Source organism: Glutamicibacter sp. 2E12 (assembly GCF_050030965.1).
GTDB lineage: Bacteria > Actinomycetota > Actinomycetes > Actinomycetales > Micrococcaceae > Glutamicibacter.
In genome coordinates this window covers 341981-569166 of record NZ_CP188297.1, presented here as the reverse complement: position 1 = coordinate 569166, position 227186 = coordinate 341981, and the positions used below count along the sequence as shown (strand labels likewise).

The 227186-nt window shown below is 60.9% G+C and carries 216 protein-coding genes and 2 tRNA genes (2 of these 218 running past the window's edge); 143 read left to right on the top strand and 75 right to left on the bottom strand.

Annotation, left to right across the window (positions count from 1 at the left end; all coding sequences use genetic code 11):
- The 5 genes from ACP3TE_RS02630 to ACP3TE_RS02610 form a co-directional block, all read left to right on the top strand.
- Window position 1 carries a 1-nt sliver of a DUF4352 domain-containing protein gene (locus tag ACP3TE_RS02630; RefSeq protein ID WP_426735150.1) on the top strand. Its footprint begins 809 nt before the window's first position, so just 1 of its 810 coding nucleotides falls inside the window; the start codon falls outside the window, past its left edge; only part of the stop codon is in view: it crosses the left edge, with 1 base visible at window position 1.
- Between the two features lie 284 nt (window positions 2–285).
- Complete coding sequence (locus ACP3TE_RS02625; protein ID WP_133833006.1) at window positions 286–477, top strand: hypothetical protein; 192 nt, start codon at window positions 286–288, stop codon at window positions 475–477.
- Window positions 470–1990: an ATP-binding protein gene (locus ACP3TE_RS02620; RefSeq protein ID WP_105661786.1), complete on the top strand. Its 1521-nt coding sequence runs from the start codon at window positions 470–472 to the stop codon at window positions 1988–1990. The genes ACP3TE_RS02625 and ACP3TE_RS02620 overlap by 8 nt, the downstream gene beginning before the upstream one ends.
- Entirely contained in the window at window positions 1987–3546 is a 1560-nt protein-coding gene (locus ACP3TE_RS02615; RefSeq protein ID WP_388023999.1) for an SLC13 family permease, read from the top strand. The genes ACP3TE_RS02620 and ACP3TE_RS02615 overlap by 4 nt, the downstream gene beginning before the upstream one ends.
- A gap of 58 nt (window positions 3547–3604) precedes the next feature.
- Complete coding sequence (locus ACP3TE_RS02610) at window positions 3605–4831, top strand: glycerate kinase (RefSeq protein WP_426735148.1); 1227 nt, start codon at window positions 3605–3607, stop codon at window positions 4829–4831.
- A gap of 44 nt (window positions 4832–4875) precedes the next feature.
- Here the strand turns inward: ACP3TE_RS02610 and ACP3TE_RS02605 are convergent, their stop codons facing one another.
- Window positions 4876–5250, bottom strand: coding sequence for a PH domain-containing protein (locus ACP3TE_RS02605; protein ID WP_013348303.1), 375 nt, complete (start codon window positions 5248–5250; stop codon window positions 4876–4878).
- Between the two features lie 136 nt (window positions 5251–5386).
- Between ACP3TE_RS02605 and ACP3TE_RS02600 the strand changes: the two genes are divergently transcribed.
- On the top strand, window positions 5387–6043 hold the full coding sequence (locus ACP3TE_RS02600; protein ID WP_426735146.1) for a DUF6308 family protein: 657 nt from the start codon (window positions 5387–5389) through the stop codon (window positions 6041–6043).
- A 96-nt stretch (window positions 6044–6139) separates the two neighbouring features.
- On the opposite strand, the gene ACP3TE_RS02595 is transcribed toward ACP3TE_RS02600, so the two are convergent.
- From ACP3TE_RS02595 to ACP3TE_RS02575, 5 genes are all read right to left on the bottom strand, one after another.
- The gene (locus ACP3TE_RS02595; RefSeq protein WP_426735144.1) at window positions 6140–6577 is read right to left on the bottom strand and encodes a 6,7-dimethyl-8-ribityllumazine synthase; all 438 of its coding nucleotides are present in this window, start codon (window positions 6575–6577) and stop codon (window positions 6140–6142) included.
- A 110-nt stretch (window positions 6578–6687) separates the two neighbouring features.
- On the bottom strand, window positions 6688–7710 hold the full coding sequence (locus ACP3TE_RS02590) for an LLM class flavin-dependent oxidoreductase (RefSeq protein ID WP_105657221.1): 1023 nt from the start codon (window positions 7708–7710) through the stop codon (window positions 6688–6690).
- A 55-nt stretch (window positions 7711–7765) separates the two neighbouring features.
- A complete protein-coding gene (locus ACP3TE_RS02585) occupies window positions 7766–8518 on the bottom strand; it encodes an NADPH-dependent F420 reductase (RefSeq protein WP_426736182.1) in 753 nt (250 codons plus the stop codon).
- Between the two features lie 16 nt (window positions 8519–8534).
- Window positions 8535–8861, bottom strand: a complete 327-nt coding sequence (locus tag ACP3TE_RS02580; RefSeq protein WP_426735143.1) for an ArsR/SmtB family transcription factor — start codon at window positions 8859–8861, stop codon at window positions 8535–8537.
- Between the two features lie 104 nt (window positions 8862–8965).
- Window positions 8966–9259: a helix-turn-helix domain-containing protein gene (locus ACP3TE_RS02575; RefSeq protein ID WP_332486659.1), complete on the bottom strand. Its 294-nt coding sequence runs from the start codon at window positions 9257–9259 to the stop codon at window positions 8966–8968.
- Between the two features lie 46 nt (window positions 9260–9305).
- Between ACP3TE_RS02575 and map the strand changes: the two genes are divergently transcribed.
- Window positions 9306–10088: a type I methionyl aminopeptidase gene (gene map, locus ACP3TE_RS02570; RefSeq protein ID WP_426735141.1), complete on the top strand. Its 783-nt coding sequence runs from the start codon at window positions 9306–9308 to the stop codon at window positions 10086–10088.
- Between the two features lie 22 nt (window positions 10089–10110).
- On the opposite strand, the gene bioB is transcribed toward map, so the two are convergent.
- From bioB to ACP3TE_RS02545, 5 genes are all read right to left on the bottom strand, one after another.
- On the bottom strand, window positions 10111–11343 hold the full coding sequence (gene bioB / locus ACP3TE_RS02565; RefSeq protein ID WP_426735139.1) for a biotin synthase BioB: 1233 nt from the start codon (window positions 11341–11343) through the stop codon (window positions 10111–10113).
- Window positions 11344–11523: 180 nt separating this feature from the next.
- Window positions 11524–12300, bottom strand: a complete 777-nt coding sequence (locus tag ACP3TE_RS02560; protein ID WP_426735137.1) for an ABC transporter permease — start codon at window positions 12298–12300, stop codon at window positions 11524–11526.
- Complete coding sequence (locus ACP3TE_RS02555) at window positions 12297–13088, bottom strand: ABC transporter ATP-binding protein (protein ID WP_426735135.1); 792 nt, start codon at window positions 13086–13088, stop codon at window positions 12297–12299. The genes ACP3TE_RS02560 and ACP3TE_RS02555 overlap by 4 nt, the downstream gene beginning before the upstream one ends.
- Window position 13089: 1 nt before the next feature.
- Window positions 13090–13461: a DUF1048 domain-containing protein gene (locus ACP3TE_RS02550; RefSeq protein ID WP_105657228.1), complete on the bottom strand. Its 372-nt coding sequence runs from the start codon at window positions 13459–13461 to the stop codon at window positions 13090–13092.
- A gap of 2 nt (window positions 13462–13463) precedes the next feature.
- Window positions 13464–13808 (bottom strand): PadR family transcriptional regulator, encoded by a 345-nt coding sequence (locus ACP3TE_RS02545; RefSeq protein ID WP_105661795.1) that lies wholly within the window; start codon window positions 13806–13808, stop codon window positions 13464–13466.
- A gap of 208 nt (window positions 13809–14016) precedes the next feature.
- Here ACP3TE_RS02545 and ACP3TE_RS02540 point away from each other — a divergent pair, with 208 nt between their 5' ends.
- Window positions 14017–14664 carry a maleylpyruvate isomerase family mycothiol-dependent enzyme gene (locus ACP3TE_RS02540; protein WP_426735133.1) on the top strand — a complete coding sequence of 216 codons (648 nt, stop codon included), beginning with the start codon at window positions 14017–14019 and terminating at the stop codon, window positions 14662–14664.
- 54 nt (window positions 14665–14718) lie between these two features.
- On the opposite strand, the gene ACP3TE_RS02535 is transcribed toward ACP3TE_RS02540, so the two are convergent.
- Genes ACP3TE_RS02535 through ACP3TE_RS02525 form a run of 3 tightly spaced genes read right to left on the bottom strand, consistent with a single transcriptional unit; the run spans window position 14719 to window position 19914 of the window.
- Window positions 14719–17067, bottom strand: a complete 2349-nt coding sequence (locus ACP3TE_RS02535; protein WP_426735131.1) for a GNAT family N-acetyltransferase — start codon at window positions 17065–17067, stop codon at window positions 14719–14721.
- Window positions 17068–17077: 10 nt separating this feature from the next.
- Complete coding sequence (locus ACP3TE_RS02530) at window positions 17078–18424, bottom strand: lysine N(6)-hydroxylase/L-ornithine N(5)-oxygenase family protein (RefSeq protein ID WP_426735130.1); 1347 nt, start codon at window positions 18422–18424, stop codon at window positions 17078–17080.
- On the bottom strand, window positions 18421–19914 hold the full coding sequence (locus tag ACP3TE_RS02525; protein ID WP_426735128.1) for a pyridoxal phosphate-dependent decarboxylase family protein: 1494 nt from the start codon (window positions 19912–19914) through the stop codon (window positions 18421–18423). Before ACP3TE_RS02525 ends, ACP3TE_RS02530 begins: the two co-directional genes overlap by 4 nt.
- A 353-nt stretch (window positions 19915–20267) precedes the next feature.
- Between ACP3TE_RS02525 and ACP3TE_RS02520 the strand changes: the two genes are divergently transcribed.
- The 7 genes from ACP3TE_RS02520 (at window position 20268) to ACP3TE_RS02490 (ending at window position 26384) form a co-directional block, all read left to right on the top strand.
- Window positions 20268–21521, top strand: coding sequence for an MFS transporter (locus tag ACP3TE_RS02520; RefSeq protein ID WP_426735126.1), 1254 nt, complete (start codon window positions 20268–20270; stop codon window positions 21519–21521).
- Window positions 21522–21563: 42 nt separating this feature from the next.
- Window positions 21564–22637 (top strand): glycosyltransferase family 4 protein, encoded by a 1074-nt coding sequence (locus ACP3TE_RS02515; protein WP_388023974.1) that lies wholly within the window; start codon window positions 21564–21566, stop codon window positions 22635–22637.
- A gap of 139 nt (window positions 22638–22776) precedes the next feature.
- A tRNA-Asn gene (locus tag ACP3TE_RS02510) sits at window positions 22777–22852 on the top strand.
- A 273-nt stretch (window positions 22853–23125) separates the two neighbouring features.
- Window positions 23126–23971 (top strand): phage holin family protein, encoded by an 846-nt coding sequence (locus ACP3TE_RS02505; protein ID WP_181149034.1) that lies wholly within the window; start codon window positions 23126–23128, stop codon window positions 23969–23971.
- Between the two features lie 86 nt (window positions 23972–24057).
- Window positions 24058–24969 carry a DMT family transporter gene (locus tag ACP3TE_RS02500; protein ID WP_388023973.1) on the top strand — a complete coding sequence of 304 codons (912 nt, stop codon included), beginning with the start codon at window positions 24058–24060 and terminating at the stop codon, window positions 24967–24969.
- A 51-nt stretch (window positions 24970–25020) separates the two neighbouring features.
- The gene (locus ACP3TE_RS02495; protein WP_105657237.1) at window positions 25021–26208 is read left to right on the top strand and encodes a glycosyltransferase; all 1188 of its coding nucleotides are present in this window, start codon (window positions 25021–25023) and stop codon (window positions 26206–26208) included.
- 99 nt (window positions 26209–26307) lie between these two features.
- Window positions 26308–26384 (top strand) — tRNA-Ile (locus tag ACP3TE_RS02490).
- 256 nt (window positions 26385–26640) lie between these two features.
- Here the strand turns inward: ACP3TE_RS02490 and ACP3TE_RS02485 are convergent.
- Complete coding sequence (locus ACP3TE_RS02485) at window positions 26641–27174, bottom strand: M23 family metallopeptidase (RefSeq protein WP_105661809.1); 534 nt, start codon at window positions 27172–27174, stop codon at window positions 26641–26643.
- 396 nt (window positions 27175–27570) lie between these two features.
- Here ACP3TE_RS02485 and rpsB point away from each other — a divergent pair, with 396 nt between their 5' ends.
- The 6 genes from rpsB to ACP3TE_RS02455 all read left to right on the top strand — a co-directional run bounded on the left by rpsB (window position 27571) and on the right by ACP3TE_RS02455 (window position 33245).
- The gene (gene rpsB, locus ACP3TE_RS02480) at window positions 27571–28422 is read left to right on the top strand and encodes a 30S ribosomal protein S2 (RefSeq protein WP_105661810.1); all 852 of its coding nucleotides are present in this window, start codon (window positions 27571–27573) and stop codon (window positions 28420–28422) included.
- Between the two features lie 145 nt (window positions 28423–28567).
- Complete coding sequence (gene tsf, locus ACP3TE_RS02475) at window positions 28568–29404, top strand: translation elongation factor Ts (RefSeq protein WP_105657303.1); 837 nt, start codon at window positions 28568–28570, stop codon at window positions 29402–29404.
- Between the two features lie 204 nt (window positions 29405–29608).
- Window positions 29609–30331 (top strand): UMP kinase, encoded by a 723-nt coding sequence (gene pyrH, locus ACP3TE_RS02470; protein WP_105657240.1) that lies wholly within the window; start codon window positions 29609–29611, stop codon window positions 30329–30331.
- A gap of 78 nt (window positions 30332–30409) precedes the next feature.
- Window positions 30410–30967 carry a ribosome recycling factor gene (gene frr, locus ACP3TE_RS02465; protein ID WP_426735122.1) on the top strand — a complete coding sequence of 186 codons (558 nt, stop codon included), beginning with the start codon at window positions 30410–30412 and terminating at the stop codon, window positions 30965–30967.
- Entirely contained in the window at window positions 30967–32523 is a 1557-nt protein-coding gene (locus tag ACP3TE_RS02460; RefSeq protein WP_426735120.1) for a phosphatidate cytidylyltransferase, read from the top strand. The genes frr and ACP3TE_RS02460 overlap by 1 nt, the downstream gene beginning before the upstream one ends.
- Before the next feature lie 149 nt (window positions 32524–32672).
- On the top strand, window positions 32673–33245 hold the full coding sequence (locus ACP3TE_RS02455; protein WP_105657242.1) for a DivIVA domain-containing protein: 573 nt from the start codon (window positions 32673–32675) through the stop codon (window positions 33243–33245).
- Between the two features lie 104 nt (window positions 33246–33349).
- On the opposite strand, the gene ACP3TE_RS02450 is transcribed toward ACP3TE_RS02455, so the two are convergent.
- Entirely contained in the window at window positions 33350–33853 is a 504-nt protein-coding gene (locus ACP3TE_RS02450; RefSeq protein ID WP_105661811.1) for a MarR family winged helix-turn-helix transcriptional regulator, read from the bottom strand.
- A gap of 39 nt (window positions 33854–33892) precedes the next feature.
- Here ACP3TE_RS02450 and ACP3TE_RS02445 point away from each other — a divergent pair, with 39 nt between their 5' ends.
- Window positions 33893–34843 carry a DMT family transporter gene (locus tag ACP3TE_RS02445; RefSeq protein ID WP_402735548.1) on the top strand — a complete coding sequence of 317 codons (951 nt, stop codon included), beginning with the start codon at window positions 33893–33895 and terminating at the stop codon, window positions 34841–34843.
- Here the strand turns inward: ACP3TE_RS02445 and ACP3TE_RS02440 are convergent.
- The 4 genes from ACP3TE_RS02440 to ACP3TE_RS02425 all read right to left on the bottom strand — a co-directional run bounded on the left by ACP3TE_RS02440 (window position 34840) and on the right by ACP3TE_RS02425 (window position 38660).
- Window positions 34840–36315: a cation acetate symporter gene (locus ACP3TE_RS02440; protein ID WP_426735117.1), complete on the bottom strand. Its 1476-nt coding sequence runs from the start codon at window positions 36313–36315 to the stop codon at window positions 34840–34842. The genes ACP3TE_RS02445 and ACP3TE_RS02440 overlap by 4 nt on opposite strands.
- On the bottom strand, window positions 36308–36607 hold the full coding sequence (locus tag ACP3TE_RS02435) for a hypothetical protein (protein WP_286172046.1): 300 nt from the start codon (window positions 36605–36607) through the stop codon (window positions 36308–36310). Before ACP3TE_RS02435 ends, ACP3TE_RS02440 begins: the two co-directional genes overlap by 8 nt.
- 125 nt (window positions 36608–36732) lie before the next feature.
- Entirely contained in the window at window positions 36733–37449 is a 717-nt protein-coding gene (locus ACP3TE_RS02430; protein ID WP_105657247.1) for a LytR/AlgR family response regulator transcription factor, read from the bottom strand.
- 29 nt (window positions 37450–37478) lie between these two features.
- Window positions 37479–38660: a sensor histidine kinase gene (locus ACP3TE_RS02425; protein WP_105657305.1), complete on the bottom strand. Its 1182-nt coding sequence runs from the start codon at window positions 38658–38660 to the stop codon at window positions 37479–37481.
- 197 nt (window positions 38661–38857) lie between these two features.
- Between ACP3TE_RS02425 and ACP3TE_RS02420 the strand changes: the two genes are divergently transcribed.
- Together ACP3TE_RS02420 and ACP3TE_RS02415 are read left to right on the top strand one after the other, a co-directional pair.
- On the top strand, window positions 38858–39202 hold the full coding sequence (locus ACP3TE_RS02420; protein WP_105657248.1) for a DUF485 domain-containing protein: 345 nt from the start codon (window positions 38858–38860) through the stop codon (window positions 39200–39202).
- Window positions 39203–40828: a solute symporter family protein gene (locus tag ACP3TE_RS02415; RefSeq protein ID WP_105657249.1), complete on the top strand. Its 1626-nt coding sequence runs from the start codon at window positions 39203–39205 to the stop codon at window positions 40826–40828. It abuts the gene before it with no gap.
- Between the two features lie 84 nt (window positions 40829–40912).
- On the opposite strand, the gene ACP3TE_RS02410 is transcribed toward ACP3TE_RS02415, so the two are convergent.
- Window positions 40913–41386, bottom strand: coding sequence for an Lrp/AsnC family transcriptional regulator (locus ACP3TE_RS02410; RefSeq protein WP_105661916.1), 474 nt, complete (start codon window positions 41384–41386; stop codon window positions 40913–40915).
- Window positions 41387–41536: 150 nt separating this feature from the next.
- Here ACP3TE_RS02410 and pdhA point away from each other — a divergent pair, with 150 nt between their 5' ends.
- The 11 genes from pdhA to ACP3TE_RS02355 all read left to right on the top strand — a co-directional run bounded on the left by pdhA (window position 41537) and on the right by ACP3TE_RS02355 (window position 57333).
- Complete coding sequence (pdhA, locus tag ACP3TE_RS02405; protein WP_105661813.1) at window positions 41537–42652, top strand: pyruvate dehydrogenase (acetyl-transferring) E1 component subunit alpha; 1116 nt, start codon at window positions 41537–41539, stop codon at window positions 42650–42652.
- A gap of 14 nt (window positions 42653–42666) precedes the next feature.
- Window positions 42667–43656: an alpha-ketoacid dehydrogenase subunit beta gene (locus tag ACP3TE_RS02400; RefSeq protein ID WP_105657306.1), complete on the top strand. Its 990-nt coding sequence runs from the start codon at window positions 42667–42669 to the stop codon at window positions 43654–43656.
- Window positions 43656–45005, top strand: coding sequence for a dihydrolipoamide acetyltransferase family protein (locus ACP3TE_RS02395; RefSeq protein ID WP_426735114.1), 1350 nt, complete (start codon window positions 43656–43658; stop codon window positions 45003–45005). The genes ACP3TE_RS02400 and ACP3TE_RS02395 overlap by 1 nt, the downstream gene beginning before the upstream one ends.
- Window positions 45006–45201: 196 nt before the next feature.
- The gene (locus ACP3TE_RS02390) at window positions 45202–46833 is read left to right on the top strand and encodes a peptide ABC transporter substrate-binding protein (RefSeq protein WP_105661815.1); all 1632 of its coding nucleotides are present in this window, start codon (window positions 45202–45204) and stop codon (window positions 46831–46833) included.
- Between the two features lie 190 nt (window positions 46834–47023).
- Complete coding sequence (locus ACP3TE_RS02385; RefSeq protein ID WP_105661816.1) at window positions 47024–47950, top strand: ABC transporter permease; 927 nt, start codon at window positions 47024–47026, stop codon at window positions 47948–47950.
- The gene (locus ACP3TE_RS02380) at window positions 47943–48965 is read left to right on the top strand and encodes an ABC transporter permease (RefSeq protein ID WP_286134595.1); all 1023 of its coding nucleotides are present in this window, start codon (window positions 47943–47945) and stop codon (window positions 48963–48965) included. The genes ACP3TE_RS02385 and ACP3TE_RS02380 overlap by 8 nt, the downstream gene beginning before the upstream one ends.
- Window positions 48966–48968: 3 nt before the next feature.
- The gene (locus ACP3TE_RS02375) at window positions 48969–50612 is read left to right on the top strand and encodes an ABC transporter ATP-binding protein (protein ID WP_105657255.1); all 1644 of its coding nucleotides are present in this window, start codon (window positions 48969–48971) and stop codon (window positions 50610–50612) included.
- Window positions 50613–51049: 437 nt separating this feature from the next.
- Window positions 51050–52858 (top strand): ABC transporter family substrate-binding protein, encoded by a 1809-nt coding sequence (locus ACP3TE_RS02370; RefSeq protein WP_105661817.1) that lies wholly within the window; start codon window positions 51050–51052, stop codon window positions 52856–52858.
- A 141-nt stretch (window positions 52859–52999) separates the two neighbouring features.
- Window positions 53000–54517 carry an ABC transporter permease gene (locus ACP3TE_RS02365; protein ID WP_105661818.1) on the top strand — a complete coding sequence of 506 codons (1518 nt, stop codon included), beginning with the start codon at window positions 53000–53002 and terminating at the stop codon, window positions 54515–54517.
- A 51-nt stretch (window positions 54518–54568) separates the two neighbouring features.
- Entirely contained in the window at window positions 54569–55639 is a 1071-nt protein-coding gene (locus tag ACP3TE_RS02360) for an ABC transporter permease (protein WP_105657258.1), read from the top strand.
- Entirely contained in the window at window positions 55636–57333 is a 1698-nt protein-coding gene (locus tag ACP3TE_RS02355; RefSeq protein WP_332486603.1) for an ABC transporter ATP-binding protein, read from the top strand. Before ACP3TE_RS02360 ends, ACP3TE_RS02355 begins: the two co-directional genes overlap by 4 nt.
- Before the next feature lie 445 nt (window positions 57334–57778).
- On the opposite strand, the gene ACP3TE_RS02350 is transcribed toward ACP3TE_RS02355, so the two are convergent.
- Entirely contained in the window at window positions 57779–58240 is a 462-nt protein-coding gene (locus ACP3TE_RS02350) for a GNAT family N-acetyltransferase (RefSeq protein WP_105657260.1), read from the bottom strand.
- A gap of 68 nt (window positions 58241–58308) precedes the next feature.
- Window positions 58309–58929, bottom strand: coding sequence for a TetR/AcrR family transcriptional regulator (locus ACP3TE_RS02345; protein WP_105657261.1), 621 nt, complete (start codon window positions 58927–58929; stop codon window positions 58309–58311).
- A gap of 237 nt (window positions 58930–59166) precedes the next feature.
- On the opposite strand from ACP3TE_RS02345, the gene ACP3TE_RS02340 reads away from it, so the two are divergent.
- The 15 genes from ACP3TE_RS02340 (at window position 59167) to ACP3TE_RS02270 (ending at window position 76311) form a co-directional block, all read left to right on the top strand.
- The gene (locus ACP3TE_RS02340) at window positions 59167–60321 is read left to right on the top strand and encodes an acyl-CoA dehydrogenase family protein (protein WP_105657262.1); all 1155 of its coding nucleotides are present in this window, start codon (window positions 59167–59169) and stop codon (window positions 60319–60321) included.
- A 76-nt stretch (window positions 60322–60397) separates the two neighbouring features.
- Window positions 60398–61621 carry a 1-deoxy-D-xylulose-5-phosphate reductoisomerase gene (gene dxr / locus ACP3TE_RS02335; RefSeq protein WP_105661821.1) on the top strand — a complete coding sequence of 408 codons (1224 nt, stop codon included), beginning with the start codon at window positions 60398–60400 and terminating at the stop codon, window positions 61619–61621.
- Window positions 61618–62967: a M50 family metallopeptidase gene (locus ACP3TE_RS02330; protein WP_105661822.1), complete on the top strand. Its 1350-nt coding sequence runs from the start codon at window positions 61618–61620 to the stop codon at window positions 62965–62967. The genes dxr and ACP3TE_RS02330 overlap by 4 nt, the downstream gene beginning before the upstream one ends.
- Window positions 62968–62990: 23 nt before the next feature.
- A complete protein-coding gene (locus tag ACP3TE_RS02325) occupies window positions 62991–63290 on the top strand; it encodes a YciI family protein (RefSeq protein ID WP_105657265.1) in 300 nt (99 codons plus the stop codon).
- Between the two features lie 114 nt (window positions 63291–63404).
- Window positions 63405–63827: an alternative ribosome rescue aminoacyl-tRNA hydrolase ArfB gene (gene arfB, locus ACP3TE_RS02320; RefSeq protein ID WP_426736180.1), complete on the top strand. Its 423-nt coding sequence runs from the start codon at window positions 63405–63407 to the stop codon at window positions 63825–63827.
- Window positions 63828–63948: 121 nt separating this feature from the next.
- Window positions 63949–64503: an NAD(P)H-dependent oxidoreductase gene (locus ACP3TE_RS02315; RefSeq protein ID WP_105657266.1), complete on the top strand. Its 555-nt coding sequence runs from the start codon at window positions 63949–63951 to the stop codon at window positions 64501–64503.
- A gap of 139 nt (window positions 64504–64642) precedes the next feature.
- A complete protein-coding gene (gene ispG, locus ACP3TE_RS02310) occupies window positions 64643–65809 on the top strand; it encodes a flavodoxin-dependent (E)-4-hydroxy-3-methylbut-2-enyl-diphosphate synthase (RefSeq protein WP_105657267.1) in 1167 nt (388 codons plus the stop codon).
- Entirely contained in the window at window positions 65763–66659 is an 897-nt protein-coding gene (locus ACP3TE_RS02305; RefSeq protein ID WP_426735108.1) for a GNAT family N-acetyltransferase, read from the top strand. The genes ispG and ACP3TE_RS02305 overlap by 47 nt, the downstream gene beginning before the upstream one ends.
- Window positions 66660–67174: 515 nt before the next feature.
- A complete protein-coding gene (locus ACP3TE_RS02300; protein WP_332594835.1) occupies window positions 67175–67969 on the top strand; it encodes a hypothetical protein in 795 nt (264 codons plus the stop codon).
- 51 nt (window positions 67970–68020) lie between these two features.
- The gene (locus tag ACP3TE_RS02295) at window positions 68021–68761 is read left to right on the top strand and encodes a hypothetical protein (RefSeq protein WP_332486588.1); all 741 of its coding nucleotides are present in this window, start codon (window positions 68021–68023) and stop codon (window positions 68759–68761) included.
- 369 nt (window positions 68762–69130) lie between these two features.
- Entirely contained in the window at window positions 69131–69871 is a 741-nt protein-coding gene (locus ACP3TE_RS02290; RefSeq protein WP_426735105.1) for a hypothetical protein, read from the top strand.
- A gap of 112 nt (window positions 69872–69983) precedes the next feature.
- Window positions 69984–71153, top strand: coding sequence for a helix-turn-helix domain-containing protein (locus ACP3TE_RS02285; RefSeq protein WP_332727080.1), 1170 nt, complete (start codon window positions 69984–69986; stop codon window positions 71151–71153).
- Window positions 71154–71277: 124 nt separating this feature from the next.
- Window positions 71278–73068 (top strand): NAD(P)/FAD-dependent oxidoreductase, encoded by a 1791-nt coding sequence (locus tag ACP3TE_RS02280; RefSeq protein ID WP_105657274.1) that lies wholly within the window; start codon window positions 71278–71280, stop codon window positions 73066–73068.
- Between the two features lie 605 nt (window positions 73069–73673).
- A complete protein-coding gene (locus ACP3TE_RS02275) occupies window positions 73674–75461 on the top strand; it encodes a proline--tRNA ligase (protein ID WP_426735103.1) in 1788 nt (595 codons plus the stop codon).
- Between the two features lie 37 nt (window positions 75462–75498).
- A complete protein-coding gene (locus ACP3TE_RS02270; RefSeq protein WP_426735101.1) occupies window positions 75499–76311 on the top strand; it encodes a TSUP family transporter in 813 nt (270 codons plus the stop codon).
- 5 nt (window positions 76312–76316) lie between these two features.
- Here ACP3TE_RS02270 and ACP3TE_RS02265 read toward each other — a convergent pair whose 3' ends face one another.
- Together ACP3TE_RS02265 and ACP3TE_RS02260 are read right to left on the bottom strand one after the other, a co-directional pair.
- Complete coding sequence (locus ACP3TE_RS02265; RefSeq protein ID WP_400290375.1) at window positions 76317–76658, bottom strand: hypothetical protein; 342 nt, start codon at window positions 76656–76658, stop codon at window positions 76317–76319.
- A 554-nt stretch (window positions 76659–77212) separates the two neighbouring features.
- On the bottom strand, window positions 77213–78286 hold the full coding sequence (locus ACP3TE_RS02260; protein WP_426735099.1) for a hypothetical protein: 1074 nt from the start codon (window positions 78284–78286) through the stop codon (window positions 77213–77215).
- Between the two features lie 175 nt (window positions 78287–78461).
- Here ACP3TE_RS02260 and rimP point away from each other — a divergent pair, with 175 nt between their 5' ends.
- The 6 genes from rimP to ACP3TE_RS02230 all read left to right on the top strand — a co-directional run bounded on the left by rimP (window position 78462) and on the right by ACP3TE_RS02230 (window position 84790).
- Window positions 78462–79028 carry a ribosome maturation factor RimP gene (rimP, locus tag ACP3TE_RS02255; RefSeq protein WP_105657278.1) on the top strand — a complete coding sequence of 189 codons (567 nt, stop codon included), beginning with the start codon at window positions 78462–78464 and terminating at the stop codon, window positions 79026–79028.
- Window positions 79029–79030: 2 nt separating this feature from the next.
- Window positions 79031–80014: a transcription termination factor NusA gene (gene nusA, locus ACP3TE_RS02250; protein ID WP_105661830.1), complete on the top strand. Its 984-nt coding sequence runs from the start codon at window positions 79031–79033 to the stop codon at window positions 80012–80014.
- A 141-nt stretch (window positions 80015–80155) separates the two neighbouring features.
- Entirely contained in the window at window positions 80156–80476 is a 321-nt protein-coding gene (locus ACP3TE_RS02245) for a YlxR family protein (RefSeq protein WP_105657280.1), read from the top strand.
- A 176-nt stretch (window positions 80477–80652) separates the two neighbouring features.
- Window positions 80653–83619, top strand: coding sequence for a translation initiation factor IF-2 (gene infB, locus ACP3TE_RS02240; RefSeq protein ID WP_332594938.1), 2967 nt, complete (start codon window positions 80653–80655; stop codon window positions 83617–83619).
- 101 nt (window positions 83620–83720) lie between these two features.
- Window positions 83721–84155: a 30S ribosome-binding factor RbfA gene (gene rbfA, locus ACP3TE_RS02235; RefSeq protein ID WP_105657282.1), complete on the top strand. Its 435-nt coding sequence runs from the start codon at window positions 83721–83723 to the stop codon at window positions 84153–84155.
- A 188-nt stretch (window positions 84156–84343) separates the two neighbouring features.
- Entirely contained in the window at window positions 84344–84790 is a 447-nt protein-coding gene (locus ACP3TE_RS02230; protein ID WP_426735096.1) for a YdeI/OmpD-associated family protein, read from the top strand.
- Window positions 84791–84879: 89 nt separating this feature from the next.
- On the opposite strand, the gene ACP3TE_RS02225 is transcribed toward ACP3TE_RS02230, so the two are convergent.
- The 4 genes from ACP3TE_RS02225 to ACP3TE_RS02210 form a co-directional block, all read right to left on the bottom strand.
- Window positions 84880–86364, bottom strand: a complete 1485-nt coding sequence (locus ACP3TE_RS02225; protein ID WP_426736178.1) for a molybdopterin-dependent oxidoreductase — start codon at window positions 86362–86364, stop codon at window positions 84880–84882.
- A 198-nt stretch (window positions 86365–86562) separates the two neighbouring features.
- Window positions 86563–87405, bottom strand: coding sequence for an anti-sigma factor domain-containing protein (locus ACP3TE_RS02220; RefSeq protein WP_105657284.1), 843 nt, complete (start codon window positions 87403–87405; stop codon window positions 86563–86565).
- Window positions 87405–87986: an ECF RNA polymerase sigma factor SigK gene (gene sigK, locus ACP3TE_RS02215; protein ID WP_426735094.1), complete on the bottom strand. Its 582-nt coding sequence runs from the start codon at window positions 87984–87986 to the stop codon at window positions 87405–87407. Before sigK ends, ACP3TE_RS02220 begins: the two co-directional genes overlap by 1 nt.
- Window positions 87987–88157: 171 nt before the next feature.
- On the bottom strand, window positions 88158–88820 hold the full coding sequence (locus ACP3TE_RS02210) for a fasciclin domain-containing protein (protein ID WP_105657286.1): 663 nt from the start codon (window positions 88818–88820) through the stop codon (window positions 88158–88160).
- Between the two features lie 280 nt (window positions 88821–89100).
- Between ACP3TE_RS02210 and truB the strand changes: the two genes are divergently transcribed.
- The 11 genes from truB (at window position 89101) to ACP3TE_RS02155 (ending at window position 98757) form a co-directional block, all read left to right on the top strand.
- Entirely contained in the window at window positions 89101–90024 is a 924-nt protein-coding gene (truB, locus tag ACP3TE_RS02205; protein ID WP_105661834.1) for a tRNA pseudouridine(55) synthase TruB, read from the top strand.
- Between the two features lie 17 nt (window positions 90025–90041).
- A complete protein-coding gene (locus tag ACP3TE_RS02200) occupies window positions 90042–90404 on the top strand; it encodes a hypothetical protein (protein ID WP_105657288.1) in 363 nt (120 codons plus the stop codon).
- Between the two features lie 10 nt (window positions 90405–90414).
- Window positions 90415–90882 carry a hypothetical protein gene (locus ACP3TE_RS02195; RefSeq protein ID WP_181148828.1) on the top strand — a complete coding sequence of 156 codons (468 nt, stop codon included), beginning with the start codon at window positions 90415–90417 and terminating at the stop codon, window positions 90880–90882.
- Between the two features lie 64 nt (window positions 90883–90946).
- The gene (locus ACP3TE_RS02190) at window positions 90947–91900 is read left to right on the top strand and encodes a bifunctional riboflavin kinase/FAD synthetase (RefSeq protein WP_105657289.1); all 954 of its coding nucleotides are present in this window, start codon (window positions 90947–90949) and stop codon (window positions 91898–91900) included.
- A 5-nt stretch (window positions 91901–91905) separates the two neighbouring features.
- Entirely contained in the window at window positions 91906–92691 is a 786-nt protein-coding gene (locus tag ACP3TE_RS02185; RefSeq protein WP_105661835.1) for a class I SAM-dependent methyltransferase, read from the top strand.
- A gap of 107 nt (window positions 92692–92798) precedes the next feature.
- Window positions 92799–93068, top strand: coding sequence for a 30S ribosomal protein S15 (gene rpsO, locus ACP3TE_RS02180; RefSeq protein ID WP_013348393.1), 270 nt, complete (start codon window positions 92799–92801; stop codon window positions 93066–93068).
- Window positions 93069–93694: 626 nt separating this feature from the next.
- Window positions 93695–94570, top strand: coding sequence for an ABC transporter substrate-binding protein (locus ACP3TE_RS02175; protein ID WP_426735091.1), 876 nt, complete (start codon window positions 93695–93697; stop codon window positions 94568–94570).
- A 6-nt stretch (window positions 94571–94576) separates the two neighbouring features.
- Window positions 94577–95425 (top strand): ABC transporter ATP-binding protein, encoded by an 849-nt coding sequence (locus tag ACP3TE_RS02170; protein WP_105658237.1) that lies wholly within the window; start codon window positions 94577–94579, stop codon window positions 95423–95425.
- On the top strand, window positions 95422–96264 hold the full coding sequence (locus ACP3TE_RS02165) for an ABC transporter permease (protein WP_426735089.1): 843 nt from the start codon (window positions 95422–95424) through the stop codon (window positions 96262–96264). The genes ACP3TE_RS02170 and ACP3TE_RS02165 overlap by 4 nt, the downstream gene beginning before the upstream one ends.
- Window positions 96265–96293: 29 nt before the next feature.
- On the top strand, window positions 96294–97622 hold the full coding sequence (locus tag ACP3TE_RS02160; protein ID WP_426735088.1) for an LLM class flavin-dependent oxidoreductase: 1329 nt from the start codon (window positions 96294–96296) through the stop codon (window positions 97620–97622).
- 577 nt (window positions 97623–98199) lie between these two features.
- Window positions 98200–98757, top strand: a complete 558-nt coding sequence (locus tag ACP3TE_RS02155; RefSeq protein ID WP_105658233.1) for a hypothetical protein — start codon at window positions 98200–98202, stop codon at window positions 98755–98757.
- 199 nt (window positions 98758–98956) lie between these two features.
- Here ACP3TE_RS02155 and ACP3TE_RS02150 read toward each other — a convergent pair whose 3' ends face one another.
- Window positions 98957–99688, bottom strand: a complete 732-nt coding sequence (locus tag ACP3TE_RS02150) for a type 1 glutamine amidotransferase domain-containing protein (RefSeq protein ID WP_133832988.1) — start codon at window positions 99686–99688, stop codon at window positions 98957–98959.
- Window positions 99689–99992: 304 nt separating this feature from the next.
- Here ACP3TE_RS02150 and ACP3TE_RS02145 point away from each other — a divergent pair, with 304 nt between their 5' ends.
- Both ACP3TE_RS02145 and ACP3TE_RS02140 read left to right on the top strand, forming a co-directional pair.
- Entirely contained in the window at window positions 99993–101663 is a 1671-nt protein-coding gene (locus ACP3TE_RS02145; protein ID WP_426735085.1) for an amidohydrolase, read from the top strand.
- Between the two features lie 96 nt (window positions 101664–101759).
- Window positions 101760–102980, top strand: a complete 1221-nt coding sequence (locus tag ACP3TE_RS02140; protein WP_426735084.1) for an MFS transporter — start codon at window positions 101760–101762, stop codon at window positions 102978–102980.
- Between the two features lie 206 nt (window positions 102981–103186).
- On the opposite strand, the gene phnE is transcribed toward ACP3TE_RS02140, so the two are convergent.
- From phnE to ACP3TE_RS02120, 4 genes are read right to left on the bottom strand one after another with little or no spacing between them, the layout of a single operon-like run.
- Complete coding sequence (phnE, locus tag ACP3TE_RS02135) at window positions 103187–104062, bottom strand: phosphonate ABC transporter, permease protein PhnE (RefSeq protein ID WP_286134288.1); 876 nt, start codon at window positions 104060–104062, stop codon at window positions 103187–103189.
- Window positions 104059–104835: a phosphonate ABC transporter ATP-binding protein gene (locus ACP3TE_RS02130; RefSeq protein WP_426735081.1), complete on the bottom strand. Its 777-nt coding sequence runs from the start codon at window positions 104833–104835 to the stop codon at window positions 104059–104061. The genes phnE and ACP3TE_RS02130 overlap by 4 nt, the downstream gene beginning before the upstream one ends.
- Before the next feature lie 2 nt (window positions 104836–104837).
- Complete coding sequence (locus tag ACP3TE_RS02125; RefSeq protein ID WP_105658230.1) at window positions 104838–105758, bottom strand: phosphate/phosphite/phosphonate ABC transporter substrate-binding protein; 921 nt, start codon at window positions 105756–105758, stop codon at window positions 104838–104840.
- A gap of 29 nt (window positions 105759–105787) precedes the next feature.
- On the bottom strand, window positions 105788–106987 hold the full coding sequence (locus ACP3TE_RS02120) for a TIGR03364 family FAD-dependent oxidoreductase (RefSeq protein WP_426735079.1): 1200 nt from the start codon (window positions 106985–106987) through the stop codon (window positions 105788–105790).
- Window positions 106988–107155: 168 nt separating this feature from the next.
- Between ACP3TE_RS02120 and ACP3TE_RS02115 the strand changes: the two genes are divergently transcribed.
- From ACP3TE_RS02115 to ACP3TE_RS02105, 3 genes are all read left to right on the top strand, one after another.
- Complete coding sequence (locus ACP3TE_RS02115; protein ID WP_105661922.1) at window positions 107156–107914, top strand: GntR family transcriptional regulator; 759 nt, start codon at window positions 107156–107158, stop codon at window positions 107912–107914.
- 13 nt (window positions 107915–107927) lie between these two features.
- On the top strand, window positions 107928–108635 hold the full coding sequence (locus tag ACP3TE_RS02110) for a phosphonatase-like hydrolase (protein ID WP_426735077.1): 708 nt from the start codon (window positions 107928–107930) through the stop codon (window positions 108633–108635).
- A 109-nt stretch (window positions 108636–108744) separates the two neighbouring features.
- Window positions 108745–109842, top strand: coding sequence for a pyridoxal-phosphate-dependent aminotransferase family protein (locus tag ACP3TE_RS02105; protein ID WP_332730822.1), 1098 nt, complete (start codon window positions 108745–108747; stop codon window positions 109840–109842).
- 89 nt (window positions 109843–109931) lie between these two features.
- On the opposite strand, the gene ACP3TE_RS02100 is transcribed toward ACP3TE_RS02105, so the two are convergent.
- Window positions 109932–110948 carry a S66 family peptidase gene (locus tag ACP3TE_RS02100; RefSeq protein ID WP_402741688.1) on the bottom strand — a complete coding sequence of 339 codons (1017 nt, stop codon included), beginning with the start codon at window positions 110946–110948 and terminating at the stop codon, window positions 109932–109934.
- Window positions 110949–111127: 179 nt separating this feature from the next.
- On the opposite strand from ACP3TE_RS02100, the gene ACP3TE_RS02095 reads away from it, so the two are divergent.
- Window positions 111128–111526: a DUF4282 domain-containing protein gene (locus ACP3TE_RS02095; RefSeq protein WP_105661845.1), complete on the top strand. Its 399-nt coding sequence runs from the start codon at window positions 111128–111130 to the stop codon at window positions 111524–111526.
- 69 nt (window positions 111527–111595) lie between these two features.
- Here the strand turns inward: ACP3TE_RS02095 and ACP3TE_RS02090 are convergent, their stop codons facing one another.
- The 4 genes from ACP3TE_RS02090 to ACP3TE_RS02075 are packed head-to-tail and all read right to left on the bottom strand — an operon-like array spanning window position 111596 to window position 115115.
- Complete coding sequence (locus tag ACP3TE_RS02090) at window positions 111596–111997, bottom strand: universal stress protein (RefSeq protein ID WP_105658224.1); 402 nt, start codon at window positions 111995–111997, stop codon at window positions 111596–111598.
- Window positions 111994–113580 (bottom strand): tripartite tricarboxylate transporter permease, encoded by a 1587-nt coding sequence (locus ACP3TE_RS02085; protein WP_426736175.1) that lies wholly within the window; start codon window positions 113578–113580, stop codon window positions 111994–111996. Before ACP3TE_RS02085 ends, ACP3TE_RS02090 begins: the two co-directional genes overlap by 4 nt.
- Window positions 113581–113601: 21 nt before the next feature.
- Window positions 113602–114105 (bottom strand): tripartite tricarboxylate transporter TctB family protein, encoded by a 504-nt coding sequence (locus ACP3TE_RS02080; protein WP_426735074.1) that lies wholly within the window; start codon window positions 114103–114105, stop codon window positions 113602–113604.
- Window positions 114102–115115 (bottom strand): Bug family tripartite tricarboxylate transporter substrate binding protein, encoded by a 1014-nt coding sequence (locus tag ACP3TE_RS02075; protein ID WP_105661846.1) that lies wholly within the window; start codon window positions 115113–115115, stop codon window positions 114102–114104. The genes ACP3TE_RS02080 and ACP3TE_RS02075 overlap by 4 nt, the downstream gene beginning before the upstream one ends.
- 229 nt (window positions 115116–115344) lie before the next feature.
- Between ACP3TE_RS02075 and ACP3TE_RS02070 the strand changes: the two genes are divergently transcribed.
- Both ACP3TE_RS02070 and ACP3TE_RS02065 read left to right on the top strand, forming a co-directional pair.
- Window positions 115345–116955, top strand: a complete 1611-nt coding sequence (locus ACP3TE_RS02070) for a sensor histidine kinase (RefSeq protein WP_426736173.1) — start codon at window positions 115345–115347, stop codon at window positions 116953–116955.
- A 10-nt stretch (window positions 116956–116965) separates the two neighbouring features.
- Window positions 116966–117640, top strand: a complete 675-nt coding sequence (locus ACP3TE_RS02065; protein WP_102598037.1) for a response regulator — start codon at window positions 116966–116968, stop codon at window positions 117638–117640.
- An 84-nt stretch (window positions 117641–117724) separates the two neighbouring features.
- Here ACP3TE_RS02065 and ACP3TE_RS02060 read toward each other — a convergent pair whose 3' ends face one another.
- Together ACP3TE_RS02060 and ACP3TE_RS02055 are read right to left on the bottom strand one after the other, a co-directional pair.
- Entirely contained in the window at window positions 117725–119119 is a 1395-nt protein-coding gene (locus ACP3TE_RS02060; protein WP_426735071.1) for an NAD(P)-binding domain-containing protein, read from the bottom strand.
- Window positions 119120–119635: 516 nt separating this feature from the next.
- Window positions 119636–120496 carry a prephenate dehydratase gene (locus tag ACP3TE_RS02055; protein ID WP_400342814.1) on the bottom strand — a complete coding sequence of 287 codons (861 nt, stop codon included), beginning with the start codon at window positions 120494–120496 and terminating at the stop codon, window positions 119636–119638.
- A 256-nt stretch (window positions 120497–120752) separates the two neighbouring features.
- On the opposite strand from ACP3TE_RS02055, the gene ACP3TE_RS02050 reads away from it, so the two are divergent.
- Entirely contained in the window at window positions 120753–121847 is a 1095-nt protein-coding gene (locus tag ACP3TE_RS02050; RefSeq protein ID WP_400342815.1) for a hypothetical protein, read from the top strand.
- A 32-nt stretch (window positions 121848–121879) separates the two neighbouring features.
- Here the strand turns inward: ACP3TE_RS02050 and ACP3TE_RS02045 are convergent, their stop codons facing one another.
- The 3 genes from ACP3TE_RS02045 to ACP3TE_RS02035 are packed head-to-tail and all read right to left on the bottom strand — an operon-like array spanning window position 121880 to window position 126494.
- Window positions 121880–122887 carry an NAD-dependent epimerase/dehydratase family protein gene (locus ACP3TE_RS02045; protein WP_332731275.1) on the bottom strand — a complete coding sequence of 336 codons (1008 nt, stop codon included), beginning with the start codon at window positions 122885–122887 and terminating at the stop codon, window positions 121880–121882.
- Window positions 122884–125475 carry an alpha/beta fold hydrolase gene (locus tag ACP3TE_RS02040; RefSeq protein WP_426736171.1) on the bottom strand — a complete coding sequence of 864 codons (2592 nt, stop codon included), beginning with the start codon at window positions 125473–125475 and terminating at the stop codon, window positions 122884–122886. The genes ACP3TE_RS02045 and ACP3TE_RS02040 overlap by 4 nt, the downstream gene beginning before the upstream one ends.
- A complete protein-coding gene (locus ACP3TE_RS02035; RefSeq protein ID WP_013348415.1) occupies window positions 125469–126494 on the bottom strand; it encodes a 3-oxoacyl-ACP synthase III in 1026 nt (341 codons plus the stop codon). Before ACP3TE_RS02035 ends, ACP3TE_RS02040 begins: the two co-directional genes overlap by 7 nt.
- A gap of 417 nt (window positions 126495–126911) precedes the next feature.
- Between ACP3TE_RS02035 and ACP3TE_RS02030 the strand changes: the two genes are divergently transcribed.
- Both ACP3TE_RS02030 and ACP3TE_RS02025 read left to right on the top strand, forming a co-directional pair.
- A complete protein-coding gene (locus ACP3TE_RS02030; protein ID WP_105658216.1) occupies window positions 126912–128231 on the top strand; it encodes a YjiH family protein in 1320 nt (439 codons plus the stop codon).
- 815 nt (window positions 128232–129046) lie between these two features.
- Window positions 129047–130021 carry an ADP-ribosylglycohydrolase family protein gene (locus tag ACP3TE_RS02025; protein WP_426735068.1) on the top strand — a complete coding sequence of 325 codons (975 nt, stop codon included), beginning with the start codon at window positions 129047–129049 and terminating at the stop codon, window positions 130019–130021.
- 22 nt (window positions 130022–130043) lie between these two features.
- Here the strand turns inward: ACP3TE_RS02025 and ACP3TE_RS02020 are convergent, their stop codons facing one another.
- Window positions 130044–130355, bottom strand: coding sequence for a DUF1883 domain-containing protein (locus tag ACP3TE_RS02020; protein ID WP_166650648.1), 312 nt, complete (start codon window positions 130353–130355; stop codon window positions 130044–130046).
- A gap of 473 nt (window positions 130356–130828) precedes the next feature.
- Between ACP3TE_RS02020 and ACP3TE_RS02015 the strand changes: the two genes are divergently transcribed.
- On the top strand, window positions 130829–131431 hold the full coding sequence (locus ACP3TE_RS02015; RefSeq protein ID WP_426735066.1) for a hypothetical protein: 603 nt from the start codon (window positions 130829–130831) through the stop codon (window positions 131429–131431).
- A gap of 95 nt (window positions 131432–131526) precedes the next feature.
- Here ACP3TE_RS02015 and ACP3TE_RS02010 read toward each other — a convergent pair whose 3' ends face one another.
- Window positions 131527–132570 carry an NAD(P)-dependent alcohol dehydrogenase gene (locus tag ACP3TE_RS02010; protein ID WP_426735064.1) on the bottom strand — a complete coding sequence of 348 codons (1044 nt, stop codon included), beginning with the start codon at window positions 132568–132570 and terminating at the stop codon, window positions 131527–131529.
- A 558-nt stretch (window positions 132571–133128) separates the two neighbouring features.
- On the opposite strand from ACP3TE_RS02010, the gene ACP3TE_RS02005 reads away from it, so the two are divergent.
- On the top strand, window positions 133129–135360 hold the full coding sequence (locus ACP3TE_RS02005; protein WP_105658211.1) for a polyribonucleotide nucleotidyltransferase: 2232 nt from the start codon (window positions 133129–133131) through the stop codon (window positions 135358–135360).
- Between the two features lie 620 nt (window positions 135361–135980).
- Window positions 135981–136862 (top strand): PaaX family transcriptional regulator, encoded by an 882-nt coding sequence (locus ACP3TE_RS02000; RefSeq protein ID WP_426735062.1) that lies wholly within the window; start codon window positions 135981–135983, stop codon window positions 136860–136862.
- Here ACP3TE_RS02000 and ACP3TE_RS01995 read toward each other — a convergent pair.
- Together ACP3TE_RS01995 and ACP3TE_RS01990 are read right to left on the bottom strand one after the other, a co-directional pair.
- Window positions 136839–137582: an alpha/beta hydrolase gene (locus tag ACP3TE_RS01995; protein ID WP_181148899.1), complete on the bottom strand. Its 744-nt coding sequence runs from the start codon at window positions 137580–137582 to the stop codon at window positions 136839–136841. The two genes, ACP3TE_RS02000 and ACP3TE_RS01995, sit on opposite strands and share 24 nt — an antisense overlap.
- Before the next feature lie 73 nt (window positions 137583–137655).
- Window positions 137656–138144, bottom strand: coding sequence for a cupin domain-containing protein (locus ACP3TE_RS01990; RefSeq protein WP_105658208.1), 489 nt, complete (start codon window positions 138142–138144; stop codon window positions 137656–137658).
- 227 nt (window positions 138145–138371) lie between these two features.
- On the opposite strand from ACP3TE_RS01990, the gene ACP3TE_RS01985 reads away from it, so the two are divergent.
- A complete protein-coding gene (locus ACP3TE_RS01985; RefSeq protein WP_105658207.1) occupies window positions 138372–139406 on the top strand; it encodes an MBL fold metallo-hydrolase in 1035 nt (344 codons plus the stop codon).
- Window positions 139403–140878 carry an MFS transporter gene (locus ACP3TE_RS01980; RefSeq protein ID WP_105658206.1) on the top strand — a complete coding sequence of 492 codons (1476 nt, stop codon included), beginning with the start codon at window positions 139403–139405 and terminating at the stop codon, window positions 140876–140878. The genes ACP3TE_RS01985 and ACP3TE_RS01980 overlap by 4 nt, the downstream gene beginning before the upstream one ends.
- 391 nt (window positions 140879–141269) lie before the next feature.
- Here ACP3TE_RS01980 and ACP3TE_RS01975 read toward each other — a convergent pair whose 3' ends face one another.
- Window positions 141270–142613 carry an MFS transporter gene (locus ACP3TE_RS01975; RefSeq protein ID WP_426735058.1) on the bottom strand — a complete coding sequence of 448 codons (1344 nt, stop codon included), beginning with the start codon at window positions 142611–142613 and terminating at the stop codon, window positions 141270–141272.
- A gap of 113 nt (window positions 142614–142726) precedes the next feature.
- Between ACP3TE_RS01975 and ACP3TE_RS01970 the strand changes: the two genes are divergently transcribed.
- The 3 genes from ACP3TE_RS01970 to ACP3TE_RS01960 all read left to right on the top strand — a co-directional run bounded on the left by ACP3TE_RS01970 (window position 142727) and on the right by ACP3TE_RS01960 (window position 145880).
- Window positions 142727–143206 (top strand): acyl-CoA thioesterase, encoded by a 480-nt coding sequence (locus tag ACP3TE_RS01970; RefSeq protein WP_426735056.1) that lies wholly within the window; start codon window positions 142727–142729, stop codon window positions 143204–143206.
- A 209-nt stretch (window positions 143207–143415) separates the two neighbouring features.
- Window positions 143416–144231 (top strand): cyclase family protein, encoded by an 816-nt coding sequence (locus tag ACP3TE_RS01965; protein ID WP_426735054.1) that lies wholly within the window; start codon window positions 143416–143418, stop codon window positions 144229–144231.
- Window positions 144228–145880 (top strand): thiamine pyrophosphate-binding protein, encoded by a 1653-nt coding sequence (locus tag ACP3TE_RS01960; protein ID WP_332595227.1) that lies wholly within the window; start codon window positions 144228–144230, stop codon window positions 145878–145880. The genes ACP3TE_RS01965 and ACP3TE_RS01960 overlap by 4 nt, the downstream gene beginning before the upstream one ends.
- On the opposite strand, the gene ACP3TE_RS01955 is transcribed toward ACP3TE_RS01960, so the two are convergent.
- From ACP3TE_RS01955 to ACP3TE_RS01930, 6 genes are all read right to left on the bottom strand, one after another.
- A complete protein-coding gene (locus ACP3TE_RS01955; RefSeq protein ID WP_426736169.1) occupies window positions 145854–147215 on the bottom strand; it encodes an amino acid permease in 1362 nt (453 codons plus the stop codon). The genes ACP3TE_RS01960 and ACP3TE_RS01955 overlap by 27 nt on opposite strands.
- A 256-nt stretch (window positions 147216–147471) precedes the next feature.
- Window positions 147472–149868, bottom strand: a complete 2397-nt coding sequence (locus ACP3TE_RS01950; protein ID WP_388023925.1) for a bifunctional salicylyl-CoA 5-hydroxylase/oxidoreductase — start codon at window positions 149866–149868, stop codon at window positions 147472–147474.
- A gap of 63 nt (window positions 149869–149931) precedes the next feature.
- Window positions 149932–151563 carry an AMP-binding protein gene (locus ACP3TE_RS01945; protein ID WP_426735052.1) on the bottom strand — a complete coding sequence of 544 codons (1632 nt, stop codon included), beginning with the start codon at window positions 151561–151563 and terminating at the stop codon, window positions 149932–149934.
- Window positions 151564–151597: 34 nt separating this feature from the next.
- Window positions 151598–152488 (bottom strand): acyl-CoA thioesterase, encoded by an 891-nt coding sequence (locus ACP3TE_RS01940; RefSeq protein ID WP_426735050.1) that lies wholly within the window; start codon window positions 152486–152488, stop codon window positions 151598–151600.
- On the bottom strand, window positions 152485–152967 hold the full coding sequence (locus tag ACP3TE_RS01935; protein ID WP_332499025.1) for a cupin domain-containing protein: 483 nt from the start codon (window positions 152965–152967) through the stop codon (window positions 152485–152487). Before ACP3TE_RS01935 ends, ACP3TE_RS01940 begins: the two co-directional genes overlap by 4 nt.
- A 41-nt stretch (window positions 152968–153008) precedes the next feature.
- Window positions 153009–153869: a fumarylacetoacetate hydrolase family protein gene (locus tag ACP3TE_RS01930; RefSeq protein ID WP_426735047.1), complete on the bottom strand. Its 861-nt coding sequence runs from the start codon at window positions 153867–153869 to the stop codon at window positions 153009–153011.
- Window positions 153870–154014: 145 nt separating this feature from the next.
- Between ACP3TE_RS01930 and ACP3TE_RS01925 the strand changes: the two genes are divergently transcribed.
- Window positions 154015–154434, top strand: a complete 420-nt coding sequence (locus ACP3TE_RS01925) for a RidA family protein (protein WP_426735045.1) — start codon at window positions 154015–154017, stop codon at window positions 154432–154434.
- Between the two features lie 73 nt (window positions 154435–154507).
- On the opposite strand, the gene ACP3TE_RS01920 is transcribed toward ACP3TE_RS01925, so the two are convergent.
- Window positions 154508–155380 carry a PaaX family transcriptional regulator gene (locus ACP3TE_RS01920; RefSeq protein WP_426735043.1) on the bottom strand — a complete coding sequence of 291 codons (873 nt, stop codon included), beginning with the start codon at window positions 155378–155380 and terminating at the stop codon, window positions 154508–154510.
- A gap of 74 nt (window positions 155381–155454) precedes the next feature.
- Entirely contained in the window at window positions 155455–156015 is a 561-nt protein-coding gene (locus ACP3TE_RS01915) for a purine-nucleoside phosphorylase (protein ID WP_426735041.1), read from the bottom strand.
- Between the two features lie 122 nt (window positions 156016–156137).
- Here ACP3TE_RS01915 and ACP3TE_RS01910 point away from each other — a divergent pair, with 122 nt between their 5' ends.
- From ACP3TE_RS01910 to ACP3TE_RS01900, 3 genes are all read left to right on the top strand, one after another.
- Window positions 156138–156629: an S-ribosylhomocysteine lyase gene (locus tag ACP3TE_RS01910; protein WP_105661860.1), complete on the top strand. Its 492-nt coding sequence runs from the start codon at window positions 156138–156140 to the stop codon at window positions 156627–156629.
- A gap of 139 nt (window positions 156630–156768) precedes the next feature.
- Complete coding sequence (locus tag ACP3TE_RS01905) at window positions 156769–156945, top strand: hypothetical protein (protein ID WP_426735039.1); 177 nt, start codon at window positions 156769–156771, stop codon at window positions 156943–156945.
- A gap of 177 nt (window positions 156946–157122) precedes the next feature.
- Window positions 157123–158493, top strand: a complete 1371-nt coding sequence (locus ACP3TE_RS01900) for a M16 family metallopeptidase (RefSeq protein WP_332487865.1) — start codon at window positions 157123–157125, stop codon at window positions 158491–158493.
- A gap of 70 nt (window positions 158494–158563) precedes the next feature.
- On the opposite strand, the gene ACP3TE_RS01895 is transcribed toward ACP3TE_RS01900, so the two are convergent.
- Together ACP3TE_RS01895 and ACP3TE_RS01890 are read right to left on the bottom strand one after the other, a co-directional pair.
- On the bottom strand, window positions 158564–159298 hold the full coding sequence (locus ACP3TE_RS01895) for an alpha/beta fold hydrolase (protein WP_426735038.1): 735 nt from the start codon (window positions 159296–159298) through the stop codon (window positions 158564–158566).
- Window positions 159299–159389: 91 nt separating this feature from the next.
- Window positions 159390–159800 carry a hypothetical protein gene (locus tag ACP3TE_RS01890; RefSeq protein WP_105658192.1) on the bottom strand — a complete coding sequence of 137 codons (411 nt, stop codon included), beginning with the start codon at window positions 159798–159800 and terminating at the stop codon, window positions 159390–159392.
- Window positions 159801–159995: 195 nt separating this feature from the next.
- Between ACP3TE_RS01890 and dapB the strand changes: the two genes are divergently transcribed.
- Together dapB and ACP3TE_RS01880 are read left to right on the top strand one after the other, a co-directional pair.
- On the top strand, window positions 159996–160754 hold the full coding sequence (dapB, locus tag ACP3TE_RS01885; protein WP_426735036.1) for a 4-hydroxy-tetrahydrodipicolinate reductase: 759 nt from the start codon (window positions 159996–159998) through the stop codon (window positions 160752–160754).
- Entirely contained in the window at window positions 160751–161203 is a 453-nt protein-coding gene (locus ACP3TE_RS01880) for a tetratricopeptide repeat protein (RefSeq protein ID WP_133832973.1), read from the top strand. The genes dapB and ACP3TE_RS01880 overlap by 4 nt, the downstream gene beginning before the upstream one ends.
- A gap of 57 nt (window positions 161204–161260) precedes the next feature.
- Here ACP3TE_RS01880 and ACP3TE_RS01875 read toward each other — a convergent pair whose 3' ends face one another.
- A complete protein-coding gene (locus tag ACP3TE_RS01875; protein WP_426735033.1) occupies window positions 161261–162433 on the bottom strand; it encodes a heparan-alpha-glucosaminide N-acetyltransferase domain-containing protein in 1173 nt (390 codons plus the stop codon).
- 67 nt (window positions 162434–162500) lie between these two features.
- Here ACP3TE_RS01875 and dapA point away from each other — a divergent pair, with 67 nt between their 5' ends.
- Both dapA and ACP3TE_RS01865 read left to right on the top strand, forming a co-directional pair.
- Window positions 162501–163412, top strand: a complete 912-nt coding sequence (dapA, locus tag ACP3TE_RS01870) for a 4-hydroxy-tetrahydrodipicolinate synthase (RefSeq protein WP_400342829.1) — start codon at window positions 162501–162503, stop codon at window positions 163410–163412.
- 19 nt (window positions 163413–163431) lie between these two features.
- On the top strand, window positions 163432–165138 hold the full coding sequence (locus tag ACP3TE_RS01865; RefSeq protein ID WP_105658187.1) for a ribonuclease J: 1707 nt from the start codon (window positions 163432–163434) through the stop codon (window positions 165136–165138).
- 90 nt (window positions 165139–165228) lie between these two features.
- Here ACP3TE_RS01865 and ACP3TE_RS01860 read toward each other — a convergent pair whose 3' ends face one another.
- Window positions 165229–165519 carry a hypothetical protein gene (locus ACP3TE_RS01860; protein WP_426735031.1) on the bottom strand — a complete coding sequence of 97 codons (291 nt, stop codon included), beginning with the start codon at window positions 165517–165519 and terminating at the stop codon, window positions 165229–165231.
- Between the two features lie 221 nt (window positions 165520–165740).
- Here ACP3TE_RS01860 and ACP3TE_RS01855 point away from each other — a divergent pair, with 221 nt between their 5' ends.
- The 21 genes from ACP3TE_RS01855 (at window position 165741) to ACP3TE_RS01755 (ending at window position 186099) form a co-directional block, all read left to right on the top strand.
- Complete coding sequence (locus ACP3TE_RS01855; RefSeq protein WP_332504421.1) at window positions 165741–166568, top strand: ABC transporter ATP-binding protein; 828 nt, start codon at window positions 165741–165743, stop codon at window positions 166566–166568.
- Window positions 166565–167251 carry an ABC transporter permease gene (locus ACP3TE_RS01850; protein WP_426735029.1) on the top strand — a complete coding sequence of 229 codons (687 nt, stop codon included), beginning with the start codon at window positions 166565–166567 and terminating at the stop codon, window positions 167249–167251. Before ACP3TE_RS01855 ends, ACP3TE_RS01850 begins: the two co-directional genes overlap by 4 nt.
- Window positions 167248–167982 (top strand): ABC transporter permease, encoded by a 735-nt coding sequence (locus ACP3TE_RS01845; protein WP_426735027.1) that lies wholly within the window; start codon window positions 167248–167250, stop codon window positions 167980–167982. The genes ACP3TE_RS01850 and ACP3TE_RS01845 overlap by 4 nt, the downstream gene beginning before the upstream one ends.
- Entirely contained in the window at window positions 167979–168881 is a 903-nt protein-coding gene (locus tag ACP3TE_RS01840; RefSeq protein ID WP_400290449.1) for an ABC transporter substrate-binding protein, read from the top strand. The genes ACP3TE_RS01845 and ACP3TE_RS01840 overlap by 4 nt, the downstream gene beginning before the upstream one ends.
- Before the next feature lie 236 nt (window positions 168882–169117).
- On the top strand, window positions 169118–170137 hold the full coding sequence (locus tag ACP3TE_RS01835) for an ABC transporter substrate-binding protein (RefSeq protein ID WP_332487883.1): 1020 nt from the start codon (window positions 169118–169120) through the stop codon (window positions 170135–170137).
- A complete protein-coding gene (locus ACP3TE_RS01830) occupies window positions 170137–171051 on the top strand; it encodes a diaminopimelate epimerase (protein WP_105661867.1) in 915 nt (304 codons plus the stop codon). The genes ACP3TE_RS01835 and ACP3TE_RS01830 overlap by 1 nt, the downstream gene beginning before the upstream one ends.
- A complete protein-coding gene (locus tag ACP3TE_RS01825; RefSeq protein WP_105658179.1) occupies window positions 171044–171877 on the top strand; it encodes a class I SAM-dependent methyltransferase in 834 nt (277 codons plus the stop codon). Before ACP3TE_RS01830 ends, ACP3TE_RS01825 begins: the two co-directional genes overlap by 8 nt.
- A 3-nt stretch (window positions 171878–171880) precedes the next feature.
- Window positions 171881–173176 (top strand): opine metallophore biosynthesis dehydrogenase, encoded by a 1296-nt coding sequence (locus ACP3TE_RS01820; RefSeq protein WP_426735024.1) that lies wholly within the window; start codon window positions 171881–171883, stop codon window positions 173174–173176.
- Entirely contained in the window at window positions 173173–174426 is a 1254-nt protein-coding gene (locus tag ACP3TE_RS01815; RefSeq protein ID WP_332731601.1) for an MFS transporter, read from the top strand. Before ACP3TE_RS01820 ends, ACP3TE_RS01815 begins: the two co-directional genes overlap by 4 nt.
- Window positions 174427–174443: 17 nt before the next feature.
- Entirely contained in the window at window positions 174444–175529 is a 1086-nt protein-coding gene (locus tag ACP3TE_RS01810) for a FecCD family ABC transporter permease (RefSeq protein WP_426735022.1), read from the top strand.
- Window positions 175530–175559: 30 nt separating this feature from the next.
- Window positions 175560–176357 carry an ABC transporter ATP-binding protein gene (locus tag ACP3TE_RS01805; RefSeq protein WP_133832962.1) on the top strand — a complete coding sequence of 266 codons (798 nt, stop codon included), beginning with the start codon at window positions 175560–175562 and terminating at the stop codon, window positions 176355–176357.
- Between the two features lie 78 nt (window positions 176358–176435).
- Entirely contained in the window at window positions 176436–177839 is a 1404-nt protein-coding gene (gene mtr / locus ACP3TE_RS01800; protein ID WP_426735020.1) for a mycothione reductase, read from the top strand.
- A gap of 95 nt (window positions 177840–177934) precedes the next feature.
- Window positions 177935–178396, top strand: coding sequence for a hypothetical protein (locus tag ACP3TE_RS01795; protein ID WP_133832960.1), 462 nt, complete (start codon window positions 177935–177937; stop codon window positions 178394–178396).
- Window positions 178397–178531: 135 nt separating this feature from the next.
- Entirely contained in the window at window positions 178532–178783 is a 252-nt protein-coding gene (locus tag ACP3TE_RS01790) for a hypothetical protein (RefSeq protein WP_105658172.1), read from the top strand.
- Between the two features lie 97 nt (window positions 178784–178880).
- Window positions 178881–181871 (top strand): DNA translocase FtsK 4TM domain-containing protein, encoded by a 2991-nt coding sequence (locus tag ACP3TE_RS01785; RefSeq protein ID WP_426735018.1) that lies wholly within the window; start codon window positions 178881–178883, stop codon window positions 181869–181871.
- A gap of 5 nt (window positions 181872–181876) precedes the next feature.
- Window positions 181877–182479, top strand: coding sequence for a CDP-diacylglycerol--glycerol-3-phosphate 3-phosphatidyltransferase (gene pgsA, locus ACP3TE_RS01780; RefSeq protein ID WP_332487900.1), 603 nt, complete (start codon window positions 181877–181879; stop codon window positions 182477–182479).
- A 10-nt stretch (window positions 182480–182489) separates the two neighbouring features.
- Window positions 182490–182972 (top strand): CinA family protein, encoded by a 483-nt coding sequence (locus tag ACP3TE_RS01775; protein ID WP_105661877.1) that lies wholly within the window; start codon window positions 182490–182492, stop codon window positions 182970–182972.
- 196 nt (window positions 182973–183168) lie between these two features.
- Complete coding sequence (locus ACP3TE_RS01770; RefSeq protein ID WP_105658240.1) at window positions 183169–183582, top strand: helix-turn-helix domain-containing protein; 414 nt, start codon at window positions 183169–183171, stop codon at window positions 183580–183582.
- A gap of 111 nt (window positions 183583–183693) precedes the next feature.
- Window positions 183694–183918, top strand: a complete 225-nt coding sequence (locus ACP3TE_RS01765) for a DUF3046 domain-containing protein (RefSeq protein ID WP_105658168.1) — start codon at window positions 183694–183696, stop codon at window positions 183916–183918.
- Window positions 183919–184159: 241 nt separating this feature from the next.
- On the top strand, window positions 184160–185212 hold the full coding sequence (recA, locus tag ACP3TE_RS01760; protein WP_105658167.1) for a recombinase RecA: 1053 nt from the start codon (window positions 184160–184162) through the stop codon (window positions 185210–185212).
- 98 nt (window positions 185213–185310) lie between these two features.
- Complete coding sequence (locus ACP3TE_RS01755; RefSeq protein ID WP_105658166.1) at window positions 185311–186099, top strand: regulatory protein RecX; 789 nt, start codon at window positions 185311–185313, stop codon at window positions 186097–186099.
- Here ACP3TE_RS01755 and ACP3TE_RS01750 read toward each other — a convergent pair.
- Window positions 186093–186416: a hypothetical protein gene (locus tag ACP3TE_RS01750; protein WP_146112308.1), complete on the bottom strand. Its 324-nt coding sequence runs from the start codon at window positions 186414–186416 to the stop codon at window positions 186093–186095. The two genes, ACP3TE_RS01755 and ACP3TE_RS01750, sit on opposite strands and share 7 nt — an antisense overlap.
- 159 nt (window positions 186417–186575) lie before the next feature.
- On the opposite strand from ACP3TE_RS01750, the gene miaB reads away from it, so the two are divergent.
- The 3 genes from miaB to dapF are packed head-to-tail and all read left to right on the top strand — an operon-like array spanning window position 186576 to window position 189980.
- Window positions 186576–188105: a tRNA (N6-isopentenyl adenosine(37)-C2)-methylthiotransferase MiaB gene (gene miaB / locus ACP3TE_RS01745; protein WP_426735014.1), complete on the top strand. Its 1530-nt coding sequence runs from the start codon at window positions 186576–186578 to the stop codon at window positions 188103–188105.
- 4 nt (window positions 188106–188109) lie between these two features.
- Entirely contained in the window at window positions 188110–189012 is a 903-nt protein-coding gene (miaA, locus tag ACP3TE_RS01740) for a tRNA (adenosine(37)-N6)-dimethylallyltransferase MiaA (RefSeq protein ID WP_105658163.1), read from the top strand.
- 32 nt (window positions 189013–189044) lie between these two features.
- Window positions 189045–189980: a diaminopimelate epimerase gene (gene dapF / locus ACP3TE_RS01735; protein WP_426735013.1), complete on the top strand. Its 936-nt coding sequence runs from the start codon at window positions 189045–189047 to the stop codon at window positions 189978–189980.
- A 69-nt stretch (window positions 189981–190049) separates the two neighbouring features.
- On the opposite strand, the gene ACP3TE_RS01730 is transcribed toward dapF, so the two are convergent.
- Entirely contained in the window at window positions 190050–190655 is a 606-nt protein-coding gene (locus ACP3TE_RS01730; protein ID WP_426735011.1) for a class I SAM-dependent methyltransferase, read from the bottom strand.
- 326 nt (window positions 190656–190981) lie between these two features.
- Here ACP3TE_RS01730 and hflX point away from each other — a divergent pair, with 326 nt between their 5' ends.
- The 3 genes from hflX to ACP3TE_RS01715 all read left to right on the top strand — a co-directional run bounded on the left by hflX (window position 190982) and on the right by ACP3TE_RS01715 (window position 195821).
- Window positions 190982–192643 (top strand): GTPase HflX, encoded by a 1662-nt coding sequence (gene hflX / locus ACP3TE_RS01725; RefSeq protein WP_402696344.1) that lies wholly within the window; start codon window positions 190982–190984, stop codon window positions 192641–192643.
- Window positions 192636–194636 carry an ATP-dependent DNA helicase gene (locus ACP3TE_RS01720; RefSeq protein WP_426735009.1) on the top strand — a complete coding sequence of 667 codons (2001 nt, stop codon included), beginning with the start codon at window positions 192636–192638 and terminating at the stop codon, window positions 194634–194636. Before hflX ends, ACP3TE_RS01720 begins: the two co-directional genes overlap by 8 nt.
- A gap of 105 nt (window positions 194637–194741) precedes the next feature.
- On the top strand, window positions 194742–195821 hold the full coding sequence (locus ACP3TE_RS01715; RefSeq protein WP_426735007.1) for a glycoside hydrolase family 76 protein: 1080 nt from the start codon (window positions 194742–194744) through the stop codon (window positions 195819–195821).
- 56 nt (window positions 195822–195877) lie between these two features.
- Here ACP3TE_RS01715 and lexA read toward each other — a convergent pair whose 3' ends face one another.
- Window positions 195878–196597: a transcriptional repressor LexA gene (gene lexA, locus ACP3TE_RS01710; RefSeq protein WP_105658157.1), complete on the bottom strand. Its 720-nt coding sequence runs from the start codon at window positions 196595–196597 to the stop codon at window positions 195878–195880.
- Window positions 196598–196855: 258 nt separating this feature from the next.
- Here lexA and ACP3TE_RS01705 point away from each other — a divergent pair, with 258 nt between their 5' ends.
- The 8 genes from ACP3TE_RS01705 (at window position 196856) to ACP3TE_RS01670 (ending at window position 203075) form a co-directional block, all read left to right on the top strand.
- A complete protein-coding gene (locus ACP3TE_RS01705) occupies window positions 196856–197209 on the top strand; it encodes a LysM peptidoglycan-binding domain-containing protein (protein ID WP_105658156.1) in 354 nt (117 codons plus the stop codon).
- 81 nt (window positions 197210–197290) lie between these two features.
- Window positions 197291–198397, top strand: coding sequence for a histidinol-phosphate transaminase (locus tag ACP3TE_RS01700; RefSeq protein WP_426735005.1), 1107 nt, complete (start codon window positions 197291–197293; stop codon window positions 198395–198397).
- A 22-nt stretch (window positions 198398–198419) separates the two neighbouring features.
- Window positions 198420–199040, top strand: a complete 621-nt coding sequence (gene hisB / locus ACP3TE_RS01695; RefSeq protein ID WP_013348471.1) for an imidazoleglycerol-phosphate dehydratase HisB — start codon at window positions 198420–198422, stop codon at window positions 199038–199040.
- The gene (gene hisH, locus ACP3TE_RS01690) at window positions 199041–199676 is read left to right on the top strand and encodes an imidazole glycerol phosphate synthase subunit HisH (protein ID WP_105658154.1); all 636 of its coding nucleotides are present in this window, start codon (window positions 199041–199043) and stop codon (window positions 199674–199676) included. It begins immediately after the preceding gene.
- A 2-nt stretch (window positions 199677–199678) separates the two neighbouring features.
- A complete protein-coding gene (locus ACP3TE_RS01685) occupies window positions 199679–199828 on the top strand; it encodes a hypothetical protein (RefSeq protein ID WP_166650645.1) in 150 nt (49 codons plus the stop codon).
- Between the two features lie 27 nt (window positions 199829–199855).
- Window positions 199856–200593 (top strand): bifunctional 1-(5-phosphoribosyl)-5-((5-phosphoribosylamino)methylideneamino)imidazole-4-carboxamide isomerase/phosphoribosylanthranilate isomerase PriA, encoded by a 738-nt coding sequence (priA, locus tag ACP3TE_RS01680; RefSeq protein WP_105658153.1) that lies wholly within the window; start codon window positions 199856–199858, stop codon window positions 200591–200593.
- Window positions 200594–200814: 221 nt separating this feature from the next.
- Entirely contained in the window at window positions 200815–201696 is an 882-nt protein-coding gene (locus ACP3TE_RS01675) for an SseB family protein (RefSeq protein ID WP_105658152.1), read from the top strand.
- 41 nt (window positions 201697–201737) lie between these two features.
- Window positions 201738–203075 (top strand): MFS transporter, encoded by a 1338-nt coding sequence (locus tag ACP3TE_RS01670; RefSeq protein WP_105658151.1) that lies wholly within the window; start codon window positions 201738–201740, stop codon window positions 203073–203075.
- Here the strand turns inward: ACP3TE_RS01670 and ACP3TE_RS01665 are convergent.
- Window positions 203072–203617, bottom strand: a complete 546-nt coding sequence (locus tag ACP3TE_RS01665; RefSeq protein WP_400342864.1) for a GNAT family N-acetyltransferase — start codon at window positions 203615–203617, stop codon at window positions 203072–203074. The genes ACP3TE_RS01670 and ACP3TE_RS01665 overlap by 4 nt on opposite strands.
- Window positions 203618–203720: 103 nt before the next feature.
- Window positions 203721–204086: a DUF1844 domain-containing protein gene (locus ACP3TE_RS01660; protein WP_426735002.1), complete on the bottom strand. Its 366-nt coding sequence runs from the start codon at window positions 204084–204086 to the stop codon at window positions 203721–203723.
- Between the two features lie 330 nt (window positions 204087–204416).
- On the opposite strand from ACP3TE_RS01660, the gene infC reads away from it, so the two are divergent.
- The 9 genes from infC to ACP3TE_RS01615 all read left to right on the top strand — a co-directional run bounded on the left by infC (window position 204417) and on the right by ACP3TE_RS01615 (window position 212484).
- On the top strand, window positions 204417–205067 hold the full coding sequence (infC, locus tag ACP3TE_RS01655) for a translation initiation factor IF-3 (RefSeq protein WP_388023856.1): 651 nt from the start codon (window positions 204417–204419) through the stop codon (window positions 205065–205067).
- 165 nt (window positions 205068–205232) lie between these two features.
- Window positions 205233–205427, top strand: a complete 195-nt coding sequence (gene rpmI, locus ACP3TE_RS01650) for a 50S ribosomal protein L35 (protein WP_013348480.1) — start codon at window positions 205233–205235, stop codon at window positions 205425–205427.
- Between the two features lie 104 nt (window positions 205428–205531).
- Window positions 205532–206182, top strand: a complete 651-nt coding sequence (gene rplT / locus ACP3TE_RS01645) for a 50S ribosomal protein L20 (protein WP_105658148.1) — start codon at window positions 205532–205534, stop codon at window positions 206180–206182.
- A 111-nt stretch (window positions 206183–206293) separates the two neighbouring features.
- On the top strand, window positions 206294–207208 hold the full coding sequence (locus ACP3TE_RS01640; RefSeq protein WP_426734999.1) for a TrmH family RNA methyltransferase: 915 nt from the start codon (window positions 206294–206296) through the stop codon (window positions 207206–207208).
- A complete protein-coding gene (locus tag ACP3TE_RS01635) occupies window positions 207198–207638 on the top strand; it encodes a (deoxy)nucleoside triphosphate pyrophosphohydrolase (protein WP_426734997.1) in 441 nt (146 codons plus the stop codon). The genes ACP3TE_RS01640 and ACP3TE_RS01635 overlap by 11 nt, the downstream gene beginning before the upstream one ends.
- A gap of 72 nt (window positions 207639–207710) precedes the next feature.
- Window positions 207711–208352, top strand: a complete 642-nt coding sequence (locus ACP3TE_RS01630; RefSeq protein WP_426734995.1) for an LppM family (lipo)protein — start codon at window positions 207711–207713, stop codon at window positions 208350–208352.
- 142 nt (window positions 208353–208494) lie between these two features.
- The gene (pheS, locus tag ACP3TE_RS01625; RefSeq protein WP_105661889.1) at window positions 208495–209574 is read left to right on the top strand and encodes a phenylalanine--tRNA ligase subunit alpha; all 1080 of its coding nucleotides are present in this window, start codon (window positions 208495–208497) and stop codon (window positions 209572–209574) included.
- Between the two features lie 3 nt (window positions 209575–209577).
- Complete coding sequence (gene pheT / locus ACP3TE_RS01620; RefSeq protein ID WP_133832946.1) at window positions 209578–212121, top strand: phenylalanine--tRNA ligase subunit beta; 2544 nt, start codon at window positions 209578–209580, stop codon at window positions 212119–212121.
- A gap of 153 nt (window positions 212122–212274) precedes the next feature.
- Window positions 212275–212484 (top strand): hypothetical protein, encoded by a 210-nt coding sequence (locus ACP3TE_RS01615; protein WP_105658142.1) that lies wholly within the window; start codon window positions 212275–212277, stop codon window positions 212482–212484.
- Here ACP3TE_RS01615 and ACP3TE_RS01610 read toward each other — a convergent pair.
- From ACP3TE_RS01610 to ACP3TE_RS01600, 3 genes are all read right to left on the bottom strand, one after another.
- On the bottom strand, window positions 212481–212963 hold the full coding sequence (locus ACP3TE_RS01610; protein WP_426734992.1) for a GNAT family N-acetyltransferase: 483 nt from the start codon (window positions 212961–212963) through the stop codon (window positions 212481–212483). The genes ACP3TE_RS01615 and ACP3TE_RS01610 overlap by 4 nt on opposite strands.
- 81 nt (window positions 212964–213044) lie before the next feature.
- On the bottom strand, window positions 213045–213632 hold the full coding sequence (locus tag ACP3TE_RS01605; RefSeq protein WP_426734990.1) for a hypothetical protein: 588 nt from the start codon (window positions 213630–213632) through the stop codon (window positions 213045–213047).
- Between the two features lie 44 nt (window positions 213633–213676).
- Entirely contained in the window at window positions 213677–213949 is a 273-nt protein-coding gene (locus ACP3TE_RS01600) for a hypothetical protein (RefSeq protein ID WP_133832943.1), read from the bottom strand.
- A gap of 127 nt (window positions 213950–214076) precedes the next feature.
- Between ACP3TE_RS01600 and ACP3TE_RS01595 the strand changes: the two genes are divergently transcribed.
- A complete protein-coding gene (locus tag ACP3TE_RS01595) occupies window positions 214077–214784 on the top strand; it encodes a hypothetical protein (protein ID WP_426734988.1) in 708 nt (235 codons plus the stop codon).
- On the opposite strand, the gene ACP3TE_RS01590 is transcribed toward ACP3TE_RS01595, so the two are convergent.
- Window positions 214773–215756 (bottom strand): GNAT family N-acetyltransferase, encoded by a 984-nt coding sequence (locus tag ACP3TE_RS01590; RefSeq protein ID WP_133832941.1) that lies wholly within the window; start codon window positions 215754–215756, stop codon window positions 214773–214775. The two genes, ACP3TE_RS01595 and ACP3TE_RS01590, sit on opposite strands and share 12 nt — an antisense overlap.
- Before the next feature lie 119 nt (window positions 215757–215875).
- Between ACP3TE_RS01590 and ACP3TE_RS01585 the strand changes: the two genes are divergently transcribed.
- Complete coding sequence (locus ACP3TE_RS01585; protein ID WP_133832940.1) at window positions 215876–216349, top strand: GNAT family N-acetyltransferase; 474 nt, start codon at window positions 215876–215878, stop codon at window positions 216347–216349.
- 60 nt (window positions 216350–216409) lie between these two features.
- Here ACP3TE_RS01585 and ACP3TE_RS01580 read toward each other — a convergent pair whose 3' ends face one another.
- A complete protein-coding gene (locus ACP3TE_RS01580; RefSeq protein ID WP_105658140.1) occupies window positions 216410–216931 on the bottom strand; it encodes a phosphoribosyltransferase in 522 nt (173 codons plus the stop codon).
- 294 nt (window positions 216932–217225) lie between these two features.
- Between ACP3TE_RS01580 and ACP3TE_RS01575 the strand changes: the two genes are divergently transcribed.
- Both ACP3TE_RS01575 and ACP3TE_RS01570 read left to right on the top strand, forming a co-directional pair.
- A complete protein-coding gene (locus ACP3TE_RS01575; protein WP_166650644.1) occupies window positions 217226–218740 on the top strand; it encodes a DUF5129 domain-containing protein in 1515 nt (504 codons plus the stop codon).
- Window positions 218740–219420, top strand: coding sequence for a 4'-phosphopantetheinyl transferase family protein (locus ACP3TE_RS01570; protein WP_105658138.1), 681 nt, complete (start codon window positions 218740–218742; stop codon window positions 219418–219420). The genes ACP3TE_RS01575 and ACP3TE_RS01570 overlap by 1 nt, the downstream gene beginning before the upstream one ends.
- Window positions 219421–219442: 22 nt before the next feature.
- On the opposite strand, the gene ppk2 is transcribed toward ACP3TE_RS01570, so the two are convergent.
- The 4 genes from ppk2 to ACP3TE_RS01550 all read right to left on the bottom strand — a co-directional run bounded on the left by ppk2 (window position 219443) and on the right by ACP3TE_RS01550 (window position 226967).
- Complete coding sequence (ppk2, locus tag ACP3TE_RS01565; protein ID WP_105658137.1) at window positions 219443–220339, bottom strand: polyphosphate kinase 2; 897 nt, start codon at window positions 220337–220339, stop codon at window positions 219443–219445.
- A 131-nt stretch (window positions 220340–220470) separates the two neighbouring features.
- Complete coding sequence (locus ACP3TE_RS01560; RefSeq protein ID WP_426734985.1) at window positions 220471–221772, bottom strand: M1 family metallopeptidase; 1302 nt, start codon at window positions 221770–221772, stop codon at window positions 220471–220473.
- 13 nt (window positions 221773–221785) lie between these two features.
- Entirely contained in the window at window positions 221786–225721 is a 3936-nt protein-coding gene (locus ACP3TE_RS01555) for a Pls/PosA family non-ribosomal peptide synthetase (RefSeq protein WP_426734983.1), read from the bottom strand.
- Between the two features lie 277 nt (window positions 225722–225998).
- A complete protein-coding gene (locus ACP3TE_RS01550) occupies window positions 225999–226967 on the bottom strand; it encodes a quinone oxidoreductase family protein (protein ID WP_426734981.1) in 969 nt (322 codons plus the stop codon).
- A gap of 180 nt (window positions 226968–227147) precedes the next feature.
- On the opposite strand from ACP3TE_RS01550, the gene argC reads away from it, so the two are divergent.
- Window positions 227148–227186 carry the beginning of an N-acetyl-gamma-glutamyl-phosphate reductase gene (argC, locus tag ACP3TE_RS01545; protein ID WP_426734979.1) on the top strand. It continues 993 nt past the right edge of the window, so only the first 39 of its 1032 coding nucleotides appear in the window; the start codon lies at window positions 227148–227150; the stop codon falls past the right edge of the window.

Below are 227186 nucleotides of genomic sequence, written 5' to 3'. Positions count from 1 at the left end.
GCTCGAATTCGCAGAGGTTCCACTATCCCATCAGGGGTGGCGGAACCTCTTTTCTTTTGCCCTGGCGGCGAGGAAGCCCGCAGCTCGCGGATTGCGACCACAACATGAACACCGAAAATAGGAAGATCGGGAAAATTTTCAAGGAATTCCCCGCGCTGCCGGACCTCGGAAATACGCGAGAACCCGGGGCGATTCGCTCGCTCTCATTTGCTTCTCATGGACGCGCCATAATCCTCTCACCACCGCCTAATGCGCTCCTCACAAGGGTCTTTTAATGTTCAAAGCATGAATCGCCGCATACTTCTCATCCTCATGGTGTTGGCCGTGCCAGCGGGACTGGCCGGCGCCAGCCAGGCACTTGCCGACAAGGCCAATCCGCCCATCCCGCATCAGCAGCCAATCATTGTCCAGCTCTCACCGGCTCCCGAGCCCGCTGCTGCACAAGCGCAAGCTGAGGAGCTGATCGCCAATGGCTGATATCCATGAGCACCAGGGATCAACGGTGTCGGCACGGTTGCGCATTGTCGGGTGGATCGTGCTCACTACTGCACTGGCCCTGCTGGCCGTAACGGTTTCGATGCGTTCGATCATGTCCGGCCAAGTAGCCGAAGCTGCCAACGTGGGCATCGCGCAGGAAATCGAGGAGTTCCGGACCTTCGCCGCCGAGGGACTGGACCCGAAGACAGCTCGCCCGTTTTCCTCGATCGGTGAATTGATGGAACGCTATCTGGCCCGCCAGCAGCCGATGGCCGGCGAAGCGATTCTCGCGCAGGCCAATGGACGGGTGCTCACCGCAGGCACCGCAGCCAACCAGGCCGGGACCTGGCTGGCTGATGACCCCGTGCTCCTGGGCCGTATTCTCGATGACGCGAAGACCTCCGGAATCCTGGAGAGCAACCACGGGACGGTTCGCTGGGCGAAGGCCGAGGCCAAGGATGCCTCCGGAGCCAGCGGGGCGGGGCACCAAGCCCATTTGGTCGTCGCGCACTTCATTGGCGGGGCCCAGGAAGAAGCCAACCGGCAGGCAACCATGCTCTTCGGCGTGGCCGCCGGGGGACTGGCCTTGACCGCGGGGATCGCCTGGTTGGCAGCTGGGCAGATCATGCGTCCCATCCGCACCATGAGCGAAACCGCCGCCTCGATTAGCGCCAATGACCTCTCGGCCCGCGTTCCGGTCGAAGGACGCGACGACTTGGCGCAGCTGGCCAGGACACTGAATGCGATGCTTGACCGGGTTGAAGCTTCGCATCTGGCCCAACGCCACTTCATCGCCGAAGCACGAGAGCACCTGGGAAGCCCGCAACGCAAGATGGCAGCTGCCTTGCAGAAGCTCAACGAGGAAGAGGTGCCCCGGAAGCAACGCGGCAGGATCATCAGCACCGCGCAGGCGCACATTTCACTGATGGGGCAGACGCTTGCCGACCTGGAATTGCTGGCGCAAAGCTCGGACCCGGACTTCATCCAGCGCCGAATGGTGCCCGTCGGCGAAGTCACGGCGGACGTTGCCGCGGCAGCCGCCCGCCCGGGCGCCTACCCGGACCGCCGATTCCGCATAGCCGAGTCTGCCAAGGCCCAGGCGTGGCTGGATCCGCTGCGCGTTGCCCAGGCCATGCACCAACTGATCCAAAATGCTGTCGCGCATACCGAGGATGGAGAAAGCATCCGGATCGGTTCTGCCGCAGCAAAGGGCATGGCCAGCTTCTGGGTTGCCAACGATGGACCGGTGTTGGATCCGGACCAGGCCCGTGCCCTGCTGGAAAACTATCGCAGTGCCCCGGAAGCCGGCCAGCAAGGAACCGGCATGGGCTTGGGCCTGGCCGTGGTGAAAGCGGTCGCGCAAGCCCACGGCGGCACGGCCTGGGTGGAATCCGGAAACGGCAACGGGACCAGTTTCGGATTTTCCCTCCCGCAAGCTGATGCCGGACAAGGCATCCGCTGCGAAGAAGAATTCGCCCAATCCATGGCCAGCAGCCTGGGCGGTGAGTCATGAGCATCAAGCCAACCGCGCCACGCTCGGGATTCCGCTACACCGCCCAGCGGTCCACGGACCAGGCCGCGGAACAGGGCAACGCCGGTGCTGCACGAAACCGGTGGAGCAAGCAGAACGCAGCGCGAATCATCGCCGCACTGGTCTTGCTGGCCTTTCTCGGCTGGTGCGCCTACGGAGCCTTCGGCCCAGATGCGGGGACAGCGCAGGCATTGCCAGCCCAAGGGGCCCTGACCCTGGCGGTCTTCGCCTTGGCCATCTGGCTCTGGGTCTTCTCGCCAGTAGGCGATACCTTTATCGCCTTGGGCGCAGCAGTGGTGCTGGTGCTCATGGGCGTGCTGCCCGAAGCCGACCTGTTCTCCTCGCTGGGAGAAGACACCATTTGGCTCTTGCTGGCCGCCTTCGTGATCGCGGCGGGGATCACCGCCACGGGACTGGCTACCCGCGCCGCAGCATGGATAGCCGCAGGGGCGAACACCCCGCGGCAGCTGATCCACCTGACTACCGGCGTGCTGGTCGCTACCGCATTCGCGGTGCCGTCCACTTCCGGGCGCGCGGCCCTGGCCATTCCGGTCTTCATTGCCCTGGCCAAGGCGCTGGCGGATCGCCGCCGTATCGTCCTGGCCCTGTCCCTGGTTTTCCCCTCGGTTATCCTGCTTTCGGCCGTGGCATCCTATCTGGGAGCCGGAGCGCACCTGATCACCAGCCAGATCCTCGCCACCGCGGGCCATGAAGGATTCTCCTTCGCCGGCTGGCTGGTCTACGGATTGCCGCTGGCTTTCGTTTCCTCCCATCTGTGCGCCGAACTGGTGCTGTGGATGTTCACCCGCAAGGAGGACCGCGCAGAACCGCTGGCGGTGGGCATCGAGCGGCTGCAGCAGTATTCGCCGGTGCCGCTCTCGGGCCCGCTCACGGTGGGGCAATCCAGGGCAGCGCTGCTGGTCTCGGCTGTGGTGGTGCTCTGGTGCACCGAGCCCCTGCACCAGCTCCATCCCGCCATCGTGGCCCTGCTTGGTTCATTGCTAGTAGCCAGCCCGGGATACGGCTCTGTAGGCCTGGCCAAGGCATTGAAGGCGGTGCCGTGGTCGATGCTCATCTTCATGGCCGCGACCCTCACCCTGGGCACGGCGCTCGCCGGAAGCGGAGCCGCCGAATGGCTGGCCCGCAAGGTGCTTGGCCCCGTCGAGCAGCTCGGCGCTGCCGCACCCTGGGTCTTCACCGTCCTCGTGGTGGTGGTCTCTGCCGCGGCGCATCTGGTCATCCAGTCCCGTTCGGCCCGCTCAGCGGTGCTGATTCCGCTGGTGGTCTCACTGGCCCCGGGCGTCGGGGTCAACGCGGTAGCCATTGCCCTGGCTTCCACCGCCGCCGCCGGTTTCTGCCACACCCTGACCAGCAGCGCGAAGCCGGTGAACCTGTTCTCCGAGATCGAGGGCATCGAAACCTATAAGCCGGCAGACCTGCTGCGCCTGAGCGCGGTGCTCGGACCGCTCATGGTCCTGCTGGTCCTGGTCTTCGCCTTCTGGATCTGGCCGGCCATGGGACTGCCGCTGTTCCTCTGAACCACCTTGTAGCTTCACATCTCATCGCATTCATCCTCACTGAAAAGGACAACGAATCATGGCACACGCACTTCCACAACTCATCCTGGTAGCCCCTTCCGGATTCAAGGAATCCCTCGACGCGGCGGCAGTCGCGGCGGCCATCGGCGCCGGGGTTCGCCGGGCCTTGCCCGGAGCCACGGTCAAGGCAGTGCCCATCGCCGATGGCGGCGAAGGCACCGCAGAAACCCTGGCGTGCGCTACCGGCGGCCACCTGGTGCCAATGGCAGTCACCGGTCCGGTCGGCCAGCAAGTCGAGTCCCACTACGCCATGCTCGGTGGCGAAGCGGCCGGAACGGCAGTCGTCGAAATGGCCGCCGCTGCGGGCCTGCGGCTGGTTCCCCGCGACCAGCGGGATCCGGGAACCACCACCAGCTACGGTGTGGGCGAGCTGATCGCGGCCGCCATTGATGCCGGGGCCTCCAAGATCCTCGTGGGCTGCGGCGACTCGGGTACCTCGGATGGCGGCATGGGGGCATTGCAGGCGCTGGGTGCACGAATCCTTGATGCCAACGGCCATGAGGTCAAGGCCGGCGGCAACTACCTCGGATCGGTGGACCGGTTGGATCTGTCCGGCCTGCACCCGGCCCTGGCTGCCGGGAATGTCCGGATCACCATGGCGCTGAACCCGCACAATGTGCTGACCGGCCCGCGCGGAGTGGCCCGCGTTTTCGGTCCGCAGAAGGGGGCAACTCCGGAACAGGTCGAAATCATGTCAGCAGGTTTCGAACGCTGGGCCTCGATCCTGCGCCGCGATGCGTTGGAGTCCTCGCGCTCCACGGATTTCGCTTTGGCCCCGGGGACGGGTGCTTCGGGCGGGCTGGGCGCTGGCTTGGCGGCGGTGGGGGCGGTGCTCTTGCCTCGCTTCGAGGCGATCCTGGACTCGGGCTTGGCCGGCATTGATCTGGACTCGATGCTGCGCGGAGCGGATCTGGTCATCACCGCAGAAGGCGCCATCGACTTCCAGACGCCCAAGGGCAAGGTGCCTGCGGAGGTAGCGCGGCGCGCGGCGCTGCATGGGGTGCCGGTAGTGGCTTTGGCAGGAACTCTGGGCCGCGGCTGCCGAGACGTGCACGATATCGGAATTGACGCCATTGCCTCGATCATGCCGATCCCGATGACGCTGCAAGAAGCAGTGGATGACGGGGAGCGGCTGCTGATCGAAGCGGCCGAACGCTTCATGCGCACCATCATCCTGGGTGCATCAATGGCAGCAGCCCGGCTCAGCCCGCGCGAGGCCTGGTAGCAGCCAGCGGTCTCGCCCTGAATAGGAACAGGCGTGCTGTCTTGCTAGAGCACGTAGGAGGCGATGAGCTGAGAGAGGGCCCGGACATCAACTTTGCCCTTGAACTCCAGACGAACTTTGCCCAACCCGCTGAACCACAGGTCCAGCTCCGCATCCAGATCGAAGGTTCCAGCTGTTTCAACGGAGAACGACTGGACTTTCGAATACGGTAACGAGGTGTAATCCCGCTTTTTGCCGGTCATGCCTTGCACATTGACGGCGATGAGTCGCTTGTTGCTGAAGACCACGTAGTCGCGTGCACCCTTGAAAGCGCTTAGTAGCTCTTCGCCAGTGACCATCATGGGTACGATCTCCGGTGCGACTTGTGAAAGGTCCCATGGGCCCAATTTGAAGACAGAGGAATTATTGAAATCAATCATGTAAAGAGCGTACGAAGGATGAGGGACAAATAGGCGACGACTAATTTCCCGAATCGTGGCTGAGAGCCCAACTTGTCGGTACCCTCAGGTACGGTGAAATAATCAAATCTTCAACCAATAATGGGGGTCAGCGTAAATGCAACTTCGATCAAAAGTAGACTTCAGCACTGCGGTAGAAGATGTAAGGGACTATTTCGGGACCATGGGAAACGGTCGGCCCAAGTTTTCTGGATCGCGCTTTGAAACTCTGGGTGAAGGTGTCGATACTGATCCACATCGAATCACTGCGACCGACTTGGTGGCGGTATCGATGCTCTCCGTTGACGTGCCAGCGCAGGCTTCCTTGGGAATCCTCGAAACGCTAGCCGAGCAAATCAGCGAATTGCTGTCCCAGATTCCGCAGGACTTGAAGTTTGAGAATTTGACACCAGAATCATTCGAGAAATATCTCGCTGAGGGATCGCCTGCGGATGAATTGTGGTCGCTTCTACGGCAACATGAAGACCCTTGGAAGGTTGGCCAAACCACGGCAAGCAAGATCATGGCTCGCAAGCGGCCGGACTTGATTCCGGTTTACGATTCGGTTGTCGAAGCAGTTGCCGGGATCAAAGGCAGTGGAGAACAGTGGATCGTTTGGTACTCCGCCTTCCACGACGGTTCTTCCGAGGCCGCGGAATTTGTAGACAAGCTCGGAGCGATCAGGGCTGAGGCTGGCCAACCTCACTTGTCGTTATTACGAGTTTTGGATATTGCATTATGGAAGCAAGGAAAGCGCGAAATAAGGCATTCGTAGATCGCGCCTAGGGCTTGGCCCAGAATCGGCTCAGGCGTGCTGCCTTGACCGTTGACAACGGCGTTCAAGGCAGCACGCCTGTTTTTCGCGTATTCCCTAGAGCTCGATAGCCGCCACGGCCTGAACCGCGCGTGCCGCCTCGGCGCCCTTCTTCAGGAAATGCTCGAAGTAGAAGCCATGGTGCTCATCATTCGAGTGGAAGTGGTGCGGGGTCAGGCTGACCGAGAAAGTAGGTACATCGGTATCCAGCTGGACCCGCATCAAGCCGTCCACTACCGCCTGGGCAACGAAGTCGTGGCGGTAGATGCCGCCGTCAACCACGAGGGCTGCGGCTACCACTGCATCGTACTTGCCGGTCTTCGCCAGGCGCTGGGCCTGCAATGGCATTTCGTAGGCGCCGGGTACGCTGACGACATTGATGGTGTATTCCTGCCCGGAAGAATCCATCTCGGCCTTGAAGCCGGCCAGGGCCTGGTCGACGATATCCGCATGCCAGCTGGCCTTGATGAAGGCGACGTTCAATGGCTTGCTCATGAGTTGCTCCCTGATTCTGCGTGCAAATGTCTAAGTCTTTTGATCTACCCTAGTGGCGTGGGTCTCAATGGAATAAATGGGGAAGGGGTTTGCGTAACGAATGAGCCGGTTCAGCGCCAGCCCATCAGCGGGGCCACGTGCTTGAGCACTGATTCGATGACGTGGGCGTTGTAGTCCACGCCCAACTGGTTTGGAACGGTGAGAAGGAGCGTATCCGCCGCGGCGATGGCTTCGTCTTCGGCCAGCTTCTTGGCCAGTTCATCTGGTTCCCCGGCATAGGACTTGCCGAAGACCGCACGGGTCTTCTCATCGATGTTGCCGATCTGGTCCGAGCTGTAGCGGTCGCGGCCGAAGTACTGCCAGTCGCGCTCATCGGTCAGTGCGAAGATGCTGCGGCTCACCGAGACGCGCGGTTCGCGTGAGTGGCCGGCTTCCTTCCAGGCGTCGCGGTAGAGCTGGATCTGCTCGGCCTGCTGGACGTGGAAGGGCTTGCCCGATTCATCGTCCTTGAGCGTGGAGCTCTGCAGGTTCATGCCCAGCTTCGCGGCCCACACTGCAGTGGCATTGGATCCGGAACCCCACCAGATGCGTTCGCGCAAGGTGTCCGAATGCGGCTCGATGCGCAGCAGGCCCGGGGGATTGGGGAACATCGGGTTCGGGCTAGGCTCGGCGAAGCCTTCCCCGGAAAGCACCTCGAGCAGGCGCTCGGTATGCCGGCGGCCCATATCGGCATCCGATTCGCCCTCGCGCGGCTCGAAGCCGAAGTGGCGCCAGCCGTCAATGACCTGCTCGGGCGAACCACGGCTGATGCCCAGCTGCAGGCGGCGATTGGAAATCAGGTCGGCGGAGCCTGCATCCTCAGCCATGTACAGCGGGTTCTCGTAGCGCATGTCGATGACGCCGGTACCGATCTCGATGCGGCTGGTTCGCGCGCCGATGGCAGCCAGCAGCGGGAACGGGGAGGCGTATTGCTGGGCGAAGTGGTGCACGCGGAAATAGGCGCCGTCCGCGCCGAGCTCCTCGGCGGCGACCGCCAGATCGATGGCCTGCAGCAGGGCATCGGAGGCGGTGCGGGTGCCTGATTGCGGGTGGTCGGTCCAGTGGCCGAAGGACAAGAATCCGATGTTCTTCATACTTGAGGCAACAAGTAGTCTCGAATGGTTATTCCAGTCCTAGCCTCGTGGTCTGCTAGAACTGGCGGGCGGCGACGTCGGCTCGATGCGCAGTGGCGAGCGCCTCTTCGAGCTGCGCGATAGTCACTGGCTGACCGCGATCGGCAAGGTGCGCGGAGTAGAAATTAGCGGGATCTTGGGCGTAGACGTGAGTGTAGCCACCGGATTCGGGCTCGGCGCGCCACGAATCAGCCAAGGTTCCGGCATTAACCGTGTCGAAGCCCAACGCTTGGACAAGTTCCAGCACTTCGGTCTTGGCAGCAAGGTCATCGCCATATATTGGCAACGCGGTCCTCGGAGCTGAATTGACCAGAAGCGGGATGTGATGCGCCACGATGTTGTTGAAGGCTTTGGTGATGCGGGCGCCGGGAAGGAGCGATGCTTCCAACTGCGCAGTAGTGGACTTCAAGGAATCGAGAACTTCTATGCGCCCGTCGCGGGATGGGTAGTAGTTGCCGGTGGATAGGACCGTCTTGTTGGCAAGCACCTGGGTTGGAAGGTCCGAATAAGCCGACAGCGGGATGGCCAACACGACGATATCGCCATATTCAGCGGCTTCAGCAACGGTTGCCGCGTGCGCGTTGTCGCCGAGTTCTTCCTCCACGTCGGCGAGCGAGGCGGTGCCGCGTGAGTTCGCGATGGCCACGGTGGCGCCAGCGGCCACTGCTAGGCGAGCAATGGCCTGGCCGATATTTCCGCTACCGATAATCCCGATCTTGGTTGTGCTCATGGGTTGCTCCGAATTCTTATCTTGTGGTCGATGAGGTATCTAAGGGTGAAGAATTTTATGTGGTGCGGGCAAGTTCCTGGCGAACCGTATCCATGAGTCCAGGGAATCGATGATCCAGTTCTTCGGTGCGCAACCAGTTGCGGTGCCGGGTGCCATCAACCTCTTGCCTGATCAAGCCGGATTCCCTGAGGATGCGCCAGTGCCGGGTGAGTGCCGACTTTGAGACACCAAAGTCCGAGCTGCTGCACGCGCCACCGGGGGTTGCGCCAATGTGTCCGATGATGGCGCGCCTGACCGGATCGGCCAGAGCGGCCATGATTTCGAATAGGTCCATGTCCTCTTCGGAGGGAATGGTTAGAGGTCGAGTGAGGCGGCTTGCCACGTTCATTTCCTTAACTCCGAAAGGCGTGCATGTACGCAAAAAAGTGTACATACTAGTTATGTACGCGTCAACATGTACATGCAGAAGGGATCAGGCCCTGCGAATTAGCGGTGCGATAGCTGTGAGGGGTGAAGTGCTGGAGAGCCGCAGGTTTTCTGCGAGTTGATGGTTGACCAGATCTCATCGAGCGATAGGCTCAGCGCGGCCGCGACGGCGGCGATGGTGGAAAAAGCGGGAGTGGCGACGCGGCCGGTTTCGATTTTCCGCAGGGTTTCGGGGGAGAGGCCGGCTTGGATCGCGACGTCGAGGATTGTTCGTTCGCCGCGTGCCTGCCGAAGCAGCGCGCCGAGGTTCTTGCCCTGTTCGATTTCCCGGGCGGTAAGCGGCAGTCTGACCATAATGAGACCATTATACCGGTATTAAAATACCGGTATAGTAATTGGAATGATCGAGATTCTCACAGCCAGCGAAGTAGAGCGCGCCCGCGAGACCGGACGCCTTGTCGGAAACATCCTCAATACGCTCAAGCACCGCGTGCAGGTCGGCACCAATCTCTTGGAAATCGATGCCTGGACCAAGGAAATGATCGAGGAGGCCGGCGCGGTCTCCTGCTACGTCGACTACGCCCCGTCCTTCGGCAGCGGCCCCTTCGGCCATTACATCTGCACGGGAGTCAACGATGCGGTGCTCCATGGACTGCCTCGCGACTACCAGCTGGCCGATGGCGACTTGCTCACCCTGGATCTGGCCATCACCTTGAAAGGCATCGCCTCCGACGCGGCGATCAGCTTCATTGTCGGCACGGCTGCGCGTGCAGAAGACCTGAAGATGATCGAGACCACGCAGCGCGCCCTGGCTGCCGCCATCGCCGAGGCGCGTCCCGGAGCCAAGATCGGCGACCTGTCCTTCGCCATCGGATCGGTGCTGACCGCCGAAGGGTACAAGGTCAACATGGAATTCGGCGGCCACGGCATCGGCAGCACCATGCATCAGGATCCTCACGTTTCCAACGATGGCCGCCGCGGACGCGGGTACACGCTGCGTCCCGGTCTTCTGCTGGCCATCGAACCGTGGGTCATGGCCGATACCAGCAAGCTGGTGACGGACCGCGATGGCTGGACCCTGCGCAGCGCCACCGGCTGCCGCACGGCGCACACCGAGCACACCATTGCCATCACGGAAACTGGCGCGGAGATTCTCACCCTGCCCACCGACCTCTCGGCATAGGCAGAGGCCGGCATGGCGGCGATCAGGCGTTCGGGCTTTCCCCGGTGCCGGCGCCGCGGCGGCGGAGCACCGGTTCGGCCGTGCCGGTGCCGCAGCCCGAGGAGGCGCTGCCGCAGGCCGGGGAAGCAACGGAGGTGCAGCACGATCCGCTGCACCCGTTGGCCCCGGCGTTGCCCGCATCCTCCGGCTGGCGCGAAGCGTGGCCGGCGGCTTCGCGCAGCGTCCTGGCCGGCTGCGCCGGGTCCTGGCCTTCTTGGCCCAGCACCACGAAACCCGCGTCGGCAATCATCGCCAGGTCGGCTTTCGCGTCCTGCCCTTCGCTGGTCAGGTAGTCGCCGAGGAACAGCGAATTGGCCACTTCCAGGGCGTTGGCCTGCAAGGAACGCAGGTGCATTTCGCGTCCGCCGGCCATCCGGATTTCCTTGTCCGGGCAGGCTAGCCGCACTACGGCCAGGATCCGCAGGCACGCGCGCGGGGTCAGGTTCCAGGTGCCTTCCAGCGGGGTGCCGTCGAAAGGCATCAGGAAGTTCACCGGAATGGAATCGGCTTCCAGTGCGCGCAAGGCGAAGATCGCCTCGACCAGCTGCTCGGGAGTTTCGCCCAGTCCAACGATGAGCCCGGAGCAGGGGGAGAGGCCGGCGGACCTGGACTGCTGGACGGTGGAGACGCGCTCGGCGAAGCTGTGGGTGCTGCAGATTTCCGGGTAGAGGGACTCGGCCGTATTCAGGTTGTGGTTGTAGGCGTCGGCGCCGGCCTCCTTGAGCCGCTGGGCCTGCCCCTGCTTCAGGATGCCGATGCAGGCGCAGACCTCGACCTGCGGATGCGCTTCCTTCAATGCGCCGATCATGTCCGCGACGCGTTGCACATCGCGGTCCGTGGGTCCCTTGCCGGAGGCGACCATGCAGACCCGCGAGGCGCCGCCGGCGATGCCCAAACCTGCCTGGCGCACCGCTTCGCCGGGCTTGAGCCAGGTGTATTTCAGGATTTCGGCCTTGGAGCCCAGACGCTGGGAACAGTAGGTGCAGTCCTCGGGGCACAAGCCGGACTTCAGGTTGACCAGGTAGTTGACCTTCACGGTGTTGCCGAAATGCTTGCGCCGCAGCACCCCGGCCGCACTGACCAGTGCCGACGTCTGCGCGTCGCTGGTGGCCAGCAGCCCGAGGGCCTCTGCTGCGGTGAGCTGGTGGCCAGCGGAGATGCGTGCGGCCAGCTCGGTGAAATCTGCGGTGTCGGTGCGCTGCGCGGGGATGCTCATGGGTTCCTTCGCCTGGTTGGATGGCTGCCTGCCAAGGTGCAGCCATTCTTGAACGGTGTTCAATTGCTGGCACCAATGTACACGAAAAGTCCCCGACTTGAACAATGTTCAAGTCGGGGGCTTGCGCTGCTTTCCACAGCAGTTGCAGACGGCGCGCGTCCCGTGCGGAGCGCCCGCCGCTCAGCTGGAGGTCTTGCTCCGGTAGATCCGCGTGGCCAGCGCCCAAGCCAGGATCAAGATGCCTGCCAGCCAGACCAGGGCGATCCAGAGCTCGGAACCCACGGGTCCTTGCGACAGCAGGGCGCGCAGCGAATCGACGATGGCAGTGATCGGCTGGTGCTCGGCGAACCAGGCCACCGGCCCGGGCATTGACTCGGTGGGAACGAACGCCGAGGAGATGAAGGGCAGGAAGATCAGCGGGTAGCTGAAGGCGCTGGCGCCATCCACCGATTTCGCGCTCAAGCCGGCAAGCACCGCTACCCAGGTCAGACTCAGGGTCACCAGGCACAGCAGCGCGAGCACGGCGATCCACGCTGCCATGGAGGCGGAGGAGCGGAAGCCCATGGCCAGGGCGACCCCCAGTACCAGCACCAGGGAGAGGAGGTTCGCCGCCAACGAGGTCGCCACATGGCTCCAGAGCACGCTGGAGCGGGAGATCGGCATGGAGCGCAGGCGCTGCACCAGCCCATCGCGCAGGTCCAGGAACAGCCGGTAGGAGGTGTAGGCGACCCCGGAGGCGATGGTGATGACCAGGATCCCGGGCAGCAGGTAGTTGATATACGGCCCGGTGGCGCTGGTGGCGCTGGTGCCGATAGCCCCGCCGAAAACGTAGGTGAACAGCAGCATCATGGCCACCGGGGTGATGGCCGTGGTGATGATGGTGTCGGGGCTGCGGACAACGTGGCGCATCGAGCGCCCGGTGAGGATTCTGGTTTCCCGCAGTGCCGCGATGCTCATGGCTTGCTCCCTTCGGTTCGCTGGTGGTGGCCGATCAGTTCCAGGAAGATCTCCTCCAGGCTCGGCCGCTTGGCCACCAGCTCGGTGGTGGCCGGCGGCAGCAGGGCCTGGAGTTCGGCCAGCGTGCCCTGGTGGATGATGGTGCCCTCGTGGAGGATGGCGATTTGATCGGCCAGGTGCTCTGCTTCATCCAGGTACTGGGTGGTGAGCAGGATCGTGGTGCCGGACTCGGCCAAGTCGCGGATCACCTGCCAGGTCTCGCGGCGCGATTGGGGATCCAGTCCCGTGGTCGGCTCATCGAGCAAGAGCACCGGCGGGTTGCCGGCCAGTCCCATGGCGATATCAAGGCGCCTGCGCATCCCGCCGGAGTAGGTTCCTGCGGGCCGGTCCGCTGCGTCGCAGAGGTTGAAGCGCTCCAGCAAGCCGTTGGCGATGGACCGCGGATTCTCCAAGCGGAGCAGCCGCGCGATCAGCAGCAAGTTTTCGCGCCCGGTCAGGACCTCGTCCACTGCGGCGAATTGCCCGGTCAGGCCCAGCGACCGGCGGACCTGGACCGGGTTCTCGCGCACTGCAGCTCCGCAGACCCGGGCGGTTCCCGCATCGGCGGGAAGGAGGGTGGCCAGGATCCGCACCAGCGTCGTCTTGCCGGCGCCATTGGAACCGAGCAAGGCGAAGATGCTGCCAGGCTGCACGGTGAAGTCCAGTCCGCGCAGCACGGGCAGCTTCTTGAATGACTTGACCAGTCCGGTGACCTCGATGGCCGGTTCCGGGGCCAATGCGGTATTCATGTCATTGCTCCTTCGATTCGTTCTCTGCTTCGGAAATGGTGTCGGCCAGGCGGGTGCGTTCCTTGTCGGTCCAGCGCTTGCCCCCGTAGGCCTGGGCGAAGTCATCGGCGAATTCCGCCGGGTCCTGGCCAAGCAGTTCGCGCAGCGCGGTGCCGTTGGCGGCTGCTCCTTCGAAGAGGTCGGCCAGGTCCGAATACATGGAGATCATCGTTTCGGCGTCGGTGACCCCGCTCTGGTTCAGCAGGTAGCGCTGCACTCCTGCAGCGGCCTTGGCATAGGGCTGGGGCAGGGCCTTGAGGCGTGCCATGCTCTGCTTGTACTGCTTCTTCTGCTCCAGTGAGCCGGTGAAAGCTTCAATCCATTTGGCGACCATGATCAGTGCCCTTTCTGCGGGGTGCTCGGGTGGGGGAGGTTGTTGATGCGGGAGACGAGCAGGTTCCAGGTGGTCCAGAAGTCGTCGAGCTGCTGCTTGCCGCTGGGGTTGAGGGTGAAGACCTTGCGGGGAGGCCCTTTTTCGGACGGGACTTTCTCCACCGAGACGAGGCCTTTCTGCTCGATGCGCACCAGCAGCGCGTAGATGGTTCCCTCGGCCAGATCGGTGAAGCCGCGTTCGCGCAGTTCCGTGGTGATCTCGTATCCGTAGGCCGGGCGTTCGGCCAGGATCGCCAGGACGATCCCTTCCAAGGTGCCTTTGAGCATCTCGGTCATCTGTGTGGCCATGGTGCACCCCTCTCTACTTAGTGTCATTGAGTACAAGTAGATAGTAGAACTAAGTAGCGGTATTTAGCAATACTTAGTACCAAGATTTTCCAGATATTTTTCGGAGCTTTGGAGAACCACCATTTGACCAGTGGCAAGATGGCGCAACCGGAAATCCGGTATGCTCCTGGAAGCTGAGCCGGTACTGGATCTATGGAGATGAGGCGCCATGAAGGATGCGAGATGGCATTGGGAGCTGGTCCATGCCGAGCGTGCGCGGTTGACAGGATTGCTGGGCAGCTTGGCTCCGGAGCAGTGGAACGCCCCATCGCTCTGCGCGAACTGGCAGATCCGCGATGTGGCGGCGCATCTGGCGGCCGCCGGATCCACCTCGACCGCCCGCTGGCTGGTGAATATGGCTCGTTCCGGATTCAATGCCGACCGGCACAACGAGCGGCTGCTGCGCCTGCAGCTCGGGGACGGCGCCCGGCAAACGCTGGATAATTTCAATCGTTCTGCCAGCAAATCCATTGCCCCGCTGAACTCGGTGACCGGTTTGCTGGGCGAAGTGGTAGTGCACGGGCAGGACATCGCCCAGGCACTCGATCTGATCCTGCGGCCTGAACCCACGGCACTGCGAGCGGTGGCAGGATTCTTCGCCTCCAAGGACTTCGCAGTCAATAGCAGCACCCTGGTCAAGGGCTTGCGGATGTCGGCGGCGGACGACGCTTTCAGTTGCGGGAACGGTCCCGAGGTGCGTGGCGAACTGCTGGATCTGGTCCTGGCGATGGCCGGAAGGGAACAGGTCCTCCCGCGGCTTCAGGGCGCAGGGGTCGGCGAGCTGGCACGCAGGATCACGGCACAGCCGCGGAAATAGCAAGCATCGCGCCGCACGATGACTGTACGGCGCGATGCTGGGGAAGCCGGCAAATCAGCCAGCGGGAATGAGGGCGGTGGCCAGCGGGTTCTCCAGATCGCCTGCGTAGAGCAGGCCTCCGGACTGGTCGGCGAGATCCAGCATCTGCTGGTTGTTGCGCAACTGCAGGCGGTTCAAGCACGACAGCGGGAAGCTCTGCGCGAAAAGTCCCAGCTGATCAAAGTGTTCAGCGAACTGCGGATGCTGCCCGCGATAATCCAGCAGCCGTTGAACTACGGTCTTCCAGAAATCTGCTTCGGAAAGCAGTTCTTCGGCATCCAGCAGCGGCGCGAGGAAGCGGAAGAACGAATCAAAGACATCCGTGAAGACCGACAATACCGGATCTCCACCGGTGCGTACCCGGCGAATCTCCTCCGGGAGTTCCACCCGGTCCGAGAGCACGGCAATCTCTTCGCCCAGATCCTTGAGCAGGACCTTCTTCACAGCACCGTTCTCAAGCACCATGATCACGTTTTCGCCATGCGGCATGAACACCAAATCATAGGCAGCCAGGCAATGCACCAGCGGAATGAGGTAGGCATCGAGGTAACGGCTTAGCCAGTCGGCCGGTGCTAGCCCGCTGCGGCGAATGAGGGCGCCGGCAAAGGACCTGCCGGACGCATCGACATGCAATAGGCTGGCCATCGTAGCCAACTTTTCTTCCGGGCCCAGCAGGCTGATCGGGGACTCCCGCCACAGCGCAGCCAGCATCTTCCGCTGCGGATCGCTCTTGCCGGTGGCTGCTTCGAACTGCGGGTTGCGGTAGCCTACGGCCGCAATTTCACGCAGCAGGGCGACCGGCTGGGTCGAGAGCACCGGGTCCTTTGCGAACAACTCGCCCAACCACTGGTTGATCGCGGGAGTCACCTTCATGTACTCGGCACTGAGCCCGCGCATGAAGCCCATATTCAAGATCGACATTGCCGTCTTGACGTAGTGGCGTTCCGGGTTGGACCGGTTGAAGAAGGTGCGGATCGACTGCTGCGCCTGGTACTCGTCAACGCTGGTGCCCAGCCAGATCAATTGCTTGCGGGCAATATCATTGGCGAACGTGATCGACAGGCGGTTCTCCCATTGCCAAGGGTGCACCGGAATGAAGATGTAGTCCCCGGCTGCATAGCCGGTGCCGAACAAGGAGGCCTCCAGGGCCGCATCCAAGCGCTGGCGCTCGGCTGGATCCAGCTCGGCGGCCAGCAGCCCTTCGTAATCCAGCGAATCCACGGCGTCGAATTGTGCTCGGGACTTGTGGGCGGCAGCCCAGCCAAGGTGCAGGGCGGAACCGGTTTCGGGGGCGTACCTCAGGTAGTCGGTGCGCCCGATGCCCATTCTTCCGTTGTTGGCTATGAAGCACGGGTGGCCCTCGGTCATGGAAGATTCGATGAGCTGGAAGGACTGTGCGGCTGTGCCGTCGAACCGGGCCAGCTGTGCTGAATTATGGGTTGCATGAACCTGCTTGTAGCAGTGGCTGGCCAGCGTGGATGAGAGCTCTTCAAGGTAGGTGGGCAGCTGCACCGGGGAAAGCGTGAGTTCCTGGCAGAAGTGGGTGATGAACTCAATGGCGTCCACCTCTGCCTGCTGCCAGCTGCCGTCAACGAAGTGGTGGTGTTCCACGGACTGCGGTGAAACCAACCAGTGGTTCAGCTGGTACCGCTGGGCGCTGAAGCTGTAGCGGTGGGCATCCTTCTGGACTGAGTAGCGGTTTTCTCCATGGCCGGCAGGCTCCAGGAGGCGCTCATGCGAAAATTCGCCCAGGGCTTTGGCCAAGACATGGCGGTTGGCGATGTCCCAACGTGCAGGGGAGAGGAATGAGGATTCCAAGCCGCGGCCGGTAGCGGTTTCGAAATCCTGGCGAGTGCAGATGGACAGAAGTGCCTGCTTGATTGAGCCGTCTGCTTCGGAGAGCTCCACTGGACGTACCGGGCGGAAGCCAACTCGGGCATTCAGGGCATGGATGGCTTTGTTGCGCAGGTCAGGTTCCACGATGATTCGTTCGGTTCCGGGCAGGGCGAAAGCCTGGACCATGGCCGAGGAGAGAGCTTCGAGGGTGAACCCAGGCTGCGGCTCGGTGGCTGCCGGAGCCAGGAAGTGCAGTCCACGGTCGCCGCGGACGCAGTTGTATGCATCGGCCAGGGGCGATGCTGCGGGGTCGTAGAGCTCGACAAGGAATTTCTCGTCCCCTGATGCGTCGATGCCGAAGAGGACTTCGTAGCCTGGGGTGCCAAGCAATGTGCGGTATTCTGCTTCGATTTCCTTTTCGGTTGCGTTGGCCATGCCCCAGAAGGAGGCATGCGCGGTGGCAATCCACGAATGCAGCAGCGCAGTATCCCCGGGCAACGTCACGGAACGGAAAGTGTAGTTGGTCATCGGAAGTTCCTTAGGCTCGTGCGCTGGCAGTGGCGGAAGTGGGCAAGCCGCTGAGTTCGGCGGCGCCGAATCGCTGGAAAGCGATCCGTCGCTCGATCGGGTAGACCTCGCGTCCAGCCAAGCGGTTGATAATTACTGAATTGCGGTAGGCGCCCATGCCCAGATCCGGAGCGGTGAAGCCGTGGGTGTGCAGTTCAGCGTTCTGCACGAAGATGTCCTGGTCCAACCCGATGGAATATTCGCGATCTACATTGAAGCGGCCATCGGGAAGGTAATCGATGCGTTGGCTGATGCCTTGCAAGAAGTCCGGAGTGCCTGCGCGGTAGCCGGTTGCCATGACAAGGTGGTCGGCGAGGAATTCCAGGTCTTCACCGGTGCGTTCATGGCGCAAGCTGATGGCCAGGTGATCCGTGTCAGCGCCGATGCTCGTGGCCGCGCAGCCGGTACGCAGGTGCACATTCGCTGCGCCATTGACGCTTCGCTGGTAGAGCTCTTCGTGGATTTCGTTGATCAAGTCCGCGTTGATCCCCTTGTAGAGCCCCTTTTGCTCTGCTGACAGGACATCCCGCTGATCCATGGGCAGGGCATGGAAGTGGTCGATGTATTCCGGAGATGTCATCTCCAAAGTGAGCTTGGTGTATTCCAGCGGGAAGTAGCGTTCTGAACGCGTTGCCCACACCAGATGATCCTCTTCTGGCAAGCTGCGCAGAAGATCCAAGAAGATTTCTGCGGCGCTCTGGCCGCTGCCGAGCACAGCAGTTACTTTCGGGCCGGAACCTGCGGTCCGGGAGGATAGGAGTTTCTCGCGGTGGAAGGCGTAGTCGCTTGAGTGCACCACGTTGCCGGTGGCTTGTGCTTCCGTGGTGAGAACCGGCGGCAGATAAGGCTGGGATCCGGTGCCCAGCACCAACTTGTCTGCGGTGAATCGGGTCAGTCCTGCGGCAGTGAGCACCGACAACAGGTAGACCCCGTCGTGGTATTCGGCTTCGAGCACCCGGTGCCCGAATCGTACGCTTTGAATATTTTCTGCGGCCCACGCCAGGTAGTTGGAATACTCCTCGCGCAGCGCGTAGAAGTCTTCGCGGATATAGAACGGGTAAAGCCGCTGTTTTTCCTTGAGATAGTTCAAGAACGAATGCTTGCTGGTCGGGTTCGCCATGGTCACCAGATCTGCCATGAAGGGAACCTGGAGATGGGTTCCGGGAAGCATCATGCCAGGGTGCCAGACGAACTTCTCTCCGGCTTCCAGAACTGCAACGTGCAGATCATCCAATCCATCGGCCAAGGCGGCAAAACCCAGATTGAAAGGGCCAGCGCCAATAGCGATGACGTCAAAGTGCTCGGTAGGTTCAATCATTTCTTCTCTCCAAGGGTGCGTTCGGCCAGCAGTCCGGAACCAATCCGGCAGATAGCGTCGAGGATCTCGCTGATATCGGCCAGGGTCGTATTCGGATTGAGCAGCGTCAGTTTCAGCAGGCGTTTGCCTTTGACTGTGGTGGCGGCGATCATCGCTTCGCCGCTGGCATAGAGGCGTTGGCGGATCTGGTTGGCCAGGGCATTGTGCTCGTCCAGTTCCAATGGGTGCTGTGGATCTTCAAAGGAGAAGACCAGCGTGCTCAGCTGCACGTCGGCTGCCATCCGTAGCTGGGCGCGCATGGCAACTTCCTGTTGAGCGTCCTCTGCCAAGGCGATGACCTGGTCGAACATGGCACCCAAACGGCTGGCACCCAAAGAGCGCAACGTGACCCACAGCTTCAGCGCATCGAAGCGCCGTGTGGTCTGCAGGGACTTCGAGACCTGGTTGGGGGTGGACTCGGCCTCCGCACGCGGGTTCAGGTACTCGGCATAGTGGGCGATGGATTCCATGGAGGCCGCCGAGCGGACCACCAGGGCGCTGGAGCCGATGGGCTGGAAGAAGGACTTGTGGTAATCCACGGTGACCGAGTCGGCCAATTCAATGCCGTCCAGCCGGTGGCGGTGGGAGTTGGAGACGAGCAGGCCGCAACCGTATGCGGCATCCACATGGAACCACGCGCCTACTTCTGTGGCGATAGCACGCAGCTGGGGCAACGGATCGATGGCCCCGAAGTCGGTATTCCCGCTGGTGGCGGAGATGGCCATGGGCACCAATCCGGCGGCGAGGTCTGCGTCCAGGCGCACGCGCAATGCATGCGCATCCATGCGGTGCTGGGCGTCTGTAGGGATCGCCACGGCCGCGTCGTAGCCCAGACCAAGGAGCATCGCGGCGTTGCGAATCGAGAAGTGCGCATCTTCCGAGCAATAGATCCGCAGATTAGCCAGCCGTTCAGGCAAGGTGCCCCGCAGCTTTGCGGTAGCGGTGTTTCGTGCGATCAGCATGGCCTGAAGGTTGGATTGAGTTCCGCCAGAGGTAAAGATTCCGTCGGCCTGCCCGGTCCCGAAGCCGATCAGATTGGCGGTGAAATCGATGAGCTTGCGCTCGATCAGTGTTGCTCCAGCGCTCTGGTCAAAAGTGTCCATCGAGGTGTTGATGCTCGTGACGAAGTTCTCGGCGACCACCGCAGGGATCACGACGGGGCAGTTCAAGTGCGCCGCGTACTTCGGATCGTGGAAGTAGACCGCGTCGTTGAAATACAACTCATTCAGCTCGGTGAACGAGTCCTGGGTTGAACCCAATGGACTATGCAGGTCGACCAGGTCGATGCGTTCCTGCAACTGCTGCGGAGTCGGTCCGGTCGTCGGCGCGTTCACCGATGCCAATCGGTGGGCCACGCGTGAAATGGCTTCACGCGACTCGTTTTCGTAGACACGGGCGGTGTTTGCGCAGAGCAACGAATCATCGTAGATCGGCAGTGGTAGATCAGGCATTTGCAGGGTAGGCAGTGAGGCACCCAAAAGCATGCTCCTCAGATAGAGACAATCAATAGTTGGTCAGGCTCACCTAACAAGAATCTATTAACATCACACTTCAATTAGTTAATGCAAGCCGAGTAATTCACTCTCTCCGCCAGGAGAAAAGTTTCTACATTTTCCTGCGGGTGGCGCCCGGCTGTGATAAGTTACCCGCTGACCTGCATCTGAGCGGGGCTGAAGTTGGACCCCTGCGAGGTTGAAGTGGAGAGAACTTCTCGACTTCCAATGTCCCGGAATTATCACTAATCGTTTGATTGCACTTTCAAGCTAGAGCTGTATGATCAAACAGTTAGAGCAAGGGAGGGCAAGTGGCCACGGTAAGCCCAGGAAAAGTCCAGCGATCCCAGCGTCTGCTCCTCGGGTCGAACGCAACGGACGCGGCAGGACGCTCACTTTCTGATATCACGATTGATCTGCTGTTCGTGGGTACCCTTGGCGCAACTGCCATGCAGATGGGAGTGCTCAATGCGCTTGGTTCCCTTTCCTTTGTGCTCGCCAGCATCCCCGCGGGCCATTTGGTCGACAAGTATTCCGCGTTGCGGGTCCTGCGCATCGGTCTCGGGTCCAAGCTTTTCCTGCTGGGGTGCCTAGCGGCGCTGTCCTTCGCCGAGGAGCTAACGATCCCGCTGGGGATGCTGTTGTGCGCATTGCTCGGCTTCTGCAATGTTTTTTCCGAAACGTCCCAAACCACTGCCGTTCCGCAGCTCATCGGAGATGAGCCTGAAGTCCGAGCGGCGAGCATCAGCAAGCTGATCGCCTCGCTGGGAGCTGCGGACCAGTCAATGACCGTGATTGTCCCGGCCTTGGCGGGAACCGGCTTCGCGCTGTGGGGAGCGCCAGCGCTGCTGAGCATCTCGGCGGCTCTGGGCCTGCTGGCAATGCTGATGGCGCTGCAGGTGCGTTCCTATCGCCTGTCGCAAGGCCCTGGCCGCCGCCCCGGGCCGTCGACCGAAAAGGGCGGCATCCTGGCTGGCCTCAGGTATCTGGCCCGGCACCGCCTGCTCTTGGCAATTACCGTTGCAGTGATGTTCTCCAACTTGGGGCTGGCCATCGGGTCATCGGTAGAAGCGATCTTCATTATCAACGAGCTCGGCTTTGGCGAATTCGGGTACGGCCTTTTCGCCTCGGTGAGTGGCGTTGGCGGGCTAATTGGAGCTGCTATCGCAGGAACGCTGGCTGGAAAATTCGCTCCGGCAACCTTGCTGATCTACACCGGTTCGATGCAGGCAGTTTTGGCGGGCTGCGTATTGGGCGCGGCTTATGCAACCGAAATGTGGTCCATGGTGCTGCTGGGAATTTTCGCGCTGGGATGGGGAATCGTCGTGCTGCTCTTCAATATTGCTGCCTCGTCCTGGATTGTGCAGATCGTTCCGGAGCAGTTGCTGGGCCGGGTCCTAAGCGCACGCCGGTTATTCACCTTTGGAGTCGTACCCGTTGGCGGATTGGCGGGCGGCGCATTGGCCAGCGCGTGGGGGATTACCGCTGGACTGCTTGCCTGGGTCGTTGCCGCAACCCTCTCAGTTATTAGCTACCTAGTGATGCGCGGCCCCGCAAGCCGTTAGGCTGGAAAGCATACGCACCACGAAGTAAAGGCAACCGCGCACGTGAAACTCGTTATCGACGCTCGATACACCCGCATCACCCACCATGATGGCATTAGCCGGTATACCGCCGGGTTGATCGAGGCCGCCAGCAAGCTTGCCGAGGTCACGATGCTGGTCAACGACACCAGGCAGCTGGCAATGCTCCCCGATGTTCCGTATCTGAAGATTTCCGGCCCCACGAGCGTGCTCGAGCCATTCGTCGCCCTGCAGATCAACAAGCTCAAGCCGGATGTCGTGTTCTCGCCCATGCAGACCATCGGATCGTTGGGGCGGAAATATCCCTTGGTCTTGACCCTGCATGATTTGATCTACTACTCGCATCCGCATGCACCGAAGTTCCTGCCTGCTCCGATTCGCGCTGGATGGTACTTGTTCCATCAGGTCTACTGGCCGCAGCGGATGCTCCTGAATCGTGCCGACGCGGTGGCTACCGTTTCCAACACCACAGCCGAACTCATGCGCAGGCATCGACTGACCAAGAAGCATATTGGACTGGTGTTCAACGCCCCCACCGGAAATTTTGCTCGTCGAGACCAAGCGAAGCGCCCAAAGAAGACCTTGGTCTATATGGGTTCCTTCATGGAATACAAGAACGTCGAGACACTCATCCGCGGCATGGCGCACCTGCCGGACTATGAGCTGCACCTGCTAAGCGGGATCAACGAGCAACGTCATGCTGAATTATCCAAGCTCATCCCCTCGCAATCCACAGTGGTATTCCACCGCGGTGTCAGCGATGAGGAATACGAACAGCTGCTCAGCGAATGCACTGCCTTGGTAACCCTTTCGCGAGAAGAAGGCTACGGGCTTCCCCTGGTCGAAGCGATGAGCATGGGAACTCCGGTGATTGCCACCGATATGCCGATTTTCAGGGAAGTCGCGGATGACGCCGCGCTGTATGCTTCGGCAGATGATGCACAAGGCTTCGCGGACCAAGTACGCACTTTGGATGAGCAGGCTACCTGGAGACAGTATTCGCAACGCGCCGTGGAACGAGCCGGGCACTACTCATGGGAACAATCAGCCCAGCAGCTGCTGGATTTGGCCAGATATGCGGCAGATCACAGAAAATAGTTTGCTGCTGCCTGGTGGATAAGCATCCGGTCTCGCCCGGAAAATGGCGGAAATTCGGGGCAGGGAACGCATGCTCCGCAACGGGAACTTCCGATTTGAAAACCGCACTTGGCCAGTGCTAAAGTATTACTCGTTGCATTCCTCCATAGCTCAATTGGCAGAGCATTCGACTGTTAATCGAAGGGTTACTGGTTCAAGTCCAGTTGGAGGAGCCAAAGAAACCTCCCAGCTCCGCAAGTAGCTGGGAGGTTTTGTTTTACCCAAAAGCGGTCGTTGCCATGCGCAAATTCGAAGTGAAAACCCAGCAACACCCGAACCTCCTATAACCACAGGTGATTAGACGATAGACTTTCGAATCGTTAACAGTTACACCCACAGCATGAGATAAAGGCAGTGGGTTTTACGCCTGAAGACTGAGTCGTATGCGGCAACCGGGGTGTTAGCGTTTGATGTACCGGTTGCTGAGCGATCGAGAATATGGAGAAACCATGTCTGAAGCTGAATCGACGCAAGCTGACGAAAGCCTTAAGTCGAGTGTCAAGAGTGCTAAGACGCAGGTTGATGGTCTCAAGGAGCTTGTTCCACAACAGCTCTCGGACGAGATCAAACTCGCGACTACGGTACTCAAAGGCAAGGGAATCAGCATTGGCATGGCGGCGGCGCTCGCCGGAGCTGCACTGCTCGTAGTGTTGCTCTTCGTCATTGCTGTTGTCGTTACCCTGGTCAATGTATTGGCTCTCTGGTTGCCCGGTTGGGCAGCCGCATTGATCGTTGCAGGATTCTTCTTGCTGGTTGCTGCCATCTTGGGATTGGTTGGATATGCCAAGGTCAAGAAGGCACTGCCGCTGAAACCGGAAGCAGCTATTCGCGGACTCCGCCACGACTTGGGCGTGCTCAAGGACGGCAGCGCCTTCGATGTCAGCACTCTTGATGAGCCGCTGAAGAAGAAGTCGGCTGAGGATGACGAGAAGGCTGAAAAGAAGAAGGAACCGAAGCCTCCGGCACCAAGTGCCGATGAGCTGATCCTTCGCACCAAGCGTCGCCGCCGCCAGATCCAGGCTCTGCGTGACAACCTGGGCGAGAGCGTGCAAGCGCCACTGGCCAAGATCGACAAGATTCGTTCCTTCACCCAGGGAGCTGGGGAAAAGTTCTCCGGAGCAGCCGCCAAGGCGAAGGGATTCGTTCGCCCTTCCTCGTCTTCGTCTTCCGAAGACCAATCGGAGGCTGACAGAGCCGGCTCAAACCGCTTAGAGCAGGCACGACCGTATATCGTGATGGCAGGTTCCGGGCTGGCGCTGATGGCTGTAGTCCGCGCATTGTTCAAGCGCTCCTAGGTCTTTCGCCGACGGGGCCAGGCATTAGCCGTACCAAGCGTGCGCGTGCCCCGTCGTATGAAAACTTAGGCTAGAAAGGCACTGACATGGTTTGGATCGCTATTGCAGCGGCACTATGCAGTGCCTTTTGTCTTGCCTTTGGAGCGCACTTCCAATCGCAGGCAGTCCGCAGTGCTGTTGGCGGTCTGGACCTGACAATTAAGAATGTCGGGAAGCTGGCCCGCAACAAACGCTGGATGAGCGGACTGGGGCTGATGGCTCTTGGCATGGCCTTGAATGTTTTCGCGCTAGCCAGCGCGCCCTTGACGGTGGTGCAGCCAATTGGTGCCATTGCATTGGTGATCACTGCGATGGTCAATGCCAAGGAAACCGACCTGACGATGAATCGTCCCACCGTATTGGCGATCATCAGCTGCATGGTGGGTTCGGTTGGCTTCGTGCTTCTGGCCGTCACTGCCACTAGCAGCAACCAGGAGGTAAACGACTACGAAGCGCACTTGATTGAAATGATCTTGGCGGTAGTCGTTGCCATCGTGGGATTGGCCACCATCTTCTTCCACAAGAAGCTCGGTGCGTTCTTCTTCATCCTCGGTGCTGGCGTCCTATTCGGATTCGTCGCCGTACTGGTTCGAACCATTGCAATCGCCGTGATGAATATCGGCGACGGCAGCTTTATCCAGCTGCCTTGGCTGGCTGGCCTAGCGGTAGTTGTAGCTGGCCTTCTCGGCTCATATTTTGTGCAAAAGGCCTACTCAAAGGGACCTCCTGACCTTGTCATCGCAGGGTTGACGGTGATTGACCCGATAATTGGCATTGCCATTGGAATCGGCATCCTCGGGGAGCTGCGTCCTGATGTTCCGGTACTGGTCACCGTACTGATGCTGGTGGCTGCTGGTTTGGCTATCGTCGGTGTGACCGCACTATCCAGGCATCACCCGGACGTAATTGAACGCCGGAACCAGACTGAAGCAGAAAAATCCATGCCTGATTCCAAATAGACTGAAGCTGCAGATTTTAATAGAAACTACAACGCGTGTGAACGCCGAAGGATGCTCGTGGCCAAGGAAAAACCGCTGACCATCGTCATTGCTGCTGACACTTATCCGCCAGACGTCAACGGTGCAGCGATGTTTTGCTACCGGTTGGCTACTGCGATGCATGCACGCGGCCACCGGGTGCATGTGCTGGCGGCCCGTGGAGATAAGGGCAAGACCTACACCGAGATCCGTGATGAAGCAATTGTGCATCGTCTGGAATCGCATTCGGTACCTACCCACGAGTACTTCCGTATCGTGTTCCCGTGGGAAGTCAATCGGCAGATCAGCAAGCTGCTCTCGGATATCAAGCCCGATGTAGTCCACGCCCAGAGCCACTATATGATTGGCCAGCGCACGATCGGATGGGCTCGCAAGAACAAGGTTCGTTCCATCGCCACGAACCACTTCATGCCGGAAAACCTTGACCCCTTCCTGCCTTTCCCGCAGTGGTTCAAGCGAATTGTCGCGCAGAATTCGTGGAGAGACATGGGGAAGATCTTTGGGCGGGCAGACGCCGTCACGACCCCGACTCCACTGGCGGCCAAGGCAATGCGTGAGCGTGCCAAACTGAACCGGGTGCTTCCGCTGTCTAACGGGATCGAGATCGGCAACTACGAGCTGGCGGCAGGGGAAGAAATCATTAAAAACGAGTTCCCCACGATCTTGTTCGCAGGCCGTCTTGCCGTTGAGAAGAACATCAATGAACTCATCGAGGCATTGCCTTTAATGAGCCAGGTGCCGGATGCCATCATTGAAATTGTTGGCGGGGGAGAGCAACGCGCTCACTTGGAGAAGATCGCCGACGAATTGCAGCTGCGAGACCGTGTCCGTTTCCTTGGGCATGTAAGTGATGAACAACTGCGCCAGGCCTACCTGCGTTGCGATGTGTTCTGCCAACCAGGCACGGCCGAACTGCAGTCATTGGTAACCCTGGAAGCACTCTCGGCTTCCAAACCCGTCGTTCTGGCCAACGCGATGGCCCTGCCGCACCTGGTAGACGAAGGCATCAATGGTTACATGTTCACGCCGGGAGACCGGCAGGATCTGGCCAACAAGCTAGACCAGGTTCTTGCCTTGGATGGGCAGCGCCGTGCCAAGATGGGTGAAGCCGGGCACGAAAAGGTGAAGAACCACGCGCAGGAAAAGACAATGAACTCCTTCGAAGCCCTTTACCGCGGCCACGAAGTTTCCACCCATTAATAGGTTCATCGTCATCGGGTGCGTCAAGTCGGTGTTTCGGCTAGTGATGCCCTAGAATATTTCGAGTGTGGTTACGCCGCTTCGGCGATGGGCCCATGTGGGGAGTTAGCTCAGTTGGTTAGAGCAGGGGACTCATAATCCCTTGGTCATGGGTTCAAGTCCCATACTCCCTACCAAACAAGATCGTCCAGCAGCTTATGCAAAAAAGCTGCTGGACGATTTTTCGTTCCGGGGTCTGGAAACTGGAAGAAGCCAGTTCCCAGCCCATTGCGCGGTGCCAACTTGCAACTCTCATGGCAGTCCAAGGAACAGGCCACGCGGCTGCGCGGCATGGAGCTCTCGCCAGGGGCAAGAACACGCAGAGGATCCGGTCTGCAAGACCCGCGACAGTAACCGTGGCTCTTCATGGTGCACCCCTGGGAGCCTTCACGGTCATTCGTGCAGCGGCAAGAGAATTGATGGACGCATGTCGCGGATCAGCAACACCGGGTCAATGTATTCTCCTTCGAGCCGCACGCCCCAGTGAATGCATCGGCCCGAGCAGTGCGCCCCGGTTGCTACCTGTCCCACCTTCGCGCCAGCCTCGACCCAATCGCCCACCGAGACTCCGGCGGCTACCGGTTCGATGCTGGTCTTGAATCCGGAACCGTGGTCGATGACCAGCACGGGTCGATCCACGATCACTGAAGCGAAGGCGACTTGGCCGCGCTGGGGCGCGAAGACCGAGTCTCCGGAGCTGGCAGCCAAATCCACGCCGCGATGACCGGGAAGCCAATTCTCCTCCGGCTTATCGAAGGGCTCCAGAATTTCCGGTTCGCCAGCTAGTGGCCAACGCCAGCCGTTGCCGGCGGCGAGTGCAGCTTGTGCTTGGACTGGTTGTGGCGCCGCAGTCAGGGGCGAGGCCGGAGGACCACTGAAGGCCAGCAGCAAAACCTGCAGCCCGGCGACTAGATACTTGGATTTCATCCTCTCAGGCTGGACCCAATAGCCGGATCTTGAGCAGTTGGAAGAGCGAATTGTGGGCAAGCGAATGGGCTGCAGATCACCGATATCGCCGTGTAAAGCGTTGAGTTCTCTGTAGTACACTTGAAACAGCAGTGTCCTGTCACAGGTGTGTCCAAAACTGGGTGCGTCGGGCAGGGGATTGACTTCGCGTATGAGTATCCACAGCTTCATGAGCTGTGGCCTGAGGTTCCAGTGGTCCGAGAGAATCGGTGGACCGAAGGCGAGATGCCAAGCATCTATCGGTATTCATGCTAGGGCGGATATCCACAATGGCTATCTGCATCAACCCGAACAAACAAGAGCAGTTACCGCGGGCGCATGCGCGCCCGGTCCGCCACTGCTGAAAGGAGTTGCGACATGCCAGTCGTAACCATGCGAGAGCTGCTTGACAGCGGCGTCCACTTCGGCCACCAGACCCGTCGCTGGAACCCAAAGATGAAGCGCTTCATTTTCACCGAGCGCAACGGCATCTACATCATCGACCTGCAGCAGTCGCTGTCGTTCATCGACCGCGCTTACGAGTTCGTCAAGCAGACCGTTGCCCACGGCGGCACCGTACTGTTCGTCGGTACCAAGAAGCAGGCTCAGGAATCGATCGCCGAGCAGGCTAACCGCGTTGGCCAGCCATACGTGAACCAGCGTTGGCTCGGCGGTATGCTGACCAACTTCCAGACCGTCTCCAAGCGCGTTCAGCGCATGAAGGAACTGGAAGAGATCAACTTCGAGGACGTTGCTGGCTCCGGTCACACCAAGAAGGAACTGCTGCTGCTGAAGCGCGAGCTGACCAAGCTGCAGAACAACCTCGGTGGTATCCGTAACCTGACCCGCACCCCTTCCGCTATCTGGATCGTTGACACCAAGAAGGAACACTTGGCTATCGACGAAGCACAGAAGCTGGGCATCCCAGTTGTGGCCATCCTGGACACCAACTGCGATCCGGACGAAGTTACCTACCCAATTCCAGGCAACGACGACGCAATCCGCTCCGTCAACCTGCTGACCCGCGTTGTTGCTGACGCTGTGGCCGAAGGCCTCATCGCCAAGAACAACAAGGCTGCCGGCAAGACCGAGGGTGCTGCTGAGCCAATGGCTGAGTGGGAGCGCGAGCTGCTTGAGGGCGAGAAGGCCAAGGCCGAAGCTCCAGCTGCAGAAGCTGCAACTGAAGCACCAGCTGCAGACGATGCAACTGAGGCACCAGAAGCCAAGTAGTCACCTCGGTGACTCCAGAAGTTTGCCTGGGCGCACTAGCGTGTAGCTCGGGGTGAACTTCACCAAGTCTTGTGGGACGGGCCGGAAATCCGACCCGTCCCATAAGCAAAATAAACTTGAAACTCCTAGCTGAATGGGATTGCACGTGGCAAACTACACCGCTGCTGATATCAAGGCACTGCGCGAGCGCACTGGCGCCGGCATGATGGACGTTAAGAAGGCACTGGACGAGGCTAACGGCGACGCCGAGAAGGCCATCGAGATCATCCGCGTCAAGGGCCTGAAGGGCGCTACCAAGCGCGAAGGCCGTTCGACCGCTGAAGGCCTGGTTGCTGCCAAGGTTGAAGGCAACGTCGGCGTCATGATCGAGATCAACTGCGAGACCGACTTCGTTGCCAAGAACGAGAAGTTCATCGCACTGGCCAACAAGGTCCTGGATGCCGCTGTGGCTTCCGGTGCTGCAGATGCAGAAGCACTGCTGGCTTACGAGCTGGACGGCAAGACCGTTGGCGACATCGTTATCGAAGAGGGCGCAATCCTCGGCGAGAAGGTTGTTGTACGCCGTGTTGCACGCATCGAGGGTGCCAAGGTTGCTTCGTACCTGCACAAGACCAGCAAGGACCTGCCAGCTCAGGTTGGCGTTCTGATGGCTGTTGACGCTGACAGCGAAGCTGCCGCAACCGTCGCACACGACGTTGCTGTCCACACCGCTGCAATGGCTCCTACCTTCCTGTCCCGCGAGGAGGTTCCAGCTGACAAGGTTGCCGACGAGCGCCGCATCGCAGACGAAACCGCTCGCGCGGAGGGCAAGCCAGAAGCTGCACTCACCAAGATCGTTGAAGGCCGCCTGACCGGTTTCTTCAAGGAAATCGTCTTGGTTGACCAGGCTTTCGCCAAGGACGCAAAGAAGTCCGTAGGCAAGGTCTTCGAAGAAGCTGGCACCAAGCCAGTTGCCTTCGCACGCTTCCGCGTTGGTGCCTAAGCTTTTACAGCTCTAAGCATTAGCCGTACGCATTAAGCGAACCGCGTTCAGGGCAACCTGAGTGCACAAGATCAAAGGGAGGTGAGCACCGAGAGAAAACTCGGTGACTCGCCTCCCTTTTCTTGAGCCCGGATCTCACGATAGCTTGGGATCTGGGAAGTAGTACCCCCAGCTTGATTCCGACCTCCAGGAGTAAGACACCTCATGCCAAGCACCCCAGAAACCAAACGACGCCGCGTACTGCTCAAGCTCTCCGGTGAAGTATTCGGCGGCGGCAAGATCGGCGTTGACCCGGATACCGTTCGCGGCATCGCCAAGCAGATCGCTGAAACCGTAGGCGAAGTAGAGGTCGCAATCGTGGTTGGCGGCGGCAATTTCTTCCGCGGCGCAGAACTCTCGGCCTCCGGCATGGACCGCTCGCGCGCAGACTACATGGGCATGCTTGGCACCGTCATGAACTGCCTGGCACTGCAGGACTTCCTGGAACAATGCGGCGTCGAAACCCGCGTCCAGTCGGCCATCGCCATGGCCCAGGTCGCAGAAAACTACATCCCACGCCGTGCCATCCGCCACATGGAAAAGGACCGCGTTGTCATCTTCGGCGCTGGCGCAGGCCTGCCGTACTTCTCCACCGACACCGTGGCCGCGCAGCGTGCCCTGGAAGTCGATGCTGACGAAGTTCTGATGGCCAAGTCGGGCGTCGATGGCGTGTACACCGCGGATCCGAAGAAGGATCCGACCGCCAAGAAGCTGGAGACCTTGACCTACAGCGACGCGCTGGTCAACGACATCCGCGTGATGGACCAGACCGCCATGACCATGTGCCAGGACAACAAGCTCAATATGCTGGTCTTCGGCATGGAAGGCGAAGGAAACGTGGCCGCGGCAATTCGCGGCGAGCGGATTGGCACCACTGTCACCGTCTAATCGGTGATCGTGGCTTAGGATTGAAGTAGATTTAATTTCCCGTAGCGGAAACACAGATGAAGTACTTGAGGAGTACCGGTGATTGACGAAACGCTGGCGGAAACCGCCGAAAAGATGGAACGCACCATTGAGGCCGCCAAGGAGGACTTCGCGACGATCCGTACCGGTCGCGCCCACCCAGGCATGTACTCGAAGGTCATGGTGGACTACTACGGTTCCCCGACCCCACTGCAGCAGTTGGCTTCCTTCGCAGTGCCAGAAGCACGCACCATCACCATCACCCCATTCGATGTGACCGCTATGCGCGCAATCGAAAAGGCTCTGGGCGATCCAGAAGTTGGGGCAAACCCATCTTCGGACGGAAAGATGATCCGCGTTGTCCTTCCAGTGCTGACCGAAGAACGCCGCAAGGAATACGTCAAGCTGGCCAAGGCCAAGGGTGAGGACGCCCGCGTTGCGCTGCGTAACCACCGCCGCAAGGCCAAGGACTCCATCGACAAGTTGGTCAAGGAAGGCGAAATTGGCGAGGACGAGGGCACCCGTGCAGAAAAGGACCTCGACGCGCTGACCAAGAAGCACGTTGACGCAGTTGACGAGATCTTGAAGAAAAAAGAAGCAGAGCTGCTGGAAGTCTAATGCCAGGCTCGACAGACAACACTGAGGGCAACGCTTCGGCGGTGCCCTCAGTGGCATCCGGAGAATCCCAGCCCCTGACCCGACGTGAAGCTCGTGCCCAGCGCGAGGCTGCCGCCAAGGGGAAAAAACGCGGTTTCATGAAGAACCGCGCGGCTAGGGAAACTCCAGAACCTGCCACTGGAATCCAAGAACCGGTCACGACTGAACCGGCCAATCCGGTAGCTGCTCCAATGGCCACGCCAGCACCGGCACCAGCCGTGGAGCAAGTTGCCGGCACCGATGGCGTTTTGCCGACCCCTCAGCCAGGGGCTGGCGCGAACCCGGCAGCTGAGGTTTCCCCAGGCAAGGATGCAGCCGCTACGGCTGATACCGGGCAAGCGAAAGAGCGTGCCAAGGCAGCCTTCAAGGCTGATACGTCCAAGTCGGTGGCGGCTCCGGGGCCGGTAGCTGCCCAGCAGGCCGGACCAGCCGAGGAACCGGCTGAGCCCGTAGAATCGGCGGAACCCGGCAAAGCCAAGATCTTAGCGGCCCCAGCTGCCCAGGGTGGTATGCCAGCGAAGGGCGAAGCGACCAAACAGGACGCCGAATCAGCGGCGCAGAATCCAGCGTCTGCCGAGGGCAAGGTGCCTGCTCCACCGGTTTCCGACTCCACGGACCTGGCCGAGACCGGCCAGCCCGACGCGGCAGAAGCAGACATCCCTGCCGAGCTGTTGATAGGAACCCCGGAGCCGAAGAAATCGCGCGCCGGACGCAACCTGCCCGCGGCAATCGGCGTAGGCTTGCTGATGCTCGGCGTCGTCCTCGTTGGCCTGATGTGGTCGCAGCCATTGTTGGTCATCGCGCTGATTGCCCTCAGCGGCATTGGCTGCTGGGAAGTTGCGAGAGCTACTACTCACGCCAAGACCGCGGTGCCTCAATTGCCGTTGTACCTGTCCTCGGTCTTGCTGCCGGTCAGTGCCATTTGGGGCGGGGTGGAAGCCCTTGGCTTCAGCTACATTGCCTGTATCCTCATCGCTCTGCTCTTCCGGCTCATGGAAGGACTCAAGGGTGCTGTGGCCTCGGTGATGAGCAGCGTGTTCATCATCAGCTGGGTGCCGCTGCTGCTTTCCTTCGCCCTGCTGATTCTTGATTCCGAGAATGGCCAATGGCTCATTGCCACGCTTTTGCTGCTCGCGGTCGCCAACGACACCTTCGGCTACATCGTGGGTGTGCTAATAGGCAAGCATCCGATGGCGCCAAAGATTTCTCCGAAAAAGTCCTGGGAGGGCTTCGCCGGATCAATGATTGGTTCGATGGCTATTGGTGCTTGCGCAATGCACTTCTGGCTGGAAATGCCATGGTGGACGGGCGTCATCTTGGCGTTCTTCACCACCATTGCCGCGACCACTGGCGACTTCGCGGAATCCATGGTCAAACGTGAACTGGGCATCAAGGACATGAGCAACTTGCTGCCGGGCCATGGCGGAATCATGGATCGCTTGGACTCGATATTGTTTGTCATTCCTCTGGGCTATGTGATTTCGCATGTGTTGGCCTGGAGCGTCGAAGTCTTCTGACCGGTCCCGCCAGCGGGTGTGATCCTCTACTGGAATGCACTGGCTGGTGTGGCCATTAAGCCAACTATTGGCCCAAGCCAATAGAATATGAGGGGTATCGCCTTACCGGGGTACCCAACTGATATCTCTCTAGAGAAAAAGGAACTGTCGTGTCGCAGCAGCAAGATGCTCCGTTTTCCCGCGTACCGGACTCGGAATTCGGCTACAACGCAAAGCAAGTTGATGCATTCCTGAGCCGTGCCCGCGCCACCTTCAACGGTGGAGGAAACGACGACAGTGTGGTCACCAGCCACCTGATCCGCCGCACCACTTTTGCGCCGCAGAAGGGCGGGTACCAGGCCCGCGAAGTCGATGGTGCGCTGGACCGCTTGGAAGATGTCTTTGCCAAGCGCGAGCGCGACGACTTGATTGCCCATCAGGGCGAGGAGGTCTGGCTGCAGCAGGTAGGCCGCCTGGCCGCGATCCTGCGTGGCCGCCTGCACCGTGCCAAGGGTGAGCGTTTCCGTCGCCCGTCGCGTTCCAACGCGTCGAGCTACAACATCGAAGATGTCGATCGCCTATGCGATCAGCTCATCGACTATTTCGAGAACGACGTGCCCATGGCCGTTGACACCGTACGCCGCGTGGAATTCCGCTCTTCGCAGGGAACCGATGGCTACGAGGAATCGCAGGTCGATGCATTCCTTGACCGCGTGGTTGAGCTGATGGCTTCGATCGACTAGCAGCTGTCTCCAGCGCAAACGCATTGCCGCGCAGGGCAGTGGGAAATTCTTCCCGCTGCCCTGCGCGGCTTTTTGCATTCTTGGCGACGCGCTGGCCGATAAGGCTAGGGCCGGGTCTGTTCATAGTGGGCCAACCAGTTTCGCAGCATTTCTTCGAGCACAGGACGATCAGCGGGGGCCAGCTGGTCCACGAGGCGCTTTTCGTTGCGCATGTGGGCGGTAAACGCTTCATCGATTTTCTTCTTGCCGCTAGCCGTCAAGGAGATGCGGCGCCCACGCCGGTCATCACCGGATAGCGCACGGGTGACCCAGCCGTTGCTGACCAGCTTGTCGAGCCGCTTGGTCATGGCTCCGGTAGTCACCATCGTCTGCTGTGCCAGCTCGCCGGGGGCCAGGGAATGGGGTTCTCCTGCCCGCCGCAAGGCCGCGAGCACATCGAATTCAGCTTCGGTCAGCCCATGCTCTGCATAAACCGTGCAGAGCTCCTCGGTCAGGTAATTAGCCAAGCGATGCAGCCGGCCGATGATTCCCTGGGGCGCTGGGTCGAGATCCGGCCGTTGTTCTGCCCACTGCTGTTGAATGCGCGATACGTGGTCGTTTTGCTCCATGCCTTTATTATATCTTCCAAGGAAGCTAAAGTATCTTCCATGGAAGATACTTTGAATTCGGCGGGGCACCGGCTTCGAACGCTGGGCTGGGTAGCACTGACCGCGATAGCCCCGATCGCGTGGGGCTCCAATTACTATGTCACCAAGGAATTTCTTCCCGACGGCTCAGCGCTCTGGGGTGCGGCGATCCGCGCATTGCCGGCGGGCTTGGTGTTGCTGGGGCTAGCCAGGAAACTCCCGCAGGGCAGCTGGTGGTGGAAATCCGCGGTTCTGGGCGTGCTGAATATCGGTGCCTTCTTTGCCCTGATCTACGTGGTGGCGCAACTTTTGCCATCGGGTGTCGCTGCTACGACCATGGCGATTTCTGCCGGTGTGCTCATGCTGTTCGCATGGCTATTGCTCGGCGAACGTCCTGCACGTTGGCCTTTGGTTGGGGCCCTCTTGGGCTTCGTCGGCGTGGGCATCATGGTATTCGATGCACAGGCCGGCATCGATATCCTGGGGATCGTCTTGTCGCTGGTAGCAATGGTCCTATCCAGTGCCGGGTTCATCTTGACCAAACGATGGTCTGAAGGGATGCCGATTATCCGTGTCACCGCGTGGCAGCTGGTGGCCGGAGGGGCAGTACTGGTCCCCTGCGCGCTGTTCGTGCATGGAGCACCCCCTGCGCTTGACCTGCAGGCGATGGCGGGCTTCGGCTATGTCAGCCTCATTGCCACCGCGGCTGCCTATCTTGCCTGGTTCACCGGGCTGCGCCATCTCCCTGCATCGTCAGTTGGCCTCATTGGCCTGCTCAATCCAGTGACAGGGGTCCTGCTGGGAACATTGCTGGCAGCGGAAAGCCTCGGCCTCCAAAGCCTGATCGGGATGGGCTTGGTTCTCGGCGGAGTCCTTCTGGGGCTGGCCAAGGGATCCCGGCGCAGATCAGCTTCGGCACGCGAAGCATCTGGCCGCGACGCGCCTGCCGGAGAATCCGTGGAGACTGGCTAGAACGTCGCCCGCCAGTCCGGGACATGGAGCAACGCCATGACGCGTTCAACGTTGGCGGGCACGCTCCGCTTGGTGCTGCGCGATACGAAGATCATCACCATGAAGGCCAAGGGAACGCTCCACGCCGCAGGCTGGCGCAAGAGGTGGATCCAGATCTCATCTTCCTGGGGCAGGAAGGCGCCGGTCATCAAGGCCAGCCCGCAGGAGATGCCGCCAGCCAGCAGTCCGGCAACAGCACCTCGAGCGGTCAGTGAACGCCACCAAATGCCCAAGAGCAGCAGCGGGCAGATGGTGGATGCAGTGAAGGCGAAGACGTTTCCAATGGCGCCCGCCAAGGCCAATGAATTGGTCACCACCGCGACCAGGACGGGCAGGGCGGTGGCCAGCACGGTAGAGATCCTGAAGCCCCGCACGGTACCCGAGAAGAATTCCTGGGACAGCGCACCAGCCAGGGATACCACCAAACCGGAGGTGGTGGAGAGGAAAGCTGCGAATGCGCCACCGACGACAATTGCGGTCAAGGCGTCGCCCAGGAATCCGTCGAAGAGGCGCCCGGGCAAGAGCAGGATGGTGGCATCGGTTTCATTGGTGGCACCGAGCTCCGGGGTGTAGAGCAAGCCCAGCACGCCCAAAGTCGTCGGCAAGAGGTAGAACGCGGAGAGCAGGCACAGCACAATCACCGTGGTGGTACGCGCAGCCTGGCCTGTGGGGTTCGTGTAGAAGCGCACCAGCACATGCGGCAGCCCCAGGGTGCCGAAGAGCAATGCCAAGATGATGGATACCGTCTCGTAGAGGTTCATCGCGTTCACGGACTCCAGCTGCGCATACAGGGCCTGGGCATGCCCGGATGCCGAATGCTCGGGGATGGCCCGCCCCAGCAGGAAAATCGTGGGAATAACCAAGGCCGCCAGCTTGAACCAGTACTGGAAGGCCTGGACGAAGGTCACCGAGCGCATCCCGCCGGACAGCACCGTCACGCAGACAACCGCGGCAACAATGACCGGACCGGCCCAACTCGGGAATCCGGTAGCGATGGATAGGGTCAGGGCTGCTCCGTGCATTTGCGGAACGATATAGAGCCAGCAGATCACCACCACCAGATAGGTGGTGATTTTCCGCAGCATCGGCGAGCCTTCGAAACGGATCTGCGCGAAATCGGGAATTGTGTATGCCCGGGAACGTCGCAGGGGAGCGGCAACAAACAGGAGCAGCATCAAGTAGCCTGCGGTGTAGCCGATGGGGAACCACAAACCTGATTGCCCAGAGAGCACAATCAGTCCGGCAACGCCCAGGAACGAAGCCGCCGACAGGTATTCGCCGCCAATAGCAGAGGCATTCCACCACGGGCGTACGGTGCGTGAAGCTACGTAGAAGTCGGAAGTTGTACGGGACAGGCGCAGGCCGTGGAAGGCGATCAGCATGGTCGTGAGGCAAACGATCACCAGGGAGGAAACGGACAGCAGGCTAGCCACGGCTGATGCTCCGATACCGTTCTTCATTGCGTCCCGCGGCCCTGTTGTAGAGCATTCCGGCCACGATGATCAGTGGATACATGCCGATGCCCAAAACCCACCATGGCAGGGGCAGGCCCAGCAGGTGGATGTCCTCGAAGACCGGCCAAAAGACGAGCAATGCACTGATGCCTACCAGCATCGCCAGCAGGCCCGCCGCCACGGCACAGGCCAGCCGCAGCTGGGAGCGGATCAGCTGGCGAACATAGAATTCTTCTGCTGTGTGCTCGGGACGGTCGGGGGAGACAGTCAAGGATGCATCCTGCGGAGCCTGGACACGCACGCGTTTTGGACGCTGCTCAGCGAAACGTCCGGGCATGAGGGGCTCTCGCCGGCTGTTGTCTTGGGGAAGGTGCTCCACGGAAGGCCAGCAGCTTCCTACAGCGGGCGGACGCGGTTGGCAGCCAAGCGTTCCCGCAGGTATGGCAACGCGCGACGAGAAATCGGAAGTTCGGTGCTGTTGACCAGCACAGCGGCCTTGCCGGTCTGCAAGCGAACGGTTTCGATCTTATCCATGCACACTAGGTAGGAACGGTGGATCCGAACGAAACCGGACTCGCCCCACTGCTGTTCCAAATCGTTGAGCGGAACCCGGATGAGATAGCTCGAATCCTTGGTGTGCAGCCGGGCGTAGTCTCCCTGGGCTTGAACGTAGGCGATATCCGCCCGAGGGATCAGCTTGGTGATGCCTCCCTGGTCCACCGTGATCATTTCCGGCTTGGCAGGGGTCTCCTCGACCAGCTCGCAGATGCGGCGAACGGATTCGGCCAGGCGCTGCGGGCGAATGGGCTTGAGCACGTAGTCGATGGCGGCCAACTCGAATGCTTGCAGCGCTTGATCTTCATCGGCGGTGACAAAAACAATCAGTGGGGGATTGGTGAACCGGGAGATGACGCGGGCAATGTCCAGGCCTGACAAAGCCGGCATGTGGATGTCGAGGAAAAGTGCGTCGACAGTATTTTCCTCCAGCGCCTTCAGCGCCGCGGCACCAGAGGTGGCGCGGTGAATTTTCCCGATGCGGGAATCCTGGCTGAGCAGAAAAGCGATTTCTTCTACCGCTGGAAGTTCATCATCGGCGACCACCACGTTAATCATGCGAAAATTCTACCGTTTATTGGATTTTTCTATGCATCGGAAGTGATCGTGTTGGGCGGACGGAACTTCGGGACACGCAAAGTGATCAGCGTTCCGGCCCCCGGCGCGGTCTCCACCACCAGTCCATTGGAATTGCCGTAGAGCTGGCGCATGCGCAGGTCGACGTTGCGCAGGCCTACGTGCATATTCGGGGTATCGCCAGCTAGCACACTGGACAGCTGCTCGGGATCCATGCCCATGCCGTCATCTTCCACGCTGATGACTGCGTGCATTCCGTCTTCGGTGGCCGTGATGGAGATGACTCCGCCATCTGGCCGGGCTTCGAGTCCATGGCGTACCGCGTTTTCAACCAGTGGCTGCAAGGCCAGGAAGGGAATTTGCGTGGGCAGCACCTCGGGAGCGATCTGCAAGGAGACCTTGATGCGCTCACCGAAACGGGCCTTTTCCAGCAACAGGTAGCGGTCAATGGCTTCCAGTTCTTCGGCCAGGGTGGTGAATTCACCGCGGCGGCGGAAAGAGTACCGGGTGAAGTCGGCGAATTCTATGACCAGCTCACGGGCTCGCGCGGGATCAGTATTGATGAACGAGGCGATCGCATTCAGCGAGTTGTAGATGAAGTGCGGGGAGATCTGAGCGCGCAAGGCACGCATCTGCGCTTCGAGCAGCATGGCCTTGGATTCATCGAGCTGGGCGGTGGAAACTTGCGCGGATACAAAGACCGCTACCTCGGAAACTGCCCGAACGAAGCTGGCGCCGGCCCTGCGTGATAGCGCGGTCACCGTTCCCACGCTTTGATCTCCTACGGTGATCGGCGCGGACACGAAGTCCATGCCGGAGGAACGTTCTACCTGGGTTTTGCCGGTTGCCAGCGCGCTTTTGGAAACCTTGGAGGCTGCTTCTTCGAGTTCCGCGGTGAAATCGGCCCCTGCATCGGTGGCCAGCACATGGGTGGTGTCGCTGATCAGCAATACCTGGCAGTTCAAGAGCCTGCGCAGCGCCTTGGCGCTTTTGGCCGCCCCGTCCTCAGTCAGGCCGCGCTCCAAATGGGGAACCGCAACGGACATGTGGTGCAACGTCTTGTAGGTGGCTTCCTCGACGTCGGTACCCATTTCCTTGGTGGAGCGGGAAATCCTGAAACCGATGTAGCCGACAAGAGCGATTCCGACCATCGCAATGGCGACGATCAGGGTGACTTGCAGCGCTGGAGACATGTATCCCATCTTAGGGCCCTGCCTGATCTGCCGACCGTTCAGCGCGCCATGCTGCGCCGTTGGGCGCAGAAAGCAGTCCGTTGAGCCACGAGCTGTGCAAGCCCCCTAGTCGCCAACGGGTTTATCGCCAATAGTGAACTTAGTCACAAAACCGATGTGCGCCCAGTCACATCATCAACTCGCTCAAGGAGGGCATCATGAGTGCCAACCCGGAACACGGCGTCGCTGCTGACGTTGATTTCGTCAAGGAGAGCCAATCCGAGGAATTCCAGGAACTGCGAAAGACCCACCGCAGTTTTGTTTTCCCGATGGCAGTCTTCTTCCTCGTCTGGTATTTCGCCTATGTGCTGCTAGCCGACTACTTCCACGACTTCATGTCCATCAAGGTTCTCGGCAATATCAACATGGGTATTGTTCTCGGGTTGCTGCAGTTCGTGTCGACCTTCGCGATCACCGCGGCCTACGTCAGTTTTTCGAATAAGAAGCTCGACCCCAAGGCAACCAAGATCCGTGAACGCCTAGAGAGCGAGGGAGTGAACTAAATGAACCAGCTCAGCATCCTGGCCCAGGCCGCGGGAGAGTCGACCCAGGTCGGCAACCCCTTGGTCAATATCGCCATCTTCCTGGCCTTCGTGGGCGTCACCATGGTGATCGTGCTCCGCGCCTCCAAGAACAACAAGACCGCTGCGGATTACTATGCAGGCGGCCGTTCCTTCACGGGAACGCAGAACGGCACCGCAATTGCCGGTGACTACCTCTCGGCAGCCTCCTTCCTGGGCATCGTTGGCGCTATCGCCATCCAGGGCTACGACGGCTTCCTCTACTCGATCGGCTTCCTGGTTGCTTGGCTGGTTGCCTTGCTGCTGGTTGCGGAGCTGCTGCGCAACACCGGCAAATTCACCATGGCCGATGTGCTGTCCTTCCGGCTCAAGCAGCGTCCGGTGCGCATCGCCGCGGCCATCTCCACGCTGGCAGTGTGCGTCTTCTACCTGCTGGCGCAGATGGCTGGCGCCGGCGCGCTGGTTTCCCTGTTGCTGGGTATTGACGAGAAGCTGGGACAGTCGCTGGTGATCGTTATCGTTGGCGCATTGATGATCCTCTATGTGCTGGTTGGCGGCATGAAGGGCACCACCTGGGTGCAGATCATCAAGGCCTGCCTGCTGATCGCCGGCGCGCTGATCATGACCGTGTGGACGCTGGCCATGTTCGGCTTCAACTTCTCCGACCTGCTGGGCAAGGCAGCTGAAGTAGCCGGCAACCCCGAGATCCTGAATCCGGGCATGAAGTACGGTGTTTCTGAAACTGCCAAGCTGGACTTCATCTCGCTGGCCCTGGCCTTGGTGCTTGGCACCGCCGGCCTGCCGCACGTGCTGATGCGCTTCTACACCGTTCCTACCGCGAAGGAAGCCCGCAAGTCCGTCGTCTGGGCTATCTGGCTGATCGGCGCCTTCTACCTGTTCACCCTGGTGCTGGGCTTCGGCGCCGGTGCACTGATTGGCCCGGATCGAATCCAGGCGGCTCCAGGCGGCGTGAACTCTGCGGCACCGCTGCTGGCCTACGAATTGGGCGGCACAGTGCTGCTGGGCCTGATCTCTGCAGTGGCCTTCGCAACCATCCTTGCTGTAGTGGCGGGCTTGACCATCACCGCGGCGGCATCCTTCGCCCATGACGTGTACGCGTCGGTGATTGCCAAGGGCAAGTCGACTCCAGAGAAGGAAATGAAGATTGCCCGCCGCACGGTCTTGGTTATCGGAGTCTTCGCTATCGCTGGCGGCATCGGTGCCCAGGGGCAGAACGTGGCCTTCCTGGTGGCATTGGCCTTCGCGGTGGCCGCTTCGGCTAACCTGCCAACCATCTTGTACTCGCTGTTCTGGAAGGGCTTCAAGACCCGCGGCGCAGTGTGGTCCATGTACGGCGGCCTGGGTTCGGCTTTGCTGCTGATCATCTTCTCGCCAGTGTTCTCGGGCTCGGAGACCGCAATGATCCCAAGCATCGATATGGTGATCTTCCCGCTGGCTAACCCGGGTATCGTCTCCATTCCGCTGGCCTTCTTCCTAGGCTGGCTGGGCTCGGTTACCGACAAGCGTGTCGAGGACATTACCAAGCAGGCGGAAATGGAAGTTCGTTCGCTGACCGGTGTCGGTGCCGAGAAGGCAGTCGACCACTAAGGCGAAGAATTCATAAAACTCAATAGCGAAGTTCCGGGAACCAGCCAGCAGGCTGGTTCCCGGAACTTTTTGCTGCCCTGTGCGCTACGCGTTATTGGCTAGCGAGTGCTGAAGCAAAGCGGTGGTGCGGTAGGGGACGAGCTCGGCCATGGATAGTGCCGAGTCCGCACGATTCACTCCGTCTATATGCAGCAGCTGTCCATGGACCCGAAACAGCTCCTCGGCGTCTTTGGCCGCTACCCGCACCAAGATGTCGGCAGAGCCGGTGAGCCCGTGTGCTTCAAGCACCTCGGGGATGGCTTCGAGCTTGGCGGCGATGTCCCCGAGATGGCGTTGCTCAACATGCAGCTCGACAAAGGAAAGCAGCCCGTAGCCCAGCACTTCGGGCGGGATGCGGCGGTCAATGGAATCAAGAACTTCATTCTCCAGGCGGGTCATCCGCGTCTGCACGGTATTTCGCCCGAGGTTCAAAGCCGTGGCGATAGCCGAGCCGGTGCGCTTGGCTGCGGTCGAGAGGGCCAGCAGGATGCGCCGGTCGGTAGTGTCCAGAAGTTGCATAATGTGCACGTTAGCACTGACCGGTTCTCATAAACAGTGCGTTTTGCTCTAATTCCAAAAACACCATTGTGCATCCTGCCTTGCGTGAGTAGCATCACATTAAGCGGTGTTTGTGAATGAAAACCCGCAACCGACTACGTGAGAGTAAGGATGCCGATCGTGTCCACACAGCACATTGACGTAGCCGCCGGATGCCTACCCACGCATCAGCTGCTGAACGTCGACGGGAAACGAATCCCGGACGAAGAACTTGACCATTATCTGAAGGACCTCAAAGAAGCGGACCTTGCAGATTTCCTTCGCGACATGGTGGTCCTGCGCCGCATGGACAATGAAGCCACCGCATTGCAGCGCCAGGGCCAGCTAGGACTCTGGGCCCCGTTGCTCGGCCAGGAAGCCGCACAAATCGGCTCGGTCCGCGCCACCGAAGCGGATGACTTCATTTTCCCTTCCTACCGCGAGCATGGCGTCGCATGGGCCAGGGGAGTGAAAGCAGAAGATCTGCTCAGCGTGTGGCGCGGGGCCCAGGCCAGCGGCTGGGATCCGAATGAAGTCAATATTGCTTGCCAGCAGATTGTCATTGGCTCCCAGGCTTTGCACGCAGCCGGATACGGAATGGGAATCAAATTCGACGGGGGCAAGCAAGTTTCTGTGGCCTACTTTGGCGATGGCGCCACCAGCCAGGGCGACGTGAGCGAAGCCATGGTCTTCGCCGCCAGCTACCAGGCGCCAGTGCTGTTCTTCTGCCAGAACAACCAGTGGGCCATTTCCGAACCAGTCCACCTGCAAAGCCGCACCCAGATTGCCGACCGTGCCCACGGCTTCGGGCTGAAGACCTGGCGGGTGGATGGCAATGACATCCTTGCAGTCTACGCAGCCACCAAGGCCGCCCTGAATCACGCGCGCAACGGCCTGGGCCCAACCTTCATTGAAGCGGTCACCTATCGCATGGGGTCGCACACCACCGCCGATGATCCAACCCGCTACCGCAAGAGCGAGCAGCTCGAAGAGTGGAAAGCCAAGGACCCTATCGACCGCCTGGTGAAGTACCTGCATGAGATGGGTGCCGATGTGCAGTCCTACGAGCAGCGTGCCCAGAACGCAGCCGATGATCTGGCCGCGAAGCTTCGCGCCGCGATCACCACCATGGAGGACCCCAAGGTGGAAGAGCTGTTCACCAATGTATATGCCGAGAAGCACGAACCAACCGAACGCGCAGCCAAGAACTATCTGGACTACTTGGCAGATTTTGAAGGTGGAGAGTAACTGTGGCAACCACCATGCTCAAGGCGCTGAACAAGTCGCTGCACGATGCCCTAGACGAGGACGAGAAAGTCATCCTGCTTGGTGAAGACATCGGAACCCTCGGCGGCGTCTTCCGGGTCACCGATGGCCTGAAATCCAAATTCGGCGAGCACCGCGTCGTCGATACCCCGCTGGCAGAATCCGGCATTGTCGGCAGCGCCATCGGCCTGGCCTACCGAGGCTATCGCCCAGTAGTGGAGATCCAGTTTGACGGCTTCACCTACCCGGCCTTTGACCAGCTAGTATCCCAGCTGGCTAAATTGCATTACCGTTCCCGGGGCCGTGTGAAGATGCCGGTGACAGTTCGAATTCCCTACGGCGGAGGAATCGGTTCACCGGAGCACCACTCCGAATCGCCGGAAGCATATTTCGCCCACACCGCCGGTCTGCGCGTCTTCGCGCCTTCAAGTGTCGAAGATGCCTATAGCATGTTGCGCCAGGCCATCGATTGCGATGATCCGGTCATCTTCTTCGAGCCGAAGCGCCGCTACCACGAGAAGAGCACAGCTGAACTTCTGGCTCCAACGCCAGACGGATCGCCAAAGGCCAAGATCATCCGACCCGGTGAAGATGTCACCGTGGTCGGCTATGGCCCGACCACTTACACCTTGGTGGATGCGGCCAAGGCCGCAGAAGATGAAGGTACCAGTCTGGAGGTCATCGACCTGCGCACCTTGGATCCGTTGGATATCGACACCGTGGCCGAATCCGTCAAGCGCACCGGCAAGCTGGTTGTAGTCCATGAAGCCAGCCGCACCAGCGGTATCGGTGCAGAAATCTGTGCCGAAATCACCGAGCGCTGCTTCGACTATCTGGAGCACGCCCCATTGCGCGTCACCGGATTCGATATTCCGTATCCGCCATCGCGGCTCGAAAGCCACCACCTGCCCGATTTGGATCGAGTGATGCACGCGGTCGATACCGTGATGCGCCACAACGAGGCAACCGAAGGAGCTGCCAAGTGATGACCGCCCACACATTCAAACTCCCGGACCTCGGCGAAGGGCTCACCGAGTCCGAGGTGCTGAATTGGAAAATCAAGGTTGGCGAGCATGTTGCGCTCAACCAGATCATTGCCGAAGTTGAAACCGCCAAGGCAGTGGTTGAACTGCCCTCGCCGTATGCCGGCTTCGTTCAGGCTCTGCATGCCACCGAAGGTGAAACAGTGCAGGTTGGCGGTCCGCTGGTCACTTTTGATCAGGAGCCAGGCGCTTCCGGCGGGCAGCCGCCAGTAGCAGGTCCCGGAAATCATGGGGAAAGTGCGGCCGTCGAGCGCACCCCAACCCTCGTTGGCTACGGTGCCCCGGCAGACACCGGCAACCGTCCAACGCGAAAAGCTCGTGGCTCCCGCAACGGGGGAGCGACGCAATTGGCGGAACCAGTTGCATCCGCACCGGATGCCGCGCCGGCCAGTCCTGAGCGCGAACAACATGAGACGACTCGATGCACACCGCCCGTACGCAAGCTGGCACGCGATCATGGAGTCGATATTTCGGCGCTCGCCGGCAGCGGCGAGGGTGGGCTGGTGCTGCGTAGGGATGTTCAGCAGGCCATCGATTCCGTAGGTACCAGCACCTCATCGGCAAGGGGAAATGAGCCAGCGTCCTCGCCGGATGTGGACCGCCATGTGAAGATCACCGCCGTCCGCAGAGCCACAGCCAAAGCGATGGTGCAGTCGGCGTTTACTGCACCGCATGCCACCGAGTTCCTCACTATTGACGTCACCGAATCCATGGCGTTGGTGGAAAGAATGCGTTCGCATCGCTTGCTGAAGGACCGGAAACTCAACATCACAACGTTGGCGGCGCTCGTGGTGACGAGATTGCTGAAGACTTATCCTGCGCTGAACTCGACGTGGGATGAAAAGGCTGACGAAATCATTGAGTTCGGGTCAGTGAATCTGGGCATGGCTGTGGCAAGTGACCGCGGCTTGCTGGTTCCGGTGCTGAAAAATGCCCAAGCCAAGACGTTGCCCGTATTGGCAACTGAACTCAGCGAGATTATTCTCCAGGGCCGCGAAGGAACGTTGTCACCAGCCCAATTGACCGGTGGCACATTCTCCATTACCAATGTGGGGGTTTTCGGCGTGGATGCCGGGACCCCGATTCTACCTCCGGGGCAGGCTGGAATCCTGGCATTAGGCCAAGTGAAACGAAGGCCTTGGGAATACCAAGACCAAGTTGCCCTTCGCCATACCATGACTTTGGCTTTGTCCTTCGATCACAGAGTGGTTGACGGCAAGGAAGCAAGCGAGTTCCTCGCAGGTGTCGGCTCGGTATTGGAAGACCCCGGAATGATGAATATTTTTATTTGAGCTTAAATAAAAACTGACCCGGCTGAAGTTATTTCAGTCGGGTGAGTAACCCGATTTCAAGCATTGCTTTCATGACTATTCATTGGTTGTTTCGCAATGTTTGATGTAATCTCATTCACTACGTGCTATAGCTCACGCTTGCCTGCACGGCTCTGCGAAATGCAGAAGCAGCAACGATCTGTTGAGGAGAAATAGGATGCGATACTCGCACGCATCTAAGGCTGTCGTTTTATCTGCAGCCTTGGCGCTGACCCTGTCCGCTTGTGGCGGCGGTTCAAATGAAACCGCCGGTGGCGAAGGTGACGGCTCGTACGTCGTCACCGCAAACACCACCGAACCGCAGAATGGCCTTCTGCCGGCTAACACCAACGAAGTTGGCGGCGGCCGCGTAATGGACCTGATCTTCACCGGTTTGGTCAGCTATGACGCAAAGGGCGCTCCGGTCAATGAACTCGCTGAGTCCATCGAAACCGAAGACTCCCAGAACTACACCATCAAGCTGAAGGCCGGACATACCTTCTCGGATGGTTCCCCAGTAACTGCTGCTTCGTTCGTGGATGCCTGGAACTTCGGCGCCGCGGCAAAGAACGCACAGCTGAACTCGTACTTCTTCGAATCCATCAAGGGCTTCGATGAGGTCAACAAGGAAGGCTCCAAGAAGGAAGAGATGGAAGGCCTGAAGGTAGTGGATGACACCACCTTCACCGTCGAGCTGTCCCAGCCTGAGTCCGACTTCCCGCTGCGCTTGGGCTACACGGCGTTCATGCCGTTGCCTGAAGCGGCCTTCGAAGATCCAAAGGCCTTTGGCGAAAAGCCAATCGGCAACGGCCCATACACGTTGACCGAGTGGAACCACGATGTGAACCTGAAGCTGGACGTCAACGAGAGCTACGACGGTCCACGCAAGGCGGCTAACGCCGGCATCGACTTCAAGGTCTACCAGTCCACCGACTCGGCGTACAGCGATCTGCAGTCCAACAACTTGGACGTCCTCGACCAGATCCCGCCAAGCCAGCTGGCTTCCTACGAGTCTGACCTGGGCGATCGTTCAGTCAACTCGCCATATGCCGGCAACGCAACCATCACCATCCCGGGCTACCTGGACCACTTCAAGCAGGACGAAGAGGGCAACCTGCGCCGTGCCGCGATCTCCCGTGCCATTGACCGCCAGCTGATCATCGACAAGGTGTACCAGGGTGGCAAGGTCAAGGCCGATGACTTCACCGCACCAGTGCTCGAAGGCTACAGCGCCGACGTTCCAGGCAGCGAAGTCCTCGACTTCGACGGGGCTGAAGCCAAGAAGCTGTGGGAACAGGCTGATGAAATCAGTAAGTGGGAGTCCGGCGATGAATTCTCTGTCGGCTACAACGTTGATGGCGCGGGCAACAAGGAATACGTCGAAGCTGTCGTCAACCAGCTGAAGAGCAACCTGGGCATCAACGCAGTGGCTCAGCCATTCTCTTCATTCAAGGAATTGCGCGAGAAGGTCACCAGCTACAAGATGACCGGTGCATTCCGTACCGGTTGGCAGGCCGACTACCCGTCGCTGTACAACTTCCTTGGTCCACTATTTGGCACCGGGGCCGGTTCGAATGACGGCAAGTACTCCAGCAAGGAATTCGATGACAAGCTGGCCGAAGGCCTGTCTGCCACGGATCCGGCCGAGGGTGCAAAGATCTTCAACGAAGCACAGGAGATCCTGTTCAAGGATTTGCCGGCCATCCCTCTGTGGTACCAAGCAGTCCAGGGTGGTTGGAGCGAAAACGTTGATAACGTCGAGTTCGGGTGGAACGGTGTTCCTATGTACCAGCAAATCACTGGCAAATAAGTTTCCTTCAGCATTCGGCCTAATCAGAGCGAATAGAAGCTGAAAACTCGTCAAGGGAGATCCGAGCAGCTCAGGGTCTCCCTTTGGCGTGTCCGTCCTGCCTCGCAAAAATAAACGTCGAGATATTTATCGACGGAAAGAGGATGAAAATGGCCCTGTGCCCTCATGTGTCTCGAGGTGAGATGCAAGCATGTTAAGTTTTACCCTGAAGCGAATCGTGCAGCTGATTCCGGTGTTCATCGGAGCTACGCTGCTGGTGTACTTCCTGGTTTTCGCAACACCGGGTAACCCCATCGCCGCACTTTCCGGTGGCAAGCCAATGAGCCCCGCTACCGAAGCGGCCCTGACCGCACAATACAACTTGGATAAGCCTTTCTGGGTCCAATATGGCCTGTACCTGAAGAATCTGGTGACCTTGGATCTGGGAACCTCGTTCTCCGGCCAGGAAGTTCGAGACTTGCTGGCTCGGGCCTTCCCGGTCACCGCACGCCTGGCGATCCTCGCGTTGTTGATCGAATCTGTCTTCGGCATCATCTTCGGCGTCATCGCCGGCATGCGCAAGGGCAAATTGTTCGACTCGACCGTCCTGATCGCATCGCTGCTGGTCATCGCAGTTCCAACCTTCGTACTGGGCTTCCTGCTCCAGTACGTGGTCGGAGTCAAGCTCGAATGGGCAAAGCCAACCGTTTCCGGTTCGGCAACCTGGGGCGAACTGATCCTGCCGGCCTTGGTCCTGGGACTCGTTTCTCTGGCTTACGTTTTGCGACTGACGCGTACCTCCATCATTGAGAACAAAACCGCTGACTATGTGCGCACCGCAACTGCCAAGGGCCTGAGCCGCAACCGCGTTGTCACCGTGCACATCTTGCGCAACTCGCTGATTCCAGTCGTGACCTACCTTGGCGCCGACTTGGGCGCACTCATGGGCGGCGCCATTGTTACCGAGGGTATCTTCAATGTCCCCGGTGTCGGCCACTTGCTCTACCAGGCAATCCAGAAGGGCGAAACCCCGACGGTGGTTGCCGTTGTAGGCGTCTTGGTGATCGTCTTCGTGATCGCCAACCTGATCGTGGATATGCTGTACGCACTGCTTGACCCAAGGATCCGTTATGCCTGAGAACCAGAACTTTAATCCCGAAGACGGCCTTCCCATCCGAAACACCCGTGCCGGCAAAGTTTCCAAGTACAAAATTGAGCACTACGTGGCCCCATTGGAGGAGACTCCGCTGCAGGCGGTGGATTCTGTCAAGGAAACCGGCAAGCCATTGTCCATGTGGGCTGAAGCATGGCGTTCACTGCGCAAGCAGCCGCTGTTCATCATCTCCACGCTTCTGATCATCGCCGTCATGGTTGTAGCTGCGTTCCCGCAGCTGTTCACGTCCATTGATCCGACTGGCAACCAGGCATGCTTACTGGAAAATTCCAATGAGCCAGCACGCCAGGGACATATCATGGGCTTCAACCTGCAGGGTTGCGACATCTACGCCCGTACGATCTACGGCACGCGTGCTTCGCTGCTCGTAGGCGTATTCACTACCCTCATCGTGGTGCTGCTCGGCGGTGCCATTGGCGCGCTGGCAGGCTACTACGGCGGCTGGATCGACACCATCCTGGCTCGTCTGGGCGATATCTTCTTCGCGCTGCCGCTGATCCTCGGAGCCATCATCGTGATGCAGCTTCCTGCCTTCCGTGAAAACCGAAGCGTTTGGACGGTTATCATCACCCTTGCGATCTTCGGCTGGCCGCAGCTGGCACGCATTACCCGCGGCGCAGTGATCGAGGCCCGCAACGCGGACTTCGTGAAGGCCTCGCGCGCGTTGGGCCTGTCCAAGTTCAGCGCTTTGGTCAAGCACGTCATCCCGAACTCGTTGGCACCGATCATTGTTGTTGCCACGGTGAACCTCGGCGTATACATCGTTGCCGAGGCCACGCTGTCCTTCCTGGGCGTCGGGCTTCCGCCAGACGTCATGAGCTGGGGCAACGATATTTCCTCCGCACGTACCCAGCTGCGCAATAACCCGACCATGCTGATGTGGCCAGCACTGTTCCTTTCGGTAACGGTATTGAGCTTCATCATGCTCGGCGATGCAGTGCGCGACGCACTGGATCCGAAGGCCCGGAAGGGAGCCTAAGCAATGACTCAGAGTGCAACTCCCAAGCCTCTGCTGGAAGTCAAGGACCTGGCGATCACTTTCTCCACTCCTGACGGTCCAGTGCATGCAGTGCGCGACGCCAACTTCACCGTGATGCCCGGGGAAACCGTGGCCATCGTGGGCGAGTCCGGTTCCGGCAAGTCAACTTCGGCACTGGCTGCTATCGGCCTGTTGGCCGGCAACGGCAAGGTCTCATCCGGCCAGATTCTTTTTGACGGCGAGGACATCGCCCAAGCGAGCGAAAAGCGATTCGTAGAGCTGCGCGGCAACCATATTGGCATGGTTCCGCAGGATCCGATGTCCAACTTGAACCCGGTCTGGAAGATCGGGTTCCAGGTCAAGGAAACCCTGAAAGCCAACGGCTTGGCGGGGGATAACCCGAACAAGCGTGTAGCCCAGGTCTTGGCCGATGCAGGTTTGCCCGATCCGGAGACGCGTGCGAGGCAGTACCCGCACGAATTCTCCGGTGGCATGCGTCAGCGTGCGCTGATCGCCATTGGCCTGGCCTGCCGCCCGCGCCTGCTGATTGCCGATGAGCCAACCAGCGCACTGGACGTCACCGTGCAGCAGCAGATCCTGGACCATCTGGACACCATGACCAGTGAACTGGGCACCGCCGTGCTGCTGATTACCCACGACCTGGGCTTGGCAGCAGAGCGTGCCGAGAAGGTCGTCGTGATGTACAAGGGGCGTGTCGTCGAATATGGCCCAGCGCTGGAGATTCTGCGCAACCCCAAGCACCCGTACACCCAGCGCCTGATCAACTCGGCTCCATCGTTGTCAGCACAGCGTGGAGACAAGCACGAGGCGATTGTTGATGAGGTAATTCCGGGCAAGGCCGAGCCGCTGCTGAAGGTCAGCAACCTGACGAAGGTCTTCGATATCCGCAAGGGGTTCGGCAAGAAGGAGAAGTTTACCGCGGTGGACAACGTGTCCTTCGAGATCCCCAAGGGCACCACCACCGCCGTGGTAGGCGAGTCCGGTTCCGGCAAGTCCACCATCGCCCAGATGGTGCTCAACCTGTTGGACAAGACCGAGGGCGAGATCATCTTTGATGGCGAACAGATTGGCAACCTGAGCGAGAAGCACTTGTTCAAGTACCGCCGACGTGTCCAGCCGATTTTCCAGGATCCGTACGGATCCTTGGATCCGATGTACTCGATATTCCGAACCATCGAAGAACCACTGCGCATTCACGGTATTGGTAACGCGGCATCACGGGAGAAGAAGGTCAAGGAACTGCTGGATCAGGTTTCCATGCCGGCATCCACCATGCACCGCTTCCCGAACGAGCTGTCCGGCGGACAGCGCCAGCGCATCGCGATCGCGCGTGCTCTGGCCTTGCAGCCGGAAATGATCGTTTGCGATGAGGCTGTTTCGGCGTTGGACGTGCTGGTGCAGGCCCAGGTGCTTGAGCTGCTTGATGAGCTGCAACGCGAAATGGGCCTTACCTACCTGTTCATTACCCACGACCTGGCTGTAGTCCGCCAGATCGCGGACAACGTATGCGTGATGGAACACGGAAAGATCGTCGAACAGGGAACGACGGACGAGATTTTCGATGCGCCAAAGAGTGCATATACCCGCAACCTGCTGGCTGCGATCCCTGGAGCTTCGCTGATCTAGCAGCTCGGAAATCCGCTGAATGGGCCGGTGAAACCGTAAGGTTTCACCGTCCCATTTTGCGCTTAACCTGAGCTCAAGCAACGTCATATTCAACGAATATTTCAGATTTAATCAATCTGAAACAAACGTTGCAAAAATGTTATAAATCACTCCGCGAGTCAACATGCATGAAACAGTTGCCCGATTGATTTTTCCCAATCTGAAAGAAATCCTTGAAATCTCGGGGGTGTGAGCTGGATCTCGTAAACCCGCGGGTAACAAGCGCGTTGCGAATGACTCTCAGGGGGAGGATTGCAGCAATATCTGAAGCGCTTCTTTCTATATCCAAGCCAGAAAATTCGGGTTAGTCTATTGCTCAATGGATTGATCATGTGATCTGGTCCACATTGGATCCCCCGATCCAGCACTCGTATCGTTCAAGAACTCAAGGAGGCGAAATGCGGTTTCAGCGCGTTTCGAAAGCAGTAGCTGTAGGCGCAGCACTGGCCCTGGCCCTTTCGGCTTGTGCACCAGGCGGCGGAGACACAGGCGCCGATGCATCAAAGGATGCTGGCGCAGGTGGCGGCAACGGTTCGGCAGAAGCAGCAAACAGCGGCAAAGCCGATCTGGGTGATATCAAGACTGCCGAAGACAATATCAACGTCACCGTAGGTGCCCCGGAATTCCTGAGCTACAACGGCTTTACTCCGAACACCTATTCCACCTACAACTCGGCCATCGTGGACCGGATGTTCGCTGGGTTCAGCTACTTCGGTACTGACGGCACGCTGTACCCCAACGAGGCCTTGGGCAGCTATGAGAAGGTGAGCGACGATCCGCTCACCATCAAGTACACCATCAATGAAGAAGCCAAATGGTCCGATGGCACGCCGATCACCGTAGCCGACTCCGTGCTGGCATGGGCAGTGCAGAACCTGAACCTCAACGAAGGTTCCAAGGACAAGCCGCTGTTCAACTCGGTCTCAGTTGATCTCGGCGACACTGTTCCAGCTGGTCCGCAGGGCGACTGGGATGGCAAGGAATTCACTGTTGAATTCGCCGAGCCTGATCCGGACTGGGCCCTCCAGTCCTGGATGCTCCACCCAGCACATGTGGTGGCCGAAGAGTCGGGCATGAGCACCGAAGAGCTCGTCAAAGCCATTCTCGCTGGGGAATCCGACAAGCTGAAGAAGGCTGCCGATTTCTGGAACGAAGGCTGGATGACTGACCCGGGCAAGCTGCCCGATGAGAAGATCTCGCCTGTATCCGGCCCCTACAAGCTGGGCAGCTGGAAAGCTGGAGAGTCCGTAACCCTGGTTGCCAACGAGAACTACTATGGCCCCGCGCCTGCAACCAAGGAACTGACCTTCCGCTTCCTTGAAGACGCAAGCATGGTCCAGGCATTGCAGAATAAAGACGTTGACGTCATTAACCCGCAGCCCACCGTTGATACGCTCGCGCAGCTGGAGAATCTTGGCGACGCTGTAGCAATCCAGAAGGGCGACACCCTGACCTGGGAGCACCTTGACTTCAACTTCGCCAAGGGCAACGAAATGACCAATCTGGAACTGCGCAAGGCCTTTGCCATGTGTGTTCCACGTCAGCAGATTGTTGACAACCTGATCAAGCCGCTGAACCCCGACGCCATCGTGATGAACTCCCGCGAAGTCTTCCCGTTCCAGGATAACTACCAGGAAGTAGTGGACGCATCCTACGACGGCCGCTATGACCAGGTGGATATCGAAGGCGCCAAGAAGATCCTTGAAGAGCAGGACGCTGTGGGTACCGAAGTACGCATCGGCTACTCGGCACCTAACGAACGCCGCGCCAACCAGGTCTCGGCCATCAAGTCCTCCTGCGATGAAGCGGGCTTCAAGATCGAGGACACCGGTTCGGCTGACTTCTTCTCGCCAAACGGTGCGCAAGACCGTGGCGACTACGAAGTAGCACTGTTCGCTTGGGCAGGTTCCGGCCAGATCAGTTCCGGCCAGAACATCTACGCCACCGGCAAGCCGCAGAACTTCGGCCAGTACTCGAACGCTGAAGTCGATGCAGCATGGGCGACCCTGGCAAGCTCGCTGGACCCGGCTGTCCATGCCGAGCAGACCAAGAAGATCGAGAAGCTGTTGTGGGATGATCTGTTCGGCATCCCGGTATTCGCCCACCCAGGCTTGAGCGCCTCGGGTTCGGATATCCAAAATGTCCGTCACACCGCAACGCAGGACCAGATCGTCTGGAACGCCGAGCAGTGGGTACGTGCTGAGTAATTGCCCCTAGGCAGCGTACTTGCACAATGTGAGTGAGCACATGTGGGGCCCGATCAAAAATCGGGCCCCGCAGTGTGTTCAAAGGTCCCCAACCTCAAGGGCCGGCTCACTTCCGTGAGATGAAAGTAGGACATTAGAACCGTGTGGAAATTTATCGCCAAGAGACTAGGCTCAGCACTTGCCGTGCTGTTCGCCGCATCGCTCTTGCTCTACGTACTGGTAATCAATTCAGGTGACCCGCTCAAGGACCTCCGCGAAAGCAACGCGGATAACCGCGAGTACTTGATGGCCCAGCGTGTGGAATACATGAACCTGGATGCACCCTGGTACGGACGCTACTGGGACTGGCTGACCGGCGCCAGCAAATGCCTGATTGGCCAATGCGACCTGGGACAGAATATCAACGGCGTAGAGGTCTCCGGCTTGCTGGCCAACGCCGCATCGTCCACCTTGCGGCTGGTAGTGCTCGCTACGGTGATCGCCGCGGTTCTGGGTATCGCCATTGGCGTTTTGACTGCAATCCGCCAGTACTCCGGCCTGGATTACATCGTTACCTTCATGACCTTCCTCTTCTTCTCGCTTCCCGTCTTCTGGGCAGCTGTGCTGCTCAAGGAGTACCTGGCAATCAGCTACAACGACTGGCTGGCGGATCCGCAGATATCCCTGGGGTCATCCATAGCCATAGGCATCGTCGTCGGACTCGTCCTGCAGATGTTCCTCGGGGGCTCCTTGAAGCGCCGTGGCATCACCTTCATAGCTGCCGCTGTTTTTGTCCCGCTGGTGCTGCAGTACAGCATTTGGCTGAATTTCTACCGCTACCCGCAAATGGGCCCCGCAATCATCATCGTGCTGACGGCACTCGTGGCCTTGAGCGCCACTGCCATGAGCGTTGGCCTGAAGGAAAAGCGCGTGCTGTACCCGGCGCTGATTACCGTCGTACTGGTCTTGGCCATGTACTACGCGACCTTCTACATGCTGCTGGAACCAAACGCATGGATCCTCTTGTTCGGACTGGTCCTCGCGGTAGCGATTCCGGCAGTAGTCGGGCGCTTCATGGGCGGCCGCTTGCGCAAAGCAGCGATGTCCGTCTCCGTAGCCACCGGTGTTGTCGGTGCAGGATTGACCGTTGTCGATCACATGTTCCGCGCTTGGCCTGGTTTCCTGGACGTCAAGGGACGCCCCATCGCGACCATCGGGTCGTCCACTGCTAACCTCGAAGGCGGTTTCTGGGATCACTTCCTGGATAACGGCACCCAGTTGCTGATGCCGACCATCCTGCTTGCAGTGATTTCTTTGGCTAGCTATTCGCGCTACACGCGTTCTTCCATGCTCGAAGTGCAGCGCCAGGACTACATTCGCACCGCCCGTTCCAAGGGATTGAGCGAACGCACCGTGATTTTCCGGCACGCGTTCCGCAACGCGATGATCCCCATCGCCACCATTGCAGCCTTCGACTTCGCCGGCCTGATCGGCGGTGCCGTGATCACCGAGCGCGTCTTCGGCTGGAAGGGCATGGGCGAAATGTTCGCAACCGGCCTGGATCATGTCGACCCGGCACCTGTGATGGCGTTCTTCCTGGTTACCGGTACCGCCGCAATCATTTTCAACTTGCTGGCGGATATCGTTTACGCCCTGCTTGACCCACGAATCCGAGTCTAGGAGGCATGGACCAATGAACATCCTTCATGCCTGCAACCCTAAGGACCAGCGATGAGCACCCCGAACAAGAACTTGAACGAGAACGAGCCGCAGAACCTGAATTCCGTGGCCGAGGTGGAAGACGCCAAGCTGGCCCAAATCCACGAAAAGCCGAAGAGCCAGGGACGCATTGTTCTCGAGCGCTTCGTCAGCCACAAGCCGGCGATGATTTCCGCGGTGATCCTGGTCGTCATCACCGTTTTCGCTTTCAGCTCCATTGGCTGGGGACCGATCCCCGGCTGGTGGGGACAGAACTTCTACCACGCTGGTGCCGTTGTGGATGGCGGCAAACCGACCTTGAGCCTGGTCCCCGCCTGGCTCGGCGGCGAAGGCATCCGCATCGGAGAGCACCCCTTCGGGCAGGACTCGGTCGGCAAGGACTACTTCGCCCTGGTCATGAACGGCACGCAGAAGTCCATCATTATCGGCGTTGTGGTTGGCTTGGTCGCCACTGTCCTGGGAACCGTCATCGGTGCTGTTGCCGGCTACTTCCGCGGATGGGTCGACGAAATCCTGATGCGCATCACTGACCTGTTCATCGTGATCCCATTGCTGGTCCTGGCCGCTGTTCTGGGCAAGATGGCTGGTGCATCCACCGGTTCCATCATCATCCTGGCCCTCGTGCTCGGCCTGGTGACCTGGACCGGCTTGGCCCGACTGGTGCGCGGTGAAATCCTTTCGCTGCGCGAACGCGAATACGTTGCTGCCGCCCAGGCCATGGGTTCGAAGACCAGCCGCGTGATCTTCAAGCACCTGATCCCCAACACCATGGGTGTGATCATCGTGAACGCAACCTTCGCGATCGCTGGCGCGATCCTGCTGGAGTCCTCGCTGTCCTACCTGGGCTTCGGCGTGAAGGCTCCAGAATCCTCGCTGGGCCTGCTGATCAGCCAGTACCAGAACGCCTTCACCACCCGCCCGTATTTGTTCTGGTGGCCAGGCATGATCATCGTTACCATCGCCCTGTCGGTGAACTTCTTGGGTGACGGCTTGCGCGATGCGTTCGACCCGCGCCAAATCGGAAAGAAGCGCCGCCGCCGCGCCGGCCTGTTCGCCCTTCCAACCCGCAAGGAGAAGCCATGAGCCACGCAGCACCAATGAACGAACAAGGCTCAGACGGCTACGCGCTGAGCTTCACCGACCTCAACGTCGTCTTTGCCACCGGTGGTGCAGACGTCCACGCAGTCAAGGGCTTGTCCTTGACCGTCCGCCCCGGGCAGGTCGTGGCGCTGGTTGGCGAGTCCGGTTCCGGCAAGTCCGTCACCTCAACTGCGGCGATGGGCCTGCTGCCGGAAAACGCCAATGTCTCAGGTGCCGCCAAGGTCGGCAACGTCAACGTGGTTGGCCTGGACGAAGGCAAGCTGCGCAAGATGCGTGCCACCGACATCGCGATGGTCTTCCAGGAGCCCATGACTGCGCTGAACCCGGTGCTGACCATTGAGCGGCAGTTGACTGAAGCGCTGGAACTGCACGACATCGCCTATGGCAAGGAAGCAACCGACCGGGCCATCGAGCTGCTGGACATGGTGGGCATCCCGGATCCCGCCAAGCGCGTCAAGCAGTACCCGCACCAGTTTTCCGGCGGCCAGCGCCAGCGTATCGTCATTGCCATGGCGATATCCTGCGATCCCAAGGTGATCATCGCCGATGAGCCAACCACCGCACTGGATGTAACGGTGCAGGCAGAAATTCTCGATCTGCTGCGCGAGCTCAAGGATCGACTGAATACCGGCATCTTGCTGATCACCCACAACATGGGTGTTGTCGCGGATATGGCCGATGAAGTGGCCGTGATGTTCCAGGGCAACCTCGTCGAGACCGGCACCGTGGAGCAAGTTCTGCTGCGCCCGGAACATCCATACACCCAGCGCCTGCTGGCCGCGGTACCGCGCTTGTCTGCTCCGGCTGTTACTACTGCGACGCCCCCGCACAGCTCCGAAACTGCGCCTCCAGGACGCGAGCTGGTGCTGGAAGCCAAGGACCTCGTGCTGGAATACGACATGCGGGGAAAGATCTTCCGCGCCGTGGAAGAGGTGAGCTTCGATATTGCCAAGGGCGAAGTCCTAGGCATTGTGGGCGAGTCCGGCTCTGGCAAATCCACCATCGCCAAGGCGGTGCTCGGCTTGTTGCCTGTGGCTAGCGGCAGCTTGTCGGTCCAGGGCCATGATCTGCCGAAACTTTCCCCGAAGGAAGCCCGTGCGGTTCGCAAGAAAATCGGCGTCATCTTCCAGGACCCGGCAGCATCCTTGAACCCGCGTTTCCCTATTGGCGATTGCATCACCGAACCAATGGTGGTTCACAAGGTTGGCAGCAAAGCAGGGCGCATCAAGCGTGCTGAAGAACTGCTCGATGCGGTGAAGCTGCCGCGCAACGTGATCAACCGATACCCCCACGAGCTCTCAGGCGGCCAGCGTCAACGTGTTTGCATTGCTCGCGCGTTGACCTTGAACCCCGAGCTGCTGATTGCCGATGAGCCAACTAGTGCTTTGGATGTTTCGGTTCAGGCAGTCGTATTGGAAATGCTGCAGGACCTGCAACGGGACTTCAACTTCGCGTGCCTCTTTGTCAGCCATGATCTGGCTGTCGTTGACATGCTGGCTGATGCGGTCGTAGTGATGCAGTCAGGCAGGGCGGTTGAGCAGGGCATGGTGGATACCGTGCTGCATGCCCCAACGCACGACTACACCAAACGCCTGTTGGCCGCGGCTCCGGTGCCGGATCCGCATGAGCAGGCAGTACGCCGTGAGGCTTGGCGCTTGCTGAACAGCACGAAGTAGATGCTGAGCTGAACGACGAATAAGGGGGCTCGTTTCCGGATCTTTCACTGGAAGCGGGCCCCTTCCGTCTGCCCGGGAGAGCTGGACATGGCGAAAGCCGATTCCCCGGATCCGGCCTCGGTCCGGGAAAGCGATACAAGTACTTGCGGGCCTACGAGCAGGTGCTGGGCGGCGGAACTTGGACCAGCTGAACGAGAGGGAATGCCTCGGGCTCAACACTTATCGCTGCAGGAATCACAGGATGACCCGCACTGGCGTTCTTGCACGGATCGTGCAGCAGAAAACCAGCTCGGGCGGAACCCGCAGACGCCTGCCTGGGGCTTTGCGCCGGGCGCGGGACGATGCTGATCCAGGAAAGGACCAAGGGAACCTCGGCGGTAGAGGCCCGTTAATAGGCAAAAGCTGGCTCTCTGCCGAGAGCCAGCTTTTGCCTATCTTTTGGAATCTAGTCCAGCTGCATGACGTTTTCGGTAACGACCTCTGCGCGGGCGTTGGAGAAGATCTGCTCGGTGCCAACGGTCTTGAACCCTCGGCGTTCCAGGACCTTGATGGAACCTAGATTGTCCTGGACCACGTGCGCGGTCAATGGGCGCTTGGTGTATTCGGCGAGGAAGGTGTCTACCGCGCTGGTGGTCAGTCCCTTGCCCCAGTACTTGGTCGAAGTCCAGAAATTGATCTCTGGTACTTCGCCGTCGAAGACCAGAATGGATCCAACGACTTCGCCCTCATGCTCGATGGTGCGAACCAGAACATTCGGATCGTTCAGAATCGAGTTCCAGTGGTGGTCGAATACCGCGCGGTCGGCTGGGTTACGCGCTTGATAAGCGGCCATGAGGTTCGCCTCGGGTTCTTGCTGATGAGCGAAGAATGCGTCCAAGTCGGAAGGGCGGACTTCTCGTAGCTGCACGATAAAGGCCTTTCAATCGTGTGGGTCAGCGTGCCGTATTGGCACACCAGTGAACAATGGCTTGAAACCTACACTACCGGGGAAGTGAGTGCGGCGAGTGCCATGTTGGACAATAACGGCTTCAGGCCGGACTTTTTAGTCCTCGGCGAGTGGGCGGAATGAGCAGTCGAGTTCAGCAAGCCGAAGACGGCGTGCGCGCGGAATCTGTGCGACTGCTTGCTTCCCGTGGGATGCAATTTGGCCAGTTCCGTAGTCCAAAGCCCGATATAGGAGTTCTGGAGTTTGCGGACTAATGCCAGTTCGGCCTTCGGGAGCGATTTCAAATCACGGTCCTGGACCTGCAAAATGTCCGGGCGGGACAACGAGAAGTCAGTGTGGAAATCAACCAGACGCGAAAGCACCTCCAGGGGAGTGCCGCCGGCTTCCGTGGCCGTGCAGCCCCCGGCATAGATATCTTTGGACATATCTACTAGCAGAGCGATAAGCACTGCCTGCTTGCCGGCGAAATGCCGGTACACGGCCGGACCGGATATGCCGCAGGCAGCGCCCAGATCCTCCAGCGAAACACCCGCGTAGCCATTCAAGGCGAACAGTCGAGTGGCTTCGCGCAAGAGTGCTTCTCGTCGTTCAGCTTTGGCGCGCTCACGCTCTGTTGGTTCATTGAGCGACTGGTATTTGCTCGCCAACACAATCAACTCCTTACGTTTGCCAAGCCTCGGTCTGGACAAGTGTGACCGCTGCCACTAATGTCAAAAATGTAGCTGTTTACCCACCCGTAGGCAGCAACCAGTTAATAAATATTAACCATACGCGTCGCGGCGTGTGCTTCCAAGAAACTCACGCACCTGGCGCAGAACATGACCGCCACCGGATTATGCACATCCCGCAGCCGATGCCGGTTCGTCCCTCAACGAAGAGAGAGCCTGATGATTGATCTCGAACTCGACGACCAGTATCAAGACCTGGTCGACATGGTCCGCGAATTCGCCCAGGAAGTCGTAGCCCCGCAGAGCGCGCAGAACGATGCCAACCATGCGTTCCCCTATGACATCGTCAAGCAAATGGGGCAGATGGGTCTCTTCGGGCTGCCAGTCTCCGAAGAATACGGCGGTTCCGGCGGCGACTACTTCCACCTCGCGCTGGCGCTCGAAGAACTGGGCAAGGTAGACCAGTCGGTAGCCATCACTCTCGAAGCCGGCGTCTCCCTGGGCGCGATGCCGATCTACCGCTTTGGCAGCGAGGGCCAGAAGCAGAAGTGGCTGCCAGCCCTGGCCGCCGGCGAACGCTTGGCCGGTTTTGGCCTGACCGAACCCGGTGCAGGCTCCGACGCCTCAGCTTCCTTGACCAAAGCGAAACTGGAAAATGGCGAATGGGTTATCGATGGCGCCAAAGAATTCATAACCAACTCCGGTACCGACATCACTTCCCTCGTCACGGCCACCGCTGTCACCGGTGTCGACGAAGCAACCGGCAAGAAGGAAATCTCGGCAATCATCGTGCCGACGGGAACCGAAGGATTCACCGCGGAGAAGGCCTACGACAAGGTGGGTTGGCGTGCCAGTGACACCCATCCGCTGAGCTTCAGCAGCGTGCGAGTTCCGGAGGAGAACCTGCTTGGCGAGCGCGGACGCGGATACGCCTACTTCTTGGAAATTCTCGATGAGGGACGTATCGCCATCGCGGCGTTGGCCACCGGAGCCGCCCAGGGTTGCCTCGACGAGGCGGTGAAGTATGCCAAGACCCGGACTTCCTTCGGCCAGGCCATCGGCCAGTACCAAGGCATCTCCTTCATGATCGCTCGCATGGCTTCGCGCGCCCACACGGCCCGTCTGGCCTACTACGCGGCGGCGGCGAAGATGCTCGCCGGCAAGGACTTCAAGATCGAAGCCGCGCATGCCAAGCTGATTGCCAGCGAAGCGGCGATGGATAACGCCCGTGATGCTACCCAGATCTTTGGCGGCTACGGATTCATGAATGAATCATTGGTTGCACGGCACTACCGCGATTCGAAGATCCTGGAAATCGGCGAAGGAACCACGCAGGTCCAGCAGATGCTCATTGCCCGCAGCTTAGGTCTCTGATTCTTGCCAGAGGGGGCGCTGCATCCTGATTTTGGGGTGTGGCGCTCTTTGGGCGCTCACAGTAAAACGAACCATAATGGGTAGGGTGAGCTCCCAGAAAACTTTCATTCCAGCCGGACATCCCCGTCGCGTCAGCCTGATCGGTTCCACCGGTTCCATCGGCACGCAGGGACTGGACGTCATCGAAAACGCATCCGGACAATTCTCCGTGGCAGCGCTGTCCGGTGGGTACAACCTTGAATTACTGGCTCGCCAGGCAATTAAGCACCGCCCTGCGCTCGTTGGCAGCGCGGTGGAATCCAAGGAGGAGCTTGCCGCGGCCATTAAGCGAGCCGCAGAAGATGCATCGGTAACCGGATACACTCCCGAGCTGGTGGCCGGCGCGCATGCGGCAACCGAGGTTGCCGCTTTCGCCGAGGCCGACGTGGTGCTCAATGGCATCACCGGTGCCATTGGCCTAGCCCCGACCATTGCTGCCTTGGAAGCCGGCCACCTACTGGCACTGGCCAATAAGGAATCCCTGATCATCGGAGGCCAGGTAGTCAAGCGGATCGCGGCACCAGGCCAGATCTCGCCCGTTGATTCCGAGCACTCCGCCCTCGCCCAGGCCCTGCGCTCTGGCGCGCCCGAGGAAGTGGCCAAGCTGCTGGTGACTGCCTCTGGCGGTCCCTTCTTCGGCTACAGCCATGAGCAGCTGCGTGATGTCACCCCCGCCCAGGCGCTGGCTCATCCAACCTGGGACATGGGGCGCATGGTCACCACCAACTCGGCCACCATGGTCAACAAGGCTTTGGAAGTCATCGAAGCCCACCTGCTGTTCGACGTGCCACTGGAAAAGATCGAGCCTGTGGTGCATCGCCAGTCAATCATTCACTCGATGGTGGAGTTCATCGACGGTTCGGTGATCGCCCAGGCATCGCCGCCGGATATGCGCCTGCCGATCGCTTTGGGCATTAATTGGCCGCATCGGGTTGCCGGTGCCGCGAAGGCTTGCGATTTCTCCACCGCAGCAAGCTGGACCTTCGAACCACTGGATGAGGAGGTCTTCAGCGCTGTAAAGCTTGCCAAGCAGGCCGCAGCGTCGTCGGGAACGCATATGGCTGTCTATAACGCCGCCAACGAAATTGCAGTGGATGCCTTCCATGATGGAAAGATCCGCTTCACCGACATCGTTGAGACCGTGGAACGGGCCTTGGACGAGTACACCCCGATGAGCGCAGCGCTATCGGTCGAAACAGTGCTGGAAACAGACCGCTGGGCCCGCGCCCATGCAACGAAGATCATCGAGGCCAAAGCATGAGTGCATTGCTGTTCATCGGCGGCGTCCTATTCATGGTGGTAGCCGTCGGGCTGTCCATTGCGCTGCATGAAATCGGGCACCTGGTACCCGCGAAACTGTTCAAGCTGCGCGTTCCGCAGTACATGATCGGTTTCGGCAAAACGCTGGTTTCCTTCAAGCGTGGCGAAACGCAATACGGCATCAAGGCCCTGCCCCTGGGCGGCTACATCTCGATGGTGGGCATGTACCCGCCACGCGACCAGGTCGTCTCGGATGCTTCCGGGAAGAAGCCGAATCTCTTCCAGAAGGTCTTCGGACAGATGGTGGATGACGCACGCTCGCAGGCCAACGAGAACGTGCTGCCCAGCGATGAAGGCCGGCTGTTCTACCAGCTGCCGATCTACAAGCGCGTCATCATCATGCTCGGTGGCCCAATCATGAACCTGGTCATCGGGTTCGTGGTGATCGGCATCGTGCTGACCAGCTTCGGCCAGGCTACGCCAACCACCACAGTCTCCGAGGTGTACCAGTGCATTGCCAGCGCACAGAACGCAGAGCAGGCCGAATGCACCGACAAGGATGTCCCAGCGCCGGCTTACGAGGCAGGCCTCCTGCCAGGGGACACGATCACCGCCGTAAACGGCACCGCTGTTGCGGAAGCTGAATGGAATAAGCTCACCGATGTCATCCGCGATCATCCAGGAGAACCCATCACCCTGGACTATGCCCGCGACGGGCAGATTCGCACCACCGAGCTGACTCCGTACCTGACCGAACGCCCGGCGACCGACGAAAATGGCTACGTGCTGCTCGATGAGCAGGGCGAATACATCATGACCAAGGTCGGTTTCGTCGGGATGGGCTCCTTGCAGCGGGACCTGACCCAGCCGCTGAGCGCGGTTCCCGGCGTGATCGGGGATCAGTTGCTGAGAATTGGCGATGTCATCCTGCACCTGCCCCAGCGCATGGTGGATGTCGCCCAAGCTGCTTTTGGCAGCGAGGAACGCGACCCGAATGGGCCGGTGTCCATCGTGGGCGTTGGGCGCATTGCCGGAGAGATCAGCGCGGAGGATTCCATCTCGGTAGCTGACAAATTCGCAACCTTGCTGTCATTGGTGGGCGGTTTGAACTTGGCCCTGTTCGCCTTCAACCTGATCCCGCTGCTGCCGCTGGATGGCGGCCACGTGGTGGGCGCGCTGTATGAGGGGCTGAAGCGCACAGTTGCCAGGATCTTCAGGATCAAGAAGGTACGGCCTGTGGACACGGTCAAGCTTTTGCCGCTGACTTATGTCGTGGTGGTAGCGATGCTGGTCATGGGCGGGCTCTTAATATATGCGGATATCTTCAAGCCGATACAGCTGTTCTAAGCAGGGAGAAATATGCTGTAGGCATGACTGTTTTTGCTGTTGAATACGCGTACGCCGAGAACTCCACCGAGCTGCGCAATGAACACCGTCCAGCACACCGCCAGTACCTTTGCGGCTTCCTCGGCGAAGGTGCGGTACGCCTTCTTGCTTCGGGGCCGACCCCGGTCAACGACGGCGCGCTGTTGATCTTCGCGGCAGAATCGCAAGCTGCGCTGGACGAAGTGCTTTCCAATGATCCTTTCCAGAAGGTTGGCGGAATCGGCGCGGCCACCGTCACCGAATGGAACCCGGTAATTGGCCTGCTGGAGGATTTCGCGTCCTAGGCGATAGGTACCTTGCACCAGCCTCCGCTGTTCTTTTCCGAGAACAGCGGAGGCTGCCTGCATTAAACAGCTCGGATGGCGCAGACTGGTAGGGGAGAGGAAGTGGAAAACATCATGTATGTGCAGATCACGTCAACGCTGGCGATCCCTGCAGCCGAGCTGAACTGGCATTTCTCCCGTTCCTCGGGCCCCGGCGGGCAGCATGTGAATACCTCGGACTCACGGGTGGAACTCACCTGGGTAATTGGCGCTTCGCGGGCCTTGTCCGACTGGCAGCGTCAGCGCTTGCTGGCGAAGCTCGGACCTCGCTTGGTGGCCGGGGCCATCGTCGTGACTGCTTCCGAAGAGCGATCGCAATGGCGCAACCGCCAGCTCGCCCAAGAGAAGTTGCGGCGCATCGTGGAAAAAGCGCTGGCGCCGGATGCACCGGCACGCAAGGCAACGAAACCTACCCGCGGTTCTCACCGGCGCAGGCTGAGTGCCAAAGCTACTCGCTCAGCCACCAAGCAACTTCGCCGCAAACCAGGGATGGACTGATCCCAGCGATCAGCTACTGTGCTTCATGTCACTTTGCTGCACGGAATGGTTGGGGTGGGGAAACGGTTGAAAGTAGGTGAAGCGTCAGCTTTCTATTATTTTGCCTTTAGGAGAACACCCTATGACCACCAAGGTCCTCACCCTCGTCGGTTCCCTGCGCAACGGTTCGACCAACCAGCAGCTGGCCGAAGCCACTTCGCACAACGCACCTGAAGGCATGGAAGTTTCCGTGTTCAGCGGCTTGGAGAACATTCCTTTCTACAACGAGGACCACGACGTGGAAGGTGGCGTTCCTGCCGCCGCCCAGGCCCTGCGCGACGCAGCCGGTGACGCCGATGCGCTGATGCTGGTCACTCCTGAGTACAACGGCACCATGCCAGCTGTCCTGAAGAACGCCATTGACTGGCTGTCCCGCCCCTTCGGTGCCGGTGCGCTCAAGGACATGCCAACCGTGGTCGTTGGCACCGCTTTCGGACAGTACGGTGGCGTCTGGGCGCAGGACGAAGCGCGCAAGGCACTGAACATCGCCGGCGCCAACGTGCTGGAAAACGTCAAGCTGGCTATCCCTAACTCGGTAGTACGCTTCGCTGAACTGCACCCGAAGGATGACGCTGAAGTTGTCGAGCAGGTCTCTGGCGTGCTGAGCAGCATCAAGGAAATCGCCGAAGCCAACTAGGTTTTCACGATCCCCGGAAGCTCAATAGTGCAAGAAAGGCCACGGTAACCGTGGCCTTTCTCGCATGAGTACCCGCTCACCGCGATACGGTGACATACTTGGACTAGAGAAATACCCACAATCTATTCGGAGGCGTCCATTGACTTCGGTCAGCCTAGGCATGCCGGCAGGCCCACCGCCGGTACTCGCACCACGTCGCAAGACTCGCCAGTTCCAGGTTGGATCCGTAGGTGTCGGCTCCGACTCGCCGATTTCGGTTCAGTCGATGACTACCACCAAGACCCACGACATCAACGCCACCTTGCAGCAGATTGCCGAGCTGACCGCTGCCGGCTGCGACATCGTGCGTGTGGCCTGCCCCACGGATAAGGATGCGGAAGCGCTGAAGATCATTGCGATGAAGTCGCAGATCCCGGTGATCGCCGATATCCACTTCCAGCCAAAGTACGTCTACGCTGCCATCGAAGCAGGCTGTGGCGCGGTGCGCGTGAACCCCGGCAATATCCGCCAGTTCGATGACCAGGTCAAGGAAATCGCGCAGGCCGCCAAGGACCACGGCACCTCCATTCGCATCGGCGTCAATGCTGGCTCGCTGGATCGCCGCTTGCTGCAGAAGTACGGCAAGGCCACCCCTGAAGCGCTGGTTGAATCAGCTGTTTGGGAAGCTTCCCTGTTTGAAGAGCATGGATTCCATGACTTCAAGATCTCGGTAAAGCACAACGACCCTGTGATCATGGTCCGTGCCTACGAGATGCTGGCCGAACGCGGGGACTGGCCACTGCACCTGGGCGTGACCGAAGCCGGTCCAGCATTCCAGGGCACCATCAAGTCCGCCACCGCTTTCGGTGCACTGCTCTCCAAGGGCATTGGCGACACCATTCGCGTATCGCTGTCCGCTCCACCGGTAGAAGAGGTGAAGGTCGGCAACCAGATTCTGGAATCGCTGAACCTGCGCCCCCGCAAGCTGGACATCGTTTCTTGCCCGTCCTGCGGTCGTGCCCAGGTGGATGTTTACACCTTGGCCGAGCAGGTTACCGCTGGGCTCGAAGGCATGAAGGCTCCATTGCGCGTGGCAGTAATGGGCTGCGTTGTCAACGGACCGGGCGAAGCCCGCGACGCTGACCTCGGCGTTGCCTCCGGCAATGGCAAGGGGCAGATCTTCGTTAAGGGCGAAGTCATCAAGACCGTCCCGGAAGATCAAATTGTTGAGACTTTGATTGAAGAAGCCAACCGTTTGGCAGCAGAAATGGGACTGGACAATGACGAGAATCCTTCCTCGGGTTCTCCCATGGTCTCCGTCAGCTAGAACTAGCCGCCGGAGCGTCGAGGGAGAGCCGCGCATCTTGGGCCGTCGTGATACGACAGCCCTCATTGAGCTGCTCGATCGCGACCCCGTCGCAAATATATTCACCCGTTCGCAGGTGAGCATCCACCGGTCAGCAGTCCCAGACGGGTTTGCCCACATCGTTGGCTTGGACGGCAGCGAAGGTCTTGAATCGGCATGCTGGGTGGGCGCCAACATGGCGCCCACCGCCATGCCGGAGTCCGATGCCCAGAAGTACGCCATGCATGCCATCGATTCCCGACAGCGATTCGCCTCGGTATTCGGACCGGCAGAAACAGTTCTGGCCATGCATGACGTCTTGCGGGATGGTCCGCAAGAAATTTTTGATGTCCGGGAAAATCAGCCACTAATGGCCATCACCCAAATCCCGGAGGGAATTCGCCGCAACCGGATTCGGCCGGCTCAGGTTCAGGAATTCGACCTAGTCCTGCCTGCCAGCGCTGCCATGTTCGAAGAAGAGCTTGGATATTCGCCGTTGGAAAACGGTGGAAGCTTCTACCGCAACCGTGTACGCCAGTTAATTCGTGAGGGGCACACGCTCAAGGACTGCGACCAGCGCGGCAACGTGATTTTCAAGGCTGATTTAGGCACCGTCACCGACGAAGTAGTGCAAATCCAAGGTGTTTGGGTGAACCCGATGTATCGCGGCCAAGGCTTGGCTGCCGGCTACATGGCCTCCACGGTGGACTACGCGATGCAGTTCGCTCCTGTAGTGAGCCTGTACGTCAACGACTACAACACCGCTGCAATCAAGACTTATCAGCGCATCGGCTTTGAACAGGTCGGCACCTTCGCAACGATCCTGTTCTGAACAGCAGTGGCACGGGCAACGTGGAAATCAACCGGTTCTGCTCTTGAGCCACCTGCAGCTACTTCGCCAGAAACAATTCCGCCTTACCGCGGATCTGGCTGGCTGCAAAGAATCCCGCAGGTGAAGGCGAAAACGAAGTTGATTGCGGATCCCGGTTCATCGTCAGTTGTGCAACGTTCTCATGACTAATACGGCGCTATAACGGGCCATTCGGTATTCGCGGCAGTCAGTGCTCCAGCTGCGCGGCCAATGAAGCCCGAGCATCGACAAATAAAGTCGCATGAACGACTGTTGCCGGAAGTTGAGCTTATCGCCGCGACCACTTAGCCGCTATGAGTCCCCATTACCTGCTTTTCCTTTGTATCGCTGGCGAAGCTCGAGTGGCGGGAAACCTGTTTAGCATCCTTTGAGGACTTTCGCTTAGCTGCGGCAAACATCCATTTCTCCGGCTAATGGAGAGCAATCCATTCGCTTAATGACCCGGCAAGGGAAACGGGACCCAGGTGCTATGCAACTTGGGCTATTTCTTCTTCCGCTCAACGCGGGAGCAACAATGCCCATCGAATGATCATCAGTCTTCTAGACTCGAAAGTGTAAAAGTGATGGTGATGGGAAAATTTGTGGTTCAAGCCATTGGTACTAAAGCGTATTTGGGTGCTGCTATGTGCGCAGCAGTACTCCTCATTGGTGGGTGCAGTTCGCCAGAAGTCGAAACCGGTGCCTCGACGGTCGCCCCAGTCCAGCTCGACGACGGACAGCTGGAAAATCTGCTTGAGGATTTCGCCAAAGACGAAGAAAACTCCCAAGTCATCAACGACAAACAGCTACGCAAGAGCATTCCGCAAGCACAGGAGTGGATAGAGAACGTCCAAGTGAATCCCAGTAAATGCGGAGTTACCTTTGCTGAGCCGGTCGCAGATCAATTGCAGAGCGCCACGATGGGCGCCATCGAATTCGAGGACAGCTACCTAACTGTTGCAATCTACAAAGACCCTGAAGTTTTGCAAGCGCAATGGGTTGCCAAAACTGAGGCCAATGCTGATTGCTCGCGTTACACAGTCAAATTAGGCAATGAGACTCGCGCTTACCACATTGCAAAGCAGCCTATTGATTCTGCTGCAGGATTGGCCGACGGGTATGTAATTACCAGCAGTGATGGGTCGTCCACCAAACAGCAGCTCATCATTCGCTCCGCTAATTCGAACGTCCTGCTCGGCATTCAGCGTTCCACTTCTGCCGCGAACACCGCGAACGAAGTTGAAGAAGCATCCGGGATCCTTCAAGAACTCATGAACCGACTTACCCAGTAGTTCATTTCAAGACGCCATCGGTCTTCCGGTGGCAATTACGGAAAGCAATAGATGACTAAGCGTTTAGCCCTCTGGGCATTGCCATTGGCCACGACCATGATGCTGGCTGGATGTTCTTCGAATTCCGCGACAGAACCAGCGGAAACGGCTGTTTCGACGGCCCCGGCGGAAAGCAAGAAGACTTCTGCCTCGGGTGATGTGCTCAGTGCGGAGCAGGTAGAGTCCATTGCTTCCAAGCTTTTGGAAGGCGACAACGCAGTCCAGATAGTTGGCAATGAGCAGATGCAGAAGCAACTGGAAGTTGCCAAGAACGCTGAAACTCCCAGCGGAATCAAGCCGGAAAAGTGTGCCGAGATGAATGCCAAGTATTCAGTTACCGACTTGACGGCATCGGTATCCGCAACGGCGACCAGTTCCTCCGAATCCGTCGGCAAAGTCGTGCAGGTCTTCTCGTTGACCGACGAGGCCACCCGCAAGAACGTATCGGAGGCATTGACGCTGGATGATCTGGAGGGATGTGAAAAGGCCACTGTTGAGCTGGGCGGCGAGGAAATCGAAACTCAACGCCAGATCCTGCCGCTGGACGTCGAAGCGGATCAATCGTTGACCATGTCCACCCAGATGGATGCGGGTGGCGGACAGCTACTGACCTCGGTCGTTGTGCAGGCTCTGCAAGATGGCAATTTCGTGCTGGTTACCCTGCAGACCGGTTCGCAGCAACCAGCTGAACTGGCCGCACAGGCAGTGGAGCTGGCAGATCGGGCGTTCGCCGAAATCGAGGCGGCTCAGTAGCCGAACGGGCGGGGTATCCGTTTTATGGACTCTCCAACATCAGTTGGCCTTGCACTGAGGAGTGCAGAGCTCGTGGTTTAACAGCCAACATGCCTTTTCCTCGAAGCAGCGTACCCCCGAGTCATATTGGCCCCCTTGGCAGATGAACGATAAACCAACTGCTGGGACCTTGTTCCTGTGCGGTGCCTGCCGATTTCTCTTTGACTGGTGCTTTTCCTGGCAACGGGTGGCAAGCGACCAACCCTTGACCATTCAAGTGAAATTTGGTCTCTATTCCATTCGCTGCAACACTCTCTCATAGTCCTTTTATTTCCAACACATTGTGAAATACTGTGGATGGCTTATCATCACCAACGTGAGGAAATCACCATGAAGAAGCGTTCACTCTGGGTGCTGCCTGTAGCAGTTGCCCTTGCCTTGACCGGTTGCAGCTCGAATTCAGGGACCGAGGGCGCTGCTGGCTCTTCGGAGGCCCCTCAGGAGCAGGAAAGCGCGGGGGTGCCAGCGCTGACTGCTGAGCAAGCCGCTGCAGTTGCCAAAACCCTGGGTGGAGACGGACCGAATGTGCAGGTTCTGGATAGCGATGCGCTCAGCGGCTCATTGGAAAGCGCCAAGGGCCTGATCGATCAGATGGAGATCGAACCTGCGAAGTGCGCCGAGTTCGTCTCGCAGCAGGGGACCCAGGACCTGGACGGCGTCAACATGGCCGCAGCGATCGTCGTTGGCGAAACAGGCGAGAGCAACAGCTACTCCGTCGCTGGCTACGAGGATACTGCCAAGCTGGATGCAATCAAGGGCATGGTAGATGCCAAGGACCTGCAGGGCTGCGAGGACTTCTCGATGAGTGTTGCGGGCCAGAAAGTTTCTGCCTCGGCCAAGATCCTGGATGCTGAATCCGATGCGGACAAGACCATCGCAACCCACACTGCCATGACCATGAATGGCGAAGAGGTCCCAGGCGGTTCTTACCAGATTCAGGGCGTCGTCGGTGAAAATGTTGTGGCCGTTTCCCGCACCCAAACTGGCGAACAAGCTGATGGCGAGGCTGTGAAAGCACTCGTTGAGGAACTGAACAAGGCAGTTGAAGAGGTTAAGGCCACGGCCAAGTAGGCCTCCTTCAGCCGTTGACGGCTCTTCTGGTTCCAAGGGAATCAGAAGAGCCTTCACTTCTTTGCGCGGCAAGTGCTTCCCAATGATGCGCGAGTCATGGCATTCTCAATGGATGACCCTGGAACACGGTGCGCCACGCAAATCCATCGAGGCTGCCTTGACTGCGGGCGAGGATCCGACGCGCAAAGCCCGAAGCTTGAAGTCCCTGCATCAGCTCTGGGCCGAAGGCGCGTGCATCCCTGAAGTGGTGCGGCCAGTGGTGGCTCGTTCATGGTCCAGGGCCGGCAAGCTTGGAACAGATATCGTTCCCTTGGATACTTCTGAAATACGCGAGCGCAGGCAGGCCAACGAAGAACTCAACGGACTGGTCGAGCTCTTCAAGGAGCGTTTGCTCTCCTTGGCCACCCAGGCGGGAAACCAGCTGGTCATCTCCGACGAGCAAGGATTCGTGCTCTGGGTGCTCGGGCCCTCTGCAGTACGCCGCCGAAGTGACGGCATCGGATTTGTCGCCGGTGCACGCTGGCGCGAAAGCGACGTGGGCACTAATGGGATCGGCGCGGCAATGGCCGAGCGTGCCCCGGTGCAGATTTTCGGCCCGGAGCATGCCCGGGAAGAACAGCACAACTGGGTCTGCACATCGGCGCCGGTCATGAATCCTGCCGCCTCGGCGCTGATTGGCACGATCACGCTGGCAGGCTCGTTCCGTACGGCGCATCCGCACTCCTTGGCTCTGGTCTCATCCGTGGCCCGAGAAGCAGAATTATTCCTGCAAACCGAGCATGCCTTGAAAATGCAGACGCTCCAGCTTTCCACCCAACTGCCCGAAGGCGAGTACGTCCTAGTTGACGTGCAAGGCTCCATAGCCGCCGCCCAAGGCTACAGTGTTGGATCCAAGCTCAATTTGCCGATGTCCATGGAAGAAGGGCGGAACTGGATTTCCGGGCTGGGATCAATTGATGCGCGGCGGACACCGGGAGGCTGGCTGCTGCAAAGGGCAGAAGGCCAGGTGAGCCTCCAGCTGTACGCAGGAGCTTCACTGCAGGCTATTGTCCATTCGCCCGGTGGGGCGACGCGCATCAACTTGAGCGCGAAGCATTGGCAGATCCTTGAGCTGCTGGCTGCGAACCCTCACGGAGTGAGCTCAGGGCAGTTGGCGAGCCTGTGGCCTGCGGATACGCCGAACGTCACCATCCGCGCCGAAATATCCCGCTTGCGTTCCAAGCTGCGTGGCCTGATCGCCTCACGTCCCTACCGGATCGTGGTCCCGGTGAGCAGCCACTAGCAATCCCGGAGCAGCTGCAACCTATTGCAACGCTTTTCTTTTGTGACGCAGATCATATTCTTTCATTAGTCGCGGAGGGCCCGAATGGCCATCCATTGAATCCCGATGAAGAGATGAGACGCAAATGACTGACAATGATTGCTTGTTGCAAGCCCGGAGCTGGTTCCATTCCTTGCAGATAGCGTTGGAAGCGGGTGACGCGCCAGCAGCTGTGCAGCTATTTTCGGAGGAGTGCTACTGGCGGGATCTGGCCTCGATGACATGGAACCTTCACACCAGCGAGGGCCGTGACGGGATCGAGAAGATGCTGCTTGGCGTTGAACGAGGCGCGTGGCCGCGGAACATCGAAGTCACCAGCGCACAAGAGGCTGACGGCGTCATTGAAGCCTGGTACACGTTCGAGAACGACGCATTCAACGGGCTTGGATTACTCCGCTTGCGCGATGGGAAGGCCTGGACCCTGCTGAGCACCGCGCAGGGCCTGCGCAAATTCCCCGAACCTGCTGGTCCGCGCCGCGAACTGGGCGCCGAGCACGGCGTAGCGATGAGCAAGGAAAACTGGCTTGATCGACGCACCGCGCAGCAGCAGTCCCTGGGGATCACCGACCAGCCCTACACGCTGATTGTCGGCGGCGGCCAAGGCGGCATAGGCTTGGCCGCTCGGCTCAAGCGCATGGGTGTTCCTGCCCTGGTCATCGATAGGCATCCGCGTCCCGGTGACCAATGGCGTTCGCGCTACCATTCCTTGGCGCTGCACGATCCGGTCTGGTATGACCATATGCCCTACATTGATTTCCCCGACCACTGGCCGGTGTTCACGCCCAAGGACAAGATGGGGGATTGGCTGGAAAGCTACACCAAGCTCATGGAGCTGGACTATTGGTCACTGACTGAAGCGACCAGCGCCCGGCAGGATCCGGAAGGAGAGGGGTGGATCGTCGAGGTAGAACGCGACGGAGTACCGTTGACCCTGCGTCCCACCCAGCTGGTGCTGGCCACCGGCATGTCCGGTATTCCGAACATTCCCCAGTACCCGGGAGCCGAGATCTTCAAGGGCGAGCAGAACCATTCCTCCAAGCATCCAGGCGGCGAACGGTACGCGGGCAAGAACGTCGTGGTCATCGGCGCCAACAACTCCGCACACGATATCTGCGCGGATCTGGTGCAAAACGGGGCCAAGCCGACTATGGTCCAACGTTCCAGCACGCATATCGTGCGCTCCGAATCGCTGATGAAGCATGTGCTGGGCGGACTGTACTCGGAAGAAGCCCTCGCTGCCGGCATAGACCACAACAAGGCAGACCTGATCTTCGCCTCCATCCCGTACAAAGTCCTCCCGGAATTCCATAAGCCGGTCTTCGAGAAAATCCAGCAGGAAGATGCGCACTTCTACAAGTCGCTGGCGGATGCGGGATTCGAGCTGGACTTCGGCGACGACGGTTCAGGGCTGTTCCTCAAGTACCTGCGCCGTGGCTCGGGGTACTACATCAACATCGGTGCCAGCGAGCTGGTGGCCGACGGATCGATTGCTTTGGCCCATGGCGAGGTATCGCACTTGACCGAAGAATCGGTGGTGCTGGCCGATGGCACTCGGCTGCCGGCGGATGCGGTGGTCTACGCCACCGGTTACGGCTCGATGAACGGATGGGCGGCGAAGCTCATCTCCCAGGAAGTCGCGGATGAAGTCGGAAAATGCTGGGGCCTGGGGTCGGGGACCGCCAAGGATCCGGGTCCATGGCAGGGGGAACTGCGCAATATGTGGAAGCCCACCAAGGTCAAGAACCTCTGGTTCCACGGAGGCAACCTGCACCAGTCCAGGCATTATTCGAAGTATCTGGGCTTGCAGCTCAAGGCACGGTACGAGGGCATCGGAACTCCGGTGTATGCGCTCGCCGAAACCTATCATCAATCCTGATATAACCGTTTCCCTGCCCGTGAATCGGTTTCCCGGACCCGGAGCAAGCGCTGTATGGCGCTTCCTCCGGGTCACCCGCGCGTCTGCCACGTGGCGGTTTTCGGGCCTTATCCGGACGTTTCGTTGAACTGCAACGGCCTGGAAATCGCACAACGAATTGAACGGAAAGCCGGATGAACCATGATTCCCACGCTCCTGGCACCTGCGCAGTTTATGAATCGGCGCAGACCGCGGATGCCGCAACAACGCCGGTGCACCGGCCTGCGCGCCGCAGCCGACCCAGCAGCACCATGCTTCCGCGTAAGCCCCGCCATGGGTGCTGGCAAGTACAAATCGGCGGGGAACTGGCACCCGACTGGGATGTCCTTTGCTGGCAGCGACTCAACGAAACAGAACCCTGCAGCGCCCACCATCTATCCAGAGGCCCGCATCCGGACCCGGGCACGCAACACGATTCCGCGCAAGCCCTTGAATTTATTGGGAAGTGGCCGAAAGCTGTAGCATTGATTAAGGCCAATTTTGCGGCCAAAACCCATTTGATTTTGCATAGCTAGTCGGCATCCGAAAATATTTCTGAAGTCGACGGACGGAAAAGGACACCCCGAGTGGTTTTGAAGCTTTCCACTACCTTCTTGCGCACCTTGCGTGAAGATCCGGTTGACGCCGAAGTCGCCAGCCACAAGTTGTTGGTACGCGCCGGTTACATCCGTCGTGCGGCCCCGGGCATCTACACCTGGTTGCCGTTGGGTTTGAAGGTCCTTGCGCGCGTTGAAGCTATTGTTCGCGAGGAAATGAACGCTATCGGCGGCCAGGAAGTCCACTTCCCAGCGCTGCTGCCACGTGAACCTTACGAACAGACCGGCCGTTGGACCGAATACGGCGAAGGCCTGTTCCGTCTCAAGGACCGCAAAGATGCAGACTACCTCTTGGCGCCGACCCATGAGGAAATGTTCACGCTGCTGGTGAAGGATCTGTACAACTCGTACAAGGATCTTCCGGTCTACCTGTACCAGATCCAGAACAAGTACCGCGACGAAGCACGTCCACGCGCGGGCCTGCTGCGTGGCCGCGAATTCATCATGAAGGATTCGTACTCCTTCAACATCGATGATGAGGGCCTGGACGAAGCCTACATGGCTCACCGCGGCGCCTACCTGAAGATCTTCGAGCGCCTGGGACTGGAAGTTATTCCGGTCTTCGCGCAGGCTGGTGCCATGGGCGGCTCCAAGTCCGAGGAATTCCTGCATCCAACAGCTATTGGCGAGGATACCTTCGTCCGTTCGGCCGGCGGTTACGCAGCCAACGTGGAAGCTGTCACCACAGTAGTGCCAGCGTCCATCGATTACGCCAACGCAACTGCGTTCGAAGTTGTCGATACCCCGGATACCCCGACCATCGAGACGCTGGTTGCCGCGGCCAACGAGCTGCGCCCACGCGAGTCCGGTGCTTGGGAAGCCAAGGACACCCTGAAAAACGTTGTCCTGGCGGTGACCGATCCAGAAGGCAACCGCCAGTTGGTAGTCATCGGTGTTCCAGGCGACCGCCAGGTGGACCTGAAGCGTGTCGAAGCTACCGTGGGTGCCCCGCTGGGCATCATCGGCGAGGTCCAGGTTGAAGCCGCTAGCGGTGAAGACTTGGCCAAGCACCCGGAATTGATTGCCGGCTACATCGGCCCAGGCAACGGCCTGGATCAGGCTGTTCTGGGTACCGAAGGCACCAGCGGCATCACCTACCTGGTTGATCCTCGCGTAGTATCCGGTACCTCGTGGATCACCGGCGCCAACGAAAAGGGCAAGCACGTTTTCGGCTTGGTGGCCGAGCGCGACTTCGGCTTTGACGGCACTATCGAGTCGGTCAACGTGCTAGAGGGCGACCCGGCACCGGACGGCTCGGGCCCATTGCGCACCGAACGCGGTATCGAAATGGGTCATATCTTCCAGCTTGGCCGCAAGTACGCTGAGGCTCTGGATCTGCGGGTCCTGGACCAGAACGGCAAGCTGAAGGTTGTCACCATGGGCTCCTACGGCATTGGCGTCACCCGTGCGGTAGCAGCACTGGCCGAGGCTTACCATGACGAAAACGGTCTGGCATGGCCAAAGCAGGTTGCTCCAGCCGACGTCCACATGGTCGTTACCGGCAAGGGCCCAGAGCTGCTTGAGGCTGCTGAGAAGTTGGCCTCAGAACTAGAATCGGCCGGTTTGGAAGTTATCTTGGATGACCGTCCAAAGGTGTCCGCGGGCGTGAAGTTCTCGGATGCAGAACTGATCGGCATTCCAACCATCGTTGTTGTGGGCCGTGGACTTGCTGAGGGCGTAGTTGAGGTCAAGGATCGTGCCACCGGCGAACGCCGCGATGTCAAGGTCGAGGACGTTGTCGCTGAGCTGAGCGCCTAAAAGGCTGTAGCCAATAACTGAATAGGGGAGTAGCGCGGTGCAAGAGTTCTTGGAATTGCTGTCCGTCAACGGTGAACCCGTCTCCTGCTGGCCCCTGGTGTTGCTGCTTCTTGCAGCTTTGGGCGCTGGATGGATTGACGCGGTAGTTGGCGGTGGCGGCCTGATTCAATTGCCCGCGCTGCTTCTTTTCCCCGGCATCACGCCGGTGCAGGCGCTGGCCACGAATAAGCTGGGCTCAATCTTCGGAACGGCTACCAGCGCGGTGACGTACTACCGGCGCACCAGCCCGGATTTGAAGACCGCTATTCCGATGGCATTGACTGCCATGCTCGGTGCCTTCGGCGGAGCTGCGCTGGCCACAATTCTTCCCTCTGGAGCCATTCAGCCCATCATTATCGCAGCGCTCATTGCGGTGCTGCTGTTCACGATCCTGAAGCCCAAAGCCGGGGAGCTGTCGCGCCTGCGCTACGCCGGGCATGGGCATTATCTTCGAGCCATCCTGATTGGGCTGCTGATTGGCGGCTACGACGGGATGATCGGTCCCGGGACTGGATCGTTCTTGATCATCGCCATGGTGACAGTGCTGGGCTACAACTTCTTGCAGTCCTCCGCCAAGGCGAAGATCGTTAACCTTTGCACCAACGCAGGTGCTCTGCTGCTCTTCATCCCCACGGGGCACGTTCTAGTCGCATTAGGCCTGGCCATGGGCGTGATGAATATGCTTGGCGGTTATCTCGGGGCGCGCATGGCGATCTCAAAGGGCAGCGCCTTTATTCGCATTGTTTTCGTGATCGTCGTTTCGGCACTGATTATCAAGCTCGGCTCGGACCTGATCCTCGCCGGCAAGTGATAGCTTTAGCGGCCGCTAGCCGCTGATGTGTCGATTGGCGGGTATCCGGCGTAGTGCTGGACATGCTGGGGTTCAATGGCATGGACCATGGAACTGGTCGCCATTTGCGCGATCCTGAAAGTCAAGAAGCTGGAACCCATTGCAGTTTTGTAGAGTTGGGAAACCGTAGTGTGGCTTGCCAGCGGATCTACAACCTTCAACGCTGTGCAACCGATGGATACATACAGGAACCACAAATCGTTGTTCTCCGGATCGAGAGTAGCGATCAGAGCTGGCGGCTGGTGCGCGGCCACGAGCGACATGACGTCGTTGACTGTTTCCTCAGGTTGCGCAATGACAATAGGCATGCCTTGGACCCAACCATGTGAACTGAGTTGCGCCCGACCTTGCCTTGAACCTATCACTTCGCTGACCAGTTCTGCTGTCTTCGAACGCATGAATCGACCTGACATTACCCAACCTCCAATTGACGACCTAGCCACAAGTTGTTAGTTCCCCAATAAGTGGAAGAAAGCGGAGAATCCCGCTCCGTGTTATGGGAGCCAAATTCCGTATCTCAAGCACTTGATATTCACGATAGCCCCTTTCGGCGCGAATATCGAGAGCCAGTGAATAGGAACGAGATTCATATATCTTTGAAATCACTCCATGGCGGAGGAAATGGTGGTCGTTGATAAATTGGTTTCGGGTAATACCGCGTAAAACCCGCATGCCATATGCGGGTTATATCTTATAGTGCGGATGGAAATTACGGATCATCCGTGAATTTTAGTGCGCCTCGCGCTGTTTTGGCTCTACCCGAACCGTGCTCTATTTCGACTCAGGGCAATTAGCAGTCGTGATTATTTCGTGATAATTCAACGAAACGTGAAATACGGCTAAATTCTAGCTGAATCCAAAACTATTTCCCGACTTCGCCAGTCTCAAGGATGCGGTATTCCTCATTCGATCCCTGCTGGCCATTGAGAGTCTGGAAAGCAACGGCGGAAATTTTTGCGCCGGCTGCACCATCGCTAACGCCCGCTGCTACGACCAATGCATCAGCAAAATCCCCTTCGGCTTCCGCGGATAGGGCAGCCAGGTCTTCGAGGCCGCCTTCGGGTAGCGCATAGGCGGGTTCACGCAGGTCTGTGCACTGTTCGTCAACGGTCGCACGCAGGCCGCGAAGCTGGCGTCCCAGCTCGCTGCGTCGAGCTTCGACGGCTTCCTTGGCGCTGTCGGCACCACGTGCAGCCGTGAGCTGCAGAACGAAATCTAGTGCATAGCCGCGGTCCAGGGCCCGGGCGACGGCCGTTGGTTCGATGTTCTGCGCTTCGGTGATTTCCTTCGCGGGGTCCAGCAGCTCCTCCTTAGGCAGGCAGGCTACTGGCTGGTCTTTCTGCTCTTCTTCACCCGAGACTGCACTCAGTGGCAAGGCCAAGTCCAAATCACGCTCTTCTCCCAAAGATGCAACAGCGCTGCGGGCGTCCAGATTGATCTGGAAAGCAATCTGGGCCAGCTTCGAATCCCTGGACAGCGACGGTTCTGCGAAGGCAGGCATCGCTGACGATGCGTCGGCGACATTCGTGGCAAGCGCAACCAGCGCGTCGGGGGAGAAGCTTTGCGGCAATGCCGCAGGCTCTTGGTCGTCGAAGCGCAATTCACCGAGCACCGCTGACCCCTGCGACAAGGAAGTCGCCAATGCGGATAGCCTCGAAGCGTTATCCTCGGGTGCCAGCTGGGCCAAGGCTTGGGCCTGAGATGCCAGGTCTGCCAGCTTTGCTCCGTATTCCCACGTCATGCGGGCATCGGCGCTGGCCTCATTGACCTGTTCGGGCAGGCCCCGCTCCACCAGGGCGCCTCGGAAGATGGTGCTGCCAATGCCCCACGTCACGGCAACGGCAACTGCACCAGCCAGTACCGGAGCAATCCAGCCTGGAGCGCGGCGTACTTGCCTGTCGGTGCGACGGGCGGAATGGGGCGATTTTTCAGTCATAGCGTTTCGATCATGCCATGATCAATGCAGGTAAAGAGGGCAATAGCGGTGTCGAGCGCCACGATGGATAGAAAATGGGCGTGAGTTCCTTCACCTGTGCCCGTTTAGATGTTCTCAATGAGCGGAACGCAATATAGGCTTAACGGACAACATCGAATAGCGTGGGAGGATATCCATGACCGGAATGCCGGCCGATACCGAACAGGAAGCGCAGCGTCTGACTGCATTGCTCTCCAAGGAAGTAGAATCCCACGGGCTTCTCCTGGAGGAAGTCGCCTTGCGTCCCTCCGGCAAGCAGATGATCGTGCAGATCATCGTCGACAAGGCCGACGGTCACGAAACGCTGACTCTCGATGAACTTGGTGAAGTTACCACCACCATCTCCAACGCTCTGGACAAGGACGCCGTCTACGCATCGTCGGCTCCTTACGAACTCGAAGTCAGTTCCCCAGGACTCTCCCGCCCATTGACTGCCCAGCGCCACTGGATCCGCGCCCTCAACCGCATGGTCAAGATTTCGCTGGCCGACGGCACGAAGCTTCGCGGGCGCCTGCTTGAGGTCAACGACGGCGACGTGTTGATTGCTGAGCACCGCGAGCCGGCCAAGAAGGGCATGAAGGTCAAGGTGCTCGATCCTGCGGCCTATGCCTTTGAAAATATCCGTAAAGCTGTTGTCGATCCAGAGCTGAACTTCGATGACGCACTATTTGACACTGCCGATACTGAAGATTTGGAGGGCTAAGCGTGGATATCGATCTGAATGCGCTGCGCATCCTGGAAAAAGACCGCGACATCCCAATGGATGTTTTGATTCCGACCATCGAGTCGGCACTGCTGCTGGCTTACAACAAGACCGAAGGCGCCATGCCTGGCGCCCGCGCGCACATTGAGCGCAGCAACGGCCATGTGGCGATCCTGGTAGAGGACCGCGACAACGCCGGCGTGCTGCTGGGCGAATTCGACGACACCCCGCACGGTTTCGGCCGCATCGCCGCCTCCACCGCCCGCCAGGTAATCATGCAGCGCCTGCGTGAAGCTGAAGATGCGCAGGTTGTCGGCGAGTTCGCAGCCCGCGTTGGCACCCTGATCTCCGGCGTCATCCAGCAGGGCTACTCCTCGCATATGGTGCAGGTCAAGATCGGTGATCTGGAAGCGCTGCTGCCACCAGTTGAGCAGTCCCCAGGCGAGAAGTACCAGCACGGAAACCGCCTGCGCGCCTACGTTGTTTCCGCTGAGCGCGGCAACAAGGGCCCAGCCGTTACCCTGTCCCGTTCCCACCCGAACCTGGTTCGCCTGCTGTTCGAAATGGAAGTTCCAGAAATCGCTGACGGCACCGTCACGGTCGAGGCACTGGCTCGTGAAGCTGGCCACCGTACCAAGATTGCTGTGCGCGCAACCAAGGCCGGTGTCAACGCCAAGGGCGCTTGCATCGGTGAAATGGGAACCCGCGTGCGCGCCGTGATGAACGAACTGAACGACGAGAAGATCGACATCGTTGACTACAACGAGGATCCAGCGAAGTTCATCGCCGCGGCCCTGTCTCCATCGAAGGTCGTCTCGGTAGAGATCCTGGACGAAGCCGAACGCCGTGCTCGCGTGGTTGTTCCCGACTCCCAGCTCTCGCTGGCAATCGGCAAGGAAGGCCAGAACGCTCGCCTTGCTGCCAAGTTGACCGGCTGGCGCATTGACATCCTGGCTGCCTCGGGCGGCAAGGAACCGCAGCTCTAAGCAGCTGCGGGAAATAATTCCAGTTCAGCGTGTTGGAAGCCTAGCTGCGTGTGAGCCACAACTCATGCGTGCTATGGCGTCCAAACGCGCTAGACTAGTAGATGGCTCGTAATAACTAGGGAAGGTGGCGACGGCGCTCGCATGAAGCTGCATCAGCAACGCACGTGCATTGGCTGTCGAACCGTAACCAGTAAAAATGAGCTGCTCCGTTGGGTCCTGAAAGACGGTACACCGCTGCATGCGGTGAGTTTGGATCAACAGGGTTCCGCTTCCGGGCGGGGCACTTGGACCCACGGGACCGAAAAGTGTGTGCAGCAAGCGGTGCAGCGCCGGGCGTTCGCGCGGGCCTTCAGGTCTGCGGTAGACGATTCGCAGGTGCTGCAGGAATTCACTGCATACGAAGATCAGCTGGCAAGCAACCAGCTATCTGGCAAACATGATGAAAGCGGGTCAGAAATCTGATGGCAACCCGATGAGTCGGCAATGCTGAGCGCACAACGATGAACAATCAGTTCTGCGTGATCCACCGTGCGACGGAAGAATTTCACGAATTACACAGCTGATCTGCCAGACCGCTGATCTAAAGATTTATCTTTTGATACCGGGGTTTGAGCAGATCACATCGACACAGGAGAGATGTGGCTAAACCCCGCGTTCACGAGCTCGCTAAAGAGCTCGGAATCACTTCAAAAGAAGCACTAACCAAGTTGCAGGACATGGGCGAATTCGTTCGCTCGGCATCCTCGACCGTTGAACCGCCAGTAGCGCGCAAGCTGCGCGACGCATTCCCAGGTTCCAACGGTGCCGCTAAGCCAGCAGCTGCTGCCAAGCCAGCCGCCGCCAAGCCAGCGACCCCTGGAGCACCGAAGTCGGCTTCCAAGCCGGCTGCTACCCCAGGTGCCTCGGCCCCGAAGCCAGGCGTTAAGCCAGCTGCGGCAGCTCCGGCTCCTGCAGCCCCAGCCGCACCTGCGGCGCCTGCAGCTCCGGTCGCGAAGGCAACCCCTGGCGCTCCATTGCCAGGTGCAGCCCCGGCACCGAAGCCAGGTGCCAAGCCAGCTCCGAAGCCAGGCGCTCCACGCCCAGGCAACAGCCCGTTCTCTTCCCAGCAGGGTATGCGCGGCGCTGAGTCCGGCGAACGCCGTGGTGGCGGCAACCGCGAAGGCGGTCGTGCCCCACGTCCAGGCGCACCTCGTCCGGGCGGTCCACGCCCAGGCAACAACCCGTTCTCCTCGCAGCAGGGTATGCGCGGCGAAGGCGGCCAGGGCGGTCCTCGCCCACCACGCGACGGCCAGCGCGGTCCACGCCCAGCAGGTGCCGGCGGTCCACGTCCGGCTCGTGACGGCCAGGGCGGTCCACGTCCGGCGCGTGACGGCCAGCGCGGTCCACGTCCAGCAGGTGCCGGCGGTCCACGCCCAGCAGGCCAGGGCGCTCCACGCCCAGCCGGCGCAGGTGGCCCACGCCCAGCAGGTGCCGGCGGTCCACGCCCAGGTGCTGGCGCAGGTACCACGGCAACCCCGCGCATGATGCCTAACCGCACCGATCGTCCAGCGCCAGCTGGCGGCGGACGTCCAGGTGCAGGTGCCGGCGGCCGCGGTCGCCCAGGTGGCGGCAGCGGTGGCGGCAGCGGTACCGGTGGCGGCTTCCGCCCAGGTGCACCACGCGGTCGCGGTGGCGTTGGCGGTGCTTTCGGCAAGGGAGGCGCCGGTCGCGGCAAGCAGCGCAAGTCCAAGCGCGCAAAGCGCCAGGAATTGGAGCAGATGAGTGCTCCGTCATTGGGCGGCGTGAATGTTCCACGCGGCAACGGCGACACCGAGATCCGTCTGCGCCGCGGCGCGTCGATCACCGACTTCGCCGACAAGATTGGCGCGAACCCAGCAGCACTGGTGACCGTACTGTTCCACCTCGGTGAAATGGCTACCGCCACCCAGTCGCTGGATGAGGCAACCTTCGAGGTACTCGGCGAAGAGCTGGGCTACAAGGTGCTTGTCGTCTCCCCTGAGGACGAAGACAAGGAACTGCTCGAAGGCTTCGGCCTGGACCTGGACGCCGAACTTGAGGCTGAAGGCGAAGACGTGCTTGAAGAGCGCGCCCCAGTCATCACCATCATGGGCCACGTCGACCACGGTAAGACCCGACTGCTGGATGCTATCCGCAAGTCGAACGTTATCGAGGGCGAGCATGGCGGCATCACCCAGCACATCGGTGCGTACCAGATCAACCACATCCATGAGGGCCGCGATCGCGCAATGACCTTCATCGATACCCCGGGCCACGAGGCGTTCACCGCCATGCGTGCCCGTGGTGCCGAGGTCACTGACGTGGCCGTGCTGGTTGTCGCCGCGGATGACGGCGTCATGCCGCAGACCGTGGAAGCACTGAACCACGCACAGGCTGCCGGCGTGCCGATCATCGTCGCTGTGAACAAGATCGATAAGGAAGGCGCCAACCCTGACAAGGTCATGGGCCAGCTGACCGAATACGGTTTGGTTCCAGAAGAATACGGTGGCGACACCATGTTCGTGAAGGTTTCGGCACTGCAGAAGCAGGGCATCGACGAGCTGCTGGACGCTGTCCTGCTGACCTCGGACGTGCTTGAGCTCAAGGCCAACCCGGACAAGTCCGCTCGTGGCGTGGCCATTGAAGCGAACCTGGATAAGGGCCGTGGTTCGGTTGTTACCGTCCTGGTCCAGTCCGGTACCCTCTGCGTTGGCGACACCATGGTGGTGGGCACCGCCCACGGCCGCGTGCGTGCAATGTTCAACGAGAACGGCGAAAACCTCGACGTGGCACTGCCATCGCGTCCGGTACAGGTCCTGGGCATGTCCTCGGTCCCGCGTGCTGGCGACGGCTTCCTGATCACCGAAGACGAGCGCACCGCCCGCCAGATCGCTGACAAGCGCGAAACCGCAGAGCGCAACGCAATGCTGGCCAAGCGCCGCAAGCGCATCACCTTGGAAGACTTCGACAAGGCTGTTGCCGATGGCAAGATCGATACCCTGAACCTGATCCTCAAGGGTGACGCTTCCGGTGCTGTTGAAGCACTGGAAGACTCGCTGATGAAGATCGAGGTCGGCGACGATGTGCAGCTGCGCGTGATCCACCGCGGTGTCGGTGCGATCACCCAGAACGACGTCAACTTGGCAACCGTGGACAACGCCATCATCATTGGCTTCAACGTCCGCCCAGCCGAGCGCGTGGCAGAACTGGCCGACAAGGAGGGCGTCGACATGCGCTTCTACTCGGTCATCTACTCCGCTATCGACGACATCGAGAATGCGCTCAAGGGCATGCTCAAGCCGGAGTTCGAAGAAGTGGCCCTCGGCACCGCCGAGATCCGCATGGTCTTCCGCTCCTCGAAGTTCGGCAACATTGCCGGTTCGATCATCCGCTCGGGCACCATCAAGCGCAACACCAAGGCTCGCCTGGTACGCGACGGCAACGTCGTGGGCGACAACCTGAACATCGATTCGCTGCGCCGCGAAAAGGACGATGTCACCGAGGTCCGCGAGGGCTTCGAATGCGGTATCGGCCTGGGGTCGTTCAACGACATCAAGGAAGGCGACATCATCGAGACCTTCGAGATGCGCGAAAAGCCACGCGACTAATTGCCGACAAGCAATTAGCAGTGTGACTCACTGATTCGTGGGCGTTTGACCGATAAGCTTTGGTCAAGCGCCCACGAGTTTTGAACCATTAGGAGAAAACCATGGCTGATTCAGCCCGCGCCGCACGCCTGGCTAAGCGCGTACAGGTCCTCATGGCCCAGTCGCTGCGCAACGTCATCAAGGACGAGCGCATTGACAACGTCACCGTGACCGACGCTCGCGTCACCAACGACCTGCAGCACGCTACGGTGTACTACACCGTCTTTGGCGATGACGAGATGAAGAAGGACATCGCTACCATGCTGGAAAAGCGTGGCGGTGCCCTGCGCAAGGAATTGGGCCGCAATCTGACCATCCGCCTGACCCCGACGCTGGCATTCGTCGCCGACGAAATCCCCGAGGGTGCCTCGCACCTGGAGGAACTGCTGGCCAAGGCCCGCGAGAAGGACGCCGAGGTTGCAGCTCTGCGCGAAGGCAAGGACTTCGCCGGAGACCAGGACCCGTACAAGAAGGACGAGGACGCCGAAGAAGCCTAAGGGTTTCTGGGCTTCATCCTGACTGGAGTAACGCCCCGGCCAGCACGCATTGCGTGCTGGCCGGGGCGTTGTGCGTTGGCCTCGATTACCCTCACAGCGAAGCGCGAATCCCTGCCGAAGCCTGGTCGCCGGGAAGATGGTGGGATAGCGTGATCAGAAACCGCCGGATCCGACCAAAGGTGCAGCACATGCCAGAATTCACCACAACATTGAGCGCAACCGGCGGGAACAACGTGGGCATCGTGGTTCCCGATGGCATCGTGCTCGGATTCGGCCGCGGCAAGCGCGTGCCGGTCATCGTGTGCATTGACGGGGACTACACGTACCGGAACAGCATTTCTTCCATGCACGGGCAGTTCCTCATTTCCTTCAGCTCCGAGACCCGTGCTGCCACGGGCAAGGGTGCGGCCGATGAAATCAGTGTGAAACTCGAACTGGACGAGGAACCGCGCACCGTCGAAATCCCCGAACCGCTGGCCGTGCTGCTCTCCGCCGAGCCCGAGCTGCTGGACGCCTGGAACAAGCTGTCCTACAGCAAGCAGCGCGGCCACGTGGACCCCATCGTGGCTGCCCGCGGCGAGGACACCAGGACGCGCCGGGTCGAGAAGGTCATCAAGACGCTGCGCAGCCACTAGCCTGCCGGGGCCATGCCCGCTGAGCCAGCAGGCCAGCCAGCCCCGGTCGCAGTCGGCAGCAGTGTGAACAACCCACCGGTGCCCCGGAGCTACTGCACGGTGAATTGCAGGCGCTGCCAGCCGCTGGCGCCATTGGGCACCGGGTTGGCTTTCTCGCTGGTCTGCAGCTTGCCCTGTGCATCATAGGCGCGGACGGTTGCCGAGTGCGTTCCGGGTGCTGCGTCCTTCCACACGAAGCGCCACTGCCGCCAGGTATCCAACGAGGCTTCGGTCGCCAGATGGGCATCTGCCCACGGTCCGTCATCGATCTGCACCTGCACACGCGAAATGCCCCGGGTCTGCGCCCATGCAGTTCCGCCCAAGACGACTTCTCCGGCAGGCACCTGGGCGAACGGGCGAGGGGTATCGATGCGGGAAGACATCTTGATTGGACCGCGTTCGGACCAGCCGCGAGTAGTCCAGTAGGCCGCCTTGTCCTGGAACCGCGTCACTTCCAAATCGACCACCCATTTGGTGGCCGACACGTAGCCGTAGAGACCTGGAACCACCATGCGCACCGGGAAACCATGCTCGAAAGGCAGCGGCTCGCCGTTCATGCCGATGGCCAGCAAAGCCATCCGGTCGTCGGTGAGTGCTTGGAGCGGGGTGGAGGCGCTGAAACCGTCATGCGAAGTCGAAAGCACCATATCCGCGCCGGCCTGCGGAACCGCGCGCTCCAGCAGCTTACGCAGCGGGTAGCCCAGCCATTTCGCGTTGCCTACCAGATCGCCGCCGACGGGATTCGACACGCAAGTGAGCGTCAGATAGGTTTCCACGAGTTCTTCGCCCAGCAGTTCGTCGAAATTCACGGTGAATTCCTTCTCCACCATGCCGTGCACGCGCAGCGACCACTGGTTCGGGTCGATCTGCGGCACCGAAAGCGCGGTATCGATGCGGTAGAAATCCTGGTTGGGCGTCACGAAGCGGGGCATGTCCGCTACTTCTACCTGCACACCTTCGGGCAGGGGTTCCGCCTTGGTCCGGGCCGCAGGCAGGCGCAAGGCCTTGCGGGCGGCGGCGGCCATATTCCGCGATGCCGACAGCGAGGTGGAAACACCGGTGGCGACGGCCGCGGTGGCCAGGGACAGGGCTGCGCCGATTAAGAACTTCCTGCGGCTTGGACCCGTCGCGTTGGCACCTTCGTCCTGCCTTGGGGCCGCGTCCGCAGCCAGCCGGGTCAGCCACTGCAGAAGCCCGATACCGGCGATCGCGCCCAGTACCGTCGGGATGATATCCAGCAGGCTGGTGGAAGCACGAGCGGCCACGGCACTGGAGAGCAGTACGGCCAAGCCGATGATGGCCGTGCAGGCCAGCGCAAAACTGCGCTTGGCGATCAGGCCGATCATCGCCGCCAGGACTGCGGCGGCTGCACCGATGGAAATGAATAACGCCAACTTGTCATTGGTCCCGAAGGTCGCGATGGCGAAGTCCTTGAGCCATGGGGGAGTCAGGTCGATGATGGCTGAACCCAGCGCGAAAAACGGCGAGGATGCATTGTTGAAAAATGCCGAGGCGAATTGGGCCACGGCAAACATGATTGCGGCCGAGCAAATTCCAGCCACCGCGTGGAATACGAGTTTACTGCTGCTGCGCTTCTGCCAAATGCCCACTGCCACTCACCTCATGCGTTGCGGTCCATGTTCCCCTGCAGAATGCAGGGGAACAACTTCTCACAGTGTTTTCGGAACGGGCAGCATTGCGGATTGGAAAAGGCTACAAGAACTTCCGCATGCTCACAGCGATTGGACCATGATGGGGTCTGTTGTCGGGGCAGGGGAGCCGGTGGCCGGCTCGACCGTGATCCCGAAGTGCGTGATGCCCTTCATTGGATCCGAAACCATGATCATGCCGTTGGCATCACCGCCGGTGAGCATTCCCGCAGGAACCGCCCCTTCTGCCGAGATCAGCCACAGCTCGTAGCCTTTGTCGCTGGACAAGGCTGGCATGCCCGAGGTGGACACCGCCATCAGGCCTTCGTCGGCAGAATAGGACAGCGTGATTCGCGCGCCGTCGTCCAGTGTCTGCGTTTTCGACTTGGCATCTGGGGCAGCCAGGATGCGGCTGAGCTCTTCTTGATGCGAGGCCATGGCGGCCATCTGGCTTTCCAGCTCGCGCTGCTGGGAATTCTGGTTGATGGCCAAGCCGCCCAGAGCCACCGCTGCGAGCAGCAGGACGCCGGCGGCCAAGGCGAAGAAGCGCTGCGGGCCGCGTTCTGCGCCAGCTTGCGGGGCCTGGTGCGTTGCAGCGGTTTCGGTTTCCCGTTCAGCAGGAGCAGCTGGTTCAGCAGGAGCTATTGGGTCCTGTGCCTGGGCGCCGTCGTGATCGAGGGCCGTCTCCTGCACAGGTGCCAATTGCTCGGTAGTGCGGATAGCGGCCATGATGTTGTTCTTCAGCCGGGCCGGAGGATTGACCGGTTGCGCTGACAAGCCGAGCAGTCCAGCAGTTTCCTGCAGGGCATCCAGTTCCCGGCGTGCCTGGGCAGAGTCGGGACCCCCATGCTGGAGGGCTTCGCGTTCCTTGTCTTCCAGAGCATCCAGGGCGAAGCTGTCGGTCAGCTCGTTCTCGTGCTTGTCCATTACGCCGCTCCCATCAGTTCTCGAAGTTTGCCCATTCCATCGCGTATTCGCGTTTTCGCGGTTCCCACCGGTATTTTCAGCAGCTCTGCGACTTCCGTGTGGGTGTATCCGCCGAAGTAGGCCAGGTGTATCGCCTCGCGTTGCGGGGCGGTGAGCCGCTGCAGGGCTTGGGCTACGCGCATGGTCTCGTCGTGCAAGATGGCATTCTCTTCCACGTCGTCGTAGCTGTCCTGGAATTCCTTGATTCCAACGCGCAAATCCCGGTCCTGGCTCGCTTGGCTTGCTCGCACCCGGTCGACGGCCCGGCGGTGGGCAATAGTCAGCAGCCATGATGCTGCCGTGCCACGCGTCGGATCAAAGCGCCTTGCCTGTTGCCACGCTTCGACAAACACTTCCTGGGTGACTTCTTCGCTCTGTGCATTATCGCGAAGCACCCGCAGCACGAGTCCGAAGACCCGTGAAGCCATGGCACCATAGAGCGATTCGAAGGCAGATTCATCTCCCAGCGCGACCTGTTGCAGCAGGACGTCTGGCGTTTTCACGGAATCGTCTTCCATGGCATCGAGTCTATTGGAACTCATGAATCCTAGGGTCTCATGCATCTGTGGCTAAGCGGCTATCTGCTGTGGCGTGGCGTTTTGCGAAAAGATCCGTCCAAGGGAACCAGGTTCCCGTTGCACCGGCGAAGGTGATGCCTGGAAGGTATTCCATGCACCACCTTCATGCCAGCGGCCTTGATGATTCTTGCTGTACTACTTCTTTGCCGGTGGCATCAGGACGGTGTCCACCAGGTACACGGTTGCGTTGGCGGTCTGCACGCCGCCGCAGATAACCGAAGCCCCGTTGACTTCCAGATCGTCGCCGCTGCCGGTGACTTCCACTTCTTCGCCCTGGACCGTTGCGTGGGTTCCGGGAAGATCATCTGGTGCAATCTGGCCGGAAACGACGTGGTAGGTCAGGATGCTGGTCAGGGTGTCGGCGTCCTTGGCAACTGCGGACAGGTCATCCTTCGGGATTGCCGCGAAGGCGTCGTCAACCGGTGCGAAGACGGTGAATTCGCCGCCATTGAGGGTATCGACGAGATCGACATCAGGATTCAGCTCACCGGAGACTGCAGAAGTCAGGGTGGTCAGCAGCGGGTTGTTCGAGGCAGCGACGGCCACTGGATCCTGGGCCATTCCGGCTACCGAGCCATCACCGGTCGGGACTGCTTCGGCGTAGGCCGCGCAACCCTTGCCCACAAGATTGCTTGCTGGATCCATTGCCGATTCGCTGGCCATGGGCGAGCTGCTTTCCGAGGCGGACGCCGTGGGCGATTCCATGGTTTCCGAACCGGTCGAGCAGGCGCTCAGTCCCATGGCGGCGACTGCGATGAGCCCGAATGCTCCAGCGACTTTGCTGTATGTGCGCTTCATGATTTTCTCCTTGCTTCGCCGCGACTGATGTCGTCGGTCCTTTTCCTGTCCGTGCGGATCAGGTTGTCAATGAGCATTCGGGGCAGGTTGCCCGACGGATTGGATTCTCTTGGAAATTTTTTTTGCGTCTTGCTGGCAGGCCGTGAAGCTGCCGGATCCACGGGCTGGCGGGCCCGGTCCCGGAGCATTGCCGGCTCATGGAAATAGGCTGCAAGTGGGATCTGCCACGCTTGGAACCAGCGACAGCCTTATTCTCTGCACAAGCCATATACTGGAAGGCGTGAGTAAAGCCGGGCAGAACACGCAAGAGCAGGCCTCAGGCCTCGTATTAGTCGACAAAGAGCAGGGAATGACCTCCCACGATGTGGTCGGTCGCATCCGCAGACTTGCAGGGACTCGAAAAGTCGGCCACGCCGGCACCCTGGACCCCATGGCCACCGGCGTGCTGGTTATCGGCGTGAACAAGGCAACCCGGCTGCTGACCTACATCGTCGGCCACGACAAGACCTACACCGCCACCATCCGGCTGGGGCAGAACACCGTCACGGACGATGCCGAAGGCGAAATCATTTCCGAGCGCATCGCCGCAGCGGTCAGCGACGAAGACATCGAGCGCGAGATCGCCCAGCTGCGCGGAGACATCGAGCAGATTCCGAGCTCGGTCTCGGCCATCAAGGTCGATGGCAAGCGTTCCTACGCTCGCGTGCGCGCTGGCGAACAGGTAGAACTCAAGGCCCGCCCGGTCACCATTTCGCGGTTCGAGATCCATGAGGTGCGCCGCGAAAACGGCGGCAAGATCCTCGACGTCGACGTCACGGTATCGTGCTCTTCTGGAACCTACATCCGGGCGTTGGCCCGCGACCTGGGCGAAGCATTGAACGTTGGCGGGCACCTGACGGCGCTGCGCCGTACCGAGGTGGGCCCATACAAGATCGAACTCACCCGCACCCTGGAGCAGCTGGCCGGGGAATTCGAGATTCTCCCAATCGAAAAGGCTGCTGCCGCGCTGTTCCCGAACCGCACGGTCAGCGTCGACGAAGCCGTGGAATTGTCTTTCGGCCGCACCATCCCCGCCTCGCATCTGGGCATGGACATTGCCGAAGGCCAGACCGTTGCGGCTTTCGCTCCCAATGGCGTGCTGGTCGCACTGCTGGAAGACAAGGGCGACAAGGCGCGTACGGCCTTGGTCTTCACCGCTAAGTAATCCCGAAAGGAACTGGCTTGATTGCCGTCAATGGATTCTTCATCGCCGGAGCGGTGGTCTGCGCACTGGCATTGCTGGTGGCAGTTATCGCAACCGCTATCCGCAAGCACCCGGATGACTGGGCGCTGATCGGTGCGGTGGCCACCGAGCTTTTCCTGATTGCCTACGGCATCGCGGCCGCGATCCGCCAGGTCGGGGGAAATGCGGTGCAAGGCGACCCGGTGGAATTCTGGGGCTACTTCATCACAGCGCTGATCATGCCGCCGGTGGCCTTCTTCTGGGCGATCAGCGAGAAGAGCCGTTGGTCCAACGCCGTGCTGGCCGCGTCGGCCGCCGTCACCTTCGTAATGGTGTTCCGCATGGAACAGATCTGGCAGTAGGAGTACTCACATGGGTGAAAAGCCGCGAAATTCGCGAATCATGCAGGCCGCTCAGGCGCGCAGCACCAATAAGGCCCCCAAGCCAAGCCGGTCCACCGGACTGGGCCGGGTGATCATTGCCGTGTACGGCATCCTCGCCCTGGCGGCGAGCGTGCGCGCGGTGTACCAGATCATGAGCAAATTCGACGAAGCGCCGATCGCCTACAGCCTGTCGCTGTTTTCTGGCCTGGTCTATATCCTTGCCACATTCTCGCTGTCTTCAGCCAAGCGTGGTGCCTGGCTGGTTTCGCTCTGGGCGGTAGCCGTTGAATTGGCAGGCGTGATCGTGGTCGGCATCTTGTCGCTGACCCACCCCGAAGACTTCGCCCATCCGTCGGTGTGGAGCGGTTTCGGCGAAGGATACGGCTACGTTCCACTGGTGCTGCCGATTGTCGGCTTGTGGTGGCTGTACCGTAACCGTAATGAGCGTCACGCCTAAAGACGTGCAAGAATTACCACGGTGGGTTTTCCATCCACCGCAGCAGAATTTCTGAAGGAGCAAAGTGCACTATTGGAAGGGCTTGGATGCCGTCCCCGCGGATATGGCTCCCACTGTCGTGACCATTGGCAACTTTGATGGTGTCCACCTGGGCCATTGCGAGGTGCTGGATGCAGCTGTCGCGCAGGCCAAAGCACGCTCGGCTCAATCGGTAGCGATCACTTTCGACCCGCACCCGGCGCTGGTGCACCGTCCCGATGATGCTCCTGAATTGATCATGGGTCTGGCTGACCGCGTGGACACCTTGGCCAGCGTTGGCCTGGATGCCACGCTGATGATCCACTACACCCTGGAATTCGCGGACCAGAGCGCTGAAGAGTTCGTTCGCTCCATCATCGTAGAGAAGCTGAATGCCGTGGCCGTTGTGGTCGGGCATGATGTGCGTTTTGGCCGCGGCAATTCCGGGGACTTCAGCTACATGCAGGAACTGGGCACCAAATACGGTTTTGAAGTCATAGGTGTCGAAGACGTAGGGGACAAGCGCCGCTTGTCCTCGACCTGGGTCCGTGAAGAACTAGCCGCCGGCAATGTCGAAGCTGCCGCCGCGATCCTCGGCCGGCCGCATCGCATGCGCGGAGAAGTAGTCCATGGCCATGCCCGTGGACGCGAGCTGGGATTTCCCACCGCGAATCTGGACACCGAAGCCACCGGCATCATCCCCGCCGATGGGGTCTATGCCGGCTGGGTGATCGACGAGGCCGAGGTGCGTTGGCCAGCAGCAATTTCCGTCGGGTCGAACCCCACCTTCGATGGCGTCTCCCGAGTGGTTGAAGCCCACGTGATTGACCGGCCCGAAGAAGGCGTGGAAGATTTCGATCTGTACGGACAGCAGATTGTCGTTGAGTTCATTTCCCACCTGCGTCCGATGGTTGCCTACCGCGGCATCGAAGCCCTCATTGAGCAGATGACCGAGGACGTTGACCAGGCCCGTGCGGTGCTGGCTATAGAACGCCACTAGGAATCATGGCTGAGATACCATCATTGCCGCAGCGGGCCTTCGTCGTGGGCGCCCAGCGCCGCGATGAATTAGCTTCCGCTTTCCAAGCCGATGCCGAAAGCTACGACAAGATCCGTCCTTCCTATCCGCAGGAAGCCTTGGAATTCACGCTGCAGCACCGACCGGTGAGTGCCATTGACATCGGCTGCGGTTCGGGGATCTTCACCGAACAGCTCATCCGTGCAGGCCTGGAAGTCAGGGCCGTAGACCCATCGGCAGAAATGCTCTCGGTCCTGTCCAAGCGGCTGCCGGCGATCGAGGTAACCTGCGCCGCAGGTGAAGCGACCGGCTTGGAGGCCGATAGCGCTGGCCTGGTGACCTATGCCCAGGCATGGCACTGGGTGGACCACCCTCAAGCCAGTGCCGAAGCGGCCCGATTGCTCCATGATGGCGGTTGGCTCACCCTGCTGTGGAATCAGCTGGATGTCGCCATTCCCTGGGTTCACCGCTTGGCACGCATCATGCATGCCGGCGATGTGCACCGGCCGGAGCTGGAGCCGCCGTTGGGACCCCAGTTCCAGAAGCCGGAGCATGGCATCTGGCATTGGTCCATGGAACTGGATTTCCACGAGATCGTCGAGCTGACCAAATCCCGCAGCTACTACCGCAAGTCTTCAGAAACTACCCGCGCCAAGGTGGAAGCGAACTTGGCCTGGTATTGGCAGGAGCATCTGGGGCACGAGCAGGACGCAAAGGTGCAGGTGCCCTATCTCACCCATGCCTGGAGGTCCCGCCGGCGCACCCGTCGGTGATATGATTGGCGATGGTTCTCGCTGCAGTCCGCGGTTGCGAGTTTCCGCCGTGAGCGTCTCGACGTTCGCACCGACTTATGAACGCGGTCCAACTCTAGGAGTTTGTTATGGCATTGGATGCCACTATCAAGAACGAAATCATCAAGGCTTACGCTACCCACGAGGGTGACACCGGTTCGCCTGAGGTTCAGATTGCCGTCATGTCCCGCCGTATTTCGGACCTGACCGAGCACCTGAAGATGCACAAGCATGATCACCACACCCGCCGTGGCCTGATGGCTCTGGTTGGTCGTCGTCGTCGTATGCTCGGCTACCTGAAGAACACCGACATCGAGCGTTACCGTTCGCTGATCGAGCGTCTGGGCCTGCGCAAGTAGTCCTCTGCTTCAGAGCAAGAAATTCCCCGTCTCCGCTTCAGGAGTCGGGGATTTTTCTTTGCCTCCGGACCTTGGCAACGCCGCTCATGTGTTCGCTATTTGCCGGCACGAATCAAGATCAGTAATCGACAGAGGCAAGAATCGGATGAATTCCTGCTCTCCCAGGCTCATCCCGCAGGCAAGCACATGACGGAACAGGCGTCGGAGAGGCCTTGGACGCTCCCGCTAACGTTTCCCCGGATTAAATTCCGCCCCGAATATCTCGGTATCTGACCTTCCTGTGGAGCCACATACCGTTGGGCTAAGGCTAATGAGCCATCCGCGACATCTTCCGAAACCTGAAGGTCACTTTGACCTCAGGTTTCTTCTCGTTTCTCCAGTTTTCCATGCCCTTTCCGAGGCGCCGCCCAAGTGGTTGCATGGCTACCAAGCACGGAAAAAGCGCGAAATAGAGGGGAACAGGGATGAATAATTTCAAACGGTTGAACTTTCGAAGCATGGGCACGGCGGCGGGGCTGACGGCAGCAGCGTTCTTTTTAGCCTCATGCACTGCGTCAGCTCACGGCACGGATCTTGAGAACCCTGACGGCACAATAACCGTCCGCTACGAAGGAAGCGCCAATACCGTGACCCTTCCGGAGCTGGCTGAAGACCTGGGCTACCTTGACGGTGTGTCCTTGGAATGGGTTGGCAACAACTCCAGCGGGCCCTCGGCGATCCAGAACACAGCCACCGGCGCCACCGAGATCGGCAGCGCGTTCTCCGGAGCAGTGGTGAAGCTGCAGGAAGCTGGATCGCCTGTCACCGCGGTGGTCTCATCCTATGGTTCCAATGCAGACTACTTTGTCGGGTTCTACACGAGCGAAGACAGCGGCATCAAAGAACCGAGGGACCTCATTGGCAAGACAATTGCAGTCAATACTTTGGGCGCTCATTCCGAAGCGGTCGTTAGCAGCTATCTGAAATCCGAAGGCCTGACGCCGCAAGAGATCGAGCAGGTGCAGCTGGTCGTATTGCCACCTACCGACACCGCACAAGCCGTTCGCACCCATCAGGTCGACGTTGGCGCTCTTTCCGGGGCTTCCCAAGTGCATGCGGTGAAGCTAGGCGGCTTGCGAGAAGTTTTCAGGGACACGCAAGTCTTCAGCAACTTTGATGCCGGAGAGTACGTCCTTCGGGATGATTTCATCGCTCAATACCCTGAAGCAGCGCATTCCCTGGCCACTGGCATTGCCAAAGCAGCGGACTGGGCTTCGACGCATCCGCGCGAAGAGGTCATCAAGAGATTCACCGCAATCGTTGAATCCAGGGATCGCGGAGACGACGTTGAAGCCCTGCAGTACTTCAACGGCTATGGCTTGGGCGAACACGCAGCCATCGAAGATGAGGACTTCAGCAGATGGGCGCAATGGCTCAACGACGCGGGGATTCTCGAAGGAGAAATCACCCCCAGCGAGTACTACACCAACGAATTCAACGACCTCGCAAACGAAGGGCAGTAATCGCGCATGTCTACCATTGAGATCAAGAACTTGGGCAAGAAATTCCTCCGCTCCGGATCAAGTGAAGATACTGCCGTCACGGCCATTGAATCACTGGATCTCCGGATCCAGGACGGAGAATTCTTCACCCTTGTCGGCCCCAGCGGATGCGGCAAATCCACTCTTCTGGATATCTTGGCCGGGTTGGCCGCGCCAACTTCGGGCGAAGTTCTCGTTGATGGCGAGCCGGTCTCCGGTCCCAGCCTGGAACGTTCAGTAGTCTTCCAGCAATACGCGCTCTTCCCATGGCTCACGGCAGTGGCCAATGTCGAGGTGGGGCTGGAGAGCCAGGCCCGTCGCGGTCGGGGACTGGACAAATCGGGAAGGCGGATCCGCGCTAACGAATATCTGCGACTCGTTGGCCTGCAGGGTGTGGAAGACAAGTACCCCCACGAACTATCCGGCGGCATGCGTCAACGCGTGGCCATAGCCCGTGCCTTGGCCCATGAACCCAAGGTGCTGCTGATGGATGAGCCGTTCGCCGCCCTGGATGCCCAAACACGCGAACAACTCCAGGACTTGCTGCTAGATATCTGGAGTCGCACCCGAACCACGATTGTCTTCATTACGCACGGCATAGAAGAAGCCGTGTACCTGGGGCAGCGGGTAGCGGTGATGTCCTCCAAACCCGGACGAATCAAGGAGATCATCAACATTGAACTCGACGGGCGCCACAGTGTTGATGACATCCGCTCGGCTCCCCAATTCAGCGATTACCGCCATCGCATCTGGACGCTGCTTCACGAGTCCGCTCCCAGTGCCGGCAAATCGCCGGTGAGCCACAAGTCGCTCGTTTCTCCAGGAGTACCAGCATGAGCACCTTAGCCGTACCGGACCAGCGCCTGCAGGGCTCCACCGGGGAGTCAAACCGGCCTTCTCCTTTCCTGCGTTTGGCCGGAAGACTGCGGTCAACGCTGTACCGTTCGGGTGCGATCATCGGTTTTCTCCTGGTGTGGGAGCTTGTCCCGCAATTCGTCCTGGAACCATCATCCCGGGTCTTTCTTCCTCCCTTGCATGAAGTCCTGCAGGCACTGGGGAAGATGATTGCCTCAGGGGATCTGGGCACGCACATCCTGGCAAGCCTAGGCCGGGCGGCCGTAGGATTCACGCTCGCTGTCCTCATCGGCGTGCCAGTCGGATTGGTCGTCGCGTGGTTCTCGAAAGTCGGCGATTTCCTCAACCCGTTGCTGGAGGTATTCCGAAATACCGCGGCCTTGGCGTTGCTTCCGGTCTTCACGCTCCTTCTCGGTATTGGCGAAGTATCCAAGGTATCGATTGTCGTCTACGCGGCGTTCTTCCCGGTGCTTCTCAACACCATCCTTGGAGCACGCAGCGTAGATCCCTTGCTGATCAGGGCGGCAAAAACCTTGGGGCTCACCAGCTACGAGATCTTCGCGAAAGTTGTCTTGCCCGCCTCCGTACCCATCATCTTCACCGGCGTCCGGATGGCAGGAACGTCATCCGTGCTGGTGCTCATCGCCGCCGAAATGATCGGCGCCAAGGCTGGACTGGGCCTCCTGATCACCAATTCGCAAGCCAGTTTCCTGATCCCGAAAATGTACGCAGCCATACTCACTGTCGCCATCCTAGGCTTCACGGTCAACGCAGCACTTGTAGCGCTGGGGCGCCACTTCTCGCGCTGGGCTCGCGCCTAGACAATCTTCCTACCGAAGGGACTACAACCATGACACGAACTTTGACTCTCAACGCGTTCTTGATGACTACCGGGCATCATGAATCCTCATGGCGCCTGCCGCTCAGCGACCCCCTCGCCGGAACGGACATCGGCCACTACATCCGTTTGGCGCAGCTGGCCGAGAAAGCGAAGCTCGACGCGATCTTCTTCGCAGACGGCCCAGTGCTTCAAGGGCCGGTCGCCCAACGACCTGCAGGAATCCTCGACCCTGTGACAGTGCTTTCTGCCATCGCCCCGTTGACCCGGCACATTGGGCTGATAGCGACCGCATCAACCAGCTACAACGACCCCTATAATCTTGCCCGCCGCTTTGCAAGCCTGGATGTGATCAGCAATGGGCGTGCGGGCTGGAACGTCGTCACCACAGCAGGCGATGCAGCGGCGAGGAATTTCTCCCAATCCGCCCAATTGGACAGCTCGCAACGATACCGTCGCGCCGAGGAATTCCTGGAGGTGGTCAAGAAGCTCTGGGACTCCTGGGAGCCGGATGCAGTCGTCGCTGACAAGGGAAGCGGGATCTGGGCGGATCCGGGCAAGATACACTCCGCGGCACACATCGGGGAGCACTTCCAGGTTGCTGGAGCGCTCAATGTCCCGCGGTCGCCCCAGGGGCATCCGGTGATCGTCCAGGCGGGAGCTTCGGCCGCCGGCAAGGAATTCGCCGGGCGATGGGCTGAAGCCATTTTCACCGCTCACCAATCATTTGAGTCTGCCAGGGACTTCTACCAGGAAATCAAAGACAAGGCAGCAGGCAACGGCCGAGCAGCGCATTCGGTCAAAGTCCTTCCAGGAATTGTTCCCATCCTTGGTTCCACGGAAGCCGAAGCCAATGAATTGGCGGATTCCCTGGATGAGCTCATTCTGCCGGAATACGCCAGGAATACGTTGGCCCAGCAGTTGCATGTGGAGCCGGCAATCCTTGAACTGGACCGAGAACTTCCCGCCGAGCTGGAGAATACCGTGGCCAAGGAGAAATCCACCTCCCGAAGGGATCTCATCTTGGATCTGGGTTACCGAAGGAAGCTCACGGTTCGCCAGATCATCCGGGAGCTAGGTCCTGGCCGGGGACACCAGACGTTCTCGGGTACGCCGGAGCAGCTGGCGGACCGGATCGAGTACTGGTTCAAAGCCGGAGCGGCCGATGGATTTAATATCATGGCTCCGGTCTTGCCGGCAGGTCTCGAAGTATTCACGGAGCAGGTAGTCCCGATTTTGCAGCAGCGCAAGCTTTTCCGTACTGAATACGAGCAGAGTACGCTTCGCGGAAACTACGGGTTGCCAGTACCGGCAAATAATCGCCTGGGCTTGGCATTCTAGAGCCTGATAGTCGTGTACCGAAGGGCGAGAGCCATTGCTCTCGTCCTTCGGTTGCCGGTGGGATCAGGCCCCGGCGGATACCGGTTGCTGGTTCAGCTGCGTCCTCCAGGAATGCCCTGGGTGATCAGCATGGAGAAACCGCAAGGAAAGTACTGGCGAGGGGAGCCGCACGAAGTTGATTCGACAAGGCTCCCACCACGGGCAGCAGCTGGTGAAGTGCAAATCGAAGTAGCGCGATTACTACCCGGCAACGCGCAAGAGCAATAAGAGCTTCATCAGCGCCAAGGGCCTGGCCAAAACCAAGGCTGTCACCCGTGGCAAGAAGGGCAACGGCGTTTGGGCGCTTTCCAGGAACAAAGCAAAATCCCTAGCTGCAGCTACTAAGGACGGCAAGGCGCCAGTTGGACCCGAAATCAGTGGAGGAGGCAAGAAGGGTACATGTGGCACTTCCACCCCAACAAGCGGACCCCTGACATTCATCTCTTCTACGGAAGCTCGACCTGGGAAAGAACTTGCACGAAGCATTGGTGCCGCCAGCTACTGTTGGCGGCACCAATAGTGCTTGAATTGGGGAACTATGACTGACTACCAAGAACTCTTGCAGGCTGCTCGTGCACACTACGGGGTTGGCGCTGCTCCACGCGTGTCGGAAGCTGCAGCACTTCTCACCTCGTTGGGTGGCAAGACCTTCGACTACTCCAGGTTCGCCGGCAACCTCATCGATGAATATGTAGACTCGGCACGTGTAGTTGCAGCCTACGATATTTCCGACCCAGAGCTCCTTGCTTCCCGGTCTTTGCCGGTTGAACGCGAAATGATGGAATGGCCTCCCGAAGAAGATGAAGACAGCTACGACGTTGTGTTCACTAAGGATGAAGAGCTGTGGAACGTCATTCAGAACGAGCTCGGTGGGATGAGGCGAGCAATTGTCTTGCTTGAGCATGCTGAAGGGGATGCAGGCGCTGTAGGCAACTTCCGTGTAGCTGGATTCGCACAGTGGCTAAGGGAGACGCTCTGGGCTGCTACCGGTGTCGTTCCGCGAGATCCAGGCTGGCCGGATGAGAGTGCCACTCTGTATGAGAAGGCTTTTGCGATGCAGGGACGGCCAGGTTGCGAACCAGACCCAATCGATTGACGAGTATTGTCGGGTCAATCCGAGACGCTTTCCAAGCTGCTTGCATCACCAGCCACGCTTTCGGCAAGGGGTGCATGGCGTTGTATGGAGTACGGAATGCGTTATATAAAGTCCAGTAGAAGTCGAAAACGCTTGGATCCGCGAAGCTACACGGATCCAAGCGTTTTTCATGAGATTTCGGGCTGGGTTACGGCTTAGCTCATTGTGCCTCGGCCTCGGACTCGGCGGCTGCGGCTTCAGCGGCCTTCTCCTGGTGGATCACTTCGGCCAAGAGCTTTTCCATTTCCTTGGCGACACCTGCGGCGGAAGCTGGGTTCTGTCCGGTGACCAGGCGTTCGGAGACTTGTACATTCTCTTCGAAGTTATCGGCGGCGATATGCGTGGCGCCTTGCTCGGTGAGCTTGTCGGCCAGGAAGAACGGAATGATCTTGTCCTTGCCTACGGCCACTTCTTCATCGTTGGTGAATGCTGCAACGGTTTTGCCACTTAAGAGTTTCAAACCATGATGCAGCTCGACATCGAGCAGACCGGCCGGGCCGTGGCAGACTGCACCGACAACGCCGCCCTTGTTGTAGATAGCGCCGACCAGCTTTTGCAGGCCCTCATTATTGGGGAAGTCCCACATGGTGCCGTGGCCTCCCACGAGGTACACGGCGTCGTACTGTTCGGGGTCGACGACTTCAACCCTGGCGGTGTTGTACAAGCCGGCACGGGTCGTTTCGTCCTGGGTGAACTGGACCTGGACCGGGTCGTCCTGGTCCACTGTGTCGCGCGGGGGTTGTCCGCCTTTAATGGAAGCGAAGTCGACGAAGTGCCCGGAATCCCGGAACACCTTCCATGGATGTGCGGCCTCGGCGACGTTGTATCCGGTAGGTTCCTTGTCATTACCGATTTCGGAAACGCTGGTCAGGACCATGAGGATTTTCTTCAAGGTGTGCTCCTTTCGCATTCGTCCTTCCACCCTTGTACAACAGGAAGGCTGTCGCAAGGGCGATGCGCAAGTTGCCAGTTTGCTTTCCGGAATCGTGCTCCGGAGGGAGAACAAATGGGACGTGGTTCCTGTTTCTAGCCCCGGAGCGAGTTTGGCGTGCGTTGCCAACTAAGCATGCGCTTAAAGCCAACGTCCTTGGGGCGGACTTTGCGAGAATGAATGCACCGGCCGGGATATGCCGTGCATCACTTCTTGAACCTTGGAGAGCCATCCCGGATTGGTATCTTTCGAAAGGATTGCACTCGTGAACACCGCCCCTAGCCTTCTCTTGGTCAACGGCACCATCCATACGCTGGATCCGCATGAACGCATAGTCAATGCGATGGCCGTCCGCGCAGGAAAGATTGTCGCGCTCGGAGAGGATGCGCTGGCGCTGCGTGGGCCGGAAATGGAAATTATCGATCTGGACGGGGCCACGATCATGCCCGGGCTGATGGACGTGCACAATCATCACATGCTTGCCGGGCAGATGGACCTGTTCGAGCTCAACGTTCCGCCAACTCTCAACCTGGACGAGTTCCTGGAGGCAGTCGCGGTCTGGTCGGATAAGCTGGCTGCGGACCAGTGGGTCATCGGTGGCAGCTGGGGTTCGGGCCTGTTGAGTGAGATCAATACGTCCCAGGCACTGGCGCGGCTGGATCAGGCCACCGGCGGCCGGCCGGCCTTGCTCAAGGATGATGCTAAGCACAACCGATGGGTGAACAGCCGTGCCTTGGAGCTTGCGGGCATCACCGGCGCGACCCCTCACCCCGAAGGCGGGGAAATCATGCGGGATGCCGAAGGCCGAGCCACCGGCGTGCTGCTGGAAGCCGGCGGGGTCATTGTCGAACAGGTCCGCGAATCAATGAGCCCCACGCCGACTTGGCAGTTGGCCGAAGCGGCATCGCGGGGCATGGAAATACTGCATTCTTACGGCATCACCGGTTTCCAGGATGCTGCCGCCTCCTTGCAACTCATGCAGGCCCTGAAAGAACTCGATGAATCCGGGAATCTGCACGCCTGGGTGGTTTCCAGCATGCAGGCCAATGACTTCATTTTCGGGACCCATCCGCTGGGCGAGGGGATCATTGCCGAGCGCGAGCAAACCAGGTCAACTCATCACCGCCCGGATTTCATCAAGATCTTCCTTGATGGCGTTCCGCCGGCAGGGACCGGAGCCTTCATCGAACCGTATCTGGAGGGTGCGGGATTCCCTGAATGCCATTGCGGCAACACCACAATGCCTCCAGAAGAACTCGCGGACTGGCTGATGAGCACGGCGCGGCGGGGCATTTCCGCGAAGATCCACTGCACCGGCGATGCTTCGGTGCGCCTGGTCCTGGACACAGTCCAGAAGGTGCGCGAGGCAGGTCTGGGCGAGCCGAAATACCATATCGCCCACGGCCAGTTCATTCACCCGGATGACCTGCCGCGCTTTGCAGAACTGGGAGTCACCGCCGATATCTCGCCGTCATTGTGGTTCCCCGGGGTGATTACCGAAGCCATGAAACTCGTCCTTCCCGCCGACCGGGCATCCAAGATGCACCCGAACAAGACCTTGCTGGCCACCGGGGCGCTAGTTGCCGGCGGCTCGGACTGGCCGGTGAGCGTTTCCCCGAACGCCTGGGAGGGAATCTACGGTCTGGTCACCCGCAAGGATCCTACCGGAGCTTTCCCCGGAACGCTCTGGGAGGAAGAAGCCGTGACCTTGGCGGATGCCTTGCGCATCTACACGATCAATTGCGCCAAAGCGATGGGACTGGATGACCTGACCGGGTCGCTGGAAATCGGTAAGTCCGCTGACTTCATCATGCTCTCGGCAGACCCGTTTGAGGTGCAACTCGAAGAGCTGCCGCAGATCACTGCACAGCAGACCTGGTTCAACGGGCAAAAGGTCTACGACCGACTCGGATCCTCGAGCGTGCCGGTGCGCTAATCGCCTGCCCAGCACGTTGTTCTCAGCCGGCCAGGGTATCGGCCGGAGCATCCATTATTTACCCGCGGCAACTCGCCGCTGTCTCGAAGGAAAGCCATGGACTCGATACTGGCTGGCGCGCGCACAAAAACAGGCGGCGACCGCGGAACCTACATCTACATCGGTGCCTACAGCGCGGTGCTGTACATGGTGCTGCTGACCGCACCGGTGATCGCCTCCAAGCTGGTGGCGCAATTCGGCCTGACGGCCACCCAAGTAGGCGGGCTGCTGTCCATGGAGCTCGGGGCCTTCAGCTTGGCGACTATCCCCGCCTATCTGTGGCTCAAGCGCGTCAACCTCGTGACGGCAACTCGTGTCTTCACGCTGGTTGCCGTGGCCGGAAATGTGGTTTCGGGCTTTGCGGACAACTACGCGCTCTTGGCGGTGTGCCGCATTGTGACGTCCCTGGCTGCTGGCTCGATCACCGTGGTGATCCTGAGCTTGAGCGGCAGGAGCGCGAACCCAGGACGGGCCTATGGGTTATTCGTTGCGGCCCAGCTGGTCATGGGCGCCGTGATTCTGGCGCTCTTCCCGGTGCTCTTCGCGGATTCCGCGGTGTCTGCGATCTACTGGACCATGGCTGGGCTAGCCCTGTGCTGCATGGCGGTTGCGCACCGCATCGATGGCAACGTGCTGTTGGGAAGCGCCGCTGACCCGGCTGCCGATAGTGCCAACTACGGGCACCGGCCGGCCCCGAGATCCAAGGCGTTTCTGGCCCTGGCGGCGGTAATGCTTTTCTACGTAGCGTTGAGCGGGGTGTGGTCGTTCATGGGGCAATTCGCGGCGGCCGCGCAGATCAATTTGGGTACGACGAGCCTGATTCTCGCTGTTGCGACAGTCCCGGGAATTGCTTCCTCCTTGCTGGCCACATTCCTGGGCGACCATCCGCGCCGCCCGCTGTTCCTCATTCTCGGTTATCTGGCGATGCTGCTGTCCATCGGCTTGCTGTTCGGGTTGAGCGGAGCCGTGCAGTTCGCGGCCGCGGCGATCATCTTCAAATTCTCCTGGACCTTCATCCTGCCCTACTTGCTGTCCACGGTCTCCGACCTGGACTCCAGCGGCCACCTGATGAATTCCACGAACTTGATGATCGGCACCGGGTTCGCGCTTGGACCAGTTCTGGGCGGCATGCTCATCGAGGCTGCCAGCGGCTTTGGGGTGCGTCTCGTCGCCTGCAGTGTCGGAGTGCTGCTGTCCATGACCTGCGTGGTTCTCGTCCAGGGCCGCAATCAGCACGGCCTGCCCCAGCGCGTCGCTCCAATGGGAATTCCTGAATAGCAGTGCACGGTCCACCACCGGCACATGCCAACCAGTGGAAAACAACGACTTTCCAGGACCTGCGCCGCTGGTAAAGGTGCCGAGGCATCTTCAGGGACCACAACGATTCGCCCAGAGCGCCATGAAGCCCCAGCCGGTGTCCTCGATCCTGTAAGGTTCACGGACACCCGCTGGGGCCCAGGCGCGCTTTTCCGACTGGCGAGGCGCTAGACTGCCAGCTTGCGGCGGATGAATCCGGACGCTTGGTCAACGACGATGATCAGAATCAGCACGATGATGATGTGCGTAAGCATCGTATCGAACTGGAACGACTTGATCGCCTGGTTGATGAGCAAGCCGATGCCGCCAGCACCGACCAGGCCCAGGACCAGTGACGAACGGACGTTGACGTCGAAGCGGTACAAGAGCAAGCCAACGAACTGCGGGATCACCAGCGGCAGTGCGCCATGGGTAAGCTGCTGAACCCGTGATGCGCCGGTGGTGGACAGCGCTTCCTGCGGGCCCTGATCGGTTTCTTCCAGGGACTCGGCCCAGAGCTTTCCCATCACTCCCGTGTTGTGGCAGATCAGCGCCAGCACACCTGCGAAGGGACCCAAGCCCACGGCGGTGACGAAGATGAGCGCAAAGACGATATCCGGTACCGCGCGGAAGAAGGACAAGATGCTGCGTGCTGCTTGGTAGGCCAGCGGATGCGGCGTCGTGGTGCGGCATGCGAGCACAGCGAGCACCAAGGCCGTAGGAATGGAGAAGGTCGTGCCCAGCAAGCCGATCCACAAGGTGACCAGCGTTGCCTCCAAGCCAGGAAGTATGACTTTGTCCCAGCTCAGATCCGGCGGAAATGCGTCGCTGATGAATCGTGCCATCCCGCGCCAGCCATCCACGAGCAACGCCGGATCAAAATCAGTTCCCGCGATGGCCAGAAGGTGAAGGACGGCAATCACTGCAACTGCGGTAATCCAAAGGGTACGCCGGGCGGCCTTGTGCGGGTCCCTGGGCAGTGCTGGGGCGGATTTTCCAGCGATCATTTGCGAAGTGCTTTCCACTGCCTGCTCCTTGATGCGAGTCCGGGTATGGAGGCTCATGCTGCAATCCTCTCGGGAGAGTAGAGAACGTCCAAGAAGTCGTCGCCGAGATTCTGGACCGGACCGTTGAAGGCGATACGTCCATGCAGCAACCCGATCGCCCGGTCTGCGTAGCGTTGTGCAAGCTCTGGCTGGTGCAGAACCGCGGCGACTGCAAGGTTTTCGTCGTGCGCCAAGGTAGCGAGCAATTCCATGATGTTCTCGGCGGCATGCGGGTCCAGAGCAGAAACCGGCTCATCGGCAAGCAGCACCGACGCGCGCTGGCACAGGGCCCTGGCGACGGCTACGCGCTGCTGCTGTCCGCCAGAAAGGCGCCCGACCTTGTCCAGGGCGCGGTCGGCCATGCCAACCCGGTCCAGGCAGGCCATTGCTTCTTCCCGCAGTTCGCGGGAGAAGAAAGCGGGGGAGAATGAGGCCAAGCCGGTGACACGGGCCAGGGCGCCTGCGCAGACATTGTCCAGTGCTGTGCGGCGGGGCACCAGATGGATCTTCTGGAACACCATGGCTGCCCGGGATCGCGCACGGGCTAGATCGCGGCCATGGAGATCGGCCAGGTGGATGCCATCCAATTCGATGCTTCCCGAATCCGGCGTGGCCAATCCCGCGACGCACTTGAGGGTGGTGGATTTTCCGGAGCCGTTGGCACCCAGAAAGGCCACGAGCTCGCCGCGGTTGACGGTGAAATCGACATCATCAAGCACGCGGCGCTGGTTGAAGGACTTGGCCAGGGACTTCACCGAGAGGGCCGGACGGGCCAATTGCGTGGTGTCCATGGTTAGATATCGTCCTCGGTGAGGCCCATTTCGGAAGCCAGGTCGAACAGCGGGCCGTAGGTTTCCTTGGTGACTTCCAGCAATGGGCCCGGAGGGGTCACATCCAGGAAAGCTCCTACCTGGGCGATATCTTCCTCCGGCAGGTTCAGCAGCGCGTGCTTAACGGCTTTCTTCAATTCCGGGTCGGCATCGGCGCTGATGGTGATCGGGTCATTCGGGATGGGTTCCGAGGTCCAGATCTGGCGGTAGTCTTCCGGGTTGAAGGTACCTTCTTCTTCGGCAACCGCCTGGGTCTGCGAGTTGAGCTGGGCGGCGTCGACAGTTCCGTTGGCCAAGGCCAGCAGTGATTCAGGATGCCCTCCTGCGTAGTTCAAGTTGACTTCGGACTCGGCAATGCCGGCAGTCTTCAGCGCGTAGCGCGGCAGGACATCTCCGGAGGTTGAGCCCACGCCGCCAAGTGCGAAGTCCTTTCCGCGCAGGTCTTCGAGGGTCTTGATTTCTGAATCCTTCGCAACCCAGATGCCACCGGTGTAGGTGCTGAGCTCGCCTTGGGCGGTCCCGAAGGACACGAGCGGTTCAGCGCCGGCCTGCTGGCTGGCGAACACGTATCCCACGGGACCGAACTGGCCAAGATCCAGTTTTCCATTGCGCATTGCCAGTACCTCTGCGGCGTAGTCCTCGACAACTTGGACCTCGACTTCGCATCCGAGCTCGCGCTCCAATGCGTCGGCGAGCACGCCGTACGCCGGTTCGAGCTTGGCTGGTGCTTCGTAGGGCTCGATGCCGAAATTGATGGGCCCATCGGCGCAGAACGCGGGGGCAGCGGAGTCGGCCTGCTCATCCGCCTGGGCGGACCCGCAAGCGGTGAGGGCCAGCAGGCCCAGCGAGACGGCAGAGAATTTAAATGCCTGAGAGATCTTCATGGTTTGCTCCAATGCGTGGTGTAGCTAAGCTAGGCGGTGATCGACGAAGCCATGGCCGGCTTGGCGAGGTTTTTGATGTTCTTGTCGGCCAGGCCGAAGGACAGGGTCATTCCGACTCCGGCGGTCACGGAGACGATGGTAATGGCGTCGGCGGCATTGCGGATGAGCAAGGGGCCGATAGCGCTGGAGGCATAGATTCCTTGCCAGCGTTCAATGACTTTCAGCTCGGTGCCACTCATGTAGCCCCCGATGGCCGAGAGCAATGTTTGCGAGGTCGCTTCCTTGAGGAAGGGAGCTTGGGTTGCGGCGTAGCTGTGCGAATCTCCCATGAGCAGGGTGCCGTCGGGCCTTTGGGTGAACATGACATTCGCCTGGATATCCAGCAGCTCCGGGTGCTCGGCGAGAACTTCAGCCTGCAGGGCCTTGGCTGCTGGCACTTCGGTGAAGGCCTCGTAGCGCAGCATGGAGGTGGCGGTGAGGACGGCCGGCTTCAATTCCAGGTCTTCGGAAGCTTCTGCGCGGAGCATCTGCAGCGCGCACCGGGTGATCTGGTGCTCCTGCGCGATCTGCGGGAAGAGGTAGTCCACGTCGTGGCCGACGCAAACGAAAACCTGGTCGGCTTCGAAGGCGCCGCGATTAGTTTGCACGCTGGCCCGGCGATGCCGGCCGGCACCGAATCCCAAGGCGCTGGTGCTGAACTGGACGCTGCCAGCAACATGGGCGTTGACCCACTGGGCCAGCTTGGCCACCGTGGTGCGCGGGTCGACGCGCAGGTCATCACGCAGGAACGCGCCGCCGAGGAATCCTTCGGTGCTTTCGCGTCCGAGCTGTTCTGCGATGTCCTGCGCGTTGAGCATCTCGACCTGCCCGGTTTCGCGGCGTGCGGACAGTTCGCGCAGGACCTGCAATTCCGTTTCTGTCGAGGCCACCACGACAGCTCCCGATTCAACGGCCCAGAAGCCAGCGCGTTCAGCGTAGTCAAGCCACAAGGGACGTCCTGACTGCGCCAGGTCGTAGAGTTCGCCGGACTGCGCGGTGATGCAGCAGTGGCCGAAGTTGCGGACCGATGCGCCGATGGCCTCATGGTCACGTTCAATGACGATTACCGAGAGGCCGGCGTCCAGGGCTCGAGCGGCATGGGCCAGGCCGACAATGCCGGCGCCGATCACCAGCACATCTGCGTGGTTGGCGACTGGCCGGGTCTGTGGGAAATTTTTTTCGTTGCTCACGACAGTGATCATCCATGCCCGGGATGAGCGGATTCAACCCGAAATGGCACTTGTTTGAACAAGTTTGCCTAGAGTTCAGAATGGGGTCCGTCTATTCACTTTCAGTTCACTGGAATGTCTTGTGATTCGCTGATTTCACAATAAAACCACTTGTATGATCAAGAGGTGATGGAGAACAAGAAGCAACCCAAGTACCAAGCCCTCACCACCTGGTTGCGGCAGGAAATAGCGGCTGGCACATGGCACGAAGGAGATGTCCTGCCCAGCGAGGCAGAACTCTGTGCCCGCGCCAATGCCTCGCGTGGCACGGTCCGGCATGCGCTCGCCCAGTTGCGTTCGGAGGGCCTCATTGCGGGGGGACAAGGCAAGCCGCCAATCGTGGCGCAACAGGTGCAATCCCAATCGTTTACCACCTTCATGTCCTTTACTGATTGGGCGCGCTCCATCGGATTGGAGGCTGGACAGGAAACGCGGGAATTGGCGCAGCGCCCGGCCGATGCCCTCGTGGCCGAGCAGCTCGAACTCGAAGAAGGTGCCAAGGTGGTGCAGATCCTGCGCCTGCGCTTGCTCGATGGGAGCCCGGCGATGCTGGAGCGGACTAGCTTTACCCAAGAAGTCGGTCGGCTGCTCTTCGAATTCGATGCGGATGACGGTTCGATTTTCGAGTACCTGCGGGAGCAAGGCGTAGACCTCTACCGAGGCAAGCACACCATCGACGCGGTGGCGGCCGATGAACTGGACGCGCAGCTGCTGGGTGTCCGGCTCGGCGCCCCGCTCCTGCGCGAACGGCGCGTGACTTCCGCCAAATCGGGGCAGAAACTTGAGTACTCCGATGATCGGTATTTGCCGGATCTGGCCAACTTCACCATTGAAAACACCAGCGAGCATCGCGCCTCATTGAGCCGTGTGCGAAGCATTGCTGTCTGAACAGGAAAACACGATGAAACGAGAAGACATGTTTGAACTCATTGCCTGCGATATGGCTGGAACGACCATTGACGAACATGCCGATGTGTACCGGGCTCTGGAGAATGCGGTGTGCGAATTCGGTGTTGAGGTCAAGGAGGAGGATCTGCAGCATTGGATGGGCGCCGAGAAGAAGGAAGCGATCAAAGCGCTGATTGAACTTGGCGGCGGTACTGCCAGCGATGAACAGGTGCAGGTGCAGTTTGACCGTTTCCGCCATTTGCTGCTGGGGTATTACCAGGAGAATCCGCCCGTCGCATTGCCAGGTGTCGTGCAAGCGCTGGAACGCTTGTCTGCCAGCGGCAAGAAGATCGCATTGACAACGGGGTTCTCGCGCGATGTTGCCGATATCATCCTCGATGGCTTGGAGTGGAAGGTCGGTCCTGGCGAACTTCTCGACGCAGTGGTTGCCGGCGATGAAGCAGCAGCGGGACGCCCTGCGCCGTACATGATTCATCGAGCGATGGAGCTGACGGGAATTCGCGATGTAGCCAAGGTTGTTGCCGCAGGCGACACCGCCAACGACCTGCTGGCCGCGCATCACGCGGGAGTGCATGGGATCGGTGTGCTGACCGGGAAGCTGGGCCGCGAAGAGCTGGACCGGTTCCCGCATGCCGCCATCCTCGAATCCGTGGCGGAGCTGCCGGATTATCTCGAGGCGATCGAGCCCGCGGCCGTGTAGTTCGACCCGAGTAATTTTGCAATGCGGAAGATATGTTTCGTTTCGGATTGGGATGCGGGATATGCTGAGCTCTAGTTGGAACATCCCATTGAGATGAAAGAGAGTCGTCATGAGCAAGACTGTTCTTCAGCGCCACCTGTTCGGACCGGGTCCATGCAACCCGTATCCCGAGGCAACGGCAGCGCTCGGCCTTCCGCTGCTGGGCCATCTGGATCCGGAGTTCATTGCACGCATGGATCGCGTTGCTGATGGTTTGCGTACTCTCTGGGGAACCGGAAACTCCCGTACCTTGCCTTTGAGCGCCACGGGCTCAGCTGGCATGGAAGCCGCGTTCGTCAACACCATCAACCCAGGCGACGTAGCGGTCATCGCGATCAACGGCTTATTCGGCGAGCGCATGTGCGAAGTTGCTGCGCGCGCTGGCGCTGAAGTAGTCCGCGTCGAGCATGAATACGGCACGCCGATCGATGCCGAACGCGTTGCCGCGGCGCACCCGAACCCAACCGTCATTGCCGGCGTGCATGCTGAAACCAGTACCGGAGTTGTTTCCGATATAGCCGCGCTGGGCGCAATCAAGGGCGATGCACTGCTGATCACCGATGCAGTGACCTCCATTGGCGGCATGCCGGTGCTGGCTGATGAATGGGGGATTGACGTTGGCTATGCCGGCACGCAGAAATGCCTCGGCGTGGCTCCGGGATTGGCACCATTTACCATTTCAGACCGTGCTTTCGAGCGCCGCGTCCAGAAGCCCCAATCCTGGTATCTGGATCTAGGCTTGCTCGGCGGCTACGCCACAGGTTCCACCGGGGGCCAACGCACCTACCACCACACCGCACCGGTCTCGATGGTCGCATCGCTGGAAGCCGGCATCGACCGCATCCTGGCTGAGGGCCTGGACGCGGTCACCGCCCGCCATCAGGAAGCGGGAGGCTTGCTGCAAGATGGCTTGCAGGAAATGGGCCTGGAGCTATTCGCCCAGGAGGGGTACCGCCTGCCGCAGCTGACGACGGTCTACGTTCCTGAAGGCGTTGATTCGGCGAAGGTCCGTGGATACCTGCTCGACCGCTTCAATATTGAAATCGGCGGCGGTGTCGGCAAGTACGCGAGCACCGTATGGCGCGTCGGCATGATGGGCCCCAACGCTAATCCGGGTTCGGTGGCGCTGCTGCTGGCTGCGCTGAAGGAAGCGATCGACAAGGCCTAAGCCCGTGAGGGCCGTGGCCTACTGAGCGCAAAGCATGGCGGGGCCAACCAGGAGATGGAATGGTCCCGCTTTTTGCCGTGGCCCTTGGGCTAGCCCAGCTGGTCTTGTGAATGCGCAAAGTGCAGCTGCACCGAATCGTCACCGGTCGAAAGCCTGGCGTAGCCGCCAATCGGCAAGGTGAACATCGGGGAAGTGTGGCCGAAATCGAGGTTGGCCACAACCGGGATGCGCTGCAGGATCGGGTGCTTTGCGATGACTTGCTCCAGCAGGCTACGGGTGATGCCGGATTGCCGCTGGAAACGCCCAATGGCCAGCCCGGTCAGGCCAGCGGCGCTAGGGGACTGCAGGAAAGAGGCGAGCTTCCGGGCGATTTCGTGGATGTCTTCGGAGGAGTCTTCCTCGATGAAGAGCATCGCCCCGTGCAAGGATGGCATGAATTCGCCGCCCTGCAACAAATGTAGCGTGCCCAGATTCCCTCCAATCACCGTGCCCGTGGCCGCTCCTTGATTCAGGATCCACGGTCCGCCGGATGCCTGGACGGACCTGTTGTCTTGATCCATGAACCACAAATCGTCGGTGAATTCGCTGGCGTGCTCGATGGTCCACGCGTGCTCGTGGGTTGCGGTCCGGAACCACTGTCCGGTTGGTTCAAAATGATCACGCATGCCGAAGCTGGACCAATGCGCGCCGACATAGGTAACGAGGCCGGTCTTGGCATGCACGGCGTTTGCCAGCGCGGTGAAATCCGAATAGCCGCAGAAGACCTTGGGATTGGCGGCAATAAGATCCCAATCGAGGTAGGGGAGCAGCTCGTTTGAATTGAAGCCGCCAATGACCGAGATGATTCCGGCGACAGAAGGATCGGCAAATGCGGCGTGCAGATCGGCCACGCGCGACGGGATCGGCGAGCTGTCGAAGTCATCGTTCTCGTCTACGTGATCTCCGAATTCCTGCTTGAGCCCCATGGCCTCGAAGCGTTCAGTGATCCACTTCGTATTGTCGAATTCCATCACGAAGGCGCGGGAGCACGATGGCGCAATGGCCCTGATGGTGTCTCCGGATTGCAATCGGGCTGGGACGATGGTCGGCTTCTCATGGCTTGTCATGCAATCAGTCTAGGGTCTGGCTTGGCAGGGGATAATAACCCGCACGCAGTCGCAGGCGACTAGTTGGCGAAATTTTCGCAACAAATGAAGATATTCCGCTCCAGCTACTGGGAGAATACTGCGAAATTCGATAACGTGGGCGGGACAGCGCAATTTCTCTAAAGAAAGAAGCAAATAAGGTGAAGTCCCTCTTCGACTTGGAATTCAAACAATTCATCACGCCATCGATCATCAAGATCGTTTACATCCTGATCATGGTCCTGTTGGCGATCGGCTACCTCGGAATCGTGATTTCCGGGTTCATGGCTGATGCAATGCTCGGCTTCCTCATGCTCCTGATCGTGGGTCCTTTGGTGTCCCTAGTCTATTTGGTACTGGTCCGTGCAGGACTCGAATCCTTGCTGGCACAGATCCGCACTGCGGAGAACACCACTGAACTCGTTCGTCTGGCCGGTGGCATCCCGCCGGCAGAAGGCGGCTACCGCCCGCACCCGGGTAATCCTCCTGCTCCCCAGCAGCCGCAGGATCCAACCGCCAATGGCGGCGGCACTCCGCCAGCCAACCCTTACCAGAAGTAAGTCCAACGGCCGATGGCCCGCACCAGTGGTGCGGGCCATCGGCCGTTGTTGTGCGAACAGCGTGCGGGACTACCAGTCGCTGGACGCTTTGAGCGACAGCACCGGGCAGGAGGCCTGGAGCAGAATCCTTTGCGCGTTGCTCCCCATGAGGAACTTGCCCATTGCCGTCCGCTTGCGCAGGCCGATCACGATCAGCTCGGCTCGTTGGGCCTGGGCTATATGCAGGATCTGGTCTGCCGCATCGGCACCCTGGGTGTGGCGCTCAATCCAGAAATCGATGCCGGCATCAGAAAGGCGGGCTTCCAGCTCGTGGTACTGCTTCGCGTCAATGAGCCTGTCGTCAACGAGCTGATCGCCCTTCGAAGAGTTCACTACGATCAATCGCACCTCGCTGCGCCTGGCTTCGAGAATGGCTCGTTCCAAGGCGGCTTCGCCTTCTGGCGAGGGAATATAGCCCACTACGATCGTCATGATTCATTCCTTTCAGCAGCCTTGCTGTTCTCATTTCCGTGGCCAGGCTTCGCCTGTTCCGGCTCGGGGCCGCCAGCTGCATCGTCGCCCAGCAGGGCCTCGGCGGCGGCAGACGCTGTCCCGCGTTTGCGCCGAATAACGGAGATCAGCACTGGCAGCAGGAGCAGGACGGCGATGAGCACGTAGATGCCCACGGCCAGCGGCTCGCTCCAGAGACCTGAGACTTCACCAGCAGAAAGCTGGAAGGTCTTGCGCAGCTGTTCTTCGGCCATGGGGCCGATGATGACACCAAGGATCAGCGGAAGCACTGGCAGGCCGAAGCGGCGCAAGGCAAAGCCCAGCAAACCGATCAGCAGCAGCAGCCAGAGATCAGCTACCTGCATGTTCACGGAGAAGGCGCCCAGCGTTGCGAAGAACAAGATCCCTGCGTACAGGTAGGGGCGCGGGATCTTCAGCAGCTTCGCCCACAGCGGCGCTAACGGCAGGTTGATCAGCAGCAGCAACGTGTTGCCAATGAACAAGCTGGCAATCAGGGCCCACACCAGGTCTGGTTCATTCTCGAAGAGCAGCGGACCGGGCTGGATGCCCTTCATGGTCAAGAACGCCAGCATCACCGCAGCGGTGGCATTGGTGGGCAAGCCCAAGGCGAGCATTGGAGTCAGGGTGCCAGCGGCAGAGGCATTGTTCGCGGCCTCCGGGCCGGCAACGCCCTCAATGGCGCCGTGGCCGAACTCCTCAGGATGCTTGGACAGCTTCTTTTCCGTGACGTAGGACAGGAAGGTCGGAACTTCGGCACCGCCGGCAGGCAGCGCGCCGAAGGGGAACCCAAAGGCGGTACCGCGAAGCCAGGGCTTCCACGAACGCTTCCAATCTTCCTTGCCCATCCACGGGGCACCCACCGGAATGGTGCGGGCCGGGCTGGTGCGCAAGTGCGCGGCAATCCACAGCGCCTCGCCAATGGCGAAGATCGCCACGGCGACCACCACGATGTCCATGCCGTCCACCAGGGGCGCGAAGCCGAAAGTCAGTCGCTGCTGCCCGGAGACCGGGTCCATGCCGACCAAGCCAATGGCCAAGCCCAAGCCCAGGGAAGCGAACCCGCGGATCTTGGAAGAGCCCAAGACTGCGGTGACAGTTACCAAAGCGAGGACCATGATGGCGAAGTAGCTCGGTGCGCCAAGGCTCACCGCGAACTTCACGACGATCGGGGCGACGGTCACCAGCAGCGCGGTACCGATGGTTCCTGCAACGAAGGATCCAATGGCCGCGGTGGCCAAGGCCTGTGCCGCACGGCCGGCCTTGGCCATCTTGTGGCCTTCGATGGCCGTGATGACTGTTGCCGATTCACCCGGGGTATTGAGCAGGATCGAGGTGGTTGACCCGCCATACATCCCGCCGTAGTAGATGCCGGCGAACATGATCAGTGCGCTGGAAGTTTCCATGCCGAAGGTCAATGGCAGCAGCAGTGCCACAGCCATGGCCGGGCCGATGCCCGGGAGCACTCCTACAGCGGTTCCCAGGATGACACCGGCGAAAGCGAAGAGCAGGTTAATCGGGGTCAGCGCCGAGGCGAAGCCGCCCATCAATAAATCCAGAGTTTCCAATTAGAGCACCCCCGAGAGGATTCCGGCCGGAAGCTTGATGCCCAGACCCAGATAGAAGCCGTAGAACGAACCAAGCGCCAAGGCAAGCGAAATAACCAAGGTCAATACCCAGCGCCGCGCACCCAGGCAGGTGGCCGCGCCGAAGAACATGATGGTTCCCGAGATGACCCAGCCAGCCCAATTCACGATCAGCAGGTTCAGCACGAAGATGCCGATCAGCGGGAGCAGGACCTTCCAATCCGAAGGTTGGCTCAGGTCCACGTCTTCGCCTTCTTCGCCCGCTGCAAGGTTGCCACGCATGACGGTGATGGCCAAGGCAATGGACGAAAGAACGAGAATGCCCGAGACGACGTAAGGCAGGGCCTTGGGACCTACAACGTCTGCCTGGGAGTACGTCACATGAAGCTGCGACGCGTCAACAAACACGATGATTCCGACGATAAGAAGAAACGCGGCGAACAGGAGTTCGACGCGTTTCTTCTTTGCGGTGCCTACTTCGCTCACGCCAGGCCCAGGGTCTTCAGGACGCTGGCAACGCGCTCGTCCTGGTCGGTGAGGAAGGCGGAGAATTCGTCACCGGTCATGAAGGCGTCGCTCCAGCCGTTGGTCGCCAGGGCTTCCTTCCACTCGGCCGAATCATGCATTTCGGTGACCAAATTGACCCACTTGGCCTTGTCCTCTTCGGAAATCTCAGGTGGAGCCACCAGGCCGCGCCAGTTGGAGAACACCAGATCGATATCCGATTCCTTCAGGGTCGGGGCATCTACGCCTTCCAGGCGCTCTTCGCCGCTGGTGGCCAGTACGCGAACAGAGCCCTCTTCGATCTGCTGCATGTACTCGCCGGCACCGGAGGCAGCGAAGGCCAGCTTGTTGCCCAGGATGGCCGGCAGCAAGTCGCCGCCGCCATCGTACGATACGAAGTTCACGTCCTTGGGATCAATGCCCACGGCTTCGGCTAGCTGCATTGGCAGCAGATGGTCCGGGCCGCCAGGGGAGGAGCCGCCGCCGACCGAGAGCTTGCTTGGGTCGTCCTTCCAGGCCTTGACCAAGTCGTCAATGCTCTTGTACGGAGAATCCTTGGAAACCATGATCGCTCCGGGCTCTTCGATGAGCTTGGCAATCGGGGTGGTATCGGTCAGCTTGGAGTCCGTTTCGTTGGTGTAGCTTGCACCCACCACGCCCAGGCCCATGAGCATGGCCAGATCGCCATTGCCCTTCTCATTGACAATGCGGGCCAAGCCGACGGTGCCGCCGGCACCGGCAAGGTTGAAGACTTCCGGGTTGCTGGCCAGCGATGCGTCATCCATGACCTTGGCGGCAACACGGGCAGTGGTGTCGTAGCCGCCGCCTGGGGTGTTTGGCACCATGATGCGGAGGTTCGCGATGGGGCCCTTGGACTCTGCGGCGTCAGTGCTGGAAGACTCTGATGTCACGCCGCAGCCAGTGGCGGTCAGGGCCAGTGCAGCGGCAGCTGCCAGCGCGCTCAGCGCACGGAACGACTTGAAGGGTTTCATGGGGATTCAGCCTCTTTGCTTTCATCGGGGTTGCGAGTGATACCAACTTACGTGCCATCGTGAGCCGGGTCACTCTTGCGTACTCAAAGAAAATACTGTTCATTGTGTAACCGGAAATTGTGATCTGAACCATTCGAATCTTCGGTAAGGTAGCACAGTGCCCGGATGCAGGTGCCAGCAAGGACCTGCCGGGTGCAACGTGGATTTCTGGAATATTGGGGGCGAGGCAATGGGTGCCGTGCGTTTCTGGCTCGCTAATCTGTACACGCGCCGCAAGCTGACCCTTGCAGGGCAGTACCTGATACTGCAATTGCTCATTATCGCGGTGGTGCTGGCCGGGGTCATCACGGTATCGCTGACCCAGGCCACCAATAACTTCGAAAAAATCGAGGGGCGCCGCAGCCTCTCGGCCGCCGAATCGCTGGCTGCGAACCCCCTGCTGCGCGTGCTCCTGCCCGAGGCGGAGCCGGAAATGGGTTCGGCGTTGCCTGCCATGGGCGAATCGGTGCGCAGCACCTCGGGTCTCCAATTCGTGACCATTGCCGATCCCCGGGGAACGGTCGTCACCTCCAGCTACCCGGATGAAGTCGGAACCTCGATACTGCACCCTGAATCCGCCGTCACCGAAGGCCGCGGATGGACCGGGGAAATCTGGCGCAATGGCAACCACGTCTTGATTGCGCAGGTTCCGGTGCTGGACGACGAAGGGAAGATGGTCGGCATCGTCAGCGCCGGCCAAAGCTATCCCAGCACCGGCGAGATGATCCAGGAGATCGCTCCCAACGCCTTGTTCACCCTGGTCATTTCCCTGCTGCTGGGCACCGCCGGCTCAGTCTTGCTGGCCCGCCGGGTCAAGCACCAGACCCGTGGGCTTGAACCGCGGGAAATTGCAGAGCTTTTCGAGCATCGCGAAGCCCTGCTGCACGGAGTCAAAGAGGGAATCATCTCGGTGTCGCCGGATAGCCGGGTGATGCTGGCCAATGATGTCGCCATCGAGCTGCTCCAGCTGCCCAGCCACTGCGTGGGCAAGACCCTGGACGAATTGGATGTTGTTCCGCAGGTGCGCCATGCACTGACCACCAGCCAAGAGCTGCCCGACCGGCAATTCCTTGTCGGCGAGCGGGTATTGGTCTTCAACCGGATGCCGGTCAAGACCGCCAGGCGGGATTTGGGATCGGTCACCACCTTCCGCGACAAGACCGAACTGACCCTGCTGGAACAAGAACTTGGGGACAGCAAGGCCACCGCCGACATGCTCAGGGCGCAGACCCACGAATTCGCCAACCAGCTGCACGCAATTTCCGGGTTGATCCAGCTCGGGGAATACGACGAGGTCGTGGGCTTCATCGATGGCGTGAGCTTCAGCCGGAGCAAGATCTTCGAGGACGTCTCCGCGTGCATCGCCGAACCCACGATTGCCGCGTTGCTGATTGCCAAGTCCAGCGTGGCCGCCGAGCGAGGGGTGCACCTGAAGATGGCGCCTAGCTCAACCTTGGGCAGGTGCGAGGACCAGCTGGCGCGGGATCTGACCACCGTGATCGGCAATCTCGTCGATAACGCGATGGATGCGGCCGCTGCGGCTGCCAATCCGGAAATCCAGGTCGGGATCGAGGAAACCAGCGAGCTGGTGCGAATCACCGTGAGGGACAATGGAGAAGGCATCGCGGAAGATGCCATGGACGAGATCTTCACCCAAGGTTTCTCCACCAAGGACAGCGCGGTTTCCGGCGGCAGGGGCTTCGGCCTTGCCATCAGCCGCCTGGTTTGCCGCCGCCGCGGTGGAGAGCTGGCCGCGGCCAATGCACAAGGTGCCCGGTTTACCGCCACGCTCAGGAAGTAGGAAGCAAGAAGTGATCAAAGTACTGGTGATCGACGATGACTTCATGGTCGCCAAGGTGCACGCTGGATTCGTCAACAGCGAACCGGGGTTCACCGTGGTCGGCGTTGCGCACTCCGCCGGTGACGCGATCAAGGCCGCCGGCGCGCTCTCGCCGGATCTCATCTTGCTCGATATCCATTTGCCGGACATGAACGGCCTGGACCTCTTGCAGCGCCTGCGCGAAGTCCAGCCGGAGCTCGATGTCCTGGTGATCAGCGCGGCGCGGGAAATGGATACCGTGCGCCGCGCGCTTCGTGGCGGCATCGTCCACTATCTGATGAAGCCCTTCTCGCGGGATGACCTGCGCGAACGGCTGGAGCACTACGCGAAGGCCTACCAGCCGCTGGGCGAAGCAGCGGACCAGGAATTGCAGCAGGCCGATGTGAACATGCTCTTCGGGCTCGGCGGACAAAAGCGCCGGCCTCTTCCCAAAGGCTGCAGCGCCGAAACCATGGAACTGGTTGAGAGCATCGTCAAGGAAGCCGCCGAACCCATCTCGGCCACCGAAACCGCGCAGAAGCTGGGCACGTCCCGGGTGAGCGCTCGCCGGTATCTGGAATACCTGGCAGAGGAAAACCTGGCTCAGGTGAACCTGCGCTACGGGGGAGTCGGCAGGCCCGAGCGCCGCTACTCATGGAGGGGCTAGCCCCGGAACTTGGGTTTTGCAGATCAGGAAGCACTGTGGCTGCGTCCAAAAGCACGCAGCCACAGTGCGCGGTTCTGCTCAGCGCTACTTTGACGTGGCCTTTTCAGTGGCGGCCAAGTCTTCCACGCTTTCGGACGGAACGGGAGCCATGTAGCGTTCCAGGCTATCGTCCAATTCGCTGAGCCACGGCGTATGGTGCGTGGCTGCCATGGTACCGGTCATGACCGAAGGATAAACCTTGTCCCGGTAGGTCATGATGTTTTTCTTCTTGTCGTTCTTCCACGCCATGAAGGTACGGGTGACCTCATCCAGATCGAACATGGGGTAATCGGTCTGCTCGATGAGATCGCGAATGTAGTCGGCCTGGAACTTCACTTCGTCTTCAGCGGTTTCAATGGCATTAAAACGCTTCAACCACGCATCGATGCTGGTCCGCTGGTCGCCCGCTGCGGGGATCGAAGCCTTCCCGGTAATCAGATCACGGACGTACCATGCTTGGGCATCGAACATGTTGAAGGTGAACCACTGGTCCTGGGCGCCCAGGTAATACAGCTTGTTGTTGTTCTCGGATGCGACACCGCGGTACAAGGTATCCGGATAGACGTTGTTCGGCGAGTCCAGAGCCAACCCGGAGGGCAAGAACGGGTAATGGTGGAGGTAGCCGGTGCACAGGATTACCGCATCGAACTTGCGTGACACGCCATTGCTGAAATGGGCCGTGGACCCTTCGAAGCGATCGATGAGCGGAAGCTCCTCAATGCCCTGGGGCCAGTCGAAGCCCATCGGTGCGGTGCGGTAGCTGTAGGTGACCGAGCGCGCACCCATCTTGAAGGACTGGACGCCGATGTCCTCGGCAGAGTAGCTGGCGCCGATGAGCAGGATGTCCTTGCCGGCGAAGCGCTCGGCTCCACGGAAATCGTGGGCATGCATGAGCTCGCCGGGGAAAGTGCCTATTCCTGCGAATTCAGGAACGTTAGGGAAACTGAAGTGGCCGGTTCCGACCACGACATGGGTGAAGTCGCTGGACGCAGTCTTGCCGGTTTTCAGATCTTCGGTGGTGACGGTGAAGAGCTCGGTGCTTTCGTTGTAATCTACCCAGCGGACCACGGTGGCAAAGCGCACGTACTTCTTTATATCGGATTTCTCTGCGCGGCCATTGATGTAATCCCAGAGCACGGCTCGTGGCGGATAAGACGAAATCGGCCCGCCGAAATGCTCATCGAAGGTGTACTCGGCGAATTCCAGGGCTTCCTTCGGGCCATTGGACCAGAGATTGCGGTACATGCTCGAGTGCACTGGTTCGCCGTATTTGTCGATCCCGGAGCGCCAGTTGTAGTTCCACTGGCCTCCCCAATCATCCTGCTTTTCGAAGCAGACGATTTCTGGGATATCTTGCCCTGTTTTCTTGGCAGAATTGAAAGCCCGCAGCTGGGCGATGCCGCTGGGTCCTGCTCCAATGATTGCGACGCGTTGAGTCAAGCGTTCCTCTCCGGCCTGTAAGCCTTGAAAATCTCGCGCAGGCCGCAGTACCGGAATCCGGGATATTTGGCCGCGCGTTACAACAAATGTGCTCTAAACCAGTTCTCTAGCCGTGCGGACGGGAGGTGCAGATTTCTATATGCAAACCTTCCATAGGCACAGGCTATAAATCCCCATTCTACCAGCCGTCAATTATATGGATCTTGAATGCAGAGGTCAGTGGGTATTTTCGGAATGAGTCAGCCGGAAGAATAGCGTGCAATCGAATGCCAAAGAGGGTGGTCAGGAGTTGGTACAGAGCAGAAGGGAACGCTGTGGTGCAGCCCCGATGGAACCCGGATCAGCTGCACAGCGGAATGCGGGTGCTGGAACTTTTGCGAGAGTCTGAAAATACAGGGGCGCAACGTTGAAAACCGCGCGTAATCATGTCGTTGAAAGGGGAGCTGTGGCAGGGCTGAAGGGTCCAGTAGCTTCGTCGCGGTGCCGGGACCTGTCCGGAGGAATTAGCTCCAGGGATCAAACGAAGGACGCTACAGTATTCTGTCGGTGCTCGCTGGCCGGATAGGAGCCGAGGATCTTGATTTCCCAGGTGAAGAAGTCCAGCTCCTCCAGGGCTCGGCGTACCGGAAGATCGTCGGGGTGTCCTTCGATATCAACCATGAAAGTTGTGGCCGCGAAGCCGGAACCCACCATGTAGCTTTCCAAGCGGGTGAGGTTCACGCCGTTGGTAGCGAAACCGCCCAGGGCCTTGTACAGCGCACTAGGAACGTTGCGAGCCTGGAAGACCAATGTGGTGATCACGGATTCTGGCATGGTGGAGCGACTCGGGAGATCCTGCCGGCGTGCAAGTACAACGAAACGAGTTGTATTGGTCTGGTCATCCTCCACCCCTGTAGCCAGCGCTTCCAAGCCATAGAGTTCTGCTGCCAGAGGTGGCGCCAAGGACAGCTTGGTGGGATCATTCCAATCGCGCACCTCGCGCGCGGAACCTGCGGTATCCCCAGCAATGATCGGAGTGAGCTGATGCTCGCGAATGATCTTGCGGCACTGGCCCAGCGCATGGATGTGGCTGTGCACTTCAGTAGCGCCCGAAATGGTGCTGCCTGGCAGCCCCAGCAGATCGAATCGGATTCGCAGGTAGTGCTCGGCCACGATCTGCAGCTGCGATTCGGGCAGCAGGACGTGGATATCGGCAACGCGTCCGGCCAGCGAATTCTCGATGGGGATCATGGCCAACTCAGCTTCGCCGTTTTCAACCAGGGCGAAAGCATCCTCGAAGCTGGCGCAGGGCACGGCTTCCATATCGGGAAAAAGTTCTGTGCAAGCCATATTGGAATTGGAACCGGCTTCGCCCTGATAGGAAATCTTGTTGCGCATTGAATCAACATAACCCAGTGCCCCTTTCCTGATGAAGAACTTGTGTCAAGGTTGCGGGGACGGGGCTTCTGGACGTCGAGGGCGCGACACCTGACGATGCTTGCGCCCCTTGCCGAACGGAGCTTGGAGTGCTGATGAATTACGGCAAGGTATGCGGATCGGCGACGAATTTTCACGCGAACATAGTTCCGTTCCTCTGCTCCTGGGCCAATTGCGGTCGTTATGCTGTAGACCACAGTGCAAAGGAGCATCAACCATGGCGAGCATATTGGTCCGGCAAGATGACGGGGCATGGTTTGAACCCCAAAAAATTGGGTATGCCTTGGAATCAGAATTACAGGAGATCCTTGCGAACCACCCGGAACTGATTCCAGGCGTGAGTTCCGAAGCGAAAGCCTGTCGCGAATTCCAGTCCGAGGTCGGCCCCGCAGATATTGTCGTGGTGGATGCCGGAGGGGAAGTCACCCTCGTCGAATGCAAGTTGGCGTCTAATCCGCAGATCAGGCGTGAAATCGTTGGCCAGATGTTCGACTATGCCTCGCGTCTATGGAAGATGGACGTCGACGAATTTGCGCAGCGCTGGAGAGACCGTTCTTCCACGCCGCTTTGGGATGAAAATACTGAGACGGCGACGACACTGAAAGAGTCCCTTGCGCTGAACCTGACGCAGGGAAATTTTCGAATCGTGCTAGCGGTCGATGCAATCAATGCCCAGTTGAGACTCATGGTTGAATACTTGAATATGATGGCCGGCCCAGGGACATCGATCGTTGCAGTCGAATATGCCCGGAGGCGGCATGGGGAGCTTGAACTCCTGTTGCCTCACGTATTCGGCGAAGAATTGGCCAATGCGAAATCAACACCGGAGAATCGCCAGACCACCCGGTGGGAAGCAAGCAGCATCCGCTCCTGGCTTCTTGAGAGTGACAGGCAAAGCCTGGAAGCGTTCGACGAACTGATTAATTCTGCGCTCAAGTCGGAATTGCCATTCCTAGGGTCGAGGTCAAAATACCCCGCGGGCACGATTCCCATTTTCGATTCAATGGGAACTCGGCTTGGCACCGTATCGATATTCTATTTCAGTGTGCAAGGGCTGTCCCTGGAATTCAATTTCAAGCCTGTTTCCCAGTTGCCACTCGAAGAAGCGCCTGAATCTGAGGCCAGAGAATTCTTCTTGAATGAGCTGATTGGAATCCCAGGACTGGAAGAGGTCGGAAGGAGCCTGCGGCGCAGCAGCTTTGCCAGTCGAAAGCCTAACGTTCCGCTCTCGCAGATTCCCCCGGATTCGGTGCAACGCGTCGTCAATGCGCTAAGGATTTTTACAAGCTTTGGATCGCAGCAATCCTATTGAGCTGGAGCTTTTCCTCCGGAGGAAAAGCTTGCTCACCGCCGGTAGTGCTCCGCCAGCTTCTCCAGACCCTCGTCAATGCCTACCGCAGGTTTCCAGTCCAGGACTTCATGGGTTTCGCGCTGGTCGAACCAATGCGCGGTAGACAGCTGCTCGGCCAGGAAACGGGTCATCGGCGGCTCATCATGAACCAAGTTGCGCGAACCGGCTGCCAACCACAACTTCTCGATCACCGAACCGGCCGCACGGGCCAGCCAGCCCGGAACGTTGAGCTTCGGAGCCGGGGCGCCGCCAGCCTTGCAAATGCCGGCGATCAGCTCGCCCACCGGCCGAGGTTCGCCATTGGTGACCACCAGGGCTCGCCCGTGGGCGTGGTCCATGCGTTCCAGGCCGCGGACAATCGCCGCAGCGGCATTGTCGATATAGGTGGTGTCGATCAGTGCTGCGCCCTGGTCCAGCAGGGGCAGCCGTCCGGCCTTGGCCCGCTGGATGACGCGTTCCACCAGCTGGGTATCGCCGGGCCCCCACACAACGTGCGGGCGGATGGCGGTGACGCGAAGTGCTGGCGAATCGGCGCCCAGGGCATTGAGCTCGGCCGCTGCCTTGGAGCGTGCATAGAATCCATGCGCCTTGGCCGGATCGGCCTCACCCGCACCGGCGCCCGCCAGCGAATCGCCGAAGTGCGCCACGGAAGGGGAAGAGACGAACACGAAATCCCTGATTCCTGCGCGCTTGGACGCTTCGAGCAGATTGCTGGTTCCCGCGATATTGGTGGCGGCGAAGTCTTCCCATGCACCGGTGAAGGAGACCTTGGCTGCCAGGTGGATGACCGCGTCCATGGACTCCACGGCCGCGGCGACAGCCTGCGGATCCGTGAGCGAGCCGCGGACTTCATCGATGGCTGATGCCGAGCTGCCGCGCTGGAAGGTGCGCACATGGTGGCCCTTGTCTCGCAATAGCTGGGCTACAGCGCCACCCAGCATGCCACTGGCTCCGGTGACCAGAACGCGACGGGCAGCGTCTTCATTTTTCGATGGGCTCACGGATTGCGGATCCTTCCACCTGCGAGGGCCGCGGCAGCCCAGTGGGCGAGCGCGGCCCGGTCAATCTTGGAGTTGTGCCGGATATCGGTGGGCAGGCTTGGGACTACCAGGACCGCTGCCACCTCGGTGCCAGTGGCCGCGACCGCGGCGCGAACCTGGCGGGCCAGATCGCTGGCGGCCGGACCGGATTTGCGGGCCGCGGGCACCGTTTCCATGACGACCACCGCGGCCTGGGTTCCGTCAGGTCCCACGCCGACCAGCGCGGCACGGCCAGCGCCAGCAACCGACTCGACAGCGTGCTCGGCGGCTACCGGGGTAATAGCGCCCTTGGCGGTGCGCAGCACGTGGCCAAGGCGTCCTTCGACCCACAGGCGTCCGGCCTCATCCAGATGCCCGACATCGCCGGTGCGATGCCAGCCGGGGATGGAGACGCTGAGCTGTTCGGTGATCCACAGCCGGTCGTAGCGGTCCTTGACGTGCGGGGCGCGGACCAGGATTTCGCCGGTGGCATTCGGGGTGTATTCCGGCTTGTCTCCGGCCACGCCCAGGGCGTCAATCGGCGCGATGGCAACGGTGGCTCCGGCGACTGCGGTGCCCACGCACACGCCATTGCCCGCTCCGGCAGCGCGGATGCCGGCCAAGTCGATATCGGTGACTGGCAAGGCCTCGGTCATGCCGTACGGGGTGTGGACCCGGGCATTGGGAACCAGATCCTGCACCTTGGCCAGCAGATGCTCGGGAATCGGGGCGCCGGCGGACAGCATCAGCGAGACGCCTTCCAAGGTTTCCCGCTGAGCCTGGTTCAGCGCATCCTGGGTTTCCAGGACATTAGCCAGCGCGGCGGGGGAGGCGAAGACGGTGGTTGCATCCACCGCGAGGGCGGCGTCTGCCAACGCAGCGGCAGTCAAGGTCCGCGGTGCGGTGACGTCCATGTCCGGGGTGACCGAGGTGGCACCCAAAGCAGGGCCCAGCAGCGCGAACGGCGCGAAGCCTGCCACCAGCGCAGAGCCGGCCTTGAGGTTGTAGGTTTCACGCAGGGTATCGCGCATGGCGGCCAGTTCGCGATGCGTGTACACCACTCCCTTGGCCGGACCGGTGGAGCCGGAGGTGAACAGGAGCGCCGCATCGGCATCCGGATCGGATGGCTCGAAAACCCGGGACCCGGAAGCGGCCTGGCTGCCGGCTTCATAGAGCTCGGGCAGGGTATGGGCTACCCCCAGCAGCTTGCGCTTCGCAGCAGGCAGGTCTCCAGCGGCAATCCTGGTTCCCGGCCAGCCGAACAGCCGCGCACCGGTGAGCGCACGGTCGATGCCAATCAGGTAGCTCGGGCCAGCACCCTTGATGGCTCGTCCCATGCCCTTGGTGCCAAGGCCGGCATCGGCCACCACAATGACCGCACCCAGGCGCAGGCAGGCGTAGATCAGGGTGGTCAGTTCAATTCCCGGTGGAACCAGCAGGTTCACCCGGTCGCCGGCCTCCACTCCGATCTGCCGCAATCCTGCGGCCAGGGCATTCACGCGCTGCCCCAGTTCGGCCCAGGACAGCGATCGCGCAGGATTGATGTCCACCACCGCGGCCGATTGGTCCTCGGTGCGCGAATCGAGTTCGGCAAGCATCGGACGGTATTCGCCCAGGGATTGGGCACGCGAGGTGTTCTTGGAACTCTTCTCGCCGGCAAGCCACTGGAAGATCGGGGTGGCAATATCGTTGTCTTCGCCCACCAAATGGCTGGAGCCTTCAAAGCGGTGTACCTGGGCGTGGGGCAGGCGCGACATCAAATCGCGCAGGTAGCGGTCGGAGAAGACCGGGTCCTTGGGTCCCCAGAGCATCAGGGCCGGGACCTTCAAGGAGCGCACTGCTTCCGAGATCTCGTCCAAGGCCGGACGGCTTGGGTGATCCTGGGAGAACGGGATATCGGCGACAAAGTTGGCTACGCCCTCGCGCTTTTCAGCGTTGGTGTACGGGGCCATGAAGGCCTTGCGGATATCCGGGGCCAAGGCCGGCTGCGCCAACGAGTGGGTTACCTGCAAGAAGGCAGGGGAAGTCTTGGTGCCCCAACCGTGCACCGCGGGATGGGACGCGAGTTTCAGCGCGGCGGGAAGCTCGAAGCCTGCAGTGTGGATTGCGGTGTTGGTCAACACCACGTTCTCCAGCTGGTCCGGGTGGGAAACGGCCCAGCCCAGGGAGATGATGCCGCCCCAGTCATGGCCCACGGTGGTAATTTTGCCGGTCAGCCCCAGTGCGCCAGTCAGATCGCCGAGATCGTTGACGCGGTCGGCCAGGCGGCGGAACTTGCCGCTGCGCTCGGAGAAGCCCATGTCCAGCTGGTCCACTGCCACCACTCGCCACGGCAGCCCGTGCTCGGACACATGGTTCAGCAGGCTGCGCCAGAGGTAGGACCAGGTGGGGTTGCCGTGCACGCAGAGCAAGGTGCCGGCCGGCTCAATTCCGCGTTGCTTCAGTTCTTCGTTGTTATCCAGGACGTGCCACCGGTGCCTAGTGCCCGGGGAGTCCACCTGCGACGTGGACGGTACTTCCAGATACTTCGAATAAATGGCATCTACACCGGGGAAAAGCTCGGTCACCAGGCAATCTCCATCATCGCGGTGTTCAGGCCGGAACCGACGCCCATGCACAGCACCCGGTCGCCCTTCTTCAGCGAGTCGGCTTCTTGGGACAGGGTCATGGGCAGGGAAGCCGGTCCGACATTGCCCCACTTGGAGAAAGTGATTGGCACGCGGTCCTTGACCAGGCCGACGGCCTTGATAATGGCATTGGTGTAGGACTTGGAAACCTGATGGGTCACGTAGCGGTCCATGGACTTCCAATTCCAACCGGATTGATGGGCTTCATCCCAGGCATCCACGACCAGTTCGAGGCCGTTATCCAGCAAGCCCTTCGTGTCCGTGTACATGCCCGAGGGTCCGCCGACACACAGCTCGTGGTGCTCGGTGCCGGCACGCGATACGCCGCCGACGATGCGGTGCGCTTCCGGGTGCGCATCCGCTGGGCCAATGACCGCAGCGGCGGCGCCGGAACCCAAGGTCAGCGTGGCGAATTCACGCATGTAGTCATCGCGCGTGGAAGTTTCAGCGTTCAGCCGCTGGAAAGTGGTTTCCTGGGTTGGCTTGGCATCTTCGCCGGCAACAATCAGGGCGTACTTGATCTGGCCGGAGTCGATCATGTTCGCTGCCAGGCTCATGCCGTTGACGAAGCCGAGGCAGGCGTTGGCCACGTCGAAATTCATGGCGGAGGATGGCAAGCCCAAGCCGTTGTGCACCTTGGAAGCCACCGACGGCTCCAAGTTGCGGCGGGTGACCGAAGTGTTGATCAGCAGGCCGATTTCGCTGGCATCGACACCGGCCTGGGCCAGCGCCTTCTTGCCGGCAAGAATTGCAGCGTCGTCGAATTCAACGCCATCGGACCACCAGCGGCGTTCCTTGACCCCGGAAACTCGTTCCAGAAGCTTCTTGGACAGGCGAAGGCGTTTCAGGCTAGGAGCAAGTCGCTCGTCGAATTCTGCAGAGCTCACCACCTCGGGTGCGAGGACGCTGTTCACTGATAAAAGCGCAACGTTGTGGTGCTTAAAGGTGGCATTGCCGTTCAAAATGGTGCCTTCGTTTCTGCTGGACTATCTATGTGCTGCGTGCTGCATTGAAACGTCGTGGCCGATGGGTGTGCGCCATCGGTTGCGTATGTGTTCTCCCTAGGTTATTCCCTGCATGACGCCAAGACCTATTTGAGCGCATTTTTTCAGCCGAAAGCTGGAATCAGTGCCTATGCAGACTATATCGATCCTACAGACTAGTCCTATGAGAATCATGGCAAGTGGGGGCGATCGTTCTGTGGGCCTGCTTCCATCTGCGCAGCCACAGGAAGCGCGCAGAAGCGCTCATCTGCGCGAAGTCTGAAACTCCGGACAATAAAAGCGATCCCCGTCACATTGCTGGGCCAGAGTCGCGTTGTATGGATAGCGCATCAAATCACGCTGATGCCCTCGCCCTCATCGACAAGGCGGTATCCAATGACAACTTCAAGCGTTGAAGCACAAAGCACTCTTCCGGTCGTTCTGCGATTCGTGATCTATAGCCTTATCGGTATTTTGTTCTTCTTCCTCCCCATCACCATCAACGGCAAGAGCACCATCCCGTTGGATCACTTGGTGACGTGGATTCAAACTGCCGCGGCACCGGTCGTTCCGTACATGATCTTGCTGATGCTCGTCTGCGGGACAGTTATTCCCTTCGTCACCGGAGGATGGAAGGCATCCAAGGTACGTGGCATATTCGCATTCCTGAACATCTTCGGGCTGGCTGTCGGCTGTTCGCTGCTCTTCAACTTTGCCCCGGCGTGGCTCAGCGATCCGGACATGGGTCCTTTTCTGCTGGACAAATTGGTCATTCCCGTTGGCTTGATCGTTCCAGTAGGTGCCATCTTCTTGGCCTTGCTAGTTGGCTACGGGCTGATGGAGTTCCTTGGTGTCTTCTGCCAACCGGTCATGCGTCCAATTTGGCGCACCCCGGGACGTTCGGCCGTGGATGCCGTGGCTTCCTTCGTGGGAAGCTACTCGCTGGGTCTGCTGATCACCGACCGCATGTACCGTGGCGGCCGCTACACGGGTCGCGAAGCTGCCATCATCGCTACCGGTTTTTCCACGGTGTCAGCCAGCTTCATGGTTATTGTTGCCAAGGCGCTGGACCTGATGGACCACTGGAGCCTGTACTTCTGGCTGTCGCTGGTAGTCACCTTTGCGGTGACCGCCATTTCGGTGCGCATTCCGCCTTTGAGCCGGATTCCAGACACGACGTACCTGGGCATGGAACATGACAAGGAAAAACTGGTCACGGGCAATCGTGCACGCGTTGCCTGGAGCGAAGCCATGGGAGCCTCGCGGCGAGCGCCATCGCTGCTCAAGAATGTCGGCGCCAACGTATGGGATGGGCTGAAAATGGCCATGGCAATTTTGCCGTCCATTCTCTCTGTCGGATTGCTCGGACTGGTGGTTGCCCGCTTCACTCCAGTTTTCGACTGGCTAGGATACCTGTTTGTCCCATTTGCCTGGATCGTCGGGCTGGATGACCCGTTGCTGGCTGGCAAGGCTTCGGCTACCGGCATTGCTGAAATGTTCCTTCCAGCAACCCTCATTGCGGGACACGAATCCATCGAGCTGCGCATGGTGATCGCCATCGTTTGCGTCTCTGCAATCATCTTCTTTTCAGCATTGGTGCCATGCGTCCTGGCGACGCAGATTCCGCTGAACATCCCGCAGATGGTAGCTATCTGGTTCGTGCGCGTTGTCCTGACCATCCTCATCGCGACACCAATCGTGCGCATGCTGCTATAGGTCGGCTGCGCTGGCGCACGGCAGCTTGCGAAACCAATGGGTTGAACCGAGTGATGCTTTCCGATTCGACGCGACCACGCCATGTCGCGGCACTGTTGCAGCTTTGCGATTCCTGAATGCCGTTGCAAGGCGGAGACGATCCGTCGTTGAATGGTCGAACCGATACGACGGAAAGCAGGTTCCAATGAATCACTTACACGAATCAGGTGCTCCGATGCAGGGTGATCCGAGTATTCCCGACCAGCCAGAACCGCCAGCGCAACCGCCGACACCAGATGCTCCGCCAAGCCCGGCGCAGCCGGACGTACCACCAAGCCCTTCGCATCCGGATGGGCCGATCCCGCCCCCGGGCCCGCAGGATCCCACTGAGCCGGCGCCGGGGCACCCAACTGACCCCACGACTCCGCCACCGCCTGCATTCGCCTAGGCGCAACGACCGAGGCTGGCGACATCCAATGCCCTGCAGGAACCTGGTTCCTGCAGGGCATTGGCCATAACTGCAAGAAGTTGGGTCAAACGCCTATCGAGATCAAGGAGATCTGCCTCCGCTCGGCGATGCCCGTGAGCGCTTGCAGCAAGCCGGGACAGCGACGAAGCCAACCGGGTGAGCTATTTACCGAAGTCGGGATCGCAGGTAGAAGCGGAACGTTTATCGTGACCGCATCAATGTCCTCGTTCGCCGACGACGCAAGGACGCAAATCAACCGTGGGAACGCTATCGGGGCCGCTCAGGTAGCTCTACTGTCGCCGCGCATCGGTACAGTGGATCCAAGTAGTATTACTCTGCATTGGCGACCACCCTGTGAAAGGCGCAAATGGCACATTCAGTACAGGTGGAAGATCGAATTCGTGGAGTCCTGACCGGGATGGCTGCCGGAGATGCCCTGGGCGCGGGCTACGAATTCAACGCACCGTTGCCCGAATCCGCCAAAATCTCGATGATTGGTGGCGGGTTGGGCGATTTTGCGCCCGGGGAGTGGACCGACGACACCTCAATGGCCATAGTCATTGCCCAGGGCCTGCTGGATTCCAACGGCAAGCTTGATGGTGCCGCGAGCAACTACATGGTTCGGGAATGGGCCAAATGGGCCACGAACGCACCGGACGTCGGCAACCAGACGCGGGCAGTCCTTGCCCACGCCCAGCATGTTGCGTCTACTGACGGAAGAGCCGAGCCGACCGCTGATGATGCGCTAGCTGGTTCTGAACAGATTCACCGGAGAACTGGCCGCTCCGGCGGGAACGGCAGTCTCATGCGCACAGCGCCCGTGGCGCTGGCTTATCTGTCTGAACCGCCTGTTGCCGCATTCGAAGCTGCGGCAGCTATCAGCAAGCTGACCCATTTTGATGATGAAGCCGCTGAGGCCTGCGGGCTTTGGACAGCAGCCATTCACCACGCTGTGCGCACCGGCGAACTAGATATTCGCAGTGGTCTTGCGATGCTTGAACCAGAACGCGCACAAGCATGGGAGCAGCGCATCCACCAGGCCGAAAACCATCGACCTCGGGACTTCACAAATAACGGTTGGGTCGTTGAAGCGTTCCAAGGTGCTTGGAGCGCGATCGCCACCGCCGAACCGGAAGACGGGAACGCTCGCTTGGTTCCGGTGCTGGAAGCGGCTGTTCGCGGAGGCGTGGATACCGACACCGTGGCAGCCATCGCCGGATCGCTCATTGGCGCAGCTTCCGGGTTCTCGAGTGTTCCGGCGCAGTGGGTGGATATGGTCCACGGTTGGCCCGGAATGAGGATGCAACAGCTTGTCGATATTTCGAGTGAGCTCGCGGGCTAAGTTCTCCTGCGGGATCTTGCTTCTAGTCCCGGGCTGGTCGTCGAGCTTCCAGCTTCTGTGGCAGCACGATGCTGACTTCGTGGCGCACCCCACGCGCACCGAGGCCAGTCAGATCAATCGCTAGAAACCAGGGTCCGGAATGGGGCACCTTGATTCGGTATGGAGCACGGCGTGCCAGTCCACCGTATGCTTCGAATTCTTCTCCGTCCTGGAATGCCGCGAAATTTTCCGGATCCATCAACCGCAGATGAGCCGGTCCACTGAGAGTCACTACCAAGATGCTTCCCCGCTCAATGAAATCCCAATAATGTTCAGCAAAATTAGGCTCCGCCAATGCCAGCCTCCTCGATCCCAGGTGATCCGCCGAGCAGCGGACCCAGACCCATTAACTCAAATTCAGGCCAGTGTCGCCAACGCACCCAAGGCAAGAGCACTGTACCGGTTCGGGCATTTGCAACGGCAAAGCTGCAGGAGTCTGGAGAACGAGGCCTTCTGGTCTTTGGGGTGCGTCGCGTTGCCACCTCAACCGATGCCAGATCCGCGATCGCAAGAGGGCTAGTGGCAATTTCCATTCGAGCTGCCGGCAGGTGGCATGAGCCGATCGCTGCATTGGACGAGCCGGAAGCCATCGGCTATTGGGTCCCGGATACCGGGGCAAGGAAGCAATATGACGACTCGAACGATTCGATCTCAACCGGATTGACGTGCTAGGCGGCAATTAATCCGCTGCTCGCGATAGCGTACCTAAGTGGGATGAAGTAACGCACAACTTGGGTCATGGCGGCCCAGAGCAATGAGGCAAAGTTCATGGATTTACTGACGGGCATTGGCCTGGAACAACTGCGAATGTGGATTTGGATTCTGGTGATTGGTTTTGCCGTGGCGGCGGGGCTATGGCGGCGGCACCAGCTAGTGGCGGTCGCCCTGGCCTCGGTGCTCTTATTCGCCGCTGCCAGCGCCGGTGCCGGGATCTATATCCTGAAGCGGCCAGGTGATCCGCGATGGACCATGGGCGAGCCTCCGGTGAATGCCCCTGATCTTTCCGGAATACCAGTTGTGGGCAAGCAACTGGCTCCCGTGGAATCTGCATTGGAATCGATTGCCGGGGGAGTGAATTCCTTCTGGGAATTCAATCAGGCCCTGCCGGTGGCCCTCGACTTCTTTGAACGCAGCGGCTGGGCCCTGCTCGCGGCCATTCCGCTGATCATCGCCATGATGATCAAGACTTTCAGGGCTGCCAGCCGCCGCAGGCAGGAACTGAAGAACCTCAGTGGTGCCGTGGCGCAACTCCAATCCGAGCTTGCCGCGATCATGGGGAATTTGTCTGAGCAGGGCACTGCGGCCGAGGCTCCAGAACAGGGCAGCCAACGGGAGAACGCAGGCACTCGTAGATCGCGCCGGGGCGAATGAACGTTAATTAGCCAGACGCGAAACGGCGCCGGATCTGTCCTGCACTGCTGGACAAGACCGGCACCGTTCTCTGCGACCCGAGTGAGCTGGGGTAACTAGGCCAACGTCGCGGTATCGATTACGAAGCGGTAGCGGACATCGGATGCCAGCACGCGCTCGTAAGCCTCATTGATCTGCGTGGCACCGATGACCTCGATCTCTGCGCCAATGCCATGCTGGGCACAGAAATCCAGCATCTCCTGGGTTTCCTCGATGCCGCCGATCTGCGAACCTGCGAAGGAACGGCGTCCCCCGATCAGTGCGAAGGCATTGACAGGCAACGGTTCTGCCGGAGCACCAACGTTGACCATGGTGCCGTTCACGCGCAGCAGTCCGAGGTAGGCACTGACGTCGATGGAAGCGCTGACGGTGTTGATGATCAGGTCGAACTTCTTCTGCAGATCCTTGAAGGTGTTCTCATCGCTGGTGGCCCGGTAGTCGGTTGCGCCCAGCTTCAGTCCATCATCCTTCTTCTTCAGCGACTGCGACAGAACGGTGACCTCAGCGCCCATGGCACTGGCGATCTTGACCGCCATGTGGCCCAGGCCGCCGAGTCCCACGACGGCAATCTTCTTGCCCGGCCCTGCACCCCAGTGCCTCAGCGGGGAGAAGGTGGTGATGCCGGCGCAAAGCAGGGGCGCGGCAACATCCAGATCGATGCCTTCAGGAATGTTCAGGGCGAAGTTCTCGGTAACCACGACATGCGTGGCGTAGCCACCTTGGGTCATGCTGCCATCACGGTCAAGAGCACCGTAGGTACCAACACTCTGCTCGCAGAATTGCTGGTCTCCGGCAAGGCAGTTCTCGCATTCCATGCAGGAATTGACCATGCAGCCCACGCCAACGCGGTCGCCCACCTTGTGCTTGGTTACCTCTGGCCCGACTTCGGCAATGATGCCGGCAATTTCGTGGCCCGGGACCAGCGGATAGTTCTGGTTTCCCCATTCTCCGCGCACCGTGTGGATGTCGGAGTGGCAGATGCCGGAGAACTTGATATCAATCAAGACATCGTGCGGACCTACTGCACGACGTTCAATCTGCGTCGGAATGAGTCCATCAGTCGCAGAGTGCGCTGCGTATGCATTGACCATAGTTGCCATCAGGTTTTTCCTTTGTCTTGCGGGTTGCGACTGGAAATGTTCTGGACTGCGGCGATTGCCGCGGTCCGTCAGGGCAAAGCCCATGGAGAACAACAATCGACAGGCTATGAATAATCCCGGCTGGAGAAAATTTCCTTCCGCAGGTTTCCCTGCCTAAATGAGGATCAACGCGCACCGTGCTGGTTGCGCCCGGGGATCGCCAGGGCAGCAGCGCCGCATGATCTTCGCTGGTTGCCCAGGCTGCAAGGCCGCTCTCAAACGATGAATGGCAGCGACGCAAGTGGCTGGCACGCGCCTATCGCCCAAGAACTGCGTCTTTTGCCAATTCCCGGTAGGCTAGTACCTGGGTCTGCATGTTCTATGCGGGCCCCAAAAGAAAATAACTCCCAGGGCTGACTGACCGTTGGTCCCGACCGCCAGTTTCGCGGTCCTCGGTAGTGACTTTCGCTAGGGCAAATATGCGCCCCAGCGCGGGTCTCGATCGAAGACCAGATCTGGGTAGGGCCACACGGTTCGCTCATCCACCACGTGGGAGCGATCGAAAGGAGCACCCCCTTAATGGAGGGTCCAGAAATCCAATTCGCCGAAGCACAGATCGACAACGGTCGCTACGGCACCCGCACCATTCGCTTCGAAACCGGCCGCATTGCCAAGCAGGCTGCAGGTTCGGCAATGGTCTACATCGATGACGAGACCGCACTGCTCTCGGCAACTACCGCTGGCAAGCACCCACGCGAAGGCTTCGACTTCTTCCCACTGACCGTGGACGTTGAAGAGCGCATGTACGCAGCCGGCCGCATCCCAGGCAGCTTCTTCCGCCGCGAAGGCCGCCCATCGACCGAAGCCATCCTGGCTTGCCGCCTGATGGACCGCCCACTGCGCCCAGCCTTCGTCAAGGGCCTGCGCAACGAGGTCCAGGTTGTCGTCACCGTGCTGTCCATCGAGCCAGATGAGCTGTACGACGTCGTAGCGATCAACGCTTCGTCGATGTCCACCCAGCTTTCGGGTCTGCCATTCTCCGGCCCAATCGGCGGCGTTCGCGTTGCACTGGTTGATGACGGAAACGGCGCACAGTGGGTTGCCTTCCCACGCCACTCCGAGCTGAAGAACGCTGTCTTCAACATGGTTGTTGCCGGCCGTATCGCTGGCGACGACGTTGCCATCATGATGGTGGAAGCTGAAGCTACCGACAACGCTTGGGAACTGATCAAGGAACGCGGCGTCCAGGCTCCAACCGAAGAGGTTGTCGCTGAGGGCCTTGAGGCTGCGAAGCCATTCATCAAGGTCCTGTGCGAGGCCCAGGCCGACCTGGCTGCTCGCGCTGCCAAGGAAACCGTTGAATTCCCGGTCTTCCGCGATTACGAAGAAGATGCCTTCGCCGCTGTCGAGGCTGCTGCTTCGATCCGCTTGACGGAGATCTACACCATCGCTGACAAGCAGGAGCGCGACAACGCTGCCAGCGCATACAAGGAAGAGATCGTTGCATCGCTGGCTGGCGAAGGCAACGCTTTCGCAGGCCGCGAGGGTGAAATCTCCAAGGCATTCGGCGCTGTTACCAAGCACATCGTGCGCCAGCGCATCCTGACCGACCAGATCCGCATCGACGGCCGCGGCCTTGCTGACATCCGCCAGCTCTCCGCCGAGGTCGAGGTTCTGCCTCGCGTTCACGGTTCGGCAATCTTCGAGCGTGGCGAAACCCAGATCATGGGCGTCACCACCTTGAACATGCTGAAGATGGAACAGCAGATCGACTCGCTGTCGCCGGTGAAGACCAAGCGCTACATGCACAACTACAACTTCCCTCCATACTCGACCGGTGAAACCGGCCGTGTTGGTTCGCCTAAGCGCCGCGAAATCGGCCATGGCGCACTGGCTGAGCGCGCACTGGTTCCAGTGCTGCCTAGCCGCGAGGAATTCCCATACGCAATCCGCCAGGTCTCCGAGGCATTGGGCTCCAACGGCTCGACCTCCATGGGCTCGGTTTGCGCATCGACCCTGTCGCTGCTGAACGCTGGCGTGCCACTGAAGGCTGCCGTTGCAGGCATCGCCATGGGCCTGGTTTCGGACACCGTAGACGGCGAAACCCGTTACGCTGCCCTGACCGATATCCTCGGTGCCGAAGATGCCATGGGCGACATGGACTTCAAGGTTGCAGGTACCTCCGAGTTCGTTACCGCGATCCAGCTGGACACCAAGCTGGATGGTATTCCGGCATCGGTTCTGGCCGCCGCGCTGACCCAGGCTCGCGAAGCACGCCTGCACATCCTGAACGTTCTGAACCAGGCTATCGACGCTCCGGATGAACTGAACGTCAACGCTCCACGAATCATCTCCGTGAAGATTCCAGTGGACAAGATCGGCGAGGTCATCGGCCCTAAGGGCAAGATGATCAACCAGATCCAGGAAGACACCGGCGCTGACATCTCGATCGAAGATGACGGCACCGTGCTGATCGGCGCAACCAACGGCGAGTCCGCTGAAGCCGCCCGCTCGGCCATCAACGCTATTGCCAACCCTCAGGTTCCTGAGGTCGGCGAGCGTTACCTGGGTACCGTCGTGAAGCTGACCACCTTCGGTGCGTTCGTTTCGCTGACCCCGGGCAAGGACGGCCTGCTGCACATCTCCGAGCTGCGCAAGATCAACGATGGCAAGCGTGTCGAGGACGTCGAAGACGTCGTCGGCGTTGGCCAGAAGCTGCAGGTGGAGATCACCAAGATTGATGACCGTGGCAAGCTGTCGCTGGCTCCAGTCGTCGAGGAAGAAGCTGAAGAAGCAGTTGCTGCTGAGTAGTTTTTAGATTCTTGCTGAAAACCCCGATTCGCTTGGCGAATCGGGGTTTTTGCTTATTCTTGCTCGGGAGCAGGTTCCTGCCAAAGTCTTTGGCGGTCCTGGCTGGAGGCATGACCTGATGACGCAGCCAATTGAACTCTCATAGATCTTCTCCAAGTTCCAAAGCGGGTGCCGCTTGGCGGAGAGAACCTATCGCGGGGGCTCACGCTTCCAATTCAAGAAGCATCTGCAGTGCCTCGCGAGAAATTGTGCGCAAGGCATTTCCACTGCGCCGCGCTGCCCTTTCGGACGACCTCAGTGGAGTTTCTCAGGCGCTAGCTGCCAGCCTGATACCCAGTACCTTGCGGGCCGCAGCTAGCGCCGGACAACACGTGCTGTACCCCATTGCCGCTTTCCAGCCACGTTGGCTTTGGGCGGAGGCAAGCACTGACCTTAGCCAGATAAAACCATCTGGGTCAGATGGACTGCGGAGAGTTGAACCAGCGGTCCTAGTGTCCAGAGTGTACTCGTCCCGGTTCGCTCAGGCGCAGAGCCGCAGGCGGGAAGGCGCTGATACCCCTGATTCGATCGCTGGCCACCTAGGATAGGAACGAGGAATAGAAAAAGTAGCCGTAGCGCAAATGAAGGACGTTGAACCAGTGGATATCGGGGGAACGAAACTGCAGCATCAGAATCTGCTGGTAACGCTGTACGGCCTGTATGGCGAATCGGCCAGTGGCTCTTTCCCTGTTTCTATCATCGTCGAGATGTTCGATGCCTTGGGTATCAGGTCGCAAGCAATCCGCTCCACCATTTCACGGTTGAAAAGCCGCGGCGTGCTAATTAACGAACGCGCAGGGAACGAATCCCAGTACCAGCTCTCCGCCGAGGTTATGGACAGCTTCCGGAAGGACGACCAACGGATCTTTGCTCCTTCGCGTTCAACCTCCGGGGACTCCTTGGTGCTGGCTATTTTTTCCGTACCCGAGAGCGAGCGGAATCGCCGGTACGAACTGCGCACCGAGCTGGCTAGCTTAGGGTTCGGGATGGTCTCCGGAGGAGTGGCCGTGGGGCCGCATCTGGCATTCGAGCAGGCTAAGGTCCGCTTGGATGCGCGAGGATTGTCCAAGTACGTCGAGTTCTTCAAGGCTGACTACATGTCCCCTGCCGATATCCGGGAGAAGGTTGCCCAATGGTGGGATCTTGAAGCACTGGACCATCAGTACACCGACTTCCTCCAGTTGTATGTCGGACGCTTAGGAACGTGGCAGCAACGGCTAGCTGATCCCGTCGAGTCAGCCGAGCAGCGCTCGGAACTGGAGCGGGCGGCTTTCGCCTTCTATATTCCGATGCTTACGCGCTGGCGGCGTTTCCCTTATCGGGATCCGAATTTGCCCTTCGAATACCTGCCTGATGGGTGGAAAGCTCCGCAGGCCAAGAAGACCTTCCTGGCGTTGCACGCGCTGTTGTCCCCGCATGCGGAGCTATACGCGAGTCGGCTACTCGGCTCGCGCGTCGACTAGTACCTGCCGCATCCAGGTCTGCACGGCCTGCCAATGATGCTGCTGCGGGTCGATGATTTCAAAGTGGTCCAGCGACCGGTGGATCATTTGTTCCGGCAGAACGTGTCCGGCCAGGGAATCCAGGTATTCCCGCGTGTGCTCCAGCGGTACCCGGTCGTCGTTGAACCCGTGGACCAAGAGCGTTGGCACCGAAGGCGGTGGGGCCTGGATTGGCGAAGCATCGTGGTAGATTGCCGGAATCCCGGCCGGAGAATCGCCGAAATATTCCATTGCTGCACCATCGCCGAGGGATTCTGCATGCACCTTGGAAGCATCGGTGACTGGAGCGAGGCCTACCACGGCATCGGCGAAATTGGAGTTCAGCAGCGCCAATTGACCGCCGACCGAATGTCCGATAAGAATAGCTGCCTCGGATTGGCCCTGGTATCGCAACGTGCTGCGCACGAGCTGGATTGCCGCGGCCACATCGAAAGATGGGGTGGGCCACGGGTGGTCCGGACCGCGCCGGTATTCCACGTTGGCCACGCTCCAGCCAGAGCGCAGCAAATCGTCAGCCATCGGTTGCATCACGCTGGCGGTGATCCGCTGGCGCCAGTAGCCGCCGTGGACCAGGACCGCAGTGCCCAGGGAAGGCTGTTTGAACGGGTGCGCCAGGATGAAATGCTGGTCGGGATGATCCCCGTACTTGAGCAACTCGGACTCTCGCGTATTTTGCGGCACTGCGCTTTTTCCTTCCATCCTGCGGCGGCCGGCAGGAGTATCCCTGCCGGCCACGTAGTAATTCCTGCCAATGCTAGTCTGCGCCGGGTACGGATCCCGGTGGCAGGAAGTCCACGTCACGCAGTGCTGAGAGGCGGACAACTTCCTCCGGGTCAGACAAGTTGTGAAGCTCATCGAAGAGCGTGGACAGTTGTCCCGAAGGGCTTACCCAAAAGAGCGATTTGCCCGGTGCGCCATCCTTGACGTAGTAGGCGTGAGGAAGTCCCATGGGCATGCGGACGGTATCGCCAGGCCCGGCCTTGAACCATTCGCCGTCCAGGTACAGGGTGTAAGTGCCTTCCATTATGTAAATGTGCTCATCTTGCTTAGGGTGCACGTGCGGAGGCACACCGGTTCCAGTGGGATCAAGGGAAAGCCATGCAAAGCTGCTGGAACTCTCGACCTTGGAGAGATAGGTGTGGCCGAGGACATTCCACGTCTTGTTGCCCATTGATTCACTGGCCAAAGTTATGCCCTTGGGCAGATCGCCCAGAATGATTTCTTGGCCTTGCTGCTGTTCCATGATGACTCCTTAGCGGGTAGATGGCTGGTGCGTCCAGCATGGCATGAATCACATTAGATATGCAATAGGTCTTGCGATCGCAAAATTCGGTGTATATGATTTCTATCACTTCGGCCTATGCTGCCGGACTCTTCACTACCCTCGCAATTCACGCATCGCGGTCGATGGGACCCGTTGCTGCACTCTACGAGTAAGGCACCAATGTGAATACCACTCAGGTAAAAGGAATGAGCGTCTACACGCTTGGCACCGGAGGCGGCCCGATCGTTTCCAGTTCCCGTGCTGGCACCAGCACGGCGATTAGGGTCGATGGGGCAACCTACGTGATTGACTGCGGCATGGGAAGCATCCGCAATTACCGGTCGCATGCCGAATGGGGCGAATTGCGCGCGGTGCTGCTGACCCATCACCACTCGGACCACATCTACGATCTCGGCGCCTATCTGGTGACCGGGTGGCAGGTCCCGGGGGAGTCTTTCGCCCGGCCTATCCAAGTTTTCGGCCCTGGACGTCCCAATCGCATCCCCGCCCTTGGCCCGGAGCACGAGCAGCAGATCGCTTCGCGCGTCGCCGAGCGGGAAATGACCAGCACCGAAGAAATCGTCGATGCGCTGCTGGACAAGGTCTTCTCCTCCGACGTGTTGATCCGCATGGCCGATGAAGGCCGCGACGAACCCCACGAATGGATCCAGTCGCAGAACATCCAGATCCCCGAGGCATCCGGGGCCTGCGCAGTTGAAAACCGCCACCCGGAAATGGAGCCCTTTGAGATCTACCGAGATGAGCTGGTGGCGATCTCCGCGATTCTGGTCGACCACCGCTTGTGCTTCCCGGCATTCGCCTTCCGGATCGACTCGCGCTACGGTTCCGTCGTGGTCTCCGGAGACACCGCCTACTCCGAGAACTGCATCAGGCTCGCCCGCGGAGCTGACTTGCTGCTGCATGAGGTCATCGATCTGCCTGGCATCCTGGCGACATTCCCGGACGGCCCGACGCGCGATGGCATCGAAGTGCATTTGCGTGAATCGCACACGCCGTACAGCGAGGTGGGCAAGGTCGCCGCGAAAGCCGAAGTCGGCGCGCTGGTGCTGCATCACATCGTTCCCAACACCCCCGGTGCCGCTGATCTGGAAGCTATGCTGGAGACCGCACGCGGTGATTTCGCGGGGAATGTATCCATCGCCGAGGACAATGACGTCTTCAGCATCGGCCCGGCGGCGCTGGAACTCTCCGCGGCCGATTCCAAGGGGAGCTTGGTATGAGTACGACACAGAATCTCGCGGACCACACTTTGCGTGCGGCCATTGCCAACGGCAAAATGAACCGGCGCGCCTGGATGGTGACCGGCATGCTGGTACTCTTCCAGATCGTGAACTTCGCCGACAAAGCTGTCCTGGGGCTCGTGGCTGATCCCGCCATGCGCGAACTCGGGTTGACTGCCGGTCAGTTCGGCTTCATCGGCAGCGCCTTCTTCTTCCTCTTCGCCATTGTCGGCGTTATTGTCGGCTTCCTGGCCGGAAAGGTATCCACCCGCTGGATCTTGCTGACCATGGGCATTGCCTGGGCAGTCCTGCAGTTCCCGATGCTCTTCGGCGGAGGCGCGGCAATCCTGCTGGTCACACGCATCCTGCTGGGTGGAGCCGAGGGGCCGGCGACCCCCATTTCGCTGCAGCATGCCCACGGCTGGTTCAATGCGAAGGAACGTGGGCTGCCCAGCAGCGTCATCGCTGCCGGTTCAACCCTGGGGCCGATCCTCGCGGCTCCTGCCCTTGCATGGATCATCGCCAACCCGGCCCTGGGCTGGCGCTGGGCCTTCGGTTTCCTGGGGATCTTCGGGCTGCTCTGGAGCGTAGCGTGGCTGCTTCTGGGCCGCGACGGCCCGTACAGCCATTCCACGGCGGGCAAGGCACAGGCGAAAGCCGGTGCCATCTCGTTGGCGGAGGACCAGCAGCAGGCTGGGCAGAAACCGGAACCGGTCGCCGAATTCGACCTGCAGGGCAAGGGGAGCATTGCGGATTCCTCCGATCTGCTGAAAATCGTGCCGATTCGACGAGTCCTGGGCTCGTGGATGTTCGTGGCAGCGGTGCTCGCAGGTGCCGGCTGCTTCTGGGCGCAGGGTTTCTTGACCACGTGGTCCCCGAAATATCTGGGATCCGTCGTTGCCCTGACACCGGAAATGATCGGTTTGGTCTCCACCTTCCCCTGGGTGATCGGCGCTATCGCGCTGCTGGTTTTGGGCTTCGGCTCCCGCTACTTGATGAAGCGCGGCGTGACGGTTCGCTGGGCCATGGGCGCCCTGTTCGGCGCAACGTTGCTGATTTCCGGGGTCTGCTTCTCGATCCTGCCCTTCCTCTCCGGCTACGCCGCCGTGGCGATGCTGACTCTCGGTGCCGGTACGGCAATGATCTATCCCTTGGCTCCCACGGCAATCGCCTTCAGCGTCTGCTCCAGGCAGCGCGCGGCCCTCATGGCCACGCTCACTGGACTGGCTTCGGTGGGCGGCGTGGTCGCTCCCGCAATGGTCGGTGGCCTGATGGACAGCGCGGGCTATATTCCCAGCCCTAAGGGCGTGGCTGACTCGGCGGAGATGGCCGAGTTGCTGGCTCAGGGCATGAATGCCTCATTCGGGATGATCGGAATCTACCTGGTTGTTGTTGGCATCTTCTGCGTCTTGATGCTCAATCCGGACCGGACAGCGCGCAAGCTGCAGACCAGCTTCACGTTCACCGGCTAGCCAAGATCGCCCCGGATCGAGCTGCAGGATCCCATCGGCCAAGTCGCAACGGCCGATGGGATTCTGCTGCACATGGCGATCCGCGGCCTAGCTCCTATGGATGCCGGTGGGAGTGATGGCGCAGGAAGCATGGCCGCACTCAGGGCAGGCATTCATGGAATGCGCTGCAATGCCTGCATGGCTGTTTCGCCTTTTGGAAAATCCCTTTGCATTCCACCCGGCCATCGTTTCCCCGGTGCCAGCGCACTTGCATTTCGCAAGTGCGATCTTGCCGGCAAGCAGACTCTTGGCAGGCCCGGGGGTGCTGGAAAAGGATAAAACCGTGGCACACCGCTGTGCGCGGTGTGCCACGGTTCGGGACGTTCGTGCTGGAAGGTGCGCAGAGCCAAGGCTAATCGGACGCGAAGGCCTGTTTGGCCTCGGCAGATCGGGCGGCATCTGGTTTGATGCGTGGTGGAATCATCGCCACGGAAATGGCGGCGACTACGCCGACGATGGCGAAGAATACGAAATTGAACTCGAAGCTGATGCCCGAAGCCGCGATCCAGCCGCCGATGATGGGGCCGGAGATGGCGCCGATGCGGGCGAAGGACAATGCCCAGCCCGTGGCCGTGCCGCGCTGCGCGGCCGGGTAGTAATCGGCAATGTATCCGGTGAGAACCAGCGACGTGGAAATCGAGCCGATGCCGGCGAAGGCCACGAAGAACAGATTGACCAGCATAGTATTGGGGAACATCAGCAGGAGGATGCCTCCCGCACCGAGCAGGTAGAAAATCACCAGAATGGTCTTCTGCCCGTACTTGTCGGCGAGGAAGCCCAGGGCCAGTCCGCCGGCGGCTGAGGCGAGGGAGAAGACCAGCAGGAATGTTAGCGAGGAACCGAGGTTGTACCCTGCGCTGCGCATGATCTGCGGCAGCCAGGTATTCAAGCCGTAGACCAGGACCATGCCGCAGAATAGCGAGATCCAGAAGAAGATGGTTGATCGCAAGTACGTTGCGGAGAACATGGAAGCCATGACCTGGCGCCAGGGGGCCTTGCCGGAGCGAACCGGTGGCGCCACGGGCTCGTAATCGGGGATGCTGTGCCGGGCGGCCAGTGCTTTGGCTTCGCTGATCCGCCCCTTGGATACCAGATATTCAAGGGATTCGGGAAGCATCCAGGCAACTAAGGGAAGTAGAACTACAGGTAATGCGCCCACCGCGATAACCCCGCGCCAACCTATCGCGGGCAGAAGCGACATAGCGACCAAGGCAGCGGCGACGATTCCCAGGGAATAGCCTGAGTACATGATGCCGTAGTTAAGTGAGCGTTTCTTGGGTGGCGAATACTCGATGGTCAGCGCGGCGGCCACCGGGATGATGCCGCCCATACCCAGTCCGCCGATCAGCCTGAAGAGGCCGAATATCTCGGGAGTAGGAGCTAGCGCGGCACCGGCTTGGGTGATTGTGAAGACTAGCATGGCCAGCAGGAGCATGCGCTTACGGCCGATGATGTCGCTGAGCGTGCCGATGAACAGTGCGCCGAAGAGCATGCCCACCAACGCGTAGGCTCCGAGGCCGCCGAGCTCCATGGGACTCAGCGACCATTCCTTGTATTCGGCCAATGCCGGGAGCACTGCACCGAGCACGCCGACGTCGTAGCCTTCGGCCAGGATGGCCAGCCAGCAGGCGAAGAGCACCATTGAGGTGGTTCGTTTGGGGATTTTCCAATCCGCGGCTGCGGGGGATTTCGGCATTTGTTCAATCTCCTTGTGTGGGTAGGGCGGAGTTCTTGGAACACCAATAGGATTATCACGTTAAAGTGACGTGCGTTACAATAGCTATACACTTTTTATTTAGGGGGATCTTGATGCCTGCATTCGCGGGAATGGACGAATCCGGGCAGTTGTTGCAGCAGCTCGCCGCAGACTTCATCGCGTCGGGAATCGCAGGAACGGCGTTGGAGCGAACCATTGAATGGGTTGATACCGATGCTGCGGGGCATCATCATAATTCAGCCATCTTGCGCTTCGTCGAGGCGGCCGAAGCCAAACTGTTTCGCGAGGCTGGCGCGGAGTCCTACTTCACCATCTCGCCACGAGTCCGCCATGAGGTCGACTATCGGGCCAAGCTGTATTTCGGCCAAGCGGTGACCACCGCGATTCGCGTGGAGAAGGTCGGGGCCAGTTCGATGTCATTCGGATTCAAGGTCTGGGGGAGTGCGCACCAAGGGCGCGGGTTCGCGCTGGCCGCTGAAGGCCGTTTCGTGACAGTGTGCGTTCCAGTTGGCGGTGAGTCACCTGCCCCCTGGCCCCGTGAAATCCTCGCTGGCATTGATGCTGGTTCCTGAGCGCGGCACCGCGCCCCGTGCGAGCTGGTGGATATATGCGCGAGCCAGATTTGCGGAACTAGGTCTTCGCCCCTGGTTCTCCTTCGGGTGGCCTGTTGGCTAGCAGAGGTGGTGCTGGTAGATTGAAGCTAATTCCGCGAATGTGACGACCGTCAGGATCTCTCTATCGTCGGAATGTGTCCTGGACCGTCTCTGCCCAAGGAGAAACAATGCCTGCTGCCGAAGAAACTTGCACGAGCGCGATATTGTCCGCTCTGGCCTCCGGGACTGTCCAAGTCCATGACCTGACTGCCCCGCTGTCGGACAGGACTCCAACCTTAGTACTGCCCGATCCGTTCTCGAACCTCATTGATTTCAGTCTCGAAGAGGTCTCGGCCTACAACGAGCCCGGACCATACTGGAAGCACCACAATATCCATACTGGTGAGCACATCGGAACGCATATAGATGCGCCGATCCACTGGATTTCGGGACGAGGGGGCAAGGACGTGTCGCAGATTGATCCGCAACGCCTGGTAGGTCCGGCCGTCGTGTTGGACTTCAGATCCTTAGCAGCAGATGATCCGGATGTTCTCATCGATGTGCACCATTTGGAAACGTGGCAATCGGAATATCGGCGGTTTCCTTCCAACGCGTGGCTGCTTTTCCGCACCGGATGGGAGCAATACGGTGATGACAAGACAGCTTTCCTGAATGTCGATGCCACCGGATCGCATACTCCCGGGTTTACTGCGGAGTGCGCCAGATACATCGCCGAGAAGCTGGACATTTCCGGCATCGGCGTGGAAACGGTGGGGATCGATTCCGGCAATGCCGGAGCACTGGAGCCGCCATTCCCCATGCATTACTTCCTGCTCGGTGCAGACAAATACGGGATCACCTCGCTGAAGAACTTGGACAAGCTGCCCGTGTTCGGAGCGATGCTAGTGGTTGCCCCTCTGCCCATAGTTGGCGGTACCGGCGCACCGACCCGGGTGCTGGCATTAGCGCCCCAAAACACCAAGAAAATGGAGGCACAATCGTGAACGTTGCTGAACTGGTCGGCAAGACGCTGGCAAACTTGGGCGTAGGGCACGCTTTCGGCGTGGTGGGAAGCGGGAACTTCGATGTCACGAATGCACTGATTGCCAACGGGGTGCCATATACCGCAGCGCGGCATGAGGGCGGCGCAGCAACGATGGCCGATGCCTACTCACGGACCAGCGGCCAGATCGGCGTGGTCTCGGTGCACCAGGGGTGCGGCCTGACCAACGCGGCCACCGGCATTGGAGAAGCCGCCAAGTCACGCACCCCGATGATCGTGCTGGCCGCCGAAGCCGCCCCGAGCGCCGTGTATTCGAACTTCGCCATGGACCAGGGCTCCTTCTCAACCTCCGTCTACGCCGTCTCCGAACGAATCCACAGCGCCCGCACGGCAGTGGCCGATACAGTTCGCGCCTACCGCAGAGCAGTGAACGACCGGCGGACGGTTGTACTGAACCTGCCATTGAACATCCAAGGGCTCGAAGCTCCGGAATCCCCGGTGGCAGCCGAGGTGGTTCCGGCGGAGCCGGTCCGCCCCTCGCGTGCCGCGGTGCGAGCGCTGGCGGTACTCATCGAAAATGCCCGGCGCCCGGTGTTCGTCGCAGGGCGCGGCGGACGCGGGGCCAAGGCCGAAATCCTGGCGCTTGCCCGGCACAGCGGGGCGCTGGTGGCGACCTCGGCGGTGGCCAAGGGCCTGTTCAACGACGAGGAATTCAGTCTCGGGATCTCCGGCGGGTTCTCGTCGCCGCTGGCCGCCGAATTGATTGCTGGAGCAGATCTGATTGTGGGCTTTGGCTGCGCGCTGAACATGTGGACCATGCGCCACGGTCGGCTCATTTCCGAGGGCACCAAGGTAGTGCAGGTGGACCTGGAAGAGTCCGCCCTGGGGGCGAACCGGCGCATCGACTTGGGCGTGATCGGCGACTCGGCGCAAAGCGCACGCGATGCGCTGGAATATCTGGAAGCGCAGAAGATGCCGGCGCGCGAAGGCTACCGCACCTCCGCGGTGAGCCAGCAGATCGCCGAGGGGGCCAACTGGAGTCAGGTAGCCTACCGGGACCTGTCCACAGACGACCGCATCGATCCGCGAACTCTGACCAAGTCGCTGGATGAGCTGCTGCCGGCCGAGCGCATCGTCAGCGTGGACTCGGGCAACTTCATGGGATACCCGAGCCAGTTTCTCGCCGTTCCAGACGAGCACGGTTTCTGCTTTACCCAGGCGTTCCAGGCGATCGGCCTGGGGCTCTACACGGCCATCGGAGCGGCTTTGGCGCAGCCCGGGCGCTTGCCGGTGCTCGGCACCGGAGACGGCGGATTCCACATGGCCATCGCCGAACTGGATACCGCGGTTCGGCTGAAGCTGCCAATGGTGTGCATCGTCTACAACGATGCCGCCTACGGGGCGGAGGTACATCATTTCGGCGATACGGGTACGGCACCGAATATGGACTCGGTGACCTTCCCTGACACCGATTTCGCAGCCATCGGCCGCGGTTTCGGAGCCGATGGCATCACGGTGCGCAAGCTGGAGGATCTTGACGCGGTAGCCAGCTGGCTCGGCTCGGATCCCACGGGGCCGCTGGTCATCGACGCGAAGATCGCTTCGGACGGCGGTGCGTGGTGGCTAGCGGAGGCATTCAAGGGGCACTAGCCCAGCCCCTGGAACCGCGATTGCTGGTGGGTGGCCCCGGTGCGGCGCATGGTGCGCTGCGCCGGGGCTCGCTTGCACCTTCAAGGCGTCGCTGATCTTTTCAGGCTCGCGCGGCTGGCTTGAGCCGCCAGTCTCCTCATTCCCGGTGCCTGGACCTGCCTGTGCCAGCTTCATGCGCTTGCGCATCAGGAAGTACAGGGCAGAGACGGTCAAGGCGAAGGGAATGCCGAACAGCAACGTCATGGAGAATTGCTCGGTGAACAAGGTCGTGACCAGCAACGCGGCCATCAGCTGCGCCCCGGCCGCGGATCCAGCGGGATAGTACGGCAGGCGGTATTTAAGCGGTGCTGCACTGCGCCGATGGGAACGGCGGAAGAACAAGTGCGTGATGAAGATCAGCATCCAGGCCATCATTGCGCCGAACATCGACAGCGCCATCATTATTGTGAAACCGGATTCTGGATTCGATGCGTAGATGATGGCGGCCACGGCGATTCCGCCAGCCGAGAGCAGCAGGGCGTTGACCGGCGCGCCGTTCTTCTTCAACTTACCCAAGCTGCTCGGAGCCTGCCCGCCGCGGGATAGAGAGAACATCATTCGCGTGGAGATGTACAGCTGCGAGTTCATGGCGGAGAGCGCGGCGATGATGACCACGAAATGGAGAGTGGAATCGGCAAACGGAATGCCGATCACCTGCATCACCGTGACGAACGGGCTGTCGCCTTCGAGGATCTCGCTGACCGGTGCGATGGCAAGGATCAGCGACAGGGTCAGGATGCAGAAGAGGAAGAGCCTGAACAAGGTCACCTTGAAGGCCTTCTTCGCTGCGACTTCGGGATCTTTTGCCTCACCGGCTGCGACGGCGATCATTTCGATGCTCAGGTAGGAGAAGATCGCCACGACAACGGCAAACCAGACACCTTGGGCCCCGCCCATGAAGAATCCGGATTCCGCGGTGTAGTTCTGGAATCCGAAATCATTGCCCCTCTGGCCGAAGACCAGATAGGCAGCAAGCAGGATGAACGCGGCAATAGCGAATTCCTTGGTGGCGGAGAACCAGTATTCCAGTGTTCCGAAGGCTTTGACATTGAACATATTCACCCCGATCAGCAAGGCCGATAGGCCGATGATCCACACCACTGCGGGCAAATCCGGGAACCACATTCGCATGCAGCCGCCCACCGCCGTGATTTCGGTGCCTACGGCCAGTACGAGGCAGGACCAGTACAGGTATTTGAGCAGGAACCCGGTGAATGGGTTGATGTAGTGCTCGGCGAAGGCGCCGAAGGAGCCGGTCGTCGGGTGCGCCAGGATCATCTCGGCCAACGCCCCCATGAGCAGCACGGCGATCTACCCGCCGATGGCGCCGCCAAGCGCAATCATGCTCAGCTGGCGCGAAGTTAGCTCCTTCGACAGGCCGGCTTCTCGCTGTGCGATTTGATCCAGGGAAGATTTCATTGAATTATCCAAAGGTGGTTTGGTGGCCGATTTGGGATCCGAGCCGAGCCGCCAAGCGGTTCCCGTGCCCGGCAAAAAGCCGCAGGATCGGCAGCCCAAACTGGGCCGCCAATCCTGCGGCTGGCAGCAACAGCTAAGCGCTGGTTACCAAATTGGAGGTTTCGGATTTCCTGGCCGGAATCCAGCGCAGGTGCGTTTGTTCCTGCTCCTCGGCTTCCCGAACCAGCGAGAGCCGCGGGCGGACCGCGTCGGTGCGGGCGGCGGGCGGCTTGCGGCGTCCGGCCTTGAAAGGCAGCGGCCAGGTGGCGCCGTCACCGGTATAGTCCTGCTCGGCGGCTGCCTGCAAGGTCCACTGCGGGTTGTACAGGTGGGTGCGTCCCAGCGCCACCAGATCCGCGCGGCCTGCCAGCAGGATCGAGTTCACGTCGTCGTAGGAGGACACCGCACCCACCGCGATCACCGAGACCCCTGCCTCGGCGGCGACCTGGTTGCGGATCCTGTCGGCGAATGGCGTCTGGTAGCTGCGCCCGAAAGCCGGCTTCTCGTCCTTCACGATCTGCCCCGACGAGACATCGATGAACTGGGCGCCGTGGGCGATGAAGGCCCGGGCGATGTCCACGGCATCTTCTTCGGTATTCCCGCCTGGCGACCAGTCGGTAGCCGAGATGCGCACGCCGATGGTCTTGCTTGCCGGCCATGCTTCGCGGACCGCATCCAGGACCTCAAGCGGGTAGCGCAGCCGGTTCTCCAAGCCTCCGCCGTATTCGTCGGTGCGCTGATTGGACAGCGGCGAAAGGAAGGAAGAGAGCAAGTAGCCGTGGGCCATATGCACTTCCAGCACGTCGAATCCTGCCTCATCGGCGCGGCGTGCTGCGGCGGCGAACTGCTCGCGCACCTCGTCCATCTGCGCACGGTCCATTTCCACCGGCACATGGCAGCCTTCGCCATAGGGCAGTGCGCTGGGGGCGAGCACATCCCAGTTGCCTTCTTGCAGCGGCTGGTCGATGCCTTCCCACATCAGCTTCGTCGAGCCCTTGCGACCCGAGTGGCCGAGCTGGGCGCCGATCTTGGCGTTCGAATTTCCGTGCACGTAGTCGGTCACGCGCTTCCAGGCAGCGGCCTGCTCATCGGTGTACAGGCCAGTGCAGCCCGGGGTGATGCGGCCGATATCGGAAACGCAGACCATTTCGGTCATCACCAGCCCGGCCCCTCCCATGGCCTTGGAGCCCAGATGGACCAGGTGGAAGTCCCCGGGCACCCCGTCGGTGGCCGAGTACATGTCCATGGACGAAACCACCACGCGGTTGGCCAGCTCGGTGTTGCCGAGCCTATGCGGCTGGAACATCGCCGGTGCAACGGAAGGCGAAGCGTTGAGCCGGGCGAAGTTCTCATCGACCTGCTGAGCGAATCCGGTATCCCGCAGCTTCAGGTTCTCGTAGGTGATGCGCCGGGAGCGGGTGAGCAAGTTGAAGCAGAACTGCACCGGGTCCTGGTCCTTGTACTGCCCGATGTTCTCGAACCATTCCAGCGAGGCCTGGGCCGCGCGCTGGGTGGATTCGACCACTGGGCGGCGCTCGGTCTCGTAGGCGGCCAGCGCCGAATCAACCTCGGCATGCTCATGCAGGCAGGCAGCCAGGGCCAGAGCGTCCTCCATGGCCAGCTTGGTGCCCGAGCCGATGGAGAAGTGGGCAGTGTGCGCGGCATCGCCCAGCAGGACGATGTTCCCATGGCGCCAGTTCTCGTTGCGCACCGTGGTGAAGTTGATCCACTTGGAGTTGTTAGTCAGCACCTGGTATCCGGCCAGTTCCTCGGCGAAGATCCCGGCCACCTTGTCCACCGACTTCTGGTCGCTCACGCCCGGGCCGAAGACCTCGTCCTCGGTCTCGTCGAATCCGGCCGCACGCCAGACGTCTTCGTGCATTTCCACGATGAAGGTCGAACCCTCGTCCGAGTACGGGTAGCCGTGGATCTGCATGGTTCCGGCATCGGTTTCCTTGACAAAGAACTTGAAGGCCTCGAAGACCTGGTCGGTGCCCAGCCACATGTACTTCGAGGTCCGCGGATCAAGGGAGGGCTTGAAGGAGTCCGCGTACTTGGTTCGCACCGCGGAGTTCAGCCCGTCAGCGGCCAGCACCAGGTCGTACTCGTCCGCCAGCTGCTCCACATCCGGGGCAACGGTGGAGAAGCGCACATCCACGCCCAGTTCGATGCAGCGGCGCTGCAGCAGCTGGAGCAGTTCCTTGCGGCTCATGGCCGCGAAGCCCTGGCCGCCCACGGTGTGCATCTGGCCGCGGAAGTGGATGTCGATATCGCTCCAGCGGGCGAAGCGCCGGGACATGTATTCGGCCACCACCGGATCGGCGTTGCCGATGCCGCCCAGGGTCTCATCGGAGAACACCACGCCGAAGCCGAAGGTGTCCGATGCGGCATTGCGTTCCCACACGGTGACATCGTGGTTCTCATCCAGCTGCTTCATCAGAGCCGCGAAGTACAGGCCGCCAGGGCCGCCGCCGATAACTGCAATCTTCATGGTGTGTCCTTTCATCAGCCCCGGAGGGCGATTGGGCCGGGGCCCGAAAAATATCTGGGGAGTTTATGCGACCGGGGAGCCGTTGAAGGCCTCGCGCAGCTTGAAATGCTGCAGCTTGCCGCTGGGATTTCGAGGCAGCTCGGTGACAAAGCGGATTTCCCGCGGGTACTTGTACGGGGCAATCGTGGCTTTGACGAAGTCCTGCAATTCCTTGGCCTTCGCCTCATCGGCTTCGGCGCCTTCGACCAGAACCACGAACGCGCAGACGATTGATCCGCGGTTCGGATCCGGGCGGGCGACCACCGCGTTTTCCAGCACATCGGGATGCTGGTCCAGGGCTTGCTCGACTTCCGGGCCGCCGATGTTATATCCGGAAGAGACGATCATGTTGTCGCTGCGCGCCTGGTAGGTGAAGAAACCGTCCTCGTCCCGGGAGAAGATGTCCCCGGTGATGTTCCAGCCGCTTTCGACGTAATTGCGCTGCCTCGGGTCATCGAGATAGCGGCAGCCGGTCGGCCCGATAACCGCCAGGCGCCCCGGCTCGTTGGCCGCGGCTTCGTTGCCCTCGGCATCCAGCACCGTGGCGCGGAAACCGGGAATGGCCTTGCCTGTGGTTCCCGGCTTGATGTCCTTGCCGGCGGCGGAGACGAACACGTGCAGCATTTCGGTGGAACCGATGCCGTTGACCAGTTCCAGCCCGGTTGCCTCCCTGACCTGGTGCCAGGTGTCGGCAGGCAGGTGCTCGCCGGCGGAGACCGCCACGCGCAGGGGCCTGAGCAGGTCGGCCTTGCCGTTCTTCAAGATGGCCCGGTAGGCGGTGGGGGCGGTGAACAGGATGGTTGCCCCGGCCGCGTGGGACTGCTCGGCCAATTGAACCGGGGTGGCGCGTTCGGTCAGCAGCGAGCTGGCGCCGAAGCGGAAGGGGAAGACCACTAGCCCGCCCAGTCCGAAGGTGAAAGCCAGCGGCGGGGAACCGGCGAAGACATCGTCCTTGGTGGGTTCCAGGATGTAGCGGGCAAAAGTGTCCGCATTGGCCAGGATGTCCCGGTGGAAATGCATGGTGATCTTAGGGACGCCAGTGGTTCCCGAAGTCGGTCCCAGCAATGCCACATCATCTGCGGCTGTGGCCACCGCGGTGAATTCGCCGGATTTGCCTGCTGCCTGCTGGGCCAGATCGTCGCGGGACGTGCCGCCGTAGCTGATGACCGGATAGCCGCCGCCGCTGGCCTTGAGCGCGTCCTCGGCGAAGCGGTGGTCGGTGATTAGCGCCACCGGGCCGGTCAGCGTGGCCAGCTTGGAGATTTCCGCAGCGCGCAGGGCAGCCATCGTGGTGACCACAACACCGCCGGCCTTGATCACTCCGAGCCAGCAAGCTACCAGCCATGCGTTGTTCGGACCGCGCAGCATTACCCGGTTGCCCGGCACCAAGCCATAGTCCTCGACCAGCACCTGGGCTACCTGGTTGGCCCGCTTGAGCAGCTGCCCGTAGCTCAGGCTGGTGCCATCCGGGGCCAGCAGCGCCGTGCGCTGGGCGCCGAACTTCTCGACGGACTGGTCGATCAGCACTTCGGCGGCATTGAGCCGGTCCGGGTACTGCAGCTCGGGCAAGGTGAATTCCAGCGTCGGCCACAATTCGGGGGATGGAAGATGGTCGCGGGTAAAGCTATCGACATGTGCAGAAGGTGAAAGTTCCATAAGGCAACTCCGTTGGCAGGTTCGGTGGGAAGTCCTAGTTGGCGTTCCGCCCGGGGCGGATCATTCCTTCTTGGGCTACGGTGGCCAGCAGCTTGCCATCGCGGGCATAGAAGCGCCCGATGGCCAGTCCGCGGTTGTCCTGGCTCGAAATGGCTTCCTGAGCGTAAAGCACCCAGTCGTCCATGCGCCCCTCGCGATGGAACCACATGGAATGGTCCAAGCTGGCGGTCACCAGGCCCTCATCGCCCCAGCTCAGCCCGAGGCCGCGCATGATCGGCTCCAGGATGGTGTAATCGCAGACATAGGCCAAGGCCGCCTTCTGAATCACCGCATCATCGGGCAACGGTGAGAAGGCTCGGATCCAGACCGCTTGGCTGCCGGACTTTTCGCGCTCGCCGGGAAGGTAGATGGCTTCGGGAACATGGCGCATGTCGAAGCTGCGGCCGCCGGCCCAGTACTTGGCGGCGTCGCCCTCCACGCCCTGCAGGGCCTCGGCGGCGCTGGCCAGGGACTGCGGATCCAGATCCAGCGAAGCGCCGGGGGCATCGAGCGCGAATTCGGCCCCGTCTTCCGGAACGTGGAAAGAGCCTAGCGCGCAGTAGACCGGCTTGCCGTTCTGGAAGGCGCGCACCTGGCGGGTGGAATAGCCGCGGCCATCGCGCAGGTGCTCCACCTCGTAGCGGACCGGCTGGTGCATATCCACTGGCCGCAGGAAGTAGGAGTGCATGGAGTGCAGGCTGCGGTCGGCACCCACCGACTTCATCAGCGAAAGGGCACCCTGGGCAACCATGTCGCCACCGTAGGCCTTGGGCCAGGGCACGTACTGAGGGATGGCGGTGAACGCCTGGTCGAAGACCTCCGCAGCGCATTCGGCCAGGTTGATGGCATCCAGGAAGACCTGGGCGGACAATGCTGTGGTGCTCATGCTCGGCGGTATCCTTCCAAGGTTTCGTCAGCGACATCAGCGAGATTGACCACGATATTCTCCGGGGTCCGGGCAGTGAGCCACACCAGCTCCTCGGTGACCGACATGTTGGCCTCGACATGGGGCATGAACGGTGGGACGAAGACCCAGTCGCCGGCCTTCATGTCGGCGTACTGCTCGTAGTTCTCGCCGTAGTAGATCCGGCCGTGTCCGCGCAGCACGTAGCCGCCGGTTTCCGCTTCACCATGGTGGTGGGGGAGGGAACGGTAGCCCGGGACATTGGAGACCTGGCCGAACCAGATCTTGGTGGCGGGCGTGTGCTGGATGCTGACGCCCGAGACGCGGATGCAGTCCCCGGACTGGGCGGTATTGGTGTCCTCGGATCCTGCTCGGGTGACTACGGGGACGACCTGGCCGTTTTCGGAGGCATAGATCGAATTGTCGCCTTCGGTGCGGTAGGTCATGGGTGTTTCGGTCATGGTGTGCTCCTTCATTTTCGATAGCGGGATATTGCTGCAGGTCATTGGGATAGGGCCGGGCTGTTGACCCGGAGCCGGAATCTGTTGGACAGGATGCCGATGCCCGGGATTTCGGTTTCGAGCCGGTCCCCGTCGGCGAGGAAACGCGGTGGGGCCATGCCCATGCCGACTCCGCCGGGGGTTCCGGTCAGCACGATGTCCCCGGCACGCAAGGTGGTGAATTCGGAAATGTAGCTGACCAGCCGCGCCGCGGAGAACACCAGCGTCGAGGTGTTTCCGCGTTGGACTTCCTGGCCGTTGATGCGGCAAATGACTTCCGCCCCGGCGACCGGGTCGATCTCATCTGCCGTGGCCAGCACGGGGCCTAGGGGAGTAGTGCCGTCGAAGGCCTTGCCCTGGAACCACTGCAAGGTCCGGCGCTGCCAGTCGCGCATCGAGATGTCGTTGGCTACTGTGTACCCGGCTATCGCGGCCTGGGCTTCCTCCAGGGATGCCGAAGATGCGTCTGATCCGAGCACCACTGCCAGTTCAGCTTCCCAATCCACATTGGATGAGGAAGCACTGCATATCTCGGCATCGGGATCAGCCAGGGTATCGGCGTACTTGGCGAACAGCGTGGGGTAATCAGGCAGTTCTCGTCCCATTTCCAGGATGTGATCACTGTAGTTCAGCCCGCAGCAGATCACCTTGGCCGGCGCTGGCAACGGGTTGAGTAGTCGTGCTTGATCCGAGGGGACGAGCTCGCTTAAGGCGCCGGATTCCAGGACCTTGGATGCGATGGCTTTCCAGTCCCGGTGCTTGAGGAACTCGTTGAGATCGCCAGCCGGCAGGGGCAAGTAGCCCCGCTCGGTCTGGATTGCGGCCAAGTTCTTCCCTCCGGCGCTGATCGTTGCGAGTTTCATGGGTGGGTTCCCCTTGTCGGTTGGGCGAAAATCTATGTGTCGACTTTTTTACCGCCGTCACGTAAACTCAATGTAGCACGCATCACAAAGATGGCGCTAGAGCCAATTGGGGCAAATTTCATGCACCCGGTACAAGGAGTAGGAAATGACTGAGACCAAGCTGCATCGCAACGAGACAATCAACCCGGCATCCATGGCGAAGCCCTCTGGCTATGCCCACGGGATCAAGGCGGGGGACACGGTCTACCTCGGCGGGCAGACCGCCCTGGACAAGGACATGAACATCGTGCCCGGCGGCATCGTGGAACAGTTCAAGCAGGCCTTCTCAAACGTGCTGACCACCTTGGTTGAAGCCGGCGGCCGCCCGGAGGATCTGACCAGCGTGACCATCTACCTCACCGATGTGGATGATTACATGGCCCATGGCAGGGAAATCGGGCGCCTGTGGCGGGAAATGGCCGGATCGGAATATCCTGCAATGGCAGGGATCGGGGTCAGCCGCCTGTGGCAGCAGGAAGCCTTGATCGAAATCCAGGGCGTTGCCGTCATCCAAGACCGCCGCTAGCCCCAAGACGCGGAACAGGGCTGCGAAACCAATTGGTTTCGCAGCCCTGTTTCTATCGGTCTAGGTGCAAGGATCAGCGTTGCTCGCCGATCACCCGCTGCACATGCCGGGAAGCCAGTGGGGACAGCAGCGTATGCAGGTCCATGAACAGAGCTTCGGCTTTCAGCGCGTGCCAATTCTCCGGGAGCAGCTCGGCCGGCAGCCCGGGATCGGAATAGGGGAAGCGGCGCCACTGGGTGAGCAGGATCAGGTGGTCCGCGAAGCCTTGGGCATCGACCTCCGGGCTATGCTGCGTGCCGGCGTGTTCCTTCCAGAATTCCAGCCGTCCCTGGTTCTCCTTCAGGAATTCGGAGTACATTGCCTCCAAGGTCCCTAGATCCCACCAGGAATCCAGGTTCTCGCGCAGCTGCGCGCCGCCGATGTGCTCGGCCAGGAAGAACTCGAAGTATTGGTCCAAGCCATGGCGCGCGAAGTAGGCCAGGGCCGGGTCCTTGGCGTGTTCCGGGGCTATCCAGAGTCCGGGGACCACCGAACCGAAGCCCATGCGCACCAGGGCGGAACGGATCTTGTGCCGGATGTTGCGCTGGGTTTCGGGGACCGTGAAGGTTGCCAACAGCCAGCGGTCTTCTGCCGTTGCGCGGCGTGGATGGAAAATCCGCTCGTCGCCTTCGGCGAAAGTGGTCAGCACAGATTCGGACAACGTATATCCGTTGCGACCGCGGACTTGCACGCTTTCGATGATGCCGCGCTTCTTCAACCGGGAAATCGAAGAACGAGTGCCCGCGGGCTCGACTCCCACATCCTGCATCAGGGAAATGATTGCTGCCACTTGCAGGGCACCGCCGTGCTGTCGGGCATGCATTCCGAAAAGCGAAACGATCAGCTGGTGGTGGCGGGGCATGGAGAGCTCTGCTGCACTGACGTGTGGTTTTGCCTGCGCTGTCATGGAACATTCTCCGTTCGAAACTGGTGTACCGATTCTAGTGCCAACCTTCGGTGGAAGGTCCCGACGGCAGCCTGCTACCCCAGGTGCTTGTCGTAGAACTCGCGCAGCTGGACGCTCTTCTGCTTGGCGATGTCATCCCATTCGTCGATCGACGCCGAATCATCCGCGTAATCGGAAGGGATCTTGAAGATCTGCAGCGGCACGTTGAAGCGCTGGCAAATGCTTGCGTAGGCGTAGCCCTCCATATCGACCAACGAGGCGCCCAAGGAGTTGATGTGGATACGCTGCTCGTCATTCGAGACGAACACATCGCCGGTAGCCATGGTGACCTGGAGATCAGGAAGAAGGATGGCACCGGTAGGATCCACATCTGCCGATGGCAGCGGGAAATCATGCTGGATCAGTTTGGTGATCTGGTAAATGGTGTCCAAGCTCGGGCGGTCTTCACCGGCATGGCCAACAACGCCAGCGGTGCCAAGCACGACGACGTTTTCGATGTTGCCTTCAGCAAGCGCGCCAGCCAAGGCTACCGACGCATTGACCTTGCCAACACCAGAAATCAGGTGCTCTACATCTGCAAAGGCTACGGCTTCGTCTGCATGCGCAAAGACGAGCAAGGACTTCTGGTCTGACATGAACTTCCCCTCTAAAGAAATCGGTTCGGGGATTGCTGCCCCGAAACGTCCTAAGAAGTCTATCGGTTACCTCCTGCGATAAGGTCTCGATTCGCCAGATGGTGAGCAGATAGACTTTGCATATGAGTGATATTGAACTTGCTGAAGTTGAAAGCTTTGCACTGGACCACACCAAGGTCAAGGCGCCGTATGTGCGCAAGATCGGGGTTGAGCACGGTCCCAAGGGAGATGCCATCTCCAATTACGACATCCGTTTAGTGCAGCCAAACCACGGTGAGATTCCAACGGCAGGTTTGCACACCATCGAGCACACCATGGCTGGTCTGCTGCGTACCCGCATCGATGGCCTGATCGATTTCTCCCCATTTGGCTGCCGCACCGGCTTCCATATGATCTTGTGGGGCGAGCCAACCCCCGAGGTCGTCGCCGCTGCCATCAAGAGCTCGCTGGAGGATATCGCGGAGAAGGTTACCTGGGAAGATGTTCCAGGAACCGAAGCCGTGAGCTGTGGCAACTACCGCGACCATTCCCTGCACTCGGCTCGCGAGTGGGCCAAGGTCGTCCTGGAGCAGGGCATCAGCCTTGATGCATTCGATCGTTCCAAGCTTGCCTAGGCTATAGCTTGAGATCTGGAAATCCCGCGTGTTCCATTTGGAACGTGCGGGATTTTCTTGTTTAGCCGTCCCTTCGCCACGTGGAAACGCTGGCCGTCAAAACGCAGATTCGCAGCGTCCCGTCGGCAGCAAGGACGCTATGCGCAAAGTTCGCTTCTTGGCCGCGGCACTAGGCGCCACGGCACCAGCAATCAGTGGATGCGTGAATTCCGATGCGGTGAACACTGTTTATCTTGCCGGCGCATCTAGCGACCCGGAGCTGCAGACCCCAGTGTGTGCTGACGCAGAGCAGCGCGGATATCTTGACGCAACGTAGTCCGCTGACCTAGCTGGAGCGTATTTGCGCAGGCCCGGTCCGATCGCGTAATTTCCCAGAATGTGATGGCTCCGTCACCACTGAGCTATTGCTTTCAAACCGCGGTTCTATGGGAGAATGAAAGACAGTGTACTTAGCTTGAAATGGCTATTCTCGACGACTTAAGGACGTATATTCGTGGCCATGATTCCATTGCCGTTGCATTCGGTGGAGACCACGCAGTTTTCTCCGATTGACCCGGCGGACCCGACGTTGGTCCACCGAGGCGAAGGCGGCTCTGAAGTCCGGCGCAGCATCCTGCCCGGTGGCGTACGAGTCCTGACAGAAGCGATGCCCGGACAGCGGTCCACCACAGTGGGCTTCTGGGTACCGGTCGGTTCCCGCGACGAGGAATCAGGGCACTTCGGCTCCACGCACTTCCTGGAGCACCTGCTGTTCAAGGGCACTGCCAAGCGCACTGCCTTGGAAATCGCCCAGTCCTTCGATGCCGTGGGCGGCGAATCAAACGCAGCCACCGCCAAGGAATCGACCTGCTATTACGCCCGCGTCCTGGACACGGAGCTGCCAATGGCCCTTGAGGTCATCGCCGACATGGTTACCTCTGCAGTTATCGACCCGCAGGAATTGGAACAGGAACGCGGGGTGATCATCGAAGAGCTGGCCATGGATGCAGATGACGCGATGGATGTCGCCCACGAGCGGTTCGTTGCCAATGTCTTGGGCGATCACCCATTGGGACGTCCCATTGGAGGAACTCCTGAAGAGATCATGGAGATCTCCCGCGAGGCAGTCATGGAGCACTATCGTGCGCACTACCGCCCAAGCGAGTTGATTGTTACTGCCGCCGGATCCCTGGAGCACGACAAGCTGTGCGAGCTGCTTCTCAAGGCGCTGACCGAAGCAGGCTGGGAACTGGACCCGATGGCTGTGCCAGAACCACGCCGCATGGGTGAACCAGCGCAGATCACTTCGAAGGCCGGGCTGGAAGTAATCAACCGTCCGGGCGAGCAAGCCAACATCATCATGGGATGCTCCGGCATCACCGGACATGATGACCGCCGTCAGGTTCTCGCAGTGCTGAACGCTGTTCTCGGCGGCGGCATGAGCTCAAGGTTGTTCCAGGAAATTCGCGAGAAGCGTGGACTGGTGTACTCGACCTACTCCTTCTCCGCCGCCTACACCGATGCCGGCTACTTTGGCATGTACGCGGGCTGCGCCCCGGCTAAGGCTGCTCAGGTTATCGGGCTGCTGGGGGCCGAGCTTGATCGGTTGGCCAAGGACGGCATCACCGAAACTGAATTGGCGCAGGCCAAGGGCCAGCTATCTGGTGGAACGGTGCTGGCACTGGAGGATCCAGGAAGCCGCATGTCCCGTTTGGGCCGGGCAGAAATGATTACCGGAGAATTCCAGGACATCGACGAAGCATTGTCTCGCGTCAATGCCGTCACGGCCCAGGAAGTTCAGGATCTGGCCCAGGAACTGGCCTCCAAGGATCGAGTGATCACCGTGGTGGGACCGTTTGAAAGTGAAGCCGACTTGGGCCTCTAGAGCTGGATGCCGTGCCCCTGGAATCGAATCTGAGGATTTCGATTCCAGGGGCATAGCCGTTTTCTCTGGGTCATGCCGCGGCATCTACTAGCGCTGCAAGCTCGGGCGCATGAGAGAAATTGAACCCATGTGCACCCTGATGCATGACGGTGAGCTTGGCTTGCGGTGTTCTTGCGACCAGGCGAAGACCGAACTCCGGTGGAGACAGCGGATCCCGGGTGCCGCACACGACATCAATCGGGCACTGGACCGTACGAAGCAATTCAACGGTGGAGTAGTCCAGCATCTGGGCGCAGCTTTTGGCCCACCATGGGACGCCGCAGCGCAAGTAATCGACGAGCAATATTGCCTTCACCGAGTTCAACTCGTGCGGGAAATCTTCAAAGAGCCGGCGGGCCTGCCTGAACAGCGTCGCTTCACGGTCGTTGACCGCAGGAGCTGCAATGACCAGGTGCTTGACCAGATCCGGCCACGCGCGAGCTAGCTCAATGGAAACCTGCGCGCCCATGGAATGCCCGAGGACGATAGCGTTCTCAACCTTCAGCTCGCGCAACGCCAATGCTACTTCGTGCGCGAAACGCGGTACGGTCACCGGGCGGCCATCATCCAGATTCTTGCCGTGGCCTGGAAGCTCGGGAACGATCACTCGATACTTCTTAGCCAAGATGTTGGCCAGCGGAGTGAAATAGCGGCTGGATGCTCCGAGCCCGTGAATCAGCACCACGTCAGGGCCATGGCCCGCGACACGAACCGAAAGCCTGGTCCTGAGGGATTCGGGCAATTGCCCAAAGTAATCGTGGCGCACGCCAGCCTTTCATCGTGCGAAAAGTGCGCACACACTATCGGTAGGGAAAATCGGCACGCTCACCTGAAATGGCGAGACAGGCAAAAAGGAATTAACCGCCCGCCCCGGTCGAATGCTGGGTAATAGCGGAACGAAGGTCTTCCGGGAAGAGCTCCTGCACGCCTTCCTCGTATTTGGAACCGTCATCTGGACGGCGCAGTTCCTGCCCGTCAATGCGGAACGGGAAGGCATCCGCCTGGGCAGCGGTGTCCGCCGAGTCCTGGCTATCGGGTGCGCAAGTAGCCCAGCCGTAGGTCGTGGAGTCCTCGATACGGAAAACCTCAACCTGGCAAGTCGGCGAATCGATGACCGTTCCCTGTTCTTGGACGACATCAGTAATAGTTGCTCGCTCGTCATCGGAGAGGGTAATCGGTTCATCGCCTGAACCGCAGGAAGTGATTGCAAAGGTCGCGACAAGCGTTGCGCCGATGCCGAAACCAAAGCGCTTAATTTTCTGACCCATGGCCCTGCTTACTACTTGGAGACTCCTGACACATATTTTTCCCCTATTTGCTAGGCAAAACAAGTTGGGCTGGCCGTAGGGAACAAGCAGAATCAAATATCTGGGAAATCGCCTCAGGGTATTCGCTGCAAAACTCGCGTGAGATCACGTAATCGTTGGCAAGGCAGGTGCCTGCAGGGCGATAGGCTTAAGCCCATGAGTGCACAGATCAAGGTGGCCGTGCTCGGCGCGGCCGGACGAATGGGCTCGGAAGCGGTCAAGGCCGTAACTGAGGCTGCAGACATGGAATTGGTAGCAAGCTTGGGAAGAGGCGACGATTTGTCGCAGATCCTTGAAGCCGGAGCAACGCACATTGTTGACCTTTCTGTGCCGGCATCCACCGAGGCCAATGTGCGTTTTGCCGTCGAGAACGGGCTTCATGCAGTGGTTGGCACCACTGGCTGGGATGATGATCGCCGCGCGAATTTGGAAGGGCTGCTGGGCAAGCATCCGCAGGCAGGTGTGCTGATTGCGCCCAACTTCGCCCTGGGCTCGGTGCTCGCCAGCGCTTTCGCGTCTACGGCCGCCAAGTACTTCGAATCCGTAGAGATCATTGAGCTGCACCACCCGAATAAGGTGGACGCGCCTAGCGGCACCGCGGTGCGTACCGCTGAACTGATCGCGAAGTCGCGTGAAGCCGCTGGAGTCCCCGCGAGCCCGGACGCCACCGAGACCCAGCTCGATGGCGCCCGTGGCGCAGTCGTCGATGGAATCAACGTTCATTCGGTACGCCTGCGCGGCCTCGTAGCCCACCAGGAAGTGCTCTTTGGCGGCCCGGGGGAGCAGTTCACCTTGCGCCATGATTCCTTCGACCGTGCCTCGTTCATGCCAGGCGTCCTCCTGGGCCTGCGTACTGTTGGCTCCCGCCCGGGCCTGACCTATGGCCTTGATGGCTTCCTGGAGCTGGGCCAGTGAAAACGAAACTTTGGGTAGGCGGCATTCTGCTGCTGTTCGCGCTGTACATTGGAATGACCTTCACCCAGGCGATCCGTCTGCTGAAAACCGGGGAACTGGTCGCGCAGGTCATGGGCATTGCAATCCTGGTTATTCCTGCACTGTGCGTCTGGATCCTCATTCGCGAGGTGCTCTTCGGGCTGCGCACTGAGAAAATGGGCAAGTCCTTGGCCGCCTCAGGTGAGCTGCCAGAGGATCTTCCCCGCATGCCGTCGGGACGTTTCCTCCGTTCGGCCGCCGACGCTGATTTCCCTATCCATCAGCAGGATGTGGAAGAGAACCCGGAATCATGGAAATCCTGGTACCGTCTGGCACTGGCGTATGAAGCCTGCGGTGACAAGCCGCGCGCCCGCAAATCCATGCGTACTGCGATCGAATTCTGGCGAGCAGACCAGAAGGTCAGCCAGTAATTGCATAAAACAGCATCATGATGATGGCCCGGACTCACGAGAGTCCGGGTCATCGCTCTAGAACTTGCCCTTCGTTTCGGGGGTGCTGTCGGCTCCGCTAAACACCCGGACGCCATATTCCAAAGGGCCAGAGGCCTTGCTGAAGCCAAGCCAAATTCCGAAGACGGCCGTCGTTGCACAGAGAACCCACCAAATGGCCATTGGGTCCAAGTGGTCTTTCAGCGCCGGCAGCAAGATGATGTGCCCTGCATACAAGGTCAGAGGGGCCCGGCCGGCGCCGGCCAGAATCCGGCCGAGCGCACCCAGCCGACCAATGATCAGCTGGAACAGGCCGATGATAGCGACAGCGCAGGCGGCGTTGTGCAGCGTTGAGAGCGAAGAATTGCTGTGACCGGTCGGCAGCCAGAGATAGGCTGGATTGTCCAGGAACGGATCCAGATTGGCGCCCGGCAAACGCCCGGTGGTGATCATTGTGGGAACGAGGGATAACTCCAGGCCCAGTTCACGGGCTATGAGCCCGGCATTTTGCATGCTCACCGAATGGCCCACCCATTGGGTTGCCGCCGCGATAATCGAACCGCCCAATGCAAGCAGGCTCGCAGTCCTCGTGCTGTGCAGGTTGCATCTTGCGATGGCTATTCCAAGAAGGCCGAAACCGAACCAGACCATCAATGGGTAGTATCCGGTGACCGTTAGATCCTTGAGGAGCAGTTGCGGGGTGAGAATGTCGCCGAAGCTCGGATTATGGCCCAGCGAGTCCGCAATCCAGTTGCTGGCCAGCGGTCGCCAAAGAACCGGCATAAGCAGCAGCCAAAGGGCCGAGACTACCCAAATGGTTATTCTCGACAGCTTCAGCGCCAGTGGAAGCAATAGAAACAGTAGCCCATAGTGGACAAGAATGACCGCGATGGCTTCATTTACTGACCCAATTGCCATTCCGAGCACGGCAATAATTAATGCTCTCAGCACAAGGACTGAGTAAACCTTAGGGTGGGAAAAGCCCTTTCGAGCCAAGGATTTCGAGAGCAGAACCAGGGATAAACCCGCGAGCACCATGAACAGGACAGATGCTCGGCCGGAGGCGAAAGTCCCGGTAAATGTTGGGGAGTAGGCGGGTGCGCCGCTGGTTTCATAGAGCGGGAAAACGTGCGCGGCGAACATCCCGAGGATGGCGGCAAGCCGTGCCGCGTCCACGCCCAGCAACCGCTGGGAACTACCCAAATCGTTCATGGAATCATCGCACCACGAATTGCGCGGGGGATGCCATTGCAACATGCGCGAGTGTAGATTTAATGCCATGGCTACAAGTGCAATTGATAATCAGGCATACCCGTTCGGTACCGTGCTGACCGCTATGGTCACACCCTTCGATGAAGCGGGTGAAGTCGATTACGCGATGGCTGCCAAACTGGCAACGAAGCTGGTTGATGATGGCTGCGACGGACTGGTCGTCACCGGCACCACCGGCGAGACCTCGACCCTGACCGATGAAGAGAACATCGAGATGTTCCGTACCGTCGCCGAGGCGGTGGGGGACCGTGCCGCAGTGCTGGCCGGTTCCACTACCAACGACACCCGCCACTCCATCAAGCTCTCGCTGGCTGCCAAGGAAGCGGGCGTAGACGGTGTGCTGTTGACCACCCCCTACTACAACAAGCCAAGCCAGGCCGGCGTCATCGCCCACGTCAAGGCCATCGCCGAAGCCGTTGAGCTGCCCATCATGCTCTACGACATCCCGGGACGCACCGGCATCGCGCTGGCACCCGAGACCATCATTGAACTGTCCAGGATTCCTCAGGTCATTGCATTGAAGGACGCCAAGGCGGATTACCAGTCCACCACCACCGTGCTGGCCACAACCGATCTGCACGTGTACTCCGGCGACGATGGGCTGACTTTGCCGCTGATGGCAGCAGGTGCTGTCGGCGTGGTTTCGGTCACCGCTCACGTTGCGGCCGCTAAGTACCGTACGCTTGTTAATGCAATGCATGCAGGAGATCTGGCGACTGCACGCACCACACACTTTGAGCTGGACGCGATCCAGCGCGGCATCATGGGCCACATTCAGGGCGCCGTGGCCGCAAAATATGGACTTCACTGGCAGGGTGTCCTGCCGAACACCGTCGTCCGACTGCCGCTGTTGGCACCGTCGGACGCAGAGCTCGATGCCATCCGCGCGGACCTACGTGAAGGTGGATGGGATCTGTAACGAAAGGGACTAACCACATATGACTGAGAGTTCAGTAGGCAAGGCTGACGCTGCGCGTATGCAGACTCCGGCGAAGCTGAAGAAGGGAACGATGCGAATTGTTCCCCTCGGCGGCTTGGGCGAGGTCGGCCGAAACATGACCGTTTTCGAACTCAACGGGAAACTGTTGATCATCGACTGCGGCGTGCTCTTCCCCGAGGAGCACCAGCCTGGCGTGGATCTGATCCTGCCAGACTTCTCCTACATCAAGGACCGCTTGGACGACGTGGTGGGCCTCGTGCTGACCCACGGCCACGAGGACCACATCGGTGCTGTTCCGTACCTGTTGCGCCTGCGCGAAGACATCCCTTTGTACGGGTCGAAGCTGACCCTGGCCTTCGTCGAAGCAAAGCTGGCAGAACACCGCATCAAGGCCAACACCAATATCGTGGTGGAGGGCGAGATCGCGCAGGTTGGCAACTTCGAATGCGAGTTCGTAGCTGTGAACCACTCGATCCCGGATGCCTTGGCAGTATTCCTGCGCACCGAAGCCGGTACCGTGCTGCACACCGGCGACTTCAAGATGGACCAGCTGCCACTTGACGGCCGCATCACCGACCTGCGCCACTTCGCGCGCCTGGGCGAGGAAGGCGTGGACTTGTTCCTGCCGGACTCCACCAACGCAGAAGTTCCGGGCTTCACCGTTGCCGAACGCGAAATCGGCCCGGTACTCGAGGCCAAGTTCGCGCGCGCCCGCCGCCGCATCATCGTCGCTTCGTTCTCCTCGCACGTCCACCGCGTGCAGCAGGTTCTGGACGCCGCAGCGGTGCACGGCCGCAAGGTGGCCTTCATCGGCCGCTCGATGGTGCGCAATATGGGCATCGCCGAACGCTTGGGCTACCTCGAAGTGCCACAGGGTGTCCTGGTCGACCTGAAGCAGATCGATTCGCTGCCAGACCACAAGGTCGTGCTGATGTCCACCGGTTCGCAGGGCGAGCCGATGGCTGCACTGTCCCGCATGGCCAACGGCGAGCACAAGGTCCAGATCAACCCGGGCGACACCGTCATCCTGGCCTCCAGCCTGATCCCGGGCAACGAGAACTCGGTCTTCCGCGTGATCAACGGCCTGATGCGCTTGGGTGCCGAGGTCATCCACAAGGGCATGGCCAAGGTCCACGTTTCCGGTCACGCATCGGCTGGCGAATTGCTCTACTGCTACAATATCCTGCGCCCGAAGAACGTGCTTCCGGTGCACGGCGAAACCCGCCACCTGATTGCCAACGGCCGCCTGGCCGCGCAGGCCGGTGTCCCGGAGGACAACGTGCTGCTGGCAGACGACGGCTCGGTCATCGACATGAAGGACGGCGTAGCAAAGCTCGTTGGCCAGGTCGAATGCGGCTACGTCTACGTTGACGGTTCCAAGGTCGGCACCATCACCGATGATGACCTGAAGGACCGCGTCACCCTGGGTGAAGAAGGCTTCATCTCGGTCATCACCGTCATCAACCGCCAGAACGGCACGATCATCTCCGGCCCGGACATCCACGCACGTGGTGTAGCCGAAGAGGACTCGGTCTTCAACGAGATCAAGCCGAAGATCGCAGCTGCGATTATGGAAGCGGTGGGCAACAACCCGAACCACTCCACGCACCAGCTGCAGCAGATCACGCGCCGCGTGATCGGCTCGTGGGTATCGCGCAAGCTGCGTCGCCGCCCAATGATCGTTCCTGTAGTGCTCGAAGCCTAGGCTTCCAAAAATATTGCCTCGAACCAATTAAGGTTCGAGGCAATATTTTTATGGGAAATCAAGCGCAAGGCATGCACCACAGCTCAAGCGTCAGCCAAAGAAGCCCAGGTATGCAGGACTTGGCGAGTCATCGAGCTCGATTGCCGGGGCGGGACTTTGCAGCAGGATTTGCCCTGTTTGCGCGTCTACTACGACGACCGAATCCCACTGGTCCATATCGATCTGCTCCAGCACCTCGCCGGTGCGGGCTTCCATGGACACTGAGCTGTCCCAATCACCGGATGGGGCGACGTCTTGCTGGCCAGCGAGTGCCGGTGATGAGAGTGCCAGGGCGCCAACGATTAAGGTTGCCGTCGCGATGCCAATTGTGCGTATGCGCAAGGTCTTCTCCCAATGCAGTAAAGATGATTTTCACTGACTCTACCGATGTTCCCGAAGGAAACCGGGAACCACCACGCAGCCTGAAACTGGCTATTTCCCGGACATCTGGTGCTGTCACAGCACTTTTAAGGCAGAATTGGGCTCAACGCCAGCTCAAGGAGACGGAATATGCCCGGGCATCACCCAATGGGTTGGATCGAAGCCGCTGTGGAGGAATGTGCATGATTGAGTTCGATAAAGTTTCCAAGCACTATCCGGATGGCACCGTTGCCGTCAAGGATTTCAGCCTGCAAATTCCGGCCCACCGCACCACTGTCTTCGTCGGTTCCTCAGGCTGCGGCAAGACAACATTGCTGCGGATGATCAACCGCATGGTTGATCCGAGCAGCGGTACGCTCCGTATCGACGGCGAGGACATCGCCAGCAAGCCGGCGGTGGGCCTGCGCCGCAGCATCGGCTACGTGATGCAGAACTCCGGCCTGCTGCCTCATTTCACTGTCGCACAGAACATTGCGACCGTGCCGCGGCTCATGGGTGAAACGAGCAAGGCATCACGAGCGCGTGCCTTGGAACTGATGGGCACGGTTGGGCTGGCCGGCTCCATGGCCGACAGGTATCCGCATCAGCTCTCTGGAGGCCAGCAGCAACGCGTTGGCGTGGCACGCGGGCTGGCCGCCGATCCGAACATCCTGCTCATGGACGAGCCCTTCGGCGCCGTGGACCCTATCGTTCGCGCCGAGCTGCAAGAAGAATTGCTTCGTCTCCAAAGAGAACTCGATAAGACCATAGTCTTTGTCACCCACGATATTGATGAAGCCTTCCTCCTGGGGGACCAGGTGGTAATTCTGGCGGCGGGCGCACAGAAGCTCCAGGTCGGCAGCCCCAGCGAGATCATTGAAAATCCAGCCAATGATTTTGTCGCCTCCTTCATTGGTGCGCAGCGTGGGGCACGGGCGCTGAGCTTGAAGCAGACGGAGCACGGAACCGTCCTGGTTGATGCGCAAGGCCGGACTCAAGGCAAGCTGGTCGAGGATGGGTCTGTCCAGTGAACTGGGTCCTGGAAAATCTCGGACTCATTGGTTCGCTATCGCTGGAGCACCTGCGCCAGTCCCTGATAGCAATCATTCTCGGATTCATCCTGTCGATTCCGCTGGGTTGGGTGGCCTGGCGCTACAAACTGGTGCGCGGCCCGGTCGTGAGCATCACCGGATTGCTCTACACGATCCCTTCGCTGGCTCTGCTGATGATCCTGCCCGTACTCACCGGGATGAGCGCGATCAGCGAAGCCAATCTCATTCTCGCCTTGGCGATCTATGCGATAGCGATCATGGTGCGCAGCGTGGTCGATGGGCTGAACTCGGTGGACCCGGCAACCAGGTCGGCCGCAACTGCCATGGGCTACGGATCGGCACGCCGCTTCTTCGCTGTCGACCTTCCCTTGGCCGGTCCCGTAGTTCTGGCTGGTCTGCGAGTGACAGCGGTCAGCACCATCTCGCTGGCAACCGTCGGCATCCTGGTCGGGGTAACCAACTTGGGCTACCTGTTCACCAACGGTCTGCAGCGTCGCATCATTGAAGAAGTCCTGGCGGGGATCATCGCGGTGGCAACGATCGCGTTGCTCGTTGACCTGTTGTTGCTCCTGGCCGGCCGTTGGCTGATGCCTTGGGCTGCAACGAGCACCAGGCAAAAACGAACTGCAGCGCAGCCATCCACGCAGAAGGTGTCCTCATGAATCTGATTTCCGATGCGCTGGCGTGGATCTTCGCTCCCGAGCAGTGGCAGGGCGATGGGGGACTGGCTAGCTTGCTGGGGCAGCACTTGCTGTTCACGGTGGCTGCTGTGCTGATTGCTAGCGCGATTGCCATCCCTGCGGGATGGGCCATTGGGCATACGGGGCGAGGAAGGGAATTGGCCGTCGGGCTGGCCGGCGTTGCGCGTGCGGTGCCATCCTTCGGACTGCTGATTCTGCTGGTGCTGCTTCTGGGGGTACTGCACAAGCCAGAAGCGGCCATGCTGACCTTCGTCGTGCTGGCAATTCCATCACTGCTGGCCGGAGCCTATACCGGCTTCGAAGCAATTGACCGCAAGACCATCGATGCTGCCCGGGCCATGGGGATGACCGAATGGCAGATCCTTGTCAAGGTCGAGATCCCACTGGGACTTGCGCTGCTCGTAGGCGGGATCCGCTCCGCAGTGCTACAAGTGGTCGCCACCGTTACTGTTGCCGCCTACGTGAATCTCGGCGGCCTGGGATTGCCCATCATCACCGGCCTGAACCTGCGGCGCTTCGACATGGTCCTGGGCGGCGCCTTGATGGTTGCCGCGCTGGCCTTGGTGCTGGATTTGGCATTTGCCATCGCCCAGAAAGCGGCTGTACCCCACGGGCTGGGCGTGCCCTCGAAGAAGAAGAAAACTTACCAAGATACCGATGACTCAATCACCCGCGAAAGGGAAATGTCATGAGAACCAAGAAGATATTGTCCACGAGTGCTCTCGTGCTGGCCGGAAGCCTCGCACTCGCTGGATGCTCCGGTGCGGATCCGTTGGCCACCGAAAGCGATGCCACCCGGGAGGGTGGGGAAGCGATCGTTGTCGGTTCGCAGGCCTACTATTCCAATGAAATCGTTGCTGAGATCTATGCCCAGGCGCTTGAGGGAGCCGGCATGGAGGTGGAACGGAAATTCAGCATCGGGCAGCGCGATGCCTACATGCCCCAGCTGGAAGACGGCAGTATTGATGTCTTCCCTGAATACACCGGCAACCTGCTGCAGTTCTACAAGGAAGACACCGAAGCACGCTCCGCCGATGAGGTGTACAGCGAGCTGAAGGAATCCTTGCCGGATTCGCTGGCCGTGCTCGAAGCCGCGCCAGCTTCGGATCAGGACTCCTACACGGTGACCAAGGAATTCGCTGAAGCCAATAAGCTTGCGAGCATCGAGGATTTGGCCGGCATTTCCGAACCCTTGACCGTGGGCGGCCCGCCTGAATTGGCGCAACGCCCCTATGGACCCAAGGGCTTGGAGAGCGCATATGGCGTCAAGGCCGAATTCTCGGCAACTGGCGACACGACCGTTGAAGACCTGGCCGCCGGCACGGTGAATGTCGCCAACGTCTTTACCGCGGATCCGCGGATCCAGACGGAGGACTTGGTAGTCCTTGAAGACCCGAAGTCGCTATTCCTGGCATCGAATGTGGTGCCATTGGTGGCCGCTGATCAATCCGGGGAATTGGCAGAAGTCCTGAATCCGGTCAGCGAAAAACTGACAGCGCAGGTTCTGGTGGACCTCAACGTGCAGAGCACCGTGGACAAGAAGTCTGCCGCCGACATCGCTTCGGCATGGCTGACTTCCGAGGGGCTGTAGCCCGGCAAGCCAGCATAAGAACATAGCTTCACCGCAGCCGCACCGCCCACGCAATGACGGGCAGTGCGGCTGCTTTTCCTTGTCCGGAAACGGCAGCGGCTTGGCTGAGGGGTATTCCGTGGCTTGCTCGTTTTGACAATTGATAATGATTCTCATTAGTGTTTAGCTCTGTTGGCAGAGGAGCTCGCCGGATCTCGGCGGCCGAGGCCTGCCCGCCATGAATGGAGCACTGATAGATGAAAAAACTCAATCCCTGGAAGTTGGCCGTGCCGGTTGCCATCCTGGCCCTGGCCACCGGATGCGGCGCGCCAGCCGGATCTGCCAGCGGTGCACCGCAGGGCACCGGCGCCAAGAGCGTTTCCCTGGACAGTTGCGGAAGGCAGGTCGTCTTCGACAAGGCGCCGGACAGCGTTCTTGCAGTCGGGTCGGAAGCCCCGGCCCTGCTGGCCGCCGCTGGAGCGGGAGACAAGCTCACGCACTACGCAGGCAGCTGGCAGGTGCCTTTCGACGAAGAGACCATGGGGGCAGTGCGCAACGCGGAGCGGATTACCGAGGACTCGCATGATGTCTCCTACGAAATGATCCTGGACTCGGGAGCAGACGTGGTGATCGGCACCGATATCGCTGCTGGAATCGATCTCGACTCGTTGGCTGAACGCCTGGAAAGCGCCGGAGTGAAGATGCTGACCGTCAGTGGATATTGCGCCGGATTCGAGGATCGATCCACCGGCGGGCTGAGCGGCTTCGACCAGATCTACAAGGACGTCCAGTCCTACGGCCAGCTCTTCGGCACCGAGCAGGCGGCCGAGGACTCCGTGCAGCAGATGCGAGCACGCGTCGAGCAAGCCGCGCGCAGCGTCAAGCAGGAAAGCCAGCAGCGCGGGATGCCGCTGTACGTGCCCACCGCAGGCACCTTGGGATCCTACGGCCATGAATCGCTGGTTGCCGAGCAGATGGAACTGCTTGGCCTTCAGAACGTCTTCAACGACGTGCCCAAGCGCTACTTCGAGCCCTCCACCGAAGAACTCGTGAACAGCGGCGCCGACAAGGTCTTCGCCATGTACCTGCCGACAGGCTCCTCGAACTTGGAAACCGACCAGCAGGTCATCGAGGCGCTGCGCGACCGCCCCGAATTGGCCGGATTGCCCGCCATCGAGCAGGACAGCGCCATCGTGCCGCTGAACTACTACTATTCCTCGCCCGGTCCGCTGGCAGTGGACGGGGTCGAGCTGATCGCCGACCGGCTGGCCCGTTGATGAGCCAGCCAGCGGCGCTGCGCCGGCAAGCGGCCTCATCGCGCCGCGTGGCCCGCCCGGGGCACGGACGCGGCCCCAACCGCGGCCTGGTCCGGGGCGCCACCCCCGTGGAATTCGTCAAGCTCAGTCCGGCATCGAATACCACCGTGCTGGTGACCAGCCGGCACCCGGCGGCGCACTACCGCAGTATCGCTGACCGGCTGCTGCGCGCCGAGCATGTGCACGCCGAGCAAGTCGGGTTCATCCTGCCTCCCAGCTCGCCCCGGGCCCAGGCCCGGCTGCACATGGCCGGTGGCGAATTCTGCGCCAATGCCGCGATGTCGCTGGCCGCGCTGCAGGCCGCGCGCCGCGCCCGCAGCGGCCCGCTTGAGCTGCTGATCGAAGCCTCCGGCGCCGCGCAGCTGCTGGGCTGCCGGGTCGAGCCGGCCGGTGCCGCCTACCGCTGCCAGCTGAAGATGCCCTGGCCGCTGCGCATCGACCCGTACCCGTTCCCGGGCGTCGCCGGCGCCGGGCTGGTGCGCTACGCCGATGCGGTGCATCTGGTCGCCGAATGCGACGTCTCGGATCCCCAGCTGCGCGGGCATGCGCAGCAGCTGGCCCTGGATCTGGGCGCCAGCGAAGCGGTGTCCGTCGTGGGCATCATGCTCTACGATCCGGACCGCGGGCAACTGGCCCCGCTGGTCAGCGTCCCGGCACTGGGCAGCCTCATCTGGGAGGGCAGCTGCGGCTCGGGAAGCGCCGCGCTGGGCGCCTACCTGGCAACGAAAGCCGGCGCTCCGGTCAATGCCAGCGTGAAACAGCCCGGAGGCACCGTGCAGGTGCACGCCGATGGCAGCCGCGCCAAGGCCACCGCGCTGCAGATCAGCACCGAAGTAAGCATCGTGGCCGAAGGGACTGCATATATCCATGACTGAAACACCACTGGCCACCCAGGCCGCCGCCGCCGGCCTGGCCGGCGTGCTGCACGGCTACCTCGGACGGTTCGCCGAAGCCGCCCGAGACTATGACGGATCGACGCGGCACGCGGCGGCGCTCGAAGAGCTGCTGGCCGGCTATGCGCAGCTGGTCACCGACCCGGCCAATGAACCGGGCTATGCCCAGATGGCCGCCACCGACCAGGGCACGGCGCTGGTGGCGGCGCTGCGCACCGAATCGGCGCGCTGCGTCGCAGTCATCGAGAAGTACCGGGCGCTGCGCCTGCTCGAAGGCCGCAGCGGAGCCGAGGGCTACTTCGCCAACATCGAATCGTGCATCGCCGGGGAATTCGGCGCCGTCGCCCCGGACTCCAGCTCCAAGGTGCTGCTGGTCGGCTCGGGTTCCTTCCCGATGACCCTGCTGAACCTGGCCTCGCGCACCGGGGCCAGCGCCGTGGGGATCGACATCGATCCCGAAGCGCTGGAGCTGGGCCGCCGGGTCGTGGCGCAGCTGGGGCAGGGCCTGGACATCGGCCTGCAGGGCGATCAAATCCACCAGCTGGACTTCCTGCCGCAGGCCACGCACATCGTCTTCAGCTCCACGGTGGCCGTGAAATACGAGCTGCTGCACCAGCTGCACGCGCGCACCCGGCAGGACGTGGTGGTCGCAATGCGCTTCGGCGACGGGCTGAAGTCGCTGTTCAACTACCCGATGCAACCAGTGGACCCCCGGCGGTGGCAGCTGGACGGAACGATCCGCCAGCCCGGGCAGGTCTTCGACATCGCGCTGTACACCAAGGCGCGCACGAGAACGGAAAGCAATTAGCCCATGGATGAACTGGGAAATATCCTCATTGCCGGAACCGGACCGGTTGCGGTGCAAAGCGCCGTGCTGCTCGGGGCGCTGCCCGGGGAACTGGGCATTGCCGGGCGCGCCTCGCAGCGCTGCGCCGCCTTCTTCGACGCGCTGGAGGCCAACGCCGGCACCGCCCGCGTCCAGGTGCAAAACCCCTCCCATGCCGCACTGGCCGGGCAGGTGCGCATCGAGCACCGCTACCGCGGCTACCAGCAGGTGCGCGGCGGCTGGGACACCCTGGTACTGGCGGCCACCGCCGACGCCTACCTGCCGGTGCTGCGCGAACTGCCGCCGGGGGTGCTCGCATCGCTGGCGCGGATCGTGCTGCTCTCGCCCACGCTGGGCTCGGCGGCACTGGTGCGCGAATTCGCCCGCCGCAGCGGCGCCGACCCGGAAATCATCAGCTTCTCCAGCTATCTGGGGGACACCCGGCAGGTGGAGGGGACCGGCGGAGCGCTGGTGCTGACCGCCGGCGTCAAGGCCCGCATCTACGCCGGCTCCACCGGCGGGGCCACGCCCGCGCTGCAGCGGCTGCGTGCGGTGCATGCCGCGGCCGGCACCGAAGTGCAGCTGGCGGGATCGCCGGTTGAAGCCGAGGCGCGGAACATGTCGCTGTACGTGCATCCGGCCCTGTTCTTCAACGAGCGGGCGCTGCGCGCGGTCTTCGCTCCCGCCCCGCCCGTCCAGTACGTCTACAAGCTCTATCCCGAAGGCCCGGTCACCCCGGCGCTGATCCACTCCATGGCCGAGGCCTGGCGGGAACTGTCGGCCATCACCGCCGCACTGGGCGGCCAGCCGGTCAACCTGCTGGCCTTCATGCTCGATGACGGGTATCCGGTGCACCCCCAGAGCATCGACCCGGGGAAAGCGGCCAGCTTCGAGCAGCTGCCGGCCATCGAGCAGGAGTACCTGCTCTACGTGCGCTACGCCTCGCTGCTCATCGACCCCTTCTCGCAGCCCGACGCGCAGGGCCGCTACTTCGACTTCTCGGCCATCGCCTTCCGCCCGGTCTTCCGCGATGACCAGGGCCAGTGGGATGTGCCGCGGATGCCCAAGGAAGACTACTACCGCACCAGGATCATCGCCGGCCTGGCCCGGGAACTGGCCGTGGCCTGCCCGATGATCGACGCGCTGCTCGCCGCCTACGAAGACGCCCTGGTGCAAGCGGCCTCGGCCCGGGAGGGCCAGGGCTGCTCGCCGGCCTTCGCGGTGCAGGATTTCGCCGAGGACCTGGCCATGATCAGCGCCGGAATCGGGAGTGCGGCATGAGCCAGCCAGAAGTCGAAACAGCGCAGCAGCTGCCCAGCGAACGGCGCATCATCGCCGAGATCTGGCCGGCGCTGCTGGCCTCGGCGCTGGGCCTTTTGCCCTTCACGGTGCTGAGCACCTTCCTGGTGCCCATCGCCGACTGGGCCGGGGCCGGCTATGCCGAAACCGGCACCCTGCGCGGGCTGGCCGGCGTCGGCGCGGTGCTCGCCGGGGTTGCGCTGGCCCCGCTGATCGGGCGCATCGCCCCGGGCACCGTGGCCGCCGCGGCGCTGGGGCTGATGGGCGCCGCCGCCATCGCGGGGACCTTCTCGGGCCTGGCGGCACTGGCAGTTTTCTGCCTGGCCACCGGGGTGTCCAACGCGCTGCTCTACCCGGCGCTGTCAACCGCGGCCGCGGACCGCTTCGGCACCACCCCGGCCGCGGGCCGGGCAGCCACCTTGGTGATGACGGCCCAGACCCTGGCCTCCACGATCGGCGCGCCGCTGCTGGTGCTGCCGGCGATGTTCTGGGGCTGGCAGGGAAACCTGGTCGCCATCGCCGCCATCAGCATCGCCCTGATCCCGGCGGTGCTGCGCTACGGCCGCCGCGGCGCCGGGCACTGCGCGGCAGACCCGGCTCCGGCTCCAGCCCGGCTGGGCTACCTGGCTGCCTTCCGCACCCTGGCCGGCGTGCCCGGAGCCCGGGCGCTGCTGCTGGTCTCCTTCGGCCGCGCCGGCGCCTTCATGGGGCACCTGGCCTTCCTGGCCCCGCTGTACGCGGAGAAGTTCGCGCTGACCGCCAGCTGGTTCGCGTTCATCTGGTCGGTCAGCGGCGGGGCCTTCTTCCTGGGGCACCTGCTGGCCGGGCGGATGCTCAACGCCGGGGATTCGCAGCGGCGCACCCGTGCGGTGATGGTTTTCAGCCTGGGCATTTCGCTGGTGGCGCTGTTCGGCGTCTACCTCTCACCGGTGCTGCCGCTGGCGGTGGCCGGCACGGCGGTGCTTTCGGCCAGCCACGCGGTGGTCTCGGCCGCCGTGATGAGCCTGCTGGTGAGCCGTTGCACGCAGGTGCGCGGCACCGCGCTGAGCCTGAACGCGGCCGGCATGTCCCTGGGCCTGTTCCTGGGCACAGCAGCCTCCGGAGCGGCGCTGGCCGCCGCCGGATACCTGGCCGCCGCTGCCGTGCTTGGCGCATTGACCCTGATTGCGCTGGGTGCCGCACTGGGCCTGCGCACCGATTCCATTGGCGAAACCCCCGAAAGGCAGCCATGACCCCGTTGGAACCTATCGTGCGAGAACCCCGGGAACCGCTGGCCTGCGCCGGCGATGACCTGGACCATGACCGGCGGGCCCGGCACAGCTGGCTGTGGATCGCCGGGCTGCTGGCCGTACTCGTGGCCACCTTGCCGGTGGCCGTAGGGCTCGGCCCGGTGTCCATCGAGCCGGGCACCGTGCTGCAGATCCTCAAGGCGCACCTTTCCGGGATGCCCGCACCTGGTGCATTCAGCGCCTCGGACCAGTCCATCGTCCTGCTGCTGCGCGTGCCGCGGGTGCTGCTGGGTGCCGCCGTCGGGGCCGGGCTGGCCCTGGCCGGGGTGGCGCTGCAGGCGCTGACCCGCAACATCCTGGCCGAGCCCTACCTGCTGGGCGTGACCTCCGGGGCCTCCACGCTCTCGGCGGCCGCGATCCTCTTCGGCGCCACGGCCGGCATCGGCACGGCCTCGCTGGCGACGAGCGCCTTTGCCGGGGCGCTGGCCGCCGGGATCTTCGTCTACCTGCTGGCGCGGGTCGGTTCGGAGATGACGTCCACCCGGCTGGTGCTGGCCGGGGTGTCCGTGGGCTATGTGCTGCACGCGCTCACCTCGCTGCTGATCTTCGCTTCGGATGATCCCAATGCGGGCCGTTCGGTGCTTTTCTGGACGCTGGGTTCACTGGCGCAGGCGACCGGGCAATCGGCAATGATCACCTGGATCGTGGTGATCGGGACCGCCACGCTGCTGGCCTATTGGTCGCGGCCGCTGGACGCGCTGGCCATCGGCGATGGCACCGCGCAAGCGCTGGGAATATCTCCGGCGAAGCTGCGTGCGGCCGTCATGGTGGTGACCGCGGTGTGCGTGGGCGCGCTGGTCGCGTCCTCCGGCGGCATCGGATTCGTCGGGCTGGTGATTCCGCACGTAGCCCGGCTGTGCGTCGGTGCCACGCACCGCACCCTGATTCCGGTAGCCGCCCTGCTCGGCGCGATCTTCCTGGTCTGGGCCGATGTGCTGGCCCGGACGGCCATGGCACCGCAGGAATTGCCGCTGGGAATCGTCACCGCATTGCTCGGCGCCCCGCTGCTGTTCGCGCTGGTTCGCAAGCTCAATGCGGCCCAATAGGAACCAAGGACCTGGAAGAAGGCAAGAACCATGATTACTGCTACAGATATTTCGGTGGGCTATGGCGGAAAGCTGGTCATTGAATCGGCGGGGCTGCAGGCAGGCCCCGGGGAAGTGGTGGGGCTGATCGGCCCCAACGGCAGCGGCAAGTCCACCCTGCTGCGCACGCTCTATGCGGCGCTGCGGCCCACGGCAGGGCTGGTGCTCGTGGACGAGCGCCCGGTCAGCGGACTGCGCGGCAACGAACTGGCCCGCAGGATTGCCGTCGTGGCCCAGGAAACGCCGAGCGAACTGCCGGTCAGTGTCGCCGAAATGGTGCTCCTGGGCAGGGTTGCGCACCGCAAGGCGCTGGCCGCCTTTGCCCGCGAGGACCACCAGGCGGTTGCTTCGGCACTGTCCCGGGTCGGCGCCCGGCATTTGGCCGACCGCCGCTACTCGACCCTGTCCGGCGGCGAGAAGCAGCGCGTGCTGGTTGCCCGGACACTGGCCCAGCAGGCCGAGCACCTGCTTCTGGACGAACCCACCAACCACCTGGACATCCGCTACCAGCATGAGCTGCTGCGCATGGTCGGGGAACTGGGAACCACCACGGTGGTGGTGCTGCACGATTTGAATCTGGCCGCCCGCTACTGCAGCAAGCTGGTTATGCTGGCCAACGGCGGGGTCATCGCTGCGGGCACGCCCCAGGAGGTGCTGGACCCTGGGCTGCTGCTGCAGGTCTACGGGATCCACGCGGAGCAGGTGGTGGTGAACGGCATCGTGCAACTGGTCTTCAGCCTGGCCGATGAGCCAAAGGTGCAACATAGTGGCACTCCAGTGCCCGGATGATAGCCTGCCCGGTAGGCAAGCATTGGCCAAGCGCCTGCCTGCCGGGCCCCAGCATTGACCGTGAAAGGTATCCCTGCCATGACGTCTTCCGCCGCATTCGAGGCTGACAAGCACTACGATCTGATCATCCTCGGCACCGGTTCGGGCAACTCCATCCCCGGTCCAGAATTCGATGGAAAATCCATTGCCATCATCGAGAAGGGCGCTTTCGGCGGTACCTGCCTGAACGTCGGCTGCATCCCGACCAAGATGTATGTCTACGCCGCAGACGTGGCCTTGGAAACCAGGCAAGCAGCACGGCTGGGAATCGAGGCGCAGGTCAATTCGGTGGACTGGCCAGGCATCGTCAGCCGGGTCTTCGGCAAGCGCATCGATCCTATTGCCCAGGGCGGCGAGGACTACCGCCGTGGTGCGCAGACGCCGAATATCGATGTCTACGACCAGCACGCGCGGTTTGTCGGCGAGCGCACGCTGCGTACCGGGCAGGGAACAGAAGCCAGGACCATCAGCGCGGACCAGATTGTCCTGGCCGCCGGGTCGCGCCCGTTTATTCCGCAGGAAATCATCGATTCCGGCGTAGCCTTCCACACCAACGAGGACATCATGCGCTTGGCCCGCCAGCCCAAGTCCATCGTGATCATCGGTGGCGGCTACATTGCCATGGAGTTCGCCCACGTTTTCGAAGCACTGGGCACCAAGGTCACCATCCTGGCCCGTTCCGAGCTCATGCGCCAGCTGGATGCCGATCTGCGCGGGCCATTCAACCAGATGGCCGCAGAACGCTATGACGTGCGCCAGGGCAGGAGCATGGTCAGCGCCGTGCAAGAGCCCGACGGGGTGAAGCTGACCCTGGATGACGGTTCCACCGCCAGTGCGGAGGTGCTGCTTGTGGCCACGGGGCGCATCCCCAATGGCGACCAGCTGGATCTGGACCGTGCCGGCATCGACTCCGAGGACGGCCGGGTCAGCGTGGATGAGTACGGCCGTTCGACATCTGCCGAGGGCATCTGGGCGCTGGGCGATATTTCCTCGCCCTTCCTGCTCAAGCATGTGGCCAACGCGGAAATGCGCGCGGTACGCCATAACTTGCTGAACCCGCAGAACATGAAGCAGATGCCCCATGAGCACGTGCCGGCGGCGGTCTTCACCCACCCGCAGATCGCCTACGTCGGCATGACCGAGGACGAAGCCCGCGAGGCAGGCCATGACATTACCGCCAAGGTGCAGAAGTACGGGGATGTGGCCTACGGCTGGGCGATGGAAGACAGCACCGGTATCGCCAAGCTCATCGCTGACCGGGAAACCGGCAAGCTGCTGGGCGCGCACTACATGGGACCGCAGGCTTCAACGCTGATCCAGCAGATGATTACGGTGATGGCCTTCGGGCTGGATGTGCGCGAGGTCGCCACGCAGCAGTACTGGATCCACCCGGCCCTGCCGGAGGTCACCGAGAACGCATTGCTCGGCCTGGACTTCTCCTAGCGGCGGCCTGGCCTCCCGGCAGCGAACGGAGGCCAACTGGCAGCAGAACCCGAAAGGCAGTAGCAAATATTGCCTAGTCGTCCTAGGCTGTAGCCATGAATGGGAAAACTTCAAGGACCGTGGCCTCGATGACCCGAAGCATGTTCGCGATCGCTGCAGGGGTGGGCATGGCGCTCGGTGCGCTGGCGGTGCTCTGGATGTTCTGGCCGATCCGCGGGGACGGCTATGGCAGCGGTCTGGGTGATCTCGGCCTGCCCTTGGCCTACGGCGCGCTCGCAGGAGTGCTGATGGGGCTTGTCTGCTGCAGCGGTGCGTATGCGGCCATTGAGATCCAGGCCATGGGGAACCAGCCGGCCACGGCTGCCAGGCAATCGGCCGCTGCCGGAATCGGCGCGGTCCTCGCGGCACTGCTTCCGGCGTTGGCCATAGCCGCGCTGGGCCTGGGCGAAATCGATCCGGCCCCGTTCCTAGGCACGGCCCTGGGGTTCCTGGCAGTGTGCTTTGCCTCGGGCTTCGCTATCCTGGCTGGGCTCAACCGCTGCGCGGCCCGCGGCTGAGGCCATCCGGGCTCCGCGGCCAGGCGCTGGCTGGCTACTGGCTGGAAGCTGCTGGCAGTGCAGGGCGTGCTGTGGCACTTTTGGAAGCGGGCGCTTGGCCCAAGCGCCGGGGACGAAAGCAGACCAGGAGTGCAAATGAAGTTCAAGAGCCATCTCGCCGCATGCGCCGTGGCCGGCCTGCTGGCCGGGGCGGTGGGGCTGGCCGGAATTCCGGGGGCCCACGCCAGCGGCACGACCTACACCCAAGAGGTCTCCAGCGCCGCTACCTGCGCCATGATGGAAACCGCCACGGTGGATGCCTTCAAGGCGTCCGGGTACGAAGTCGGCAGCCACGCCTGCCTGGAAGGCAATGGCCGCTACACCTTGGTGATCGAGTACTCGCAATAGTTCCCGGGCGCCACGTGACGATTATCTAGCTGCTGGCGCACCCCGTGCAGACGTGTAAATTCGGGGCGCATCCAGCCGGGGGCGATACCCTTGGAGTATGGCCCCACGTACCCAGTCTCAGGGGACGAAGAAGACCGCGGCGCGCAAACCCAAGGCGCCTGGCTCCTCGTCCTCCAAGAAAACGCCCGAGAACCCGGATGCGGAACTCGCCCTGCCGCTGCGCGCAATACGCAGCGTGTGGATGGGCATTGCCCGGATCTTCGGCGGCGCATTCCGCCGCATCGGCGGAACCGTCAAGCCTGACTACGAGCTGCGCCGCGACGGCACCGGACTGTTCCTCGCGCTGATCTCGATGATCGTCGCGATCATCGAATGGTGGGGCCTGCGCGATGCGGGCTGGTTCGGCACCGGCGTGCACGCGGTCGCCGGCGGCACCCTGGGCTTCATGGCCGTGCTGCTGCCGGTGATCTTGTTCATCGGCGCCTTCCGGCTCTTCCGCTACCCGGAGGCGGTCACCGCGAACAACCGCATCGGCATCGGCCTGCTGATCATGACGCTCTCCGGCTCGTCCATCGCCTCGCTGGCCAACGGCTCGCCAGCGGTCTCCGACGATTTCCAGGCACTCTGGAATGCCGGCGGCATGGCCGGTTCCATCCTGGGCACCCCGCTGGGCCTGCTGATCTCGGTCCCGGGCGCCATGGCCGTGTTCATCTTCCTGGTGGTCATGTCCATCCTGATTGTCACCGCCACGCCATTTACGCAGATCCCTTCGCGCGTGCGTTCGGGCTACAACCGCCTGCTGGGCCAGGACCCGGATGCACCCCGTGCCACCCGACCCACGGCCGCAGTGGAACTTGATCCAGCCGGCGAGGACCATGACCAGTCCTACCTCTACCCGCAGGACGAGGCTCCGGCCCCCGCAGCCAGGAAGAAGAAGCCCGGCTTCTTCGAACGCCGGGCCGCGGCCGCCCGCAAGGTCACCGAGGTCTACGACGTGGACGGCGGCGAGCACGCTGAACGCCCCGGCGATGTCGCCTACGACAAGGCGGTCATCGGCCAGGATGATCCTGCCGAGCAGTCCACCGGCGCGATGCCTGCCGTCAACCGCAACTCCGGCAAGATCTTCGACGCCGACGAGGCCGCCACCCAGGCTATCGCCCGCCCGGACTTCGAGTCCGCCGCCGCCCCGGCCCAGGAAGACACCGCCACGGTGGCCATCCCGAAGCCCTCCGGTCCTCCGCCCGGGGTCAAGCGCCCGACCAAGGCCGAATCCGAGATGGCCGAGATCATGGCCAATATCGGGCTGAAGGCCGAACCCGAGGCCACCACCTCCGCGATGGACCAGGTCTCCTCGCGCGCCGCCGGGCTCGCCGCATCCCCGCAGGCGCCGATCCCCGCGCGCAGCGAGCAGCTGCAGCTGTCCGGGGATGTCACCTACACCCTGCCCGAGGAGCACTACCTTCCTGCCGGCCCGCCGGCCAAGGAAGCCTCCGAGGCCAACCAGGTGGTGGTCGATGCGCTGACCAACACCCTGCAGCAGTTCAAGGTCGACGCCAAGGTCACCGGGTTCTCCCGCGGGCCCACGGTGACCCGCTACGAGATCGAGCTGGCCCCGGGCACCAAGGTGGAGAAGGTCACCGCGCTGTCCAAGAACATCTCCTATGCGGTGGCTTCCTCGGATGTGCGCATCCTCTCGCCGATTCCGGGCAAGTCCGCCATCGGCATCGAGATCCCGAACACCGACAAGGAAGTCGTGGCGCTGGGCGATGTGCTGCGCAGCTCCAATGCCCGCAAGACCGAGCACCCGATGGTGATGGGCGTGGGCAAGGACGTGGAAGGCGGCTTCGTCGTGGCCAACCTGGCCAAGATGCCGCACCTGCTGGTGGCAGGCGCCACCGGCGCGGGCAAGTCCTCGTTCGTGAACTCGATGATCACCTCGATCCTGATGCGCTCCACCCCGGACGAGGTGCGCATGGTCATGGTCGACCCCAAGCGCGTGGAGCTGACCGCCTACGAAGGCGTGCCGCACCTGATCACCCCGATCATCACCAACCCGAAGAAGGCCGCCGAGGCACTGGGCTGGGTGGTCCGCGAAATGGACACCCGCTACGACGATCTGGCCAACTTCGGTTTCAAGCACATCGACGACTTCAACAAGGCGGTCAAGGCCGGCAAGGTGCACCCTCCGGAGGGTTCCAAGCGCGTGCTCAAGCCCTACCCGTACCTGCTGGTGATCGTCGATGAGCTCGCCGACTTGATGATGGTCGCCCCGCGCGATGTCGAAGAGTCGATCGTGCGCATCACCCAGCTGGCGCGTGCCGCCGGCATCCACCTGGTGCTGGCCACCCAGCGCCCCTCGGTGGATGTGGTCACCGGCTTGATCAAGGCCAACGTGCCCTCGCGCATGGCCTTCGCGACCTCCTCGGTCACCGACTCCCGCGTGGTCCTGGACCAGCCCGGGGCCGAGAAGCTGCTGGGCCAGGGCGACGCCCTGTTCCTGCCGATGGGCACCTCCAAGCCGATGCGCGTGCAGGGCGCCTGGGTGACCGAATCCGAAATCCACCGCGTGGTCGAGCACGTCAAGAGCCAGCTGAAGCCCGAGTACCGGGAAGACGTGATCCCGGCTGCCGAGAAGAAGAAGCAGATCGATGAGGACATCGGAGACGATCTGGATCTGCTGCTGCAGGCTACCGAGCTCGTGGTCACCAGCCAGTTCGGCTCCACCTCGATGCTGCAGCGCAAGCTGCGCGTGGGCTTCGCCAAGGCCGGACGCCTGATGGACCTGATGGAATCGCGGGGCGTTGTCGGCCCTTCCGAGGGCTCCAAGGCCCGCGATGTGCTGATCCAGCCCGATGACCTGCCCATGGTCCTGGCCGCGATGCGCGGCGATGACCCGGCGACCAGCACCCCGTCGGCCACCGAGGCCGCGCTGGTGGCCGAAGCCAACGTGAACCACGCCGAGCCGGTCACCGACTATGCCGAGGACCTGGTTGCCAAGGATCTGGAAGATCGCCCGCAAGCCGTCGACTACTTCGATGGCTCCGACGAACCTGGCGAAGACGCCTGGGACCTGACAGGAAGAAACTGAAACCCATGAGCGAGCAAGCTGGCCGCAGTGCCCAGCCACCGGTACCGACGCTGAATATCGCCAACGTGCTCACTACCATCCGCATCATCATGGTGCCTTTCTTCGTCTGGGCCCTGATGGCCGATAACCACGAGCAAGGCCTGTGGCGCTGGGTCGCGCTGGGACTTTTCGTGGTGGCCATGTACACCGACAAGCTCGACGGGGACCTGGCGCGCAGCCGCGGGCTGGTAACCAACTTCGGCAAGATCGCGGACCCGATCGCCGACAAGCTGCTCACCGGTTCGGCGCTGGTTTGCTTCTCGATCCTGGCCGAGCTGCCTTGGTGGGTCACGATCGTGATCCTGGTGCGCGAATGGGGCATCACCTTGCTGCGCGTGGTGGTCATCCGCTACGGCGTGATTGCCGCGAATATGGGCGGCAAGATCAAGACCGTGTTGCAGGCCATCGTGATCGGCCTGTACCTGTTGCCCTACACCCACACCATTGACTGGCTGGGCACCGTGGCGTGGTACCTGATGCTGTTGACCCTGGCCGTCACTGTGGTCACCGGACTGGAATACCTGGTCAAGGCCGGCCAGCTGGCAGCCGCGGCCAAGAAGCAGAAGTAGGGCCGGCACCATGAAGCCCCAGGCACCCGAGGTGATCGCCAAGGCCATTGAAGGCGATGTGCAGCTGGCTACGGCCGAATCGCTGACCGCTGGCATGATTGCCGCGCGCCTGGCCGAGGTGCCCGGCGCCTCGGCGGTGCTGCGCGGGGGAGTTGTCAGCTATTCCTCGGCGGTGAAGTCATCGCTGCTGGGCGTCGACGAGATGCTGCTTGCCTCCAACGGATCGGTGGATCCCGAGGTTGCCCGGCAGATGGCCGTAGGGGCGCAGCGTGCCTGCGGTGCAGACGCGGCGATTTCTGCAACCGGGGTCGCTGGACCGGACCCGCACGATGGCAAGGCGGTGGGAACCGTGTATATTGGGTGGGCCATGGGCGCTGACTCGGGATCCGAAGTCCACCACTTCGTGGGAGACCGGGCACAGATCCGCGAGCAGAGCACCCTGGCGGCACTCCACCAGTTCGCTGCCATCTTGGATAAAGCTTCTTCACAGTAAGACGCGAAATACTCTTCTTCCCGAGATGTTACGCAAAAATCACGGCATATATGGCGTAGGTCGCATTTAAGTGATTAGGGTGAATGTACGGGAACAAAATCGTATGACCTGTCGTTGTACGAATTGCAGGGCCGCAAGAATGGCCCCCGTATTTGATTAGATCTTCGAGATGGACCTAGGAGCAGAGGCTAAATTCATGGTCAAGCAACCCGTAACTGTCAATGGTGTCGTCCGTTGGCGCGATATGGGAGAAGCCCATATGGTCCAGCCCGAGAAGGAGGAGCACAAAATGGTAGTACTCCGTCATGAAATCGGCGATGTTCTGCGCGACGTCCGTCAGCGCCAGGGACGTACCCTTCGCGAGGTTTCGCATAGCGCACGTGTTTCCCTTGGCTACCTGTCCGAGGTTGAGCGTGGCCAGAAGGAAGCCTCTTCGGAGCTGCTCTCCTCGATCTGCGTGGCGCTGGAAATCCCATTGTCCCTGATGCTCCGTGAAGTATCCGAGCGCGTTGCCCTGGCAGAGGGCATTGCTATCCCGGATACCGTCCCTACGGATATGGCCAACGAGTTTGCGGCCAAGAGCGGCAACAAGCCATTGGCCTCGGTCTAGAACCAAATTTTTTAGGGCTACCGCTACTCAGTAATCGAGACTGCCGGCAGCCGTGCAAGGAGCCTGCGCGAAATGCGTGGGCTCCTTGCCTATGCGTGGGAGAATAATTAGGTGAAAATCAGCGATTTCTGGCGCAACATGGAAAACGAGTTCGGCGCGCGGTACTCCCACGTGCTGGCCGATTCCATGGCCCTTACCGAACTTGGCAGCCTTACCGCCGCGCAGGCGCTGGACAAGGGCATCAAGCCCAAGCAGATTTGGGAAGCCCTGTGCAAGGCGCAAGACATTCCGGCCGAACGCTGGCTTGGCGTGGATATCGAGCCGAAGGAATCGTAGCGACTCCGTTCGAAAGTCCCGGCACTGGATCTTCGAACATGCCGTGTTGAATTTCGAACACCTGTTCGGATAGGGTTATCCTAGAAGCAACGCAGGAAACTGCACCAAGAACTTAAGCACTGAGACTGTCCACACTTGAGGGCTATCGGAGTCCAAAGTGTCGGTGGGCAAGCATACTGTCTATTGCAGGACAAAATTCATGAGCAAGTACGTAGCAGGCTTGCAAGAGCAAAGGTGAACCATGGCAGCAAAAAATGATCGGGAAAAGGCGCTAGAGGCTGTCCTGGGCCAAATCGACAAGGCCTACGGCAAGGGCTCGGTCATGCGCCTGGGCGATGAAACCCGTGCACCCATTGAAGTAATTCCTACCGGTTCGGTTGCCTTGGATGTCGCCCTTGGCATTGGCGGCCTGCCACGCGGCCGCGTGGTTGAAATCTACGGCCCTGAGTCCTCGGGTAAAACCACGGTTGCCCTGCATGCAGTCGCCAGCGCGCAGAAAGCCGGCGGCGTTGCGGCATTCATCGATGCTGAGCACGCGCTTGATCCGGAATACGCCAAGAAGCTGGGCGTCGACACCGACGCACTGCTGGTCTCCCAGCCGGATACCGGCGAGCAGGCTCTGGAAATCATGGATATGCTCGTGGGCTCCGGCGCGCTGGATATCATCGTCATCGACTCCGTGGCAGCACTGGTTCCACGTGCCGAAATCGAAGGCGAAATGGGTGACAGCCATGTCGGCCTGCAGGCCCGCTTGATGTCCCAAGCTCTGCGCAAGATCACCGGCCGCCTCTCGGCCTCGAAGACTACCGCAATCTTCATCAACCAGCTGCGTGAAAAGATTGGCGTCTTCTTCGGCAGCCCGGAAACCACCACTGGCGGCAAGGCGCTGAAGTTCTACGCTTCGGTCCGCATCGACATCCGCCGCATTGAGACCCTGAAAGAGGGAACCAATGCGGTCGGCAACCGCACCCGCTGCAAGGTCGTCAAGAACAAGATGGCTCCTCCTTTCAAGCAGGCTGAATTCGACATCCTGTACGGCCACGGCATCTCCCGCGAAGGTTCGCTCATCGATATGGGTGTCGAGCATAACCTGGTCAAGAAGTCCGGTGCCTGGTTCACCTACGACGGGGACCAGCTGGGCCAGGGCAAGGAAAACGCCCGCCGCTTCCTGCGCGACAACCCGGATCTGGCCGACGAACTCGAGCGCCAGATCTTGCAGAAGCTCGGCGTTCTGCCACAGGAAGAAGTTGAAGAAGACGAGACCGAACTGCGAGTCGTCGAGGGCGATAAGTAGTGGCCCCAGGCTTCCAGCGACGTAGCGTCCGACCCGGAAAGAATTCCGGGTCGGACGCTACGTCCGTTTCCAAAGAGTTCCAGGGGGATCCCGAGGACATGCCGGACTGGGCAAAACCCAGCCCGGAAGAAGTGGAAGCACAAGCGGCTGAGGAATCAGCTAGGCGGGAACGCGCCGCCCGGCGCGCCGCAACCCCAGCCATGCCAGCGGGCAGCACCTCCCGCACCATTGCCAGCTTCCCGGAGGAATCCAGGAAACCGGGCAGTGTTGAAGAGCTGCGTGCGGCGATGGAACAGATTGTTGCCGCGCCCGCACCGGCCAAACCCTCGAAGCAGGAACGCCGCGAAGCACGCGAAGCGAGAAAAGCGGCGCGCGAAGCCGGGGAGCCCGAAGAGCTCAGCGATGACCAGTGGCGGGAAAAGGCGCGTGGCATTTTGCTGCGCCAGCTCACAGCCAGCGACAAGACCGCGAAACAGCTCAAGGACAAGCTTCTTGACAACCAATGCCCTGAGGATATCGCTGATGAAGTCATCGACCGGTATGCCGAGATCAATCTCGTTGATGATGAACGCTTTGCGAAGTCGTGGGTAGTTGCCCGCGCGCGCTCGCGCGGTTTGGCCCGTGGGGCGATCAAGCGCGAGCTGCGCACCAAGGGCGTGGACGATGAACTGGCCGCTGAAGCGCTTGAGCAGATTGATGATGAGGCCGAGGAGCAGCGGGCCCGTGAACTGGTTCGCGCGAAACTGCGCCCGGAATCCATGGGCGCAGATCGGGATAGGGCATTACGCCGACTAGTAGGGATGCTGGGGCGTAAAGGCTACAACGGCGGCTTGGCCTTCAAGGTCGCGCGCGAAGAATGGGAAGAGCGCTTCGGTAGCCGCTACTGATTGCGCTTCGGATCCTGGGCAGGTGCTTTGCTGCGGCGTCCAAGCCAATCGTCAATGCCCTGGTATGCCCACAGGATCAAGGCGGCGATCCCGGCAAGCACCGAGCCAACACCGATATTGAACAGCAGGTCATCGGTCTCGTGGTCCATCGGCGGGAGGAGGCCGATGGCGATCGGGATGGCGAAAAGGAAAAGTGCGGATATTCCGGCCATCCAGATATGGAAGACCTTCATGCCGCGTGACAAGCGCAATGGGCGGGATTTCTCGGGTTCCGGTTGTGGGCGGGGTGAATGGTTTTCCACGGAAATCTCTCTCATAGGCCGAATTGGCTAGTTGATAGTCTAATTCAATCCTAACCCTTCCGAGGGAAGCGGTGAATCCGGCGATTAGCGGGCACGCGCTGCGAACAGCACGCCGGAGCGCGTCCCAGGGTCACCTGTATTTCAGCAGTACCCAATCTTCGGTAATCTTGAAGAGTGACTGAGCAACATACCTTGAGCAACATCGGCAGTGGAGAACTACCCCGTACCTATGAAGTACGTACCTTCGGCTGCCAAATGAACGTGCACGATTCCGAGCGGCTCTCCGGTCTCCTGGAAGATGCGGGCCTAAGCCGCAAATCCGAAGAGCTGGCCGAAGAAGCAGCCGACGTCGTCGTCTTCAATACCTGCGCAGTGCGTGAAAACGCAGACAACAAGCTCTACGGGCATCTGGGCCTGCTGAAGAACCTGAAGGCCGAACGCCCCAATATGCAAATTGCCGTCGGCGGGTGCCTTGCCCAGAAGGACCGGGACACGATCGTCAAGAAAGCCCCATGGGTAGACGTGGTGTTCGGCACGCACAATATCGGTTCGTTGCCTACGCTGCTGGCCCGCTCGCGCCACAACCAGGAGGCGCAACTGGAGATCCTGGAATCACTGGATGTCTTCCCATCCACCTTGCCGACTCGACGCGAATCCGTGTACGCAGGCTGGGTCTCCATTTCCGTGGGTTGCAACAATACCTGCACCTTCTGCATCGTCCCATCCTTGCGCGGCAAGGAGCGCGATCGCCGCCCGGGCGAGATCCTCGCCGAAATCCAGGCCCTGGTCGATGATGGGGCCATCGAAGTGACCCTGCTGGGCCAGAACGTGAATTCCTACGGCGTGGAATTCGGAGACCGCTTGGCCTTCGGCAAGTTGCTGCGCGCTTGCGGCGAAATAGAAGGACTCGAACGCGTGCGCTTCACCAGCCCGCACCCAGCGGCCTTCACCGATGACGTCATCGATGCCATGGCCGAGACCCCGAACGTGATGCCGCAGCTGCATATGCCGCTGCAGTCCGGCTCGGACAGGGTGCTCAAGGAAATGCGCCGCTCCTACCGGTCCAAGAAATTCCTGGGCATCCTGGAAAAGGTTCGCGAACGCATCCCGCATGCGGCAATCACCACCGACATCATCGTTGGCTTCCCGGGCGAAACCGAAGAGGACTTCCAAGCCACCCTCGACGTGGTTGAAGCGTCGCGATTCTCCTCGGCATTCACCTTCCAGTATTCCAAGCGGCCGGGAACACCGGCAGCCGAACTTGAAGACCAGCTGCCCAAGGCCGTGGTCCAGGAACGCTACGAGCGACTGACCGCGCTCCAGGACCGCATTGCCAAGGAAGAGAATGCGAAGCAGCTGGGCCGTACCGTAGAAGTGATGGCCACCGAGCAGTCCGGACGCAAGCCCGGGGAAACTCGCCGCCTGTCCGGACGCTCGCAGGACCAGCGCCTGGTGCACTTCTCTGTGCCTGACGGAGCCCAAGCCCCGCGCCCAGGCGATCTGGTCACCCTGCCTATTACCGAAGTGGCATCATTCCACCTGATTTCTGATCCCACCGCTGACCAGTACTCCCTGCGCCGTTCGCGTGCCGGGGATGCCTGGGACCGTGCCCAAGCCGAAAGCTGCGGGGTACCTTCCCCAGCTGCGAACGGTTCCATCGGCCGCACGAGCTTGGGCATGCCAACCTTGAAAGTGCGTAGCTAAGTACATGACCAATTCGAACCTGCCGGTCATCGCCATCGTCGGCCCCACCGGCACCGGCAAGTCAGATTTGGCTATTGCCCTGGCCCGGGAACTGGGCGGGGAAATCGTCAATTCAGATGCCCTGCAGTTCTACCGCGGCATGGATATCGGCACCGCGAAGCTGCCGGTGGATGAACGTGGCGGCATCGAGCATCATTTGCTCGACACCATGGCCATCACCGAGGAAGCGTCCGTCGCGGCCTTCCAAGCCCAAGCCCGCGACCACTTCGCCCGAATCCAGGCCCGCGGCAAGATTCCGGTGATGGTCGGCGGCTCTGGACTGTATGTGCGCGCAGCACTTGACGTCATCGATTTCCCGCCGACGGATCCCGGGGTCAGGAAACGGCTGGAGGCTGAGGTCGAGGCCGAAGGCGACGGACCCCTGCGCCGCCGTTTGGCCGAGGTGGACCCGGTGTCAGCTGGGCGCAACCTGGATTTGCGCCGCGCGATCCGGGCCTTTGAAGTCTACGAGATTTCCGGACGGGCCTTCAGCTCCTTCATGCCGCAACGCGAGTATGCCGCACCGGCAATCCAGATCGGTTTGAACTATGACCGGCATGCATTGCACGAAGCCCTGGAGGCCCGCGTGCACAAGATGGATGCCATGGGATTAGCCGAAGAAGTCGCAGGACTTCTTGAACAAGGATTACGCGAAGGCAAGACCGCTTCGCGTGCCATCGGGTACCAGCAGTACATTGACTATTTGGATGGGCTGATCACCCGAGCCGAAGCCATCGACCAGACGATCATCGCCACGCGCAAGTTCGCGCGACGGCAGATCACCTGGTTCAATGCAGACCAGCGGGTCAACTGGCTGAATCCGATCGAACCGGGACTGCTGGAAAAAACGCTGAAGATCATTGGCTAGCCAACATACGCAGGAAAACTCTAGGAGCATAGATGTACCGCACCGAACTAGGACAGCTGGCTGGACAACATTTTGCCAAGGGCCACGCTACCGGCAACGACTTCGTACTGGTTGCAGACCCTGAAGCAAAGCTCGACATCACCCCCGAACAGGTAGCGGCCCTATGCCATCGCCGCTTCGGCATTGGCGGCGACGGGCTCATCCGTGCCGTGCCAACCTCCAAGGTTCCGGGATACGAAGAGCAGTTCCTGGAGAACCCCAAGGCCTACTGGTTCATGGATTACCGGAACAACGACGGTTCCATCGCCGAAATGTGCGGCAATGGCGTGCGTGCCTTCGCGCACTACCTGATTGCCGAGGGGCTGGTGAGCCTCCAGGTGGGGCAAAGCTTCCAGATCGGCAGCCGTGCAGGGGTCAAGGAAATTACCCGCCTGGTCGATGGCTACGCAGTGAATCTGGGTCCTTGGGGCCTGATCTTCGAGCAGGACGCGGACGAAAAATCCGTGGACTCCATGGTCAAGCCGCGTGGCTGGGAACAGGCCCTGCCGGCCTTGAGCATCACCATGGGCAACCCGCACACCGTTGTGGCGTTGCCCGATGCCCGAATGCTCGAAGAATTGGACCTGTTCCAGGCACCAGAGGTATCTCCCGTTCCTGCCCACGGCACCAACGTGGAATTCGTGGTTCCATCCGAACCGCTGATTGAAGAAGACGGAGTTGCCCAGGTCCAGATGCGCGTCCATGAACGCGGGGTAGGCGAGACCCTCTCTTGCGGTACCGGTGCCTGCGCGGCTGCAGCTGCCGTACGCTACTGGGCGCGCAGCACCGCGCTGATCAACCAGTGGGCTGTTGCGGTGCCAGGCGGCGTGGTCGGCGTTGAATTCCGCGGCAATGCAAGCGGCGGAGAAGATACGATCCTCAGCGGCCCCGCGGATCTGGTGGCACGCGGGATCCTCGGTGCGCAGTAGAACTGATCCGGTTGTTCGCAGAACCGCAGATTGGCTCGGCTAGCGGATCTGCGGTTTGCCTTCGGTCCTCTAGGCCGGGCGCGCTACCTTCAGCACGCGGAAGGCCTTGGCGGTCGCTTCGCGGGTGATCTTCCACTCCGAGGGAAGCTGCTCAACCAGCCACTTCTGCAACGAGTCACTGCCAAGGTTCTTCTGCACCACCATCCAGGCCTCGCCGCCCGGCGCCAAACGGGGCAACCACAGCATCAGCAGCTCATGCAGGGCATCCTTGCCGATGCGAATGGGCGGGTTGGACCAGATGGTGTCGAATTCCAGGTTCGGATCCACGGATTCAGGAGTGCCGACAACAACGTTGGGCAAGCCCAACGCCGTGGCGTTCAAGCGGGCCAGATCGATGGAACGCTCATTGACGTCGACGCCGTAGACCTCGGACTGCGGGGACTGCTCGGCAGCGGCCAAGGTGATGGGCCCCCAGCCGCACCCGATATCCAGGATGCGTCCGCGAGGGGCCGGCACGTACTGCAGCAATACCGCTGTGCCCTTATCCAGCCCGGCAGGGGAGAAAATGCCGGAGGCCGTCTGCACTTTGCGCAGCGAGCCATTGAGCTCGACTTCGATGGTGCGACGTTCGTCTGCCGAGGCCGGGCTGGCGGTGAAGTAGTGATCCGAGGTCATAGGCAAAGTTTATCGCCCAGTACGGTTACCCCAAAGAACAGGGTCGCCAACGTGAGCAAAGCGATATAGGCACGACACGATATCACTGATAGAGTTTTCCCTATGACTTTCATTTTCGTCTAATACGTAATCCTCTTGGTTACCCGCGATTCCACGAGGTGGCCGTGCACTTCTTGCGCGCCCACCTGCATGAATCAGCAGACAGCAAAGTCATTTCCCCTTCTTGGCAGTTCTTCTTTTTGGAACCCCGCATTCGCCTTTGCTCACCGGTAACCATGCATTCACCTGTCTGCTCATAGACCTTTACCCCTTGCAAAGGACCACGAATGTTTGATGAACCAACCGAAACTGAACGCGCCACGTCGCAAAGTGGGGCCCACCCGCACTATTCTGGAAAGCGAAGTACTTCTAAGGAGACCATGACTAACTCCGAGTCACACGAGCACGATTCGGCATCTATGGATGATGCCCAGATCCAGGCCGCCATCGATAGAATCCTCGCAGCCGACGATGCGCAGAGCCCGCAGGTCCAGCACTTCGGCGAAGAAGAGAGTTCCATCTTCGCCGGGCAAGCCTCTGCACTGAACCGTTTTTCCTCCGGCCTCTCCCATTTCGACGGGGACCAGGAAGATTTGGACGACCGCCGTGCGCTGCGCCGCGTCGCAGGCCTGTCCACGGAACTGGAAGACGTCACCGAAGTCGAGTACCGCCAGCTGCGCCTGGAACGCGTCGTGCTGGCTGGCATCTGGAGCGACGGCACCGTCACCGACGCCGAGAATTCCCTGCGTGAGCTCGCCGCTTTGGCAGAGACCGCCGGCTCGGAGGTCCTGGACGGGCTGGTGCAGCGTCGCAGCAAGCCGGACCCATCGACTTTCCTCGGCTCGGGCAAGGCTGAAGAGCTGCGCGGAATTGTTGCTTCCACTGGCGCCGATACCGTGGTTGTCGATGCAGAGCTGGCTCCTTCGCAGCGTCGCGCCCTGGAGGATATCGTCAAGGTCAAGGTGATCGACCGCACCAGCCTGATCCTGGATATCTTTGCGCAGCATGCCCAGTCGCGAGAGGGCAAGGCGCAGGTTGAACTGGCCCAGCTCGAATACCTGCTGCCGCGCCTTCGCGGTTGGGGAGAATCGATGTCCCGCCAGGCCGGTGGCCGCGTGGGTGCCGCCGGTGGCGGTATCGGTTCGCGTGGACCGGGTGAAACCAAGATTGAAATGGACCGCCGCCGCATTCGCGACCGCATGGCGAAGCTGCGCCGCGAGATCAAGGCCATGAAGCCTGCGCGCGAAGCCAAGCGTGCCAACCGCAAGCGCAATGAGGTTCCGGCCGTAGCCATTGCCGGCTACACCAACGCTGGCAAGTCATCGCTGCTTAACCGACTGACCAACGCCGGTGTGCTGGTGGAGAACGCGCTGTTCGCTACCCTGGACCCGACTGTTCGCCAGTCGGCGACCGAAGACGGGCTGACCTACACCCTGGCCGATACCGTGGGATTCGTTTCCAACCTTCCGACCCAGCTGGTGGAAGCCTTCCGTTCCACTTTGGAGGAAATCGCCGATTCGGATCTCATCCTGCACGTCGTTGACGGGTCCCATCCGGATCCCGAAGGGCAGATCCAGGCCGTGCGCACCGTGCTCGGCGAAGTCGACGCGTTGAACATCCCAGAGATCATCGTGGTGAATAAGGCTGATGTGGCTGATCCGTTCGTTATCGAACGCATCCGCAACAAGGAATCCAACACTGTGGTTGTCTCTGCGCATACCGGTGAAGGCATCCAGGAGCTGCTGGAAAAGATCAGTTCCTCGATTCCACGCCCCGGAGTCCAGCTTGAGGTACTCATTCCCTACAACCGGGGGGATTTGATCGCCAAGCTGCACCAGAGCGAATCCGAGATCCTGGAAAGCGAACACCTGGAGGAGGGCACCCGGCTGATCGTCAAGGTGCGCGATTCCTTTGCTGCAGAGTTGGAGACCTTCAACCTTCATGGATGATAAGCAAGAGCAGGCCCTGGGGCTCCTGGAGGCCGCGGTCACTTCCATGGGCGGCGCCATGCGCACCGGCCAGCAGGAAATGGTCAAGCACGTGGTCAGCGCGTTGGAAGACGAAAAGCATTTGCTGGTGCAGGCCGGTACCGGAACGGGCAAGTCCATGGGCTACCTGATTCCGGCACTGGCCCACGCGCAAACCAGCGCCAAGCCAGTGATCGTCTCCACCGCGACATTGGCGCTGCAATCGCAGATTGTCGGCCGTGACGTACCGCGATTACTCGACTCGCTCAAGGGCAAGCTCTCGCGCCCGATGGATGTCGCGCTGCTCAAGGGGCGCTCGAACTACCTGTGCCAGTACAAGCTCGGCGGCGGATACCCGGATGACGAAGGCACTCTTTTTTCCATGGACGAGCCGGCAATACCTGCCGGCACCACTTACTCGCCGCTGGCTAGCGAAGTAATGAAACTGCGTGAATGGGCCGAAGAGACCGACACGGGTGACCGCGATGAACTGGTGCCCGGGGTTAGTGACAAGGCTTGGAAGCAGGTCTCGGTTTCGGCCATGGAGTGCCTCGGCTCGCAGAAGTGCCCGATGGCGGACGAATGCTTCTCGGAAATGGCGCGTGCCCGTGCCGCCGAGTCCGACGTGGTCATTACGAACCATGCGTTGCTGGCGGTTTCGGCCTTCGAGGGGCTTTCGGTTCTCCCGGACTTCGAAGTCGCGATCATCGATGAGGCCCACGAACTGCAAGATCGCGTGACCAGCTCGGTTTCGGGCGCGCTCTCCTCGCGCATGGTGCTTACCGCCGCTGGCGGTGCCAAGCGCCATTGCGGTATCAATGCGGATGAGATGGTCAAGGCCGCAAACCGCCTGGAAAAGTCGTTGACCGGGTTGCCGACAGGCTTGCTGGAACATGGTCTGCGCGAAGACATGGGCATTGCCCTGAACGACATCGTGGAGCAGGCCCGGCTGGCTCTGGCGCTGTCCAAGCCCGAAGCCAATGCACCGGCCGATGGCGGCCGCCAGACTGCCCGCTCCCAGCTGCAGGCAGTGATGGATGATGCGATTCGCATGCTCGAATCCGAAGAACGCCGCGAGGTCCTGTACACCACCCGTCCGCGGGAGTTTGTCGAAGGCCGGGGCTACGTCGAGGCCGATGAGAGCCAGCCTGCAACCTTGAACGTGGCACCGTTGTCGGTGGCCGGCAAGTTGCGCGAGGGCCTCTTCGACGGGCGCACGGTCGTATTGACCAGCGCCACCTTGGCCATTGGCTCGCAGTTCGACTCGGTAGCAGGCTCCTTGGGCCTGATGGGCGCCGGCGCTCCATCATGGACCGGCGTAGATGTTGGCAGCCCTTTCGATTACCCCAAGCAGGGCATCCTCTACGTGGCCAAGCACCTGCCCAAGCCAGGACGCCAACTGGCGGCGGAGACGCTGGATGAGATCGAAGATCTCATCAAGGCCTCCGGTGGCGGCGCCTTGGCGCTGTTCACTTCCAAGCGTTCCGCCGAGGAAGCGGCAAGCATCTTGCGCGAGCGCCTGGACGTGGAAATCTTGTGCCAGGGTGAAGCCAGCATGAAGTCGCTGGTCGAACAGTTCAGCAGCGAACGCGACACCTGCCTGTTTGGAACCATGACCTTGTGGCAGGGCGTGGACGTGCCAGGCGATTCTTGCCGGCTGGTCATCATCGACAAGATTCCTTTCCCGCGCCCGGATGATCCTATCTCCAAGGCCCGTTCCGAGGACGTGGCCAAGCATGGCGGAAATGGCTTCATGCAGGTTGCCGCCACCCATGCGGCGATTCGCCTGGCCCAGGGTGCTGGGCGCTTGATTCGTTCGGTCGGGGATAAGGGCGTTGTGGCGATCCTTGATTCGCGCATGGCCACGGCGCGGTACGGCAGCTTCTTGAAAGCTACCCTGCCGCCGATGTGGCCGACTGTCGATAAGAAGGTCATCACTGGTGTTCTCAAGCGATTGAACCCGGGCGGGAAATAGCCGCGGCCAGAATATGAACTTGAGCTGTCCTTCGGGACAGCTCAAGTTCTTTAACCGGTACCAGCATGATGCTTCCGGATGCACTAAGGTCTGTGACAAGAACTGATGAAGCTCGAATCGGAAGGCACCATGGAGTCCATGCAGGAATTGGCGCACCAAGCCGCGATCGACACCCACCAGCGGTTCGGGCATCGCCTCATGGGGTTGCCCGGAACGTGGATTGGACAGAGCTACAGCAGAGCGCATCGGTTGCGCGACGGAAGCATGCTCAGCAATCTCAATGGTTTCGCGCACCCGCTTGCGGAGTGGAACTATTGGTGGCAGGCGCACTATCTGGATGCCATCATCGATGAGGGCCGATCGTACTGGGACGAAGGCAACGAACACCGGGCGCGCGAAGCGCTTGCCCGGGCCAACGGCCTATTGCGCGGCATTCGAATTCGAAACTTCGGGATCTTGCCCAACTACTTCTTCGACGACATGGCTTGGCTTGCCCTGGCCAGCGGCCGCCTGTCAGAGTTCACGCAGCTGGTGACGGGACACAGGAGCCGTCCTGCCGAGGCGGCAGTTCGGACGCTGGGACGGCAGCTCCATGCCGGCATGGATGGGGTGCTGGACGGCGGCCTGTACTGGTCCAGAAAGCGGGATTTCAAGAACACGCCAGCCAACGCGCCGGCGGCACTGTTCTTTGCCCGTACCGGGGAGAAAGAGACCGCGCGAGAGCTTCTCCAGTGGCTGGAAAAGAATCTGTTCAGCGTGGAGCGAGGACTGTATCTGGACGGACTTCGGTTGACCACGCAGGGACACGCCGTGGAACCAGCGGTCTACACCTATAACCAGGGCCTGGTGCTCGGGGCATTGCTTGAGCTTGGCGAGCCTGCTGATCTGGCTCACGCTCAAGTACTGATCGATGCCACCACGAAATCGCTGTCAACTGCTGCCGGGGTCCTCTCGTTCAACAGCGGGGGAGACGGCAACCTGTTCGCGGGGATACTCTGCCGATATCTGGCCCTCGCCGGTAATGATGTCCGCTTGGAAGCCCGGAGCCGGGAGCAGGCCAGGAGGCTGATCATGGCAACGGCGCGCCATCTGGCTGACCAGGAGCCACGCCGGCTTTCGGCGGCAATCCAACGCTGGATGATCTTCTCGGCGGCCGCTCAATTCGAGTTGAACGCCGGCCAATAGCGGGTTAAACGAGAATTGCGCTGGTGCCAAGCACCAGCGCAATGACCGTACGTATTCTAGAGCGAGCGCATCACCGAGACGACGCGTCCCATGATCGTTGCGGCATCACCCAAAATTGGTTCGTAGCGCGAGTTCTGCGGAAGCAGCCAGGTGTGCCCGTCACGCTGCCGGAAAGTCTTTACCGTGGCTTCTTCATCGAGCAGGGCAGCTACGATGTCGCCGTTGTCCGCCGTCTGCTGGCGGCGGACAACTACCCAGTCGCCATCGCAAATCGCAGCGTCAACCATTGAATCGCCGGAAACCTTGAGCATGAACAGTTCGCCGTGGCCTACGAGCTGACGAGGCAACGAGAAAACATCTTCGACGGACTGTTCGGCAAGGATCGGACCGCCGGCAGCGATACGGCCAACCAGGGGAACCATGGTGGTGTCAGCGGAAGTGCTCAATTCAATGATCTTGGCGTCTTCGCTGGCATCTGGCTCGACCGGCTTCGAAACTTCGGCCTTCTCGGCGTCTTCGGCCAGCTGCAGAGGCAGCAGGATTTCCATTGCGCGCGGACGGCGTGGATCTCGACGGATATAACCGAGCTTTTCCAGCTGGCTCAGCTGGTGGGTGACGCTCGAAAGGCTCTTGAGCCCCACTGCGTCACCAATCTCACGCATCGATGGTGGATAACCGTTCTTGCCGATTGACCGCTGGATCGTCTCCAGGATCTTCTTTTGGCGAATCGTCAGCGAACGTGCATTCGATCGGGGAGTGCGTTGTGAAGCTGACATGAGATTTTGCCTTCCCTAGCAATCATTCGAAAGTTCGTAAGTCCAAACTGTCGGCGCTAGATGGTGAGATGTTTTCATTGCTCGTCTACTTCGAAATCTTAGTAGATAAGCGAGCTTCTTTCAAAGATTTGTTCGAAAACTTCTGGACAAGTTCCGCAAACCTCTGTTAGAACAGATATACGAGGTTCGAACAAGTTTTCGAACCTACGCTTTCGAATACAAATTCGCATCACTTGAATTTCTTGAGGAGACAAAGTCATGGCAACCGTCGCACTTGACTCAAATCAGACCCAGGCACCACTGAAGATCCGCATCAACCGTCGCGGATGGGCCGTGCTTGTGGGTATGCCCATTTTCGCACTCACCATCGCCGCAGCTTTCTTCATCTCCATGTTTGCCTCTGACGCGCATGCCGCAGCCGATACTCCTGTTGGAGTCGGAACCGTTGATGTCACCGTTATTCCAGGGGATACGCTGTGGAGCCTGGCCCGGGATTACGCCACCGGTTACGACGTGACCTCGGCAGTGGGCCACATCGCCGAACTCAATGCCCTGACCGGCAGCGAAATCCAGGTCGGCGAAACCCTCTCGATTCCGGTCCTTGCCGGCTAGCTTCCCCAGCCTGCTTCGAGTTTGTTACCTGTGGCCGTAGCGGATTCACCGGCAGGCGCGCTGCGCACGTAGACTTGATGCGTGAATGACCGCAGTGAACTTTTGAGTCAGCTGCCCTTGCGTGAGAATCTCCGCGGGCTATCCCCTTATGGCGCACCACAAATTGACGTGCCCATCCAGCTGAACGTCAACGAGAACACCCATCCGTTGCCACCGACAGTCGTCGATGCCATTGCACAAGAGGTGGCCAAGGCGGCGGCAACGTTGAACCGGTATCCGGACCGCGAGTTCACCGAGCTTCGCGAACTCCTAGCCGATTACCTCGGCCACTCGCTCACAAAGGACAATATCTGGGCCGCTAACGGTTCCAATGAAATCCTGCAGCAAATCCTGCAAGCCTTTGGCGGCCCCGGCCGTGCCGTGATGAGCTTCGGCCCTACCTACTCCATGTACCCGCTGCTTGCCAGTGGTACTGACACGAAATATATCGCCGGTGAACGCGCCGCAGATTTCACGTTGTCCGCCGATTCCGCAGCCGCACAGGTTCGCGAGCACAAGCCGAACATCGTTTTCCTCTGCTCTCCGAATAACCCCACCGGCACGGCCCTTGGCCTGGACGTCATCACCGCGGTATATGAAGCCATGAGCGAGCATAACGGCATAGTGATCGTGGATGAGGCGTACGCCGAGTTCTCCTTGGCCAGCACCACCTCGGCGCTGAGCCTGCTCGAAGGCCGCCAGCGGCTGATTGTCTCGCGCACCATGTCCAAGGCTTTCGGCCTGGCCGGTGCGCGCGTAGGCTACCTGGCCGCTGCGCCAGAAGTCACCGATGCCATCCGCTTGGTGCGACTGCCATACCACCTGTCGGCAGTGACCCAGGCAACCGCCATCGCGGCCTTGAAGAACATCGAGTTGCTGTTGGCCCAGGTCGAGGACATCAAGTCCCAGCGGGACCGCATCGTCGCGCGCCTGAAGGAACTTGGCCTCAAGCCATCGGTCTCCGACTCCAACTTCGTCTTCTTCGGTGGCGTCGAAGACCCCCGCAAGATTTGGGAAGGCCTGTTGGAAGCCGGCATCATCATCCGCGACAATGGAATCCCGGGAACCTTGCGTGTTACGGCAGGAACCGAATCGGAAACCACAGCCTTCTTGGAACGACTTGCCGAACTGCTCGGCTCGCAGAAGTAATCAAAGACAAGCGAAGGAAGACATGTCTGCCGAATTGATTGGCGCACGTCGCGCCCGCATGGAACGCGTGACCAGCGAATCGTCCGTATTCGTTGAACTGGACCTCGATGGCACCGGTGTCTCTGAGATCAGCACCTCGGTGCCGTTCTACGACCACATGCTGACTGCGCTATCCAAGCATTCGCTCATCGATCTCACCGTGCGTGCAACCGGCGATACCCACATCGACGTTCACCACACCGTCGAGGACACCGCGATCACCATTGGCGAAGTACTGCGCGTGGCACTGGGCAACAAGGCCGGCATCCGCCGCTTCGGCACCTCCTACGCTCCACTGGACGAAGCCCTGTCCCGTTCGGTAGTCGATGTGTCGGGCCGGCCATACCTCGTGCACTCCGGCGAGCCTGCGGGCCAGGAATACCACCTGATCGGTGGTCACTTCACCGGTTCGATGACCCGTCACGTCTTCGAAGCCATCACTTTCCACGCACAGATCTGTGCTCACATCGAGGTGCTCTCGGGTCGCGACCCGCACCACATCGTTGAAGCGCAGTTCAAGTCCTTCGCGCGCGCATTGCGCGAAGCGGTAGAGCGCGATGAGCGCATGGGCGACAAGATCCCATCCACGAAGGGTGCACTGTAAGTGGAAAAGAAAACAGTAGTTGTCCTGGATTATGGTTCCGGCAACGTCCGCTCCGCTGTGCGCGCTTTGGAAGCCGCCGGCGCCGAAGTGGAACTGACCGCAGATCCGAAGAAGATCGTGGCCGCCGACGGCCTGGTAGTCCCCGGTGTTGGCGCCTACGCCTCGGTCATGGAGCAGCTGGCCAAAACCGGTTCCCTGCGCTGGATCGGTCGCCGCATTGCCGGGGGCCTGCCGGTTTTGGGTATCTGCGTGGGACACCAGGTCTTCTTTGAAGAAGGCGTGGAACACGGTGTGAAAACCGAAGGCATTGGCGAATGGCCGGGCAAGGTTGAACGCCTGCAGTCGGATGTCATCCCGCACATGGGCTGGAACACGGTACGCCCGCCGGAAGGATCCAAGCTGTTCGCCGGCATCGAGGGTGAACGTTTCTACTTCGTGCACTCCTACGCTGTTCAGAAGTGGGAATTCGACGTAACCCAGCCAGCGATGACCCCGCCACAGGTGACCTGGTCGACGCACGGAACGCCCTTCGTGGCCGCCGTCGAGAACGGCCCGCTATCGGCAGTGCAGTTCCACCCGGAGAAGTCCGGGGACGCTGGCGCGCAGCTGCTTCGCAACTGGTTGGGGACGCTCTAGGCATGTGGACCCTTATTCTGGGCGTTGTCGGGGCCTTCCTGATTGGCGGAGCCATTTCGCTGAAGAGCCAGAAGGCCCATATCTCATGGATCATCGCGCTGTGGGTACTTGCAGGCCTGAGCCTGATCGCAGCCTGGTCCTTGACCTACTAATCACATTACTTCTTCACTAAGGACATCATGAGCGAGCAACCAATCCTCGAACTTTTGCCTGCAGTAGATATCGCTGGCGGACAGGCAGTGCGCCTGGTCCAGGGCGAAGCCGGTTCCGAGACCGGATACGGCGACCCGCTGGAAGCTGCGCTCTCCTGGCAGAACGCCGGCGCTGAATGGCTGCACCTGGTCGACCTGGACGCAGCCTTTGACCGTGGCAGCAATGTTGAGATTGTCCAGCGCATTGCCAAGGAACTGGATATCAAGGTCGAGCTCTCCGGCGGTATCCGCGATGACGCTTCACTTGACCGGGCCCTGGAATTCGGCGCTACCCGCGTCAACCTCGGAACCGCCGCGCTGGAGAACCCGGAATGGACCAAGCAGGCCATTGCCCGCCACGGCGACAAGATCGCCGTGGGCATGGATGTGCGCGGAACCACCTTGTCCGGCCACGGCTGGACCAAGGACGGAGGCGACCTGTGGGACGTTCTGGCCCGCCTCGAAGATGCCGGATGCGCCCGATACGTCGTCACCGACGTGACCAAGGACGGCACCCTGCGCGGACCGAACGTTGAACTATTGCGCGAAATCGCTGCCAAGACCAGCAAGCCGATTGTCGCCTCGGGCGGCATCTCCTCGCTCGAAGACCTCCGGGTCTTGCGCGAGCTGGTTCCAGAAGGCATCGAAGGAGCCATCATGGGCAAGGCGCTGTACTCGGGCCAATTCACCTTGCAAGAAGCGCTCGATGTAGCAGGTCGCCGCTAGGCCCCATGCTGCAGCAGGGAAAGACGATTCAGAAGCTCGCGCTTTTGAATCGTCTTTTTTTATTCGTGAAAGCGGATCCCGGTCTTTCCCTCCTCGGGCCCGCGACTGCGCGCAGGTGCTGGGAAAGAAATCTGAAATCATCGGATAGGGGTGTCCAAGCTCATGACTGCAGTTTTGAAACTTCCCTCCAACAACCCCGAAACCACCGATAGCATGGAGCTATGAGTACCGAGCAACCTGAATCTGCACCCAAACGCCACCTGCCGGGACATATTGTCGCTGCACTGGCGCAGGCAGGCTCTAGCACCGACTCTGCCGGTCAGGACTGGGAAGGCCGGGACCTGAGCGGTGAAGGCAACCCCCTGCATAATTTCGACAAGGACGACGGCAAGGCCGACGCCAACGTCGTTGCCGCACTGGCGGCCTTGCGCGATGGCAGCGCAGGGGAGGGCGAGGTGCATAAATCCTTGTCCGAGGCACGCGTTTTCGTTGCGGTGGTAGCCCAGCTCGGCGAAGAAGCCATGACGGAACACGGCTTCGCATCCGACAAGGAAGCCGATATGGCGCTGGTGAAAATCAAGGCTCCAGATGGCCGCATGGCCCTGCCGATCTTCACGACCGTCGAACGATTGCAGGCTTGGCACAAGGAAGCTCGACCAGTGGCGGTTTACGCCCCGCGGGCGGCCCTCTCGGCAGTCAGCGAGGAATGCCAGCTGCTGGTACTCGATCCCGGAAGCGAATTCACCTTCGTGCTTCGACGACCGGGGGTCTGGAACCTGGCCAAGCAGATCGACTGGATTCCGAGTTATCAGAACCAGCAGATCGCCAACCTAGTGCAGGATGCAACCGAAGGCTTTGGCCAGTTGCAGACCGTCAAGGTTGCCCCGGGCAGGGGAGTCGGCTCACGCAGCAAGGACGGGCAAGTGGTCCTTGGCGGAGGTCCCGGACCGGAACTGAACTTGCAGTTTGTTTTTGCTCCCGGAACGAGCGAGAACGACGCTCGCGAGACGACTCGCGCAATCCACGGACGTTTGTCCCAAAACACCGAATTCGCTGAAGCAGTGGATTCCCTCGAACTCAGTTTGCACAGCGCGCCGAACTAAACCGGCGGGCTCCTTTCGACCAGACAAGGAACTTTCCGGGCATGAAAAGCTATTGGCAGATTTTGCGTCAACCGCAGATCTCACTTTTGTTGCTGATTGGCATGATTGCCCGACTTCCGCACTCCGCATTGAGCATGCTGCTGCTCCTGCATCTGGTGAACAACCTCGGCCAATCCTGGGTTTCGGCCGGTCTGGTCACGGCCGTCATGACCTTGGGCATCGCCATTGGCGCCCCGTGGCGCGGTGCCCGCGTAGATGTCTGGGGATTGCGCCGCGCGATGATCCCATCGGTGATCGTCGAAACACTCGTCTGGTGCACGGTGCCGCATGTTCCACTGGTCTGGGTGTACCCGCTGGCCTTCATCGGCGGACTCTTCGCGCTACCGGTCTTCTCAGTGGTGCGTACCGCGCTGGGCATCATGACCACCGGCGAACAACGCCGTACCGCCTTCGCCTTGGATGCCACCGCCACCGAACTGGTGTTCATCGTCGGACCTGCAAGCGCCGGCATTGTCGCCACCCAGATCAGCAGCGTCATTGGATTGAGCGTCATCGGCGTGACCTCGACGGTTGCCGGGTTGGCGCTGATGATCCTGAATCCGCCAACGCGCAGCGATGATCCCAAGGCGATCGCCTCGCGGGCCAACGTGCACGAGGAACGCTTGGGGGCGGAGGCCAGCTTCATTGCGGCCGCGCCGATGGGTGTACCCGAAGTCGAGGGCGAGCTGATCGCAGCCGGCATGAAGTCTGCCCGCGCCCGCATCAAGCAGCGTGGCCGAAACTTCAAGAACCGTTTCAACTGGGTCAGCGCTTCGGTCCTGGCGGTATTCATTGCCGCGGCAGGAGCAGGCATGCTGCTCACCGGCACAGAAGTGGCCATCGTGGCCGAACTGGACGCGTCGGCGCAGAGCCACCAGCTGGGTCTGGTGTTCTTCTTCTGGTGCGGAGCCTCGCTGGTCGGCGGCCTGATCTACGGGTCGATGAAGCGGGTTATTTCTCCACTGGTGCTGCTGCTGAGCATGGCCGTGCTGACGATCCCCATGTACTTCGCGTGGGATACCTGGTCGTTGGCGCTGTTCTCCGCGCTCCCCGGCTTCCTGTGCGCGCCAACGCTGTCGGCGGCCTCTGAGTGGCTCACCGACTTGGTGGCCGAAAAGCGTCGCGGCGAAGCCATGGGCTGGTATGGCTCTGCGATGACCGCTGGCACCGCGTTGGGATCGCCGATCACCGGCATATTCGTCGATAACCTCGGACCCGCCCCGGCCTTCCTTGGCATCGGCGCGATGGCTGCAGTGGTCGTGGTGATTGCCTTAATCGCCCAGCAGATCCGCCGCCGCGTTCGCCGCGCCCGCCGCCGTCGCCTGGAAACGATCGCCTAGGCTCGTGGAGCTGCCCTGAGCCGCGAGTACATGTACATGTCCCTGCGTGCGGTGCCCACCTGTTCCCAGCTGCGCAGCAACCCTTCACGCTGGAAGCCGCACGCTTCAGCGGCCCGCCACGACCCCTCGTTCCACGGCTCCACGTAGAGCTCGATCCGGTCGATTCCCGGATGCTCCAATGCCCAGGCGCCGAGCGCAGCCAACGCGTGCTTGGCAATGCCGCGCCTGCGGTGCTCCGGTGCGATCCAATACCCGATGCTGGCCCTGCCGTGGTCGGCATTGCGGAGCCACAAGCCGATTTGCCCAACGGCACGATCCGTGGCCGTTTCGGCTATGGCAAATGAATACCCGCTGCCCTCGGCCACCCGGCGGTGCTGGCGCTCGATGAATGCCGCATAGCCGGCTTCAGTTCCTTGCGCCGGGACCGTGGTGATTTGCGTAATGTAGGGGTCCGTGGAGGCCTGCCTCACGGCAGGAATGTCGCTGGGCTGGAAGGGGCGGAGCCGGAAAGCGCCGGCGTCGATCACTGGTTGTTCGAGCATCTGCATGATTCCAACCTAGCTTGGTGATCCGAACAACAATGGACCCGTTTCCCTGGGGAAACGAGTCCATGATGTTAATCTCTTAAAATTCAGCCAATATTACTTAGTTGACCGGTCCGGTGAACTTCTCGCCCGGGCCCTTGCCTGGTGCATCCGGGATGATTGAAGCTTCGCGGAAGGCCAGCTGCAGGCTGCGCAGGCCGTCACGCAAAGGCGTTGCGTGCTGCGAGCCGATCTCAGGCGCACCGGCGGTGACTAGGCCTGCCAGTGCGGTGATCAGCTTGCGGGCCTCATCGAGATCCTTCAGCTCATTGGCATCTTCGCCCTCTGCAAGTCCGCACTTGACTGCTGCTGCACTCATCAGGTGGACGGCGGCCGTGGTGATGATTTCAACGGCTGCAACTTCTGCGATATCGCGCACCTGCTGGTCGACAGCGTGCTGGTGCGAGTTGGTGTCTTCGTTAGTCATACTGCTAAGCTTGTCACAGACCGACTCGATGCCGGTACTTCTCGCAGTTCTCCAGCTAGCACTGGATGGGGGATTCGTACTAGTATTGAGCCATGCAAGTGGAGGCCAACTCCCACCCGCTGTCGCCGTTTCCAGGCTTCCGGGTATTTCGGCAGGATTGCAGCAATGCATTCCCCAAGCGCTTACGCAGGAGCAATCCCGTGTTCGGCTTTGTCGTTCTTTTTGGCCTTCGCCTGCAATCGCAGACGGGGGCCTTCTTTGTTTGCGGTCATGGATTACGAATTTCAGGAGTGACACATCAGCGATCCACGCATTAATGAGCGCATTCGCGTGCCAGAGGTACGTCTCGTCGGCCCTAATGGCGAGCAGGTAGGCATCGTCCGTATCGAGGACGCGCTTCGTCTTGCTCTCGAGTCCGATCTGGACTTGGTCGAGGTGGCACCCAGCGCCAAGCCTCCAGTGTGCAAATTGATGGATTTCGGCAAGTACAAGTACGAAGCCGCTGTCAAGGCTCGCGAAGCTCGTAAAAACCAGACCAACACGGTCTTGAAGGAAGTCCGCTTCCGCCTGAAGATCGACACCCACGACTACGAGACCAAGGTCGGCCACGCACTGCGCTTCCTGGGCGCCGGCGACAAGGTCAAGGCCATGATCCAGTTCCGTGGTCGTGAGCAGCAGCGTCCAGAGATGGGCATTCGCTTGCTTGAAAAGTTTGCAGCAGACGTCGCCGAAGTTGGAATCATTGAGTCCAGCCCGCGCATCGATGGCCGAAACATGGTCATGGTTGTTGGTCCGCTGAAGAACAAGGCAGAGGCTCGCCGCGAACAGCAGCAGAAGTCGGGTGGCCGCAGCGCGGCCAAGCGCAAGATCCGCACCGACGCTCCGGCTGAGACCGAGGGCCAGAATGTCGCAGCTTCCATGGATGATGAAGCCCGCGCCAAGTTGGAGCAGGCACGTCAGGCAGCTGAAGGCGACGCCTAGCCAAGCCTGTTGGGCTTTCGAGCCCGTCACCGTTCACGGTGAAGGATCTTCTTCCGGGAAGGTCCAACTACAAGAGAACAACAGCGGTCACCTTTATCGGGGCCCGCTTCGGATGATCCCCACCCGGTGCTTTACCGGGTGGAGCACGTAAGGAGAACGGCAGCTATGCCGAAGTTCAAGACTCACAGTGGCGCCAAGAAGCGCTTCAAGCTCACCGGTAGCGGTAAGCTCGCTCGCCAGCAGGCCAACCGTCGCCACTACCTGGAGCACAAGTCCTCGCGCGTTACCCGTCGCCTGGCTTCTGACCAGATCGTCGCTAAGGCCGATGTAAAGACCATCAAGCGGATGCTGGGCCTCTAAGCTCTCCCTTTCGCAATACGGGGAAGCAATACCCCACCACCCATAGATTTCACCCATCCCGCAAAATCGCGGGCACTGGGGAACTGACTTGAAGGAGTACACACGTGGCACGTGTGAAGCGGGCAGTAAACGCCCACAAGAAGCGTCGCGTCGTTCTGGAACGCGCAAAGGGTTACCGCGGTCAGCGTTCGCGCCTGTACCGTAAGGCCAAGGAGCAGCTGCTCCACTCGTTCGTTTACAGCTTCAACGACCGCCGTAAGCGCAAGGGCGACTTCCGCCGCCTGTGGATCCAGCGCATCAACGCTGCATCCCGCGCCAACGGCATGACCTACAACCGTCTGATCCAGGGCCTGAAGGCTGCTCAGATCGAGGTTGACCGTCGTATGCTCGCAGAGCTGGCTGTTTCGGACTCGAACGCTTTCGCTACCCTGGTAAAGCTTGCCAAGGATGCACTTCCAGCTGACGTCAACGCCCCAAAGGCTGCCGCTGCTGAGGTTGCTGCACCTAAGGCTGCCAAGGCTCCAAAGGCTGCTGCCAAGTCCGTCGAGGGCGAAGGCGTAGTCAAGGCCGTTGAAGGCGAAGACGCACCTGAGGGCTTCATCATCAAGGGCAACGCTGGCTCGAACAAGTACCACGTTCCAGGCTCGACCTGGTACGACCAGACCGAAGCCGAGTTCTGGTTCAACTCCATCGAAGCTGCCAAGGCTGCAGGCTTCGAACCAGCTGGCGGCGAATCCCGTCAGCAGATGAAGTAAATCTCTTCTCCCTTTGAGCTGAGGCTCAGGTAGGACAGATCACACCGAAGGGTGGGTCCCGCGCACAGCGCGGACCCGCCCTTTGCGTGTTTCTACCGGTATTCTCGAGACATGAGCAGTTTTCCTCCAGAAGTGATGTCCAATCCACGCGCCGAACGAGTCAAAGCCATCGCGCGTCTGGCCAAGAGCAAGGGGCGCGAAGCCACCGGCGAATACCTCGTTGAGGGCCCGCAGACGGTACGCGAAGCACTCAAGGCCCATCTGGAGGACGACAACCTGGTCCAGGGCGTCTATGTTGTCGGCGGCTTTCTGGAGAGCCACGAAGAATTCGTGCAGCTGCTCGATAGAGCCAAGGTTCCAACCCGCATCGTCACCGGCGAAGTGCTGGACGCCATGGCTGACACCCAGACCCCGCAGGGCATTCTTGCCGTGGTCGCCATGTCCCAGCCGCAGCTGAGCGAGGTGCTGGACACCAAGCCGAAGCTGATCGCCGTGCTCTGCCGCATCCAGGACCCGGGCAATGCCGGCACCATCCTGCGTGCCGCCGATGCCGCCGGAGCCGATGCGGTGATCCTGACCAAGGGCAGCGTGGATATCTACAATCCGAAGGCCGTGCGCTCCACCGCCGGCTCGCTGTTCCACGTACCGGTGCTGAACAACATCGAATTCGACCACCTGGTCGCCGCCGCGAAGACCACCGGAAGCCAGATCCTGGCCGCCGACGGCTATGCGGCGCACAACCTGGACACCCTGCAGGATGCCGCCGTGCTGCGTGCAAGCCAGCCAGGCACCGAAGCGCCAGAAGCACAGCCGGTGCTGGAAGCGCCAACCCTGTGGCTGTTCGGCAATGAAGGCCAGGGGCTGGAGGAGCGCGAGAAGGACGCCGCCGACTACCGCGTGGCCGTGCCGCTCTACGGTGTTGCCGAATCCCTGAACGTGGGTACCGCATCCACCGTCTGCCTGTACGCTTCGGCCCGCGCCCAGCGCTCAGCGAATCGGAGCGCACTGGACTCCCATGGCAGCTGAACTCAAGCAAATTGTTGCCGTGGCCATCGTCGATGACCTGGCCCGGCCCACCAGGCTGCTTGCCGCGCGCCGCAACCGCCCTCAAGCCCTTGCCGGGCTCTGGGAATTCCCCGGTGGAAAAGTCGAACCCGGCGAGAGCGAAGTCCAGGCCGTGCACCGCGAGCTGCGCGAGGAACTCGGGGTGCAGATGCGTCTTGGCGCGCCCATCCCAGGCCCGCATCCCCAAGGGTGGCAGCTGAGCGAGAAGGCCGCCATGCGCATGTGGTTCGCCCAAATCACCGAGGGCGAGCCAGCGACCCTGGACGGGCATGACCAGCTGGCCTGGCTGGAACTCGATGACTCGCTGTCCGCGGTCGTCCCATGGATTCCGGCCGATGCGCCGATCGTGGCGGCATGCCTGGCCCAGGCACGTGCCGGGGCGCAGCGCTAAACACCCGTAAGCTTATTACCGCGCCAACTTCTGGCACTGTGCCTATAGCCGATATTTTGAGGAGCACTTTTCGTGAAGCGATTTATGAGCGTTATCGCTCTGGCCTTCGCCGCCGTCCTAGCACTTTCTGGTTGCGTCAACATGAACGCAGAAGTCAACGTCTTGGGCAAAGACAAGGTCGCCGGGGCCATGCAGCTGACCCTGCACAAGTCGACGCTCAATGGCGTCAGCTTTGAAGAAGTCCTCGAGAGCCAGATCGACATCCAAATGATGGAACAGCAGCTGGGGGACCAGTGGAGCTACAGCAACATCGATGATGGCGAAAACGTCGGCCTGCGCTTTGAAACCACCAGCCCGATGACCTACGTCCAGCTGGCTGACGCATTCCGCGTCTTCGGCTTCGAGATCAACCTGGGCGATGACGGGAAGGAATACTCCTTCTCGATGCCGGGCGACAAAGCCACCGTGGATTCTTCCTTCACCGAAGCGAACCTGCACGTCACCTTCCCCGGCGCAGTCACCTCGCACACCCCGGGTACCGTCGAGCACCACACCGTCACCTTCGACATGATCAAGGGCGCCGCCGCCTACCAGGCCACCGCCAAGGTCGACCACACCATGTTCTACTCCGCAGTATTCGGCGGGGCGCTGCTGGTTTTGACCTTCGTCTTCGTTGCCGCTTTCGCGCCAAAGGGTGCCAAGGAATTGCATTAATGAGCAGCAATCCTGCTTCAAGGTAAGAAGCTTCACGCCAAGGGCCCGTCATCGGTGAAACGATCACGGGCCCTTAGCCATAGAATGGAAGCAAAGTGTTCTACGCGTAAGTACAAGATAAGAGTAAGGGTCGATCGATCCCATGTCTGATCAGACAACTGAACAAGCTCCTGTCGGGGAGTCCAATGTTCCGCACCCAACCGATGAAGCCGGCATCCAGGGCGCGGTCGACGCCGCCCTGGCAGCCATCCAGGCCGCTGGCGACCTGAACGAGCTGAAGGAAGCGCGCCTGGCCCACACCGGCGAGAAGTCCGCGCTGTCCCTGGCCAACCGCCAGATCGGCAAGCTGGACAAGACCCAGAAGGCTGTTGCCGGCAAGCTCGTCGGCGGTGCCCGCGGACGGGTCAACAAGGCCCTGGCTGCCCGCACCACCGTGCTCGAAGAAGCCGAAGCCGCCCGCATCCTGGTCGAAGAAACCGTGGATGTCACCGCCGCCGCCCGCCGCCGCAGCGTTGGCGCCCGCCACCCGCTCTCGGTCCTGCAGGACCGTGTATCCGACATCTTCGTCGGCATGGGCTGGGAAATCGCCGAGGGCCCGGAAGTCGAATCCGAATGGTTCAACTTCGACGCGCTGAACTTCAAGCCGGACCATCCTGCCCGCGAAATGCAGGACACCTTCTTCGTGGAGCCTGCCGACGCGCACCTGGTGCTGCGTACCCACACCTCCCCGGTGCAGGTCCGCTCGATGCTCGAGCGCGATGTGCCGGTCTACGTGCTGTGCCCTGGGCGCACCTTCCGCACCGATGAGCTCGATGCCACCCACACCCCGGTTTTCCACCAGTTCGAAGGCCTGGCCGTGGACAAGGGCCTGACCATGGCCGACCTGCGCGGCACCCTGGAGCACTTCGCCCGGCAGATGTTCGGCGCCGAAGCGCAGATCCGCCTGCGCCCTGCCTACTTCCCGTTCACCGAGCCATCGGCAGAGCTGGACATCTGGCACCCAGGTGCCAAGGGCGGACCGCGCTGGATCGAGTGGGGCGGCTGCGGCATGATCAACCCGAACGTGTTGCGCGCAGCTGGCATTGATCCCGAAGAGTACTCCGGCTTCGCCTTCGGCATGGGCATCGAGCGCACGCTCATGTTCCGCAACGATGTCCCAGACATGCACGACATGATCGAGGGCGACATCCGTTTCAGCCAGCACTTCGGGATGGAGATCTAAGCAATGCGTATTCCACTATCTTGGCTGCGCGAGTACGCGCAGGTACCAGCCGACGCATCGGCTGAAGACGTCATGGCAGACCTGGTCAAGGTCGGCCTCGAAGAAGAAGATGTCCACCGTCCAAGCGATGAGCTCTCGGGCCCCATCGTGGTCGGCCAGGTGATTTCCCTGGAAAAGGAAGTTGCCTCCAATGGCAAGACCATCAACTGGTGCCAGGTTCGCGTGGTTCCAGAAGGCGCCGAGCAGACCCTGACCGGCAAGGGCATCGACCCCTCGGGCGTGCAGGGGATCGTGTGCGGTGCGCACAACTTCGTGGAAGGCGACAAGGTCGTTGTCACCCTGCCCGGCGCCGTGCTGCCAGGGGACTTCAAGATCTCGCCGCGCAAGACCTATGGCCACACCTCGGCGGGCATGATCGCTTCCTCCCGCGAGCTGGGCATCGGCGAAGACCACGACGGCATCATGGTCCTGTCCAAGCTGGGCCTGGACCCGGAACTGGGCACCGACGTCTTCGAGCTCTTCGGCCTGGATGACCAGGCGGCGGAGATCAACGTGACCCCGGACCGCGGCTACTGCTTCTCGATCCGCGGCGTAGCGCGCGAATACGCGCTGGCCACCGGCACCTCCTTCACCGATCCCGCATCGATCGTGACCGTTTCGGAAGCCACCGAAGCCGGCCATGAGGTAGTGCTCCGCGACGAAGCGCCGATCTACGGCGTACCGGGCTGCACCCGCTTCGTGACCCGCGAGGTCACCGGCATCAACCCGAGCCTCCCGACCCCGCGCTGGATGGCTTCGCGCCTGCAGCTGGCCGGCATGCGCTCGATCTCGCTGGTAGTCGATATCTCCAACTACGTCATGCTGGAACTCGGCGCGCCACTGCACTTCTACGATGCTGACAAGCTGGCCGGTGCGATCACCGTGCGCCGCGCCAACGCCGGCGAAAAGCTGGTGACCTTGGATGCCAAGGAACGCGAGCTGTCGGTCGAGGACCTGCTGATCACCGATGAGTCCGGCGCCATTGGCGTTGCCGGCGTCATGGGCGGCGCGGCCACCGAGGTCTCGGATTCGACCAGCCGCGTGCTGATCGAAGCCGCTCACTTCGACACCGTGTCCATCGGCCGTTCGCGCCGTCGCCACAAGCTGCCTTCCGAAGCCTCCAAGCGCTTCGAGCGCGGCGTGGACCCACGCATCATGCAGATCGCGGCCCAGCGTGCCGTGGACCTGCTGGTGCAGCTGGCCGGCGGCACCGAAACCACCAAGGCCACCGACGCGGGCCAGATTCCTGCCGACACCCAGATCCAGCTGCCGGCAGGTTTCGCGGGAGCCCTGATCGGCGTGGACTACACCGATGAGCAGACCATCACCGCGCTGGAAGGCATCGGCGCGAGCGTTGAGCAGAACGCCGAGGGCTTCCTGGTCACCGCACCAAGCTGGCGCCCGGATTTGGACATCAAGGAAGACCTGGTCGAGGAAGTAGCCCGCGTAGTCGGCTATGACAAGATCCCGGCGACCTTGCCTGTGGCCCCTCCGGGCCGTGGCCTGACCCGCGCCCAGTCCCAGCGCCGCCGCCTGCTGCAGGGCTTGGCAGATGCAGGGCTGACCGAGGTCTTGAACTACCCGTTCGTTTCCGAAGCGCAGAACAGCACCTTTGGTGCTGCGCAAGCCGGTACCGAGGTCAAGGCCATTTCGCTGGCCAACCCGATTTCCAAGGAATTCCGCTTCCTGCGCACCTCGCTGCTGCCGGGCTTGCTGGAAACCGCTCGCCGCAACATCGGCCGTGGCTTCCGCGACCTGGCGCTGTATGAAGGAGGCCTCGTCTTCCTGCCAGGTACGCAGCTGGGCTCCTCGGTTCTGCCTCCGCTAGGTGAAAAGCCAAGCGATGAGGTCCTGGCCGAGCTGCTCAACGGCGTCCCTGACCAGCCATGGCACCTGGCCGCGGTTCTCACCGGCCGCGAAGCATCGGCTGCGGCCGGCTTCGCACCGCGTGCCTGGGACTGGGCCGACGCGCTGGATGCGGCGCACTGCGCGGCAGATGTCCTCGGCGTTGAGCTTGAGGTTGCCCAGGGCAGCCACCAGGCCTTCCACCCGGGCCGTGTTGCAGTACTGAAGGTTTCCGGGCAGGTCGTTGGCTACGCCGGTGAACTGCACCCGCAGCTGCTCAAGGACCAGGACCTGCCAGCACGTACCGTGGCCATGGAACTGAATGCTGCCGCACTGATGGCTGCTGCACCTGCAGTGGTTGTTGCCCAGCAGCACCTGTCCGCCCAGCCGCTGGCTACCCAGGACGTGGCCTTGGTTGTCGACCAGGACGTCGTGGCTGGAGATGTGCTTGCCGCCCTTCGCGAAGGCGCCGGTGAACTGCTCGAAGACATCGCGCTGTTCGACGTGTACCAGGGCCAGGGCATCGAAGACGGCAAGAAGTCGTTGGCCTTCGGCCTGAGGTTCCGTGCCGCCGACCGCACCCTGACCGCCGACGAGGCGTCCGAGGCTCGTGCCGCGGCGGTGGCTGCGGCTACCGAGAAGTTCGGCGCGTCCCAGCGCTAGGCTTTTGGCCTGCCAGATGCCCTGCTGCTCTCCTGATGATCGGGAAGCGGCAGGGCATTTTGCTTTGTCGCCATGCCCGGGTTGGACAGGTTGAGGACTACACTTGATCTGGGATATCCCGACAAGGCGACTAGATGAGGGAAGAGGCTTGAAGTGAAGGGATTGCGGTCATGCGGTGCTGTGCTGCTGGTGTTCTTCCTCGGGATCCTGGCCGTTGCCGTCCTCATCGCGGCAGGCTGGGCAGCGGTGCTGTTTATCCAGCGTGGCGCCGGAACCCACCTCGAAGAACCGGCGACCCCGAGCGCTACGGTAGAGGAAGAAGCACCCGATAGGCTCCGCCCATCGGAAACCTACACGCCCTAGCTGGCTGGCGGCACCGGTACAGTGGGAAGAACCCGTGTCAACGTTATGAGCCCAGGGCCTTCCTTCGCCTGCGCGATGAACCCGTAACGGGCAAGCACTTTCAGCGAGGCGATATTCGAGGCATCGGCACGAGCGATAAATGCGCTTCGACCGGTTTCCTGCAATTGCGCGAGCCCCTCGCTGACTATTGCCTTCGCCAAGCCTTGGCCCCAGCATTCCGGGGCGATCCAATAGCCGATTTCGGTGGCATACCTGCGTTCGGTAGCGGTGAAAAGTCCAACCGGAGAATTCTGGCGGCGCGCGATAAACCAGGAGATCTCCGGACTGCTCAGGGCATGTTCCACGCGTTGCGCGGTGTGCTCCGGGCTCCAGGTGCTTCCGTCGCCGATATGGGCCATGACGCGTTCGTCTGCAGCCAGGCGCGCAACGAAATCTGCATCCGCCTCGGTCATTGGCGTTAGCAGCAGTGAAGGACCCATGGGTTCAGCCTATGCGGGAACGAAGCGCGCGCAAACTTGTTTCATTGGCCGTAGCTTTCCCGAAAAGGTACAAGGCCAGCCCTAGATGCGGGATTTCGCTGCTGCTATCGCCAGACGCGAAGATGCGAGTTGATCTTCAGAGGCGTTCAGCCTCTGCCTTAGGGATAGGGAACTGCGGAAACAGTCCAGGGCTTGGCCGATCAGGCCCCGGTCGAAATAGAGCTTGCCATGGTGTTGCAGGGCAAAAGCTTCAAGGGTGGTGGCGACGTGTTTCTCTGCAGCGGAGGAGCAGTCCCTATTCTGAATAGACGCTCGCGCTGACTCAAAGATTGCCTGGGCGAGTTCGAAACGACCCTGCCAATGCAGAACATGGGCTAAGCGAAGCGCTGCAGCAACGCCAGAATAGGGCAGTGCATTGCTGCTCGCGAAATCCTGGCTGGCAAAGCCGCTTCGACGCAGGCAGCTCCATGCCAGCTCTTCGGCTTCTTCCAGTCGCCCGGTCATTCTCAGCCACCCGATGCGTTCTGCTTCGCCTGGTGTCCCGAGTTCTTCCAGATGGAGGATTCTTGCCTCCACGGCTGAAACGTCGGTAACAATTTCACGCAGCGTCTGTGGATCAATCGAATATTCCGCTGCAACGGATTCTTTGCTTGTCGAGTTGGCAGTCATGTTCGAATCCACATTTGCGCTCCGAACCTTTCAAACTCTTCCAATTACGGGGCCGATCCCTGTATGCGCGTAGCCACATGTTTTTCCAATTCTTCATCGACGCGAGCTCGCCATGAAGGCAACCAGCTTCTGATCTGCAAATTCATCACTGATGCACAGAGGTCTTGATCAACGCCGAAAAGATTAGCCAGATCAGCTATTGCAGTTTCCCAGTCTGTAGCCTGATCCACTATGGCAAAAACTTCATCACGGCGGTCTAATGCCATTTTCATTACTTCAAGGGTTTCTTCGGTGAGAGATTTCGCTGGATTGGCCATGACCCTATCCTGCCAGACCTTTGGGAACTGACGTGATTGGAATTTCGGGTGATTTAAGCCTGCACCGAACGCCCATCTGGAGGTCCCATTCATGGACAAGAACTAGATATCGGAGCATGCTAAAGGCATGAGAAAGGATGGACGTGTTGATGCGGCCACGCCGGATCCACGCTTGGCACAAGCAGAACAACTCAAGCTCATGCCTGTTGCGATAATGGGACTGCGCGCACAGCCACTGTTGGACGATGCGGGATACCTGAGTATTCAAGACAACTATGACGACCATGGTCTGTGCGATATGAGTGTGACTGTCAGCTACACCCTTTGGGATGCTGCGGATGATCGATCGAAATTCCTGGGTGGCTTGGAGCAAGGTGCAGTCGAAGGGGTGGTGCCTGGCTCCGTTCACCAGTACAAGCGGCCGCGGTGGCTGGAAGAATACGTCCGTCGCATGAACTATCCGCAATTATATGAGGCCGTAAGAACTACATGGACGCGTGATGCAGAAGCAGCTCAGCCGTTGGCCGCAGCGCTGGTTGATCATGCCAACTACGTACTTATCAACCAATTTCGGCAGGAGCTCGGATTGCCTCAGGAATCGTCGGCGATACCGCCGATGATGTTGACCGAGAAGACGGTCAACGGCCACGCAGAGGTCCAGATTGAGGATAGTAAAACCGCAGGTGCTGAGATCGACACCGACCCGTACATCTACGCGGCCGGGGTGGAATTTCCTAGCGGCGCACTCATGACCGCGGTCCTGCCACGCAAGTACTTGCATCAGCTGGAGCTGCGATTTGCGGCTCGCCCGCAAGGAAAGGGATCAGCCGCCTAGAGGCGAGCATTTCTTTTGATAGACCGCTTCATGCTCGACCGGCACAAAGCCGATTTTCTCATTGATCGCATGCATCCAAGTATTCTGGTCGTCGCTGCTTGTTCTTACCCGGTGAATCGTCCCCAGACGTTTGGCAGCGTCCAGGCTAGCTGCCTTCACCGCTGTCCCGAGCTGATGTCCTCGATGCTGGCGAAGAACGAGCGTCCCGTCGATATTCGAAGGGCTCTCCGGTGCCGGCGCAACAACAAGGCAGGTCCACGCAGCCACGTCACCGTGCTTGTCCAGCGCAATGGATTCAATGGCCGTGGAACCTTGGGCGATCCATTGCGTGATTTCCTGAGCGTATTCTTCCGCGGAAACCGCTGACTCGCTCCAGCCTAATTCGCCATTTGGAGCCTGCGCATCTACGAGCCCCTTGATTTGTCCAACTTGTTTTCGCAGGTGCTCCGGAACGCCGTTGACGTGGGTCGAAACTTCGTAGCCACGAGTGGCTCCTTGGCACCAAGGAGTCCAGGAATCAAGGTCCAGCTCCAGCACGGTTTCAGTAGTAGCTACGTGGTAGCCAAGCGGGGCAACGAATTCCTGTTCCAGGGCACCAAGTTCAGCGGAAGTGCCGCGGTAGGCGCTGGAGACGAATCGTTTCACCGATGAAGGGCTAATCTCTTCAGCAGCGGAAACTAGCGCGCTTCCGATGGAACGCGACTGGTGGATGGGATCGACCCAAACATAGATCCACGACGTGTCGGGAGCGGAGTGGTGGGTCATCGATGCCGAGAAGCCGAGTAAGGAAGAACCTTCCCAAGCACCGCGGAGGTTCTTGCTCCATCCGTCAGCGGCACGCCACTGGAGCATTCGAGCCTCGACACCGATTCCTTGCCAACCAGGACGGGCCTTCTCGTTCGCGGCAGCCTCGATTCGGCTGGCAGCGCGAAGCGCGTCGTCGTCGAAAACGCTGAGGCTGCCAATTCGCATGCCAACATCTTATGGCCTCGCTTCGCTGACTTCCGCCAGGCGCTGCCGGAAGATGATAATGAACGGGAAAAATTCATGGGGCGCACGCGGCGCACCGAAAACGCTTCTAGGATCGATGCATGAGTACTACTTCGAATAGCATTCGTCGCGCCAGATCAGGCGATACCGCGGAGATCTACCGTCTGGCGCGTCTGTTTACGCCGAGTTTAGGGCTGGACGCAGAAGACTTTGAAAAGAATTTCCAGTCGCTGGTAAAGGATTCCAGCTGGTTCATCTGCGTTGCCGAATCCGTCCAGGGGCTATCGGGCTATGCGGCGGCCCAGGACTACGGACGGGGGCTGCGCGCCCCGTTCAGCGTTGGCCGATTGCATGACTTATTTGTGGCACCTGCCGCCCGGCGCACGGGTACCGGAAAGAAGCTGGTTGAAGAAGTTTTCCACTGGGCTAGGCAACGCACGGTTCCGATGATTTTGGACTGGCAAGCCACCCCCGAATCAATTGCCTTCTACGAGTCCTTCGGGATGGAAGCCGACTTCACCGGGGACTTTCCGCAATGCCCCGGATTCAGCCTGGACCTGCGCCCGCGGCAGTAGCTTCAAAACAAAAGCAGGGAACGGCGAAAGCTCGCCGTTCCCTGCTGAAATTCAAATACTTTACTTGGCTGCGCCAGCGGTAACTGGTGGCAGATCCGACCATGGGAAGGTAATCCACTTGTCGGTGCGGCGCCATTCGTAATCCGGGACCATGATGGTGCGCGGCTTGGTGTACAGGCAGACGGTCTTGACCTCGGCGCCCCAGGCGGACACCAGATCGACAACCTTTTCAAGGGTGCGGCCGGAGTCGGAGACATCGTCAACGATCAGGATCTTCTTGTCGCGCAGGTGGCCATCGTCCAGCATTGGAGGAAGAACCACTGGCTCCGGCAGGACGGTGCCGATGCCGGTGTAGAACTCCACGTTCAGCGCACCGCAGGCCTTGACGCCCAGAGCGTAGGAAATCGAGCCGGCCAGCAGCAGGCCGCCTCGTGCTACTGCCAGAACGATGTCCGGCTCGAAGCCGTCGTCGACAATGGTCTGTGCCAGTTCGCGGGAAGCTTCACCGAAGGTGTCCCAAGTGAGGATCTCGCGCTCTGGTTCTGAAAGGACGGATGCCCCGGAATCGTCAATGCTAGTCATTCTGCAATTTTAGCCCCGAATTTGGTGCGGTGCTGTCCAGTTCAAACCAATCGATCATTTTTTCCTCCCATGCCCGGAGGATTCCCATCCGTTGATTAGGCATGAATAGGCATGCAATGCACCTGCTTGAGGAATCCATCACTTTTCGGCGAATCCCGGTTGGAACAAGCGCGTTGCGGCCCCAATGCGCCGAAAGCCGTCTTAAGGATGATCGATGCCACACCCCGGCTCGCTAGGATAGGAGAAAGGCCATCAGCCGGAGATAACCCGGAACTCGAAAGAAGGAGACGCATCGTGGGCCCACGAACCCGGAGCATTCGACTAGCCGGTACCGCAGCGGCACTTTCCTTGGGGCTGGCTGGCGCCCTGCCTGCCGCGCAAGCTGCCACCGGTGTGCAGGTCGTGGCCGGGCAGAACCTGGAATCAGTCACCATCGAGGATTCCACCGGCAAGCTCAATGAGCAGCGGCTGCGTGATGCACTGGACGAGCTCGATTTCAACGAGCCCACGGACGTGGCAATCTACGCCCGCAACGGAGAATACTCCGATGACATCAACACCAAGACGCTGGAATACGCCAAGTCATCCCATCCGGAATGGATATCAGGGAAGCCCGAAGACTATGGCGACTACTGGGCCGACGGCCTGTTCATCATCACCTTGTCCATCGAAGGAGAAGGAGATGGACAGATCGGCACGTACTTCGGCGAAGACCGCAAGGTCTCAGAGAGCTCCATGGAGAGCATCCACGAAGCCGGCTACGACGACTTCAATCTATCCCGGTGGACCGACGGCGTCATTGCGGTAGCCGATCAGGCAGCCGTGATCATGAATCGGCCCTGGTACCAGCACCCGGCCTTGTGGATATCCACGGGCGTCGGAGGCCTCGTGGCTGCCATTATCGGCGGCGTCGCACTGCACACTCGGTCAACGCGTCGGAAAACTTTCGCGGAAGAATTGCATCAGGGGACCTTGCACCTGACCAACGTCACGATGGACCTGGAAGAAACCGAATTGGCGGCTCGAACGCTGCCGTCGGCTTCAGGGCATGCAGCCGAGCTGGAGCAGCGCTTCACCAAGTTCATGGCCAAATACCGTGCTTGTTTTGCAGCGCAGCAGGCACTGGAAGACTCGGGCAAGAAGGAGCGGTCCGGCTCCGAAGGCGTTCGCTTCGCCAAGGAGTTCCGGGAAACAGCGCAGTCCCTGGACCTGACCGATGACGCCATCATCGCCGCGGCGGCGCTTTATACCCGTTCAGCATCCTGGGAAGAGGCGTGGCATGCACAGACCGAGCCGCTAGAAGAGGACCTCGACGAGATCAGGGAGTTGCTCAACGACGTAGAGCCGGAATTGATGGGCAGCGCGGCCGCCTTGGCTTCCTACCGGGAAATGGCAACCACGCAGCTCGGCGAACTGTCAGTGCAGCTGAAGGAAGAATCGATCACCGTGGATCAAGCGCTCGATGGATTATCGGAGTTGCGTGCCGAATTGACCGAAAAGCTGGATGTCTTCGCCCAAGCTCAAATCGAAGTGTATGCGGAAAGTGCCGAAGAGAAGGCCGACATGCAATCGGCATTGAAGAAATCCCGCTATGAATCCGGGGCATATGACGGCCGTTCCGGCACCATCCTGGACGTTTTGAATCCCGCATCGATGTATTGGCGCGTGGGTGGCTACCACCACGGATATTCCGCGGGCGTCAGCGCAGTGGCTGAGTCGCGTGAAGCAGCGAGCTCGTCGGGCGGAGTCTCCGGCGGATACTCTGGTGGCGGAAGCTTCTCCGGCGCTGGCGGATCTTCGCGCTTCTGATGGAAGGCAACGATATCTTCGCAGAACTGCTGCCGTCTTCGGTACATGTGGTCCAGTCGCGTACCGAGCTGGAAGACGGCCGATCCTACGGGGAAGAAGAACGGTACATCGCCGAGGCGGTGCCTGAGCGGCAGCAGGAATTCCGTACTGTCCGTGTCTGCGCTCGCCGAGCGCTGGCACAACTGGGCTATGCGGGCGTTGCCTTGGTTCCAGATCAAAAACGGGCACCGATCTGGCCAGCTGGCGTGGTGGGGAGCATGACCCATTGCGCTGGCTTCCGTGCAGCGGCAGTAGCCTCCACCAGCGATATTCGCGGCCTTGGCATCGACGCCGAACTGCATGCTCCGCTGCCGGCAGAAATCCTCGACATCATCTTGCTTCCCGAAGAGCAGGTGATGGCCGCCGAGCTATCGGCGCACCATCCGGGCATCGCCTGGGACCGGCTGATTTTCAGCGCCAAGGAAAGCATCTTCAAGGCGTGGTTCCCACTGACCAGGCAGTGGCTGGATTTCCTGGAATGCGAGATTCGCGTCGATGCGCAGTCCCACCGTTTCCACGCCGGAATCCGGGCTACGGGACCGGTTGCCGCGCAGCATGCTCTCGCATCGATGAGCGGTCGCTGGATCGCCGAAGGACCGCGCGGCCAAGGGCTGCTGGGGACCTGCGTCATCGTTCCCTAGCAGCGGTGCACCGGGAACGGATCTAGAATTCTTCGCCGTGGGTAATCACCTTGGCCGCGCGGCCCACGATTTTCGGATCGGGGGAGCCTACCAGGTGGTGGTCCTTGCCCTTGTACTCGAAAAGGTTCAGCACGTGGCGCATCGCCTGCAACCGGGCGCGCTTCTTGTCGTTGGACTTCACCACGGTCCACGGTGCATGCTCCGTATCGGTCTTGAGGAACATTTCCTTTTTGGCTTGGGTGTACTTTTCCCACTTATCCAGGGACTCGAGATCCATGGGCGAGAGCTTCCACTGGCGCACCGGATCGATGCGGCGGATGGTGAATCGGGTCAGCTGCTCGCTGGCGGACACCGAGAACCAGAACTTCACCAGGTCGATGCCCTCGTCGACGACCATCTTCTCGAAGGCGGGAGTCTGCTCCAGGAAGTGGTCCACCTGGGTTTCGGTGCAAAATCCCATCACGCGTTCGACGCCGGCACGGTTGTACCAGGAGCGGTCGAAGAGCACGATCTCGCCCGCCGAGGGGAAATGCTGCACATAGCGCTGGTAGTACCACTGGGTGGACTCGCGCTCGCTCGGCTTTTCCAAGGCCACCACGCGGGCGCCACGCGGGTTCAGGTGTTCGGTGAAACGCTTGATCGTGCCGCCTTTGCCGGCCGCATCGCGGCCTTCGAAAACGATCATGATCCGGCGGCCATGGGCTTTCGCCCATTTCTGCAGTTTCAGCAGCTCGATCTGCAGTGCCCGCTTTTCAGCCTCGTAGGTGGCGCGATCCAGTTTCTGGAAATACGGGTAGTTCTCCCGCCAGGTATCGACGATGCTTCCATCGGCGCGGACGAGCACCGGATCGTCATCGTCGTTATCGAGGACGGAATAGCCCTGGAAGGCTTCATCGAGCAGGGGGATCTCTACAGTCATGCAATGACCGTAGAGCCATCCGGTGAACAGCTTGTGAACAAATGCTGAACAAGACCAAGCCAGAGGGTTATTTGTGATGAAGGACAACAGCCCTGCGGACCTGGCCGGAACATCATGGCACCGTGCGCCGATCAGGCAGGGAAGGGCGGAAGCGCCTCGGAAAACAGCCATGCGTCCAGGATGTCCTGGATCTCTTCCGCCGGTGCGTAGTGGCCCAATAGGTCAGCGAATTCCTGCGTGCTCACCGTCGAATGCTGATGCGTGGTGGTCCATTGGCGAAGCATCGTGTAGAAGTCCGTTTCGCCCAGCCGCCGCATCAGCGCATACAGGGCCAGCGCTCCGCGCTTGTACACCCGGTCATCGAACATGTCCTGGGGCCCGGGGTCCCCGACCATGAAGTCCTGCGGCAAGCCTTCGAGCATGGCCCACGCGTGGCGGGCACGCTCGTCCAACGCCATCACCTGGGCTTCTTCGGAGTACACCCATTCGCTGAAGCAAGCGAAACCCTCGTTGAGCCAGATATCCTTCCAGCGCCCCGGAGTCAGGGAGTTGCCGAACCACTGGTGCGCGAACTCGTGGGCGATCAGGCGCTGGGCTTCCCACTGCAGCGACAAGTGGTTCTTGCCGAAGATGCTCAAGCCCTGGGCTTCGAGCGGGATCTCCAGTTCGTCATCGACCACGACGATTTTGTAGCTCTCGAACGGGTACGGGCCGAATTTCCGCTCGAACAGCTCGGCCATCGCCGTCTGCTTCGCGAACGCGCCGCGCACCAGCACCTCGGTTCCCGGAACCGAGTAGGCCACCAGGTGGCCGCCTTCATCGAAAGGAATCTGGCTATAACGGCCGATCTGCACGGTGGCGAGGTAGCTGGCCATTGGCTCACGCTGCTCGTAGACCCACGTCTCGCGGCTGGCCGAACGGCGATGGTCCACCAGCTGGCCATTGGCCACGACGCGGTAGCCGGCATCCGCCGAGATCTCGAAGCGGTAGCTGGACTTGTGGCTGGGGTGGTCGTTGCACGGGTACCAGGTCGAGGCGCCTACTGGCTGGCCGGAGACCAAGATGCCATCGGTGAGCTCTTCCCAGCCAAGCTCGCCCCACAGCCCGTTTTCTGCCTGCGGGCTGCCGGCATAGCGCAGGTTCAGCTCCACGCGCTCGCCGGCTTTCAGCACTGCTGGCAGGGAAACGACCATCCGGTGGTGCTTCTTTGCCACCGGCACCTTGCGCCCCTGGCAGGTGGCCTTGATGATCTTCAATCCGCTGAGGTTCAACGCGACCTCATTGATATCCTCCACGGCGCGGATGCGCAGCATGGCCCGGCCATCGAGCAGGTTGCTGGCGAGCTTGATGACCAACGACAGGTCATAGTGCTCCACCGTGTACGTCGGGGACCCATGGTGCTTGGTGTACTCATCGAGTATGCGGTGGGGCATCGGCGGGGAATCCTCAGGCTTGTTGGTCAGCCGGTTGCTCGGCTTTGGTCTCGGGTTCGATGTTCCAGCGTACCGCCGGATTACCGCGCCAGTAGGTATTTGCCGGAAGCACCTCGCCGCGCAGCACCAGGCTGGCTGGCCCGGTGGTGGTGCCTTCGGAGATCCGCGCGGCGGGCAGGATGACGCTGTGCGGGCCGAGCGTTGCCCCGGCGCCCAGGGACACCGCGTCGATGGACATGATCCGGTCGTGGAACAGGTGGGTTTGCAGGACACTGCCGCGGTTCACCGTGGCGTGGTCTTCCAATGTCACCAGGTCCGCTTCCGGGAACCAGTAGCTCTCGCACCACACGCCATGGCCGATCTTTGCCCCCTGCGCGCGCAGGAACCAGACCAAGGCCGGGGTGCCCGAAGCCAAGCGGGCGAACCATTGGGCGCAGACCAGCTCGGTGAAGGAATCCACCATTTCGGTGCGCCATATGAAGGAACTCCACAATGCGTGCTCGCCCGGGCGAATCACGCCAACCACCAGCCACTTGGCGGCGACCGCCACCAGGGCGGCGACTGCTCCGGCCAGGACCAGCACCGCGCCGGAAAGCAGGATCGCGACCAGCGGGTTGAAGTAGGCGGTCAAGGCGGACAGCGCCCAAAGCACGCCGCCGGCAATTCCGACCGTGGTGAACACCGCGAGGCCACGGGTCAGCTCCCACCCCGCCCGCATCGCCTTGAGCTTCAGGGTTGGGCGGTAGGTCAGATCCGATTCGCCTTCCACGGTGGTGCGGCGCAGCTTGTGCGGGGGCGAGCCGATCCACGAGGTGCCGGCCTTCATCTTCTTCGGCGTGGCCGACAGCACCGCGATCAGCGAGCGCTTGGGCACCCGGCGCCCGGCATGCAGGATGCCGGAGTTGCCCAGGAAGGCCTTCTTGCCCACGCGAACCGGGGCAATGTGCATCCAGCCGCCACCGAGCTCATAGGAAGCAACCATGGTGTCATCGGCCAGGAACGCACCCGAGGAAATGGTGGTCATCTTCGGAATCAGCAGCACCGTGGAGATCTCCACGTCGCGGCCCACCTTGGCACCGAGCAGGCGCAGCCAGATCGGGGTGAAGAGCGAGGCGTAGAGCGGGAAGAGCAGGTCGCGGGCGGTATCCAAGACGCGTTCGGTAGCCCAGGCCTGCCAGCCAACGCGGGAAGTGACCGGATGCCACCCCTCTGCCAGGCCGATGGAAAGCAGGCGGACAATAACGATGGTCAGCACCATGGTGGCCAGGAACCACACGGTGGCGCCCAGCAGCACGGCCGGAATGAACCGCCAGCCGATCCCGGCCAGCGATTGCGCGCTGCCAAGTACCGGGGCTATGGCCAGCAACGCGGCAATCACCGGAAGCCACTGTGCGAGGTTCAACGCCATGGAACCGATGCCGCCCAGAATACGGGGCAGCGCCTTGTGCTCCGGTTCCTGCGTTGGCCACTTCGGCTTGGCCTTGCCTTCGCGCTGCGCCGGCGAACCGGCATAGCGGGAATGGCTGCGGGCCTGGCCGTAGACCGCGGATCCGGCTTCAACGATGGTGTGCGCACCGATGGCTGCCCCGGGGGCCAGGGTGCTGCGGGCGCCGATGGAGGCGTGGGCGCCGATCTCAATGGTGCCCACGTGCAGCTTGTCCCCGTCGATCCAGTAGCCCGAGATATCCACCTCGGGCTCGATGGAGGCTCCGGGGCCGACTCGCAGCATGCCGGTGACCGGTGGCAGGGTGTGCATGGTCGCGGTGCGGTCGATCTGCGCACCGAGCATCCGCGCATACCAAGGCAGCAGCGGAGCGGACGCCAGGGACACCGGATCGACCACGTCGGCGATGTGCTGGGCCAGCCAGAGGCGCAGGTGCACCGAACCCGAGCGGGGGTAGGTCCCGGGCTTCAAGCCGCGGAGCAAGAGCTTCGTGGCCGCGATGGACAGGCCCATGCGCCCTACCGGGGTCACGAAGACCAGCCAGAGGCCGGCAAGCACGTACCACGGGGTCGGCAGGTGCGCCTCGAAAACACCGAGGAACACCAGCAACAGGTGTCCGAGCATGAGGTACGTGAACCAGCGCAGGCCCGAGAGGATGAACAGCGGCACGGCGGCCAGGGACTGCGCCCATTGGGTTCCCCGCTGGGTGCGCTTGACCGTGCGCGGCTGCGCCGGCGTCACGGATTGCTGCTGGCCGCCGAGGTATTCGAGCAGTGCGCCAAAACGCGGGTAGTCGTAGAGCTGCGCGACGGTCAGGTCCGGGTAGCGGGCACGCAGTGCCGAAACCAGCTGGGCCGCGGCCAGCGACCCGCCACCGGAAGCGAAGAAATCGGCGTCCAGGCCGGCGGCCGAAGCACCCAGCGCGCCGCGCCAAGCTTCGGCAAGAAACTGCCCGGTCTCATCGAGTTCGGGCAGGCCGGAGCCCTCGGCAGCCAGTTCGGCGCCCGGCAACGGCCACGGCAGCGCATTGCGGTCCACCTTGCCGCTGGTCTTCATCGGCAGGCTGCCCATCACCGCCAGGATCGGCACCATCGGCGCTGGCAGGTCGGCAAGCAAGCGGGTGCGCGCTGCACCCAGATCGTAGTTTTCCGCTGCCTGCAGGTAGCCGACCAGGACCTTGTTGCCGGTGGCGGTCTCGCGTACCGCTACCGCGGCGGAAGAAACTTCGGGAAGGGAGTTGAGCGCGGCGTCGATTTCGCCCAGCTCGATACGCCGTCCGCCGATCTTCACCTGGTCATCCACGCGGCCGATGAAGATCAGGCCCAGCGGGTCATTGATGACCATATCGCCCGAGCGGTAGGCGCGCTCCCAGCCCAAGGTGGGCATCGGCGCGTACTTCTCGGCGTCCTTTTCCGGATCCAGGTAGCGGGCCAGTCCCACACCGCCGATGATCAGCTCCCCGGATTCGCCCTCGGCGACCGGGATCCCCTCGGTATCAACCACCGCCAGATCCCAACCGTCCAGCGGCAATCCGATGCGCACCGGCACGCTGCCGTCCATGGTGGCGCCGCAGGCTACCACGGTCGCTTCGGTCGGTCCGTAGGTGTTCCAGACTTCGCGGCCTTCGGTGGCTAGCCGCCCGGCCAGTTCCGGCGGGCAGGCCTCGCCGCCGAAAATCAGCAGGCGCACCGAGTCCAGGGCCTGCGCCGGCCACAGCGCCGCCAGGGTGGGCACGGTGGAAACGGCGGTAATGGAACGGGAAATCAGCCACGGGCCCAGGTCCATGCCGCTGCGCACCAGGGCGCGCGGGGCCGGGACCAGGCAGGAGCCGTTGCGCCAGGCGATCCACATTTCCTCGCAGGAGGCATCGAAGGCGACCGACAGTCCGGCGAGCACCCGGTCGGTGGTGTTCAGCGGATCGCCGGGCAGGAACATCTTCGCTTCGGCATCCACGAAGGCCGCTGCCGAACGGTGGGTGACCGCGACGCCCTTGGGCTTGCCGGTGGAACCGGAAGTGAAGATGATCCATGCGTCATCTTCCAGTCCAGGCATTCGCGGGTTCGCAAAGGGCTTGGGGCGCTGGCTATCGGCCACGACGGTATCGCGTCCCTTGATGATGCCCGCGACTTCGGCCTCGGTGAACACGGTCTTGGCGCGCTCGTCGGGGTCATCGGCATCGACCGGGACATAGGCGGCCCCAACCCAGATGATCGCGAGGATCCATTCATACAGGTGCCGGGTGCCCGATTCAACGCGCACGCCGATGCGGTCGCCGGCGCCCAGGCCCTGGGCATGCAGCCGCCGGGCCTTGTTCTTGACCTCTTCGAGCAGCTCCGCGTAGCTCTCTACGCGTTCGCCGTCGTCAATGGCCGGCGCATCGGGATGAGCCTGGGCGGTGGCCTGCAGGATGTCCATGAGGGTGCGCGCAGCCGGCGCCAGGGTTCCGGAGGGGAACTGGGGTGGATGGATTGGTGCATCCGGCGCTGGAGTTCGTTCGTTGTCCATGCTGATCGGATCCGTCCCTTCACTAAGAGTGCAAGATGGGTCGCTGGGGGAGAGCGTCCCAGAAGTGAAGTGGATCCTGGAGGGGTGGAACGCAAGGGTTCCAGTCACCATTAAAGCGTGTTACGGGTTAAGAGCGGAAAAATTTGATTGAAGTGTCATGCATCTCTCAACTGTTGCGGACCGGCGGCAGCAACGAGCGCGCGGTGGATGCCCGGCATCGCCCCGGTGCTTTCGGGGCAGATGCCGGCATGCCCAGGCTGCCGGTGCCCGGCCATCGCTAGGGAACCAGGATGACCTTGCCGGTGGTGGCGCGCGATTCCAGCGCGGCATGGGCCGCGGCGGCTTCGGCCAGCGGGAATTCGGCGCCGATGCGCACATCGATGTCCCCGGTGGCAACCCAGCCGAAGATATCGCCGAAGCGCCAGTGCAGCTCCTGCTCGGTGGCCAGGAAGTCATCGAGCTTCGGCCGGGTCACGCTCAGCGAACCGCCGGCGTTCAGGCGCTGCAGGTTGAAGTCCGGGACCTGGCCGCTGGCCCCGCCGAAGAGCACCAGGGTGCCGCGCCGGCGCAGGGCTGCCAGCGAGGTCTCGAAGGTGTCCTTGCCGATGCCGTCGTAGACCGCGTGCACGCCCGCGCCGCCGGTGACCTGCGCGACGGTGTCCGCCACCTGGTCGTAATCCACCACGTAGTCGGCTCCGGCCGCCTTGGCCAGGTCCTTCTTTTCCTGCGTGGAGGCGGTGGTGATCACGGTGGCGCCCTTGAGCTTGAGCAGTTGGGTGAGGATCAGGCCCACGCCGCCAGCGCCCGCGTAGGTCAAGACGGTATCGCCGGAGCGCACCATGTAGCTCGAATGCACCAGGTAGTGCGCGGTCATGCCCTGCAGCGGCAGCGCGGCGGCGATGTTAAGGTTCACCGCATCGGGCACCTTGCCCGCGCGCTTGGCTTCCACCAGCGCGTACTGGGCGTAGCCCCGGGAACCGGAGGCGGTGGCCACCCGGTCGCCCACATGGTAATTCTGCACGCCCTCGCCGATCTGCTCCACCACGCCGGAGAATTCGCTGCCCGGGGTGAAGGGGTAGTCCACCGTGTACACGCCGCTGCGCTGGTAGGTTTCGATGAAGTTCACGCCGGTGGCCGCGACCTTCACCAGCAGCTGGCCCGGGCCCGGGGCAGGGACCGGGATCTGCTCCGGGACCAGCCCGCTGGCATCGGTCGGTTCGTGAACCACAATGGCTTGCTGCTGCATAGTGCCGCGCTCCTTAGCTGCGTGTTTCGATCCCGGCACGCGATGCCGGGACGGTCTCTAGGGCCAGTTTAGGACTTCGGAGCGCTGCGCGGGCACCGTGGGGCGGATGTCGGGTTACGTGACGAAGAATTTTATGAATATTTATTAGCCTGCATGAATATTTCGCGGTAGAATCAGGTCATGACGATTTCAGTAGCCGTTTCCGGCGCCAGTGGATAC

What these genes read in the sequence shown, in the direction of transcription:
- ACP3TE_RS02555 (WP_426735135.1), bottom strand. Translation starts at nt 13,088, where the DNA reads ATGAATACCGCATTGGCCCCGGAACCGGCCATCGAGGTCACCGGACTG.
- ACP3TE_RS02140 (WP_426735084.1), top strand. Translation starts at nt 101,760, where the DNA reads ATGGACTCGATACTGGCTGGCGCGCGCACAAAAACAGGCGGCGACCGC.
- ACP3TE_RS02030 (WP_105658216.1), top strand. Translation starts at nt 126,912, where the DNA reads ATGACAACTTCAAGCGTTGAAGCACAAAGCACTCTTCCGGTCGTTCTG.
- ACP3TE_RS02545 (WP_105661795.1), bottom strand. Translation starts at nt 13,808, where the DNA reads ATGGCCACACAGATGACCGAGATGCTCAAAGGCACCTTGGAAGGGATC.
- ACP3TE_RS01835 (WP_332487883.1), top strand. Translation starts at nt 169,118, where the DNA reads ATGAAAAAACTCAATCCCTGGAAGTTGGCCGTGCCGGTTGCCATCCTG.
- ACP3TE_RS02100 (WP_402741688.1), bottom strand. Translation starts at nt 110,948, where the DNA reads ATGACAAGCCATGAGAAGCCGACCATCGTCCCAGCCCGATTGCAATCC.
- ACP3TE_RS02610 (WP_426735148.1), top strand. Translation starts at nt 3,605, where the DNA reads ATGGCACACGCACTTCCACAACTCATCCTGGTAGCCCCTTCCGGATTC.
- ACP3TE_RS02220 (WP_105657284.1), bottom strand. Translation starts at nt 87,405, where the DNA reads ATGGACAAGCACGAGAACGAGCTGACCGACAGCTTCGCCCTGGATGCT.
- ACP3TE_RS02115 (WP_105661922.1), top strand. Translation starts at nt 107,156, where the DNA reads ATGGAGAACAAGAAGCAACCCAAGTACCAAGCCCTCACCACCTGGTTG.
- map (WP_426735141.1), top strand. Translation starts at nt 9,306, where the DNA reads ATGATCGAGATTCTCACAGCCAGCGAAGTAGAGCGCGCCCGCGAGACC.
- rpsB (WP_105661810.1), top strand. Translation starts at nt 27,571, where the DNA reads ATGCCAGTCGTAACCATGCGAGAGCTGCTTGACAGCGGCGTCCACTTC.
- ACP3TE_RS02600 (WP_426735146.1), top strand. Translation starts at nt 5,387, where the DNA reads ATGCAACTTCGATCAAAAGTAGACTTCAGCACTGCGGTAGAAGATGTA.
- ACP3TE_RS01550 (WP_426734981.1), bottom strand. Translation starts at nt 226,967, where the DNA reads ATGCAGCAGCAAGCCATTGTGGTTCACGAACCGACCGATGCCAGCGGG.
- ACP3TE_RS02305 (WP_426735108.1), top strand. Translation starts at nt 65,763, where the DNA reads ATGACGAGAATCCTTCCTCGGGTTCTCCCATGGTCTCCGTCAGCTAGA.
- miaA (WP_105658163.1), top strand. Translation starts at nt 188,110, where the DNA reads ATGACCAATTCGAACCTGCCGGTCATCGCCATCGTCGGCCCCACCGGC.
- ACP3TE_RS01555 (WP_426734983.1), bottom strand. Translation starts at nt 225,721, where the DNA reads ATGGACAACGAACGAACTCCAGCGCCGGATGCACCAATCCATCCACCC.
- ACP3TE_RS02530 (WP_426735130.1), bottom strand. Translation starts at nt 18,424, where the DNA reads ATGATTGAACCTACCGAGCACTTTGACGTCATCGCTATTGGCGCTGGC.
- dxr (WP_105661821.1), top strand. Translation starts at nt 60,398, where the DNA reads ATGGGTAGGGTGAGCTCCCAGAAAACTTTCATTCCAGCCGGACATCCC.
- ACP3TE_RS01675 (WP_105658152.1), top strand. Translation starts at nt 200,815, where the DNA reads ATGAGTACCGAGCAACCTGAATCTGCACCCAAACGCCACCTGCCGGGA.
- ACP3TE_RS02450 (WP_105661811.1), bottom strand. Translation starts at nt 33,853, where the DNA reads ATGGAGCAAAACGACCACGTATCGCGCATTCAACAGCAGTGGGCAGAA.
- ACP3TE_RS01585 (WP_133832940.1), top strand. Translation starts at nt 215,876, where the DNA reads ATGAGTACTACTTCGAATAGCATTCGTCGCGCCAGATCAGGCGATACC.
- ACP3TE_RS02105 (WP_332730822.1), top strand. Translation starts at nt 108,745, where the DNA reads ATGAGCAAGACTGTTCTTCAGCGCCACCTGTTCGGACCGGGTCCATGC.
- rpsO (WP_013348393.1), top strand. Translation starts at nt 92,799, where the DNA reads ATGGCATTGGATGCCACTATCAAGAACGAAATCATCAAGGCTTACGCT.
- ACP3TE_RS02075 (WP_105661846.1), bottom strand. Translation starts at nt 115,115, where the DNA reads ATGAAACCCTTCAAGTCGTTCCGTGCGCTGAGCGCGCTGGCAGCTGCC.
- rimP (WP_105657278.1), top strand. Translation starts at nt 78,462, where the DNA reads ATGACCGGAATGCCGGCCGATACCGAACAGGAAGCGCAGCGTCTGACT.
- ACP3TE_RS01705 (WP_105658156.1), top strand. Translation starts at nt 196,856, where the DNA reads ATGGCAACCGTCGCACTTGACTCAAATCAGACCCAGGCACCACTGAAG.
- ACP3TE_RS02415 (WP_105657249.1), top strand. Translation starts at nt 39,203, where the DNA reads ATGAACCAGCTCAGCATCCTGGCCCAGGCCGCGGGAGAGTCGACCCAG.
- ACP3TE_RS02370 (WP_105661817.1), top strand. Translation starts at nt 51,050, where the DNA reads ATGCGGTTTCAGCGCGTTTCGAAAGCAGTAGCTGTAGGCGCAGCACTG.
- ACP3TE_RS01640 (WP_426734999.1), top strand. Translation starts at nt 206,294, where the DNA reads ATGAGCAGTTTTCCTCCAGAAGTGATGTCCAATCCACGCGCCGAACGA.
- ACP3TE_RS02525 (WP_426735128.1), bottom strand. Translation starts at nt 19,914, where the DNA reads ATGCCTGATCTACCACTGCCGATCTACGATGATTCGTTGCTCTGCGCA.
- ACP3TE_RS02625 (WP_133833006.1), top strand. Translation starts at nt 286, where the DNA reads ATGAATCGCCGCATACTTCTCATCCTCATGGTGTTGGCCGTGCCAGCG.
- ACP3TE_RS01590 (WP_133832941.1), bottom strand. Translation starts at nt 215,756, where the DNA reads ATGCGAATTGGCAGCCTCAGCGTTTTCGACGACGACGCGCTTCGCGCT.
- ACP3TE_RS01955 (WP_426736169.1), bottom strand. Translation starts at nt 147,215, where the DNA reads ATGGGGGCGTTGGCCGAGATGATCCTGGCGCACCCGACGACCGGCTCC.
- ACP3TE_RS01595 (WP_426734988.1), top strand. Translation starts at nt 214,077, where the DNA reads ATGAGAAAGGATGGACGTGTTGATGCGGCCACGCCGGATCCACGCTTG.
- ACP3TE_RS02285 (WP_332727080.1), top strand. Translation starts at nt 69,984, where the DNA reads ATGACCCTGGAACACGGTGCGCCACGCAAATCCATCGAGGCTGCCTTG.
- arfB (WP_426736180.1), top strand. Translation starts at nt 63,405, where the DNA reads ATGTATGTGCAGATCACGTCAACGCTGGCGATCCCTGCAGCCGAGCTG.
- ACP3TE_RS01610 (WP_426734992.1), bottom strand. Translation starts at nt 212,963, where the DNA reads ATGGGTCCTTCACTGCTGCTAACGCCAATGACCGAGGCGGATGCAGAT.
- ACP3TE_RS02130 (WP_426735081.1), bottom strand. Translation starts at nt 104,835, where the DNA reads ATGGACACCACGCAATTGGCCCGTCCGGCCCTCTCGGTGAAGTCCCTG.
- ACP3TE_RS02390 (WP_105661815.1), top strand. Translation starts at nt 45,202, where the DNA reads ATGCGATACTCGCACGCATCTAAGGCTGTCGTTTTATCTGCAGCCTTG.
- pdhA (WP_105661813.1), top strand. Translation starts at nt 41,537, where the DNA reads ATGCCGATCGTGTCCACACAGCACATTGACGTAGCCGCCGGATGCCTA.
- ACP3TE_RS02025 (WP_426735068.1), top strand. Translation starts at nt 129,047, where the DNA reads ATGGCACATTCAGTACAGGTGGAAGATCGAATTCGTGGAGTCCTGACC.
- ACP3TE_RS01890 (WP_105658192.1), bottom strand. Translation starts at nt 159,800, where the DNA reads ATGGGTCAGAAAATTAAGCGCTTTGGTTTCGGCATCGGCGCAACGCTT.
- ACP3TE_RS02445 (WP_402735548.1), top strand. Translation starts at nt 33,893, where the DNA reads ATGGAAGATACTTTGAATTCGGCGGGGCACCGGCTTCGAACGCTGGGC.
- ACP3TE_RS02535 (WP_426735131.1), bottom strand. Translation starts at nt 17,067, where the DNA reads ATGACCAACTACACTTTCCGTTCCGTGACGTTGCCCGGGGATACTGCG.
- ACP3TE_RS01815 (WP_332731601.1), top strand. Translation starts at nt 173,173, where the DNA reads ATGAGCCAGCCAGAAGTCGAAACAGCGCAGCAGCTGCCCAGCGAACGG.
- ACP3TE_RS01965 (WP_426735054.1), top strand. Translation starts at nt 143,416, where the DNA reads ATGCCTGCTGCCGAAGAAACTTGCACGAGCGCGATATTGTCCGCTCTG.
- ACP3TE_RS02595 (WP_426735144.1), bottom strand. Translation starts at nt 6,577, where the DNA reads ATGAGCAAGCCATTGAACGTCGCCTTCATCAAGGCCAGCTGGCATGCG.
- ACP3TE_RS02160 (WP_426735088.1), top strand. Translation starts at nt 96,294, where the DNA reads ATGACACGAACTTTGACTCTCAACGCGTTCTTGATGACTACCGGGCAT.
- ACP3TE_RS02605 (WP_013348303.1), bottom strand. Translation starts at nt 5,250, where the DNA reads ATGATTGATTTCAATAATTCCTCTGTCTTCAAATTGGGCCCATGGGAC.
- ACP3TE_RS01790 (WP_105658172.1), top strand. Translation starts at nt 178,532, where the DNA reads ATGAAGTTCAAGAGCCATCTCGCCGCATGCGCCGTGGCCGGCCTGCTG.
- ACP3TE_RS02015 (WP_426735066.1), top strand. Translation starts at nt 130,829, where the DNA reads ATGGATTTACTGACGGGCATTGGCCTGGAACAACTGCGAATGTGGATT.
- ACP3TE_RS02165 (WP_426735089.1), top strand. Translation starts at nt 95,422, where the DNA reads ATGAGCACCTTAGCCGTACCGGACCAGCGCCTGCAGGGCTCCACCGGG.
- ACP3TE_RS01945 (WP_426735052.1), bottom strand. Translation starts at nt 151,563, where the DNA reads ATGGAACTTTCACCTTCTGCACATGTCGATAGCTTTACCCGCGACCAT.
- ACP3TE_RS01840 (WP_400290449.1), top strand. Translation starts at nt 167,979, where the DNA reads ATGAGAACCAAGAAGATATTGTCCACGAGTGCTCTCGTGCTGGCCGGA.
- ACP3TE_RS01570 (WP_105658138.1), top strand. Translation starts at nt 218,740, where the DNA reads ATGGAAGGCAACGATATCTTCGCAGAACTGCTGCCGTCTTCGGTACAT.
- ACP3TE_RS02085 (WP_426736175.1), bottom strand. Translation starts at nt 113,580, where the DNA reads ATGGGCGGCTTCGCCTCGGCGCTGACCCCGATTAACCTGCTCTTCGCT.
- ACP3TE_RS02000 (WP_426735062.1), top strand. Translation starts at nt 135,981, where the DNA reads ATGAAGGACGTTGAACCAGTGGATATCGGGGGAACGAAACTGCAGCAT.
- ACP3TE_RS01660 (WP_426735002.1), bottom strand. Translation starts at nt 204,086, where the DNA reads ATGACTAACGAAGACACCAACTCGCACCAGCACGCTGTCGACCAGCAG.
- ACP3TE_RS01935 (WP_332499025.1), bottom strand. Translation starts at nt 152,967, where the DNA reads ATGACCGAAACACCCATGACCTACCGCACCGAAGGCGACAATTCGATC.
- ACP3TE_RS02540 (WP_426735133.1), top strand. Translation starts at nt 14,017, where the DNA reads ATGAAGGATGCGAGATGGCATTGGGAGCTGGTCCATGCCGAGCGTGCG.
- ACP3TE_RS02260 (WP_426735099.1), bottom strand. Translation starts at nt 78,286, where the DNA reads ATGACTGAAAAATCGCCCCATTCCGCCCGTCGCACCGACAGGCAAGTA.
- ACP3TE_RS02460 (WP_426735120.1), top strand. Translation starts at nt 30,967, where the DNA reads ATGCCAGGCTCGACAGACAACACTGAGGGCAACGCTTCGGCGGTGCCC.
- ACP3TE_RS01750 (WP_146112308.1), bottom strand. Translation starts at nt 186,416, where the DNA reads ATGAGAGAGATTTCCGTGGAAAACCATTCACCCCGCCCACAACCGGAA.
- ACP3TE_RS02295 (WP_332486588.1), top strand. Translation starts at nt 68,021, where the DNA reads ATGACTAAGCGTTTAGCCCTCTGGGCATTGCCATTGGCCACGACCATG.
- ACP3TE_RS01805 (WP_133832962.1), top strand. Translation starts at nt 175,560, where the DNA reads ATGATTACTGCTACAGATATTTCGGTGGGCTATGGCGGAAAGCTGGTC.
- ACP3TE_RS01970 (WP_426735056.1), top strand. Translation starts at nt 142,727, where the DNA reads ATGCCTGCATTCGCGGGAATGGACGAATCCGGGCAGTTGTTGCAGCAG.
- ACP3TE_RS01830 (WP_105661867.1), top strand. Translation starts at nt 170,137, where the DNA reads ATGAGCCAGCCAGCGGCGCTGCGCCGGCAAGCGGCCTCATCGCGCCGC.
- ACP3TE_RS01775 (WP_105661877.1), top strand. Translation starts at nt 182,490, where the DNA reads ATGAAGCCCCAGGCACCCGAGGTGATCGCCAAGGCCATTGAAGGCGAT.
- ACP3TE_RS02245 (WP_105657280.1), top strand. Translation starts at nt 80,156, where the DNA reads ATGAAGCTGCATCAGCAACGCACGTGCATTGGCTGTCGAACCGTAACC.
- ACP3TE_RS01600 (WP_133832943.1), bottom strand. Translation starts at nt 213,949, where the DNA reads ATGGCCAATCCAGCGAAATCTCTCACCGAAGAAACCCTTGAAGTAATG.
- ACP3TE_RS01920 (WP_426735043.1), bottom strand. Translation starts at nt 155,380, where the DNA reads ATGACAGCGCAGGCAAAACCACACGTCAGTGCAGCAGAGCTCTCCATG.
- ACP3TE_RS01940 (WP_426735050.1), bottom strand. Translation starts at nt 152,488, where the DNA reads ATGAGCACCACAGCATTGTCCGCCCAGGTCTTCCTGGATGCCATCAAC.
- ACP3TE_RS02170 (WP_105658237.1), top strand. Translation starts at nt 94,577, where the DNA reads ATGTCTACCATTGAGATCAAGAACTTGGGCAAGAAATTCCTCCGCTCC.
- ACP3TE_RS02230 (WP_426735096.1), top strand. Translation starts at nt 84,344, where the DNA reads ATGCCAGAATTCACCACAACATTGAGCGCAACCGGCGGGAACAACGTG.
- ACP3TE_RS02070 (WP_426736173.1), top strand. Translation starts at nt 115,345, where the DNA reads ATGGGTGCCGTGCGTTTCTGGCTCGCTAATCTGTACACGCGCCGCAAG.
- ACP3TE_RS02575 (WP_332486659.1), bottom strand. Translation starts at nt 9,259, where the DNA reads ATGGTCAGACTGCCGCTTACCGCCCGGGAAATCGAACAGGGCAAGAAC.
- ACP3TE_RS02090 (WP_105658224.1), bottom strand. Translation starts at nt 111,997, where the DNA reads ATGACGATCGTAGTGGGCTATATTCCCTCGCCAGAAGGCGAAGCCGCC.
- lexA (WP_105658157.1), bottom strand. Translation starts at nt 196,597, where the DNA reads ATGTCAGCTTCACAACGCACTCCCCGATCGAATGCACGTTCGCTGACG.
- priA (WP_105658153.1), top strand. Translation starts at nt 199,856, where the DNA reads ATGAGCGAGCAACCAATCCTCGAACTTTTGCCTGCAGTAGATATCGCT.
- ACP3TE_RS02265 (WP_400290375.1), bottom strand. Translation starts at nt 76,658, where the DNA reads ATGCCTATTGTCATTGCGCAACCTGAGGAAACAGTCAACGACGTCATG.
- ACP3TE_RS01930 (WP_426735047.1), bottom strand. Translation starts at nt 153,869, where the DNA reads ATGAAACTCGCAACGATCAGCGCCGGAGGGAAGAACTTGGCCGCAATC.
- ACP3TE_RS01845 (WP_426735027.1), top strand. Translation starts at nt 167,248, where the DNA reads ATGAATCTGATTTCCGATGCGCTGGCGTGGATCTTCGCTCCCGAGCAG.
- pgsA (WP_332487900.1), top strand. Translation starts at nt 181,877, where the DNA reads ATGAGCGAGCAAGCTGGCCGCAGTGCCCAGCCACCGGTACCGACGCTG.
- ACP3TE_RS02280 (WP_105657274.1), top strand. Translation starts at nt 71,278, where the DNA reads ATGACTGACAATGATTGCTTGTTGCAAGCCCGGAGCTGGTTCCATTCC.
- rbfA (WP_105657282.1), top strand. Translation starts at nt 83,721, where the DNA reads ATGGCTGATTCAGCCCGCGCCGCACGCCTGGCTAAGCGCGTACAGGTC.
- ACP3TE_RS01665 (WP_400342864.1), bottom strand. Translation starts at nt 203,617, where the DNA reads ATGCTCGAACAACCAGTGATCGACGCCGGCGCTTTCCGGCTCCGCCCC.
- ACP3TE_RS02290 (WP_426735105.1), top strand. Translation starts at nt 69,131, where the DNA reads ATGAAGAAGCGTTCACTCTGGGTGCTGCCTGTAGCAGTTGCCCTTGCC.
- ACP3TE_RS02225 (WP_426736178.1), bottom strand. Translation starts at nt 86,364, where the DNA reads ATGTTTGCCGTGGCCCAATTCGCCTCGGCATTTTTCAACAATGCATCC.
- ACP3TE_RS01795 (WP_133832960.1), top strand. Translation starts at nt 177,935, where the DNA reads ATGAATGGGAAAACTTCAAGGACCGTGGCCTCGATGACCCGAAGCATG.
- bioB (WP_426735139.1), bottom strand. Translation starts at nt 11,343, where the DNA reads ATGAGCATCCCCGCGCAGCGCACCGACACCGCAGATTTCACCGAGCTG.
- ACP3TE_RS02110 (WP_426735077.1), top strand. Translation starts at nt 107,928, where the DNA reads ATGAAACGAGAAGACATGTTTGAACTCATTGCCTGCGATATGGCTGGA.
- ACP3TE_RS02385 (WP_105661816.1), top strand. Translation starts at nt 47,024, where the DNA reads ATGTTAAGTTTTACCCTGAAGCGAATCGTGCAGCTGATTCCGGTGTTC.
- ACP3TE_RS02500 (WP_388023973.1), top strand. Translation starts at nt 24,058, where the DNA reads ATGGTTTGGATCGCTATTGCAGCGGCACTATGCAGTGCCTTTTGTCTT.
- ACP3TE_RS02330 (WP_105661822.1), top strand. Translation starts at nt 61,618, where the DNA reads ATGAGTGCATTGCTGTTCATCGGCGGCGTCCTATTCATGGTGGTAGCC.
- ACP3TE_RS01685 (WP_166650645.1), top strand. Translation starts at nt 199,679, where the DNA reads ATGTGGACCCTTATTCTGGGCGTTGTCGGGGCCTTCCTGATTGGCGGA.
- ACP3TE_RS01580 (WP_105658140.1), bottom strand. Translation starts at nt 216,931, where the DNA reads ATGACTAGCATTGACGATTCCGGGGCATCCGTCCTTTCAGAACCAGAG.
- ACP3TE_RS01990 (WP_105658208.1), bottom strand. Translation starts at nt 138,144, where the DNA reads ATGGAACAGCAGCAAGGCCAAGAAATCATTCTGGGCGATCTGCCCAAG.
- ACP3TE_RS02195 (WP_181148828.1), top strand. Translation starts at nt 90,415, where the DNA reads ATGGGTGAAAAGCCGCGAAATTCGCGAATCATGCAGGCCGCTCAGGCG.
- ACP3TE_RS02010 (WP_426735064.1), bottom strand. Translation starts at nt 132,570, where the DNA reads ATGGCAACTATGGTCAATGCATACGCAGCGCACTCTGCGACTGATGGA.
- dapB (WP_426735036.1), top strand. Translation starts at nt 159,996, where the DNA reads ATGAGTGCACAGATCAAGGTGGCCGTGCTCGGCGCGGCCGGACGAATG.
- ACP3TE_RS02315 (WP_105657266.1), top strand. Translation starts at nt 63,949, where the DNA reads ATGACCACCAAGGTCCTCACCCTCGTCGGTTCCCTGCGCAACGGTTCG.
- ACP3TE_RS01915 (WP_426735041.1), bottom strand. Translation starts at nt 156,015, where the DNA reads ATGTCAGACCAGAAGTCCTTGCTCGTCTTTGCGCATGCAGACGAAGCC.
- ACP3TE_RS02410 (WP_105661916.1), bottom strand. Translation starts at nt 41,386, where the DNA reads ATGCAACTTCTGGACACTACCGACCGGCGCATCCTGCTGGCCCTCTCG.
- ACP3TE_RS02620 (WP_105661786.1), top strand. Translation starts at nt 470, where the DNA reads ATGGCTGATATCCATGAGCACCAGGGATCAACGGTGTCGGCACGGTTG.
- ACP3TE_RS02355 (WP_332486603.1), top strand. Translation starts at nt 55,636, where the DNA reads ATGAGCCACGCAGCACCAATGAACGAACAAGGCTCAGACGGCTACGCG.
- ACP3TE_RS02125 (WP_105658230.1), bottom strand. Translation starts at nt 105,758, where the DNA reads ATGAAGATCTCTCAGGCATTTAAATTCTCTGCCGTCTCGCTGGGCCTG.
- ACP3TE_RS01905 (WP_426735039.1), top strand. Translation starts at nt 156,769, where the DNA reads ATGCGCAAAGTTCGCTTCTTGGCCGCGGCACTAGGCGCCACGGCACCA.
- ACP3TE_RS02005 (WP_105658211.1), top strand. Translation starts at nt 133,129, where the DNA reads ATGGAGGGTCCAGAAATCCAATTCGCCGAAGCACAGATCGACAACGGT.
- ACP3TE_RS01865 (WP_105658187.1), top strand. Translation starts at nt 163,432, where the DNA reads ATGACTGAGAGTTCAGTAGGCAAGGCTGACGCTGCGCGTATGCAGACT.
- ACP3TE_RS02055 (WP_400342814.1), bottom strand. Translation starts at nt 120,496, where the DNA reads ATGCGCAACAAGATTTCCTATCAGGGCGAAGCCGGTTCCAATTCCAAT.
- ACP3TE_RS02560 (WP_426735137.1), bottom strand. Translation starts at nt 12,300, where the DNA reads ATGAGCATCGCGGCACTGCGGGAAACCAGAATCCTCACCGGGCGCTCG.
- ACP3TE_RS02340 (WP_105657262.1), top strand. Translation starts at nt 59,167, where the DNA reads ATGATTGATCTCGAACTCGACGACCAGTATCAAGACCTGGTCGACATG.
- ACP3TE_RS01560 (WP_426734985.1), bottom strand. Translation starts at nt 221,772, where the DNA reads ATGCCCCACCGCATACTCGATGAGTACACCAAGCACCATGGGTCCCCG.
- ACP3TE_RS01670 (WP_105658151.1), top strand. Translation starts at nt 201,738, where the DNA reads ATGAAAAGCTATTGGCAGATTTTGCGTCAACCGCAGATCTCACTTTTG.
- hflX (WP_402696344.1), top strand. Translation starts at nt 190,982, where the DNA reads ATGTTTGATGAACCAACCGAAACTGAACGCGCCACGTCGCAAAGTGGG.
- ACP3TE_RS02380 (WP_286134595.1), top strand. Translation starts at nt 47,943, where the DNA reads ATGCCTGAGAACCAGAACTTTAATCCCGAAGACGGCCTTCCCATCCGA.
- ACP3TE_RS01785 (WP_426735018.1), top strand. Translation starts at nt 178,881, where the DNA reads ATGGCCCCACGTACCCAGTCTCAGGGGACGAAGAAGACCGCGGCGCGC.
- ACP3TE_RS02495 (WP_105657237.1), top strand. Translation starts at nt 25,021, where the DNA reads ATGCTCGTGGCCAAGGAAAAACCGCTGACCATCGTCATTGCTGCTGAC.
- ACP3TE_RS01875 (WP_426735033.1), bottom strand. Translation starts at nt 162,433, where the DNA reads ATGAACGATTTGGGTAGTTCCCAGCGGTTGCTGGGCGTGGACGCGGCA.
- recA (WP_105658167.1), top strand. Translation starts at nt 184,160, where the DNA reads ATGGCAGCAAAAAATGATCGGGAAAAGGCGCTAGAGGCTGTCCTGGGC.
- ACP3TE_RS01950 (WP_388023925.1), bottom strand. Translation starts at nt 149,868, where the DNA reads ATGAAGATTGCAGTTATCGGCGGCGGCCCTGGCGGCCTGTACTTCGCG.
- dapF (WP_426735013.1), top strand. Translation starts at nt 189,045, where the DNA reads ATGTACCGCACCGAACTAGGACAGCTGGCTGGACAACATTTTGCCAAG.
- ACP3TE_RS02485 (WP_105661809.1), bottom strand. Translation starts at nt 27,174, where the DNA reads ATGAAATCCAAGTATCTAGTCGCCGGGCTGCAGGTTTTGCTGCTGGCC.
- ACP3TE_RS01975 (WP_426735058.1), bottom strand. Translation starts at nt 142,613, where the DNA reads ATGCCGAAATCCCCCGCAGCCGCGGATTGGAAAATCCCCAAACGAACC.
- ACP3TE_RS02590 (WP_105657221.1), bottom strand. Translation starts at nt 7,710, where the DNA reads ATGAAGAACATCGGATTCTTGTCCTTCGGCCACTGGACCGACCACCCG.
- ACP3TE_RS02505 (WP_181149034.1), top strand. Translation starts at nt 23,126, where the DNA reads ATGTCTGAAGCTGAATCGACGCAAGCTGACGAAAGCCTTAAGTCGAGT.
- ACP3TE_RS02615 (WP_388023999.1), top strand. Translation starts at nt 1,987, where the DNA reads ATGAGCATCAAGCCAACCGCGCCACGCTCGGGATTCCGCTACACCGCC.
- sigK (WP_426735094.1), bottom strand. Translation starts at nt 87,986, where the DNA reads ATGAGTTCCAATAGACTCGATGCCATGGAAGACGATTCCGTGAAAACG.
- mtr (WP_426735020.1), top strand. Translation starts at nt 176,436, where the DNA reads ATGACGTCTTCCGCCGCATTCGAGGCTGACAAGCACTACGATCTGATC.
- ACP3TE_RS01985 (WP_105658207.1), top strand. Translation starts at nt 138,372, where the DNA reads ATGAGCGTCTACACGCTTGGCACCGGAGGCGGCCCGATCGTTTCCAGT.
- ppk2 (WP_105658137.1), bottom strand. Translation starts at nt 220,339, where the DNA reads ATGACTGTAGAGATCCCCCTGCTCGATGAAGCCTTCCAGGGCTATTCC.
- ACP3TE_RS01980 (WP_105658206.1), top strand. Translation starts at nt 139,403, where the DNA reads ATGAGTACGACACAGAATCTCGCGGACCACACTTTGCGTGCGGCCATT.
- ACP3TE_RS02210 (WP_105657286.1), bottom strand. Translation starts at nt 88,820, where the DNA reads ATGAAGCGCACATACAGCAAAGTCGCTGGAGCATTCGGGCTCATCGCA.
- ACP3TE_RS01770 (WP_105658240.1), top strand. Translation starts at nt 183,169, where the DNA reads ATGGTCAAGCAACCCGTAACTGTCAATGGTGTCGTCCGTTGGCGCGAT.
- ACP3TE_RS02325 (WP_105657265.1), top strand. Translation starts at nt 62,991, where the DNA reads ATGACTGTTTTTGCTGTTGAATACGCGTACGCCGAGAACTCCACCGAG.
- pyrH (WP_105657240.1), top strand. Translation starts at nt 29,609, where the DNA reads ATGCCAAGCACCCCAGAAACCAAACGACGCCGCGTACTGCTCAAGCTC.
- ACP3TE_RS02185 (WP_105661835.1), top strand. Translation starts at nt 91,906, where the DNA reads ATGGCTGAGATACCATCATTGCCGCAGCGGGCCTTCGTCGTGGGCGCC.
- ACP3TE_RS02430 (WP_105657247.1), bottom strand. Translation starts at nt 37,449, where the DNA reads ATGATTAACGTGGTGGTCGCCGATGATGAACTTCCAGCGGTAGAAGAA.
- ACP3TE_RS02400 (WP_105657306.1), top strand. Translation starts at nt 42,667, where the DNA reads ATGCTCAAGGCGCTGAACAAGTCGCTGCACGATGCCCTAGACGAGGAC.
- ACP3TE_RS01605 (WP_426734990.1), bottom strand. Translation starts at nt 213,632, where the DNA reads ATGACTGCCAACTCGACAAGCAAAGAATCCGTTGCAGCGGAATATTCG.
- ACP3TE_RS01825 (WP_105658179.1), top strand. Translation starts at nt 171,044, where the DNA reads ATGACTGAAACACCACTGGCCACCCAGGCCGCCGCCGCCGGCCTGGCC.
- ACP3TE_RS02425 (WP_105657305.1), bottom strand. Translation starts at nt 38,660, where the DNA reads ATGTCTCCAGCGCTGCAAGTCACCCTGATCGTCGCCATTGCGATGGTC.
- ACP3TE_RS02155 (WP_105658233.1), top strand. Translation starts at nt 98,200, where the DNA reads ATGACTGACTACCAAGAACTCTTGCAGGCTGCTCGTGCACACTACGGG.
- ACP3TE_RS01855 (WP_332504421.1), top strand. Translation starts at nt 165,741, where the DNA reads ATGATTGAGTTCGATAAAGTTTCCAAGCACTATCCGGATGGCACCGTT.
- pheS (WP_105661889.1), top strand. Translation starts at nt 208,495, where the DNA reads ATGTCTGATCAGACAACTGAACAAGCTCCTGTCGGGGAGTCCAATGTT.
- pheT (WP_133832946.1), top strand. Translation starts at nt 209,578, where the DNA reads ATGCGTATTCCACTATCTTGGCTGCGCGAGTACGCGCAGGTACCAGCC.
- ACP3TE_RS01925 (WP_426735045.1), top strand. Translation starts at nt 154,015, where the DNA reads ATGACTGAGACCAAGCTGCATCGCAACGAGACAATCAACCCGGCATCC.
- hisB (WP_013348471.1), top strand. Translation starts at nt 198,420, where the DNA reads ATGTCTGCCGAATTGATTGGCGCACGTCGCGCCCGCATGGAACGCGTG.
- phnE (WP_286134288.1), bottom strand. Translation starts at nt 104,062, where the DNA reads ATGAGCCTCCATACCCGGACTCGCATCAAGGAGCAGGCAGTGGAAAGC.
- ACP3TE_RS02375 (WP_105657255.1), top strand. Translation starts at nt 48,969, where the DNA reads ATGACTCAGAGTGCAACTCCCAAGCCTCTGCTGGAAGTCAAGGACCTG.
- ACP3TE_RS01910 (WP_105661860.1), top strand. Translation starts at nt 156,138, where the DNA reads ATGAGTGATATTGAACTTGCTGAAGTTGAAAGCTTTGCACTGGACCAC.
- ACP3TE_RS01715 (WP_426735007.1), top strand. Translation starts at nt 194,742, where the DNA reads ATGAAGCTCGAATCGGAAGGCACCATGGAGTCCATGCAGGAATTGGCG.
- ACP3TE_RS02395 (WP_426735114.1), top strand. Translation starts at nt 43,656, where the DNA reads ATGACCGCCCACACATTCAAACTCCCGGACCTCGGCGAAGGGCTCACC.
- ACP3TE_RS01820 (WP_426735024.1), top strand. Translation starts at nt 171,881, where the DNA reads ATGGATGAACTGGGAAATATCCTCATTGCCGGAACCGGACCGGTTGCG.
- ACP3TE_RS01720 (WP_426735009.1), top strand. Translation starts at nt 192,636, where the DNA reads ATGGATGATAAGCAAGAGCAGGCCCTGGGGCTCCTGGAGGCCGCGGTC.
- ACP3TE_RS01755 (WP_105658166.1), top strand. Translation starts at nt 185,311, where the DNA reads ATGCCGGACTGGGCAAAACCCAGCCCGGAAGAAGTGGAAGCACAAGCG.
- dapA (WP_400342829.1), top strand. Translation starts at nt 162,501, where the DNA reads ATGGCTACAAGTGCAATTGATAATCAGGCATACCCGTTCGGTACCGTG.
- rpmI (WP_013348480.1), top strand. Translation starts at nt 205,233, where the DNA reads ATGCCGAAGTTCAAGACTCACAGTGGCGCCAAGAAGCGCTTCAAGCTC.
- ACP3TE_RS01635 (WP_426734997.1), top strand. Translation starts at nt 207,198, where the DNA reads ATGGCAGCTGAACTCAAGCAAATTGTTGCCGTGGCCATCGTCGATGAC.
- ACP3TE_RS02420 (WP_105657248.1), top strand. Translation starts at nt 38,858, where the DNA reads ATGAGTGCCAACCCGGAACACGGCGTCGCTGCTGACGTTGATTTCGTC.
- ACP3TE_RS01730 (WP_426735011.1), bottom strand. Translation starts at nt 190,655, where the DNA reads ATGACCTCGGATCACTACTTCACCGCCAGCCCGGCCTCGGCAGACGAA.
- ACP3TE_RS02550 (WP_105657228.1), bottom strand. Translation starts at nt 13,461, where the DNA reads ATGGTCGCCAAATGGATTGAAGCTTTCACCGGCTCACTGGAGCAGAAG.
- ACP3TE_RS02360 (WP_105657258.1), top strand. Translation starts at nt 54,569, where the DNA reads ATGAGCACCCCGAACAAGAACTTGAACGAGAACGAGCCGCAGAACCTG.
- ACP3TE_RS02050 (WP_400342815.1), top strand. Translation starts at nt 120,753, where the DNA reads ATGGCGAGCATATTGGTCCGGCAAGATGACGGGGCATGGTTTGAACCC.